Source organism: Seonamhaeicola algicola, assembly GCF_007997385.1.
GTDB lineage: Bacteria > Bacteroidota > Bacteroidia > Flavobacteriales > Flavobacteriaceae > Seonamhaeicola > Seonamhaeicola algicola.
In genome coordinates this window covers 57,672-226,539 of the sequence record NZ_VOSC01000007.1, presented here as the reverse complement: position 1 = coordinate 226,539, position 168,868 = coordinate 57,672, and the positions used below count along the sequence as shown (strand labels likewise).

At 32.6% G+C, this 168,868-nt stretch carries 107 protein-coding genes (1 of these 107 running past the window's edge); 77 read left to right on the top strand and 30 right to left on the bottom strand.

The genetic code is table 11. From position 1 onward, the window contains the following. The first annotated feature begins 175 nt into the window (after positions 1-175). Positions 176-868, top strand: coding sequence for a phosphatase PAP2 family protein (locus FUA26_RS15835; protein WP_147131092.1), 693 nt, complete (start codon positions 176-178; stop codon positions 866-868). Here the strand turns inward: FUA26_RS15835 and FUA26_RS02490 are convergent. After that, positions 861-1,718 (bottom strand): lysylphosphatidylglycerol synthase transmembrane domain-containing protein, encoded by an 858-nt coding sequence (locus tag FUA26_RS02490; protein WP_147131089.1) that lies wholly within the window; start codon positions 1,716-1,718, stop codon positions 861-863. The genes FUA26_RS15835 and FUA26_RS02490 overlap by 8 nt on opposite strands. Then, positions 1,681-2,682: a glycosyltransferase family 2 protein gene (locus FUA26_RS02485; RefSeq protein WP_147131087.1), complete on the bottom strand. Its 1,002-nt coding sequence runs from the start codon at positions 2,680-2,682 to the stop codon at positions 1,681-1,683. Before FUA26_RS02485 ends, FUA26_RS02490 begins: the two co-directional genes overlap by 38 nt. A 42-nt stretch (positions 2,683-2,724) precedes the next feature. Between FUA26_RS02485 and FUA26_RS02480 the strand changes: the two genes are divergently transcribed. Both FUA26_RS02480 and FUA26_RS02475 read left to right on the top strand, forming a co-directional pair. Next, positions 2,725-4,311, top strand: coding sequence for an ArnT family glycosyltransferase (locus tag FUA26_RS02480; RefSeq protein WP_147131085.1), 1,587 nt, complete (start codon positions 2,725-2,727; stop codon positions 4,309-4,311). Between the two features lie 73 nt (positions 4,312-4,384). Continuing rightward, positions 4,385-4,885, top strand: coding sequence for a hypothetical protein (locus tag FUA26_RS02475; protein ID WP_147131082.1), 501 nt, complete (start codon positions 4,385-4,387; stop codon positions 4,883-4,885). Here the strand turns inward: FUA26_RS02475 and FUA26_RS02470 are convergent, their stop codons facing one another. The 8 genes from FUA26_RS02470 to FUA26_RS02435 form a co-directional block, all read right to left on the bottom strand. Beyond that, a complete protein-coding gene (locus FUA26_RS02470) occupies positions 4,886-5,122 on the bottom strand; it encodes a DUF6095 family protein (RefSeq protein WP_147131081.1) in 237 nt (78 codons plus the stop codon). Continuing rightward, the gene (murQ, locus tag FUA26_RS02465) at positions 5,109-5,927 is read right to left on the bottom strand and encodes an N-acetylmuramic acid 6-phosphate etherase (RefSeq protein WP_147131079.1); all 819 of its coding nucleotides are present in this window, start codon (positions 5,925-5,927) and stop codon (positions 5,109-5,111) included. Before murQ ends, FUA26_RS02470 begins: the two co-directional genes overlap by 14 nt. A 20-nt stretch (positions 5,928-5,947) precedes the next feature. Next, positions 5,948-6,757, bottom strand: a complete 810-nt coding sequence (locus FUA26_RS02460) for a DUF4249 domain-containing protein (RefSeq protein ID WP_147131077.1) — start codon at positions 6,755-6,757, stop codon at positions 5,948-5,950. A 4-nt stretch (positions 6,758-6,761) separates the two neighbouring features. Next, positions 6,762-9,131 carry a TonB-dependent receptor gene (locus FUA26_RS02455; protein WP_147131075.1) on the bottom strand — a complete coding sequence of 790 codons (2,370 nt, stop codon included), beginning with the start codon at positions 9,129-9,131 and terminating at the stop codon, positions 6,762-6,764. Positions 9,132-9,207: 76 nt separating this feature from the next. After that, a complete protein-coding gene (locus tag FUA26_RS02450; RefSeq protein ID WP_147131073.1) occupies positions 9,208-11,418 on the bottom strand; it encodes an NADP-dependent isocitrate dehydrogenase in 2,211 nt (736 codons plus the stop codon). A 761-nt stretch (positions 11,419-12,179) separates the two neighbouring features. Beyond that, complete coding sequence (gene rplS / locus FUA26_RS02445; RefSeq protein ID WP_147131071.1) at positions 12,180-12,533, bottom strand: 50S ribosomal protein L19; 354 nt, start codon at positions 12,531-12,533, stop codon at positions 12,180-12,182. Positions 12,534-12,694: 161 nt separating this feature from the next. Then, complete coding sequence (trmD, locus tag FUA26_RS02440; protein WP_147131069.1) at positions 12,695-13,372, bottom strand: tRNA (guanosine(37)-N1)-methyltransferase TrmD; 678 nt, start codon at positions 13,370-13,372, stop codon at positions 12,695-12,697. A 120-nt stretch (positions 13,373-13,492) separates the two neighbouring features. Continuing rightward, positions 13,493-15,973, bottom strand: a complete 2,481-nt coding sequence (locus FUA26_RS02435; RefSeq protein ID WP_222611745.1) for a TonB-dependent receptor domain-containing protein — start codon at positions 15,971-15,973, stop codon at positions 13,493-13,495. Positions 15,974-16,223: 250 nt separating this feature from the next. Here FUA26_RS02435 and FUA26_RS02430 point away from each other — a divergent pair, with 250 nt between their 5' ends. From FUA26_RS02430 to FUA26_RS02405, 6 genes are all read left to right on the top strand, one after another. After that, positions 16,224-18,179, top strand: a complete 1,956-nt coding sequence (locus FUA26_RS02430) for a peptidylprolyl isomerase (RefSeq protein ID WP_147131067.1) — start codon at positions 16,224-16,226, stop codon at positions 18,177-18,179. Continuing rightward, positions 18,180-19,031 (top strand): peptidyl-prolyl cis-trans isomerase, encoded by an 852-nt coding sequence (locus FUA26_RS02425; RefSeq protein ID WP_394344907.1) that lies wholly within the window; start codon positions 18,180-18,182, stop codon positions 19,029-19,031. After that, the gene (locus tag FUA26_RS02420; RefSeq protein ID WP_317131280.1) at positions 19,015-20,451 is read left to right on the top strand and encodes a peptidylprolyl isomerase; all 1,437 of its coding nucleotides are present in this window, start codon (positions 19,015-19,017) and stop codon (positions 20,449-20,451) included. Before FUA26_RS02425 ends, FUA26_RS02420 begins: the two co-directional genes overlap by 17 nt. A gap of 3 nt (positions 20,452-20,454) precedes the next feature. Next, positions 20,455-21,408, top strand: coding sequence for an AAA family ATPase (locus FUA26_RS02415; RefSeq protein ID WP_147131064.1), 954 nt, complete (start codon positions 20,455-20,457; stop codon positions 21,406-21,408). Positions 21,409-21,632: 224 nt separating this feature from the next. Beyond that, on the top strand, positions 21,633-24,413 hold the full coding sequence (locus FUA26_RS02410) for a bifunctional aconitate hydratase 2/2-methylisocitrate dehydratase (RefSeq protein WP_147131062.1): 2,781 nt from the start codon (positions 21,633-21,635) through the stop codon (positions 24,411-24,413). A 198-nt stretch (positions 24,414-24,611) separates the two neighbouring features. Continuing rightward, positions 24,612-26,879 carry an aconitate hydratase gene (locus tag FUA26_RS02405; RefSeq protein WP_147131060.1) on the top strand — a complete coding sequence of 756 codons (2,268 nt, stop codon included), beginning with the start codon at positions 24,612-24,614 and terminating at the stop codon, positions 26,877-26,879. A 101-nt stretch (positions 26,880-26,980) separates the two neighbouring features. On the opposite strand, the gene FUA26_RS02400 is transcribed toward FUA26_RS02405, so the two are convergent. Together FUA26_RS02400 and FUA26_RS02395 are read right to left on the bottom strand one after the other, a co-directional pair. After that, on the bottom strand, positions 26,981-27,304 hold the full coding sequence (locus FUA26_RS02400; protein ID WP_147131059.1) for a YtxH domain-containing protein: 324 nt from the start codon (positions 27,302-27,304) through the stop codon (positions 26,981-26,983). Positions 27,305-27,418: 114 nt separating this feature from the next. Beyond that, a complete protein-coding gene (locus FUA26_RS02395) occupies positions 27,419-28,093 on the bottom strand; it encodes a hypothetical protein (RefSeq protein ID WP_147131057.1) in 675 nt (224 codons plus the stop codon). Between the two features lie 195 nt (positions 28,094-28,288). Between FUA26_RS02395 and mazG the strand changes: the two genes are divergently transcribed. From mazG to proB, 5 genes are all read left to right on the top strand, one after another. After that, positions 28,289-29,062: a nucleoside triphosphate pyrophosphohydrolase gene (gene mazG / locus FUA26_RS02390; RefSeq protein WP_147131055.1), complete on the top strand. Its 774-nt coding sequence runs from the start codon at positions 28,289-28,291 to the stop codon at positions 29,060-29,062. Positions 29,063-29,396: 334 nt separating this feature from the next. Then, complete coding sequence (locus FUA26_RS02385; RefSeq protein ID WP_147131053.1) at positions 29,397-29,834, top strand: GNAT family N-acetyltransferase; 438 nt, start codon at positions 29,397-29,399, stop codon at positions 29,832-29,834. A gap of 17 nt (positions 29,835-29,851) precedes the next feature. Further along, positions 29,852-30,043 (top strand): hypothetical protein, encoded by a 192-nt coding sequence (locus tag FUA26_RS02380; RefSeq protein WP_147131051.1) that lies wholly within the window; start codon positions 29,852-29,854, stop codon positions 30,041-30,043. A 32-nt stretch (positions 30,044-30,075) separates the two neighbouring features. Then, the gene (gene proC, locus FUA26_RS02375; protein ID WP_147131049.1) at positions 30,076-30,882 is read left to right on the top strand and encodes a pyrroline-5-carboxylate reductase; all 807 of its coding nucleotides are present in this window, start codon (positions 30,076-30,078) and stop codon (positions 30,880-30,882) included. Between the two features lies 1 nt (position 30,883). Then, positions 30,884-31,663, top strand: coding sequence for a glutamate 5-kinase (gene proB, locus FUA26_RS02370; protein ID WP_147131047.1), 780 nt, complete (start codon positions 30,884-30,886; stop codon positions 31,661-31,663). Between the two features lie 133 nt (positions 31,664-31,796). On the opposite strand, the gene FUA26_RS02365 is transcribed toward proB, so the two are convergent. The 11 genes from FUA26_RS02365 to FUA26_RS02315 form a co-directional block, all read right to left on the bottom strand. After that, complete coding sequence (locus FUA26_RS02365; RefSeq protein WP_147131045.1) at positions 31,797-33,752, bottom strand: DUF349 domain-containing protein; 1,956 nt, start codon at positions 33,750-33,752, stop codon at positions 31,797-31,799. 97 nt (positions 33,753-33,849) lie between these two features. Then, positions 33,850-34,590, bottom strand: a complete 741-nt coding sequence (locus FUA26_RS02360; RefSeq protein WP_147131043.1) for a shikimate dehydrogenase family protein — start codon at positions 34,588-34,590, stop codon at positions 33,850-33,852. Further along, positions 34,587-35,606 carry a DUF368 domain-containing protein gene (locus FUA26_RS02355; RefSeq protein WP_147131041.1) on the bottom strand — a complete coding sequence of 340 codons (1,020 nt, stop codon included), beginning with the start codon at positions 35,604-35,606 and terminating at the stop codon, positions 34,587-34,589. Before FUA26_RS02355 ends, FUA26_RS02360 begins: the two co-directional genes overlap by 4 nt. Further along, positions 35,606-36,526 carry a DUF368 domain-containing protein gene (locus FUA26_RS02350; protein WP_147131039.1) on the bottom strand — a complete coding sequence of 307 codons (921 nt, stop codon included), beginning with the start codon at positions 36,524-36,526 and terminating at the stop codon, positions 35,606-35,608. The genes FUA26_RS02355 and FUA26_RS02350 overlap by 1 nt, the downstream gene beginning before the upstream one ends. A 54-nt stretch (positions 36,527-36,580) precedes the next feature. Next, positions 36,581-37,969, bottom strand: coding sequence for a tetratricopeptide repeat protein (locus tag FUA26_RS02345; RefSeq protein WP_147131037.1), 1,389 nt, complete (start codon positions 37,967-37,969; stop codon positions 36,581-36,583). 142 nt (positions 37,970-38,111) lie between these two features. Further along, positions 38,112-39,305, bottom strand: coding sequence for an aspartate aminotransferase family protein (locus FUA26_RS02340; protein WP_147131035.1), 1,194 nt, complete (start codon positions 39,303-39,305; stop codon positions 38,112-38,114). Then, positions 39,302-41,449 carry an OstA-like protein gene (locus FUA26_RS02335; RefSeq protein ID WP_147131033.1) on the bottom strand — a complete coding sequence of 716 codons (2,148 nt, stop codon included), beginning with the start codon at positions 41,447-41,449 and terminating at the stop codon, positions 39,302-39,304. Before FUA26_RS02335 ends, FUA26_RS02340 begins: the two co-directional genes overlap by 4 nt. A 110-nt stretch (positions 41,450-41,559) precedes the next feature. Continuing rightward, positions 41,560-42,834 carry an adenylosuccinate synthase gene (locus tag FUA26_RS02330; RefSeq protein ID WP_147131031.1) on the bottom strand — a complete coding sequence of 425 codons (1,275 nt, stop codon included), beginning with the start codon at positions 42,832-42,834 and terminating at the stop codon, positions 41,560-41,562. 13 nt (positions 42,835-42,847) lie between these two features. Next, positions 42,848-43,300 (bottom strand): Fur family transcriptional regulator, encoded by a 453-nt coding sequence (locus tag FUA26_RS02325; RefSeq protein WP_147131029.1) that lies wholly within the window; start codon positions 43,298-43,300, stop codon positions 42,848-42,850. A gap of 27 nt (positions 43,301-43,327) precedes the next feature. Next, positions 43,328-45,547, bottom strand: coding sequence for a RelA/SpoT family protein (locus FUA26_RS02320; protein ID WP_147131113.1), 2,220 nt, complete (start codon positions 45,545-45,547; stop codon positions 43,328-43,330). A gap of 62 nt (positions 45,548-45,609) precedes the next feature. Continuing rightward, positions 45,610-46,188, bottom strand: a complete 579-nt coding sequence (locus tag FUA26_RS02315; RefSeq protein WP_147131027.1) for a non-canonical purine NTP diphosphatase — start codon at positions 46,186-46,188, stop codon at positions 45,610-45,612. Positions 46,189-46,462: 274 nt separating this feature from the next. Here FUA26_RS02315 and FUA26_RS02310 point away from each other — a divergent pair, with 274 nt between their 5' ends. The 3 genes from FUA26_RS02310 to hpf all read left to right on the top strand — a co-directional run bounded on the left by FUA26_RS02310 (position 46,463) and on the right by hpf (position 50,230). Then, on the top strand, positions 46,463-49,375 hold the full coding sequence (locus tag FUA26_RS02310; RefSeq protein ID WP_147131025.1) for a PAS domain S-box protein: 2,913 nt from the start codon (positions 46,463-46,465) through the stop codon (positions 49,373-49,375). A 9-nt stretch (positions 49,376-49,384) separates the two neighbouring features. After that, positions 49,385-49,801, top strand: a complete 417-nt coding sequence (locus tag FUA26_RS02305; RefSeq protein WP_147131023.1) for a response regulator — start codon at positions 49,385-49,387, stop codon at positions 49,799-49,801. A 129-nt stretch (positions 49,802-49,930) separates the two neighbouring features. Continuing rightward, positions 49,931-50,230, top strand: coding sequence for a ribosome hibernation-promoting factor, HPF/YfiA family (gene hpf, locus FUA26_RS02300; protein ID WP_147131021.1), 300 nt, complete (start codon positions 49,931-49,933; stop codon positions 50,228-50,230). 30 nt (positions 50,231-50,260) lie between these two features. On the opposite strand, the gene rlmH is transcribed toward hpf, so the two are convergent. Continuing rightward, positions 50,261-50,734, bottom strand: coding sequence for a 23S rRNA (pseudouridine(1915)-N(3))-methyltransferase RlmH (gene rlmH / locus FUA26_RS02295; RefSeq protein WP_147131020.1), 474 nt, complete (start codon positions 50,732-50,734; stop codon positions 50,261-50,263). 127 nt (positions 50,735-50,861) lie between these two features. On the opposite strand from rlmH, the gene nadC reads away from it, so the two are divergent. The 3 genes from nadC to priA all read left to right on the top strand — a co-directional run bounded on the left by nadC (position 50,862) and on the right by priA (position 55,186). Then, on the top strand, positions 50,862-51,719 hold the full coding sequence (gene nadC, locus FUA26_RS02290) for a carboxylating nicotinate-nucleotide diphosphorylase (protein WP_147131018.1): 858 nt from the start codon (positions 50,862-50,864) through the stop codon (positions 51,717-51,719). Between the two features lie 83 nt (positions 51,720-51,802). Next, positions 51,803-52,729, top strand: a complete 927-nt coding sequence (locus FUA26_RS02285) for a YihY/virulence factor BrkB family protein (RefSeq protein ID WP_147131016.1) — start codon at positions 51,803-51,805, stop codon at positions 52,727-52,729. Then, a complete protein-coding gene (gene priA / locus FUA26_RS02280) occupies positions 52,730-55,186 on the top strand; it encodes a replication restart helicase PriA (protein WP_147131014.1) in 2,457 nt (818 codons plus the stop codon). A 125-nt stretch (positions 55,187-55,311) separates the two neighbouring features. On the opposite strand, the gene FUA26_RS02275 is transcribed toward priA, so the two are convergent. Beyond that, the gene (locus FUA26_RS02275; RefSeq protein WP_147131013.1) at positions 55,312-56,007 is read right to left on the bottom strand and encodes a LytR/AlgR family response regulator transcription factor; all 696 of its coding nucleotides are present in this window, start codon (positions 56,005-56,007) and stop codon (positions 55,312-55,314) included. Between the two features lie 201 nt (positions 56,008-56,208). Between FUA26_RS02275 and rpsF the strand changes: the two genes are divergently transcribed. The 7 genes from rpsF to hisS all read left to right on the top strand — a co-directional run bounded on the left by rpsF (position 56,209) and on the right by hisS (position 63,496). Next, positions 56,209-56,547, top strand: coding sequence for a 30S ribosomal protein S6 (gene rpsF / locus FUA26_RS02270; RefSeq protein ID WP_147131011.1), 339 nt, complete (start codon positions 56,209-56,211; stop codon positions 56,545-56,547). Between the two features lie 2 nt (positions 56,548-56,549). Beyond that, complete coding sequence (rpsR, locus tag FUA26_RS02265) at positions 56,550-56,846, top strand: 30S ribosomal protein S18 (protein ID WP_147131009.1); 297 nt, start codon at positions 56,550-56,552, stop codon at positions 56,844-56,846. Positions 56,847-56,859: 13 nt separating this feature from the next. Beyond that, a complete protein-coding gene (gene rplI, locus FUA26_RS02260; protein WP_147131007.1) occupies positions 56,860-57,312 on the top strand; it encodes a 50S ribosomal protein L9 in 453 nt (150 codons plus the stop codon). A gap of 136 nt (positions 57,313-57,448) precedes the next feature. Further along, on the top strand, positions 57,449-60,583 hold the full coding sequence (locus FUA26_RS02255; protein WP_147131005.1) for a TonB-dependent receptor: 3,135 nt from the start codon (positions 57,449-57,451) through the stop codon (positions 60,581-60,583). Positions 60,584-60,640: 57 nt separating this feature from the next. Next, positions 60,641-61,507: a glycerophosphodiester phosphodiesterase family protein gene (locus tag FUA26_RS02250; protein ID WP_147131003.1), complete on the top strand. Its 867-nt coding sequence runs from the start codon at positions 60,641-60,643 to the stop codon at positions 61,505-61,507. Positions 61,508-61,533: 26 nt separating this feature from the next. Further along, positions 61,534-62,001, top strand: coding sequence for a DUF6495 family protein (locus tag FUA26_RS02245; protein ID WP_147131001.1), 468 nt, complete (start codon positions 61,534-61,536; stop codon positions 61,999-62,001). A gap of 121 nt (positions 62,002-62,122) precedes the next feature. Further along, complete coding sequence (gene hisS / locus FUA26_RS02240; protein WP_147130999.1) at positions 62,123-63,496, top strand: histidine--tRNA ligase; 1,374 nt, start codon at positions 62,123-62,125, stop codon at positions 63,494-63,496. Between the two features lie 66 nt (positions 63,497-63,562). On the opposite strand, the gene FUA26_RS02235 is transcribed toward hisS, so the two are convergent. The 3 genes from FUA26_RS02235 to FUA26_RS02225 form a co-directional block, all read right to left on the bottom strand. Beyond that, positions 63,563-70,435, bottom strand: a complete 6,873-nt coding sequence (locus FUA26_RS02235) for a choice-of-anchor D domain-containing protein (RefSeq protein ID WP_147130997.1) — start codon at positions 70,433-70,435, stop codon at positions 63,563-63,565. 270 nt (positions 70,436-70,705) lie between these two features. Next, positions 70,706-73,969 carry a LamG-like jellyroll fold domain-containing protein gene (locus FUA26_RS02230; protein WP_147130995.1) on the bottom strand — a complete coding sequence of 1,088 codons (3,264 nt, stop codon included), beginning with the start codon at positions 73,967-73,969 and terminating at the stop codon, positions 70,706-70,708. Positions 73,970-74,196: 227 nt separating this feature from the next. After that, positions 74,197-75,762 carry an alpha-L-fucosidase gene (locus FUA26_RS02225; protein WP_147130993.1) on the bottom strand — a complete coding sequence of 522 codons (1,566 nt, stop codon included), beginning with the start codon at positions 75,760-75,762 and terminating at the stop codon, positions 74,197-74,199. A 219-nt stretch (positions 75,763-75,981) separates the two neighbouring features. Here FUA26_RS02225 and FUA26_RS02220 point away from each other — a divergent pair, with 219 nt between their 5' ends. The 11 genes from FUA26_RS02220 (at position 75,982) to galB (ending at position 102,330) form a co-directional block, all read left to right on the top strand. Further along, complete coding sequence (locus FUA26_RS02220) at positions 75,982-80,196, top strand: hybrid sensor histidine kinase/response regulator transcription factor (RefSeq protein ID WP_147130991.1); 4,215 nt, start codon at positions 75,982-75,984, stop codon at positions 80,194-80,196. Between the two features lie 170 nt (positions 80,197-80,366). Beyond that, the gene (locus FUA26_RS02215) at positions 80,367-83,552 is read left to right on the top strand and encodes a SusC/RagA family TonB-linked outer membrane protein (RefSeq protein WP_147130989.1); all 3,186 of its coding nucleotides are present in this window, start codon (positions 80,367-80,369) and stop codon (positions 83,550-83,552) included. A 58-nt stretch (positions 83,553-83,610) separates the two neighbouring features. After that, on the top strand, positions 83,611-85,521 hold the full coding sequence (locus tag FUA26_RS02210; RefSeq protein WP_186826838.1) for a RagB/SusD family nutrient uptake outer membrane protein: 1,911 nt from the start codon (positions 83,611-83,613) through the stop codon (positions 85,519-85,521). 48 nt (positions 85,522-85,569) lie between these two features. Further along, entirely contained in the window at positions 85,570-87,615 is a 2,046-nt protein-coding gene (locus tag FUA26_RS02205; protein ID WP_147130986.1) for a SwmB domain-containing protein, read from the top strand. Positions 87,616-87,722: 107 nt separating this feature from the next. Beyond that, positions 87,723-89,606, top strand: a complete 1,884-nt coding sequence (locus FUA26_RS02200) for a sulfatase family protein (RefSeq protein WP_246109054.1) — start codon at positions 87,723-87,725, stop codon at positions 89,604-89,606. 142 nt (positions 89,607-89,748) lie between these two features. Next, entirely contained in the window at positions 89,749-91,566 is a 1,818-nt protein-coding gene (locus tag FUA26_RS02195) for an arylsulfatase (RefSeq protein WP_147130984.1), read from the top strand. A 154-nt stretch (positions 91,567-91,720) separates the two neighbouring features. Next, positions 91,721-95,086: a T9SS type A sorting domain-containing protein gene (locus FUA26_RS02190; protein ID WP_147130983.1), complete on the top strand. Its 3,366-nt coding sequence runs from the start codon at positions 91,721-91,723 to the stop codon at positions 95,084-95,086. A 1-nt stretch (position 95,087) separates the two neighbouring features. Further along, positions 95,088-96,626, top strand: a complete 1,539-nt coding sequence (locus FUA26_RS02185; protein WP_147130982.1) for a sulfatase family protein — start codon at positions 95,088-95,090, stop codon at positions 96,624-96,626. Positions 96,627-96,727: 101 nt separating this feature from the next. Beyond that, positions 96,728-98,254: an alpha-L-fucosidase gene (locus tag FUA26_RS02180; protein ID WP_147130980.1), complete on the top strand. Its 1,527-nt coding sequence runs from the start codon at positions 96,728-96,730 to the stop codon at positions 98,252-98,254. A 97-nt stretch (positions 98,255-98,351) separates the two neighbouring features. Beyond that, positions 98,352-99,848 (top strand): sulfatase family protein, encoded by a 1,497-nt coding sequence (locus tag FUA26_RS02175; protein ID WP_147130978.1) that lies wholly within the window; start codon positions 98,352-98,354, stop codon positions 99,846-99,848. Between the two features lie 28 nt (positions 99,849-99,876). After that, positions 99,877-102,330: a beta-galactosidase GalB gene (gene galB / locus FUA26_RS02170; RefSeq protein WP_147130976.1), complete on the top strand. Its 2,454-nt coding sequence runs from the start codon at positions 99,877-99,879 to the stop codon at positions 102,328-102,330. Positions 102,331-102,415: 85 nt separating this feature from the next. Here the strand turns inward: galB and FUA26_RS02165 are convergent, their stop codons facing one another. Further along, positions 102,416-103,438, bottom strand: a complete 1,023-nt coding sequence (locus tag FUA26_RS02165; RefSeq protein WP_147130973.1) for a LacI family DNA-binding transcriptional regulator — start codon at positions 103,436-103,438, stop codon at positions 102,416-102,418. A gap of 139 nt (positions 103,439-103,577) precedes the next feature. On the opposite strand from FUA26_RS02165, the gene FUA26_RS02160 reads away from it, so the two are divergent. From FUA26_RS02160 to FUA26_RS02100, 13 genes are all read left to right on the top strand, one after another. Then, a complete protein-coding gene (locus FUA26_RS02160; RefSeq protein WP_147130972.1) occupies positions 103,578-105,227 on the top strand; it encodes a sodium:solute symporter family protein in 1,650 nt (549 codons plus the stop codon). A gap of 16 nt (positions 105,228-105,243) precedes the next feature. After that, positions 105,244-107,523, top strand: coding sequence for an FAD-dependent oxidoreductase (locus tag FUA26_RS02155; protein WP_147130970.1), 2,280 nt, complete (start codon positions 105,244-105,246; stop codon positions 107,521-107,523). 44 nt (positions 107,524-107,567) lie between these two features. Next, on the top strand, positions 107,568-108,653 hold the full coding sequence (locus FUA26_RS02150) for a glycoside hydrolase family protein (protein WP_186826837.1): 1,086 nt from the start codon (positions 107,568-107,570) through the stop codon (positions 108,651-108,653). Positions 108,654-108,660: 7 nt separating this feature from the next. Next, positions 108,661-111,831: a glycoside hydrolase family 2 TIM barrel-domain containing protein gene (locus FUA26_RS02145; protein WP_186826836.1), complete on the top strand. Its 3,171-nt coding sequence runs from the start codon at positions 108,661-108,663 to the stop codon at positions 111,829-111,831. Positions 111,832-111,856: 25 nt separating this feature from the next. Continuing rightward, entirely contained in the window at positions 111,857-112,975 is a 1,119-nt protein-coding gene (locus tag FUA26_RS02140) for a glycoside hydrolase family protein (protein WP_246109053.1), read from the top strand. A 32-nt stretch (positions 112,976-113,007) separates the two neighbouring features. Beyond that, positions 113,008-114,099, top strand: a complete 1,092-nt coding sequence (locus FUA26_RS02135) for a glycoside hydrolase family protein (protein WP_147130965.1) — start codon at positions 113,008-113,010, stop codon at positions 114,097-114,099. A gap of 12 nt (positions 114,100-114,111) precedes the next feature. After that, positions 114,112-116,088, top strand: a complete 1,977-nt coding sequence (locus tag FUA26_RS02130) for a hypothetical protein (protein ID WP_147130963.1) — start codon at positions 114,112-114,114, stop codon at positions 116,086-116,088. A gap of 33 nt (positions 116,089-116,121) precedes the next feature. Beyond that, positions 116,122-117,240 carry a glycoside hydrolase family protein gene (locus FUA26_RS02125; RefSeq protein WP_147130962.1) on the top strand — a complete coding sequence of 373 codons (1,119 nt, stop codon included), beginning with the start codon at positions 116,122-116,124 and terminating at the stop codon, positions 117,238-117,240. 2 nt (positions 117,241-117,242) lie between these two features. After that, entirely contained in the window at positions 117,243-118,364 is a 1,122-nt protein-coding gene (locus FUA26_RS02120; RefSeq protein WP_147130960.1) for a glycoside hydrolase family protein, read from the top strand. A gap of 4 nt (positions 118,365-118,368) precedes the next feature. Continuing rightward, on the top strand, positions 118,369-120,090 hold the full coding sequence (locus FUA26_RS02115) for a glycoside hydrolase family 2 protein (RefSeq protein ID WP_246109052.1): 1,722 nt from the start codon (positions 118,369-118,371) through the stop codon (positions 120,088-120,090). Then, positions 120,078-121,325, top strand: a complete 1,248-nt coding sequence (locus FUA26_RS02110) for a family 16 glycosylhydrolase (RefSeq protein ID WP_147130958.1) — start codon at positions 120,078-120,080, stop codon at positions 121,323-121,325. Before FUA26_RS02115 ends, FUA26_RS02110 begins: the two co-directional genes overlap by 13 nt. A gap of 19 nt (positions 121,326-121,344) precedes the next feature. Beyond that, positions 121,345-122,655 carry a glycoside hydrolase family 117 protein gene (locus FUA26_RS02105; protein ID WP_147130956.1) on the top strand — a complete coding sequence of 437 codons (1,311 nt, stop codon included), beginning with the start codon at positions 121,345-121,347 and terminating at the stop codon, positions 122,653-122,655. A gap of 358 nt (positions 122,656-123,013) precedes the next feature. Continuing rightward, entirely contained in the window at positions 123,014-124,474 is a 1,461-nt protein-coding gene (locus FUA26_RS02100) for a sulfatase family protein (RefSeq protein WP_147130954.1), read from the top strand. A 187-nt stretch (positions 124,475-124,661) separates the two neighbouring features. Here FUA26_RS02100 and FUA26_RS02095 read toward each other — a convergent pair whose 3' ends face one another. Further along, on the bottom strand, positions 124,662-125,810 hold the full coding sequence (locus tag FUA26_RS02095; RefSeq protein ID WP_147130952.1) for a helix-turn-helix domain-containing protein: 1,149 nt from the start codon (positions 125,808-125,810) through the stop codon (positions 124,662-124,664). Between the two features lie 138 nt (positions 125,811-125,948). On the opposite strand from FUA26_RS02095, the gene uxaC reads away from it, so the two are divergent. The 26 genes from uxaC to FUA26_RS01965 all read left to right on the top strand — a co-directional run. Continuing rightward, complete coding sequence (uxaC, locus tag FUA26_RS02090) at positions 125,949-127,352, top strand: glucuronate isomerase (RefSeq protein ID WP_147130951.1); 1,404 nt, start codon at positions 125,949-125,951, stop codon at positions 127,350-127,352. A gap of 7 nt (positions 127,353-127,359) precedes the next feature. Next, complete coding sequence (locus FUA26_RS02085) at positions 127,360-130,188, top strand: glycoside hydrolase family 2 TIM barrel-domain containing protein (RefSeq protein WP_147130949.1); 2,829 nt, start codon at positions 127,360-127,362, stop codon at positions 130,186-130,188. Positions 130,189-130,265: 77 nt separating this feature from the next. After that, positions 130,266-133,097: a glycoside hydrolase family 2 protein gene (locus FUA26_RS02080; RefSeq protein WP_147130948.1), complete on the top strand. Its 2,832-nt coding sequence runs from the start codon at positions 130,266-130,268 to the stop codon at positions 133,095-133,097. 73 nt (positions 133,098-133,170) lie between these two features. Beyond that, entirely contained in the window at positions 133,171-134,961 is a 1,791-nt protein-coding gene (locus FUA26_RS02075) for a sulfatase-like hydrolase/transferase (protein WP_222611744.1), read from the top strand. Positions 134,962-134,967: 6 nt separating this feature from the next. Further along, positions 134,968-137,004: a right-handed parallel beta-helix repeat-containing protein gene (locus FUA26_RS02070; protein ID WP_147130945.1), complete on the top strand. Its 2,037-nt coding sequence runs from the start codon at positions 134,968-134,970 to the stop codon at positions 137,002-137,004. 7 nt (positions 137,005-137,011) lie between these two features. Further along, positions 137,012-138,316, top strand: a complete 1,305-nt coding sequence (locus FUA26_RS02065) for a glycoside hydrolase family 117 protein (protein ID WP_147130943.1) — start codon at positions 137,012-137,014, stop codon at positions 138,314-138,316. Positions 138,317-138,489: 173 nt separating this feature from the next. Next, the gene (locus FUA26_RS02060) at positions 138,490-141,708 is read left to right on the top strand and encodes a glycoside hydrolase family 2 TIM barrel-domain containing protein (protein ID WP_186826835.1); all 3,219 of its coding nucleotides are present in this window, start codon (positions 138,490-138,492) and stop codon (positions 141,706-141,708) included. 2 nt (positions 141,709-141,710) lie between these two features. Further along, positions 141,711-143,099, top strand: coding sequence for a glycoside hydrolase family 30 protein (locus FUA26_RS02055; protein WP_147130939.1), 1,389 nt, complete (start codon positions 141,711-141,713; stop codon positions 143,097-143,099). Positions 143,100-143,159: 60 nt separating this feature from the next. After that, complete coding sequence (locus FUA26_RS02050) at positions 143,160-144,689, top strand: alpha-L-fucosidase (protein ID WP_147130937.1); 1,530 nt, start codon at positions 143,160-143,162, stop codon at positions 144,687-144,689. 108 nt (positions 144,690-144,797) lie between these two features. Further along, a complete protein-coding gene (locus FUA26_RS02045; RefSeq protein ID WP_147130936.1) occupies positions 144,798-145,670 on the top strand; it encodes a family 16 glycosylhydrolase in 873 nt (290 codons plus the stop codon). Positions 145,671-145,953: 283 nt separating this feature from the next. Next, complete coding sequence (locus tag FUA26_RS02040) at positions 145,954-148,275, top strand: chondroitinase-B domain-containing protein (RefSeq protein ID WP_147130934.1); 2,322 nt, start codon at positions 145,954-145,956, stop codon at positions 148,273-148,275. A gap of 18 nt (positions 148,276-148,293) precedes the next feature. Continuing rightward, positions 148,294-149,319: a polysaccharide lyase family 7 protein gene (locus tag FUA26_RS02035; protein ID WP_147130932.1), complete on the top strand. Its 1,026-nt coding sequence runs from the start codon at positions 148,294-148,296 to the stop codon at positions 149,317-149,319. 6 nt (positions 149,320-149,325) lie between these two features. After that, entirely contained in the window at positions 149,326-151,218 is a 1,893-nt protein-coding gene (gene gndA / locus FUA26_RS02030) for an NADP-dependent phosphogluconate dehydrogenase (RefSeq protein WP_246109051.1), read from the top strand. A gap of 32 nt (positions 151,219-151,250) precedes the next feature. Next, the gene (locus FUA26_RS02025) at positions 151,251-152,525 is read left to right on the top strand and encodes an Nramp family divalent metal transporter (RefSeq protein ID WP_147130930.1); all 1,275 of its coding nucleotides are present in this window, start codon (positions 151,251-151,253) and stop codon (positions 152,523-152,525) included. Positions 152,526-152,542: 17 nt separating this feature from the next. Continuing rightward, entirely contained in the window at positions 152,543-153,649 is a 1,107-nt protein-coding gene (locus FUA26_RS02020; RefSeq protein ID WP_147130929.1) for a polysaccharide lyase family 7 protein, read from the top strand. Between the two features lie 18 nt (positions 153,650-153,667). After that, a complete protein-coding gene (locus FUA26_RS02015; RefSeq protein ID WP_147130927.1) occupies positions 153,668-154,435 on the top strand; it encodes an SDR family NAD(P)-dependent oxidoreductase in 768 nt (255 codons plus the stop codon). Positions 154,436-154,463: 28 nt separating this feature from the next. Next, on the top strand, positions 154,464-156,743 hold the full coding sequence (locus FUA26_RS02010) for an alginate lyase family protein (RefSeq protein ID WP_147130926.1): 2,280 nt from the start codon (positions 154,464-154,466) through the stop codon (positions 156,741-156,743). 19 nt (positions 156,744-156,762) lie between these two features. Beyond that, the gene (locus FUA26_RS02005) at positions 156,763-157,137 is read left to right on the top strand and encodes a cupin domain-containing protein (RefSeq protein ID WP_147130924.1); all 375 of its coding nucleotides are present in this window, start codon (positions 156,763-156,765) and stop codon (positions 157,135-157,137) included. Positions 157,138-157,556: 419 nt separating this feature from the next. Beyond that, positions 157,557-160,640 carry a SusC/RagA family TonB-linked outer membrane protein gene (locus FUA26_RS02000; protein WP_147130922.1) on the top strand — a complete coding sequence of 1,028 codons (3,084 nt, stop codon included), beginning with the start codon at positions 157,557-157,559 and terminating at the stop codon, positions 160,638-160,640. Between the two features lie 19 nt (positions 160,641-160,659). After that, a complete protein-coding gene (locus FUA26_RS01995; RefSeq protein WP_147130920.1) occupies positions 160,660-162,144 on the top strand; it encodes a RagB/SusD family nutrient uptake outer membrane protein in 1,485 nt (494 codons plus the stop codon). A gap of 20 nt (positions 162,145-162,164) precedes the next feature. Further along, positions 162,165-163,112 (top strand): PKD domain-containing protein, encoded by a 948-nt coding sequence (locus FUA26_RS01990; RefSeq protein ID WP_147130918.1) that lies wholly within the window; start codon positions 162,165-162,167, stop codon positions 163,110-163,112. A gap of 37 nt (positions 163,113-163,149) precedes the next feature. After that, positions 163,150-164,640: a hypothetical protein gene (locus tag FUA26_RS01985; protein ID WP_147130916.1), complete on the top strand. Its 1,491-nt coding sequence runs from the start codon at positions 163,150-163,152 to the stop codon at positions 164,638-164,640. Positions 164,641-164,654: 14 nt separating this feature from the next. Continuing rightward, positions 164,655-165,560: a polysaccharide lyase family 7 protein gene (locus FUA26_RS01980; RefSeq protein WP_147130914.1), complete on the top strand. Its 906-nt coding sequence runs from the start codon at positions 164,655-164,657 to the stop codon at positions 165,558-165,560. A 9-nt stretch (positions 165,561-165,569) separates the two neighbouring features. Then, on the top strand, positions 165,570-166,514 hold the full coding sequence (locus FUA26_RS01975; protein WP_147130913.1) for a polysaccharide lyase family 7 protein: 945 nt from the start codon (positions 165,570-165,572) through the stop codon (positions 166,512-166,514). Positions 166,515-166,714: 200 nt separating this feature from the next. After that, positions 166,715-167,416: a FadR/GntR family transcriptional regulator gene (locus FUA26_RS01970; protein WP_147130911.1), complete on the top strand. Its 702-nt coding sequence runs from the start codon at positions 166,715-166,717 to the stop codon at positions 167,414-167,416. Positions 167,417-167,663: 247 nt separating this feature from the next. Beyond that, positions 167,664-168,868: the 5' portion of an MFS transporter gene (locus FUA26_RS01965; protein ID WP_147130909.1), read on the top strand. Its footprint extends 106 nt past the window's final position; 1,205 of the gene's 1,311 nt are visible here — the first part of the coding sequence; it begins with the start codon at positions 167,664-167,666; the stop codon falls past the right edge of the window.

The window sequence follows — 168,868 nt, the reverse complement described above, 5'->3', positions numbered from 1 at the left end:
ATACTTAAGCTATATTCTGTTTAATAAATCAATTGTTAACTCAAATTCATATAATAGTTTTTTAAATTAACATTCTTTTTAGGTTACTACTATTTTAATAATATTGGTTTAAAATATGTTTTACTTTGTGTTTATTTTAAAGCTATAGTTTTAGAAAACTTTTAAAATTATAGTTATGTTACACAAAAGGCTATTTAATGTATTGCTAGTGTTTTTTTGTTTTTTATTCTTAATTACTCCATTATTATTACTAGAGAAAGGAACAGTTTTATTATTTATTAATAAAAATCATTCGTTTTTTTTAGATGGCGTTTTCAAAATATTGAGTAGTATTGGTAATGGTTTTAGTATTGTTTTTATTGGAGTTTTATTGCTTTTGTTTTTTAAAGTTAAGTATGCATTTCAATTTATATTTTCTTTTCTTATTCAATTATTTATTGTTTTGATGTTTAAAGAGGTTTTATTACACGGTAGTTTTAGGCCATTTAAATATTTTGGTAGTAATGAAGGGGCTGTTATTTTAAATTTAGTAGAAGGTGTTAAAATATATAACTTTGGAAGTTTTCCTTCAGGACATACTGCTACTATATTTTTTATCACAACTTTTTTAGCATTGTGTATAAACAATAGTATTATTACTTTTTTATTAATACTATTGTCGTTTCTTGTTGGTATGTCTAGAATATATTTAGTTCAGCATTTTTTTATTGATGTATATTTTGGTTCTATATTTGGTGTGTTATCTTCGGTAATTGCATTTATGATAATTAACAGCTATAAAATACCTTGGTATAACAGATTTATTTTCCCTAATGTATTTGATGTTTTTGCCAGAACTGAAAGATTAACAACGCCTAAGTTTAGATAATTTTTTTGTCTTCATATTTTATACCAAAAATAGTATAATAAACACCTAACAATGATATTATAGCAGTAATAAGGTTAAATGCTAAACCAATAGCAATACCTGTTTGTGTATTAATTAATAAATAGTTGGAGGCTTGTAAGTACACATATTCTCTTATACCAAATCCTGAAAAGGAAACGACTGATAATACCGAGGAAACCAAAAATATTAAAATATAAGGAATTAAATTGAACTGTGAAGTAATTGCATAAACCAAGCAGCAAATACAGGCTGATTGCAATAATTGTATAATTAAAGATATACAAAAAGTTTTATTATATACCTTTTTAGAAAGAAAATTAAAAATGTAGTTTATAATTACTTTTCCAGTAAGAAAGGATAAAATACTTAGTAATATTAATGTATAAGTTAGCCATATAGTTTTTATTATTAATGTTGAAGTTAGTAATAATATTAGGGCTATTATAGCATTTAAACCAATTAATCTATCAACAATAATACTTTGCGTGAGTGTTTTAACTTTCCATTTATATGTTTTATTTAATATAAATACCTTGTAAGCATCTCCACCAATACCTCCTGGAATAAAAAAGTTGTAAAACATACCAACTACATACAATTTAAGGTTTGTTAGTGCTTTAATTTTAAAATTAGCTTGATGTAATATAGTTAAAAGTCTATATGATGATACTATTTGCGAAATTGTAAATAGAACAATTGCTAAACATATAATTAACGGATTACTGTTTTTGTATAAATTGAAAATTTGGTTTATATCAATTTTTTGAAGAACGAAATAAAGCAGAAGAACACTAACTGATAATTTGAGAAGTAATTTTATTTTCTTCATACATGTTTTTTGATTCAAAAGCTGAAATTTTTCTAATTCTGTAAGGTTTTTTCTTTTGAGATTCAAAATAAGTTTTCATTAATAAATCTGTAATTATGCCTATTGTGAAAAATTGAATGCCAATTAAAACCATCATAACACCTAAAATGAGTATAGGTTTTCCCCATATATTTTGCCCCAGAATTTTTAAAATTAGAAGATATATATTTATTGAAGATCCAATACCAAAAAATATTAAGCCCATATTACCAAATAAATGCATGGGCCTTTGCAAATATTTACGTTGAAAAAGAATTAAAAGTAAATCATTTACAACTTTAAAAGTTCTACCTAAGCCGTATTTAGATTTGCCGAATTTCCTTTCGTGATGTTTCACAGGCACTTGTGCAATTTTAGCACCATTTAAGAAGGCCGATAAATTTATAAAACGGTGCATTTCGCCGTATAAGTTAAGCTCTTTTGCTATTTCTTTGGTGAAAATTTTAAGAGCACAACCTTGATCTTTTAAGTCTAATTTTGTGGCTTTTCTAATAATAAAATTTGCAATTTTAGATGGTATTGTTCTAACAAAATTATCTTTTCTTTTGGCTCTAATACCTGTTACAACATCCCAATCTTCAGTTTTTAACTTTTGTAGCATTGCAGGAATATCGGTTGGGTCATTTTGTAAATCGCCATCCATTGTAATTATATAATCGCCTTTAGCAGTGTCAATACCAGCAGAAAGCGCTAAACTTTGTCCGTAGTTTTTTCTAAGTTCAATTAAAGTTACATGAGGCAAATTCATTTTTAAAATATTTACCCGTGTATTATCAGTTGAAAAATCATCAATAAATATTATTTCATATTGAAAACCTTTTAAAGCATTATCAATACGCTCGGTTAGTAAAGCTACATTATCTTCTTCATTATAAACGGGAATGATAACAGAAAGGTAACCATAATCTAATTTGGAAAATGCCATAATACATTTAATTTGAACTATAACAGCAATATTAATTGATGTATGCTATTAGAACGTATTCTTAATGATAAGAAATTACTAAGTGTTTTTATAATAAGCTTATTTGTATGTGGATTTTTTATTCACGGATTTCCAATTTATATTTTAGATGAAGCTAAAAATAGTGAAGCAGCTAGAGAAATGTTAATTAATAATACGTTTATTATTCCAACATTTAATAATGTTTTACGGACAGACAAACCTCCATTACATTATTTTTTTATGATGTTAAGCTATAAAATGTTTGGAGTAAATGCATTTGCAGCACGCTTTTTTTCTTCAGTTTTTGGGGCGCTTACAATTTTAGGTACATTTTATTTTACAGCTAAATTATTTAATAAACAAGTAGCTATAATAACGTGGTTTATACTTTTAAGCAGTGTATTTTTTGTACAAGTATTTCATCAAGCAGTTCCAGATCCATATTTAATTTTTTTTGTGAGTATGAGTTTGTTTTGCTTTCTAGATTTTTATATGAATAGTGCAAAACTAAGCTTGTTACTTTTTTATGTGTTTTTAGGCTTAGGTACGCTTAGTAAAGGTCCTGTTGCTATTGCTTTACCAGGATTAATCATTCTTGTTTTTTTATTATTCAAAAAAGAGCTTTTTACAAAAAAAGTATTTAGTTGTTATCCCATTTTAGGAGGTTTACTAACCTTTTGTATTGCTATACCATGGTTTTTAGCTGTGCATAAAGCTACTAATGGATTGTTTACCGAAGGTTTTTTTTTAAACCATAATATTAATAGGTTTAGTAGTAAAATGGAAGGGCACGGAGGCATTTTTTTAATTACTTGGGCTTTTGTTATTTTAGGGCTTTTACCGTTTTCAGTATATATAATTCAAGGCTTTAAACATGCTTGGTTACATAAAAACCAAACCTTTGTGCTATTTGCGCTTATTGTATCTGTGGTATTTATTGTGTTTTTTAGTATTAGCGGTACAAAGTTGCCCAATTACACCATGCCTTGTTATCCGTTTTTGGCTTTTTTAATAGCTTTTTATATTCAAAAAATAATAGAAAAAAAAGTGCCCCTCAAATGGTTTAAACGGAGTAGTTTTGTGCTCATTGTAATTTCAGTTTTGTTACCAATAGGCGCTTTTGTTGCGTTTAATATTGAAAAACAATTACAACCTGTAAAATGGTACAGCTTATTTTTGTTAATAGCCACAATAGGGGCTTTTGTTGGCTATTATTTTATAAAGAAAACTTTTTTAAAAAGAGGTATAGTAGTTATTGGTTTTAGTTGGGTAGTTTTAGGTATGGTAATTTTTGGAGTTATTTATCCTAAATTGATTGTTTTAAACCCGGTTGAAAAATCATTTTCTGTAATTCCTAAGCAATCCAAAATTGTAGCATATAAGCGTTTAGATGCCGCTTTTCCTATAAACTACAAACAAACTTTTGAAGTTTTAAACACCAAAGAAGCTATTAATAAGTTTTTAGATGCTAATGAAAATGGTATTGTTATTTCAAATTTTAAGCACACGAAAAAAGATTTTGAATCTGAAAACATTGAAATTTTACTTGAATACAAGGCTTTATTTGAAAACCATAAAACAATAATTTTTAAAAAAACGGAATTTTAAGTAAGCTATTGGATTGTTAACGGACTAACATCAAAAATTTTTCAATTCAAATTATTTAACTATTTTAGTTTCTATGGATAAAATTATTGCTGCTACCCTAAAAACCCTTGAAAAGTCTAGATTTTTATTAGAGCAGTTATCCGATGAACAATTACAAAACGCTTCTGTTTCGCCTTATTGCTCCAGTATTGGTTGCCATATTAGGCATATTTTAGATTTTTATGATTGTATTTTTAATGTTGATGAAAATAACGTGGTTAATTTAACTGCCAGAAGTAGAAATAAGGCTGTTGAATGTGCTTGTTGTAAAGCATTAAGTTACTTAGCTAATATTGAAAATAGTTTGAAATCTTTTAATTTAGATATACAAACACCCGTTAAAGTTATTGATGATTTAGGTATGGGAAAAGTTGAAATGCCTTATACCATGGCATCTTTATTTTCGCAAGCCAATAGCCACACCATTCATCATTATGCTATTATAAACTATATTCTTGAAGGTTTAAAAATTAGTTTTAATGATAGTAGTTTTGGTTACAACCCAACAACACCAAAAAATGTAAAGGCCTCATAATTATTGTTTTTTAAACATACTATTTAAAATAGTATTAATGCCCTTAAAAGCTAAAACTACTGCTGTAATAGCTATTAAAATTCCAATAATTAAAATTATAGTATCTATAGGTTTTTTTAAACTTGTTTGCGAAATGTAAATTAAAGTAGGCCCTAAAAACATGCAGCCTAATGAACCACCCATAAATTTTAGGCCTTTTATAAGTATTTCTTTATCGGTTCTGTTAGTTTTGGTCATTGTAATTATTAATAGCTAAACGCACACTGCCATATTTATTTAGTAATTTTTGTGCTTGGTTTTCAGGAATATTTAGTTCTTTCATTATCATTTTTGTGCCCCTGTCAACTAATTTATTGTTGCTAAGTTGCATATCAACCATTTTGTTTCCTTTTACATGCCCTAATTGAATCATACTTGCAGTGGTAATCATGTTTAAAACTAATTTTTGGGCAGTACCAGCTTTCATTCTAGAACTTCCTGTAACAAATTCTGGGCCTACAATAACTTCAATAGGAAATTGAGCAGTTTGTGATAGCGGACTGTTATGATTACAAGTAATACAACCTGTTACAATATTATTTTCATTACATGTATTTAAAGCTGAAATGACATAAGGTGTAGTACCAGATGCTGCAATACCAATAACAACATCATTAGATGATATGTTATGTTTTTGAAGATCTTCCCAACCAAGGGTTGTTGAGTCTTCAGCAAATTCAACAGCTTTTCTTATAGCTGTATCACCACCAGCAATTAAGCCAATAACTAAACCATGATCTACGCCAAAAGTTGGCGGACATTCTGAGGCATCAACAATACCTAAACGGCCACTAGTGCCAGCTCCAATGTAAAATAATCTACCACCAGATTTTAGTTTTTTTACAATTTCAGAAACTAAAATTTCTATTTGTGGTAACGCTTTTTCAACAGCGTATGGTACCGTTTTATCTTCGTTGTTAATGTTGGTTAACAGTTCATTTACACTCTTTTTTTCTAAATGATTGTAATTTGAATCTTGCTCGGTAGTTTTAGTAAAGTTCATAAATTCAAAAATACATTAATTTATTGAACAGTATAGGTGAAAACATCAGTTTCAGTAACCCTAAAATAGCCTAACGGATAGTTTTCTGGGTTTGTTTCATTTATGCAATTACCTCTAACCGTTGCTGGTTGGGTTTCAAAAGGGTCTCCAGTTTCATCATCGGTTTGTTGTAAGAGCACAAAAATATAATTGTAACAACGTTGCGAAATGCCAGATAACTTTATTCTTAACAAGTCATCTTTTTTTAAATCTTCATCAACATAAAATCCGAAAATTTGATTTCCGTTATTAAACTCATCGTCATAAACCTCAAGAGTTGGCATATTTCCATCGTTACCAAATTCAAATAAATAATAATTTTCTTGGTTTGAAGGATCAGTATAATAAGCTTTAATTTCAATATCTTCACCAGAAAAGCCACCATTGTCATTTTGTTCAACAAAATCAATAGGAACTACAGGAATTAAGGTTTCAGTAGCTATATAAGTTTGGTTTTCATAAATAACAGTAAGGGTATATTGCATGTTAATTTGGGGCACAAAGTTGTAATTTTTGTATAATCCTTGTAATTCTTCATTAAAAATAAATGTATTATTATCGGTATCTGTAACAGTAACGCTTGCACCTGTTGCTGGTGGTATGTTAACATCAAAATACGGGGCGGTTAGGCTTAATTTTATTTCTTGTTCATTGCCTGTTGTGCCTTTTTCCCAAGAAAGTGTAGCATCAATTACCAGTCTTGGTGGTACGCTTTCTAAATCAACATCAATAACATCTTCACAAGAAAACATTAAACAAAATAGAGATAATAAGATTATAATTTTTTTCATGATGTTAAAACTTAAAATTATATGATACAGATGGTACTATACCAAAAATGGCAAGTCTTGTAGCTTCATTTTGCATTTTATCAAAGTTTTTTCCGAAGGAAATAGATGCTGCATTTTTTCTGTTGTAAACGTTGTAAATACTAAATACCCAGTAACTTTTCCAGTTTTTTTCACGTTTTTGTTTTGGTGTATAGTTAACAGCTAGGTCTAATCTGTTATATGATGGCAATCTATTTTCGTTACGCAAGCCAAAGTTTGGAATATTAACACCATTGTATTCATATTGGCTGTTTGGAAATGTTACAGGTTGCCCTGTTTGAAACAAAAAATTAGCATTTAGTTTTACACGCTTACTCAAATTATAGCTAGATGTAATTGAAACATCGTGTGTTTTATCATAAGGTGTGTTATACCATTGGCCATTATTTATGCCAGTTTCGGTGGGTGTTCTGCCTTTTGTTTGTTGCTCAGATTTTGAAAGCGTATAAGCTATCCAACCTTTAAAACGGCCTTCGTTTTTTCTAAATAAAAATTCTAAACCATAAGCTCTAGCATTGCCATTTAAAATAACTTGTTCAATGGCATTATTAGCAATTAAATCAGCCCCATCAATATAATCTATTCGGTTTTTAATGGTTTTATAGAAGCTTTCAACTTCTAAAGAAAATAAATTATCATTAAAGTCTTTAAAATAACCAATGGCATATTGATGTAATTCTTGTGGTTTTATGTATTTGCCACTAGGTGTCCAAATATCTAATGGTGTTGGTGCATTAGTGTTTGATAGTAAATGTAAATATTGATACATTTTGTTGTAACTGGCCTTAACAGAGCTTGTGTTGTTTAACTGATAAGCCATTGAGAACCTTGGTTCTAGGTTAAAAAAGTTTTCAATAACATCACTACGCTTAAAGGTTTCAGTATCTATTGGATTAGCTTTTTCGTAAATTTTTAAATTGTTATTAAAAACTACTGCTTGGTTGTTGGCGTAAACGTTAAGTTCATCTTGCCCTAATCTTAAAAATGAGCTTAACCTCAGGCCATATGAAAGTGCTAATTTGTTGCTTATTTTATGTTCAACATCAAAGTACAAAGCGTTTTCAAGGGCATATTTATCAATTAATTTAAACGGATTAATTCCTGAACTTGAAGATGTTGGGTTAATTTCACCAGGATTGAATTTATGATAAATACTATTTATGCCATATTGAAGTTTTATTTTGTTGTTTATGTAATGTTTAAAATCATATTTAATATTGAAGTTTCTGATGCCAGATATCCAGTCAAATTCAACAAAATTAAGTTTTAAGTTATAATCATAATCTGAATATATAAGTGATAAATTTGAAAAAAGCTTATCTGAAAATAAGTGATTCCACCTAAAATTTAAAACTGTATTACCGTAGGTGTTTTCAAAAGTATCTTCAATACTAAACACATCTCTACCAAAATAGCCTGATAGATAAATGTTGTTATTGTTGTTTATTTTATAGCTTAATTTTGTGTTTAAATCGTAAAAGTAGGCTTTATTTTCAATATCAAAAATGGGTAAAAATAGGTGTGCGTAACTAGATCTTCCGCCTAATAAAAAAGAGCCTTTATCTTTTTTTAAAGGGCCTTCGGCCAACAACCTACTAGAAACTAACCCAATACCACCATTCATATGAAATTCTTTACTATTGCCTTCTTTTTGATAAATATCTAAAACCGATGATACGCGCCCGCCATAACGCGCAGGAATACCTCCTTTATAAAGACTTAAATCTTTTATAGCATCTGGATTAAACACAGAAAATAACCCAAATAAATGCGATGAATTGTAAATAGTGGCTTCATCTAAAAGAATTAAATTTTGGTCTGCAGCGCCACCACGTACATTAAAACCAGAAGCGCCTTCGCCAGCCGATGTTACACCAGGTAAAAGTGTAATGGCTTTAATTATGTCAGATTCTCCTAACACCACCGGAATTTCTTTTATGGTTGAAGAAGTGAGCTTATTAACGCTCATTTGTGGTTTTTTTATACTTAGTTTTTCAACGTTTTCAGTAATTACTACTGCATCTAAATCTTCAACAGTATTTTTTAAATTGAAGTTTTTAGTTATATCTGTGTTTAGCTGTATGGTTTCTTTTAAGGTAGTGTAGCCTAAATAACTAATTGTCATTTTGTAAGTTCCCTTAGGAAGGGTAATTGAAAAAAAACCATATTCGTTAGTTGTTGTACCGGTTTGTAAATCTGGAAAAATGATGTTTACACCAATAAGGGTTTCGTTACTTTTTTCTTCGGAAATGGAGCCACTTAATGTGAATTTTTCTTGCGCATTAATTGAAAAACAGAAAAAAACGGAGAGTACCCACAAATAATAGGATTTCATGCAATAACAATTTTTTATAAATGTATAAAAAAAGCTCCTAGAAAAGGAGCTTTTAACAAGTTGTTAGGCTTTTTGTTTAACCTATTATTTTATTAAATGTTTCGCTTGGTCTCATAACTTTGCTGGTTAAAGCTTCGTTAGGAATATAATAACCATCAATATTTGTTGGTGCACCTTGTATGCTATTTAACTCATTAATAATAGAGGTTTCATTAGCAGCTAGGGCATTAGCTATGGTTTCAAACTCTTGTTTTAAAGTAGCATCTTCGTTTTGGTTAGCTAAGGCTTCAGCCCAATACATTGCAAGGTAGAAGTGGCTACCTCTATTATCTAATTCGCCAGCTTTTCTAGAAGGTCCTTTTTTGTTTTCTAACAGTTTTTCAGTGGCATCATCTAAGGCTTCAGCTAAAACTTTAGCTTTGGCATTATTGTTAACTTCAGAAAAATGCTCTAGAGACACTGCTAAGGCTAAAAATTCACCTAAAGAATCCCAACGTAAGTGATTTTCTTCAACTAATTGCTCAACATGTTTTGGAGCAGAACCACCGGCACCAGTTTCAAATAAACCACCGCCATTCATTAAAGGAACAATTGATAACATTTTAGCACTAGTTCCTACTTCTAAAATAGGGAACAAATCTGTTAAATAATCACGTAAAACGTTTCCTGTAACAGATATTGTGTCTTCGCCATTTTTAATTCTTTCACAAGTAAATAGTGTAGCGTCAATTGGGGCTAAAATTCTTAAATCTAAACCGTTTGTATCGTGGTCTTTTAAGTATGTGTTTACTTTTTTAATAAGTTCGGCATCATGAGCTCTATTTTCATCTAACCAAAAAACAGCAGGTGTTTCAGAAGCTCTTGCACGTGTAACGGCTAGTTTTACCCAGTCTTGAATTGGAGCATCTTTTGTTTGGCACATACGCCAAATATCACCAGTTTCAACCGTGTGTTCTATTAGTGTATTGCCAGCTTCATCAATTACAGAAACCTTTCCGTTAGCTTCAATTTCAAAAGTTTTATCGTGTGAACCGTATTCTTCAGCTTTTTGTGCCATTAAACCAACGTTAGGAACCGTACCCATTGTTGTAGGATCAAAAGCGCCATGTTTTTTACAGAAATCTATGGTTGCTGCATAAACACCAGCATAACTACTATCTGGAATTATAGCTTTTGTATCTTGTAATTGGCCATTGGCATTCCACATTCTACCAGAAGTTCTAATCATTGCTGGCATTGAGGCATCAATAATAACATCACTTGGTACGTGCAGGTTTGTAATACCTTTATCTGAATTTACCATTGCAATTGAAGGCCCATTTTTATAAGTAGCTTCAATATCTGCTTCAATTTCAGCTTTTTTATCAGTAGGTAATTCGTTAATGCGTTCAAGTAAATTTCCTAAACCAGAGTTTACGTTCACACCTATTTTATGTAGTGTTTCACCATGTTTATCAAATACATTTTTGAAGTAAGCTTTTACTGCATGCCCAAAAATAATAGGGTCGCTTACTTTCATCATGGTACCTTTCATGTGTAGTGAAAAGAGTATGTCTTTCTCTCTAGCATCAGCTACTTGAGCTTCTAAAAAGCTTACTAATGCTTTTTTGTTCATTACTGTAGCATCAATAATTTCACCACTTAAAATAGGGAAACTATCTTTTAAAACGGTTTCAGTTCCGTTTGCATCAGTATGTACAATTTTAATATTTGTAGCACTATTTAATGTAACAGATTTTTCGTTATGAGCAAAATCATTGTCTTGCATTGTGGCTACGTGTGTTTTAGAATCGCTAGTCCACTCACCCATAGAATGCGGATTCTTTTTGGCGTAGTTTTTAACCGCTTTAGGGGCGCGTCTATCAGAGTTTCCTTCTCTTAAAACAGGGTTTACGGCACTACCTTTAATTTTATCGTAGCGGTTTTTTATATCTTTTTCAGTATCGTTTTGCGGTTCATTTGGGTAATCAGGAACTGCAAAACCTTTAGATTGTAATTCTTTTATAGCACCTTTTAACTGCGGAATAGAAGCACTAATGTTAGGTAATTTTATAATATTAGCTTCTGGTTTTTTAGCCAATTCACCTAATAATGCTAAATCATCTGGTACACGTTGGTCTTCGTTTAAATAGTCTGGAAAAACAGCTAAAATTCTAGCGGCTAAAGAGATATCTTTAGTTTCTATGTTAATTCCTGCAGACTTAACAAAAGCCTGAACTATAGGTAAAAAAGAACGTGTTGCCAAAGCCGGAGCTTCATCGGTTTTTGTATAAATAATTTTAGACATTAGTATTGCTTTTTTTGTTTAAAATGGTTGCTAAAAATTGTTAAATAAATAGAAGATACATTTTTAGCGATGCGAATATACAAAATTAGACTAGATATAGCAGGCTTATTATTAAATGAAAATGTTAAGAAAGCTATAATTGTTATAATGGTAAAAAACTGGTTAACCACTACTTTTTATGTAAAGAAAAGTGCCTTTGCTTGCTAAAAAACAAAAGCCATATCACTGTAGAAATTAATCTGCTTTGATATGGCTTTTTTTGTAATAGCTAGAAAGCTATTACAAAAGGAACATTTGTTAATTTTCAAAATGTATTGACCTAATTACCAAATGCTCAAAATATTGTTTTTCTTTATGCTATTAATAAAATTAAACTAATAGCATAGCTTAATTTACAGAATGTACTGGTGTTTAAGCTTTCAACTATATTTTGTATTTAATTTTCATAATATACAATTTAAATATAGTGTCATGGTTATAAATTATCACACATACACATGATATATTTAAAACCTCAAAAAAACAATAGTATAATAAAGAACGTTACATTATTTTAGATATACTTTAAATAATTTTGAAATGAAAACAATATTATGTTTAAGTATCTCTATTGTAAATATACAATTTTTTGTAATAAAAATGAAGTTGTTTAAGTTTTTAAATATCAACGGGTTATAAACTACAGTTATTAACTTTTGTTAATAACTTAAAAAGCCTTGATTGTTAAAATCAAGGCTTTTTTATATGTTTTGTAGTGAGTTTTACTTGTTTCTAAGCTCTTTAATTCTAGCTTTTTTACCAGTAAGACCTCTAAAGTAGAATATACGTGCTCTACGTACTTTACCACGTTTGTTAACTTCAACTTTTTGTAATGCAGGTAAATTTACAGGGAAGATACGCTCAACACCAATAGAACCAGACATTTTTCTAATTGTAAAAGTTTCTGAAGCCCCAGAACCTCTACGTTGTATTACTACACCTTTAAAAAACTGAGTTCTTGTTTTATTACCCTCTTTAATTTCGTAATAAACTGTAATAGTATCACCAGCACTAAATTCTGGTAAGTCTTTTCTTGTTACAAATTCGTCTTGTACAAATTTTACTAAAGATTCCATCTTTGTATTTATTTTATAAATGGTTGATTCAGAACAACATTCACGATTTTCGCCAGAGGTTAACCCGAAATTGGCTGCAAATATAATTAAAAAGTTATAAGTAGAAAGTAAAAAGGTTTAGTTTTTTGCTTTTAATTGTTGGGTGTTAGTGTTTATATATGTTAATCATCTAATAAATCGGGTCTGCGTTCTTGGGTGCGTTTATACGCTTTATTTTCGCGCCATTTTTCAATTTCAGGAAAGTTACCACTAAACAGTATTTCGGGTACTTTCCAGCCGTTGTATTCTCTTGGGCGCGTGTAAATTGGTGGTGCTAGTAAATTATCTTGAAAAGAATCTGTTAAGGCAGAGGTTTCATTGCCTAAAACACCTGGAATTAGCCTAATTACGGCATCGCAAAGTACGGCAGCACCTAATTCGCCACCCGATAAAACATAATCGCCTATAGATATTTCTTTGGTTATAAAATGGTCGCGCACGCGTTGGTCTACACCTTTATAATGCCCACATAAAATAATAATGTTTTCTTTTAGTGATAATTGATTAGCAATACCTTGGTTTAGGGTTTCGCCATCGGGTGTCATGTAAATTATTTCATCATAATGTCTTTCTGCTTTTAATTCAGAAATACATTTATCAATAGGCTCAATCATCATAACCATACCAGCGCCACCACCAAACTGGTAATCGTCTATGCTTTTATAATTATCGGTGGCATAATCTCTTAAATTGTGAAAATGAACTTCAACCAAATTAGCATCAATGGCTCTTTTTAAAATAGAAGCTTCAAACGGGCTTTTAAGTAATTCTGGTAAAACGGTAATAATATCTATACGCATTGCTGTACTTTATAATTAGCAAAGATAGTTTAATTGTTGTTTTTAAATCACCTAAAAACATAAATAGCGATTTTTGTTTTAGTAAAAATCGCTATTTAAATAAATTATAATGGGTGTGTTTTAAAACTCTCTTTTACCAAATTCGCTATCAATAAATTTAGCTTTGTTTTTACCATTTTTAAAGGTGTAGGTTAAGTTTAGTGTAACCATATCTACCTCATAAATGTAATTTGTTGTGGTGAAAAATTCGTTGGGCCTAAAGGTTGTAATGCGTTGCTCATTAGTATCTAAAAGTCCCATATCAATATTTTGCCATTGTAGGGTAGCTGTTAGTCTGTTATCTAAAAATGCTTTTTGAAAAGTTAAGTTTGGTGAGTAGTAGCGCGAGTCTTCACCTTGCGCTGTAACTCTATCAGATAAATAATTGAAAGTGAATTGTAATGAGGCGTTTTCCCAAAAACTGTATGTAGAATTTAAGTTAATAGAGTACATGGTGGCTTCAGAGTTCACATCTCTACTATCAAATTCGCCATCAATTTTATAATTATAAATATTTGCACCAATAAAATTGCTCCAGTTTTTTGTTGGTTTTAGGTTGGCGCCAACTTCAATACCAATAGCTTTGGCATTACCTACATTTGAATAAATTCTGTTTAAAATAGTATCATTATAAATAGTATTTACTCTGTTTACCAAGTTTTTTACGTTTCTAAAGTAACCTGTAGCAAAAATTGAATTACCGCCTTTTATTTTTTTAGTAATGCCAAGTTCAACTAAATCAATAAATTCTGGTTTAAGATTTGGGTCACCTTGTTCTAAAGTTTCAGAGTGTTCACGCTCAGGAAACGGATTCATTTTAAAGGTTGTTGTGCGCTCTACACGTTTGCTATAAGCGGCTTTTATGTTTGTTTTGTCATTTATTTCATATTGAATAGAGGCTGAAGGATATAGTTTTGTAAAGTCATATTCATAGGTTTCATCTATGGTATTGGCTTTATCTTTTAAATCTAAAGTTCTATCACTAACTTCAACTCTGGCACCGGCGCTGTAATTCCATTTTCCTTTTTTGCCTGTAAGTTGTGCGTAAGCAGCGTGAATACTTCGTTTTAAGTTAACTTCACTTGAAAATTCAGGAACTAATACAAAATCATCATTAAAATCTGTACGTCTTTCATATACAAAATCGCCTGTATGATCTAAATTTCTGTATTGATATCCTGTTTCTAAAGTACCAAAAGAAAAAGGCTTAAAACTATAATCTATTTGTGCTCTTACTCCGTTTAGCGGATTATCATTGGTATTGTATTCATCTTGATAAAGAATTGAATTATCCGGGTGTCCTAAATTTTGGTTAACCGTTGGGCCACCTAAAAGTGTATATTCATATAGAAATGATGTAGATAATTTAGAGTTGTTATTAAAAGTGTGTGCATAATCAAAACTACCCAAAGCAAAATCACTTTTTCTAATTCTTAAATTATGATTGAAATATTGAAACGTGTAATCTCTATCAGCATTGGTACCGTTGGCAGGTGTTATAGCATGGTTATCAAAATACACAATATCAGCTAAACGATCTTTACTGCGTTTACCAGCAAAAAAGCCTAAAGAGAATGTGTTATTGTCATCTGGTGTAAAATCAACCGTAAAGCGTCCGCTATAGTTTTCTTCATCAAAACTACGTTCACCTGTTGATGGAAACTGGGTGCGTGTATTGTTAATTATGGTATAAACGTCACCTTCACGTCTTCCGCCTAAATCATTACGTTGGTAGCTGGCGCCTAAAGATACGTTCCATTTATCATTACGCATATTGTAAGTACCATCAATACCGTATCGTTGGTGTGCTTTATCATTATTATATGTTTCAATAGAAGGTAGCCCACCTTTAATATTTACTTGCCCAAAAGCACCATTTGTAGCGCCTTTTTTAGTAATTATGTTAATTAATCCTGCTTTTCCTTCCGGATCATATTTAGCTGAAGGTGCTGTAATAACTTCAACGCGTTCAATAGCATTGGCAGGTAACTGCGCCATTAAAGCACTAGCGTTACCTTGTGTGGGTTTACCATTAAGTAAAACCACAAAACCAGAGCTGCCTCTTACATTAATTTCACCTTGGCCATCAATACTTACAGAAGGTAAATTTCTAATAACATCAACACCCGATCCGCCTTGAGCGTTTTTAAATTTTTCGGTATCAAAAACTTGTCGGTCAATTTTATTTACAACAGTTGCACGTTCTGCTTGTACCACTACTTCGTTTAATGAATTACCTAGTTTTAATTTAATAACACCTAAATTAGTGGTGTTTTTGGTATTACTAATGGTTATGTTTTTTAAAGTATTTACATCATAACCAATAAAAGATGCTTCAATGTAATAAGTACCTTTTTTTAAGTTATCAAAAGTAAACTCGCCATCTATATTTGTAATAACACCTGTAATTAGTTCTTTTGTGTTTTGGTTAAAAATAGCAGCGGTTGCATACTCTAAAGGGGCGTTTGTTTCGTCTACAATTTTACCTTTTAGTTGCCCAAAAGAAAAGGTAAAGCTCATTAATAAAGCAAAGGTTGTTAAATGTTGAATAGTTGTTTTCATAAATTAAAATAGATTTCGGGGTGCAATTTACACCCATAAAAAGTGTAGTATTTGGTCTATTTGAAAAATTTATGGTACAAATGAATTAAGTGTGTTAAAAAGTGTTAAAACAAGATGTTTTAAATTTAATTGAGTAGCACAATTTTAATTAATTATTTAAGTTAATCAATTAAACGTTTGTAAAACTAGAGTCACTTGCATAATAGCTTTATATTAGTATTTTTGTAGCTGCTTTAATAATTTTTTATCCATGAAATTAGCACATTTATTTACATTAGTATCCATACTTTTTTTTAGTATTTGTAACGCACAATTAAAAACAGATGAAGTGCTTTTTACAGTAGCCAATGAGCCCGTGTATGTATCTGAATTTTTAAGAGTTTACAATAAGAATTTAGATTTGGTAAAAGATGAATCTCAAAGAAATGTAGATGAATATTTAAAATTATTTACCACCTATAAATTAAAATTAAAAGAAGCAAAAACACAGCAGCTTCATGAAAAAGCATCGTACAAAACAGAGTTAGAAAGCTACCAAAAGCAACTGGCTAAAAGTTTTATGAAAGATACCAAAGTAACAGATGCTTTACTTGAAGAGGCCTACCAAAGAATTTCATATGATGTTAATGCTAATCATATTTTAATAAAATTACCAGAAAATGCCAACCCAAGTGATACATTAGCTGTTTATAATAAACTTGTAAATTGGCGACAAACAGCTTTAAAAAACGGGTTTGAAACCGTAATGAAACAAAAGCACGATGGTAAAAACGTATATGGTGAAGCCTTAGGCTATTTTTCTGGTTTTAAAATGGTTTACAGTTTTGAAAATGCAGCATTTAACACACCTGTTGGCGAAATTTCAATGCCTTTTAGAACACGCTTTGGTTATCATATTATTCAGGTTTTAGATAAAAGAAAATCTAGAGGAGAGCGTACCGTTGCACACATAATGGTTACAGATAAAAAAGGCGATACTTTAAACAATTCTGAAGAACGTATACACGAAATTTACAACAAATTTAAGCAAGGTGAAGCTTTTGAAACCTTGGCTAAACAGTTTTCTGATGATAAAAATTCTGCCGTTAACGGCGGGGAAATGGCACCATTTACTAGCGGACAACTTAATGCCCCAGAATTTGAAAAAGTAGCCTTTGAATTGGAAAATATAGGGGATGTTTCTGAGCCTTTAAAATCTGCTTACGGTTGGCATATTGTCAAGCTAATTGATAAAAAACTAACACCATCTTTTGAAGATGTTAAAACCGATTTATTAGCAAAGGTGAAAAGAGACGATAGGTCAAAACTCATAGACGATGCTTTGTATAACAATTTAAAAAAGCAATACAACGTAACTCAAAATACTGAAGCAATAGCTTACTTTGCATCAATTTTAAACGAAAATTATTTTAAACGAAGCTGGAAATTACCTGAAACTTTTAAGGCGAATGCAACATTGTTTACAATAGCCGATACTACTTTTACCTATAGCAGCTTTGGTAATTATTTACTTAAAAAGCAACAAGGAAGAATTATTAAAAAACCATTAAACGCTTTTGTTAAAGAGCATTATAATACGTTTTTAAACGAAACTTTAGTAGCATATAAAGAAGAACATTTAGAGTTTGAAAATGAAGATTATGCGCATGTATTATCTGAATACAGAGATGGTTTATTGTTGTTTGATTTAATGGAAAATACCATATGGAATGCTTCAAAAACAGACTCTGTTGCCATTAAGCAATTCTACCAAAACCATAAAGACAACTACAAAACCCCACAACAAATAGATGCGGTTGTAGCTTCGGCTTCAAAACAGAAAACATTAAAAAAAGTAGCTAAATTGTTAAATAAAGGCGTGGCCGTAAATACAATAAAATCACAGTTAAATACCAACGGTAATACTAATGTAATATTTACAACTGCGGTTATAGATGCTAATGATGCCTTATTGCCTAAAAACATACCGTTTAAAGAAGGAATTTCTAAAGTATACGCACATAATGATGCTTACGTTTTAGTGCAAATTAATAAAGTGCTACCACAAACACATCAATTATTTGAAGAGGCTAAGGGTAATGTAATAAGTGATTATCAAACATTTAAAGAAAATAATTGGGTAAATACCTTAAAACAAAAGTACCCAATACATGTAAACCAAGCTGTGTTAAAAAACGTAAAATCTATAATAAAAAATAAAAGCTAAGTGCGTAGTAGGAGTGTTGTAATTTTTGGGATGTTGTTAATGGTATCTTGTAACTTTTTTAAAAGTACAGATACGCAAACTGCTATAGCTAGAGTTAATGAGTCATATTTGTATTATGATGATATTAAGCACTTGGTTTCGCCAGAAACTAGCACTCAAGATAGTACGCTTATTATTCAAAACTATATAAATAAATGGGCAAGACAACAGCTTTTAGTTGACGGAGCAAAGCGTAATTTAAGTGAGTCAAAACAAGAGGCTTTTAATAAGCTTGTAAACCAGTATAAAAATGATTTGTACACCAAAGCTTACATGGAAGCTCTTGTAAAACGCAGTGTAGATACCGTTGTTAATGTTGCTGAAGCTGAAGCATATTATGAAAACAACAAAGAGGTGTTCAAACTCAATGAAGACCTCGTTAAGTTTAGGTACATTCACGTAAAAGAAAACATACTAGATTTTAAACAAATTAAAGAAAAGTTTGAACGTTTTAACGAAGCTGATAAAAAGGAATTAGATTCTATTTCAATACAGTTTACATCATATTCTTTAAATGATTCTATCTGGATTAAGTTTGGTCAGGTAATTGATAAAATACCAGTAGTTACACCAGAAAATAAAAACGAACTGTTAAAAAAATCTAATTTTGTGCAACTCAAAGATTCATTAGGAGTATATTTGATGCAAATAAATGACGTGTTGTTAAGAAATGAAACAGCACCGCTTGAATATGTAAAGCCTACAATAGATCAAATAGTTATTAATAAACGAAAACTAGAACTTATTAGGCAGTTAGAAAAAGATATTACTAAAGATGCTATTAAAAACAAACAATTTGAAATTTATAAATAATACACTAACCGTAAAGGTTTTATTTACAGTGATTTTAACTGTAAATACATTATCTGCACAAGAAATTATTGAAGATAAAGTTGAAGAAAAATCAACTAAAAAAACAGATAGTGTTTCATCAGCATTTCAATCGGTAAAGGTAGATGGCGTTGCAGCTGTAGTTGGAGATTTTATTATTTTAGAGTCTGATATTCCAAAAGAAAGAGAACAAATACAAGCAGCAGGAGGTAACGTTGATGGTGTAACAGATTGTGAGTTAATGGGCTCATTGCTAGAAAATAAACTGTATGCACACCATGCCATACAAGACAGTATTCAAGTATCTGATGCTGAAATTAGAGGACAGGTAGATTATCAAATTCAGCAGTTTTTACAATATTTTGGAGGCAACATGGATAAGCTTCTTAAATATTATAAAAAAGAAGATGAGCAAAGTTTTAGAGATGAAATGTTCGAAATCAATAAAAACAATCAATTAGCATCAAAAATGCAAGCTAAAATTGTTGAAGAAATTGAAATTACACCAGAAGAAGTAAGAGAATATTTTGATAAAATACCTAAAGATCAGCGTCCTGTTTTCGGTACCGAATTAAAAGTATCACAAATTGTAGCAGAACCTAAAGTATCTGAAGAAGAAGAACAACGCATAATTGATAGGCTAAATGGTTTTAGAGAAGATGTAATGGAAAGAGGCGCAAGCTTTAGGTCTAAAGCCGTACTTTATGGCGAAGATCCGGGGCTGAAACAATCAGGTTACATTTATACTTTAGATAGAAAAAAGCCAAGAATGGTTAAAGAATTTAGGCAAGCAGCCTTTGCTTTACAAGAAGGTGAAGTATCTGAACCTTTTAAAACAGATTTTGGATACCACATTGTGTATTGTCAAAAAATTAGAGGCCAACAGTACGATGTTAGTCATGTGCTTTTAAAACCAAAAGTATCAAATGATGCTATAAAAGAAGCTAAAGAACGCCTTGAAAAAGTAAGACAACGTATTGTTGATGGAGACATTACATTTGCAGAAGCAGCCAAGGAAGCAAGTGATGAAAAAGAAACTAAAAATGATGGCGGACAGTTAATTAACCCAGAAACACAAGATTATAATTTTGAATTAACAAGAATGGACACAGGGCTTTACGCACAAATTCAAAATTTAAAAGACAACGAAGTAAGTTTGGTGTTAAAAGATGAAGATAATAGAGGTAATACCAAGTATAAAATTTTAATGGTCACCGATAGAATTGACGAGCATCAAGCTGATTACGCAAGAGATTTCTTAAAAATAAAAGAGTTAGCATTAAAAGAAAAAAAGCTTAAAGCCATTGCCGATTGGCAGTCTGAAAAAATAACAGATACCTACATAAATATTAACGGCACTTATAGAGATTGTAACTATACAAGTAACTGGTTAAAAAAATAGTATATGTCTGACGTAGCCGCAATTGAACAATTTGTAAATAAGTATAAAGCATTAAAGCAAGAAATTGCTAAAGCTATTGTTGGTCAAGATGAGGTTATAAACCAAATACTCATCTCTATTTTTTCAGGTGGGCACTCACTATTAATTGGTGTTCCTGGTTTAGCTAAAACCTTAATGGTAAATACCATTGCACAAGCTTTGGGTTTAGATTTTAAGCGTATACAGTTTACACCAGATTTAATGCCAAGTGATATTTTAGGTAGCGAAATCCTTGATGAAGATCGTCATTTTAAATTTGTAAAAGGTCCCATTTTTGGCAATATTATTTTGGCAGATGAAATTAACCGTACACCACCAAAAACGCAGGCAGCACTTTTAGAGGCAATGCAAGAACGAGCTGTAACGGTTGCAGGGCATCATTATAAACTAGATTTACCTTATTTTGTATTAGCCACCCAAAACCCTATTGAGCAAGAAGGAACATATCCATTGCCAGAGGCTCAGTTAGATAGGTTTATGTTTGCTATTAATTTAGAGTATCCTTCGTTTGAAGAAGAAGTTGAGGTGGTAAAAGCCACAACAAGTAATAATAAGCCAGCAATAAATTCACTTTTTACGGCATCTGAAATTACTACATTCCAAGAAGTTATTAGGCGTATTCCTGTGGCCGATAATGTTGTAGAGTATGCTGTGAAAATGGTAGGAAAAACAAGACCAAATAGTAACACAGCAGCAGATTTAGTAAAACAATATATAGATTGGGGAGCAGGCCCAAGAGCATCACAAAACTTAATTTTAGCAGCAAAAACGCATGCGGCTATTCATGGTAAATTTTCACCAGATATTGAAAATGTTCAGGCTGTTGCGCATAGCATCCTTCGTCATAGAATAATAAAAAACTACAAAGCCGAAGCTGAGGGTGTTTCAGAAAATGAAATCATAAGCAGTTTATTTTAAAATTTAAGCCTTATTTTTTTGTGAATTACGCATAATTAAGTGTTAAAAATTAGAAAAATCTCAGTCATTTTATTTTAAAATACCACTATAATCAAAATGTATTATAAGTGATTGTATTCGCATGTTTATTTTTAAATCTTTGTATTAATTTCGTATTTTGCGAAGCTTTTTTTAGCAAAAAGTAAACAGTTTCAACCCAACTTAAACATTGAAATATTTCTTTTATGAATACCTATAATGATTATCTCAAGGAGATAGAAGCGCGTAAAGCGCAGGGGCTAAACCCTAAGCCTATTGATGGCAGTGAATTGTTATCTGAAATTATTGCACAAATTAAAGATGTAAACAACCCACATCGTAAAGATTCACTACAATTTTTTATTTACAATACATTACCTGGAACCACAAGTGCTGCAGGTGTTAAAGCTAAATTTTTAAAAGAAATTATTCTTGGTGAAGCTGTTGTTGAAGAAATTTCACCAGCCTTTGCATTTGAGCAATTGTCTCATATGAAAGGTGGGCCTTCAATTGGAGTATTGTTAGACTTAGCGCTAGGAAATGATGAAGCTATTGCTTTACAATCCGCTAAAGTTTTAAAAACACAAGTATTTTTATACGAAGCCGATACAGAACGATTAGAAACTGCTTACAAAAACGGTAGTGCAATTGCTAAAGATATTATTGAAAGCTACGCTCAAGCAGAATTTTTCACGAAACTTCCTGAGGTAGAAGAAGAAATTCAAGTTGTAACTTACATTGCTGGTGTTGGTGATATTTCTACCGATTTATTATCACCGGGTGCAGATGCACATTCTCGTTCAGATAGAGAATTACATGGTCAATGTATTTTTGAGCACAATAAAGATATGCAACAAGAGGTGTTGGCTTTAAAAGAGCAACACCCCGATAAACGCGTTATGTTAATTGCCGAAAAAGGAACTATGGGTGTTGGTTCATCACGTATGTCTGGTGTTAACAACGTAGCACTTTGGACAGGGATTTCATCATCACCATACGTACCATTCATAAATATTGCGCCAGTAATTGCTGGTACAAATGGTATTGCTCCAATTTTCTTAACAACAGTTGGCGTAACTGGTGGTATTGGAATCGATTTAAAAAACTGGGTTACTAAAAAAGATGCTGATGGTAATACGGTTTATGATAAAGATGGTGAGCCTGTTTTAGAGCAAGTATATTCTGTAGAAACAGGAACAGTACTTACTATAAATACAAAAACAAAAAAATTATACAACGGCGACAAAGAACTTAAAGATATTTCTACAGCTTTAACTCCTCAAAAAATGGAGTTTATCAAGGCTGGTGGGTCTTACGCGGTTGTTTTTGGTAAAAAATTACAAACCTTTGCTGCCAAAGTTTTAGGTATTGAGGCGCCACAGGTATATGCAGCGTCTAAAGAAATTTCTATTGAAGGTCAAGGTTTAACCGCTGTAGAGAAAATTTTCAATAAAAATGCAGTTGGTACAACACCAGGTAAAACATTACATGCAGGTTCTAACGTTCGTGTAGAGGTAAACATTGTTGGTTCTCAAGACACTACAGGTTTAATGACTTCGCAAGAATTAGAAATGATGGCAGCTACGGTAATTTCACCAATTGTTGATGCTGGTTATCAGTCGGGTTGTCATACCGCTTCGGTTTGGGATGACAAATCTAAAGCTAACATTCCGCGTTTAATGAAGTTTATGAATGACTTCGGATTAATTACTGGTCGTGATCCTAAAGGACAATATCATGCCATGACCGATGTTATTCACAAGGTATTAAACGATATTACGGTTGATGATTGGGATATCATTATTGGTGGAGATTCGCATACACGTATGTCTAAAGGTGTTGCTTTTGGTGCCGATTCTGGTACTGTGGCCCTAGCTTTAGCAACAGGTGAAGCAACAATGCCAATTCCAGAGTCTGTAAAAGTAACATTTAAAGGTAACATGAGAAGCTACATGGATTTCCGTGATGTAGTACATGCAACTCAGCAGCAAATGTTAAAGCAGTTTGAAGGTGAAAATGTATTCCAAGGTCGTGTAATAGAAGTACACATTGGTACATTAACATCAGATCAAGCCTTCACGTTTACCGATTGGACTGCAGAGATGAAAGCTAAAGCGTCTATCTGTATTTCAGAAGATGAAACCTTAATAGAATCTTTAGAAATTGCTCGCGATCGTATCCAAATAATGATTGAAAAGGGTATGGATAACGAAAAGCAAATGCTTCAAGGTTTAGTTGATAAAGCAAACAACAGAATTCAAGAACTTAAAACAGGTATTAAATCGGCCTTAAAGCCAGACGCAAGTGCTAAGTATTATGCAGAAGTGGTTATCGATTTAGATGAAATTGCAGAACCAATGATTGCCGATCCTGATGTGAATAACGAAGATCCTTCAAGACGTTACACACACGATACCATCAGGCCATTATCATATTACGGAGGCACAAAACAAGTTGATTTAGGTTTTGTAGGCTCTTGTATGGTTCACAAAGGCGATATGAAGATTTTAGCACAAATGCTTAAAAATATTGAAGCACAACAAGGTAAAGTTGAATTTAAAGCACCTTTAGTAGTTGCACCACCAACTTACAACATTGTTGATGAGTTAAAAGCCGAAGGCGATTGGGAAGTATTACAAAAGTACTCTGGTTTTGAGTTTGATGATAATGCACCAAAAGGTTTGGCTCGTACTAAATACGAAAACATGTTGTATTTAGAGCGCCCGGGTTGTAACCTATGTATGGGTAACCAAGAAAAAGCAGAACCAGGTGATACGGTTATGGCTACTTCTACACGTTTATTTCAAGGGCGTGTGGTAAAAGATTCTGGAGAGAAAAAGGGTGAATCATTATTATCATCTACTCCAGTTGTAGTATTATCTACTATTTTAGGAAGAACTCCAACTATGGAAGAATACGAAAAAGCTGTTGATGGTATTGTTTTAACTAAATTTAAACCATCACAAAAGCAATTAGTACTTCAATAAAATACAATAAACATACATGTATAAAGCCCAAAGTAATCCTTTGGGCTTTTTTATTAACCTTTTCTTATGATATTTTTTTTAATATTTTATTTAACTTGAACACAATCTAAATTAAGGTGGTATATCAGTATAATAGATACTTATATCACTTTTTTTTAATATTTTAGTTTGATATAAATAAGAAAAAAAGAAAAATTTATGGCATTTGATATTGACATGATTAAAGGAGTTTATGCTACTATGGCTGAACGTGTAGATAAAGCACGCGAAGTTGTGGGTAAACCATTAACATTATCTGAAAAAATATTATACAATCATTTATGGGATGGAACGCCTACCAAAGCGTTTGTTAGAGGTAAAGATTATGTAGATTTTGCCCCAGATAGAATTGCTTGTCAAGATGCAACTGCACAAATGGCCTTATTGCAGTTTATGCAAGCAGGAAAGCCCAAAGTAGCAGTGCCAACCACGGTACATTGTGATCACTTAATTCAAGCAAAAGAAGGTGCTGAAAAAGATTTAAAACACGCCAATAGTGTTAGTAGTGAAGTGTTTGATTTTTTAGAGTCGGTTTCAAATAAATACGGTATTGGTTTTTGGAAACCAGGAGCAGGTATTATTCACCAAGTAGTTCTAGAAAATTATGCGTTTCCAGGCGGAATGATGATTGGTACAGATTCACATACAGTTAACGCAGGTGGATTAGGAATGGTTGCTATTGGAGTTGGAGGAGCCGATGCGGTTGATGTAATGGCAGGTATGGCTTGGGAGCTTAAATTTCCTAAGTTAATTGGTGTTAAGTTAACAGGTAAATTATCTGGGTGGACAGCGCCAAAAGATGTTATTTTAAAAGTAGCAGAAATACTTACCGTAAAAGGTGGAACTGGTGCTATTGTTGAATATTTTGGTCCTGGAGCCACAGCCATGTCATGTACAGGTAAAGGTACTATTTGTAATATGGGTGCCGAAATTGGTGCTACCACATCAACTTTTGGTTACGACGAATCTATGGAGCGTTATTTACGCGCTACTGATAGAAGTGATGTTGCTGATGCTGCCAATACTGTAAAAGAATATTTAACAGCCGACCCTGAGGTGTATGCAAACCCTGAACAGTATTTTGATCAGGTTATCGAAATAAATTTATCTGAGTTAGGCCCTTTATTAAATGGTCCGTTTACTCCAGATTTATCAACTGAAGTAGGAGCTGCAATGACAGAAAAAGCAGTTGCTAATGAGTGGCCATTAAAGGTAGAATGGGGCTTAATTGGGTCTTGTACTAATTCATCTTATGAAGATTTATCACGAGCGGCTTCAATTGCACAACAAGCTTTAGATAAAAACTTAAAAACAAAAGCAGAATTTGGTATTAATCCAGGGTCTGAGCAAGTACGTTACACTGCCGATCGTGATGGAATTTTACAAGTATTTGAAAAACTAGATGCTACTATTTTTACAAATGCCTGTGGACCATGTATTGGGCAATGGGCTAGATATTCTGATCCAAAAAACGCACCAAAAAACAGTATAGTTCATTCATTTAACAGAAACTTTGCTAAACGTGCCGATGGTAACCCTAATACACATGCTTTTGTAGCATCACCTGAATTAACAGCAGCTATTGCTATTGCAGGTCGTTTAGATTTTAATCCGTTAACAGATAAATTAATTAATGAAAACGGCGAAGAAGTTATGTTAGATGAGCCTACAGGTTGGGAATTACCACCTAAAGGTTTTGAAGTAAAAGAAAATGGTTATTTAGAGCCTTTAGCAGATGGTAGTGGTGTTAATGTTGTTGTTAAAGATGATTCTGAACGTTTACAACTTTTAACGCCTTTTGAACCTATTGGAGATACCTTAACGGGAGCTAAATTATTAATTAAGGCGTTTGGTAAATGTACCACAGACCACATAAGTATGGCAGGCCCGTGGTTACGTTTTAGAGGGCATTTAGATAATATAGCTAATAACACATTAATTGGCGCTGTAAATGCCTTTAACCAAAAAACAAACTTTGTTAAAAACCAATTAACAGGAGATTATGGTGGTGTGCCCGATGTACAACGTGCATATAAAGCTAAAGGTATTAAAACAGTAGTTGTAGGTGATCATAACTACGGTGAAGGGTCTTCTAGAGAGCATGCTGCAATGCAGCCACGTCATTTAGGTGTTGCTGCTGTTATAGTAAAATCGTTTGCGCGTATTCATGAAACAAACCTAAAAAAACAAGGTATGTTAGGCTTAACATTTGCCAATGAAAACGATTATGATTTAATTGAAGAAGATGATACCTTTAACTTTTTAGATTTAAATGAGTTTGCTCCAGACAAGCAATTAACAGTTGAAGTTGTACATGCCAATGGTAGTAAAGACACTATTAAATTAAATCACACATATAACGATGCGCAAATAGCATGGTATAAAGAAGGTTCAGCCTTAAATTTAATTAAAAAGCAAAATGCTTAGTTTTTACAACTAGGTTTATATAAATAAAAAAATCCAACTCATAAGAGTTGGATTTTTGTATTCTTTTTACAGAAATTAATTTTTTTTAGCTCTATTTAGTTTTAACTTGTTTGTTGCAAATTTTTATTTTTAGCTTTTAAAATAGCCAATTGTTTTTCTAAAAATGTAATGGCCTTTTCGGTTTTATAACTCGCTTTTGAGGTAAAATCTTTTAAATCCTCCTTCAATTTAGTTTTACCAGATTGTGCTGCTTTACTAATATCGTCTTTTACTTCATTAAAATCTTTAGTAATTTGGTCTTTTACATCTTTACCTTCTTTGGTAAGTTTATCTCTGGTTATTTTTCCTTTTTCAGGAGCCAATAAAATACCAATACCAGCACCAATTAAAGCTCCTACAATTAGGGTTCCTTTATTAATAATCATGTTTTTTCTTTTAAGTTTAATTTGCTTTTACTAGTTAGTAGTAAAAGTTTCTAGTTTGTTACAAACAAATTCAATGCCAAAAAGTTAAGCTTAAATTAAAACAAAATAGTAATACTATCTAAGTTGGTAGATAGAACAATAGCTATCAGAATTTTTTCCTAATATATTAACCGAGGCTAATGATGCTGCTAGCTTAAATGTAATAGTATCGCCCACAGTTAAATCTATAGTTGTAGATACTGTTCTAAAAGGAGAAGTTACATTAACCATAGCAACAGTTACACTAGTAAAACTCTGTTCTGCAACTAAAACATTATTTTTATAAATACCAATGCCAAAATCTGTATCAGCACTAATGGTTGAATTTATTCTTATTTGAGCACTTGCATGATAAATACCATTTTGTTTGGCTGTAAATGTATAAGTAGCAGGATCAAATTCATCATTAGAATCAATAATTTCATTATCAAACTCAACTAAAGTGTAACCAAAACCAAGGCTTAGAGTAATTAAATGAGTAACATCAGTAGCTGAACTAAATGAAGCTCTTACCATTGAGGGAATAGCTGCATTAACAATGTCATTAGCTTCAACTCTATTAACTATTCCGTCTCTAGAAATAACCATTATAGAGTCTTTTATAACTTCCATATTGGTTTCAAGGGTAGTAGTTCTAACTTTTAAGTTACCATTAACATCTAAAGTAGCTTCAGGGCTTGTTGTGCCTATTCCAACTTGGGCAAAAGTATTGATTGTAATTAGAAAAAAGAAAATAAAAGTTCTGCTCATAATTATAAAAATTTATAAAAAAAACGAGAGAAATTTTTTCTTTCAATTTAATAAAAAGAATATTAAAAAAGTTGATTGTATATTTTTTTTCGATGTAATGCTTTAAAAATTAATGTTTTAATAAATTACTTGTACTGTGGTATAAATAACACGTCAATACATTCAAAAGTTTTACTTTTACAAAAACACCAAAAAATGAACTCTAGAAAAAAACAGCTTAAAGCTTTTGATCGTTTATTAACAATTATGGATGAATTACGAGCGCAATGCCCTTGGGATAAAAAGCAAACCATGGAAACGTTAAGACATTTAACCATTGAAGAGACCTATGAGTTGGGAGATGCTATTTTAGATAACGATTTGGAAGAAGTTAAAAAAGAACTTGGTGACGTATTATTACACATTGTATTTTATGCAAAAATAGGTAGTGAAACAAACGATTTCGATATTGCCGATGTTTGCAATGAAATTTGCGACAAATTAATACACCGTCATCCACACATTTATGGAGATGTTACTGTAGAAAACGAAGACGATGTTAAGCGTAACTGGGAAAACTTAAAACTAAAAGAAGGTAAAAAAAGTGTATTGCAAGGTGTGCCTAAAAGTTTACCAGCTTTGGTAAAAGCAAACAGAATTCAAGAAAAAGTAGCAGGAGTAGGGTTTGATTGGGAAGAACCAGAACAAGTTTGGGAAAAAGTACAAGAAGAATTGCAAGAGTTTAAGCATGAAATACAAACACAAAACCAAGATGCTATGGAAAGTGAATTTGGCGATGTGCTTTTTTCTATGGTAAATTATGCTAGATTTTTAAATATTAACCCTGAAAATGCTTTAGAGCGTACCAATAAAAAATTTACAAAAAGATTTCAGTATTTAGAAGAAAAAGCAAAAAGTTTAAATAAAAATTTAAAAGATATGACGCTTTCTGAAATGGATATATTTTGGGAAGAAGCTAAAAAGCTTTAGTTTTTTTGTGAGAATGTTCTTCTTAAAATTTAAAACCATCTTAACATAAGTAATTTGCTATTAGTGGCCTCTTTTAGTAAATTTGCACCATGAACAAAATTCATAATAAGCGCAACGCCAGAGTTTTTAACTTCAATTTTCTAGTTTTTAGAAATCAATCAGATAAATTCATTCCTCCTTCGCTTTAAAATAAACTTCAATTTATTCTAAGCAAATGCTTAAAGTAATGTTAGTTGGCTATACACCATAGTTAACTAATGCTGCATGCCTATTTGTTATTTGTACACTTTGGTTTTGGTGTGTTTTACAACCATAAACTACTTAATATTATTGCATGATTATTAAAACTTTTGATGCCTTTTCACGGTTATCAATTATAGAAATTAATAAAGTAACCAACTTTATATCAGATAGCTATACCCGGTTTAGAGAAACTAAAACGGCTATACGAAAGTCTATTTTGTATGCTACTAAAGAAATATCAGGTTTAGGTGGTTTTGTTTTTTTGGTAGAACATAATAACGCCATTATAGCAGCTGCGGTAGTAAATAAAACTGGCATGCATGAATATTTAGCCGAAAACATACTAGTGTATTTGGCTGTAAAAGAAGAGTACCGTAGGCAAGGTATTGGAGATATGCTAGTAAAACACATTTTGTTGTACTGTAAAGGCGATATATCTATACACATTCACAAAGATAGCAACGTAATAGAACTGTTTGAAAAACACGGGTTTAAACCACGAAACATTGAAATGCGCTTAACACGATAAAAAATAAAAAAAACAACATGAGAATTATAAAAATTAAACGAAGAACAGTAGTAGAAAAAAGATATGCAAAAAGTATGGGTGTACTAATAACACAAGTTACATACATTAAAAAGCACATTTTAGGTATGCCTTTTAAAACACTACATAAATACCGTAAAACGTACTACGGAAAAGTAAAAGACTGTAGAGATTGCGTTTTATTTGTTTAAAAAATCAAATTAATAAATAACTAAATAAACAAATGAAAATTCTAGTAATAGGTGCCGGTAACATGGGGCTAACGTATGCCGAAGGTATGTCTAAATCTAAATTGTTAAAGAAAAAAAACATTATGGTTTTAGATAAATCTGAAGAAAAATTAAAAGAACTAGATCAAATGACACAGTTTGATGCTTTTAATGAATTAGAAGATTGTGTACCTAAAGCAGACATTATTTTTATGGCAGTTAAGCCATACCATGCCGAAAGCGTATTTAAAGCCATACAACCATTAGTAAAACCACAGCAAATTGTAATTTCTATAATGGCCGGTGTTACTATTGAAACTATGAAAAACCTAACAGGTTTAAGTAAAGTAGTTAGGGCAATGCCAAACTTACCAGCTAAAATAGGTAAAGGTTTAACATCATACGTTACTTCGGCTGAGGTATCAAGAATTGAAAAATTAACTATAGAAAGCCTTCTAGATACCACAGGAAAATCTATTGAAGTATCTACAGAACAACTCATTGATGCCTCAACAGGCATTTCAGGTAGTGGGCCAGCATACGTATTTTATTTTATGCAAAGTATGATGGAAGCAGCATTACAAATGGGCTTTTCAAAAAACGACTCGGTAACCTTAGTAAGCCAAACATTTACAGGTGCTGTAGAATTGTTTAACCAATCAAATTTATCGCCTAATTCATGGATGGAGCGTGTTGCATCAAAAGGAGGAACAACCAGAGCAGCTTTAGATTCTATGGAAGATAATAACGTAAACACATTAATAAAAGAAGCCGCTTTTTCTGCATTTAACCGTGCAGTAGAGTTAGGTAAAGAATATTAAAATGGCTAGAAATATTAAAGAAAGAATTGTTATAAAAGTTGGTACTAATGTAATGACCAACAAAGACAACAGAATTGTAAGACCCGTTTTAAAGCGGTTAGTATCTCAAATTGCCGAACTTTATGAACGTGATATTATGACTATTTTAGTGTCTTCAGGGTCAGTAATTGCAGGTAAAGAGGTACTTGGTAAATCTAAAATTGAAGATAATACACAGCGCAGGCAAGTATATTCGGCCATTGGGCAACCAAGAATGATGCGCCTTTACTATAATATTTTTCATGATTATGGTATGAAATGTGCCCAAGTTTTACCTACAAAGCGCGATTTTAGCCCTGGAATTCACAGGCAAAATATGATTAATTGTTGTGAAGGTTTACTATCTGAAGGCGTAATACCTATTGCTAATGAAGATGATGCTGTATCTGTAACCATGTCTATGTTTTCTGACAATGATGAACTTGCAAGTTTAATTGCACAATTATTAAATGCAGATAAGCTGATTATTTTAACTGATATTGATGGACTTTATACAGGCCACCCAGAAGAAGATGATAGTAGTTTGGTAAAAGATGTTAGCCCAGAAGAAGACCTTTGCAAATACATTAAAGACAGCGGTAAAGTTGAAGGCGAGGGCAGAGGTGGTATGGGCTCAAAGCTAGATTATGCACAACAAGCTGCAGCAAAAAACATACCTACTTTTATTGCAAACGGCAAAAAAGATAATACCATTATTGATATTATTGACGGAAAAGCAATAGGAACTAAGGTATCACTTTAGTTCTATAAAAAAACATAAAAAATAAAAGGCTTTATAAAACATACATAGGCATAGTTAATATGATATAAGTGTTTTATGAAGCCTTTTATTTTATAATTATTTGTTAGGAAACAAAAGTTATTTAACAATAATTCTAATAAAGGTCTCTAATTTTTTGAAGTTTACTTTTCCAAAGTTTTAAAGCATCTTTGTGTGATTTAATATTGTTTTTAACTTCTTTTACTAACGGATTATCATCATCAACATTAGTGAAAAATTGAAGATTATTTTCTAACTGATTAATTTTACCTTTAACTTCATCTATTTTCTTTCTAATAAAAATACGTTCGTTATCTAAATCTTTAGTATCATCAGTAGTATCAATATTATCAAGTCTGTTTTCAAACTTAATCATTTCAACTTCACTTTTTTCAATTTCTAATGAAGCGAATAATTCATCAATGGTTTTTTGAAATTTCCCTTCAATGTATCGTTTGTCATTAGGTACTTTCCCTATAGATTTCCATTGGGTAATTTGATCTTTTAAAAAGGTTATGTTTTCTTCTTTAGTGCCTTTTAATTTTAAATCTTTTAAGGTGTTTAATAAATCGTTTTTCTTATTAAAAGCTTCTAAAGTTTCTTTGTTTTGGGCATTTCTGCTGGCGTGTAATTTATCAAAATAGTAGTTACAGGCGTTTTTAAACTGTTTCCAAATTTTATCACTGTCGCGTCTTGGTACATGGCCAATTTTTTTCCAATCGGCTTGTATTTTTTTCATTAAAGGAGTTGTAGCTTCATAATCTTCGCTATCCTTATTGTCTTCTGCAATTTTAATAAGTTCTAGCTTTTTTTGAAGATTGGTGTATTGTTCCTTTTTTAAATCTTTATAAAAGGCGTTCTTTTTTCTATTAAAAGTTCTAACAGATTCTTTAAACTTGGCCCAAGTGTCTTCGTTTACTTTTATAGGTACTTTTCCTGCGTTAAAAAAATCGTTTCTTAGGCTTTCAATTTCTTTAATTTTCTTTTGCCAAGCGTTGTGTGTATTAGCATTATCTTGATTGGTAATAGCATCAATATTAGCTATTATTTCAAGTTTGTGCTCTAAGTTTTTTTCGTAAACTTTATCAATTTCTTTAAAATAAACTTGCCTTTTGTCATTTATAACTTTTGTAGCAGCTTTAAAGCGCTCCCAAATGGTTTCTCTATGTTCTTTATCAACAGGCCCAAGTTCTTCTTTCCACATTTTATGAAGTTCTTGAAGCTCTCTAAAGGCATACATAGCATCATCTTCTTTAGCTAACTCTTCTGCACGTTCAATTATTTTAAGTTTTTTTTCAAGGTTGTGTTTAAAATCTAAATCACGTAAATCTCTATTTAAGTGCAGAAAATCATAAAACATTTCTACGTGGTGGTGGTAGCTGTTCCAAGCATTATTATATTTATCTCTTGGAATTGGACCAGTGTTTCGCCAGCGTTCTTGTAACTCTTTAAAGTGTTTATAGGTGGTGTTTATGTTTTCATCAACATTTATTAAACCTTTTAGTTCCTCAATAATTTCTAACTTTTTAGCTAAATTATTTTTTAGGTTTTTTTCAATGTTTTGGTAGTGGTCATTGAGTTTTTTTCGATATTCTCGGTAGGCTTGTTTAAATCTTTTTTGAACAGGTGATGTGTAATAAAAATCTATTTCATTACCACCATCATTAATAAATTCTTCTTTTTTGTCGTCTATTAATGCTTGAAATTTAGTTTTAAAAACGCCGTTAATTGTATCAACATGCGATTTTATAGCCTGAACTTTTTCATTTTTTAATAGGTTTTCAAGTTCAATTGCTAGAGCTTCTAAAGACATAGAGTCATACTCTTTTACTGCAATTTTATGCCTGTCTTTATTGCCTTCATCTTCAGCATCTTCTGCATTTGATTCTTCAATTTCATTTAATACATCATCATCAGTATTTTCTAATGTTTCGGTATTATTTGAAGCGTCATTAGAAATAACGTTGTTGGTTTCTAAAGTACCATCAACAGGTTCTTTATTTTCTAATGATTGTTTGTTAAGGCTCTTGTTTGTGCCTTCAGTGTTTTGCAGATTATTAGTATCAGACATTTTGAAAATGTTAAGGTTCAAAAAAAACAATTCTTTTAAACACTAAATATACTAATAAATAGATTTACAATGAAACATTATGAATTTAAAGTTTTTACTAATCTAGTTTCCAAATATCCCAAGCTTTTTCAGCTTGTTGTTCAAGCATTTTTAAACCGTTTATAATGGTAGCTCCTTTTTGTTTGCCGTGGTTTAAAAACTTGGTTTCTTCGGGGTTGTAAATTAAATCAAAAAGCACATGGTTTTTTGTTATTGCGCTGTATGGAATATTTGGGCAATCTTCAATATTTGGAAATGTACCTAAAGGCGTACAGTTTACAATAATTAAGTGGTTTTCTATATCCTTTTTGGTAAGTGTATCATAACTAAAAGTTATGCCATTGCGTATGTTTCTTGAAACATAATTAAAGTTAATATTCAACTCATTTAAAGTGTAAGCAATGGCTTTACTAGCACCACCGGTACCTAAAATAAGTGCTTTGTTGTGTTGTGGTTTTAAGTGTTGTTTTATTGATTTTTTAAAACCATAACAGTCAGTATTATAGCCAACTAGCTTGCCGGATTTAGTGATTTTTATGGTGTTTACAGCGCCTATTTTTGCAGCTTTTTCATTTATTTCGTCTAGAAAAGGCATTACTGCTTGTTTGTATGGTATGGTAACATTCATACCTTTTAAATTTTGCGTATTTTTTATTATTGAAGGAAATAAATCTATAGATTCAATATCAAAATTTTCATAAGTTGTATTGGTAATTTGTTCCTTTTTAAACTTTTCTTTAAAGTATGTTCTTGAAAATGAATATGAAATGTTTTTTCCTAAAAGTCCTAATTTGTTCATGCTTTTACGTTTCTAGTTTTTTGTCCGTACCATTCTAATCCTAAAACAATAATAACGCCAAATGCAATAAAAGCAATAGCTATAAGGGTTTCTTGGTTTATGTTAGGAATGAATCGTTTATAGTTTTCAATAATTTTTTCGCCGTTAGAATCTAATATAAAATTACCGTTTAAATTGGTTTTATAATTGGTTTTTTTCCAAGGCCAAACAACACCCAAAGAGCCAATTATAAACCCCATTAAAAGCGAAAGTGTTGTGTTGCGGTAGTGTTTTAGTACATAGTTTAGCACATGTGAAAACGTTACTAAACCTACTACAGAGCCTAATGTGAAAACCGCTAAAACTTTAAGCATTTTTATGCGTTGCGGATTGTTTATAAATGAAAAATCGGCAGAAAGTATGTTAAACAGTGTATCATATAAAGCGTTAACGGAATCTACCAACAACAGCACGTAATTGCCTAGTAAAATAAGAATAAATGAACCTGAAAACCCAGGCAATGTCATGCCAGATACACTAATTATACCGCAAAAAAAGACAAATAATAAGTTATCGTTTTCTTTGGCCGGATCTAAAAAGCTAATACTAATACCAATTGAAATACCAATAACTAATGATATGTATGCTTTAGTACACCAGCCTTCAAAATCTTTACTTATGTAATAAATAGAGCCTATAATCATTCCGAAGAATACACTCCAAACGTACAGTTCGTAATTAATAATAAGGTAATCTAAAATTTTTGAAATACTGAAGTAGCTTACAATCATTCCGAAGAAAAGCAGCCCTAAAAAGCGTCCGTTAATATATTTATAGAAGCTTTTAAAGCGTCCGTTAAACAATAGTTTGAAAGCTTTACCATTTACTTTTTGAAGCGAATAAATAAATTCTTCATAAAAACCAGCAACAAAAGCCACAACACCCCCAGAAACCCCAGGAACCTTGTTAGCTGCTCCCATGGCAAGTCCTTTTAACACTAAAAAAACTTTATCTGTAAATGTTCTGGTGCTTTGCATTATTGTTTTTTTGAACCTAACTTTTCTAGTATAAAAATGGTTAAAAATCCAATTATCATTAAAATAATGGCAAATATTAATTGGTTATTGCCAGAATATGAAAAAGGTGAAATACTTTCTTGTAATAGGGCCGTTTTTTCGCCTTTAGAGTTTGTATACCAAGTAAGTGTATTTTTCCAAGGCCATACTTTGTTTAATGAACCAAATATAAAACCCGTTAAAACCGCTAAGGTAGCATTATGATAATTTTTAAAAAGCCATTTTAAAACATGACTAAAACTTAATAAACCAACCAATGCACCTACTGAAAATATGATTAACTTTTTAACATCAAAATCATGAATAGCGTTACTTAATGTTTTATAGGCGCCTAAAATAATTAAAATAAATGAGCCTGAAATACCAGGTAAAATCATGGCACAAATAGCAATTGAGCCAGCAAAAAATAAAAAATAATCACTGGTTGAACTTTCCATTGAAGGTAATGATGAAATATAAAAAGCCGCAACAGCTCCAATAATTAAAGCTATAATAGTACTTGCATTCCATTTTGTAATTTGCTTACCAACAAAATAAATACTAGCAATTATTAAACCGAAAAAGAACGACCAAATAAGTATTGGGTGATTTTCTAAAAGGTATTTAGCCAATTTCATAAAAGATACAAAACTTACAATAATACCGCACATAAGCGCTAACACAAAATTACCATTGGCTTGTTGCCAAAATGGTTTAATGCCTTGTTTAAAAAGAGTTTTAAATAAAGGAGGTTTTATATTGCTAATGGTAGCTATTAATTCTTCATAAATACCCGATATAAAAGCAATTGTACCGCCCGAAACTCCCGGAACAGCATCGGCAGCTCCCATGGCAATGCCTTTTAAAGAAATTATAAGATAGTCTGAAAAACGTCTTTGCATTTGTTTGGTTTTTTACATAAAACCAAAGGTATACATTTTAGTTAAAGGTTTTGGTTATAAGGTTTGTTTTATTATGTTTTTAACAACAATTCTGTTTGAAACATCAGGAAATAGTTCATCAATTATAAATGAAAATTCTTGATTAAATTTAAGTCCGTTTTTTAAATGAAATTTACCTTTATCGTTTTCATTTAGTTTGAAATATAAGCCAGCAAGCCTATATTCTAACTCTGCATTTTCAGGATAGAATTCCATAGCTTGTTCAAAATTATAAATAGCGGCTTCGGGTTCGCCTAATTGAATGAGTAAATCGCCTCTAGATAGCCAAGTACTTAATTCATAATTACCTAAATCTAAGGTTTTTTTAAAGCCACGTTCAGCTTCTTCAATAAAATTTAACCTTTGATTTATTTGCGAATATAATTTCCAATAGGCTACATTTTCAGAGTCTATATTAATTGCTTTATTTATATAGTATAATGCTTTTTGATAGTTTTTTTGTTTGTTGTAAAATTTTGTAATAGCTATCCAACCTTTATCTAACAGTGGGTCTTCGTGTACCGTTTTGTAGTAGTATTGTACAGCAAGTTCATGGTTTTTTAGTTTTTCATAACAAGAACCTATGCGTAAAAGAGCAAAAGATGTTGGGTCTTCTAGCTTTAAGGTAATTGTATAGTTTTCAATAGCCTCTTCGTAGCGTTTTAAACGTTCTAAAACTTTACCTCTTTCAAGGTAGGCACCTACAAAACTATCGTCAGATATAATGGCAAAATCAAAGGCTGCAAGTGCTTTTTTATATTTTTTTAGTGCCATGTATTGTTTGCCTAATTGATGCCATGCTACTTCAGAATACGGATTTTTATCTAAAAATATATTTAAATAGGAAATAGCGTCTTCATTTTGATTTAAAAACTCAAAACAATAAATAATGTTGTAAAGAGCAGAATAATCTTCAAGGTCTTCTTCTAAACATTTCATAAAATAGGTTTTTGCTTCTTCATATTCATCGAGAAACAAATATTCCATTCCAATTAGTGAATAAAGATCAACAGCATCATCAGTAAGTTCTAAAGCTTTTTTTAGTACCTCAATAGCTTTGACATGATTATCTTTTTTTGAAAAAATATTAGCCTTTTGAATGTAAATTTCTTCATTCATAGGATCTAAACTATACAATTCATTTAACAACGTATCAGCCTCTAAAAGCTTATCTTCAAAAACGTAAACTTCAACCTTAAAAAGTTTTAAATTTATGGCGGTAGGATGTTGATCTAACCCTAATTTTATGGCTTTTTTAGCTAAGGCTATTTTACCTTGGTTTAGGTAGTGATGAATAATGTTTTCAAATTCTTCAGAATCAAAGAAAAACACGTGATTGGTTTTAAGCATTGATTCAAATTTGGTAAGCGGCAAATTGTTGTTGTCTTCCTGACTAAACTCCATAAGCACATTTGTAAGTTTCTACACTAATAAATTTAAACTTCTATTGGTTTAAATTTAAAAAATGCTTTAAATGTTTTTAACAAAGTAATGAACAGGCGTGTTTATTGTTTAATAATAGTTTTGTTTATTGATATTCAGTAGTTTAAATTTTATTTTGGTTGTTTATATTATTCAAAATAGTAATTATAATATTACAACCTTTTTTTATTTCTTCTTCTGAAATGGTTAAAGGCGGAGTAATTCTTACAGCTTTAGGTTCAAAAAGAAGCCAAAATAATATTAAACCCTCATCTTGAGATTTAAGAATAAGTTGATTGGTAATTTCTGCAGAGTCTGTAATTAAAGCTAACATTAAACCTTTACCTCTAATTTCTTTAATTAATGGGTGAACTAATAATTTTCTAAAAAGTTTTTCTTTCTCTAGTGTTTGGGCTATTAAGTTAGTTTCGGTTATTTCTTTAAGGGTTGCTAATGCCGATGCTGCAATTACAGGGTGGCCGCCAAAGGTTGTTATATGGCCAAGTTTAGGGTTGTCCATTAGTAAGTCCATGAGTTTGTTTGAGGCTGTAAATGCGCCTATAGGCATGCCGCCTCCAAGTGCTTTTCCTGTAACTAAAATATCTGGAATACAGTTGTAATGCTCAAAACCAAATAGTTTTCCTGTTCTACCAATTCCGGGTTGTATTTCGTCTAAAATTAGTAAAGCTCCAACAGCATCACATTTTTTTCTAACCTTTGCTAAATAATTATTTTCAGGTTCAATAAAACCTGCACCTCCTTGAACGGTTTCTAAAATTACACAGGCCGTTTTAGTAGTAATTTGTTCTAAATCTTTTTCAGAATTAAAATTTATAAATGAAACATCGGGTAATAATGGCCTAAATGCTTGTTTACGTTCTTCATAACCCATAACACTCATTGAACCCATGGTGTTGCCGTGGTAGGCATTGTTTGCTGCAATAATTTGGCTTCTGCCTGTTGCACGTTTGGCTAGTTTTAAAGCACCTTCAATAGCTTCGGTACCAGAATTTGTTAAGTAGGTTTTATTTAAGGAGTTAGGTAGGTTATCAGCTAATAGTTTTGTTAATTGTACAGTTGGTGCTTGTATATATTCACCATAAACCATTACGTGTAAGTACTTGTTTAATTGCTGTTTAATAGCGTTAATAACTTTTGGGTGGTTATGCCCTAGAGGTGTAGCTGAAACACCTGCAACAAAATCTAGGAACTCTTTATTTTGGGTATTGTAAATGTACGAGCCTTTTGCATGTGAAACTTCCATGGCTAAAGGGTGCGGTGAGGTTTGCGCTTGGTGTTTTAGGAAGTTAGTTTTCAATTTTTTGAAATTTCAGTTAAAGTAGGATTCCAAATATAAAAATCGTCATCTTGATCTATACCAATTATAACTATTCTTAATTTATGGTTATCATTTTCTTTTATAGTATTTATACTATGTTTTTTCCAAAATTTTGTAAGTGTAATATTTTCTTGTTTATAGTTAGTGTAATCACCACCATTTTCTTGGAATTTTAATTGTAAGTTTCCTGTTCCTTTCAGCCAAACAGAAAAATTAAAAGATCCTTTAGTGTTTAGTATAGTTTGCGATAAATATTTATAGTCTTTAGAACTATCTTTTGCTTTAATGGTTTGGGTAATTTTATCACCATTAGGAGCTTTTTCGTTGGCGTTTATTACAATAACTCTTGTTTTTTTCCAAACATTTTTTTTAAAGTTGTTAGGTGATTTTAATAAGTTATTTATTGAGTGTTCATTAATTAAATGAATATCATTAAAAGCATGACTTCCCGCTTGATTAATACGTTCAATTAACGCTTCATCAAAAAAGTCTTTAGGCGGTACATAATCTGCTAATCCTTTTATTTTTGGCAACTCTAGTGGCGGGTCGTCTTTAAACAAATCTTCAACACTTGTTGGTCGTTCTGTTTCGCGCCAATCAAAACCTCGTAGCTTTTTATCTCGTTCTTTAAATTGAGATTCAGGTGTAAGCGTACCATCAACTTGGTTATATCTTGTGTATTCTTCTATAGCACCTTGATCAAAAAGAATATTTATACTACCAGCTTTTGCTTTATCAATACCAATTAGTTCTTGTTTGTCATCTCTGGCATAAAATATAGATTCGGCATTTTTAGTAATATCTACTTGCCTTAACTGGTTTTGTTCATTAAACAAACCTTTTAAACGTAAACCATAAATTTGGTTGTATCCGTTTTCACTAATAGTGTCTTTACTAATAATAAAGGCATTTTCAAACACTAAAAGAGAATCTAATTTTTCTGATTTTGGGTTAGAAATTAAGTGAATAGTATCACCAGTCATTTGGTTTTCTACATTCCACATAATGGGCTTTCTTTTTGCTGAAAACCTATCGGAAGTTCCAAATTTACTTAAGTTTATAAGTTTAGTAATACCAGTTTTTTGGTTAGAATGAATGGAATCTGCTTTACCACTTAAATCAGATTTATAAATTTTTGCATTATAATAAGCTCTAACAATTCTGTTTTCTGGTTTGCCGGTAACCATAATTTTATCGGCATGCATGTAAATAGAGTCGTTTTCTTGAACAGTAATAGCTAAAGCTTTTTTTGTTATAAAAACAGAATCTTTTTCTTTTCCTTTAAAAACTTCGGCATAATGCCCTTTAATAATACTGTGGTTTAAAGTATCTGTTACTTTAATGTTGTTTGATGCTGATGCAAAGTTTTTAGCATTATCAAGGTATAAACTATCACCTTCTATGATACGATTGTCATAATTAATTCGTGCGTTTTTTAAGGCATAACCTACTTGATTTTCAGTGTCATAAAATCCTTTTTCACAGTAGGTTTTGCTTTCGGGAGTTGTTATTGTTGATGGCCCAAAAAGATAAGCATGACCAGTGTCAGAATAATAATCGAAATAATTAGAGTTTATGGTTGAACTATCATTTACCAAAACAACATTTTCAACAAACTTAAATTTATTTTCTTGCATATAATGCCTGCCAATTTTACTGGTAATTGTAACAGTTGAATCTTTTACAACCATACCGTTGCTTCGGTAAAAGGCTTCTTGTTTTAATCTATCAAAATAAATAGTATCAGATGAAATAGTTGTTTTAGGGTCTTTTAAAACAACTTCACCACGAGCCAAAGCTAATTGGGTAATACCACTGTATTCAATATATTTAGATGTCATGTTTACCGTATCGGCTTGTTTCATTCTAACATTGCCATAAGCTTCAATGAAGTTTTCATTACCGTAGTGAATGGCTCTATCGCACCAAAGTTCTATACTTTCATGGCCAATGTGTACTTGTTGCGAGTCGTCTCGGGTAAGTATTCTAGCGCCAGGGTATTTAACTTCATCAACATTTAATCTGCCGGCGTATTTTATTTCAATTTTCTTTTTACTTTGTGCATTAATAGTAAAAGCACCACTAAAAAATATTAAAAAATATATAAGAAGTTGTTTGTTCAAAATAAAAGTATTTACAGCAAAAATAACGATTATTATTACGTTTCATTATGTTGAAACAAAAAACGCTTCAAATTATTTTTGAAGCGTTTTGGTGTGTGATTTTTTTAAATTTATTTTCTGAAAATTGTTTGCTTCCTATCTGGTCCAACAGACACGATGGTAATAGGAATTTCTAATGCTTTTTCTAAAAAAGTTATATAGTCATTTAATTCCTTAGGAAATTGTGAAGCGCCTGCCATTTCAGTTAAATCTGCTTCCCAGCCTTTAATTTCGGTGTATACAGGTTCTACATTTTCGGCTTCAATATTATATGGTAAATGGTTAATAACTTCGCCATTGTATTTATATGCTGTACAAACCTTTAAGGTTTTAAAGCCTGAAAGTACATCGGCTTTCATCATGTTTAATTGGGTTACACCATTTACTTGACATGCGTATTTTAGGGCAACTAAATCTAACCAACCGCAACGTCTTTTACGTCCTGTTGTAGCACCAAATTCATTACCTACACGCCCCATAGTATCACCATCTTCATCAAATAACTCAGTAGGGAATGGGCCCGAGCCTACTCTAGTAGTATAAGCTTTAAAAATACCAAATACTTCACCTATTTGGTTTGGTGCAACGCCTAAGCCAGTACAAGCACCTGCAGCTGTAGTGTTACTAGATGTTACAAATGGGTAAGTACCAAAATCTATATCTAGTAATGAGCCTTGGGCACCTTCGGCTAAAATGGTTTTGCCTCCTTTTTGCGCTTGGTATATATACTCTTCCGAGTCTATAAAGGTTAAAGATTTTAAAACGTCTACTGCTTTAAAAAACTCATCTTCAAGTTCTTTTAAATTGTATTCTATGTCTACGTTGTAAAACGAAATCATAGATTCGTGTTTGTCTGCTAAATTTCTGTAGCGTTCTTTCCAATCTGCTAATTCTAAATCGCCAACTCTAATACCGTTTCTTCCGGTTTTATCCATGTATGTTGGCCCAATACCTTTTAGTGTAGATCCAATTTTAGCTTTACCTTTTGAAGCTTCGCTTGCTGCATCTAATAAGCGGTGTGTTGGTAGAATTATGTGGGCTTTACGCGAAATTAAAAGCGATTTTTTGTAGTCTATATTTTGTTCGGCTAATTTATCTAATTCGCCTTTAAAAATAACAGGGTCTATTACAACGCCGTTACCTACCAAATTAATGGCATCATCATGAAAAATACCTGATGGTATGGTGTGTAATACATGTTTTTTGCCGTTAAATACTAAGGTGTGTCCTGCGTTTGGACCGCCTTGAAAACGCGCTATAATGTTGTAGTTGTTAGTTAATACGTCAACAATTTTTCCTTTGCCTTCGTCTCCCCATTGTAGTCCTAGTAGTAAATCTACTGCCATTGTAAAAAAGTAGTTATTTAGTTGATTTTCTGTTTCCGTAGAAATAAAGCGAATGGTTGTTTATTTCTATATCAAAAACTTCTTCTATGGTTTTTTTTATTGATTGTATTCTTGGGTCGCAAAATTCTATAACTTCACCAGTATCAGTTAAAATAACATGATCATGTTGTTTATCAAAATACGACTTTTCATAATGTGCTTGACTTTGCCCAAATTGGTGTTTTCTTACCAAGCCACATTCTAAAAGTAATTCTATGGTGTTATATAATGTTGCTCTAGAAACTCTATATTTTTTGTTTTTCATATTAAGATATAGGGACTCTATATCAAAATGTTCTTCGTTGTTATAGATTTCTTGAAGTATAGCGTAACGCTCAGGTGTTTTTCTGTGCCCGTTACTTTCTAAAAAGCTGGTAAAAACGCTTTTAACTATTTCTTGATTTTTATTATCTGCCTTTGCACTCATAATTTCGGGAGCAAATTTACACTTTTTTTACACTCTAGTAACCTTATCTATACCATTAATTTTTTTTAGTTTTTCAATAAGCTTTTTTATAGTGTTATTATTTTTAACTACAAGGTTTATTTTTCCTGTGAAAAGCCCGTCATTACTTTCAAAATTTAAGCTTTTCATGTTTACATTCATGTTAGATGAAATAATTTGTGTTATTTCATTAACTAAGCCCATATTATCAATACCGGTAATAACTATTTTACCTAAAAACTCTTGTTGTGTTGAGTCTACCCATTTTGCAGGCATAATGCGGTAAGCATAGTTAGATTGCAGGCTTATGGCGTTTGGACAGTTTTTTTTGTGAACTTTTATACCATCGGAAACTGTTAAGAAACCAAAAACAGGATCGCCAGGTATTGGGTTACAACAGTTGGCTAATTTATAGTCTAATTTTTCTTCTTCTTTACCAAACACCAAAGAGTCATAGCTTACTGTTGCGTCTTCTTTTTCTGTATCATCTTTTTTAACAGTAGCCTTTCTTGTAATTTTATTTTTAATAAAACTCATTAAGGCATTGCTTCTAGATGAAGCAAAGTTTTTTAGCATGGTATTGTCTATACTACCATTGCCAACTCTATAAAACAAATCTAAACTTGTTTTTAGTTTGAAATAGTTAACAAGCTCATTGGTTGATGCTTCATTAAGCGTAATTTTAAGTTGTTTTAGTTTACGTCTTAAAATTTCTTTTCCTTCTTCGCCAATACGTTTTTTATCTTCTCTTAGAGCAGATTTAATTTTACTTCTAGCTCTGGCGGTTGAGGTATAATCTAACCAGTTAGGGTTTGGTTTTGCGGTTTCAGAAGTTAATATATCAACTTGGTCTCCACTTTTTAATTCATGGCTAAGTGGTACTAATTTACCATTTACTCTAGCGCCACGGGTTTTCATACCAACTTCGGTATGAATGTTAAAGGCAAAATCTAGTGCGGTGGCGCCTTTTGGTAACGATTTTAAATCGCCTTTGGGTGTGAAAACAAATATTTCTTTTGAATACAGGTTTAGTTTGAATTGTTCAACAAAGTCTACAGCATTGGTTTCGGGGTTTTCTAGTGCTTCTTGTAAACGGTTAATCCATGCATCTAAATTGTCTTCTTTTTCTTTGTCTTGTTTGTATTTATAATGTGCAGCATAGCCTTTTTCGGCTATTTCATTCATACGTTCACTTCGTATTTGTACTTCAACCCAGCGTCCTTTGGGGCCCATTACGGTAATGTGTAGTGCTTCATAACCTGTGGTTTTGGGTGATGAAATCCAATCGCGTAATCGTGTTGGGTTTGGTCTAAAATGATCTGTTACAATGGAGTATATTTTCCAAGCAAAAAACTTTTCATTTTCTATATCACTTTTATAAATGATTCTTATGGCAAACTTGTCGTACACTTCATCAAAAGAAACGCCTTGCTTCAACATTTTTCTTCTAATAGAAAAAATAGATTTTGGTCTTCCTTTTATGGTGTAGTTAAAAAGTTCTTTATCTAATGATTTTTTTATAACATCACTAAACTGCTCAATATATTTGTCTTGGTCTTCTTTACTTTCTTTTATTTTGCCTAAAATATCGTAGTAAGTGTCCGGTTCAGTGTATTTTAAACCAAGGTCTTCAAGTTCAGTTTTTATGTTGTATAGGCCAATTCTGTGTGCTAGTGGTGCATAAATGTAAAGGGTTTCAGAGGCTATTTTTTCTTGCTTATCAGGACGCATAGAGTCCATGGTTTGCATGTTGTGAAGCCTGTCGGCAATTTTTATAATTATTACCCTAACATCATCATTTAGCGTTAGCAGCATTTTTCTAAAATTTTCTGCTTGTAAAGACACATCCATGTCTTTTTCTTTACTTAATGATGATATTTTGGTGAGCCCGTCAACAATGGTTGCTACTGTTTTACCAAAGCGTTTTTCAATATCTTCAATTTCATAATCAGGGCTATCTTCAACAACATCATGCAATAGGGCAGCTGCAATAGATGTACCATCTAAACCAATTTCTTGTGCTACAATTTTTGCTACGGCTAAAGGGTGAAAAATGTAGGCTTCACCCGATTTTCTTCGTTGGTTTTTATGCCCATCTAAGGCTACTTCAAAAGCGCCTCTTATTAGCTTTTTATCATCATCAGAAAGTGTGGTGTAACTTACCTTTAAAAGTTCTTTGTAGGCTTTGGTAATAGCTGCATTTTCTATTTCAATTTCTTCGGCTGTCATCATAGATTAAAGGTAACATAAAGAAAATTAACAACCAATAGGCATGGTAGTTTTTGTGTGGTTTATTTTAAGGTTGATAAAAAATCAACTAATAAATTAATAGCTTTACCTCTGTGGCTAATTTGGTTTTTGGTAGCTAAATCCATTTCTGCAAAGGTATTTTTATAGCCGTCAGGTTTAAAAATAGGATCATAACCAAAGCCTTTGTTTCCTTGTTTTTCTAGTGTAATTTTACCTTTACAAATTCCTGTAAATGTTTGTGTTTTGTTGTTTAAACTTAAAGCAATAACAGTTTTAAATTGCGCATTACGGTTGGTGTTATTGCTTAAATTGTTTAAAAGTTTAACCATATTGTCTTGATCATTTTTTTGCGGACCTGCAAATCTTGCTGAATACACACCAGGAGCACCATTTAAAGCTTCGGTTTCTAAACCAGTATCATCAGCAAAGCAATTATAGCCATATTTGTTTTTTATGTATTCGGCCTTTTGTATAGCGTTACCTTCTATGGTTGGTTGGGTTTCGGGTATGTCTTCAAAACAATTAATGTCTTTTAAGCTAAGTATAGCAATATGCTTAGGTAATAAGGCTTGTACTTCTTTAAGTTTATTTAAATTATTTGTTGCAAAAACTAGTTTCATTCTAAATTGTATTTTTTGAATAAATATATAGTTATTATGAGAATAAGAATTTTTTTTTATGTTTTTAATGAATATATTTAATGAATAAAAAAGGAACCTAATTAAATTTTCTTTCTCTCAATTATTTGTTATTAGGTTAAACTGTAGTTATTTAATAGGTGATTTTTGGTATTTATTGAGGTTACATCAGTTTTAATTATAAAGCTTTTTTAAAGAAAATAAGAAGACAAGTTGCTGAAATTTTATTTATTTGGACGTTTAAAAGTAACTGAAAATGATTAATGCGCAGCGTAAAATAAGGAAAGGAGCTATTCTTTTTATAATTACCAAAATATTGGTGTTAATAGTAGTATTATTAATTGTTGATGGTAATATTAATGAGAGAAAAAATGATAACGCATTAATATCTCAAGCAAATAATCAAATAACTTTAAGTAAAAATATTGTACAAAATTTAACTGCTTTACAAGAAACTAATAACCTTGAAGTATTAAAAAATATAGCTGAATTATTACGCAAATTTAAATCAAACCAAAACTATTTGTCAGGTAAAATATCTACCAATAAGTATAATGTTTCAGATTCTTTATTTCAATTAAGTAAACCTTATTTTAATACAATAGTAGCATCAACAAATAACGTTATTAATTATCCCAATACTTCAGTAATAACAACATCTTTAAATGATATAAACATAGCTAATAATAATTATGTGCCTTTAACGGTAAAATTATCACAGCGTTTAGAGCAGCAAGCGTCAAATAACTTAAACCATTTAATGCGTACAGTTTGGTTTTTGGCTATTATGTCTGGCGTAGTAATAATAGGGTGTTTCTTTTTAATATTAGGGCCAGCATTTAGGCAATTAGTTAAAAAAAATAAAGCACTTATTAATGCTAACAAAGAAATAGCCTTCACAAAGCAGAAAATTAAAGGTAATTTATCTGAAGTTTCTAAGTTAAAAACAGATATAGAAATTCAAGAAAGGTTCAACAAAATACTTATAGAGCAAGCTCCAACATCTATTGCTATGTTAGATACTAATATGGTGTATTTAGCGGTATCTCAACGATGGATAAAAGATTATAAAAAAGAAGGACAAACCATTATAGGAAAATCTCATTATGATGTATTTCCTGAAATTGGTGATGACTGGAAACAAAAGCATAAAGAGTGTTTAAATGGAGCTATAGATGTGTGCGATGAAGCCCCTTTTATAAGAGCTGATGGTACCGTACAATGGATTTTTTGGGAAGTACGCCCTTGGTTTAAAGCCGATGGTACTATTGGCGGACTTATTATGTACACAGGCGATATTACAGAAGAACGCAGGCAACGTTTAGAGAAAAAACGTGCAGAAGAAATTGTTGAAAGCACTAACAAAGTAGCAAAAATTGGTGCATGGGAACTAGATTTAGTTAAAAAAACGGTTTATTGGAGTAAAATGGTTTGTGAAATACACGAAGTACCAGAAAATTACGTACCAGAATTAGAAACCGCTATAAATTTTTATAAAGAAGGAAAAAGTAGAGATACTATAACTGAAGTTGTAAACAAAACAATTGAAAGCGGTGAGCCTTTTGATTTGCAATTAGAAATTATTACCAAAAAAGGAAATTTAAAATGGGTGAGAACCATTGGGCAAGCCGAATTTAAAATGGGTGAATGTGTAAGGGTTTATGGCGTGTTTCAAGATGTAACCAAATCTAAAGCTATTGAGCAAGAACTTGTAAGAAAAAATGAGTTCTTAAATTTTGCAGAAGAAATTGCGCTCTTGGGGTATTACCACTGGAATGTGAAAAATGATACCGTAAAGTGTTCAAAAACATTAATGAAAATTTTTGGAATAAATGAGAATATTTCAGAACTAAACTATCAAACTTACTTTAACCACGTACACCCTAAAGATAAAGAAAAGGTAGCTACCATAGTTAGGAAAACAATAGAAAACAGGAAGTTTCATGATAACTTTATTCATAAAATAATAACAAGTAACGGGCAAACTAAAACAGTGCATATGTTAGGTAAAGTTATAACAAATGAAATGGGTGAGGTTGTTGAAATATTAGGAACCTGCCAAGACATAACACTTCAAAGAATGGCCGAAATTAAATTTAGAGGCCTTTTAGAGTCTGCTCCAGATGCCATGATTATTGTAAATGATCAAGGTTTAATTCAAATAATAAACAAACAAACCGAAAAAATGTTTGGTTACAGCCCGGGAGAACTAATTAACAAACCTGTAGAAGTATTAATACCAAAACGTTACAGTAAGAAACATAAATTACATACTGAAGGATTTTTTACAAATCCGAAATCAATAAATCTATTAGAAAGATCAGAATTTTACGGTATAGATAAATACGGAAAAGAATTTCCTGTACAATTAAGTTTAAGCCCGCTACAAACAGAAGAAGGTTTGCTAGTATCTGCTGCTTTAAGAGATATTACAGCTGAAAAACAAGCAGAAGCACGTATTTTAAAATCAAAAGAAAATCTTGAAGTTTTAGCTGATAAATTAGGAAAACAAAACACCCAATTGGCAGATTTTGTTCAAATTACATCACACAACCTACGCGCACCAGTAAGTAATTTAAATGCACTTTTAGATTTGTATAACACAGCCGAAGATGATGATGAAAAACATATGTTGTTTGGTAAATTTGAAAGAGTAATAAATCATTTAACATTAACTTTAAACACTTTAGTTGAAGCTTTAAAAACTAAAAATGATAAAGCAACTGTTAAAAATGTATTTTTTGATGAAATACTAAACAGAACAAAAGAGGTGTTAGCAGCACAAATTGCTGAGAAAAATGTGATTATAACTGATGATTTTTCACAAGTAAATAAAATTTCATACAACAAAATATATTTAGAAAGTATTTTTCTTAACTTAGTAGAGAATGCTATAAAATACAGTGCGAGAAATAAAACACCAGAAATTCATGTAAACTCAGAGGTGGTTGATGGTAACGTAATTTTAAAATTTAAAGACAACGGCTTAGGAATAGATTTAAAAAAACACGGGCACAAATTATTTAAATTAAATAAAGTATTCCATAGGCACCCAAACGCCAAAGGTGTAGGGTTGTTTATGACTAAGGTACAAATAGAAACAATGGGTGGTTCAATATCAGCAACAAGCGCTGTAAATGAAGGCACAACATTTATAATAAACTTTTAACACTAAAATATGAATAGCGCTTTAAATGTATGTGTGATTGATGATGATGAAATATACCAATTCACAATAACAAAAATTTTAAAATCTATTGAACTAGCTGAAAATATTACCGTTTTTTCAGATGGAGAAGAAGCCTTTGATTTTTTAATAGATAATTTAAATAATGAAAAAGAATTACCCGATGTTATTCTACTAGATATAAACATGCCTATAATGGATGGTTTTCAGTTCATGGAAGAATACATAAAAATAAAACCTAAAGTTGGTAAAAAAATAACCATTTATATGGTGTCTTCATCGGTAGATCCTGTTGATATTGATAAAGCAAAAAGTATAAGCGAAATTTCAGATTATATTATAAAACCAGTAAGCCCCGGCTTATTAAGAACCATTTTAACAGAATTACATGACAGCGGTAAAATTTAATTACCCCCATCTTTTTATCTCGTGTAAATTCAGGTATATGTAAAAGTTACTATAGCTTTTACATGACAAATCTCATCTTTTTACTGTAACATTCTTTTTAAATTTATACCTATAAAAAAAGAAAGAATTATGACAGTTAACATTCAATATGTTCATATGCAAACAAGTGATGCTATGAACCAGTACGTAACCGATAAGTTAAATAATCTTCATAAAAAATATGAATGGATAATTGGTGCACAAGTACATTTTGAAGTAGAACATAATGCCAAAACTAAAGGCAAAATATGTAAAATAGAATTAAGTGCACCCGGACCCAGAATTTTTGCAAGCTCAAATGAAGAGAATTACGAAGAAGCAGTAAAAGAAACCATAAGAGATTTAGAAATTCAGCTTAAAAAGCGCAAACAAGTTTTTCATAATTATTAATAGTTTTTTAATAGCCTTACCGCCAGTAGTTTATCTATGGTGGTAAGGTTCATTTTTTAGTATAGTAAAACCGCGGTATAATTGCTCAATAAAAAATAAACGTACCATTTGATGTGAAAAAGTCATTTTTGATAATGATACTTTACCGTTGGCCCTAGCATATACATCTTCAGAAAAACCATAAGGACCACCAATAACAAAAACAACATTTTTAACACCAGAGTTCATGTGTTTTTGTAGGTAATTTGCAAAATCTACTGAGGTAAATTGCTTTCCTTTTTCGTCTAAAAGTACTAAAGTATCGGCGTTTGAAATTTTACTTAAAATAAGTTCGCCTTCCTTTTGTTTCTGTTGTTCTTCACTTAAATGCTTCGTGTTTTTAACATCAGGTATCACTTCAAAAACAAATTTTATATAAAAACCAATACGCTTAATGTATTCATTTATAAGTGTTTGTAGTTGGTTGTTGTCTGTTTTGCCAATGGCAATAAGGCTTATAGTCATAATCTTAAAAATAAAGTTTATTGATTAAGAAATCCTTATTTAAAATCAAAAAAAATAAAAATTTCACAAATCTAAAATTTAAAAAAGTAAATCTATTTATTATTTTTGTGCGAAACCAATAAAAAATATGATTACACAAGAGCAGTTTGACCAAGAAGTAAGATCTATAATTGCTAATGCCATTAGAGAAGATGTAGGAGATGGCGATCATAGTTCTTTAGCCTGTATTCCAGAAAATGCACGCGGGCGTGCAAAACTTTTAGTAAAGGATAAAGGTATAATTGGAGGTGTAAATTTTGCAAAAAAAATATTTGCTTACGTTGATAAAAACTTAAAATTAGATGTACGCATTGAAGATGGTACAGAAGTTAAGTTTGGTGATGTAGTAATGTATGTTGAAGGTCCTTCGCAATCTATTTTAAAAGCAGAACGCACTGTATTGAATTCTATGCAGCGTATGAGTGCCATTGCCACTAAAACAAGGCATTTTGTTGATTTGGTTAAGGGTACAAATACTAAAATTTTAGATACTAGAAAAACAACACCAGGCATTAGGGTATTAGAAAAATGGGCCGTTAAAATTGGTGGTGGAGAAAATCACAGATTTGCATTATATGATATGATTATGCTTAAAGACAATCATATTGATTTTGCAGGAGGCATTACCAAAGCCATTGAAACTTCAAAACTGTATTTAAGAGAAACCGGTAGAGATTTAAAAATTATGGTTGAAGCCAGAAACCTTATTGAGGTTGAAGAAATACTTAGAAACGATGGCGTTTACCGTATTTTGCTTGATAATTTTGATTACGAAGACACTAGAGAAGCCGTAAAATTAATTGGAGATAAGTGTTTAACAGAATCTTCAGGCAATATAAATGAAACTACCATTAGGCATTATGCAGAGTGTGGTGTAAACTACATTTCATGCGGTGCTTTAACACATTCTGTTCATAACATGGATTTGAGTTTAAAAGCCATGTAATAATTGTAGTTTTAACCTAAATATTCTTATTTCTGCAATCATAAATTTAATAACTTTGTATGACAAGCAAAATACAAAGTTATATGAGTAAACCCATTGAAGACAAACTAGAAAAAATCCCTCTATTAAACGTCTTAATGCGGTTTTTCAAAAAAATTAAGCTTCCCGGTTTAGAAGGCTTATCGTTTTATGATTTATTAGAACTTTATATTATAGGTATTGTTAAAGGTGCATTAACAACCAGAGCAAGTGCCATTGCATTTAGCTTTTTTATGGCGCTTTTTCCGTTTTTGTTATTTGTTCTTTTTATTATACCGTATATTCCTGTAGAGGGTTTTAAAGGTGAATTTTTGGTATTTTTAGAATCGTTTTTACCTCCAAACACATCCGATTTTTTTATTAATAACATTTTTGAAAATATTGATCAATCACAACGTGGCGGATTACTATCATCTGTATTTGTGCTATCTATAGCATTAATGGCAAATGGTGTAAATGCAGTGTTTTCAGGTTTTGAATATTCGTATCATGAGCAGCTTACCCGTAATGTGTTTAAACAATATTTATACGCTTTAGGTATAGCTTTAATTTTAGCGTTTTTGTTAATACTAACTATTGCATTTTTGGGGTATTTTCAAATATATGTAGTACAGGGTTTATTAAATGCGTTTGCTGTTGATGCTCAAAATGTATTTTGGGCTAATTTTGCTCAGTATTTATTTTTTGTGGCCATGATATATTTAGCAACAGCAACATTGTATTATTTTGGAACACACGAGGGGCGAAACTCAAAATTCTTTTCAGTAGGAGCGCTTTTTACCACTTTATTAATTATGTTGTCATCCTATTTATTTGGCATTTACATAGAAAACTTTGCCCAGTACAATAAGCTTTACGGTTCTATTGGTGCTTTGTTAATATTGCTGTTTTACCTCTGGTTAAATGCTAATATTTTACTGTTGGGTTATGAGTTAAACGCATCATTAAATAAACTTAAAAAAGGCGTTTAAATGCAGTATTTTATTGATGTTATTTTACCTGTGTCGCTTCAAAAGTTATTCACTTATAGTATAACCGAAGCCGAATCTGCTTTTTTAAAAGAAGGTATGCGTGTAGCGGTACCTTTTGGTAAAACCAAAATATACACAGGGTTAGTGTTTAAAATTCACAACCAAGCACCAACCGCTTATGAAGCTAAAGAAATTCATCAAATTTTAGATGAGGTTCCAATTGTAAACAACATACAGCTTCAATTATGGCAATGGATTTCTAGTTATTACATGTGTACATTAGGTGATGTTTTTAGAGCAGCTTTACCAAGTGCTTTTATTTTAGAAAGTGAAACAATAATTACCAAAAACACCAAAAAAGAAATTCATGAAGCTGTTTTAAAAGATGATGAATTTTTAATTTATGAAGCACTTCACCATCAATCGTCTTTAAAAATTCATGATATTTCTAATATTTTAGATAAAAAAAATGTATTACCAGTAATAAAAAGACTCATAGAAAAAGAGGCTATTATTGTTGAAGAAGAAGTTTATGAAAAGTACAAGCCAAAGTTAGTACGCTATGTTAAATTACATGCTAATTATACATCAAACAATCAGCTTCAAAATTTATTAGAAGATTTAGGAAGAGCACACAAGCAAAAAGAAGTTGTGTTAAGTTTATTTTCGTTATCAGCAAAAACTAAAAAGCCTGTAAAAGTAACCGATTTAACTGAGGCTAGCGGCGCTTCTTCAGCTATTATAAAAGCATTAATAGATAAAGGTATTTTACAAGAATACTATATTCAAACAGATAGGTTGCAATATGAAGGCGATGAAGATAATGAGGCGTCAAAACAATTAAATACACATCAAGAAACAGCTTTACATAACATAAACACAAGTTTTCAAACACATAAAGTTACATTGTTGCACGGTGTTACATCATCAGGAAAAACTGAAATTTATGTAAAACTTATTGAAAGTGTTTTAAAAGAAGGCAAGCAGGTGTTGTATTTATTGCCCGAAATTGCACTAACAACACAATTGGTAAATAGGCTTCAAAATTATTTTGGAGACCAAGTTGCTATATTTCATTCAAAATATTCTAATCATGAACGTGTTGAGGTATGGAATAATGTTTTAAATGCATCAGCAAAAGCTAAAATAGTTTTAGGAGCCAGATCGTCAATATTTCTACCATTTACCAATTTAGGGTTAATTTTAGTTGATGAAGAGCACGAGCAATCTTTTAAACAATTTGATCCGGCGCCACGTTATCATGCCCGAGATACAGCCATAGTATTGGCAGCATTACATAAAGCTAATACCTTATTAGGTTCGGCAACACCAAGTTTAGAAAGTTACTTTAATGCTAAACATAATAAATATGGTTTTGTAGAATTAATGCACCGTTACAATAATGTGCTTATGCCAGATATTGAGTTGGTTGATATTAAAGATAAGCACAAGCGTAAACGTATGAAAGGGCATTTTAGTGATAGGCTTATTGAAGAAATAACCGAGGTTTTAAACGAAAAGAAGCAAGTTATTTTGTTTCAAAATCGTCGTGGGTATTCACCAATTGTAGAGTGTAATACCTGCGGGCATTCACCACAATGCCCAAATTGCGATGTAAGTTTAACCTATCATCAATACAGAAGTCAATTACGTTGTCATTACTGTGGTTATGCTGTAATTATGCCAAAAACCTGTATGGCGTGCGGTAGTCCAGATATTGATAGTAAAGGTTTTGGTACAGAACAAATTGAAACTGAAGTAAAGCAATTATTTCCTGAAGCTAATGTTGCTAGAATGGATTTAGATACTACACGAGGTAAATTTGGTTATGAAAAAATAATAACCGCTTTAGAGCAACAAGAAATTGATATTTTGGTTGGTACACAAATGTTAACCAAAGGTTTAGATTTTAGAAATGTTAACTTAGTTGGTATTATGAATGCCGATAATATGCTAAACTTTCCAGATTTTAGAGCGCATGAACGTAGTTATCAGCTCATGGTACAAGTAGCAGGTAGGGCAGGGCGTACCGAAAAGCGTGGTAAAGTGCTTATACAAACCTACAATCCGTATCATAATATATTGCAGCAAGTATCAACTAATAGTTATGTAGATATGTTTAATGAGCAAATGAATGAGCGTTATAATTTTAAATACCCACCAATTTTCAAACAAATAAAAATTACATTAAAACATAAAGATTACAATAGAGTAGAAACAGCCTCTATTTGGTTTGCTAAGTCATTAAGGCAACTATTTAATACAAATGTTTTAGGGCCAGAAGCACCGCCTGTAGCAAGAATTAGAAATCAATTCCATAAAAATATTTTGGTAAAAATTCCTAAACAGCAATCGTTATCAAAAACAAAAGAAGCTATCATTAAAATAAACAATAGCTTCTCTAGTATAAAAGATTTTCGGTCGGTTAAAGTAATCTTAAATGTTGATAACTTTTAGTGAAATAGAAATTAGTATTTAAATTTCGTTTTTGAATTTATCCAGATAAAAAATCAGGATTTTAATTTACTTCATCTTAATATTTGTATTAAACTAAAACAGGTTTAGTTTTTAAAGGCAAGCTTCTAAATATTATTTAAAGCATCAACAAGTTGTGTTTTTTTGTTTCGGCTTAACGGAATTTCATAAGCGCCTACTTCAACATTTTTGCTGTTAAACCTATCAATTTTATCAAGGTTAACAATATAAGATTTATGAATTCTTAAAAATTTACCTTCGGGTAATTCAGCTTCAAAAGCTTTCATTGTAGAAAGTACAACTAAGCTAGTTTCTTCAGTAACTAATTTTACGTAGTCACCTAAAGCTTCAATCCATTTAATGTCTTTTATATAAACTTTACGCTTTTTTAGGTTACTTTTAACAAAGATGTGTTCACCCTCTTCTTCGTTTTGGTTCATTAATAAGCGGTGGTGTTCTAAAGCTTTTTCTACAGATGCGTTAAAGCGTTCTCTAGTAATTGGCTTGTGCAAATAATCGGTAGCATCATAGTTAAATGCTTTAAAAGCATACTCGGTTTTACCGGTTACAAAAATAATTTGCGGTTTTTTGTTTAATACGTCTAGTAGTTCAAATCCATTTAATACTGGCATTTCAATATCTAAAAAGATAAGATCTACTTGGTGCGTATTCAATCCGTTTTTAGTCTCTAAAGCGCTACTGTATTCGGCTATCAAGTTAAGCGAAGGGTGATTTTCAACAAGCTTAACAATAGACAAACGTTGTATCGCTGAATCGTCTACTACTACACAGTTTAAAGTCATAACATTTTATTATTTCGGTTAAGATATCGACAATAGTACAAAAAATTACGGTAAACACCAAAAAACATCGACAAACAACGTTTTTTAACATAATTTTAACAAAAATATTCTGCGTCACAATATAATGAAATTATTGTTGTTTTATATGTATATATTATTTATTTTTGCAGCCAATTTTTTAACAATTAAAATAGATTTTATATGAATCATTATGAAACTGTTTTCATCTTGAATCCCGTTTTATCTGAAGATCAGATAAAGGAAACAGTAAAGAAATACGAAGATTTTCTTGTTTCTAAAGGTGCTAAGATGATATCAAAAGAAGATTGGGGACTAAAAAAATTAGCTTACCCTATTCAAAACAAGAAAAGTGGTTTTTATCACTTATTTGAGTACACTGTTGCTGGTGAAGTAATTGGAGACTTAGAATTAGAGTTTAGACGTGATGAGCGTTTTATGCGTTATTTAACAGTATCGTTAGATAAACACGCAGTAGCTTGGGCAGAAAGAAGAAGAGAAAAACTTAAACAAAAAGCTTAATTATGGCATCATTAGATCAACAAGCAAAAGGAAAAAAAGACGGTGAAATTAGATATTTAACACCGTTAAACATTGAAACTAATAAGCAAAAGAAATACTGTAGATTTAAAAAATCAGGTATTAAATATATTGATTATAAAGATCCAGATTTCTTATTAAAGTTTGTAAACGAGCAAGGTAAAATTTTACCAAGACGTTTAACAGGAACTTCATTAAAGTACCAAAGAAAAGTGTCTGTAGCTGTTAAAAGAGCACGCCACTTAGCTTTAATGCCATACGTAGCAGATTTATTAAAGTAAAATACCGATAACAATGGAACTTATATTAAAACAAGACGTTGAGAATTTAGGATTTAAAGACGATGTTGTAACAGTAAAGAACGGTTACGGTAGAAACTTTTTAATTCCAACAGGTCAAGCTATTTTAGCTACCGTTTCAGCAAAAAAAGTATTAGCTGAAAACTTAAAGCAAAGAGCTTTTAAAGAAAAGAAAATTATTGATGATGCTAATGCTGTAGCTGAAAAGCTTAAAGCTTTAGAAATTAAAATAGCATCAAAAGTAGGTGCAGGCGATAAATTATTTGGTTCTGTAAACAATATTGATGTTGCTGCTGCTTTAGAAAAAGAAGGTCAAGCAATTGATAAAAAATTCATTAATGTAATTGGTGGTAACGTAAAACGTTTAGGTAAATACAACGCTGTTATACGTTTACACAGAGAAGTATCTGTAGATTTACCATTTGAAGTTGTTGCGCAAGCAAACTAAAATGTTAACAATACGTTAATAAAATATTATCATAAAAAAAGGCTACTCAACTGAGTAGCCTTTTTTTTTATTAATTTTGTTAGGTATGCTTGTTATGCATGCATAATAGACTAACTCAATTTTTAAAACAATTCACATGAAAAAATCAACTATTTTATTTTTTTTCTTGTTTTGTAGTTTGCTTGGTTTTGCCCAAGTAACAACATCAAACATTAAAGGCCTTATTGTTGATAGTAACTCTGAACCACTTCCAGGAGCCAACATAGTTGCTATTCATACACCAACAGGTACAAAGTATGGTGCAGCTACAAACTTTGACGGAAGGTTTAACCTTTTAAATTTAAGAGTAGGTGGGCCTTACACCATTACTGTAAGTTTTATTGGATACCAAGAGCAAACTTTTAATGATGTGTTTTTAACCTTAGGTAAAACACAAAATATTGACGTTACTTTAACAGAAGATAGTCAACAGCTTGATGCTGTGGTAATTCAAGGTACTGGTGGTACAGGTACTTTTGGTAGCGATCGTACTGGTGCCGAAACCAGCGTAGGCCGTCGTGAATTAACAAGATTACCAACAATATCAAGATCGCAAGCAGATTTTACAAGGTTAGAACCAACCGCTAGTGGTGGCTCATTTGGAGGTAGAAATGATCAGTTCAATAATTTTTCTCTAGATGGTGCTATTTTTAACAACCCATTTGGTTTAGATGCAGCTACGCCTGGTGGACAAACTGGCGCACAACCAATTTCATTAGATGCTATTGATCAAATTCAAGTATCTACAGCTCCGTATGATGTTACACAGTCTGGCTTTACAGGTGCATCAGTTAATGCAGTAACTAAAAGTGGTACTAATGAGTTTCATGGTACAGTTTATGGGTTTACTAGAAACGAAAAAATGACTGGTAAAAAAATAAAAGGAGAAGAGGTTACTCGCCCAGATTTAAACCAAACACAATACGGCGTTAGTATAGGTGGCCCCATAGTAAAAAACAAATTATTCTTTTTTGCAAATTTTGAAAAAGATGATAGAGATGATTTAGGAACCAAGGGTTGGGTACCAAACACAGGCGCTGGTGGTATTAATGAATCTAGAGTTTTAGAAAGCGATTTAATAGCTGTTAGAGACGCCCTTTTAGCTCAAGGGTATGACCCTGGAGCTTATCAAGATTTTACACATGCATCAGAGTCTACTAAAGGTATTTTTAAATTAGATTGGAATATTAACGATAAAAACCGCTTAGCATTAATTTATAACTTTTTAGATGCTTCACAACAAAAACCAGCACATCCATCGGCTATATATCCACGTGGTCCTGGTGCTTCTACACTTCAGTTTCAAAATTCAGGTTATGAGCAAGTTAATGAGTTAAATTCGGTGCAGTTAGAGTTAAACTCAACAGTATCAGAAAGCGTAACTAATAAATTACAAGTTGGGTATTCACATTTCAATGATTTTAGAAACCCATTTTCAACACCAGCACCAGTAATTAATATTTTTAAAGATGGATCTCCTTACATTGTTGCAGGACATGAACCATTTTCAATAAACAATAAACTAGATCAAAAAGTAATTCAGTTAACCAACAACTTAAACTTTTTTAAAGGAAATCATACATATACAGTAGGGTTTTCATTTGAAAAATTTGAGTTTGATAACTCATTCAATTTAAAAGGTTATGGTTTTGATGTTTTCGGAAGTGTTGATATAAATGATTTTGATGCCGCTGCATATGATTTTGCAGCTGCACAAGCTACTTTTAATGCAAGAAATTCACAGCCAGAAGGAACGGATGGCGGTTGGTTACTTGCCGAAACAAACGTTGGTCAACTAGCATTTTACTTACAAGACGAATGGGAAGTAAATGATAAATTTAAATTAACCTACGGTATTCGTTTTGATAAACCACTATTTTTTGACACAGCAGATAAAGCCCAAAATTTTATAGATACTGATAATGGTGAAATTTATTTACCAGACACACAGTACTTTGATCCTGATACAGGAGAGCCTTTATTAATAGACTCTACACAAATGCCAGGTAACGATTGGTTGATTTCTCCAAGAGTTGGTATTAACTATGATGTTAATGGCGATAGCTCATTACAAATACGTGGTGGTACAGGTGTATTTACAGGACGTTTCCCGTTTGTATGGATTGGTAACCAAGTAAGTGGTGTTGATGCCTTTTTCTATCAAGCGGTTGATCCTGATTTTAAATTCCCACAAGTTTGGAGAACTAATTTAGGTATTGATAAAAAATTAGAAAATGGTATTATTTTAACAGCCGATGTATCATACACCAAAGATATTAACGGTGTGCATGTACAAAATTGGGGCTTAAACAAGCCTACAGGTCAATTACAAGGTGTTGATAATAGAGCTGTTTATACTGATGCAGACCACGCAAAAGCTACCTTGCCGTGGGGTGAAGTTGTAAATGGTAATGCCTATGTTATGACAAATTCTGATAAAGGTAGAATTTGGAATGCTTCGGTAAAAGCACAAAAAAGTTTTGATAATGGTTTGTACACTATGCTAGCGTATAGCTATTTAAATGCTAAAGATGTAAACTCTATTGAAGCTGAAATTACAGGTGATGCCTTCAACGGAAACCCAGCTTTAGGTAATGTAAACAATGATGTGTTAAGTTACTCTAAATATGGTGATACACACCGTTTTATTGGGGTAGCTAGTAAAAAATGGACCTATGGTAATGATAAATGGTCAACTACCTTGTCTACATTTTTTGAATATGCTCAAGGAGCACGTTTTAATTATACTTACGGAGGTGATATTAATGGTGATGGTAGTGCAATTAATGATCTTATTTATATACCAACATCTTCTGAAATTAGCCAAATGCAATTTGCTAATACTGCCGATGCACAAGCTTTAGAAAATTATATTGCTCAAGATGATTATTTAAATGACAGACGTGGCCAATATGCTGAACGTTACGGTGCTTTAGCGCCTTGGAGAGGCCGCTGGGATATTAAATTGTTACAAGATTTTAAATTTAATGTAGCTGAAGATAAAACCAATACATTACAGTTAAGTTTAGATATTTTAAACTTTGGTAATTTACTAAATTCAGATTGGGGTGTTATTCAAGAACCTAACAATACTCAACCAATTGGTGTAACTTTTGATAATGCTGGGGCGCCAATTTATACATTTAACGGTAACCAAACAAAAACCTTTGGTTTTGATTCTAGTTTGGCATCACGTTGGCAAGCTCAGGTAGGTTTACGTTACATTTTCTAGAATACTAGTAGTAATATTATTAAATTTGCGCTTCTAAAAATTAGGAGCGCATTTTTTATGAAATATTTATTAGTTTTTTTGCTTTTTCTGGGGCTATCATGTAAATCAAAATCAAATAAAGTTGAAGAAAATAAACCATCGGTTTTCTTAAGTACCTTTGCATATTCATCAAATGATTCAACAATAATTAGCGTACACAGAGGCGGAAAGGGCCTAAAAAAATATCCTGAAAACTGTTTAGAAACACTTCAATTTATAAATGACAGTATTAAAGGCGCCATTTATGAAATTGATGTAGCCTTAACAAAAGATAGTTTGTTAGTATTAATGCATGATAATGCAATAAACCGCACCACAACAGGAAACGGTAAAATTTCAAATTTCACTTATAAAGAACTTTTAGCATATAATTTGCAAGATGATTTTGGAAATGAAACACAATTTAAAATTCCGTTATTTAAGCACGTTTTACAATGGGCAAAAAAGAATAATGTAATTTTAACTGTAGATATTAAACGCGGGGTTTCTGTAAAAAAAGTTGTAAACCAAATTAAAGAAGCGCAGGCTCAAGATATAGCAGTTATTATAACTTATAGTTTAGATCAGGCAACAGCAGCACACAAAGTTGCACCAGAATTACTACTATCAGTTTCTGCTAGAAATGAAAAAGAGCTAGACTGGTTAATACATTCAGGAATTCCAACCAAAAACATGTTAGCCTTTACAGGTACACGATTGTCTTCTGAAACGTTTTATAAAAAAATTCATTCATACGGAATAAAAACAATTTTAGGCACTTTAGGAAACTTAGATAAGCAAGCAAAAGCAAAAAATGATTCATTGTATAAAGTATGGGCTCAAATGGGTGTAGATATTATTGCTACAGACAGGCCTTTTGATGCTTATAATGCCATAATGAACTAAATTAATTTAATGTTTAAAGAACTACAATGAAATATTCAAGACTTACAAAAGAACAATTTGAAGAACTGCATAAAGAGTTTATAAACTTTTTAGCTACACAGCAAATAACTGCTAGTGAGTGGGAAAATTTAAAAGTAAATAAACCCGAATTAGCAGAAACGGAATTAGATGTGTTTAGTGATTTAATTTGGGAAGGTGTTTTAAATAAAGCTGAATATTTAGAACATATTTCGGCAAAACATATGTATTTGTTTTATCTAGGTGAAGAAAACATGCAAGCCATTGTTATTAACCTAAAAAATGATGTAGATATTACAACTACCGAAGGTTATAATTGGTTACGTGAAAATTTAATGGATGAAAATGTTGAGTTTTTACAGGCAAATAAAGATTACACTGAAGATAAAAACTTAGATAAGTTTAAAATGATAGAACAAGGCGCTGTTATTACTAAAGGCGATTTGTTTAAGTATTTTGATAAGCTTATAAATTAAATTTTATTCCTGCAAAAGCAGGAACCTTTTTCAAGATAAACAGTTATTTTTGTTATTCCGTGTTTAATGCGGAATCTATTTTATAATTTTAAAAGAGATACCTGTATTTACAGGCAAAATTATGGCTCAAAAACCAAGTATACCAAAAGGCACTAGAGATTTTAACCCAGAACAAGTAGCAAAACGTAATTATATTTTTAATACCATACGTGGTGCTTTTGAAACTTTTGGGTTTCAACCTATAGAAACACCAAGTTTTGAAAATTCAGATACGTTAATGGGTAAATATGGTGATGAAGGTGATCGTTTGATTTTTAAAATTTTAAACTCAGGTGACTATTTAAATAAAGCCAATACGGATGCTTATGAGGAAAAAGATTCTAATAAATTAACACCAAGTATCTCAGAAAAAGCCCTACGTTATGACTTAACAGTGCCTTTTGCACGCTACGTTGTACAGCACCAAAATGATATTGAGTTTCCGTTTAAGCGCTACCAAATTCAACCAGTTTGGCGAGCAGACAGACCGCAAAAAGGGCGTTTTAGAGAGTTTTACCAGTGCGATGCCGATGTAGTTGGTAGTAAAAGCTTATGGCAAGAGGTAGAGTTCATTCAGTTGTATGATACCGTGTTTTCTAAATTACAATTAGAAGGCGTTACAATAAAAATTAACAATCGTAAAATATTATCGGGTATTGCTGAAGTTATTGGTGCTAGCAATAAATTAATAGATTTTACTGTAGCGCTAGATAAGCTTGATAAAATAGGCGAGGACAAGGTTAAAGAAGAAATGTTAAGCAAGGGTATTGCGCAAGAAGGTATTGATAAATTACAGCCTTTGTTTTCATTGTCAGGCTCTTTTGATTCGCAAATTGAGAGTTTAAAAACCATATTATCAACATCAAACGAAGGTTTAAAAGGTATTGAAGAACTAGCATTTATTGATAACGCCATTACTGCTTTAGGTTTAAAAACGGCTACTTTACAATTAGATGTTACTTTAGCACGTGGCCTAAATTATTATACCGGAGCTATTTTTGAAGTAGCAGCACCAAAAGGCGTAAAAATGGGCTCTATTGGTGGTGGCGGAAGATATGACGATTTAACGGGTATTTTTGGCCTAAAAGATGTTAGTGGTGTTGGTATTAGTTTTGGCCTTGATAGAATTTACTTAGTACTTGAAGAATTAAATTTATTCCCTGAAGCTGTAAACAAAAATATTGAAGTTTTATTTATAAATTTTGGTGATAACGAAGCGCTTTTTAGCTTAAAAGCTATTAACAAATTACGTGCAAATGGCATAAATGCAGAGCTATATCCAGATGCTGCAAAAATGAAAAAACAAATGATGCATGCTAATAAGCGTAATATACCATTTGTAGTTTTGGTGGGTGAAGAAGAAATAAACTCAAACACCTACACCTTAAAAAATATGGTTACTGGCACACAAGATAAAATTGAACTAGAGCAATTAATTGAAACAGTTAAAAAATAAAAACTAAAGCCCTTAATTTTAAGGGCTTTTTGCTTTTAATACCAAGGCTATTAATAAGTAGTTGTATTAGTTTATTAATACTTTTTTAGAAATAGTTTTATCATCAGTGTAAACATTTAAAATATAAGTACCAGCCTGTAATTTAAATGTTTCAAGGGTTATGTAATTATCATTTGTATTTAAGTATTTGTTTGTAATTAACTGCCCTAAAACGTTGTGTAATGAAACTGATTTTATATGGCTTTTTAATGAGTTTATAATTACAATATTGTTTTCATTGTTAGCGTAAAAAGCTTGAATATTTTTAGTTTCAAAAGTTTCACTGCTTAAAGACTTTGCAGTTGTAGCGCTAAAGGTTAATTCAAAACGGTCAAGGTATTCTCCTGTATTCATGTAAGTTTGGTAATTACCATCTTTTAAATTATGGTATATGTTAAGTGCTTTATCATGTATAAAAATGGTTTTATTATCATCAATATTTTCTAAATAATCAATTTTTAAAGTAATTAAACCAGCTTTATTAATGGTAACACCAAGAGGTAATACCTGTGAATCATCAAAGTTATTTACAGCTTGAATAACAAATTTATCACTATTAACTGTCCAGTAAACATCTTCAATATTAGTTTCAATTAAAGGCGCATCATAACCTAAGTCAAAATTGTTTGAAGCATTATTATCTGTACCAACTAAAAGTTGCCTGTGGTAGCCTTTTGGTGTTGAAAATAACAGCCTTATTTTGGGTCTTGTATCAATTTCAACGTCTTTTATGTTTGATTTATTTGTTTTAGAATTAGATTTTAAAAACAATGAACCAGAATTTGTAAATGTTGATGTTTCTTTAGCAAAAACACGCTGACTATTTTTAAACTGTAGTGTACCACCAACAATTGGCTGAAATAATGTAGAAAGACTTAAAAGCGATGACGATGATGATACAAAGAAACCTTGCCCAACAGGAATATAACGTTCAGGTTGATTAATACCTAAAAGCCCCGAAGCATTTATTCTTAAATCGTTTGAAATTGCTACAATACCACCAATTAAAGTATACGTAGCATAACCACCTTGATATTCGGCTAAATTATGTGAGTTAACAGCAAAATGATCCCAGAAATAAAGGGCGCCATTAATTATGTTACCACTTGGGTTGCGGCCACCACTTATAGTGCCTAAATTGTCTAAAATAAATTCATTAGCATCTAAAGCCGAAGGGTATGGATTTCCAGTTAAATAATCATTGCCAGCAGAAATTATAAGGTTTATATCGCCATTATTTGGCTGCCCATTAAATACATAATTTTGGTTTGTTCCACTAGTTCCGGGGCCTTTCATAGTAAAACCTTCGCCAACGGCTAATGTACCAGAACTGCGCACATGTTGCCATTCAGAATAGGTATTACTGGTTCTGTTTGAATATTTCCATATCCAATAATCGGCCACAGCAATAGGTGATGCGGTTCCATTATAACCAGCACTTAAAAAGTTTAAATCTGGTAAAACCGAAGGTACAGTGTAGTTGGCATTACTAGTTGTTGATACAGGTGAAGACCAATAATTATATAAATAGGTGTTTGCTGTACCTTGTTGGTCTCTTTCTAAATTTCCTGTACTTGAAGTATCAAAATCACTATTTTCAGTTTGAATTAATTGCGATTCGCCTTCTAAATCAATAGTGCCATCTAGTTTTAAATAATGTGTAACAGTAAGCCCAATGCCTTCTGTAGCTGCAGTATCTCCATTTATAGTAAGTTTACCACTGTTAATAATTAAACCTTGTACAGCACAGTTTCTGTGTCTTACATCTGTTGCATTAGCGCCTAGATATATGTTGTTATTAATTTCAACAATATTCCAATTTATAGCAGATCCATCAACAATAGATAATGCGTTTGGTAATGTTTGTACATTGCCGTTTAGCCATGTTGTATTTGTATCCCAAGAGCCGTTATTGTTTGATTTGTACGGTAATGGTGCGGTTTGCCTATCTACGGTATTTAAATTTCTTAAAGCGCCTTGGTGTTCATTACCAGACATGTCATTTGTATTAGTGTATGTGAATACTTGCATTGGGTAGTAACCGGCTAAGTTTGACCACGGAATGCTGTTAATTTCATTATTAGTAACCGTTTGAGGAATTACATCACCATATTCTAATAATAACGAAGCATTGTTCATTAGCTCTTGATTCATAATATATCTTAACTGGTTGGCAGATAAAGCTGTATTCCAAACTCTAACCTCATCAATATTACCTGCAAAAAAGTTTGTTGTATTAGGCGCGTATCCATCGGCAGCTCCTATTATAAATGATTGCGAAGTGCTAATAGGTGCTGGAAAAAATATAGCAGAAGTATCTGCAACTCCGTCAATATACAGTCTAATTCTGCCACTGTTGTAAACTACAGCTACTTGATGCCATTTGTTACTTGGAATGGCAACAGACGATGTTACTAAACGCGCACCACCATTTGCACTAAACTGTACATGCCCAGAAGCATTAATTCTAAAATCATATCCTTCAGTATTTGCAGCATTTCGTTTTGATACTATTGAAGCATTTACAGTGCCAGCATCTCTTTTAATCCATGCTGAAATTGTAAATTCAGTACTATTCAAATCTAAATGATCATCTACATCAATATAATCAGAAGTACCATCAAAATATATAGAGCGTTCAGCAATTATTTGCGGAGCGTAACCAAAAGTTATATAGCTAGCACCATCAAAGTTATAGTTAGTTTCTAAGTTTCCATTACCATCAGGTGTCATTATTCTATAATCTGCTGTAGGTGTAAATGTAGGTGAGTTTGAAATAAACATGTAAAAATTACCAGGAGGCGTCATGTTTCTTAGGGCGTTTTCAGGTATTTTAATTTTACACGAAGGAACATCGCCACCCGTTTCTACTATTTTCCAAACGCGTTGCATAGCAGTAAGAGAAACAGGCGTACTTAAGCCAGAAATACCCGCACTCATATCTACATGTATTGTAGTTGGGGTTAAATTTAAATCGGCCCCATTGTTTCCCCACATTAAAAAAGCTCTATCATTTAGCGTTGTTGTATTTGTACTTATGTTTGTGTTATTAGTGTTGTAAATATTAGATAAACCAATAGTAATTAAGCCACTAATAGCTCCTGTACCATCTGTTTCAGTATTTTGACTTTTAGATTGTTTTTGGTTAAGTGAAGATGCATCATCTCTACCAATACCAGCAACATCATAATTAAAGCCAGCGTTATTATTTGTATTCCAAATTACTACACCTTGAGAATCTATATAGTTAATATCATTAATTCTATAATTTGTTAATACTGAATTTGTAGCTTGTAAAGTTGTACCATATTTAACTGCTAAATACGAATGAATTTTTTGCTGATTAATAGCCGAGTTAGGTGATGTGTATGAAATAATTTCAGTAATTAAACCATTCATTTGTGAGGTTGTTCGGCCAGTAATACCACTACGGCCTATACCAATTAAAAATTGAAGATTACTAAACTCATTAAAGTTTAAGTTTGCGCCGTTACCAGCAACACCTGTAGTATTATCAATTTGTTTACCATTTTTATAAATTTCTGAAGCTGTACCAGCAGCATTTGTTTTTACATTAATAATTAACGGATGATTTTGAAATGCATCTGTTGCCGAAGAATATGAGCGCCCATAAGAAGTTGCATTTGGCGCACTGCTTGAACCATTTGGAAATGAACTGATATTATGTGAAATAATTTCATTTGAATACCTACTAGATACACTACCAAAACCTAAACCAGTAGGGTCTTCATGAAAAGAATCATCAGAATAACGACCACCAATAACAAACTGTCTTCCGGGGTTAAAACTACCTGTATTGGTATTTACAACATCATTACTTTTAACTACCACAAAATATTCTTTTGAGTAAAAACCGCCTTTACCGTTCATGTATTCTAAATTATTGTGGTTAAAATCTACAGCAGGATTAAAGTTTATGTTTCTATTGGTGTTATCTCTGTAAGTTGGGGCAACAGACATGGCAGTAGTAGCATCTTCTTTATCTAAAGCGGTATCAAAAGCTTGGTCTTCCCAAAGGGTTAAAGCATTACCATCGGTAGCTGTAATGCCTGCATTTGCTTTTAACCAAAGTCTTAAATTATTAGCTGCACTACCAGGTGAAGTGGTTGGTGTGTTTAAACTTGTAATAGGGTCTGCTTCAATTAATACATTATCAAAGGCAACGCCTTCATAGTTATTACTAGCATTAGAACTAAATTGAATTCTGAACCTTACATTACTTTGGTTTGAAAAAATAGCATCAAGTAATTCAATGCTAGATTGCCCAAATTGACTATGCGGTGTAAAGCTTGGGGTAGCCGTGTGGCCATCATTATTCCAACCATCAGAACCTAAGGCGGCTACATTATCATTGTACCAATTTGTACCACTACCGCTAGCACCTAGTACCGTAAATGGGCCACCACCCACCGAATATAAAATTCGCATACCATCGTTATTATTTTCAGTGTTATATTTAATATCAATACTAAATTTTAAGTTTTGTAAACCACTAAAATTTAATTGCGGACTTTCAATTACTATGTTAGTATTACTTACATATGAGTTATAGTTTGAGTTTCGCCAAAAGCTACCTTCTCCTATTTCATCAGTGGTAGTAAAAGTATTAGTCCAAACCCATGTGTCATTGGTTGATGTAACAGGTGTCCACCCGCCATTATTGCTATCAAAAGTTTCGTAGTAAGCGGTGTATTGTGGTGGGCCTAATACACCCGAGCCTTGAATGTTAAAGGTATATGAGCCTTCATCAGTATCATTATTATTAATGGTAATAATAGCTGTTCTAATACCTGTATTGCTGGGGTTGAAAGTAATTTCAAAATTGGTGCTACTACCTGCTGCAATAGTATTATTTGGTATAGTTGTTAGTGTAAAATCAGACGCATGTGCACCTGTTATAGAAATGTAAGGGCTAGCGCCAGATAGTGTTAAGGTGTTTGATGTACCTAGGTTTTCAATAGTAAATAAATGTGTTTTAGTTGTGCTGGTAGTTAAAACATTACCAAAATCTGTATTGTCTGTGGTAGAAGGTGTTATATCTCCATCAAAAATAGAAATGCCATTTCCTACTACATTTATTTCGGGTGTAGGCGCAGCATTCCTTAGTTCAATATCATCAACAGCTATATCACCTCTGTAATCATTACCAATAACGCCCCTAAGTCTTAATTTAACAGTTTGACCAGTATAAGCAGAAAGGTTTATTGTAACCGGTGTCCAAGCATTAAAATACGATGTTTGTACTTGACCAGACTGAGACCAAATTGTTGTTGGAAATGTAGCACCACTATCTGTACTAATATCAACATATAATGTACCCATTGTGGCGCCATACATATGATAACTAAATGAAAACTCTGGGTTTGTTAAAGTTGTTAAGTTAAAGCAAGGACTTTCTAAATTTGTAACATCGCCGTTATTTCTTGGGTTTGAGGCTTCAGTAAAAATATAATATGAACCTTGTGCTGCTGTATTAGGCCCTGTGTTTGATGATGGTGTACCACCGTTATTAACTGTCCAGTTAAAATTATCAGCAGAATCCTGTATCCAGGCGCCTACAGTATTTGTTTCAAAATTTTCAGTATAAGGAAATGTATTAATAGTACTTCCGCACGGGTCTGTTCCGTTACCCTCAATGCTAAAAGTATATGTACTTTCATCACTATCATCATTGTTTATTGTTATGGTAGCTGTTCTTGTACCAACAGCACCAGGATTAAATGTTATATTAAAAGTAGTGGTATCACCCGAGGCTATGTTATTGTTTGGTGTAACAGTGACTGAAAAATCTGAAGCATTGGTTCCTGAAATTGACACATAAGGTGCACTACCTGTTAGGTTTAAGTTAGCAATCCCTGAGTTTTCAATAGTAAAAGTATGTGTTAAGCTTCCGCTTGCAACATCAATATTACCAAAACTTGTATTATTAGTTGAAGTTGGTGTTGTAGCTCCATTTAAAATAGTATTGCCATTGCCTGTAATATTAATTTCTGGGTTTATGGCACATGAGCTTCCAGAAACATTGAAGTTTACACTAGTGCCGGCACCAGTTAATATGTTATTATTACTCATGTTTAAAACCGTTGAACCACCAACAGTTATTGTAATGTTGTCGGCCCCATTCCAACCATCACCATAACTGTCATACATTACTATATAATAGTTGCTAGCATCTAATAGGCAGCCAAGGTTAAATGTGTTGTTATATGAACCATTGCTACCATTATATCCATCATCAATAGTTGTAATTAGTGTACCATTGGGTTCGTAAATTTCAACTCTATTCTCACCAGACCAACTAGGCCAATTAACAGTAACAGAAACATTAGAATATGTAGGAGTTGTGTTAATGCCTTCAATAGTAATGTTGTCAATAAAATTTCTTTCATTATTAGCATTGGTATTGTTTGTTATTCTGAATCTTGAGTTTGTAGAAAATGTGTAGCTTGCTGTAGTTATGCTAAATGAAAAACTATGAGGGTTGTTGTTACCAGTTGTTGTAAATTCAGTACCTCTTCGGTATTGTTGTAAGGTATGCCATGAGGTTCCATCATAATACTCTAAATTAAATCCTTCATTTGTATCAACATTATTATTGGCTTTATGGCAAAAAGAAATATCAACTTGATTAAAACTTGTAATGTTTAATGGTGAAGTAACCATTTGTGCGCTACTATTTTGTTGTAATCTTATTGAGTAGTTACCACCGCAAGAAGGGTTTGTATTATTCAAACGTGTAGCACTACCCGAAAGAGACCATATTCCGGTACCAGACTCAAAGGTTTGTGAATTAATAACTGTTTGAGAGGATATTCCTTCAGAAAATAGAGCGCATACCAAAAATATGCAAAACCCTATTGAGAGATTGAGTTTTTTCATGTGAGAGAGTTGGTTTAAATAGCAATGCACCAAATATAAATACTAAAATCCATAAAACGCAAAAAAAATCGATGAAATGCATTTTGTTTTAACAAAAATATAAGGAAAGTTAAATAAAGAGTACTTTACTTCTCTTCATACTTAAAGTGTTTTACATTAAAATAAGATGTAAGGTGTGCCTGTTATATTATCTCTCAGTATAAAATTTGAGATAATAAAATTAAAAGAGCTTATTCAAAGTTTGTAAAATAGATAACCCTAAATTATGCACTAATTTTTTGTGAATTTTTTAGTAATACGCTTACCATTAATTTCTACAGTAGCAATATAAACACCCGGAACTATTTTAGGTAAGCTTATTTCTAAATAGCCTGAGGTTTCAACTTTTTTATTGTTTGTAATTAATTTACCTAAAAGCGAATATACTTGAATAGATGTAATGTTACTATGTTTTGGGTTATTTATTATTAAGCGCCCTTTTTTATTTGAATATAAAATAGAAGCATTGGTTTGCTCTTCAAAATCATTGTTACTTAATGTTTTGTTTGAGGTATTTACAAAGGTTAATTCAAAGCGTTGCAAATGTTCACCAGCAGTAATATATGTTTCATAATTTGAAGTGTTTAAATTGTGAAATATATCAAGGTCTTTGTCATGTAAAATTACTTGTGTTTCATTATCAAAATTAATAAGTTCATCTAGTTTAAAAGTAATGTTTCCTGCTTTATTTATTTTAGTGCCTAGAGCTACTGTTTGGCTACTGTTTATAGTGTTTACAGCTTGTATTATTAATTTTGAATTATTTAATAACCAGTAGGCATCTTCTTTGTTGTTTTCTATTAAAGCACCTTCATAGCCTAAATCAAAATTGCTAGTTGCCTTAGTATCTGCTCCTAAAAGTAATTGACGGTGATACCCTGTTGGAGTACTCGCTAATAAACGTAATTTTTGTCGGGCATCAGTAGTATCATTACTATTAATTACTTTGGTGGTTTTAATTAATTTTTCAACAGACTCATCATGCGCTTCTTCTTTTTTAAAAGCCCTTTGATTATTGTTAAAAATAATGTTTCCGCCATTAACAACAGGGGTATTTGTACTACTATTTACTGTTGAAGACACAATAAACCCTTGCCCAATAGGAATGTACTTTTTAGGCACCTTTGTTTGAGGTGCATTTGCTGTGTTTAAGCGCAAATTGTGTGTAAGTGCTTTAACACCTCCCATTAAAGTGTACATTGCATAACCGCCACTATACTCTGAAGGTTGATGTGAATTTACAGCAAAATGATCCCAATAATAAATAGCGCCATTTATAATGTTAGAGGTATTGTTTCCGCCATTAAAAACAGATATATTATTTTTTATAAACACATCGGCATTAATAGCAGATGGGTACGGATTTCCAATTAAATAATTGTTATTAGCAACAATGCTTAAGGTAATATCACCATTATTAGGTTGCCCTTTAAACACGTAATTTTGATTGGTATTATTTGTTCCAGGGCCCTTCATAGTAAAGCCCTCACCAGCGGCAATTGCACCCGTACTACGTACGTGTTGCCATTGTGAGCAATTTATGTTAGGGTTATTAGCATATTTCCAAATCCAATAGTCTGCATTTTTAACTGGCGAAGCGCTACCATTATACCCTGAAGTTAAAAAACCTACATTATTTATAACATTTTTTGCGGTATAATTGGCATTACTAGTAGGAGCAACAGGTGATGACCAATAATCATATTTATACGTATTGGCAGTACCTTGTTGGTCTCTTTCTAAATAGCCTATACCACTTGTGTCATAATAACTACCAAGCGTTTGAATGAGTTGAGATTCGCCTTCTAAATCAATAGAGCCGTTAATTTTTAAATAATGTGTAACAGTTAAGGCAAACCCAGTTTTGTTGTTATTATTACCAGTTAAAACCAGTTTAGCTCTTGGGTTAATAAGTAAGCCCAATACACGCCTTTCGCCATTGTTTTGTGCAGGAATTAAACTGTTGTTATCATTACTTAAAGTAACATTGTGGTTAATTACAGCTATGGTATTGTTAATGGTTTGATTAGAAAAGCTACAAGATTTAGCACCAGGTATGTACTGTACATTTCCGTTAAGCCAGGTGTTTGGGTTATCCCAATGTCCAGTTTGCGCAGTTTGGTAAGGTATTGGGGCTGTTTGAGGTTCTAAACTTTTAAAATTAATCATTGAAGCATCATTATTGTATTTTGATGCGTCTTTTACACTTCCAAAAACCAAAACGTTCATAGGGTAGTAGCCCAATAAATTGTTCCATGAAATTATATTAATATCATTTTTTTGTATTGAAGCAGGTAGCACTTTACCAGCAACATTAAACTGAGCGTCTTGTTTAATTTCTTGATTCATGATAAACTGAATTTGGCTATTGGTTAAGGCCGTTTTCCAAATTCTAACTTCATCAATACTACCTTTAAAATGGTTTTTAGGGGTTTTATGGTTTGATGCGCCTATTAAAAAATGGGCATCGGTACTATTTTGTATAGCTGGTTTTGTTGAGGTTTCATTATCTAAAACACCGTCAACATACAATTTAAACATATTATTATTACCATTGTAAGTTACTGCAAAATGATGCCACTGATTTTTTAAAATAGCTGTTGAAGCTTCAATATTATAGCTAATGTTATTGTTTTTCCAAGAAAACTTAAATGTATTGTTGGTTGTTGTGGAAACAGCATAACCATTGGTATTGTTAAGTTTTGATACCACATCAAAGTTGCCATTAGAAGCCAATTTAACCCAGCCACTAAGTGTAAAACTAGTATTGTTTAAATTGTGAACATTACCAGCACTTAAAAATGAATTGGCGTTGTAAAATGCAGCTGCTCTAGGAATTTCAGGTGTTATGTGTGTTGATGCAAACGTTACATATTTAGTGCCTGTAAAATAGAAGCTAGTTTCAAGGTTTGTGTTGTTGGCTTTTAACGTTACAGATGTAACATGGCTTGTAAAGTTTTCATCATTAGCAATTAACATTACATAAGCACTATTGCTGTTTTTTGTGTTTGCAACTAAATGTTCAGGAATTGAAACTTTAATTGTGGGTACAGTATCAGTAACAATAAATTTCCAAATTCTTGCAATAGGTATAGCACTTACATTGGTTGTGGTGTTAGGTGTTGAAGCGCTGTAATTTATGGTTATTGTAGATGCTGATAATGTACTTTTATTATTATGCCCACATGCAATAAAACTTTTATTATTAAAAAAGGTTTCGGTGTTTTTCTGGTTTGAAGTTGCTATGGTTTTTATACCAATAGTTATATTATCATTTGAGAAATGAGATTGTTTTTTATTAAAGTTTGATGCATCATCTCTACCAATTACTAGTACGTTATTGTTAAAATTTGCATTTTCAGAAGTATTCCAAACAATATTACCATCAGTGCCTGTGTAGTTCTGGGCTATATTATTTTGTGAAAATATTAGTGTACCGAAGCACAATAATATTTGCAAAGGCAAATACCTTGAGAGAGGGACAATTATTTTCATGGTTGGTTAAGTTTTTAGCTTTGGGGGCTAATTACTCGTCAAACGTATGAATAATGTCTTTTAAATGCAAAAATAATCGATTAAGTGTGTGTTTTATTTTTAAAAAGAGAGAATAAACTTTCTTTTTTGTGATTACTAAGATGAATTAGCAATTTGTGATAATATTCATAAAAAAACCTCAGATTTAATATCTGAGGTTTTTAGCTTCTTAATAAAAAAGTGGGGTGTTAATCAACATGAGCATCAACAGCGCCACCAATATTGTTTTCAGTATAACCTTCAAGCGTTATTTTATAGGCATGAGCGTAATTTGAAGGGTAGTTTTTTGCAGCATTAATTATAAGCCCTTCGTCATTTCTTTCCCAAGTAATAGTTTCATTACTGCCTAAAAGTTCAATGTTTTCAATTTTTGAATTTAAAAGACCAATTTGTTTGCTAAAAGATTTAATAACTGTTTTTTCAGAAGGTTTATCCATTACTATGGCATAAAACACTTTATCTGATTTTTTAGTAAATCTAATATCTTTATTGGTATATTCAATTTTTAATTTTTCAACTTTATGGCCACCTTCTGGTAATCTTGTTGGGCCTTCGCCAAAAATAGTGTAAGGTCTTGTGCCATAAATAGCTTCACCATTAACCTCTAACCAAGCTCCCATTTCTGTTAATAGATTAACCATAACATCGGGTATGGTTCCATCAGGATTGGGCGGAACATTTAATAGCATTAACCCGTTTTTAGATACAATATCAACAAGTATATCAATAAGTTCATTTGGTGTTTTAAATTTAGCTCCAGGTCTGTAAAACCAAGCACCAGGAGACGTATCAGTTAACCAAGCATGTTCTTTAGGTTGGTTAGGGCGGCCTCTTTCATAATCTTTAACAGCAGCGTTTTCATTAAATGTAGTTTCTTTGTAGCAAACCACTACGTCTTTTCCCCATTCTAAACCTTTGTTGTAATAATACGCTAAAAATTCAGTTCTACATTCTTCTGTCATGTTTTCTAGCCACCAGTCAAACCAAATTAAATCGGGTTGGTAAACGTCAATAAATTCTTTTAATTTTGCCCACCAATCTGCATAAAATTGTGCATCAGGGGTATCAGAATCTAAAGGGTGTGGGTTGGTGTATAAGTCATAATCTTTTGGGTTTATACCTCCATGAGCGTGTGCAGGTGCAAAGTATTTCCATGTAAATGCGTGGTGGAAAGACCCCATAAATTTCATGCCTCTAGCTTCAATTTCTTTTTTCAATTCAGCCGAAGGATCTATGCCTCCATAATTCATAGAATTCCAACGTGTAGATTTTGCATCCCACATAGCAAAATTATCATGATGCATGGCTACTGGTCCAGCAAATTTAGCACCAGATTTAGCAAATAATTCGGCCCAAGCTTTAGCATCAAAACCAGAAGGGTTAAACTCTTCAATTATGTGTTTATATCCGTATTTTTTTGGATTTCCATATTTCTTTTTGTGGTGAATGTAGTTATTTGATGGTTTTCCGTTTTTGGTAGGTACTTTTTTTCCATCTTCATACATTTTCATTCCGTGCCAACCGGCATACCAAGTATTAGGGTCGCTTCCTACAAAAGCATTACTTACAGGTCCCCAATGGGCATAAATACCAAACTTAGCATCTTGAAACCAATCTGGTGTAGCATTTACGGTGTTAACAGATTCCCAAGTAGCTTTGTATGGCTCCTTTTTTGTGTTTTGGGCATTTAAGTTTAGAGCTAAACCTAAACTTAAAACAAATAATAATTGGCGTGTTTTTTTATGTAACCGCATTTTAGTGTATTTTGTTTTTTAGTGTTAATAGAAATATTGTTCCTTTAAAAAAGGATATCTACTATACAAAGCTAATTTTAAACCAAACGAAGTTTTAAGACATATGATTTAGTTTAGGCTACATATGATTTTTAAAAAGAAATTAACAGTAACTAGTGTCTTTTTCATTATAAATTACATTGTATATTTATAGTATCTCTCAACAGAACTGAATTAATTATGACCCTAAACAAACGTTTTATTACTACTTTTATTAATAGTGTTGTTTTTACAATTACACTTATTACTAACGCCCAAAGCAATATAAAATTTGAGCGTATTACCACAAGTGAGGGTTTATCGCAAAGCGATATTAACTGTATATATCAAGACAATGATGGCTTTATGTGGTTTGGTACTTTTGATGGTTTAAACAAATACGATGGTTATAAATTTGATTATTATGTACCAAACCCAAACAATAATAATAGTATTAGTAGTAATATAGTTTTTACTATTAGTGGAGATACAAAAGGTAATTTATGGATTGGTACCACCGGAGGCGGTTTAAATAAACTGAATAAAAAAACCGAAACTTTTACCAGAAATTACCATATAGAAAGTGATAGTACTACTATTGATAGTGATATAATAAGAGTGGTTTTTGTTGATAATAAAGATAGAGTTTGGGTAGCTACCGACAAAGGCGTTAATTTATTAATAAATGAAACACCGGAAGGAAAAATGATATTTAAGCGCTTAGAGCTACCATTTAATAAAATTATAAAAACAATTTACCAAGATAAAACTGGTACCATTTGGTTTTCTGCTACTGAAAAATTATTTGAACTTGTAGAAACTAATGATGGCGCATTTAAATTTAAAAAACTTAATTACAGGCCCGATGTACCCAATACCACTATTTCATATTTAGGTGAAGATAAAAAAGGCAATTTATTAATTGGTACATCCAAAGGGTTATTTGTAAAAAGCTTAAAACACAAAAAAAGAAAAGCCAGACATATTTTAAAAAACCCCGTAAAATCATTAGTTATTGATAATGATAACCACTATTGGGTTGGTACAAATAATGGTGTTTTACAATATGAACTTAATGATAAAGGTAGGCAGTTAGTAAAAGAAAACCGTTTCACCTATGACCCTGTTAACCCTAATAGTTTAAGTAAAAACTTGGTAAATATATTGTACAAAGACAAAACAGGCATTATCTGGATTGGAACCAACGGCGGCGGTGTAAATAAAGTAAACCCCAAGAAAAAACAATTTCTTCATGTAAAAAAAACATCAAGCCCCAATAGCTTGAGTTATGATAAAATTAGAGCTCTTTTTGAAGATAGTTTAGGGAATATTTGGATAGGTACCGAAGGTGGTGGCTTAAACTTACTGCCTAAAAGTGAAATAGGAACTTACACCAACTTTAAAAAATTTGAAAAGGTTTTAAGAGGTTTTGCACTACAAGAAGTAGAAATAAATAACCGTAAAAAATTATTAATTGGAGATGGTAATAAACGCGGTTTATACATGTTAGATATTGAAGATGCAATTAATAAACCCAATACTAAAGTAGAACTATTGTTAGAAACAACAAACAGTGTTTTTTCTATACTAAAAGATGCAGATAATACTATTTGGGTAGGCACATACAATGGTGGTGTGTACAGAATGGTAAAAAATGATAAAGGTACTTACAATGTTTCTGAATTTACAAACAACCCTGAAAATAAGTACAGCATATCTAACAACATAATAAGATATATATACCAAGATAGCAAAGGTAATATTTGGTTTGCAACAGGTGATGGCTTATCAAAGCTAGAATATAATGAGCTTTTAGAAGAAGACCCTATGTTTGATGTTTACAAAACAAACAAACAAGATGCTAACTCTATTAGTCATAATTACATAATGCCAATTTATGAGCACTCATCGGGTGATATTTATATAGGAACTTTTGGTGGCGGCTTAAATAGGTATATGCCACCAAGAAATGGCAGCCCCGAAAAATTTATACGGTATTATCAAAAAGATGGTTTAGCAAATAATGTAGTAAAATCTATTTTAGAAGATCATTTGGGGCATATTTGGGTATCAACCAATAAAGGGCTTTCAAAATTTAACCCTGAAAACCAAACCTTTAAAAATTATGATGTTAATGATGGTTTACAAGATAACGAGTTTCAAGAACTAGCAGGTTTAAAGTTAAGTTCAGGAGCTTTAATGTTTGGTGGTATTAACGGTTTTAACGTGTTTACACCAAGTCAAATAAATGATAATGTATTGCCATCAGAAACCATAATATCAAATTTTTCAATTTTCAATGAAATAGTAAAAGTAGGTAAAATATATAATAAAACTGTGGTTTTAGACAGCGCCATAGCCTATAAAAAACACTTAAATTTAGCCTACGATCAAAATAGCTTTACAATAGAATTTACGGGGCTGCATTATGAAGCGCCATTAAAAAATAAATTTACATATAAATTAGAAGGTTATGATAAAAACTGGGTTACATCAACATCCAATAACAGGTTTGCAAATTACACCAATATTTCACCAGGAAATTATACGTTTAAAGTAAAATCTTCAAACAGTGATGGTGTTTGGGATGCCACACCAAGTACATTAAGTTTATACATAGCACCACCTTTTTGGAAAACAAATTTTGCCTATTTTATTTATACCCTATTTACTATTGGGCTTTTATTAGCATTTAGAAAATATACCATTATAGGTACAACCCGAAAGCATCAATTAGAGTTAGATCAATTAGAAAAAGAGCAAAAAGAAGAACTTCAAAAAATAAAATTAGAGTTTTTTACTAACATTTCACATGAGTTTCGTACACCTTTAACACTCATAAAAGGACCTTTAGATTATTTACTAACATCTAACACAACAAAAGATAATGAAGTAGTGCAAGAGCAAGCACAAATTATGCTAAAAAACACCAATTATTTATTAAGATTGGTAAATCAACTATTAGATTTTAGAAAAATAAATCAAGGTAAAATGAGGCTGGTAATTCGTAATACAGAAATTATCAATTTTATTAAAGACATTGGTGAACCTTTTCAGTTTATAGCGCATAAACAAGATATAGATTTTAACATAAAATCACCTCATAAAAGTATTAAAGCATGGTTTGATCATGATGCATTAGAAAAAATTACTAAAAACTTATTGTCAAATGCATTCAAATTTACACCCGCAGGAGGCGAGGTTACCATTAATATTTTAAAAGAAACTGAAACACAACAAAATGATACTACAGATTTTGTTGTAATTGAAGTTAAAAACACAGGCATTGGTATTAGTAAAGATGATATTGAAAATATTTTTGAACGCTTTTACACTAAAAAGAACAAAAAGCGAAATAACGATTTTCAAAACGGAGCTGGCATTGGGTTAGCGTTTACTAAAAACCTTATAAATTTCCATCAAGGAACAATAAAAGTTGAAAGTGAACCTAATGAAACAACTACATTTATTGTAAAATTACCACAGCGTAAAACTGCTTACGAAAAAATACCCGAAATAAGTATAAAAGAAAAAAATGAAAGCGATTTTCTTGTAAGAAGTTCAGAGCAAGAATCATTTGCTATTCAATTAAATGATGAAATAACAGATTCTCAAATATCAAGTTCACGCTCAAAACTACCTGTTTTATTAGTGGTTGATGATAATAAAGATATTAGAAACTTTATAAAGCGGGCTTTAGGTGAATCATACAAAGTATTAGAAGCATCAAATGGTGCCGAAGGTTTAGAAATAGCCAATAAAAGTATACCAAACATTATATTAACCGATGTTATTATGCCAGTAATGGATGGCATTGAGCTTTGTAATGTATTAAAATCACAAAACGAAACTAGCCATATTCCGGTTATTATGCTAACAGCAAAATCTTCAAACGAAAGTGAAATTGAAGGTTTAAAAATTGGAGCCGATGGTTACATGAAAAAACCATTTGATATAAATATATTAAAACTAAAGCTCAGTAATATTTTAAAGTACAGAGAAGGTTTAAAAAAGAAATTTAATAGAGAAATAACCCTACAACCCGAAGAGGTTACTGTAACATCACTAGATGAAAAATTCTTAAAAAAAGCTATTGAAATTGTTGAAAAACACATGATGAATACCGATTTTAATGTAGAGCTTCTAGTAAAAGAAATGGGGCTAAGTCGTAGTAATTTATACGTTAAATTTAAAGAGCTTACAGGGCTTTCATCAAGTGCGTTTATTAGAAACATTAGATTAAAAAGAGCCGTACAACTCTTAGAACAAAGCAATTTTTCTGTAAAAGAAATTATGTACATGACAGGGTTTAATACATCATCATATTTCTCACAATGTTTTAAAAAACAATTTGGTATGTTGCCCAGAGAATACGTAAAAAAAATAAAAGCCGAAAAAGCTAAAGCGTCTCAATAAGTAGAGCGTTTATAAAACCATTTGTTTAGTTTTTGCAATTTAAAACCCTTGTTTTTACAAGGGTTTTTGCGCTTTTAAACCCATATCTAACAAAATTAAAATCATATCTAAAGTGCTTGCAGTTAATTAATTTCAAAATTTGTTACACTAACAAATAAACAGACTAAATAATGAATTTGAAATTATTTTATTATTGTAAATCCAAGGTGTTTATAACCTATTTTTTAGGTGTGTTATGCTTAGGTTTTGCAAGTGCGCAAACAACCACTATAAGTGGTAATGTACAAGCTGAAGGTATGCCGTTACCAGGAGTAAGTATTTTGGTAAAAGGTACAAGTACAGGTGCAGTGTCAGACTTTGATGGAAACTATGCCATTAAAGCAAACACAAATGCTGTACTAGTGTTTAGTTATTTGGGTTATGAAACCCAAGAGGTTGCTGTTAATGGTAAAACACAGTTAAACGTAACTATGCAAACAGATTTGTCTACACTTGAAGAAGTTGTAGTAGTAGGCTATGGTAAGCAAAAGAAAAAGGAAGTTACAGGTGCCGTTGGCCAAGTAAAAGCCGAGGTGCTAGAGCAAACAACCACATCAGATATTGGTACCGCTTTACAAGGGCAAATAGCAGGTGTAAATATTGCATCTAGCTCTGGTGCTCCAGGTGAAGAGGCTAATATTTTAATTCGTGGTTTTAGCTCGTTAATTGATGGCCAAAACAGCCCTCTTTATGTAGTTGATGGTATTCCTTTTGATTCAGACCCTCAATTAAGTATTAGTGAAATTCAAACCATTGATGTTTTAAAAGATGCAGCATCAACATCAATTTATGGTGTGCGTGGTGCAGGCGGTGTTATTTTAATTACCACAAAACAAGGCAAAGTGGGTCAAATGGATATTCGTGTAAATACTGAATATGGTATGCAAACAATAGCCTCTACATTTCACAATATGACCAAAGAAGAATACACCTATTTACATTTGCTACGTGGTGCATTAAATACTGATAAACCTCAAGGTGGTGTAGATGGTGATATTCACCGAAACTCTAGTTATTTTACCAATAATACAAATATAGGAGATGTACTTTTAAATAACAATGCCATAATTCAAAATCATTCAGTAAATGTATCTGGTGGTAAAGATGGTTTAACCTATAATTTTAATGCCAACTTTTATCAACAAGAAGGGGTGTTTTATAATTCAGATTATAAAAGGTTTAACGTACGTGCAAATACACAATTTACTAAAGGTAAATGGAAAATAACAACAGGTTTAACCTTTAAAAGAGATGAGAAATTGGTGCCATGGAATGGTATGATGAATAGAATTTATGAGTATCAAGCGTTTAGGCCTGCTGTAAATTTAGATGAAAATGTGCTGGATAATATATCTGAAATAAGTACTGATGATCCAACTGAAGATTGGAAATTAAACGAAGCCAGAAACTTGGCAAATGCTTTAAGAAATATTAAAACAGAAGAAAATAGAGATGGTAACAGTCATGCCGGAAATATTCAGTTTGAATTAGAAGCTACAAAAAATTTAACGTTAACAGGCCGTTTTGGTATAACTTACAATGACCAAAAGTGGGTTAGAATTATTCCAAGATATGATATTTATAACACTGATGGCAATTTAATTGTTAACCCAAACAACATCACATCGCAAACGGTTACAGACCTCACATCATCTAAACTAACATCAGAGCAGTTTGCAACCTATAACAAACAATTTGGCAAGCATAAAATTACAGCGCTTTTAGGTACTTCTTTTGAAAAATCTAAAAATGAAAGGTATCAAATTGAAGTTAGAAATAATTTAAACCCAGCCATTACTGTACTTGATAATTATGAACTCATTTGGGATATAGAATCTGGCGGACAAGATTTTACCAGAACATTAATTGGTAACATAGCCAGATTACAATATAATTTTGATGGTAAATATCTTTTAAGTGCAAGTGGAAGATATGATGGATCTTCGCAGTTTAGTGAAGATAACAGGTGGGGTTTTTTTCCATCAGTATCTGTAGGTTGGAACGTAGATCAAGAAAACTTCTGGCATCCGTTTAAAAAAGTTGTAAACTCATTTAAAATTAGAGCAGGTTACGGTACTGTAGGTAATGATAGGTTTTCGCCATATAGCAATCAACCGGTTGTAGAACCAGGTAGAGATTATGTGTTTGGTAGCAATAGCCCTTCAAGTGATGTAAACAACCCAACAAACGAACAAGGTGCTTTAGGAACAACTCAATTAGAATACGCAAATGAAAACCTTGGCTGGGAAACCTCAGTTGAGCAAAATATAGGTGTAGATTTAGGGTTGTTTAAAAACAAATTAACACTATCTGCAGATTTATATAAAAATGAAAAGAAAGATTTACTATACCAAATAGTTAATCCGCCATCAACAGGTGTGTCTGGTGAGTTTAGAAATACTGTATTTAATGTTGGTAACATGGAAAACAAAGGTTTAGAACTTGCAGCAAAATATAATTACAGAGGTAAAAAAGGATTTAGCTGGAATGTTTCAGGAACATTCACAACAAATGAAAATGTTGTTACAAAAACAAGTTTAAACAATCCAATAATTTATTTAGATAGAGGCTTCATTTCAACAAAAGGAACAAGAGAGTTAGTAACCGTAATTACAGAGGGTTATGAAGCTGCAGCATTCTTTTTACGTGAAACAGCTGGTGTTATTAAAACACAAGAGCAGTTGGAAGCATACCAATTAATAGATCCAAGTGCTAAAATGGGTGAGTTAATGTATGTAGATCAGCCAACTATTGATACTAATAATGATGGTATACCTGATGCGGGAGACGGCACTATTGATGATAATGATAGAGTATATGCTGGCTCTGGTACACCAGATTTTGAAACAGGTTTAAACTTTTCAGCAAAATATAAAGGTATAGATTTTAGTATGCAATGGTACGGCTCATTTGGAGCAGAAGTTATGAATGGTAGTAAAGCTTATGCCTACCAAGCAGGTGTACATAAAGATTTGTTTTACTCATGGACACAGCATAACACAACCTCAAACATACCATGGTATAACGGTAATAATACAAGATCATACAGAGGGGCTTCATCTTTATTTCTTGAGAATGCCGATTTTGTAAGGCTTCGTAACATAACACTAGGGTTTTCATTCCCTAAAGATGTTATTGAAAAAATGGGCTTGAGTAAATTTAGGTTTTACGTACAAGGTCAAAATTTATTAACCATTACAGATTATACTGGTTTTGATCCTGAAGTTGGTGGTAATGGTTTAAGTACGCGTGGTATAGACCAAGGTAGATACCCAATAGCTTCTCAAGTTAAGGCAGGTATCCAACTTCAATTTTAATATAAATATTATGAAGATGGAAAGAAATTATAACGAAATAAAAAATAAAGTGTTAATAATGAAAAAGACATTTATAAAAGGCTTAATTCCGCTACTTATTTTTGCCTGTACATTTCAATCATGTGTAGATGAATTAGACCAAGTAAACCCTAATGCTTTAACATTAGGTACGTTTTGGCAAACAACAGCCGATTTAAATACAGGTTTAAATGCCGTTTATGCAGCCATGAGAGATGAAGATATTCTAGGAATTCTTTGGGATTATACCCGTACAGATATAGCGGTACCGTTTTCTCAAAGAAGTAATGCTATAGGAAACCCTATTTATGATCAAACCTTTGATTTAACAACAAATGAAGTACAAAATAAATGGGATGCTTGTTACAGAGGTGTGTTTAGAGCCAACCAAGTAATTGATGCTTACAATAGGTTAAACCCTTCAATTAACGATGAAACAGCTAGTTTAATTTTAGCCCAAGCAAGAGCGTTAAGAGGCTATTTTTATTACACATTGCACCATACATTTAATAATGGTTCAGTGCCGTTATTTGAAACAGTACCAACAGATTTTAATGATTTTCAAATAGCATTTTCTTCTTCCGAAGAAATTAAAACATTCTTTAGAGCAGATTTACAATATGGTTTAGATAATTTACCCGCAACATACAACGCATGGCAATCTGAAGTTGGTAGCGGTAATTTAGGAAGAATCACAGCCGGTTTTTGTGAAGCCTTATTAGGAAAAAGTTACTTAAACGAAAACGATTTTACAAATGCTGAAATATATCTTAAAAACGTAATTGATAACTATAACTATCAATTAACTGATGATTTATCAGAATGTGTAACAGGCATTGCAGAGTTTAATAATGAATCAATTTTCGAAATTAATTATTCCTATGAAGCCAACCCTTTAGGTTTAGATGAGCAAAACCTTTCACAACGTATTACACACTTTTTAAATGACGGAAACAGAATACAGTTTTCATCATGGTTAACACTTAAATACAGAAATGAAAGACCAGACCCTGCAGACCCTGCAAACTATGTAAACAGAAATGTTTATGATGCCAGTGGAGATTTAGAAAGCATACAAGAAAACGTTTTAAGAATGTACAGCTTACGTATGAACAACTCAATATCATCTGTTGATGATAGAGATGACAGAATGTACGGTGTTGAATTAGCTGATTACGGTACCGAAACATCGGCAGCTCCACACGCAAGACAATTTCCTAACTTTATTAAAAAGTTTACAGGCTGGAATACAAATAACGGTGGTATTGGTGAAGCAGAAGATCCTGAAAAAGATAACAGATCTGATATTAATATACCAATAATGCGTTTAGCTGAAGTTTATTTAATGTATGCTGAATGTATGATTGAAAAAGGCGATTTATCTGAAGCATTACGCTATATAAACCGCGTTAGAAAACGCTCTCATTTAATTTTATTAGGAAGCTCATCTGATGCCGGAGCAGAATTTTCAGGTACTGCAACATATTATAATGATATTGATTTAGATTTAACAAATGGTGAAGAGCCGGTAACGCTTCAAAACCTAATGGAACATTTAAGGTTTACCGAAAAACCTCTAGAGTTAGCACTAGAAGGAAATCGTACTATAGATTTAAGACGTTGGGGCGTTTGGAAACAGCAATTAGAACACTTAGCACAATTTGAGTATGATGCGTGGCACTTTAAAAATAACGCTATGAGCAAAAACCCAACCAGGTGGCGTTGCTTTATCATGCCAGCAGGTCAGGTACCATCTTACCCGGCAAACACAGAAGCGCCAGATTATGCTTTTAGGCAACCAGCCAACCTAAATTCTAATGCCAACAGAAGAACAAATGAACCTTTTTTAAGAGATAATCTTTTAGGTTCTCAAAATTTTATTGAAGAGGTACACAGCTATTTACCAGTGCCACAAGATGAAATTAATGCTAATTTAAATTGGAATCAATAATTTAATGTTTATGGTTTAAAACCAAAGCATAAAGCAAAATTTAAGATTATGAATAAAACAAATAATATATTAAAATCATTGTGTTTGTTATCATTACTTATAAGTTCTTTTGTTAGCTGTAGTGATGATGAATATGAAATACCAGGATCATTTGTAGACCTCTCAATAACCATGACCTCTGGTGCTGCTGCCGAAAGAGAATCTGAAGTTAATAGATTTTTCTCTTTCTCTGATATTTCAGCAGGAGCAGAGTATAGTGAGTGGAGAATACCAAATTCAGCCTTCTTTTTAGAAGGTCCAATTCCTAATAATTTAGATAATCATGATGCATACATAGCAGAACCTTCAAACAGAAAAGTATCTTCAGAAAAAACAGTACACGTACTCTGGAAAAAAGGAGATTCTTTAACTAAAGTAGGATATTTTGGGGTGTTTCCAGATTCAACATCATTTAGGTTTCCGGCTTACTGGGATTCAGATTTAGGCGAAAATGTTGAAGATACTATTAAAACAGTTAAAAGAAACGGTAAATGGGTAGCAGAATACTGGTTTAATATTGATGTGTATGATACCGTTGTAGCTACACCACAAGTTAGGTATTTAGATGAAACTATACTAAACCATAATAACACTCAAACTGTTACTTTAACTTTTGGCGATAAATTGATTTTTGAAGATTTAAGCGGCTTGTTAGAAAACAACAATGCAAGACCCAATACTACTGTTTGGAGAATGCATACCACCGAAGCGAATGAAGAAGATCAAACAAATGCATACAGAAATAGTTACACACGAACAAATTTAAGAGAGCGTGTAATAGACACTATTACCTTTGATGAATTAGGAGAGTTTAAAGTAGAGCTAACAGCCACACGAGAAAGAACTGATAATTTAAAGCAAAGCCAAAATACATACAATATACCAACAATATTTAACGTAATTCCGTTAACTGAGCCATTAGAGCAAACAGGTACTATTGTTGAAACTGATATGGATATTGTAGAGGTTACACTAAGCCATAAAATTATGCCGCTAGAGGGCGCTGTAGTTGATAATTTTTTAGTTGAAGTTGATGGGGTTGCAAAAACAATTACGGCAATAACTAGAAATGCTAATGGCACAAAGTTATTAATAGATTTATCTGACGATCCAATACTGCCTGAAGATGATGGCAAAACCGTTGTAGTGTCTTATGATGGGGCAAGTAGTTTATTAAAATCTTTTGATGAAAGACCTTTAGAGCCATTTTCAAACCTACCAATACAAGTATATGTGCCAACACCAACTGATAAAATAGGCAGTATTGTAGAAACAAATACTGATGTTATTCAAGTAACATTTAATCAAGATTTAAATCCAGATTCTGTAGCAAACGCCACAAATCCAGCAACAGGTTTTTCAATTATGCTTAATGGTAGTGCAGCTACAATTAGCTCAGTAGCTGTTAATGCAACAAACCCAGCAATTTTAGAGTTTACAATTTCTGAAGGTGTATATCAAGATGATGTAATTACAGTAGCTTACACAGGTCCAGGAGAAATTAAAACTGTAGGAGGCGGATCTATAGCAAATTTTGCCGCAGATACCGTAGAACCATACATTGAAAATTTATTTACAGATGGTTCTTTTGAAGGTACTTTGGGTGATTATTGGTTTGAAGGAGCAAGTGGTACAGGTGCAATTGTAGAGTTTTCAACAGATCAAGCTTTTGATGGTGCACAAAGTGTAAAGTTAACAAATGATAAACCAAGATTAGAGTCTGGCAGAAACTTAAATTATGAAGCTGGTGAAACATATATCATTTCATACAGAAGATACATTCCTGCCAGTGTAGATTTTGAAGCAGGTTTTAGAGCAGCCGATGCTGGCGAAAAAATTTGGTTTGATTTAGGTAATGGTAATGCCGCAGTAACACCAAGATGGTTTACAAACGGAGATCCTGTAAAAGACTCTTGGGAGCTAGTTGAAGTAGAAATTACACCAGGTGCTGTAAGTAATGTAGGTATTAGGTTTCAACCAGTGCCAACATCAGGAACTGTGTATACTTTATACTTTGATGATTTTAAAGTTTATAAAAAAGAATACAGACCATAAAAACCAAGTTTGTATAACTTTTGTACATATTTTAAAAGCTCTTGCACATGGTGTCAAGGGCTTTTTTAAGTATATTTCGGCATCAATTAAACACTTAACAATACAAAATGAATTTTAACTTAAAACCTTTATTTTTCCTAATGGTCGGTTTGTTGTTTTTAAGTTGTAAACAACAACAAGAAAACATTCAATTAGACCCACCAAACATTGTTTGGATAACTTCAGAAGACAACTCTAAACACTACATGAAATTGTTTGATGAAAACGGTGTTGCTACACCAAACATTGAAGCATTAGCTAGCCAAGGTGTGGTTTTTAATCATGCATTTTCAAATGCACCAGTTTGTAGTGTTGCACGTTCAACACTAATTTCGGGCTGTTATGCCCCTAGAGTTGGTGCGCAGTATCACCGTAAAATAGAACAGGTTCCTATGCCAAACGGTGTAGAAATGTATCCGGCTTATTTAAAAAGTGCAGGTTATTACACTACTAATAACAGTAAAGAAGATTATAACTTTATTAAAAGTGACTCTGTTTGGGATGATTCTTCTAAAAAAGCAACCTATAAGAATAGAAAACAAGGGCAGCCATTTTTTCACGTAGTTAATTTAGGCGATTCTCATGAAAGCAGACTGCATTTTTCTGAAGAACAAATGAAAAACAACCCAACAAAAACAGATGCTAATACTGTTTTTGTACAGCCAAATCACCCCAATACTGAAGTGTTTAAATACACAAATGCCTTTTACCGAGATAAAATGGTGCATATTGATAAGCAATTGGGTGAAATTGTTAAAACGCTTGAAACTGATGGATTGTTAGACAGCACAATTATTTTTTACTTTGGAGACCATGGAGGTGTTTTACCCGGCAGTAAAGGCTATATTTATGAAACGGGTTTACATGTGCCGTTAGTAGTTAGGGTGCCAGAAAAATATAAGCACTTGGTTAATGCAGAAATTGGAGGAAGAGAAAACGCTTTTGTAAGTTTTAAAGATTTTGGACCAACAGTTTTAAATCTTGCAGGTATAAAAGTGCCAGAAAACATGGATGGAAAACCTTTTATGGGTGAAAACATAACCAAAGAATATCTTGAAACTTGTGATGAAACCTATAGTTATGCCGATAGATTTGATGAAAAGTATGATATGGTGCGTACCGTTAGAAAAGGTAAATACAAATACATGCGCAGCTATCAACCATTTAATTTTGATGGTTTAATGAACAATTATCGTTACAAGCAATTAGCCTACAAAGAATGGGCTAAATTATATGATAAAGGCGCGCTAAACGAGGTGCAGGCTGCATTTTTTAAAGAACGCCCTGTAGAGTTACTGTTTGATGTTGAAGCAGACCCATACGAAACTAAAAATTTAGCAAATGATGCTAATTTCAAATCTAAACTATTAGAATTAAGAGGAAAGTTAAATAATTGGGTAGAAAGCATGCCAGATTTATCATTCTATCCAGAACATTATTTAATTGAAAATGCATTTGAAAATCCTGTAAAATTTGGTCAAGATCATAAAAATGACATTAAGCGTTACATTGAAATTGCTAATTTAAGTTTACTATCATTTGAAGAAGCCAAAACAAGTTTAGAAAAAAGCTTAAAATCAACAGATGCTTGGGATAGGTATTGGGCCTTAATTAATTGTAGTATTTTTGGTGATAAAGCCAAAGAATTTATTCCTATTATTCAAGAAATTTCTAAATCAGATACTGAGTTAATTAATAAAGTAAGAGCCGCTGAATATCTAGGTTTAATTAAACATACAAGCCCTGTAGAAGTAATGACACAGGCGTTGTATCAATCTAAACAAGCAGCTGAAGCTTTATTAATTATTAACTGCATTGTTTTAATGGATCAAGAAGAAGGTAACCATCATTATAAATTCAATATCGATGTAAATAAAATTGATAAAAACATATTAAAAGTACAAGAGCTAGAACGTAAAATGAATTACATAAAAAACGTAATTAATATATAAACATTAAAAAACATTATACAAAGCCTATGAGAAATCATAGGCTTTTTTTAACCATACCAATCACTCAAAAAATCATTTGATATATAATTAAGTTAAAGTTATATATAGTTTTGTAATAAACATTCAAACTAAATTACACCCAATGAAATTTTATTTAAGTCTATTTGCAATAACACTTTTGCTTTTTAATTGTAATGAAACTAAAAAGCAAACAGCACAAACAGCATTTAAAAAGCCCAATGTTATTCTAGTTATAACCGATGATCAAGGCTACGGAGATATTGGAGCACACGGAAACAAAGTTATAAAAACGCCTAATATTGATGCATTGCATAGTGAAAGTTACAGATTTACAGATTTTCACGTAGGGCCAACATGTGCACCAACGCGCTCTGGTTTAATGACGGGTAGATATGCTAATGAAGTAGGCGTATGGCACACCGTAGGTGGTTGGTCTTTATTAAGAGAGCAAGAAAAAACATTAGCCAATATGTTTACACAAGCAGGTTATGCCACAGGCGGATTTGGTAAATGGCATTTAGGCGATAATTATGGTTTTAGGCCAGAAGATAGAGGTTTTCAAGAAACCGTAATGCACGGAGGTGGCGGTGTTGACCAAACACCAGATTATTGGAATAACGATTATTTTAACGATACCTATTTTCACAACGGTAAACCCCAAAAGTATGAAGGCTACTGCACCGATGTGTTTTTTAGAGAAGCCACTAGGTTTATTGCTGAAAACAAAGAAAAACCATTTTTTTGCTACATTTCAACTAATGCACCACATGGGCCATACCACGTACCTTTAAATTACTACAATATTTATAAAGATTTAGGTAATGATGTGTTGAAAGAAAACCAAAAACGTTTCTATGGAATGATTACTAATGTTGATGATAACTTAGGGAAACTTCGTAACACCTTAAAAGAATTGAATATAGCCGATAATACTATTTTAATTTTTATGACCGATAACGGAACCACAGGCTATTACAACAAAAAAGGTGATGTTACAGGGTATAATGCAGATATGCGAGGAACAAAAGGAAGCGAGTATGAAGGTGGCCATAGAGTGCCGTTTTTTATCTACTGGAAAGATGGAAACTTAGCTACAGGAACAGATATTAATCAGCTTTCTGCTAATTTAGATGTAATGCCAACCTTAGCAGAGTTGTGTAAAATAGATTTGCCAGAAAATCACCTAGAATTAGCAGGACAAAGTTTAGTGCCTTTTATTCAAAATCCAGATAAAAAGGATGATAGGATGTTGGTAACAGATTCTCAAAGAATTCAAGTACCAGAAAAATGGCGAAAATCTTCAGTAATGCAAGATAAGTGGCGCCTTGTAAATGGCGAAGAATTATATAACATTGCCAAAGACAAAAGTCAAAAAAATAATGTAGCTAGTAAATACCCAGAAAAAGTAGCCGAAATGCGTGCGTTTTATGAAAAATGGTGGCAGCGCGTTTCAGTACAGTTTAATGAAGAAGTTTATATAAAAATAGGAGCACCACAAGAAAACCCTGTTACATTAACTTGCCACGATGTACACGCAGATAATGGTAAACAACCATGGAATCAACGTTATATAAGAAGTGGCGCCACAGGAGAAGGTTACTGGAGTATTAATGTTTTAGAAGAAGGCAATTATACAGTATCTTTAAGGCGTTATCCGCAAGAAGTAAATTTACTTATTAACACCACAGTACACGGTACAACACAAGAAGAACAACCAGGTTTAGCTTTTGATTATCCAGAAGGTGAAAATTTAAATTATACAAAAGCAAATATTAAAATAGGCACTGCTATTAATGAAACAAAGGCTGTTAGTAGCAACGATAAATCAGCAGATTTTAAAGTACACTTACCCAAAGGAAAAACAAAAATGAATGCAAGTTTTTTTAATAATAAAGGTGAAGAAAACATAGCCTATTATGTATATGTAACTAAAGTTTAAACAAGTATACTTAAAACAAAAGCGCTCATTATGAGCGCTTTTTTTATGTATAAAATCTACAAAAACCCATTTATTACTTTTTTCATACACTTTATTACTTTTTAGCATATTATCAATAATTAATTTTACGTCAACTAAACTTTAACAAGCAATAATGACTAAAATTAATACACTTTTAAAAAGCATTTTACTACTAGCTTTTCTTGGTAGTTTTAGTGCGTTTTCTCAAATATTTAGTAGCGGTTTTGAAAATGATTTAATTACAGAATGGAATACGAATAATGCAGGAGGGTTACCAGTTTTTGAACGAAGTACAGCTGCAAAAAAAACGGGTAATTATGGCTTTCATATAAAGTTTAATAATGCTGCGCAAAAAGCTAATTTAACAACACCTACTATTTTTAATTGGCAGTTAGGTAAAACATATAAAGTTTCATATTACTTTAAAGTAATTACACCAGCAAACGGTAATGATTCACACATAAAAACATTTGAAGGTGATAACTCTAAATTTGGGTTGCATTTGTATGGAAATAACGCCATAAACAATGCTACAACTACTACAGATTGGATTAAGTTTGAAGATAAAATTACCCCTGAAAAAGACGATACAGGAGGTTATGTTTTATTTACATTTAGAGCATCAGCAAGTGGTGAGGGTGAGTATTATTTTGATGATTTTATAATAGAAGAAGTAGTGCCAGACTATTTTGAACTATTAAAAACTACCAATGTAGCATCTAGTACTTCAATAAAATGGGTGCAGTTTGGGCCTGGAATGAGCGGTAATAACCGTTGTTTTTATACACATCCTACTGATCCTGATACACATTACACAAGTCCTAATATGGGTAATTCATACCGTTCTACTAATGGTGGTTTTACTTATGAAACTATAATGAATGAAGATGAACAATCATACAATACAGGATACAGAGGGCCTTTAGAAATGTATTCATTAGATTTTTCACGTCAAAATGAAAACTTTGGTTTTGCAACCGGTAAAGTAAAGGGAAGTTTATACAAAACATTAAATAAAGGCAAAACTTGGGAGTTACAAACCTCTTCAGTTTTAAGTAATAATTATTTATCGGTAGTAGCGGTAGATCCATCAAATGATAATGTTTGGTTTTTAGGAGCAGGCAGAATGCGTGATTACGCGCGTTTATCCTATCCGCAATCAGCACCAAAAGGAACTTATTTAGATGCTAATGCTAATGGTAAACTATGGAAAAGTACGGATAAAGGACAAACCTGGACACTTTCAAATACAGGAATTAATGCTAATGCAGAGTTTGAAACTATTTTGGTAGACCCGTTAAATAATTCAATTGTATATGCAGGTACTAATTACGGCTTTTACAAGAGTACAGATGGAGGTGCTTCATGGTCATTAAAATCAAATGGTATAAATCATGATATGATTCGCTCCATGGATTTACACCATAACAAAACAACAAACCAAGTTACTATTTATGCTTTAAGTAATATTACGTGGAAAGAAACAGCGGCCGGAAACTCTGTAGAAAATGATAAAGGAGGTGTTTTTAAAAGTACAGATAGAGGAGAAACCTGGATAAACGTTAGCAGTAATTTAGCATTAAATTTAAATGCGTTTGCAAATGATGGTGATAGTAATGTAGAAACAGATTATTACCAATCTATAGCACATTATTTTGGTGTTTCAACAGCTGCAGCGCAAGCAACATACACTGTATTGCCAACTAACATAACCCCAAGGTTTAACATGATAACAGTAGATCCTAATGACGCTAATAATGTGTATTTGGTAAACGATTTTTCAAACGTAGCTAAAGGCAATTTTGGTCCGGGGCAAATATGGCGTACAACTAACGGTGGCTCTAATTGGATTGTAACATTCAGAAACGGCAAAAACTGGAATAATGGTATACATGATGCACTTTGGGTAACACAAAGAAATAACCCAATAGGTACAAACATTACCATGAAATATAAAAGTGATTGGATAAACAGAGATAATTACGAACGGAAAGGCTGTAATTTTATCAAGTTTAATGCTAATGGTTCTGTACTTTATACTCAGTTGGCAAAAGTAGGTTTTGTATCTTATGATAAAGGAAACACGTGGGTTGATATTGATGACGAAGCGGCAAAAGAACCCAACTCTCCGTTAGATGGATGGGTTGGTGCAGGCAATAGTAATGTGCCAGGTCACGGATTTTATCAATCTGAGCTTTGGCCAGAAAAAGTATTTTGTCCTTCTGGTGAAAATAGTTTATGGATAACTAATAATGAAGGTGAAAACGTTAGGGCAGGCGCGCAAGGTGGTTCTGTAATGCATTTAGTTTATAATAGCAACGGCGTAAGGCAAGAACATTCTGTAAGTTCGGTAGTGGTTCATCCAACCGATAAAAATACGTGGTTTGCTACGTTTTTTAGGCAAGCCAAACGCGGACAATTGTTAAAAACAACCAATGCAGGTGCTACATGGAACGCTATAGGCACACCAATTCCTGAACCCTGGGCTCCAGCACCTCCAGGAAGTGGTGATCAAGCTGTACATCAACTAGGGTTAATGATTGATAAAAATAATCCTAATAATATGTATTTCTGTGTGCCAAAATCATCAAAAGATATAGAGTGGGTAGGTGATAGCTCTCAAAGTTGGGGTGTACATAAATCAACAAATGGTGGTGTAACTTGGAGTGAAATAAACACAGGGCTTCCAGCATCGCTAGATGTTGCTAGAATAGCTTTTGATCCTGATAATACAAATACATTGTACGCAGCTGTAATTAATAATAATGGAGGCTTGTATAAATCAACTAACGGTGGTGCTTCATGGTTTGAAGTAGCGTCTACAGTATCAATAGCTGCCTCTTCGGGTATTAATGATATTCATTTTGATGTTGATGGTAATGCATATATAACATCAGGGTATAAAAATGTAGGTATTAATGAAGGTGGTTTATGGGTTAGTAAAGATAATATGGCTACTTGGAATAAAATTTTTGATTATCCATGGACTAACCGTGTTGAGGTTTCAAAATTAGATACACAAACCATTATGGTTTCTACATTACCTAATACAAATGTAGATAGAAGAAATGGCGGAACATATGTATCTAAAGATGGCGGTAATACATGGGTAAAATTTAATAAAGGCAATGGGCAATCTGATAGGGTAAATGATATTGCTATAGATTATACCATTCCAGGAAAATATTATGCATCAACCCGTGGTAGTGGTTGGTATATGGCTATAGACCCCAGTCCTAACGCTTTAAATACTAAAGCAAAAGTTAAAGTTAATAATGTTGTGGTGTTTCCAAACCCTACTTCAAACATTATAAATATTAAAGGTGTAACAGGAAATATACAATTAAAACTATATACCATAGATGGTAAACTAGTTTTTAATGCAAAAGGATATTCAAATAAGTCATTTAACATAAATAAATTAACTCAAGGGCTATATATATACACAGTGTTAAGTAATGGCCACAAAGTATCATCAGGAAAAATTATAAAAAAATAGCATGAAAAAACTAGTAATTTTATTAATCATATTTCAAACTAGTATTTTTAAATCTCAAAATACTTCAGAAGAAAAACCTAATATTATTGTTGTTTTAGCAGATGATGTAGGCGTAGGTGATATTTCAAAATATAGAAGATTGCACAACCCCAAAATTATTGTTGAAACGCCCAATATAGATAAGCTAGCAACAAGCGGAATGATGTTTACTAATGCACATGCACCAGCAGCATTATGTGCTACGTCTCGTTATTCTATAATGACGGGTAATTACAATTACCGTAGTCCGTCACCATGGGGTGTTTGGGGTGGCTATTCAAAAGGTGTTTTTACTGAAGAAACCTTAACTTTAGGTAGGCTAATGAAAAAAGCAAATTACAATACAGCTTTTATTGGTAAGTGGCATTTAGGGTGTGGTTTTAAAGATAAACGAAAACCAAACAAAGTATATGAGGCTAAAACCGATAAAGATAAATTTAATATCAATGTTGATATTTCTGAAATAGTAAGTGATGGCCCAATGCAAAACGGATTTGACTACAGTTTTACACTACCTTCAGGAATTCAAAACGTACCTTATGCTGCTTATGAGAATGACCAATGGTTTCCGTTAGATAAACATTCTTTAATTGGAATTGTTGATGCTGAATTTTATAGAAAACTAGGCTTTACTTTAAACAAAAAAGAAGGTTACGGAGATTCAATGTGGCAACCAAGTAAAATAGGCCCGCTCATTGCCAATAAAGCAGTAAACTACATTAAAAAGTATGCAAATAAAAAGCAACCATTTTTTATGTATTACTGCTCGCAGGCTGTTCATACACCGCATGACGCACCACATGAAATTAATGGTGTAAAAATAAAAGGTACAACACCTTCAAAGCATTTAGATATGGTTAAAGAACTAGATGTTCAAATTAAGATGATGATTGAAGAATTGAAACGCCAAGGTATTTATGAGAATACCGTATTTATTTTTACATCAGATAATGGCGGGCTTCATGTTGATGGAGATACTTGGAATGCACACCATGAACCAAGTGATATTTACAGGGGCAGCAAAAATGATCCTTACGAGGGCGGAAGCAGAGTACCATTTATAGTGTCTTGGCCAAATAAAATAAAAGCAAATACCAAATCTAATGAACCCGTTTTAGGCACAGATATAATGGCAACTCTATCAGCTATTTCAAAAACTAAAATTCACAATAATCAAGCTTTAGATTCTTATAACCTCATGCCTTTTTTAAATAATAATACAAAAGCTAAAAAGCGTTCGCATATAATGCTACAAGGCGGTTCTCATAAAGAAGTGATGATAATAAAAGATGGATGGAAATTAATTATTCAAATTGATAAAAAAGATAAAACAAACAATACAAGAACACCCATTGCACTTTTCAATTTAAATGAAAACATTTGGGAGCACGAAACATTCAATTTTATTAATACACCTAAATATAAAAGTAAAGTAAAACGTTTGTTTGAATTATATAATCAAACCCGTGATAGTGGCGTAAAAACAGGGCGTTATTTTTAATGAAAATCAATTTTAACCAATATGTTATAGTTTTTGAAACGTATGTCTCATAAAAATACTTTATAATTTGGCAAATTTGTTTAAACCACTTAAACAAAAACATGAAACTAATAAAGCTTGTTATTACAATAACCATATTATTATTAATGGTAAACGTTTCAGCACAGGAAGCGTATCAATCTAACTGGGAATCATTAAAAAAGCATAATGCTGTACCGCAATGGTTTGCCAATGCAAAATTGGGTGTGTATTTTCATTGGGGTGTATATTCAGTGCCAGCCACAGATGGCGAATGGTACCCACGTTGGATGTATGTTCCAGACCGTGATGAAAATCTTTGGGGCGGAAAAGTATATAAAAAACATCGTGAAACTTACGGAGAAGATTTTGATTATCATGATTTTATTCCAATGTGGAAAGCACCTAAATTTAATGCCAAAGAATGGGTAGATATGTTTGAAGCCATGGGAGCCAAATTTATTGGATCAATAGCAGAACATCATGACGGCTTTTCACTTTGGGAAAGCGAGGTTAATGAATGGAATTCTGTAAACAAAGGTCCAGGAATTGATGTAGTAAAAGCCATTGGCGAAGAAACCAAAAAGCGCGGTTTAAAATTCATGGCAACATTTCATCATGGGTTTCACAATATGTTTTATCCTAAACCAGATTTATCGTATTTACGTCCTGTAACTGTTAACAAATACAATTATGTTTATGAAAATTGTGAAGTGCCACAAAACCCTAAATACCGCGTACTTTATGGTAATATGGATTATGAAGAAGCACAAGACTTATGGCTAGGTAAATTAAACGAAGTCATTGAGGCACATTGTCCAGATTATATTTGGATGGATTTTGGGCAACGTTTCATTTCCGAAGATTATAGGAAACAATTTTTAACAAACTATTTTAATAAAGCTCAAAAAGAAGGAAAAGAAGTAGTTGTTAACACTAAAGGAGATTTCTTTCCAACAGAATTAGCCGTAGTGAATGTGGAGCGCGCTACTATGGAAGATATTACCCCAGAAGTATGGATAACAGATTTTATACTAGGTAGTAGTTGGTGTTATAACAAAGAAAAAAGAACTGCTATTAATCCTGCGCAAGCTATTAGAATGTTGGCAGAAGTAGTAAGTAAAAACGGTGTAATGTTGTTATCAGCAGGTCCTATGGCAGATGGTACAATACCACAAGAACAAGTTAAAGCTATGGAAGGTATTGGTGCTTGGATGAAACGCTACGGAGAAGCCATTTACAATACAAAACCTTTTGTTGCTTTTGGAGAAGGAACCACCATTTTAAAACGAGATGAAGCAGATGCTTGGAACGAATATGGCGCCATTAAAAAAGGGCTAAATAAACTAAATGCTAATGATGTAAGATTTACCCAAAAGGGCAATGTTGTTTACGCTATTCAGTTAGGATGGAATGAAAACACACCTGAAAAAGTTTTAAAAACCTTTGCAGAAAAAGCTAAACATATAAAGGTTAAATCGGTGTCTGTTTTAGGAAGCAATGAAAAAATTTATTGGAAAAACACAAAAAATGGTCTATTGCTAAAACAACCCAAACAAAAACCAGAAGAGGCTGATAAGGCCTTAGTTTATAAAATAAAGATAAAATAAATAGAACCTTGTTATAAATGTTTCAATGTCAATTACAGGTTTTATTGCATACAAAAACTAGTTTAAGACAAGAACAAAATAATAGAATAAACAAAAAATGAAAGCTAAACTATTTCCACTTTTATATCTACTTACAGCCTTAATGGCATATGCACAAAACAAACCAAATATTATCTTGATTTTTAGTGATGATCATTCCTATCAAACCATTGGTGCCTACGGCGGAAAATTACAAAGTTTAAACCCAACGCCAAATCTAGATAAGTTGGCGTCTCAAGGTATGATTTTTAATAAGTGTTATGTTGAAAATTCTATTTGTGCACCAAGTAGAGCTGCTTTATTAACAGGTAAAATGAGTCATTTAAATGGCAAGTTTACAAATACTAAAAAGCATCCTTTCAATCATAATCAACAACAATTTCAAAAAATTCTAAGAAAAAATGGCTATCAAACAGCTATGATTGGTAAAATTCATTTAGATGGTAACATGCAAGGCTTTGATTATTGGGAGGTTTTATTAGGTCAAGGTTCTTATGTAAATCCTGTATTACTTTCTGAAGAAGGTGAAAAAAAATACGAAGGTTATACCACCAATATTATAACAGATAAATCTTTAGATTGGTTAGAAAACAAACGCGATAAAACCAAACCTTTTATGATGATGTTACATCATAAAGCACCGCACAGGGCATGGGTACCAAGTAGAGAGCACATGAGTATGTATGAAAACATTGAAATACCCGAACCTAATAATTTATTTGATGATTATAAAACAAGAACCACGGCAGCACATGGGCAAACCATGAGTATTTTAAAAGACATGAATTTGCACAGAGACCTTAAAATAACAGAGGCCGAAAATGAGTATTGGAAAGTTACTAAAGGTATTGATGATAGGTTTGATGCCCGACGAGAAAAATATAAAAATTTAAATTTAGAAGGTGATGATTTACTAAAACTTAAATACCAAATTTACATGAAAGATTACTTACGATGCATTTGGAGTGTAGATGAAAATATTGGACGTGTAATGGCCTATTTAAAAGAAACAGGTTTAGATAAAAATACCATTGTAATGTACTCATCAGATCAAGGTTTTTACATGGGAGAACACGGGTGGTTTGATAAACGTTTTATGTATGAAGAATCATTTAGAACACCACTGATTGTTAAGTGGCCAGGGCAAACCAAACCAGGAAGCGTAAATTCAGATTTAGTACAAAATATAGATTTTGCTGAAACCTTTTTAGACATAGCAGGAGCACCAATTCCAGAGGATATGCAAGGGAAAAGTTTAGTGCCAATTTTAAAAGGAAAAACACCAAAAGATTGGAGAAAAAGTCTCTATTATCATTATTACGAATATCCAGGTGCACATTCTGTACGTAAGCATGAAGGTGTAGCAAACAAACGCTATAAACTTATTAGGTTTTATGGGAAAGATGTTAAAAATGAAGAAGAATGGGAGTTTTATGATTTAAAAAAAGATCCTGCCGAAATGAATAACTTGTATCCAAGATTAAAAAATAGTAGTAAAATTTCAGAAATGAAAGAAGAACTACTAAAACTAAAAAAACAATATAAAGTAATTTAATACCAATTTAAAATTCAAAATAAAAACAATGAACAAACTATTTAGTTTACTCTGTTTTGTAGCCTTAAGTATAAGTAGTTTATGCGCACAAAACATAAATTTTAATAATTCTTGGAAGTTTTACAACAACAAAGCCGAAGGTGCCGAAAATACATCCTTTGATGATTCAAAATGGCGAGATTTAAACCTCCCACACGATTGGGCTATTGAAGGGCCTTTTGATGTAAAATATAATGCCCGTGCTGGCGGATTACCATTTCATGGCACAGGTTGGTATCGTAAACATTTTAAAATGGATGCTAATGCTAAAGGAAAAGTAGTAAGTTTAGAGTTTGAAGGCGCTATGTATAATGCACATGTATGGGTAAACGGCCAGTTTGTAGGTAAGCGCCCTTACGGTTACATAGGGTTTGAGTTTGATGTGAGTAAATATTTAAAGTACGATGGATCTGATAATGTGGTAGCAGTAAGATTAACCCCTGAAGATTTATCATCGCGTTGGTATCCGGGGGCAGGTTTATACCGTTCAGTTTGGTTAAAAATTGATAACCCTGTTCATGTAAAACAATGGGGTACATTTATAACAACACCAACGGTAACATCAAAAATTGGGGTTATTCAAAATGAAACAACAGTAGTTAATAAAAGTAACATAAACGCCACTGTAACAGTAAAACAAGAGTATTTTAATGCTGAAAATAAACTAGTAGCAACAGAAACCGAAGATATTACTGTAAAAGCCAACGGTACAGCTGTTTCTGCGCTATATACTAAAATTAAAAACCCTTTAATTTGGGATACAGAAACCCCACACTTATACAATGCCGTAACAACTATTATAAGTGGTAATGAAGTTTTAGATACCTATAAAACACGCTTTGGAATACGAAGCATAGCTTATACAAAAGATGGTTTCTTTTTAAATAACAAACCAATACGCTTTAATGGGGTGTGTTTACATCATGATAATGGAGCACTTGGTTCTGCAGTTTATAGAAGAGCCGATGAGCGTAAACTTCAAATTATGAAAAGTATGGGTGTAAACGCTATTCGCACAAGTCATAACCCGCCTTCAAGAGAATTTTTAGAGTTATGTGATGAATTAGGGTTACTAGTTCAAGATGAAGCCTTTGATGTTTGGAAAATGGAAAAAGTGCCTAACGGATATAATGTGTTTTTTGAAGAATGGGGAGCACGTGATATTAAAGATATGGTTTTAAGAGACAGAAACCATCCGTCAATAGTAATGTGGAGTATTGGCAACGAAATTATTGAACAAAAGGATAAAAAGAACGGTTGGAAAACAGCTAAAATGTTAAATGATTATGTGAAGGAATTAGATAGAACCAGACCAACATCGGCTGGTTTTAATAATTATTCCGGGCCTTATGATAATAATATGGCGCAACAAGTTGACATAGCAGGAGTAAACTACAAACCAACAAAGTATAGTGAAATTAGAGAAAATTATCCTGAAATGCCATTATACGGCTCTGAAACTTCAAGTTGTACAAGCAGCAGAGGTGTGTATCATTTACCAATTGAAAAATATAAAACACATGAATCTAAACACGTAACTAGTTATGATTTAATTGGCCCACCATGGGCGTATCCTCCAGATGTTGAGTTTCATTTTCAAGAACAAAACCCACATAGTATGGGAGAGTTTATTTGGACTGGGTTTGATTATTTAGGAGAGCCAACACCCTATGGAGGCAAAGATAATTCAACCAATGGGTATTGGAATGCAGATTGGCCATCGCATAGTTCATATTTTGGTGCGGTAGATTTATGTGGATTTCCAAAAGACAGATTCTATTTATACCAAAGCCAGTGGACAACTAAACCCATGATTCATTTATTACCACATTGGAATTGGCAAGGTATGGAAGGGCAAACTATTCCTGTATATTGTTATACAAATTGTGATAGTGCCGAATTATTTGTAAACGGAAAATCAATGGGAAAACGTGTTAAAGGTAAAGATTTAACAGAATTAAAGGTTGATTTTTTAAGGTACGAACCTAAAACATTCAAATCTAAATACAGGTTGTCTTGGGATGTACCATATGAGGCAGGAACTATTAAAGTTGTTGGTTATAAAAACGGAAAACAAATTTTAGAAAAACAGATTAATACAGCTGGAAAGCCAGCAAAAGTAAGCTTATCTGTTGATAGAGAAGAAATAAATGCTAATGGCGAAGATTTAGCCTATATTACGGTTAGAATAGAGGATAAAAACGGAAACTTATGCCCAAACGCTGATAACTTAGTAAACTTTTCAGTAAAAGGAGCGGGTGAATTATTAGCTGTTGATAACGGAAATCAAACCAGTTTAGAGTCTTTTCAGGCTAGCCATAGAAAAGCTTTTAGCGGTATGTGTTTAGCTATTGTTAAGGCTAGCAATACAGCTGGTAAAATAACGTTGTATGCAAAATCTAAAGGATTAAAATCTTCAAAAGTAGATATAGTTTCTAAATAAAAGTTTTTGTTATTTAAAGCTATAACGCAAAACATTTAAATAAAAATTTAAAGCCAGTATCTTAAGTATGAGTTACTGGCTTTTTTTAAAGCACAGCTTTATTTTTAACTGATGATTGCCTGATATTAAATTCGCCATTCATAACAATGGTTTCAATAGGGGCATTTTCATCTTCAATGCGTTTAAGTAAAAGTTCTGCAGCTTTTTTAGCCATATCATATGTTGGCTGTTTTACGCTACTTAAGGGCGGGCTCATTAATTCAGCTATTCTAGTTTCGGTAAAACCTACAAAAGCTACATCTTTTGGAACAGCATAACCATTTTCTTTAAGTTTTTTAATGGCACCAAGGGCAACCATATCATTCACACAAAAAAAGGCATCAGGTATGTCATGGTTAAAAATTAAATCTTCAATAACTTCCATGCCTTCTTTAGCTAATAATCCGGTTTCAATAATTTTATAGTTTTCTTTAGGAAAATTGTGTTTATTCATAGCTTTTTTAAAGCCCTGAACACGTTCATATGAAACAGATAAATCTTTATAACCAGATAGGTGATATATTTTTTTATAACCCTGCCTAATTAAATGTTCGGTGGCAAAAAAACTCCATTTTAAATTATTAAAAACTACTTTTGAAACAGGTACAGATTCTTCTATTCTATTTAAAAACACTATGGGATAGCCATCTTTAATTCTATCTTGGTAATATTTCATGTTTCTATTGCCCGTTGTTGGTGCAACAATTAATCCATCAACCATATTGCTAATTAGGGTTTGAGCATTCATAAGTTCTAAGTCCTCGTTTTCATCAGATTGCATAACCAAAACCTGATAGCCTTTCAAAATTAAAAACTCTTGAAGCGCAATTACAATTTCAGAATAATATTCGTTTATAAATTCAGGCACAACAACCCCTATATTTAAAGACCTTTTTTGGCTTAGTTTTTTTGCAATTGGGTTAGGCATATACCCCATTTCTTCAGCAGTTTTTAAAATGAGTGCTTTGGTTTCTTTTTTTATATCATATTTATCGTTGAAGGCTCTTGATACTGTAGAAACCGAAACGTTCAATTTTTTAGCTATGTCTTTAATGGTATAATGCTTCATGGGGTAAATATAGTAATTTTCGGTAACGTTTTCGGAAATTTATATCGTTTTCGGTAACGTTACCGAAGATATATTTAAGGCTTTTTAGTTTAGGTATATATTCTGGGGTTATATTTAAAATAAATTAATTTTTCTTTTCATGAACAATATTGATATTATTGTCATTTTAGTGTTTACGGCTTTAGTTTTTGTTTGCGGTATGAGTTTCTCAAAAGCAGGCAAAAACATGAAGTCGTTTTTTGCTGCTGGTGGCGCTTTACCTTGGTGGATGAGTGGTTTGTCCTTATTTATGAGTTTCTTTTCTGCAGGAACTTTTGTTGTTTGGGGCTCTATAGCTTACTCTAGTGGTTGGGTTGCTGTTAGTATTCAATGGACAATGTGCATAGCTGGTATTATTATTGGCTTTTTTATTGCACCAAAATGGCAAAAAACAAAAGCTTTAACAGCTGCCGAGTTTATTGCTGATAGGTTAGGGGTAACAACACAAAAAATTTACACCTATTTATTTTTATTTATTTCCATTTTTACAACAGGTGCATTTTTATATCCAGTTGCTAAAATAGTTGAGGTTTCAACAGGAATTCCTATAACTACAAGTATTATTGTTTTAGGTATTTTAATACTTATTTACACAGCTGTTGGTGGTCTTTGGGCTGTAATTGTAACCGATGTGTTGCAATTTATTGTATTAACTGCAGCGGTACTTATTGTATTACCATTATCATTTGATAAAATTGGGGGAATAAATAATTTTATAGAAAAAGCTCCTGAGCATTTTTTCGATTTTACAAATTCAGAATACACAGGTGTTTTCATGGTGGCTTTTGGGTTATATAACTTATTTTTTATTGCTGGAAATTGGGCTTATATACAGCGTTATACCAGTGTTGCTACGCCTAAAGATGCTAAAAAAGTAGGTTGGCTATTTGGCGGATTATATGTTATTAGTCCATTAATTTGGATGTTGCCTCCAATGATTTATAAAGTTTTAAATCCTGATTTAGGAAACTTAGCCGATGAAGGTGCTTATTTACTAATGTGTAAAGAAGTATTACCAGTAGGTATGCTTGGGCTAATGTTAGGTGGTATGGTATTCGCTACATCAAGCTCTGTAAATACAACATTAAATATTTCAGCAGGTGTATTAGCAAATGATATTTATAAAAATATGTTTCCCAATACTACAAACCAAACTTTAGTAAAAGTAGGAAGAATAGCTACTGTTGTTTTAGGTGTTTTAACTATAATTATTGCTTTACTAGTACCTTATTTTGGCGGTATTGTTGAAGTAGTTATGAGTTTGGCAGCTTTAACAGGTGGTGCTATGTTTTTGCCACCACTTTGGGCGCTGTTTTCAAAATATCAAACAGGAAAAACGGTATTAGCAGTAACAGTAATTTCATTAACTATAAATGCATTTTTTAAGTTTTTTGCACCAAGTTTAATTGGTGTAACACTAGGGCGTGCTATGGAAATGGTAGTGGGTATGGGTATTCCTATTGTATTACTAGCCATTTTAGAAGTTTATCTTATACAAACTAAAAGTAGTACAACTCAGTACACTAACTATTTAGCTGTGAAAAATTCAAAAGAAGCGGTAGCTAATAATGAAGAAGAAGATACTAGCAGTAATAAAAAAGGTATTAAAGTAATTGGCATAGGTGTAGCGGCTACAGGCTTGTTAATAACCATATTGGCCTTTTTAGCCCAATCAAATAAAACACTTATTTGGGGCATGGGTACATTTATTATGCTTTTAGGATTATTTATTATAAAAAAATCAAAATAGAAACAAATCATTCAAAATGATACAAGAATCTTTTCATAAAGAAAAAAGAAACAATAAAACGGTAACACTTGAGTGCGATTTGAGTATTACTGGAGGCGGAACAGCAGGTGTTTGTGCTGCAATAACAGCGGCAAGACAAGGTACTAAAGTGGTGTTAATACAAGACAGGCCAGTTTTAGGTGGTAATGCGTCTTCTGAAGTACGTTTATGGATTCTAGGTGCTACGTCTCACATGGGTAACAACAACCGTTGGTCTCGTGAAGGCGGTGTTATGGATGAAATTTTAGTTGAAAACCTATACAGAAACCCTGAAGGTAACGCTGTAATTTTTGATACTGTTTTACTTGAAAAAGTTTTAAATGAAAAAAATATAACGTTACTTTTAAATACCAGCGTTTATGATGTAACAAAAACATCAGATACACAAATAGAATCTGTAAAAGCATTCAATTCTCAAAATTCAACCGAATATATTGTAAAAGCTCCACTGTTTTGTGATGCTTCAGGTGATGGTATTGTGGCTTTTAAAGCAGGTGCTGCTTTTAGAATGGGTGCCGAATCTAAAGAGGAATTTGGTGAGTTATTTGCACCCGATAAATCATACGGAGAACTTCTTGGGCATTCTATGTATTTCTACAGTAAAAACACCGATAAACCCGTGAAATTTAAAGCACCAGAATTTGCTTTAAAAGACATAAAACAAATTCCAAGATATAAAGCCATAGGAAAAGATGATAAAGGATGTCGTTTTTGGTGGTTTGAGTACGGTGGACGTATGGATACCATTCACGATACTGAACATATTAAATACGAACTTTGGAAGGTAATTTACGGTGTTTGGGATTATATAAAAAACTCAGGAGCGTTTGAAGATGTTGATAATATGACTTTAGAGTGGGTTGGTACCATTCCAGGTAAGCGCGAAAGCCGTCGTTTTGAAGGTTTATACATGATGAAACAACAAGATGTTATTGAGCAAAAAACGTTTGATGATGCTATTGCTCACGGTGGTTGGGCTATAGATTTGCATCCTGCCGATGGCGTATATAGTAACCTTTCAGCATGTACACAATGGCACTCAAAAGGGGTGTACCAAATACCATATCGTTCATTTGTAAGTAAAGATATTGATAACCTATTTTTAGCCGGTAGAATTATAAGTGCAACACACGTTGCTTTTGGTTCAACTCGAGTTATGGCAACAACTGGTTTTTGTGCGCAAGCTGTAGGTATGGCAGCTGCCATTTGTACTGAAAAACAACTAAAACCTGCCGATATTTTAAATAATAATGAAATTAAAAACCTTCAAAATAAATTAAATATTGAAGGGCAAAGTATACCTGATATACCCATAAATGCAGAAACTAATTTGTTAAATGAAGCAACAGTAGAAGCGTCTTCAGAACTGCAGTTAGCGCAAATTCCTTTTGATGGTAAATGGTTTCCATTGCAAATTTCGGCAGCACAATTATTACCATTAAAAGCTAATGAGAAATATCAATTCAAAGTAGCTGTAAAAGCTGAAAAAGCAACAACGTTACACGTAGAACTGAGAACTTCTGAAAAAAGTAAAAACTACACGCCAGAAGTTGTTTTAGAAACACAAACCTTTAATTTAGAGGCAGGAGAGCAAACTATAACTATTAGTTTTTCAAACGGAATGCCCCAAAATCAGTACGGTTTTGTTACATTTTTATCAAATGAAAGTGTAAGTTTAAAAACAAGTAAAAAACGTTATTCGGGTATTTTATCAGTGTTTAATGGTGTAAATAAAGCAGTATCAAACAACGGTAAACAAGTGCCACCACCAAATATTGGTGTTGATGAGTTTGAGTTTTGGACACCACACCGCAGACCCGAAGGTGAAAATATAGCTATGGCAATTGAGCCAGCAATACAAGCTTTTAATAGTGAAAATTTAGGTAATGGTTATGTGCGTCCGTGGGGTCAAGTTAATGCTTGGGTAGCTAATTTAAATGATGAAAAACCAACTTTAAAAGTTACTTGGCAAGCGGCTAAAGAAATATCAGAAATTAAATTGTTTTTAGATCCAGATTATGATCATCCTTTAGAATCTACACTCATGGGGCATCCTGAAGAAGTAGTCCCTTTTATGCTAAAAAATTATGTGATTAAAGATTTAGAAGGTAATACATTACAAACCGTAAAAGGTAATTACCAAGCCATAAACACGCTAAAGTTTAATGAGCCTTTAAAATTAAAAGGATTTATAATTGAGGCAGAACACCCTTCAAAAGATGTACCTGCTACAATTTTTGAAATATTATGCAGGTAAAAATAAAATTTTTTGTACTAGTAGTTTGTATGCCATTTTTAAAAATGGCATGCCAAGAAAAAAGTGAGTTGAATTTAGGAGCTATGGTACAACCAGTTTCTGAAAAACACAAATTTATTAGTGAAGATTATCATATATGGGGGGCTTCAGTAGTTAAAGGGGATGATGGAAAATATCACATGTACTATTCTAGATGGGAATATGAATTGGGACACATGGGATGGGTAACCGATTCTGAGATTGCTTATGCAGTTGCAGATAAAGCAGAAGGCCCTTATAAGCATGTTAACGTGGCATTACCTGCCAGAGGAAAAGAATTTTGGGATGGCACAACCACACACAACCCTAATATTGTTAAGAAAGATGGAAAATACTATCTATACTACATGGGGTGTACTTCTCATGTTAAAGCTGTTCAGCCTACTTCAATGAAACATAAAGATTGGTGGATTTATAGAAACAACCAAAGAATAGGAGTAGCATGGTCTGATAACCCTGAAGGACCATGGAATAGGCTTAATAAGCCGGTTATTACTGTAGATGAAGATTCAAACGCTCCAGATGCACTTATGGTTTCTAATCCTGCTATAAATATAGGTCCAGATGGAAAAATGTTTGCCGTATATAAGGTGGTTGGAAAGAATAAAGACTGGAAACCCATTGATATGTCAAGTAATGACACTTGGAAGGTTTCAAAAGGGAGTAGAGTACGTTATTTAGCATCTTCTGCAGATAATCCTTTAGGACCATTTAAAAAACATGAAGAGCCCATTTTTGAATTAAAAGGCGAGGAAGAAACTCATATGATTGCAGAAGACCCATATGTATGGAGTCAAGATGGGAAATATTATGCTTTGGTTACAGATATTAAAGGATCATTTACCGGAGATTCTGGTGCCATTGCTCTTATGGAATCAGATAATGGGCAAGATTGGGTTCAGTCAAAGCACCCTATGGTAGTTCCTAGTAAAATTCTAAAGGAAGACGGAACAAGAACAGAATATAAAATTGAACGCCCTCAATTATTGATAGAAGATGGTAAGCCTACTTTCTTATTTGGTGCATTAGGTATAACAGTAAATGGGGTTCATAGAGGTCACGCCTGTAACCTTAGAATTCCTCTTAAATAAAATTAATATGAGACACACTTTTTTAGTTTTAATAGCTTTATTATTAGTTAATTGTGATAGAAAAACAGTAGATAAAGTACAAGATGAACTTTCATTAAATGGAAACTGGAAGTTTTACACAATATATGGGCAAGGGTCAAATTATTTAAATATTAGCGAAACAGAAAACGATATTGTTGTTGATAATAGAAGTGAAAATATTGAGATTAAAGGTAATTGGAGAACTGTTACTACGGCTCAAAGGAGTACGCACTTTTATAAAGAAGACTATTTAGCCCATAACTTTACAAATACAAATTTAGGCGGAGGTAATAAAGAAGACGATTCACATGTAAGGTTTTACCCTAATTTTAAAAAATCTGGATATTACCAAGCTTTCTCCCGGTATCCATTTGCTTCACATTTAACACCTCAGTATAATATAAAACATGCCGAAGGCGTGACTACAAAATATTTAAACCATAGAATATTTTGTAACGAATGGATAAGTCTTGGAATATATAAGTTTAATAAAGAAGATGATAATTATATAGAATTAACGGCAATAACCAGTGGAGAAGTAGCTGCTGATGCTGTTATGTTCAGGGAAATTTCTGAAGAAAAATATTTAAAGGCAAAAGAAGAGCCTAGACAAGTTTACAAAACAGATTTTGATGATAGCAATTGGTGCGATTTAAAAGTACCTGGTCACTGGGGGATGAACAATGATTTTTCAAATTATACTGGTATTGGCTGGTATAGAAAAACCATTGACATCCCTTCTGGTTGGTCTAAAACTTCAGATAATAGATATTATTTAAAGTTCGGAGGTGTTTACCACATTGCAAAGGTATATCTAAACGGTAGGTTTATTGGTATGAATAGAGGTGGTTTCACTCCTTTTGAATTTGACGTTACAGATGCATTAAATTATGATGGCAAAAATGTCATTGCTGTTCAGGCGGATAATAGTGCTATTGTAAGTGCCACATGGAATTGGGGAGGTATCATTAGAGGAGTCTCTCTAACCAAAAACAAAGATGTTAGAATTGATTACCAATACATTCATGCAGAACCAGATTTAAAAGAAGGGACAGCCTCATTAAAGTTAAAAGTTAGGATTGAAAATAACTCTGAAGAAAAAAGAATTGTAAATGTAAACTCTAAAATTCTTGATGGAGGTGAAATAGCTTCTTTAGCAGGAACTATAGATATTGAACCTCATTCTTCGGAAGATATTCATTTAGAAACATCTTTAAAACCAGAAAATGTTGAGTTGTGGCATTTTGATAATCCTAAGCTATACAAAATTGAAACCGTTATTTCCGAAGGAGAAAATGAATTAGATAATCAAGGTGATAACTTCGGAATTAGAAAAATTGAATTAACTACCTCTAAAATGTTGCTCAACGGAGAACCTGTGCGTTTAGCTGGGTTTAATCGAGTTAGTGAGAGTAGGTTTTGGGGCTCATCGGAACCAGTTGAGGTTTTAGAAAAAGATGTTGACCTTATGAAAGAAGCCGGTGCTAATTTTATGCGTATTATGCACGGGACACAAAACGAAAACCTTATTGATTTATGTGATAAAAAAGGTATTCTTCTTTTTCAAGAAATAAATGTAAGAGACCTTGATAATGATGAGTTTAGAGCCCAATATGTTCCGCTTTCCAAGTTTAATAATGAAACAAATATTGGTGTTAATTCTGAAGAACAAGAAGTTTTAGTTTTAGATGAGCCTTATGTTTTAACAGAACCACTTGTAGGTGGTGGTTCTGAAGTAGCTAAGAAAAACTATTTTTTATCTAAGTACTGGCTTAAAGGCATGATTGAACGTGATATTAATCATCCTAGTATTATTGGTTGGAGTATAGGTAATGAACTTAACAATCATTTTGATTATGGTAGAGAAGCCATAGCATACGTAAAAGAAGAGCTAGACCCATATAGACTAGTTACCTGTGTAAGTAATTCTGGTCAAAAGAAAGAATACACACCTGAAACAGACCCGAATACATTTGTAGATTTAATTATGCACAACATGTACACATGGCAAGGAGAACCACAAGAAATCTTAAATACTTTAAGAGAAAAGTGGCCTAATAAACCAATTTTCTTATCAGAGTATGGATTTGGTCCAATGCCTTCAACAGGTTTAGATGGTGATGAAGAAGTGATTTCTGAGTGGATGAATCATTTTAGAGATAAAAATGATTATGTAATTGGTACTTCGTTATGGACGTTTAATGACTACCGTAGTGGATATGCTGGAACCACGGCCGAAGAAAACCGTGTTTGGGGATTAATAAATTCTTGGAGACAGAAAAGAAGATTATTTGACCGCATTAAAAAGGAGCATGCGCCAATAAAAGATATTGAAGTTTCAAATATTGATTTTGAAAACAAGTCAGCAAATATTCGTATTTCTATTAAAAGCAGAAGCGGTTATCCAAGTTATACAATGACTAATTACAAGTTAGAATATCAGTTCAAGAATAATGAAGGAAAAACTGTTTTAAGTGAGGTAATTGACTTACCGGTTTTAAAACCAGAAGATGGTGAATGGAAAGGAGAAATCTCTTGGGACAAATCACTAGATAACCTTTTGGACTTAACGGTTAACTTGGTAACACCTACCAATTATACAAGGTATTCAAAAACGGTTTCATTCCAAAATGCTATTACACCTGAAATCAAAAAAGTTATTACAGGTAAAAATGCAGCTAGAATATTGTTCGATAAAATACCTAATGCTACGGAGTACTTTGCATCTTATGTAAATGACGAAGGTATTGAGGTTAACACAGATAAAACCATTGCAAATTACATTGATATTGATGGTTTAAACGATAATAAGAGTTATAGTTTTAAGCTTTACGCAGTAAATGATAAAGGTGTTAGTAATCCTTCGGAAGCAGTTGAAGTAACTACTGATGAGAATCTATTGCCACCAATAATTTGGGATGCATTTATAACAGATAACAAGTTGGTGATTGGTTATTCTAGTGATTTTACTGATGGAAACTATACCGTGAAATATGGCACATCTAAAAACAATTTGGATAAAGAGTTCGTTTCTAATGTGCGAGGTATGATATCTATTGATTTGGAAGGAGAGGACAAAGTTTATTTCAAATTAAAAAGAGAAAATAATAATAAAGAAAGCGATTGGTCATACATTATGGAAGCGAATCCTTTTTAAAAAAATTAAATAAGTCTTAGTTAAGATGAAAAAGATAATTTATTTAATAGCAGCTTGTTTTATTTTTTCCTGTGTAAAAACCAAAAATAAAACTACAGAAGAGAAAAGCGTTGTGGTTGAAGTAGAAAAAGATTACAAATTAGAGTTTGATAAAGTAGCTTTAAAGTCAAAATTTGTAAATGACTCTATAACCATTTGGGGCGCTTCCATAATAAAAGGGCAAGATAGTTTGTACCACATGTTCTATTCAAGATGGAAAAAAGACCTTGGGTGGGCTTGGGTTACACATTCTGAAATTGCTCATGCCACTTCAAAATCTCCATTTGGACCATTTAAACATAAGGACGTTATTCTTGGACCAAGAGGAGCAGAATTTTGGGATGGACTTTGCACACATAATCCAACGGTACATAAATTCGATGGTAAGTATTACCTCTATTATATGGGTAATACAGGAGATGGTGTTAACCTGTGTGTGCCGGGGAAAATTGTGTATAATTGGACGCATAGAAACAACCAACGTATTGGTGTTGCTGTGGCTTATGACCCAAATGGGCCGTGGGAACGTTTTGATACACCATTAATTGATGCTAGTGAAGATGAAAATGCTCTAGATGCATTGTTAGCAAACAATCCTTCTATCACTAGACGTCCTGACGGAGGCTATTTGATGGTATATAAAGCAGTTGGTAAAAAAATCAAGAAAATATCAGGAGGACCAGTGGTGCATTGTGTTGCTACGTCAGACAGTCCAACGGGGCCATTTAAGAAATATGATAAACCTGTATTTACGGCCAAAGGAACTGACTTTCCAGCAGAAGACCCTTTTATTTGGTATGAAAAAGGTAAATATAGAGCTATTGTAAAAGATATGCATGGTGCTTTTACAGACGCGGGTCAAGCATTGGTGTTATTTGAATCTGAAGATGGTTTTGATTGGAATTTATCTAAAAATGGTTTAGTCTCTACACTGGAGATTAATTGGGAAGATGGCACTATCCAAAAGGTGGACCATTTAGAAAGACCACAGTTATATATAGAAGATGGAAAACCAACCGCATTATTGTGTGCCTCAGATGTTAAAGATGAAAATGGTGTGTTACACTCCTTTAATGTGCAGATACCTGTAAAAATTTCAAACTAATATACATGGGTGATAAACGCATATTATTTCATGTGTTAGTCGTAATGCTTATAGCTGTATTTAGTTGTAAACAAACAAAATCAATACCAACACAAAAACCAAAGCTAGATTTTGCTAGTATGCTTCCAGAGAAGTTTAACAAAGCGAACATCATTGAAGAAGAAGATTATAATGTTTGGGGAACCAACATTATTAAAGGAAAAGATGGTAAATACCATGCTATTTATTCCAGGTGGCCTAAAACAAGAGGGCATTTAGGATGGGTAACACATAGTGAAGTGGCTCATGCTGTGTCTGATAAACTAACGGGGCCATATGAATTTAAAAGGTTGGTTTTGCCACCCAGAGGTCTTAATTATTGGGATGGAAGTACAACCCATAATCCACACATTTTAGAATACGAAGGTAAATATTACCTGTATTACATGGGAAACCGAGGTTCTGGATATTGGGATAATACACCTGACACTGTAATGCCTAAGTATAAAGATGAAGAATGGTGGGTAAACAGAAATAATCAAAGAATAGGTGTTGCAGTAGCTGATGATTTAAATGGTGAATGGAAACGCTTTGACAAGCCATTAGTTGATATTGACTCAACTAAACGACTGGTCTCAACTCCGGTAGTCTCAATAAGACCAGATGGTAAATTTCTGATGGTTTATAAGTACGTAAAAGAAAAAGAAGGTATGCATGGTGGCAGAGTAGTTCATGTAACTGCGTTATCTGATTCTCCTATGGGCCCCTTTATTGATACTGGTATTCCTTTCATTGAAACTGAAACCGCAAGGTTTGCACTTGATGATCACGTGGAGTGGTTCCAGGATGGACGTTACTATTGCATAGGAAAAGATCATGATGGATCACTGACTGAATATGAAAAAGGAACAATGGTTCTTTATATTTCAGATGAAGAAGGTATGGACTGGACATTAGCCCAACAACCATTGGTTTTAAAGGCAGGAAAATTATTTTGGACAGATGGTACCGAAACACTTTGTGAGCGCACAGCGGATATGCCTAAACTTTATTTCGAAGATGGAAAGCTTAAGGCTCTGGTAATTGCTGTACTACCAAAGGATAGTGACGATTCATTTTCATTGGTAATTCCATTAAATGATTAAATGTTAACAATTATGAAGACAATTAATATGAGGATAATAACCCTTTCGGTTTTTTTAGTTTTGTACATTTCTTTGTTACAAGCTCAGGATAGTACCCAGATTGTGATTTTTCCGGATCAATTGCATGAATTGAGAAGTGGTAGTTTTGTAAAAAACAGTCTGGACCGGTCAAAGTATTTCACGACAATGGGTACACTTACCGGAACAAGATATACAGACTCACAGTGGGAAATAATGAAGCCGACAAGAAGTCTGGGACCACATTTATCAAAAATAGATAAGAATTACGAAGATGATGAACTCATAAAGGATAAGGTTAAAGAAGTCACACAGAACCAAATTAGTTTTTTACAGGAAGGATTTAAATCAAATCAAGACTTTAAATGGGCCATTGCAGGTATTTCTAGAACATATCCCTCTTGGATGAGGAAATCAGGTGATGTATACGATGCTGTAAAAAATGAATATTTTGAGTTGGCAGCCCTTCAAGTTAACGCATGGCTTGATGAATTGGAATTAAACAATGTACCCTTACCTACCTGGTACACAGTTCAAAATGAACCCAAACAAAGCTGGGATATTACTGATATTGGCGAGTTTCATAAAGTTATGGCCAATGCCATACAGAAAAAGCATAAAGATGTACAAGTTTTTGGCCCTTGTTGGGCATGGACTTTTCCTGGAAAGGATTTAGTTGTATGGCAGAAGTTCTATGCTGATTTTATTTCAGCAACTCAAAACGCATTGAGTGGCTACGATTTGCATACCTACTCAAAGGGATATTGGGCATATGATTCCATTAACTACAAAGGAAACCGTAATAACATGACCAAAAAGCAAAATCATCCCAGCTTATTCAAAGGCATGTACAACGGGAATTCAGCTGTTTATGATTTTGGTACTTTAGAGAGTCAACTGAATATGGTACAAGCTGTGCAGAATACCCTGTATGGTGGTGGACCAAAACCTATAATCATATCAGAATACGGAAGACAATCCATTTCACCTCAATTTGGACCTTGGGAGAATGACTTCAAGTTTTTCCTGTATATGACCACTGTAATCCGGCAAATGATGCTCTACATGGATCAACCTGAGGTGCAGTTAGCGGTACCATTTATTCTTTCACACAGTGACTTTGGTTATGCACCAAATAGAGGTCAGGCTGTTTACAATTTAGAAAATGACCCCAATAATAAAAAACATAGTATAACACCATTTTTACAATTCTATGAATACTTTAAAGATGTAAAAGGAGAAAGACTGTACTATGAAGAAAAAACAACACAGAAGACATTTAGTAACTACGAGGTACTAAGAGATGGACAGTTCATTTATCTGGTGGCCCACTATGGTAAAACTATTGGAGAATTCTCTCTTAATTTGGATGTAACTCTTGATGGTTTAGATACGGATAACATAACGGGCATGGGAATAAAACGCTTAAAATGGGAAGGAGAATATCCAGAACCGCATAACAACAAAAACTTTGATGGTAACCTAGTTATTGATTCAGAATATCAATCACTTACAACTCTAAACAACATCATTATTGATGGAGAAGAAACAGTTATTATTAAAATTGAGACGGAGTCTTCTATCAAACCAACTTCAAAGGTGTTAGAGGAAGCTTTCTATGCAAATGGTTACTTGAACAAAGTTCCCAAGAACACACCTCATAATGTTCAATTTAATTTAACAGAGGCACCAAAAAATGCTCAACGATGTTTTGTAGATATTGGATTGTCTATGAAAGAAGGAATGAAAGATTCGCCGGCATTTAATTTTAATGGCCAATACTTAGGTAAAATTCTAGATTATCAACACACTAGAGGAATTACATACTACAATGCGGTAGAACGAGTAGAACTTCCTGTGTCTCTTTTAAGACAAGGGAAAAATACATTAATTTTAACATTTGGTGAAAATGTTTCAGACAATGATATTTATGTTGTTTCAGCTAAGTTGATTATACAGACTAAACAGTAGTATAAAACCATTAAAAAATTAAAATATGCTAAAATGAAAAGACTATTAAACTTAATTATTATTACACTTATAATTACCTCTTGTGGAAAAAATGAAAATAAGCAGGTGATAAAAGAACAGGCCTCTATTGATTTGCAATTAGAATTGGGTGTAGTATCTCCAAAATCGGTATTTGTCAATGATACTATAAGTATATGGGGAGGGGCGTTAGTGAAAGGTGAAGATAGCTTATATCATATGTTTTATTCTAGATGGCCGAAAAAATTGGGTTGGGAATGGTTGACCTATTCAGAAATTGCTCATGCAACTTCTAAATCACCTTTCGGTCCATTTACCCATAAAGATGTAGCTTTGCCTATGCGAGACCATTCAAAATGGGATGGTACCACAACACATAATCCCACAATTCATAAATTTGATGGGAAATATTATTTATACTATATGGGAACTACTGGAGATTTGAAGACTCCTAGTGTTCCAGGCAAACCCGCATTCAATTGGATACATAGAAATAATCAGCGTATTGGAGTTGCTGTTTCCGAAAGCCCTAACGGACCATGGAAAAGATTTGATAAACCTGTAATTGATGTGTCTCCTAATGATAATGCTCATGATGCATTAATGGCGTCTAATCCATCCGTTTGTAAAATGCCAGACGGAAAATTTTTAATGGTTTATAAAGCGGTTGGAAAAAAGAGAAAGCTTCCTGGAGGTGGACCTGTGGTTCACTTAGTTGCAATTGCAGATACGCCTACTGGTCCGTTTAAAAAGTATCCAGCCCCAGTATTTACAGTGCAAGGAGAAGACTTTCCTGCTGAAGACCCATATATTTGGTATCAAGATGGAAAATATAGAGCTATAGTAAAACGTATGGGCTCTAATGATGGAAAAAGAGAAAAATCTTTAATTCATTATGACTCTGAGGATGGAATTCACTGGAAAGAAGCTAAATACTTTCAAGTGTCAGATAAAACCATTACTTGGGAAGATGGCTCTAAAACAAAGTTTGAACATTTAGAAAGACCTCAACTATTTTTTGAAAATGGTAAAGCTATAGCGTTATTGTGCGCTGCAGATTCACTTGATGTAAATAATGTATTGCATTCGTTTAACATTCAAATACCCTTAAACATTACTAAACATACAAAATAAAGATGAAAAAACTTTTAAGCCTAATAGTTATTGTACTTGTAATTATCTCTTGCGGAAAAAAAGAAAATAAACAAGATATACAAAAACAAACAGTAATAGATTACCAAATTGAGTTTGGTAAAGTGTCTCCAAAATCGGTTTTTGTAAATGATACTATGAGTATTTGGGGAGGTTCATTAGTAAAGGGTGAAGATAACAAGTATCATATGTTTTATGCACAATGGCCCAAAAAAATAGGATGGGAGTGGGTTAATTATTCCTATATTTCTCATGCGGTATCAAACTCACCATTTGGCCCATTTGAGCATGTGGGTGATGCGCTTCCAGACAGAGGTACTAACTTTTGGGATGGTTCAACCACACATAACCCAACTGTACATAAAATAAATGGCAAATACTATTTATACTATATGGGTAATAAAGGTGATAAAAAAATAGTAAGCGTACCCGGAAAACAAAAAATTAATTGGGTACACCGTAATAATCAGCGAATTGGTGTAGCTGTTGCAGATACCCCAAATGGGCCATGGAAACGTTTTGATAATCCTGTTCTAGATATTACTTATAACGATTCATTAGCACATGATGCCTTAATGACCTCTAATCCATCAGTATGTCAAATGGCAGATGGTAAGGTGTTAATGGTATATAAAGCGGTAGGTAAAAAACGAAAAATGCCTAATGGTGGCCCTGTGGTACATATGGTGGCAATTGCAGATTCGCCAATAGGGCCATTTAAAAAATATCCAGATCCGGTATTTACTTTTGAAGGCGAAACGTTTCCAGCTGAAGATCCTTACATCTGGTATCAAGATGGAAAATACCGAGCTATAGTTAAGCGAATTAAGCATGAAGGAAAAAAGCGAGTATTCTCTTTAGTGCATTATGATTCTGAAGATGGCATTACTTGGAATCAAGCTAAATATTTTGAAATCTCTGATAGAACTGTTACTTGGGAAAACGGCACAACAACAAAATTTGATCATCTAGAACGTCCACAAGTATTCATTGAAAACGGTGAACCTATAGCCCTTTTATGTGCAGCCGATACTATTGATGTTAACAATGTACGCCATTCATTTAACATTCAAATTCCTTTAAAAATTACTAAGCATAAAAATTAAAATAGTGAGGAAATTAGTCTTTTTTTTATGCGCTTTTGCTGTATTCTGTAGTTGTGAAAAATTTCAAAATGAAGTTTCGGGTGGTAACATGTCGTTAAATGGAACATGGAATTTTTATGCGTCAAATGAAGTGAGTGAAACTGATGTGGTAACTCAACAAATAAACAATTGGGATACCTTACAAGTGCCAGGAAATTGGGATACTAGAGCGCGCTACTCTGAGTATGTTGGAAAAGGCTACTATAAAAAAGAATTCACAATACCTAAGCATTGGCAAAATAAACAAATTTGGTTAAAATTTGATGCTGTTTATGAAACAGCAAAAGTATGGCTTAATGGTAAGTTTCTAGGAAAACATATTGGTGGTTATACACCATTTGAGTTTAATATAACCAATAATGTTAATTTAAACGAAGCCAATACTATAGTTGTTATGGCTAATAATACATACAAGCGAGGTGCTTGGTGGGCATGGGGTGGTATAAGTCGTAATGTGTCACTTTCAGCAAAAAATAATGTTAGAATTGTATATCAGCACATTACTTCAGAGCCAGATTTTGAGGCCAATAGAGTAAACTTTATTATTAAATATAAATTAGATAATAGTAGCAATGAACCAGTTTCAATAAAAATAAATTCTAATATAGAAAATATTCATACAGATTCCCTATTTATAACCATTGAAAAAAATGCCGAAGCAATTTCATATATAAAATTTCAAAAACCATTATCACAAGTAAAATTATGGCATTTTAATCATCCAAATTTATACCAATTACAAAGTAATATTTCAAATAACAATAATTTACTAGATACAGCAACTGATAAGTTTGGTATAAGAAAATTTGAAGTACGTGGAGAACAATTCTTCTTAAATAATAAAGCCGTAAGAATGAATGGTGTTAATAGAGTGCATGACCATCCTGTTTATGGCAACACTGAACCAGACCACTTGGTAAAGCAAGATATGCTTGATATTAAATATAATTTGGGCTGTAATTTCTCCAGATTAATGCATGCACCATTATCTAAAAATATTTTAAAACTATGTGATAGTATTGGTTTTTTATTAGTTGAAGAAATTCCAGTTTGGGGTGATGGAGATCCTAATTCTGTACCTAACAACCCACAAACAAAACAATGGATGCAAGAAATGATTGAGCGCGATTATAATCACCCTTCGGTTGTAGCATGGAGTGTTGGTAATGAACTTAGAACCGAAGCTCCAAAATGGGGTAAACAACACCTTACAAAAAAACAATACGATTACGTAAACGAAATGATAAATTTCACAGAGTCTTTAGATAAAACAAGGTTAAAAACATATGTAAGTAATACAGCATATCAAGGCGGAGAAATTGGTACTGAGCCTTATGAAAAACTAGATTTTTTATCTATTAATAGCTATGGGCATGCCATTAAAATTATTGAGAAAGTGCATAACAAATTTCCAAACAAACCCATTTTTGTTTCAGAAATAGGTAGAGGGCAAATTGGGCCTGCTCCACATGCAAAATTAAAAGATGATTTAATAGAATTTATAAGCCAACTAAAAAATTACCCATACGTTACAGGCGTGTCAATTTGGAGTTATAATGATTACAGAAGCAATTATAAAGGAACACCAGATTCAGGTTTTAGAGAATGGGGTATTGTTGATGAAAACCGTAACAAAAAAGAAGCATATAACCAATTAAAAAATGTTTACAAAACATGGAAAAATTAATAACATCTAGTTTATTATTGGTGTCATTTTGTATTATTTCAAACAAAGTACACGCACAATTACCAGCTGAAGTAGCTAAAAACTATAAATTAACTTGGGAAGATAACTTTGATTATAATAATAAAAAATTAGATGATGCTTGGGAATCTCAAAACGGGCCAAGTGGCCATATTCTTTGTAGTAGATGGCGAGAAAATGCAGTTGTAAAAAACGGCGTATTACATTTAGAAAATAAGAAAGAAAAAAGAGGGGGGCAAGATTGGACATCTGGAAGTATATGGACAAAAAAAAGATTTACATACGGATATTTTGAGTGCCGTTACAAATACGCTGGAGTTGAGGCAACAAACAACTCTTTTTGGTTGATGACCAAAGGAGGAGGTGAACCCAAAAAAGGAAAACGCTTTGAAATTGATATTAATGAAGGACATTACCCAAATGAAGTAAATACAAATATTCATAACTGGTCTGATGTTACAATAACTGAAGATGGAAAAAGAAAGCATTACTCAAGCCATAAAGCTTTTGCTTTCGGAGCAAAAAGCGGTTATTCTATTCAATTAGAAATTCCAGTTTCTACCAATAAAATTCGTTTTCAATCAAACAATAATAGTCGTTTTCATATAGGAGAATTTAGGGTATATGGCTTAAATGATGGTAATTATCCCGATGTTTTATCAAAAACAGCTGATACAGATATACCAACCCTTGAAAATTTAGTAGCTTCAAAAGATGTGAAAATTACATCTAGTGGGTCTTATAAAAATAATAATTCTGAAAAAAACGTCATTGATGGTAACCCAAGTACGCGTTGGGCCACACAAGATGAAGGAGAAAAATGGTTAGAGTTTGAATGGAATGATATGAAAACTATTGGCTGTATTCAGTTTTTAAACGGTTGGCAATCTTCTAATGGAGATTGGCATGACCTTATTAAAAATTACAAAATACAGTATTTGAATGATGGAAAATGGAAAGATATATCTGTTTTAAACGTAACTGATACTTATGATTTTTCTAATGAATATCACACGTATGGTTTGTTATGGAATGAAGATGAACTTGTTTTTTATTTTGATGGAGAAGAAATTAGAAGAGAAAATAATGAATTTAGTCATAGTGAAACTCCTATATGGTTAAGTCTTGCAATTATAAAATGGGCAGGCCCCGTTACTGATGCCATTGATGGTACAAGTATGAAAGTTGATTATGTTAAATATTATCAACATAAATAAATATTAAATAGTTGTTATTATGAAAAAGGTAGTGTTATTAATACTTGTAGTTACTACAGTAATTTGTTTAAGTTTTTTAAGTTGTAACAATAAAACAAAAAAAATAAATTCAACTTCAAATATTATTAAAACAGAAGAACCATTTCCCTATACTGTTACAGATAGTACTAAAAATAGAGAACTTAGTGCAGCAATGAAAAGAAGTTTTAATCATTACAGTGCTATCCACCCTCGTAATAATGAATTATACTCACAATTTAAATACACTGAATTACAGGGTTTTGACTATAATAATCATGATGGTACAATATCACGTAGAGATCCATCTAAAATAATTTTTGAAAACGGTAAATATTATGTATGGTACACAAAAAGACACACTAAGGTAATACCAATAGGATGGAATAGAGCAGATGAGGCTACTGATGAAATTCCATCTACAGATTGGGATTTATCAGAAATTTGGTATGCAACCAGTGAAGATGGCTTTACTTGGGAAGAACAAGGTGTTGCTATACAAAGACCAAAAAAACCAGAAGTGGGATGGCGCTCGGTAACAACAACCGATATTTTAAAATGGAAAGGTAAATATTATTTGTATTATCAAGGTTTTATGGAAGCCAGTGGTAAGCGTGGTGATTATTGCCCCGTAACAGCATCTTATTCAGATTCGCCTGATGGCCCATGGACACCATCGGGCAAAATAGTTATTGAAAACGGGCCTGAAGGTTCATGGGATCAATACGCAATACATGATCCTTATCCTCTAGTTCATAATGGGAAAATTTATATATACTATAAATCTGCTTTTAATAGACCAAACCCGGTATGGGTTGGCGGTGGTCTTGTTGTAGGAGAAAACCCACTAGGACCGTTTAAAAAACATCCATTAAATCCACTAACTAGTTCAGGGCACGAAGTAAGTTTATTCCCTTTCAAAAAAGGTGTTGCAGCAATAACGGTTAAAGATGGAACAGAGCACTATACAATTCAGTATGCTGAAGATTGGGTTAACTTTGAAATTGCTTCAATTTGTGAGTTAGTGCCAATTGCTCCAGGTCCATTTGTGCCTGATGCTTTTTCTGATACTAAAGATGGACGCGGTATAACATGGGGGTTGTCACATTTTACAAATGCAGGTAAAAATGGTATAAATCAACATTCAATTTTAGCGCGTTTTGATTGTGATTTAAGTCAAGACATTGATGATCCCGTTATGAAACAAACAGGCGTGTATCATGATCTAGATGTCTATTACAAGCAAGGATTAAATAAAAGACAAAAAGAACGTATAGAAGAACAGAATAAAAAATTAAAGGAAGCTAATTAGTTACACGTGCTTTAAATAATTTTTAAAATGAGTTAAAAGAATTCTACTTTTTTGGTGTTCATTATTCACTTAAAAAATATCTTCAGCCATATCTTATGTGTATGAAGGTGAATACATTGTTAAATTTTAGATAATTTTAATACATCAAGAAAAATAATGTTTTCAAACTAAAAAATGACATCATTGTTAACCAACATACAACCAAGTGGGTTTAGCAATAGAAAGTAGTCATGTAAAAGAAAAAAAGTGGTAAGTTAATTTGCCCAAAATAAATAAGTAACGGTAAAAGAAGCAGAAAAGACCAACTCAATTGTATGAGTTGATAGGTTTTATTATTATCCTCATAAAAAATCTTAAAATGAAGTTTAATATTTTAAAATTAGTGTTTTTTATCTTTTTATTTAATGCTTGTAAAGATATAGAGCAAGATAAAAAAACAATTAAGAAACCAAATATCATTTGGATTAATGCCGATGATTTAGGCAGGGAGTTAGCATGTTATGGTAATCCGGATATAAAAACACCAAATATTGATAAACTAGCGCAACAGGGAACTTTATATACCAATGCCTATGCAAATGCTCCTATTTGTTCTTCAAGTAGATCATCTCAAATCACGGGAATGTATCCTACAACCATTAATAGCTTAGACCATAGAACTATTAACATGACAACGCTTCCCGATGGTATAAAACCCATAACAGAATACTTTAAGGAGGCAGGCTATTTTATTGCCAACGGAAGTGGAAAAGATTACTTGAGAAAAGGCGGAAAAAAAGATTATAATTTTGTTCCGAGCATAAAATACGATGGTAAAGATTGGAGTGAGCGTGCTGAAGGACAACCATTTTTTGCGCAAGTACAAATAAAGTATCCACATAGAGTTTTTGAGCATCATAAAGAGAATCCTATAAATCATGAAACCGTAACACTTCCCGGATGTTATCCAGACCATCCTTTATTAAAAGCAGATTGGGCACTTTATTTGGAATCTGTTCAGAAATGTGATGATATTGTTGGCTGGGTGATGCAACGTTTAGAGGATGAAGGTTTGGCTGATAATACGGCGGTATTCTTTTTTGGAGATCACGGGCGTCCGCATTTAAGAGACAAACAGTTTTTATATGAAGGCGGACTTCAAATTCCGTTAATTGTTAGGTTGCCAAAACAAGTAAACAGCGGTAAAACAGATAACAGGTTAGTAAGTTTAGTAGATGTTGCAGCTACAAGTTTAAATTTAGTAGGAATAGAATCTAAACATAGATTACATGGTAAAGTGTTTATTGGAGATAGGCAGGAAACTAGAGATTATGTATTTGGTTTCCGACAAAGAGCAGGAGATGCTGATGATGCCATAAGAAGTATTACAGATGGAAAGTACAAATTGATATGGAATCAAATGCCAGAAAAACCATGGATGCAATTATCAAGTTATAAAAGAAGTGAATACCCTGCTTTTACAGTTTATAGAGTGCTACATAAAAATGGACAATTACAGGCACCATACAATCAATTTATGGCAGATAGCAGACCAGAATTTGAATTCTATGATTTAGACAATGATCCTAACGAATTTAATAATCTAGTTGACGATGAAAATTACAAAGACCATTTTAAAAGGCTGAAAGATGTACTTCAAACCAACTTAAAAAATTATGATAAGAATCAAATTCTAGAATCTGAAGAAACAATTCAGAAAGGAAAAAATGGCTCTCAAAATTATTTTAAGAAGAAAATGAAAAAGTTAGGACTACCTGAAGCTCCGTCTGACGAAGAACTTTTGGTGTATTGGAATAAAACGTTGTTGGGTAAAGAATAAATTATACAATAGCCATTAGTTATTTCCATATATTAACTTATTAAAAGAATTTTAAAGTGTTAATTCTAATTTTGGTTTTGATGATTACATAGTAAATAAAAAAACAATCAAATGAAACATAGAATTTTAGCTTACCTTATTGTTACATTTAGCTTTTTAAGCTTAGAAGCCCAAAACAAAAAGAAATCTAAAAACTAATCACCTTATTAAGTTTTAAAGAAGTGTTAGTCCTATCTTGTCCTTTTACCTCAAAAATAGCAGTAAAAAAAGTGTTGTTTTTGAGGTAAGTATCATAAAACTTTTGAATACTATCTTTATTAGTAAAGTACTCTAAAGTGGCACTAACACCAATATCATGCTGAGAGAAAAATACAAAATGTTCTGTATTACCGCTTTTATACTTAGAAACTACAGCATATTCGTGAGTAATATTATAGGAGTTTAAATTATAAATACTGTCTTTAAACTTTGGATGATTATGTAATTTTAAGGTAGTATTAGAGATTTCAAAATAAGGATTAGCTTCATTAAAGAAATACAAGAATTGATTATCGTTCTTACTTGGTCCCACATAAATTGCATTACCTTCTTTAATTTCCGAAGCCGAAGTTTGTGTTGAAAATCTAATAGAAAACGTCTTATTATAATCTTGAAAAAACGATTGTAATTTTTGAGAAGATAATGCTGCCATTCTTGTAGAGTAGGAGTAGTTAGCGGGTCTTATACTATCTCTTAAATTTGGGTTTTTATCAATAAAATTGTAAAAATCGTTGGTGCTATTAATTGAAAAATCCCTGGTCCAGCCATTGTTTTTGGTAATAGTTGTCCCTGTAACTCCAAAATGATCACCAATGTAAAGATGTGTTCCTGAGTCTTCCGATAAAAAGGGTTTCCACATCTTGGGTTTAGATTTAGGTATACTTAGCTTAATTGAAATTATAACAAAAACCAATAAAAGTGCATAAGGTATAAGTGTTGGCCAATTAAGCGTTTTTAATATAGATTTACTTCGTTCAATTTTGTGAAAACTTACTTGGTATTGGCCTTTATCTATTTGCAAACGCCAAATATCATCAGCGCCTTCAGTGTCATAAAACTGAGTGATTTTTTTTCTAAGGTTATGCACGTTTACACGTACTCTTGGATTACTTCTGTCTCCTACATTTTTACTTTTAAAAAACTCAATATCAACGACGCTTTCCTTAAGGTGAATACCTTTTTCGGTTGCACTGTATAAGTACTGTAAAAGCGCAATACTTGTTGGTGCATTTTTAAACGTTTTACTTTCGGTAATACGTTTTACAATATTATCTTTTTGATATTTAGTTATTTTCATTCTATTGGTGAATGTGTTTATAGATAACCTTAACGGTTATAGCTACCGTTAAAGCTGCGTTAAAGTTAATAAAACAAAGCCTTGTAATTACATTTGAATAAGTGTTTTTTAATTCAAAAAAAGAATTACATATTTAAGATGAAAGCTTTTTTAGACGATAACTTTATTTTGGAAACAGAAACCGCCTGTGAACTGTTTCATGGTTTTGCATCCGGAATGCCTATTATAGATTATCATTGTCATTTAATTCCGAAGCAGATTGCCGAGAATAAGAATTTCAAGAACTTGACCGAACTTTGGTTATATGGTGACCATTATAAATGGCGAGCTATGAGGACCAATGGTGTTCCTGAGAAGTATTGTACGGGAGAAGCAAGTGATTGGGAAAAATTCGAAAAATGGGCACAAACGGTACCATATACGCTTCGCAATCCCTTGTATCATTGGACACATATGGAGTTAAAGCTCTATTTTGGTTATGATGGTATTTTAAATGGAGATACGGCCAAGGAAGTTTGGGATTTAGCTAATGAGAAATTGCAAACTGAAGCGTATCGCCCTCAAGGATTGTTACAAATGATGAATGTAGAAGTGGTATGTACCACAGATGATCCTACAGATTCTTTGGAATATCATATTCAAATTGCTGAGAGTGATTGTAAAATAAAAGTGTTTCCTACCTGGCGTCCAGATAAAGCTATGGCTGTTGAGGACGTTGAATCTTTTAATGATTATATGGTAAAGCTTTCTGAGGTTTCAGGCATATATGTGAATTCCTTTGATGATTTGATAAGGGCTTTAAAGAACCGTCATGACTTTTTTGCCCAAGTAGGATGCAAATTGTCAGATCACGGTATAGAAGCATTTTATGCAGAAGATTATACTTCAGCAGAAATTAGAACCATCTTCTTTAAAGTACGGTCTGGGATTGAATTAACAAATTCAGAGATTTTAAAGTTTAAATCTGCCATGATGTATGAATTTGGTATAATGGATCATGAAAAAGGCTGGGTACAACAGTTTCACTACGGAGCAATTAGAAATAATAATACCAGATTATTAACAGAATTAGGACCAGATACGGGGTTCGATTCAATCCATGATGCCAATAGTGCCTCTACCATGTCTAAGTTTTTAAATGGTTTAGATTCAGAAGATAAATTGGCCAAAACAATAATCTACAATTTAAATCCGGCTCATAATGATGTAGTGGCAACCATGATTGGGAATTTCCAAGATGGGAGCGCTCCAGGAAAAATGCAGTTTGGTTCTGGTTGGTGGTTTTTAGATCAAAAAACGGGAATGGAAAATCAAATGAATGCTCTTTCTAATATGGGCTTACTAAGTAGGTTTGTTGGTATGCTAACAGATTCACGTTGTATTATTTCCTATTCTCGTCATGAATATTTTAGACGTATTTTATGTAACTTACTAGGTAATGATGTTGAAAATGGCCTTATTAATAAAGACATGGATTTATTGGGAAAAATGGTGAAGGATATCTGCTATTACAACGCAAAAGATTATTTTAAATTTAATTAAAACGCATATGAGGATTTTAAAGCTTGTTCTATTAACCCTTATTATTTTATCGCATCAATTAATTGAAGCTCAAAAAGAAACGGAAATTGTCTATCTGTCCGGAACAGATAAAGATAATTTAGTAGAGTGGGATTTCTTCTGTTCGGAAGGAAGGAATAGTGGAAAATGGACGAAAATTGGTGTGCCCTCTTGTTGGGAGCAAAAAGGGTTTGGAACATACAACTACGGTTCGGGCACAGGTACTTTAAACATGGCCTCAGAACATGGGTTGTATAAGCATAAGTTTAATGTGCCAAAAACTTGGAAAAACAAAAATGTAAGAATCGTTTTTGAAGGTGTAATGACTGACGCCCAGGTGAAGCTTAACGGTAAACTAGCAGGACCAATACACCAAGGAGCATTCTATGAATTTAAATACGATATTACCAAACTGTTAAAATTTGGAACTGAGAATGTTTTAGAAGTCAAGGTAAATAAAATGTCTGCTAACAAATCTATAAATCATGCAGAAAGAGCTGCCGATTTTTGGGTATTTGGAGGTATTTATCGCCCAGTGTATTTAAGTGTTTCTCCAAAAGATAACATAAAAAGAATAGCTGTTGATGCTAGGGCAGATGGACAAATTACTACCGATGTATACATAGATTCAAAAAACGCACACGGAGTTTCTCTAAGTCTTTTCGATTTAAAAGGAAACAAAGTTCAAAATATCAAGGTTAATGTTAAAAAAGAACAAGAGAAATGGCGTGTAAGTGGAAAAGCAGATGGTATAAAAACTTGGAATCCGGAATTTCCAAATTTGTATAAGCTTCATCTTTCTTTATTAGATAAAAACGAAAACATTCTACATAAAGTTGAAGAACGTATAGGTTTTAGAACGGTTGAAGTTTTAGAAGGCGATGGCATTTATGTTAATGGCGAAAGAATAAAATTTAAAGGGGTTAACAGGCATGCGTTTCATCCGGCTTCAGGAAGAACAACCTCTAAAAATATTAGTATTGAACACGTTCAACTCATGAAAGATATGAATATGAATGCGGTAAGGATGTCACATTATCCGCCCGATGTTCATTTTTTAGATGTTTGCGACTCACTCGGGCTATTTGTTCTGGATGAAATTTGTACATGGCATAACCCAATGCTAGATACAAAAGTGGCAAGAAAGATTGTAAAAGAAACTGTGGTAAGAGATGTTAACCATCCCTCTATACTCATGTGGGGAAATGGAAATGAACAAGGCTGGAACCCTGAAGTTGATGATGATTTTGCTAAGTGGGATATTCAAAATAGAGAAGTAATTCATCCATGGAGCATTTATAAAAAGACCAATACCATTCATTACAGTCACTATCACTCATTAGTGAATGATTCGTATTCTAAGGAAAAAATATTATTTCCAACCGAATTTCTTCATGGTGTTTATGACGGCGGACACGGGGCAGGACTTGAAGATTATTGGTTAAGAATGTGGAATTTACCACTAAGTGCAGGTGGTTTTCTTTGGGATTTTGCCGATGAAGGCGTTGAAAGAACCGATAGAAATAATGAAATTGATTTACAAGGAAATAAGGCCAATGATGGTATAGTTGGCCCATATTTAGAAAAGGAAGCAAGTTATTTCACCATTAAAGAAATATGGTCGCCAATTTATTTAGAAGATAGATTTATAAACGAAGATTTTAACGGCATTTTCAGAATCGAAAATCGTTACCATTATACCAATTTAGATCAAATTACCATGACCTCTAAATGGATTACGTTTGAAGGGCCAAAAGGCAATACTTCACAAAAAGTGCTTTCTGAACATAAAGTAGATTTACCTAGTTTAAATCCTGGAGGAAAAGGAAAGTTTTATGTTCAAAAACCATCTCATTGGAAATTGGCAGATGCCTTACATTTAACTGCGGTTGATACATACGGAAAAGAAATTTTCACGTGGTCTTACCCTGTCTCTTCACCAAGTAAAGTTAGCAAACCTTTGGTTTTGTATTCTGGCGGAGGTACTATTAAATCTACCACTGAAAATCAGAAAATTACAGTTGAAACTAATGATTTAACGTATCAATTTTCTAAAGAAACAGGTTTGCTTTTAGAGGTAAAAAAAGGCAATCAAATTATTCCTTTAAACACTGGTCCTATCATTTTAAATCAGAAAGCAAAAATTGAAGATGTTAAGATAAACGCACTTAATAATAAGGTTGAAATACTTACCATTTTTGAAAAAACCGATAAATCTCCAAGTTGGTCTACGGTAAAAGAGTTTGCGTCTGATAGTATTAAATGGACCATCCATTCTAACGGTTTGTTAGATTTAAGAGTAGCGTTTAAAGGATTCCGAAATTTAAAAGGCTACAGAGGTATTACTTTTTCCTTTCCCGAAAATGAAGTTGCTGGCATGAAATGGTTAGGAGATGGGCCATACCGCGTTTGGAGAAATAGAATGAAAGGCACACGTTTTCAAGTTTGGGAAAACAATTATAATAATACTGTAACAGGCGAGGTTGGTAAAGATCAGTTTGTTTACCCTGAATTTAAAGGTTTCTTTTCAAGTTTATACTGGTCTAAGGTAAAAGGAAATCATGATAACGGGTTTACTGTATATTGCAGAACGCCGCACACCTATTTTAGAATGTTAACACCACAGGAACCAAAACAGAATAAAAAGGGAAAAACACATCCTAAATTTCCTGAAGGCGATATTTCTTTTGTAATGAATATTCCTGCTATAGGCACTAAGTTTCAAAAACCAGAAAGTATGGGGCCTCACGGTAATCCTGAGCATTATTTTGGAAATGATGATGAACCAATTGTTATGGATTTAACTTTTGAATTTTAACATAGCCACATTTCTGTTGTGTCATGCTGAACTAGTTTCAGTATCTCATAAAAAAGTCAACTTAAACTAAACTATTTATGAAACTTTTTAAAATGCTATTTTGTTTTTTAACGCTGTACTTGGTAACTAATATAGATGCTAAAGCACAAAAAACAGAAACACTAATTAAATACCTGTCTGGAACAGATAAAGATAATACAGTTGCTTGGGATTTTTACTGTTCAGAAGGAATGCAAAGTAAAAAATGGACTAAAATACAAGTGCCATCTTGTTGGGAATTACAGGGTTTTGGAGCTTACAACTACGGACGAGATTATAAAGTAAATAAACCTTATGCTAACGAGCACGGTTTATATAAACACAAATTTTTTGTGCCTAAAAATTGGAATGAAAGTGAGATAAAAATTGTTTTTGAAGGAGTAATGACAGATGCCGAAGTAAAAATAAATGGACAATTAGCAGGTGCTATACACCAAGGAGCCTTTTATGAATTTAAATACAACATAACCAGATTATTAAAATTTGGAACCGAAAATTTACTAGAGGTTAAAGTGAATAAAATGTCTAGTAATGCCTCTATAAATGCTGCAGAGCGTAATACCGATTTTTGGATTTTTGGTGGTATTTATCGTCCGGTTTTTTTAGAAGTATTACCCAAAAAAAATATACAGCGTGTTGCTATAAATGCGCAAGCAAATGGCGCCATAACAGCCGAAGTTTTTACAAATACCAATAAAACAGAAACAGTTCAGTTATTTTTAACCAATTTAAAAGGTAATACACTTCAAAATTTAGAAACTTCAGCAAAAAAAGAAGATAAAAAATGGTTAGTTTCAGCCAAAGCATCTAACATAAAACCATGGCATGCCGAAACGCCACACCTTTATAACCTTCACATTAAATTATTAGATAAAAACGGAAATACGTTACATAAATTATCAAAGCGTATTGGTTTCCGTTCGGTAGAAGTTAGAGAAAGTGATGGTATTTATGTTAATGGAAAAAAAATAAAATTTAAAGGTGTTAATAGGCATTCTTTTCATCCAGAATCAGGCAGAACCACTTCAAAAGCGTTAAGTATAAAGCATGTTAAAATGATGAAAGATATGAATATGAATGCTGTACGGATGTCTCATTATCCGCCCGATACTCATTTTCTTGATGTGTGCGATTCATTAGGGCTTTTTGTTATAAACGAAGTTTGTACTTGGCACGTACCGTATTTAGATGAAAAGGTTGGTGAAAAAATTATAAAAGAAGCCGTAGTGCGTGATGTAAATCATCCTTCTATTTTACTTTGGGCAAATGGTAATGAAACGGGTTGGAATACTAATTTAGATGATGATTATGCCAAATGGGATATTCAAAAAAGAGAAGTTATTCACCCATGGAATGTGTTTAAAAAAACCAACACCATGCACTACCCAGATTATTACAAATTTGCGTTTGATGCTCCTTCAAAAGACAAAATATATTTCCCTACAGAATTTTTACATGGTTTATATGATGGCGGGCATGGTGCTGGGTTAGATGATTATTGGAAACAAATGTGGCATATGCCATTAGCTGCAGGTGGATTTCTTTGGAATTTTGCAGATGAAGGTGTGGTAAGAACTGATAAAAACGGAATTATTGATGTAGATGGAAACCATGCTCCAGACGGTATTGTGGGGCCTTACGGCGAAAAAGAAGGAAGTTATTTTACAATAAAAGAAGTATGGTCGCCAATTTATATAGAAGAACGATATATAAAACCAAGTTTTTCTGGCGTATTTAATGTAGAAAACCGCTACCATGTTACCCATTTGAATGCATGCGAAATAACAGCAAAATGGATGGTTTTTAATGGGCCAAATACATTAGCTGGCAGTAAAGTGTTATTTGAAAACAAGGTAGAATTACCAAATTTAGCTCCAGGCGAAAAAGGATCATTTACAGTTAAAAAACCAGAAAATTGGCAACAAGCCGATGCGCTTTTTTTAACAGCTAAAGATATGTATGGTATGGAAATTTTTACATGGAGTTACCCTGTTAAAACACCTAAACAAATAAACAATACTTATTTAAATTTTAGTAGTTCTGCAAGTGTTCAAACTACAAAACTAAATGATGTTATATTAGTTAAGGCAAAAGATATTGAATATAAATTCTCAAACAAAACAGGTTTGTTGAAAATGGTTACCAAAAAAGGCAATCAAATTCATCTAAAAGATGGTCCGGTGCTATTAGGAAACAAAACAAATTTGGAAAATGTGGTGGTAAATACTTTTGAAGATAAAGTAGAGATTATTGGATTGTTTAAGAAAAGAAAAAAATACCATGACTGGAAAGAGAACAATAAAATGACGCAAGATTTCTTTAAATGGACCGTCAATTCAAATGGTCTACTTGATTTAAATGTTGAATTAAGAAATCAAAAAATAGTAGAAGGTTACATGGGTATTACGTTCTCGTTTCCAGAAGAAGATGTTAAAGGAATGAAGTGGTTGGGTGATGGCCCCTATCGTGTATGGCGTAACCGCATGAAGGGGACAAGATTTCAGGTTTGGGAGAATAATTATAACAATACTGTAACAGGACAATCAGGTTGGGTATACCCAGAATTTAAAGGTTTCTTTTCTCGTTTAAATTGGATGAAGTTGTATAGTAAAAGTAGAAATGGTTTTACCGTGTATTGCCACTCCGATTTAATATTTTTACGCATGTTAACACCTGATCAACCTAAGGAATATGGTAAAGGTGCAGCTGTAAATGTTTTTCCAGAAGGTAATATTTCTTTTTTAAAAAACATACCAGCAATGGGTACCAAATTTATGCCCGCAAGCTCATCAGGACCACAAGGAAGTGATAAAAACTATTTTGGAAATACTGATGAGCCTATTGTTATTCATTTAACCTTTGAATTTTAAAAAAAAACAGTAAATAAACAACATGAAACTAAACTATTCTAAATTTACAATTTTCTGCGTATTTTTTCTAAATATGGCAGTATTTGCTCAAAAGCAAACAGAGCAGCAACCCAATATACTTTTTGTTTTAACTGATGACCAAAGGTATGACACCGTAAAAACCTTTAATAAAGCCATTGATGGTCAAGAAATGAGCAAATTAGGGTACATAGAATCTCCTGAAGTAGATAAACTAGCGGCGCAAGGCACCACATTTATAAACACTTATTGCCAAGCAACAGGTTGTGCACCATCAAGAGCAACCATGCATCAAGGGCGTTATCCGTTTAGGTCTGGCGTATATGAATTTGAATGGCACAATAATGCCGCAAAGCATATGAAGCCATCATTACCTGAACAGTTAGCAACCCTAGGATATCAAACTTTTCATGTAGGTAAATTGGGTTACAGGCTTAAGGGGCTTGCACCTAACGGAAAAACTAAAAAGCACAATGTGTATCAAACAGATATTGATTTTAGAAGTTTGGGTTATGAAGGTTTAACAGATTACTCTTATGGTGGTTTTAAAGAAATTGACGGAAAACCATTAGATGAATATATAAACAATATAGGTTTTTTTGTAACACCCGAAGGCAAGTTTGAATATGTTTCAAAAGATTTGGCAAACCAACGTAAAGAATATAAAAATACAGCCAAAGAAGTTGCCAAAAAGTACGATTTAATTAGGCATTATAAAAAAGGAAAAACGCCATCAATTTATGATGGAATGATAATATCTGGTGTAAGTTCTCAACCAGCAGGAAAAACCCGTGATGGGTATTATGCACATTTTTTAAATGAATATTTAGTTAATGAAAACAAACAATTTAACGCTGGTTCAATGAAATTTCAAGGTGTAGATCCTTCAAAACCAGTGTTTGCACATGTTGGTTTTGATTTTCCACATACACCAGTTCTTCCACCAGCAGATTACCGTGAACGTTTTCAAAAGCATACATATAAAATTCCAAATTTTTCAGAAGAAGAATTCGCTTCAATGTCACAACAAATGAAAAAAATAACCAGTAACAAACCTTCTTACCATTTTACTGACGAAGAAAAGCAAAAAATGATTCAAGATTATTATGCATTTTGTGCTTATGGTGATAGGTTGGTTGGCAAAACGGTTGAAGATTTTGTTGCTTACAGTGAAAAACATAAACGCCCATGGATGGTTATTTACGTATGTGGTGACCACGGATGGAAACTAAACGAACACGGGGCAATTTCAAAATTTACACCTTGGGAATGGGATAGCCACAATCCAATTATCGTAGTCTCTTCAGATAAAAAGAAGTTTCCAGCAGGAAAAATTGTTAAAGAGTTTACAGAGTTTGTTGATATTGCACCTACAGCTTTAAGTGCAGCAGGAGCAGATTTATCTTCAAAATCTTTTAATTATTTAGATGGTTTAGATTTAGCAAAAGTAGTATCAAAACAAGCACCTGTTAGAGATTATATTATTGGAGAATCGCATGCGGTTACAGGTGCCAGAGCTTATATTAGAACTAAAGATTATGTATTGTCATTAAAAACTAGACCAACACGTAAAGAAGGCGAAAATATGGCTTGGGCTTTAACAGCTTCTTGGGAAGATTTAGATCCGGCATTATATGACTTTAAAAAAGATCCAGCCGAAGTTAACAATGTAGCTTTTGATAAAAAATATAAGAAAATAGCAAAAGCTATGAAAGATAAGTTGCTAAACATTGTACTAGGTGATAATAGGGTGGAAGTAGATTGGAAAAAATGGGGCGATGGCACACAAACTTATCATAGTAATTTTGCACCCAGAGCTCATAATTATAAATTGAAATTAAAGTAATTAGTTATGAAAATAATTATAAATTTTGTTTTTGTAATAGGGGTTTCGGTATCACTTTTTGCTAAAGATTATCATGTAGATGCTAGTAGTTCAAATAGCGGAAATGGCTCAAAGAAAAACCCGTTTAAAACCATACAACAAGCCGCTAATGTTATGAAAGCGGGTGATGTTTGTTACATTCATAAAGGTGTTTACAGAGAGGAAATTATACCAAAAAATTCTGGAACCAAAAAGAAACCAATAGTGTTTACAAGCTATAAAAATGATATTGTTATTATTTCGGCAACAAAAAAAGTAACAACATGGCAACAGCACCAAGGAGCTATTTACAAAGCGCAAAATGTAATTATGAATTTAGGCGATGGTAATAACGTTTATTTCAATTATAAAAAAATGCAAATTGCAAGGTGGCCAAATGATTCTGATGATAATGAATATACATTAGATGCCAAGTTTATAGATAAAACAAAAGGCACTTGGTCTATGTCATTTATTAGCAATAATGAAATTCCGAAGTTTGATTGGACGGGAGGAATTATTCACTATTTAGGTGCCCATAGTGGTTGCAGTTGGGAGCGTACAATAACAAATTATAATGAAAACCTAAACCGTATATTTTTTGAAACTTTACCACAGAAATGGCCTTTTGGAAATACGCATAGTCCGCAACGTTTTGAAAACGGGCATAGAGGTATTTTTTATTTAATGAATAAGCTTGAAGCTTTAGATGCACCAAATGAATGGTTTTATGATAAAGTAGCTAAAACACTCTATTTTTATGCTCCTAAAGGTGAAAACCCTAACCATCATTCCGTAGAAGTATCTCATAGAAAACACGTAGTAACAATAAACAAAAACAACATCCATTTAAAAGGATTAAATTTTTTTGGTGGCATGATTGTTATAAACGGTAATGGCAATAAAGTATCTAACGCTATGATAAAACATGGTGCAGAGCGTTTAGTAACAAATTTAAAAGGAGCTGCAGTGAGTGATGCTGCGGTACTCATTAATAGCGGATTTCAAAATAGTATTGAAAAATGCGTGTTAGAAAATGGTTCTGTAAATGGTATTATTTTAGGTAAAAATACTGAAGACTGTATTGTTAAAAACAACATAGTTCAAAACTTTAATACAATAGGAATTCATGCATGTTTACTTAGTAGTTATGGTAACAGAAACAAAATACTTCAAAATTCATTTTACGGTTCAGCAAGAGATGGTGTTAAAGTTACAGGTAATAATAGTGAGTTTGCATACAACCATGTTCAAAAATGTTTAATTTCTGGGGCTGATGGTGGTTTGTTTTATGTAACAGGACAAAGCATACCTAAAAATATAGAATTACACCATAATTGGTTTCATAATGCTCATGCCAATGATAACCATGCAGGTAAAAAAGCAACAGGTATTTATTTAGATAATAATGCTGCGGGTTACATAGTACATCATAATGTAGTTTGGGATGTAGAATGGGCAGGCTTACATTTTAATTGGGATGCCATTAAAAATGAAATTTATAACAATACATTTTGGAATGTTGGCCCTTCAAATGAGGCTTTAATTAATTCTTGGGTCCCAAAACGTAATAACTACCAAACCAATGTAGAAGATAACATACTTTATAACAATATTTCAGATGTGCGCCCCTGGTGGGATTCTGGAAACGGAAAGCATTACAGAGTTGATGAAAAAGAATTTAAAGGAAAAGAAGCAGACAATATTTTTAGTAATAACAAGCAGTTTTCTGAAATTCCTTTTAATACAGAAAAGCATACACTTTTTATGCCTTTAGAAAATTCGCCTTTAATTGATAGAGGCCTAGAAATTAGAAAAATAACTAAAGGATATAAAGGAAAGGCGCCAGATTTAGGAGCTTATGAATACGGTGGTGCATATTGGAAACCTGGTGTTGATTGGGTGCCAAATAATTTTGCTTGGAAAGTAAGTAACGGTTACTTAAATGTTGGAATTTCTACTATAAAAAATAACCAATATTTAGGAAAAGCTAGTAAAATGGTTAAAGAACTTCAATTAAACTAAAAACACAATGAAGCACACCATTGTACTAACCTTAGTTTGTTTTATGCTTTTCTCATGTGAGAATAGTGTAAAAATCAAACAAGGCGAAAATGAAAGTGAAAAATTAAACTCTAAAAACGAGTTTCCTTTTTTAATACCTGAAGAAAAACCAAACAGACCATTAAGTAAAGCAGTAGAACGAAATTATGATGCTTACGAGCATATTCGCCCTGAGGCATCAGAGTTATATTCGCAGTTTAAATACACCAAATTAAAAGGGTTTGATTACAATAACGGCGATGGCACTATAACAAGACGCGATCCTTCAAAAGTAATTTTTGAAAACGGTAAATATTACGTGTGGTATACAGGTAGAAAAAGCCCAGTAAAACCCGTAGGAATGGCAAATGCTAAAGAAGCTACCAATGTTATTCCGTCTAGCGATTGGGATTTGGCCGATATTTGGTATGCTACATCAAAAGACGGTTTTACTTGGGAAGAACAAGGTATAGCAGTACCACGCCCACCAAAACCACAACCAGGATGGAGATCAGTTACTACAACCGATATATTAAAATGGAAAGGTAAATATTATTTATACTTTCAAGCGTTTATGGAAGCTAGCGGATTACGAGGCGATTTTTGTCCGGTTTCAGTAGCTTGGGCAGATTCACCAGATGGACCTTGGCATCATACAGGAAAAGTGGTGTTACCCAACGGGTCAGAAGGTTCTTGGGATCAGTACTCAATTCACGACCCATATCCGTTAGTTCATGATGGTAAAATCTATTTGTATTATAAAGGCGATTTTGATAAACGTAAGGAATTCAAACCTTCAAAAATAAGAATGCAAGGTCTTGCTATTGCCAATGATCCACTAGGGCCATTTGTAAAGCACCCATTGAATCCCGTAATCAATTCTGGTCATGAAACTACTTTGTTTCCTTTTAAAGAAGGTGTTGCTGCTATTGTACAACGTGACGGACAAGAACATAATACCATACAATATGCCAAAGATTGGGTTAATTTTGATATTGCATCAATAACTGAAATGTTACCTATTGCTGCTGGCCCATTTGTACCAGATGCGTTTACAAATACAAAAGATGGCCGTGGTATTACTTGGGGCTTATCGCATGTAATTAATGCTGGTGGCAATTGGAGGCATACCATTTTGGTGCGTTTTGATTGTGATTTGAGTCAGGATATTGATGATCAAAAAATGAAAGACCATTACATACATTACAGGCCAGAATACTTATATAAATTTGGTTTAACTGGCCAGCAAAAAGAACGCATAAAAAAGCAAACAGAGGCTTTAAAAGCACACTAAATAACTTTACTTTAAATATACTAGTAGTAATATTTTTTCCAGATAGAACAAATGTTGCCTAGTAATATTCATTTGTTGTACCTGAACAATAAAGCTTAGGTTACATTTATATTAACCTATATAAAACCTGTGTTTTTTCTTTATAAAACATGTACACAAAACATACTATCAACATGAAATTTAAGTATCATCAAATTAAAAGTAAATTATTATTTACTGTTTTTTCATTTCTTTTAGGCGTATTATGCCAACTAAACGCGCAAGAATTTTGGAAAGATAAGCAAGTTTACACTATGGGTACAGAGCCCCACGCAGTTACACATTATGTGTTTGAAAATGTTGCTTCGGCCATAAAAGGAGATTATAAAGCGTCGCCTTACTTTAAAGATTTATCAGGAAACTGGAAGTTTAATTGGGCAAAAACACCTGCCGAAAAACCTAAAGATTTTTATTTACCATCATTTAATGATGCTAATTGGCATACAATTCCTGTACCGTCATGTTGGGAACGCCAAGGTTATGGTGTGCCTTCGCATCGTGGTTTAGGCATGTTAGTTAAAGCCGAAGAAATTAAAATACCCAATGTGCCTGAAAATGATAACCATGTAGGAAGCTACAGAACCACTTTTCAAGTTCCTGAAAATTGGAAAAACAGAGAAACACTACTTCATTTTAATGGAGTTTCTAGTGCATTTTACCTTTGGATTAATGGCAAAATGGTTGGTTATGATGAAGATGCCATGACAAGCGCTGTGTTTAACATAACACCTTTTTTAAAGCCTGGTGAAAATACATTGGCAGTACAAGTGTACCGCTGGTCAACGGGTAGCTACATGGAATCTGGTGATACATGGACCTTTAGTGGTATTTTTAGAGATGTGTACTTGCAGAGTAAACCTAAGGTGCAAATACGAGATTTCTTTTTAACATCAAATTTAGATGATGATTATAAAAACGCGCAATTTAATGCTGAAATTAAAATTTTAAACAATAGTGAAACTGTAGCCAAAAACTATAAAGTTAATGTTGCTATTTATGATGAAAATGGTAGTGTTATTGTTGAGTCGGGTAATGATAGCCCAAAATTAGGTTGGCGTATGGGCAACTTAGGAGCAGAAAGTATTCTTAATTATTCAACTAAAATTGAAGAACCAAAACTGTGGTCAGCAGAATTTCCAAACCTATACACGGTAGTTTTAAGTTTAATAAATGATAAAGGGAAAACTGTTGAGGTTACTCAAGCACCTTTTGGTTTTAGAAAGGTTGAAATTAAAGATTTACAAGTACATGTAAACGGAAAGCCCATAAAAATAAAAGGCGTTAATAGAGGCGAATCGCACCCTGAACTTGGTAAAACTTTAACCGAAGCATCAATGATTCAGGATATTTTATTAATGAAACAACACAACATTAATGCCGTACGTTCTAGCCATCATCCTAACGATTCTAGGTGGTATGCACTATGCGATAAATATGGTTTGTATGTTATGGATGAAGCCTTAGAATCTCCAGACTACTTTATTAGAGGTAACGGTTTGCCAGGTAGTGATGTTAGCTGGATGGCTACTGCTTTAGATAGGGCTGTGGCTATGGTTGAGCGTTCTAAAAACCATCCATCAATAATTTTTTGGTCCTTAGGTAATGAATCTGGTTTTGGCAAAAACTTTGCACTTATGAGCGATTATATTCGTCGGTTTGATCCTACAAGAATAATTTCTTATGACGGGAGAGAAACCGATTGTTGGGCTGTAAAAGATTATTTTGATTTAAATAGTTCTATGTATCCGTTTATTGAAGATGATGAAAAACAAAAACACTGGAAACTACTAAGTTTTTGGGAAGCACCAAAATACAATAAACCGTATATTATGATTGAGTATGCACATGCACAAGGAAACTCATTAGGTAATTTTGCAGAGTATTGGCGTGTTGTTAATAGAAATAAATCGTTTGTTGGCGGTTATATTTGGGATTGGGTAAACCAAACCTATAATGAAAAAATGCCCGATGGCTCTATACGCCAAAGCCATAGGCTAGATTATCATCCTGTTGATAGCATTCCTGTTGATACCGATTTTTCTAAAGTTGAATATGATACTAATGAATGTGCTAAAGGTCTTGTTTTTGCAGACAGAACTCCAAAACCAACACTTTTAGAAGTAAAAAAAGCACAACAGTTTATTACCATAAATAAAGTTGAAAATACAAGCAATAGTTTTAAAGTAACTAACAACTATTATTTTACAAACCTTAATGCATTTACAGGAAGTTGGGTGTTATTAAAAGCTGGGAAACCATTAAAAAAAGGAACCATTTCTACATTTAATTTAAAACCAGATGAAACTGAAGTTTTTAATGTGCCATTACCAAGTTTTGATACTGTTTCAGAGTATGTTATTCAATTTAGTTACCGTTTAAAAACAGCTACTATTTGGGCAGATGCAGGGCATGAAGTTGCTAAAGAAGAATTCATTTTACAAAAAGCAAAACCAATATTAGTAAAACCATCAGGTAAGTTAAATGTTTCAGAAACTACAAATTCATTATTAATTTCTGGTAATAAATTTTCCATAAAATTTAATAAACAAACAGGAACATTAGCATCAATATTGGCTAATAAAAAAGAGATAATAGCTCAAAATAGTGCTGTTAGTGGTCCGGTTTTAAATGTGTATCGTTCTCCAATTGAAAACGACAGACCTTACACTAAAAATTGGAAATTTGCCAATATAAAAAATCTTCAAAATAAAATTATTTCAATTAAAACAACACAAGCAACACCATCAATTACAAAGGTTGAAATTATTAAAGAGTTAAGTAGTAATTCTGGAAGTTTTAATCATTCTTGTGTTTATGAAATTTCAGCAAATGGTGTAATTAAACTACAAAATAAAGTTACCCCAACAGGTTTTGAAAATTTAGAAACCTTACCTAGAATTGGTTTAAAATTAGGGTTGGTAAGTAATTTAGAAAATGTAAGTTGGTATGGTAGAGGGCCTCAAGAAAATTATCCAGACCGTATGGAATCTGCTTCTTTAGGGCAATACCAATCAACTGTAAGTAATTTATTTACGCCGTATTTAGTACCTCAAGAAAACGGAGCTCGTTCTGATGTTAGATGGGTAGAGTTTGGTTTTAAAAATAGTAAAACATCAGCCATAAAAATAAAGTCTGACACGCCATTTGTGTTTTCGGCATTACATTTTGATGCTAAAGATTTAGATAAAGCTTCGCGAAACGCCTTTTTAAAGCCCAGAAAAGAAACTATAGTAAGTTTAGATGCCCACATGTTAGGCCTAGGAAACGCTAGTTGTGGTCCTGTGCCTTTAAAGCAATATTTAGTACCCGTAAAACCGTATGAATTCAATTTTACAATACAATTAAACAACTAATTATGAAAATTAAAATACGTGTATTAGCATTTTTTGTTGTAGCAATATTAAATGCACAACAGTCAAATAATATAGAAGTTTGGGCTGTGAAATTAGATAATGGTATGGCAAATCCTTTGTTTAAAGTTGATAATGATACCGAAGGGAAAAAGGCTAAATGGAACAATTATATTTACCTACAGCCTCAAGTAAAATTTCAAACAATTGAAGGTATTGGGGGTGCTTTTAATGAAATAGGCGGGAAAGCATTATTATCACTTCCTAAAAATGCACAAAAAAACATAATGACTAATCTGTTTTCAAAAGATAAAGCGGCTTTTACTTTTTGCAGAACAGCCATTGGCGCTAGTGATTTTGGTATTGATGCTTACAGTTATGCCGAAGTACCAAATGATTTCGAACTTAAACACTTTTCAATTGAAAGAGATAAAAAATATGTACTGCCGTATATAAAAAGTGCTCTGAAAATTAACCCTACTTTAACATTGTTTGCATCACCATGGAGCCCACCAGGTTGGATGAAAGAAAGTGGTAAAATGATAGGATTACAAAAGGTTGGTAATAAAATAAAAACAGATGCTCTAACTTATAAAACCTATGCGAATTATTTTGTAAAGTATGTGCAAAGTTATGAAAATGAAGGTGTTAAAATAAATCGTATTTGTATTCAAAATGAAAATGATGCAGACACTAAATACCCAAGTTGTGTTTTTCCAGCAAAGGATATGGTTTATTTTGCTAATAACTATTTGGCATCTGCTTTTAAAAATAATGCACTTAATACTAAAATTTTTGCAGGAACGTTTAGGGCTGCTAATCAAATGGATTTAATGGATTTTTTACAATGCGAAAATTTAGAAGGTGTTAATGGTGTAGGTATTCAGTATACTGAGCCTAAAATAATTAACGATGCACGCACTTTAATACCAAATCTTTCAATTTTTCATACTGAAGGACATTGCTATAACGGTAAAAACACCTCAGAACAGGCGCAACACCGTTTAGAAGAAGTAGCTAGCTACATTAATAGTGGTAGTACAACCTTTACTTATTGGAACATGATTTTAAATGAAACTACTAAAAGTGGTTGGGGCTGGACACAAAACTCATTACTAAATATAAACCTTAAAACAGGAGCGGTACAATATAATCCAGATTATAATGCTATGTACATAATAAGCAAATTTATACAGCCAGGAGACGTTAGAATAGCATCTGTAAATAGAGGGAATAAACACCCCGTAATTACCGTACAATCACCTAATGGAAGTATAAAGGTATTATTTCAAAATACTGAAGAAACCAATGGTGTTTTTCAATTAGTAGTAGGTAATGAAATCATAAAAGTAAATGCTCCATCAAAAGCAATAACAGGTGTTATAATTAACTAAATATAACTGTGGTATAAAATAGGTTTAAATGAGCTAATATTAATACATAATAACTAATCAATGAAAATACTAAATTTATTGTTGTTAATGCTAATGCTTTGCTTTTTAGCATGTAAAGATCAAGTAGAACAAGTAGATCAAAGTAAGCAACAAACAACAGAGTATCAGCCAAATTTTGAATCGTTAAAAAAACATGGAGCCGCTCCAGAGTGGTTTGCTGATGCCAAATTGGGTATGTATTTTCATTGGGGGCCATACAGTGTGCCTGCTTTTGGTAGTGCGTGGTACCCTCATAATATGTATAAAGACAATAATAAAGTACGTAAGCATCATGAAAAAACATATGGTAGTATACATGAGTTTGGGTATGAAGATTTTATACCAATGTTTAAAGCCTCACAATTTGATCCGGATAATTGGGCAGAATTATTTAAACAAACAGGCGCAAAATTTGCAGGTCCGGTAGCCCAACATCATGACGGTTTTGCAATGTGGGATAGCGAAGTAAACCCTTGGAATGCCGCCCATATGGGCCCAAAGCGCGATATTTTAGGTGATATTTTTAATTCGCTTAAAAGTAAAGGTTTAAAAACTATAGCAACATTTCATCATGCCCGTAACGGACAAAGAAACAAAGATAAACCCGAAATGTGGAAAATAGCCTATGATAGTCATTACCCATACCACCCAGACCTACCAACAGCAACCACAGATCCAAAATTACGTAAACTGTTTGGTAATTTTGATACTATTGATGTCTTTAATCAATATTGGCTAGATCAAGTAAATGAAGTTGTTGATAAATACAGTCCAGACATTTTATGGTATGACTCTTGGTTAAATTTGATACCTGAAAACATGCGAAATGAAATGGCTGCTCATCATTTTAATAATGGTTTAAAACAAAACAAAGAGGTTATGTTAGCCCATAAACAAGATGATTTACCATTAGAATATAGTGTTTTAGATTATGAACAAGGGGGTCGAAGAGACTCATGGCCCACACCTTGGATGACTGATATTACACTAGGAAAGAGCCGTTGGATGTATGTAGAAGGGCACCCTTATAAAAGCGCCGATTTAGTAATACGAAACATGATTGATGTTTGGAGCAAAAATGGTGTAGTTTTATTAAATGTTTCACCAACTGCCGATGGTGTAATTAATGAAGCACAACGCGCTGTTTTAAAAGATATAGGTAATTGGATGAAAATACATGGTGAAGCTGTTTACGGTACACGTCCGCACACAATTTTTGGTTATGGAACTGCCAGTGCAGGCGATGGGCATCATGGAGGGCAATCGGCTACGGTTAATTATACAGCCAATGATGTGCGCTTTACAGTAGCAAAAAATAAAAAAGCTATGTATGTTTTCTTCTTAGGAAAACCAGAAGCAGGTAAACGCATTTCTCTACGGTCAATTGGAGGCTATCATCGTAATATACCTCCTTCAAAAATTAAGAATATAAGCCTATTAGGTTCTAATGTTAATGTTGCATGGGAATTAACCTCGGGCGATTTCTTTTTAACAATACCCAACCAAGATTTAAATGAATTAGCAACAGTTTTTAAGTTTGAATTAGAGTAAATTATAATAAAAGCTTCATATAGCACATTTGTTCTTTTAAGTAAAACATTTGTTGTTAAGTATTACAAGGTGTTTAGATAATTTTGGTTGAAACATTTAATAAACAACATGAAATTATTTAAGCACCTTACACTATTTACACTATTAGTTTTTGCAACATCAATTAATGCCCAAAAAGCACCTTACTTTTTAAAAGGGCAAGACCCTAAACCTACTGGCGGTAAATGGAAATTAGTAAAAAACATGTCCGATGAATTCAACGGTAAAAAAGTTAATGAAAATAAATGGCAAATTTCGGGTCAAGGCTGGATTGGTAGAGCACCAGGACTATTTCAAGCAGAAAATATAAAAGTTAAAAACGGTAAACTTCAAATTACAACAAAAAAACTAGCAAAACCCATTATAAAAAATGGGAAAACATTTACTCACGGTGGTGGTTATGTGGGGTCTTATGAAGGTATGACATACGGGTATTATGAATGTAAAATGAAAGCAAATAAAACATTCATGTCTTCTACCTTTTGGTTAATAAATGAAGGGCGCGATAATAAAGGTTGCGACAAAAGGACAACAGAATTAGATATTCAAGAATGTGTTGGTGAAATTGTAAGTGATGCTAAATGGATGATTGGTTTTGATCAAAAAATGAACTCAAATACACATAGTAGAAACATTCCTGAAGGATGTGATTATGAAAAAGGTTCAAATAAAAGTAGCGGACAAATAGGAGGAAAAGTTTATGATGACTACCACGTATACGGCGTTTGGTGGAAAAGTAAAGACGAAGTATTATTCTTTTTAGATGGTAAGTTAGTTAATAAAGTTACACCACCAGCCGATTATAATATTGCTATGCACTTACGTATGGTTGTTGAAACATATGATTGGAACCCTGTGCCAACTGATGGCGGTATGAATTACTCAGCAGAAGACAGAACCACTAGTTATGATTGGGTAAGAACTTGGAAAATGGTTAATTAATAAAATAAAAACAAAATATAAGTTTCAAAGCGCCTTTTAAGGGCGCTTTTTTTATAATCTATCAATTCGTATTTTAAATTCTTAAGTTAAACAATTTGATTTATAAATATTTATTTCTATTTTTGGAAAACCAATCTGGTTTACCAATTTGGTTTTCCAGACGAAATGATACTATAGTTTAGTTGATTATATTTTGAATAGTTGTTTAGTTGTTAAAAGAAAGTCTCTCTTGGTTGAGGGCTTTCTTTTATTTTCATCTTAAAATTTAAAAGTACCATATATTATGAATCGTATTTTATTGTTGGTTTTTAGCGTACTATTATTTTCATGTAATAATGCAGTAAAAAAGCAAATTTTAGTAAATGATAACACTACGCTATACACAGCAATAGCAAAAGCACAACCAGGAGATGTTATTACATTAAAAAATGGTACTTATAAAGATGTTCAAATAAAATTTAGAAATAAAGGTACTAAGGACAAGCCAATTAGTTTAGAGGCAGAAACACCAGGTAAAGTTTTTATAGAAGGGCAATCTTATCTAAAATTTGGTGGAGAATATTTAGTGGTAGACGGACTGTATTTTAGAAATGGTTTTTCGCCATCAAGTGCAGTTGTAGATTTTAAAATTAGCAATAAAGATACTCTAGATGAGATTGCAAACAACTGTAAATTTACAAATAGCGTAATTGAAGACTTTAATAAACCAAAACGAGATAACGACGATTTGTGGGTGCGTTTTTGGGGAAGACATAACGAGCTTAGTAACTGTTATATAGCAGGAAAAACCAATCGAGGACCAACAGTAAGAGTTAGTATTGCAGGTGTAGAAAGTATTAATAATTATCACAAAATCATTAATAACCATTTTGGACCAAGACCAGTAAAAGGTGGTCCTAGTGGTGAGACTATTCAATTAGGAGATAGTTATACATCAATGTCGCCAAGTCACACCTTGGTGGCTAATAATTTATTTGAAGAATGTAATGGCGAGGTTGAAGTCATTTCAAGTAAAACCAATTTTAACGAGTTCAGAAATAATGTGTTTTACAAAAGTGAAGGCTCATTAGTAACTCGTCACGGAAACTATTCTATTATCGATGGAAATTATTTTATAGGTGATGGCGTAAACGAAAATTATGGTGGTATTAGAATTATAAACACAGGTCACTGGGTAACTAATAACTATTTTTTCAACTTAAAAGGAAAGAGTTTTAGAAGTCCGTTGGCAGTTATGAATGGTATTCCAAAGTCGCCATTAAACCGCTATAACCAAGTTACAGATGTAGTTGTAGCTTACAATACATATGTTAATTGCAGTTCACCTTGGCAATTTGGTGTTGGTCAAAATTTAGCACAAGCCGATGTTTTACCAAAGTCTGAAATTCGATCAGCAAGAGCAATTAGAACTACCGTTGCCAATAACATTGTTTATAACAAAGAAGGTTTAGAGCAAATCGTTATTGAAAATGATAAAGCCGATGGTGTGTTGTTTAAAAATAACGTGATTGATAATCAAGGCAAACCATTTAACAATTATAATGGAGGATTAACCGAAGCATCATTAGAACTTAAAAAAATATCTGATAACATTTGGTTGCCAACAGGTATTCCATCTAGTGTAGAACCTTATAACGGATTCGATTTTAACACAATTACAAAAGACTTGTTTGGTAACTCAAGAAACAACAATAATAGTGTTGGTGCAGTAGTTGGTGTAGATGTAAACAACCCAAATATTTTAGATAAATCAAAATATGGCGCATCTTGGTTTTCTAACGAAGTGGAAGCTAAAGAGCCAACAACTTTTGAAGTTTCTAATACGGAAGAATTAATTGCTAAGATTAAAGAAGCAAAAGATTTCGATATCATTAAGCTAAAATCAGGCACATATAATGTAGAGGCTTCTTTAGTAATTAATAAGAAACTTAATATCAATTCGGACGATCGTGTAACCACCATCATCAATTATACAGGAGAAGAAAACACACCATTATTTGAGTTGCAATCTAAAGGTTTTTTATGGATTAAAGGTGTTACACTACAAGGAAATGCAACCAACTATGCTTTTGCGAGTTTAAAGGAAAATATGTCCAACCATTTTCTATTAGCGGTTACAGATTGTAAGATGGATAACTTCAACTACGTATTAAAAGTTTATAAAGAATCTTTTGCGGAACGTATTACGTTTCAAAACAGCACAATTTCAAACTGTAAAAATGGTTTAGAGTTATCTGAAGAAACCAATGATAAAGGTGATTATAACACCGAATATTTAACTATTTCCAACTGTAATTTCCTTAATGTAGATAAAAACGTGATTGATTACTATCGTGGTGGTTATGATGAATCTACAATTGGCGGAAATTTAGAAGTTTCAAATTCAACTTTTAAAAATTGTGGAGCTAAAGAAGACAATGGCATTTTAATTAATCACAGAGGAATCATTAACGTTGCTATTTCTAACAATACATTTATAGATAATAAGGTGAAGTTAGTTGCACTACTTTGGGGAGCAAAAAACAATACGCATGCTAATAACGAGATTAAAAATTCTGGTGAAATTAGAGTGGAAGAAAACCTAAAGCAAACCTTAATGTACTAAGCGAATATCTATATAACAATGAAAAAAATATTATTTACTATATCACTTTTTTCGGCACTATTAAGTTGTAAAAATACATCTGAAAAGCCAGAAAAAGCAGCACAAGAAATACCTGTAGAAACTTCGGTTACATATCCAAGTGATGTTATTCCGTTTATGGATAAATGGAAAATATTACTTGGTGATGGCACAACGTCTAACGATTTGGTTAACTTTCAAAAAGACGATTTTTTCTATGTAGAAAATGAAGCTGGTATCAATTGGGTGGTTTATAAAACACCAAATGCTGGTATCACTTCACCTAACTCCAGTAATACAAGATCAGAGTTAGGTGAAAAGCGTCGTTGGATTCCTGAAGAAGGTGGTAAATTAACAGGAACATTAAAAGTGCAACACGTATCTACAACTGGTGATGCTACAAAATCATCATCATATTCAGTAGTTGTTGGGCAAATACATAGCGACGAAGGTCACGAGAATGAACCTTTAAAAATCTATTACAAAAAGTTTCCTGGACATACCAAAGGTTCGGTATTCTGGAACTACGAGATTAATACAGAAGGCGATAATGCTGGACGATGGGATTATTCTACAGCAGTTTGGGGTTATGATTTTTCAGTGGTTGGAGATAGTGCTACAAACTATCCTGAAGAACCAAAAGATGGTATTGCTTTAGGTGAAGAATTTAGCTACGAAGTAAACGTGCATAAAGGCATCATGTACTTAACTTTTACAAGTGAAGGACACGAAACTAAAACATTTACAAAAAACTTATTGAAATCAGATTTTGCTAACAAAACAGATATTCCACAGCAGGTAATTGATAGATATTCTTCAACGCGTACTGTTGGTGTAGAACGTGATACTGCTTATGCTGGCGAAAAGCAATTTTTCAAACAAGGCGCGTACAACCAAGCCAATAGAAAAAGCACAAATTCTGAAACTTATAATGGTGATATCGCTAAACAATATGAAAACGGCTCGTATGCTGAAGTTTGGTTTAAAAAAGGTAGTGTTGGTGCATCTGAAGAACCAAAAGAATAGCGCATTTTGAAAAGAGTAATCTTCATAATGGGTGTTTCTGGATGTGGCAAAAGCACTATTGCTAAATTGCTATCTGATGAAATGAATATCCCATATTTTGATGGCGATGATTTTCATCCAGAACAGAATGTAGCTAAAATGACTAATGGTCAGCCATTAAATGATGAAGATCGACAAGGTTGGTTAGAGGCATTGAATAGATTGGCTAAAAACCAACTTAAAACCAATAGTTGCATTATTGTATGTTCGGCATTAAAAGAAACGTATAGAAATACACTAAGCAATACTATTGAAAACCAAGTAAAATGGATTCACTTAACAGGTGATTTCGATTTAATCTCAGAACGTTTAAATAACAGACAAGGTCATTTTATGACATCCCAATTATTGCAGTCACAGTTTGATACGCTCGAGACACCAAGAAATGCAATACAAGTAGATATTAGTTCATCACCTCAAGATATAGTAAAACACATTAAAAATGATTTAATGAAAACCTCAGAATTTGGATTATTTGGTTTAGGTGTAATGGGTAAAAGCCTTTGTCGAAATTTAGCCAATAACGGATTCAAAATTTCGATGTACAATAGGCACGTTGATGGCGTTGAGGTTGATGTGGCAAAAGACTTTAAAACAGAATATCCTGAATTAAAAGACGCCGAAGCTTATGACGATATTTCAGCATTTGTAAATTCTTTACAACAACCAAGACGCATAATGTTAATGGTTAATGCAGGTAAAACTATAGATTATGTGATTGAAGACTTATTACCGCATTTATCAAAAAACGATGTTTTAATTGATGGCGGAAATTCAAACTATAAAAAAACCAAAGAACGTTACGAATATTTAAAATCTAAGCAAATTCATTTTATTGGTACTGGTGTTTCTGGTGGCGAAAAAGGTGCTTTAATTGGTCCATCTATTATGCCAAGTGGAGATAAAGCGGCTTACAATCTTGTAAAGCCTTATTTAGAAACGATTGCCGCTAAAGATGCAAATGGATTACCTTGTTGTGCATACGTTGGTCCAGAAGGAAGTGGGCAATTTATTAAAATGGTACATAATGGCATTGAGTATGTAGAAATGCAGTTATTGGCAGAAGTCACCACAATTTTAGAAGCGCAAGGACTTAATCCAGATGAAGTTGCAGAGACTTTAGATAGCTGGAAATCTATCGCAAGCAGTTACTTGTTAGATATTACAACTACAATTTTTAAAACAAAAGAAGGTGACGATTGGTTGGTAAAAAAAATATTGGATAAAGCCGGAAATAAAGGGACAGGTAATTGGACCACAATAGCTTCGGCAGAATTAGGCTTGCCAAGTACGTTGATAGCTTCGGCTTTATTTTCAAGATATATATCTTTTTTTAAAGACGAACGCGTGGAATTAAATAGCATATTCAAATCGTCTAAAGTTTCAGAATTAAATTTGTCTGCAAATGATATTTTAGAAGCTTATCAATTCGCAAGAATCATAAATCATTATCAAGGTTTTAAATTAATAAATGAAGCCTCAAAAGCGTATCATTGGGATTTAAACCTAAGTGAAATTGCTCGTATTTGGACAAGTGGTTGCATCATTAAATCAGCACTTATGCAAGAGTTAGTTGCTGTGTTTAAAACGACTTCAAACCTATTGACAGGTTCAAAAATTTCAACACATTTAAAGCAATACAAACCATCAATAAAACAGGTTGTATCACAAGCACTTCAAAATGATTTATCAACACCAGCTTTAAGCGAAGCGCTTCAGTTTTTTAATGGTATTACTACAGCTTATGCTTCGGCAAATGTGATACAAGCACAACGCGATTTTTTTGGGGCACATACTTATAAACGCTTAGATGATAATTCAGATAAAAGCTATCATACAAATTGGGAGCAGTCTAACTAACTAACTAACTAACTAAAAACATTACATCTATTATGGATGAGACAACACAAAAAAAATCATTACTCAAAAAAATTATTGCTATAATTCTAGGTTTTGGCCCAGGAATTTTTGCAATCGGTTATACCATCGGTACAGGTAGTGTTACCTCAATGATTGTGGCTGGTAGTAAATTTAATATGCAATTAATTTGGGTGTTGTTTTTAAGTTGTCTGTTTTCTGGTGTATTGATGTTTGCATACGGAAATTATGGGTTAATTACTGGTGAAACTGCGCTTTATGGTTTTAAAAAGCATCTTAAATATGGAAAGGCTTTAGCTATTCTCATTATTGTTGGTATAACATTTGGTCAGTGGAATTCTCTAATGGGAATTTTGGGAATTTCATCAAACATTATTTTTGAAATTCTAGCTTTAAATTTTGAAGGCTTACACGATTATGAATATCAAATTGTGCTTACCATAGCTATAGTTATCATTATAACATTCTACTTATTAATGCTGGTTGGTAAGTACACATTTTTTGAAAAGATATTGGTCATTTTTGTAACCTTAATGGGTTTCTCATTTCTATTGTCTTTATTTTTTGTTCAACCACTTCCTGTAGATGTTATCAAAGGATTTATGCCATCTATACCAGATGTTCCTGGTGGTAAAATGTTAGTAGCTGCTTTTGTTGGTACAACTATGGCAGCGGCAACATTTTTATCTAGACCTTTGTTTGTAAAAGGAAAAGGCTGGACAGTAAAAAACTTGGGTCAACAAAAAAAAGATTCTATTACAGCAGCTATTTTAATCTTTATTATAAGCGCAACCATTATGGCTGTTTCTGCAGGTGCATTATTTTACGAAGGTAAAGAAGTTACTCATGTACTAGATATGGCAAATACTTTAGAGCCAGTTGCAGGAAAATGGGCTGTTACTATTTTCTTTTTTGGAGCTTTAAGTGCAGGCTTATCTTCAATTTTTCCGTGTTTATTAATTGCGCCATTATTATTAGCAGATTATCAATCTGGTGAGCTAGATACCAATTCTAAACAATTTAGAATCGTAACCTTTGTTGCTTGTTTGGTAGCACTTATTGGCCCTGCATTTGGTGCTAACCCAATTGAAGTACAAATACTATCTCAAGTATTCAATGTATTTGTGTTGCCAGCTGTAATACTAGGTATAATTCTTATAGTCAATAATAAAAAAGTAATGAAAGGTTATAAAACAAGTTTGGGTGTAAACGTAGGTTTATTTACTGCATTATTCTTTTCTCTAATAATTTCTTACAACGGAATAGTTGCACTAACAGAATATTTTTAAAAACTAAAAAAGCAATCATGATAGTAAAAACAGTAAAATCACTAACAGTAATATTTTCAGGACTTTGTCTTGCTTTGTTGTTGAATACAAGTTGTAAAAATGATAAATCTGCAACTAATCCAAAAACTGAAGATACAGTAACAAAAGATACGTTGTATGCAAGCGAAGTTATTCCGTTTTTTGATAAGTGGAACCTTATTTTGGGAGATGGTTCCAATGTTGGTCAAGCAAATAACTATCAACATAAAGATTTCTTCTATACAGCAACAGATTCTACGGAAGATTGGGTGGTTTACAAGGCGCCAAATGGTGGTGATACACATGGTACATCAAATAATACAAGAACTGAGTTAGCGCAACTAAAAAAATGGTATGCAAAAACTGCTGACGATAAATTGTCTGCAACATTAAAAGTGATGAACGTTTCGGCAACAGGTGATCAACGTGTAGCAGCTTCGTATGCAGTAGTTGTTGGTCAAATTCATAGTGCAGATGGTCATGAAAACGAGCCACTTAAAATATTCTATAAAAAATATCCTGGTCATACTAAAGGTTCTGTATTCTGGCATTATGAAATTAACACAGAAGGAGATGATAATTCAGGACGATGGGATTTTTCATCAGCCGTTTGGGGACACGATTTTTCAGTTGTCCCAACCACAATGGATGAACTTCCTGAAGAACCTAAAGATGGTATAGAATTAGGTGAAGAGTTTAGTTACGAGATTACAGTAAAGGATGGTATTATGAATTTAAAATTCACCAGTGAAGGTCATGAAACAAAGACGTTTACCAAAAACCTTGTTGAATCTGAATATACTACGGTTGCAGATATTCCTGAGCAAACACAAAAATTATTTGTTCCAATAGGTCAAGATGGTTTAGAGCGTAAAAATGCTTATGAAGGTGAAGGGTTGTTTTTCAAATTGGGTTCATATAATCAAACTAATGGTAAATCACCAGAGGTAAACAAAAATTGGTGTTCTGGTGCTGATACTTTTGGAGGTGACATTCAAAAGCAATACGAAACAGGTAACTATGCAGAAGTTTGGTTTAAGGAAGCAAAAATCTTGGTTAGTGATCAAGCAGTTTCAAACCAAGGCTATTTTACTAAAAACGATTAATTTTAGAAAACATAAAGAATGATAAACGATAAATTAAAAGATAAAAACGTACTAATAACAGCTGGTGCACAAGGTATTGGTGAAGCAATTACTAAGCATTTTATAGATAATGGTGCAAATGTGGCAATACATTATTTTTCCAGTGCTGATACAGCGAACGAATTAAAATCATATGCTGAAAGTAAACATGTAAAAGCAATAGCTGTAAGTGGTGATTTAACCAAAGAAGAAGATGCAAATGCTTTGGTAAAGTCAACGGTTGAAGCACTTGGGGGTTTAGACATCTTAATCAATAATGCTGGTAGTCTTGTTGCACGTCGTTTAATGAACGATATGGAAGCCGATTTTTGGCACAAAGTAATGGATATTAACCTCACATCAATGATGTTTGTAACACGTGCTGCAGAACCTTATTTAGCAAAACATAAGGCAAGTAGTATTGTTAATTTAGCATCATTGGCTGGAAGAAAAGGTGGTCATCCAGGATCTATTGCTTATGCTACTAGTAAAGGCGCAATTTTAACATTTACAAGAGCATTATCTACAGAGTATGGTCCAAAAGGAATTCGTGTTAATGCTGTAGCGCCAGGTTTAATTTTAGGAACTGCGTTTCATAATACTCACACCACGGAGAAATCTGCTAAAGCTACTATAGCAGGAATCCCAATTGAACGAGCTGGAAATGCTAATGATGTTGCTAGAGCTGTTGTGTATTTGGCTTCTGAGTATGATGGATTTATCACAGGAGCCACGTTAGATATTAATGGTGGTGTATATACGATGTAAAACTATGCTTAGAGTAAATCGATTAAAAATGAATAGTAAATCTGCATTAACAATATTTGTTTTTGTGATAGCTGTTGGGTTTTATTCTTGTAATAACGATTCGCAAAATACTTTAGATAAAACAGAACAAACTAATAATTCTAATGCGCACCCAAAACTAATCCTAACAGCACAAGGTGTTAAGGATATAAGAGCGCAGCTTGGTACTATTCCAATTTTTGACAAAACATTAGCTACAGTAAAAGAAGAGGTTGATGCTGAAATAGCGTCTGGCATCCATATGCCAATTCCAAAAGATTATTCTGGTGGTTATTCGCACGATCGTCATAAACGCAATTTTGTAGTACTACAAAAAGCAGGTGTGTTATATCAAATTCTTGATGACGAAAAATATGCCAAGTATGTTAAAGATATGTTGATGCAATATGAAGCTATGTACAAAACCTTACCAGTGCATCCAAAAACAAGATCATATGCAAGAGGTAAATTGTTTTGGCAATGCTTAAACGATTCAAATTGGTTGGCCTACGTTAGTCAAGCTTATGATTGTATCTACAATTACCTATCGGAAGACGAGCGACAACAATTAGAAACCAATTTATTCAGACCATTTGCCGATTATATTTCTGTCGAAAATCCGCAGTTTTACAATCGCGTACACAATCATAGTACTTGGGGAAATGCAGCTGTTGGAATGATTGGTTTGGTAATGGATGATGACGAATTGGTGCAACGTGCCCTTTATGGAATTAAGGATGCTAATCTAGATGCTAATGCAAAAGATAATGATGGCGGATTTATAAATAAAGACGGAAAAGCTGGTTTTTTAGCTAATCTTGAAGAACCGTTTTCCCCAGATGGGTATTATACGGAAGGACCATATTATCAGCGTTATGCAATGTATCCGTTTTTAATTTTTGGCGAAGCTCTGCAAAATGTAAAACCTGAACTTGAAATTTTTAAATACAAAGATTCAGTATTATTAAAATCTGTAAATGCCTTATTGCAATTGTCTGATGCTAAAGGCAATTTCTTTCCGCTTAACGATGGACAAAAGGGAATGTCTACCAAAACCAATGCATTAGTTTCTGCAGTAGATATCACCTATCATTTCGGTAATCAAGACGCTGGTTTGCTAAGTGTAGCCAAAGCACAAGATAAAGTGATGTTAGACGATACAGGATTGTCTGTAGCTTTAGGGTTAAAGGAAAATAAGGAAGAGCCATTCAGTAAAACATCTATTAATTTAAGCGATGGGTCTGACGGAGACGAAGGTGGTGTCGCCATTTTAAGAGCCAAAAACGAAGATTTAACCTTAGTGTTTAAGTACGCAGCACAAGGATTAAGTCACGGTCATTACGATAAACTGTCCTTTTCATTATATGATAAAACCGATGAGGTTTTGCAAGATTACGGATTGGCACGTTATGTAAATATTGAGCAAAAGGGTGGTGGAAATTACCTAAAGGAAAATAAAACTTGGGCTAAACAAACGATAGCGCACAATACCTTGACGATAAACGAAACATCGCACTTTAATGGTAAATATGATGTTGGAAGTCAGCATCATTCCGTTCTACATTATTTTTCTTCAGAAGATGAAACTATACAAGTTGTAAGTGCTAAAGAAGACAACGCGTATCCAGGTTCAGAATTATTACGCACAATGGCGTTAATTTATGATGAAGACTTAGGCAAACCTTTTATATTAGATATAATGAAAGTGAATTCAATCACTAAAAATCAATACGATTTGCCATTTTATTATTTCGGTCAAGTATTAAGTACAAATTTTGAGTATGAAACACCAAAAACGTTGAATGTATTAGGAAGTAAAAACGGATTTCAACATGTATACTTAGAAGCAAAATCTAAAAAATTATCAAACAATGGTCAGTTCTCTTGGATGCATCAAAATAAGTTTTACAGTTTAACTACTATAACCAATCCAAATGACGAATTACTGTTTACTAGAATTGGTGCTAACGATCCAGATTTTAATTTAAGACGCGATCCAGCCATTCAATTACGACGAAAAAACACAGATAATACTGTTTTTGTGTCAGTTATTGAATCTCATGGCAATTATAGTCCGGTTACAGAATTGGCAACAAACTCAAGAAGTGAAATAAAGGAGCTTAAAGTGTTGTTAGATACTGAAGATTATACTGCTATTACAATAGCCACTGTAAATGATAAAACCAAGATTTTTATAACAGCAAACACAAATGCATCAAAAAAAGTAAAACATGCTGTAGAGATTAACGGAACGTCTTACAATTGGACAGGAACACATTATTATAAATAAAACATAAAACTTAAAAATTATGAAACGATTTAGTGATAAATACATTATTACAAAAAACATGGAATGGGAAGAACTTGGTGGCGGAGTATCAAGGAAATTCTTAGGATATGACAACCAAATTATGATGGTAAGAGTAAAGTTTGAAAAAGGCGCTTTAGGGTCTCCACATCAACATTTTCATACACAAGCAACGTATTGCGTGTCAGGTAAGTTTGAATTTGAAATAGATGGTGTAAAACAAATTGTTGAAGCAGGTGATGGTGTATATATTGAACCAAATTTAATGCACAGTGCAGTTTGTTTAGAGGAAGGTGAGCTTATTGACACTTTTAGCCCAGTAAGAGAAGATTTCTTAAGTGGTGGAGCAGTGTCTTATTTTGGCGATAAAAACTAATTGCAAACCATACCATTAACCAACTTCCAATAAAAATTAAATTCTTGATGTAAATTTTGAAATTTAGTTTGTTTTAACAAAAAAATAACATATATTTGGGAAACCAATCTGGTTTACCAATTTGGAAAACCAAAAATATTAAACTAAACTAAATGTCTAACTCTTCTAAAAACATTAAGCTATTTATGATAAAAAAATAAAAAAAAGGACAGGTGCACGCCTATCCTTTTCTATACCATTACTTCTTTTCGGAGGGAAGTAAATTAAACACAAAATGCTAAGCAAATTATGTAACTACAAAATTACAAAAAAAATTGTTGAAACTGTATGTGCTATGGCGTTAGTGTTAGTTAAATAAAAATGTATTAGTGTAAAGTAAGCACTTCTTACAACTAAAAATTAAACTAAAAAGACAAATTATGAATTTAAAAATTAAGCTAACTCTTATTGCGGTATTATTTTTTAATACTGTATTAATTGCACAGGGCGAAATTAAGATTTCGGGCACAGTTGTCTCTGCAGCCGATAATATTCCAATTGCCGGTGTAAATGTTATTGTTGTTGGTACTACAAACGGAACCACTACAGATTTTGATGGTAATTTTCAAATTAAAGTAAAAAAGGGAGCTGCAATACAGTTTTCTTATGTTGGTTTTGTAGCACAAACACGTATAGTTGGTGATCAATCAGTATACAATATTGCATTAGCTGAAGATGTTTCAGCTCTAGATGAGGTAGTTGTAATTGGGTACGGAACTCAAAAAAAATCACATTTAACAGGAGCTATATCTAAAGTTGTAAACGAAGATTTGGGGCAAATTGCAGTAGCTAGAGTAGATGATGCCTTAATTGGTCAGGTATCTGGTGTAAATATTCAAGCTAGTTCAGCTGAAGCAGGAGCAGCACCAACAATAACTATTAGAGGTTTTGGTTCTATTACAGCCGATTCTGGTCCTGCAGTTGTGGTTGATGGAGTTATAGTAGACTCAAGTTTTCTTGGAAATTTAGATATGAATGATGTAGAATCTTTTGAAATTTTAAAAGATGCAGCATCCGCAGCTATTTATGGTAGTGAGGGTTCTAACGGGGTAATTTTAATTACTACAAAAACAGGAAAGGAAGGAAAAACAAAATTCTCATATGATACGTATGTAGGTTACAAACAAGCTTTTGGAAGCGATGATTATAAAAAAAGTGTTGCTGATTGGGCAGCTAGAGAGTTAGCTGCAACAGGGGAACTTTCTGAGCAAACACAATACGCACAAAAGTTAGTTGAAGTTACAGGTATTGATAGAGATTGGCAAGATGTTTTCTTTAATGGAGGTTTTATTCAAAGTCATTCATTATCAGCTAGTGGAGGTACCGATAAAACAAAATTTACAACATCATTAAGATATCTTCATGATGAAGGTGTTGTAATTACTGATGATTTTAAATTATATACAGCAAAACTTAAATTAGATAGTAAATTAGGCAAAAAGTTTAAGTTTGGGTTAAGTGCTACGCCCTCTTATTCAAAAAGAAGAGCATTGCCAACATCAGTTCATAACCCTATAAGGCAATCACCTTGGTTACCAATTTATCATACAGAAGAAACTTTACAATTTATAAATAGAGATGCGTATCCTGATGTTGGTGTGGGCGATTATTTTTATGAAAATCATTTAGTTGAGTTAGATTTAGACGGTAATGGAAGTGATAGCAGACCTCGTACCTCGGGTGATGCTAACCCTTATGCGCAATATGTTGAAAGAGAACATTATGAGTTTAATACAAAACTTTTAGGTAACACATATTTACAATATGAAATTACTGATGGTCTTTTAGCAAAAACATCTTTGGGTGTTACTTTAGAGCAGCGTAAAAGAACAAGATGGGATGGCACAAAGCATCATGCATCAGGAAATAGTAGAGCACAATATTTACTACAAAACAGGTTTAGTACTAGGTTAATATCAGATAATACCTTATCGTATAATAAACAATTTGGTAAACATGAAATTAGTGCTTTAGCAGGTTTAACAATTCAAAACAGAAGAGCAGAATTTAGTCAATTAACAGGTACAGGATATACCAATGATTTACTTAAAAATTTACAAGGAGCTACTACTGTTGTTGCAGATGGAGAATACACAACTGTACAAAACAAAATAGGTTACTTTGGTAGACTTTCTTATGTTTTTGCAAATAAATACTTAATAAACGCATCGTTTAGACGTGATGGGAGTTCAGTTTTTGGTAGAGATACTAAATGGGGTAATTTCCCAGCAGCTTCTTTAGGTTGGAATGTACATAACGAAGATTTTTTAAGTGAAAGTGATGTTTTAAGTAAATTAAAACTTAGAATTAGTTACGGTCTTACAGGTACTGAAAGATTTAGTGTTGGTAATGATTTAATTAATTCATGGCCTTATTTAGCACAATTAAATAATACTAATGCCATTGTTAATGGCGGAATAACTACTGGGTTTTCACCAACAAATATTGCTAATCAATTATTACAATGGGAAGCTTCAGAAGAGTTTAACCCAGGTATAGATTTTGGATTTTTAAGAAATAGAATTTCAGGATCTTTAGATTATTATGTAAGAACTAGTGATAATTTATTACTAAACACTCCGGTATCATATGTAACTGGTTTTAATACAGGTATAGCTAATTTAGGTAAAGTAGAAAACAGCGGATGGGAATTAGAATTAAGAACTAAAAACATAGCTAATGAAAACTTTACGTGGAATACCACGGTAATAGCTTCTACAAATAAAAACGAATTACTTGATTTTGGTGAGTCTAATGGTGCTTTAACTGAAGACGGATGGGGAAGAAACTCACAATGGATTAATTCTGTTGGTAACCCAATTTCATCTTTTTATGGTTATGTAGTAGATAAAGAATTAGCCAATGAATACTGGGATTCACCATGGATACCAATAAACGGTGTATCTGAAGATGTTATTGTAAAAGATTTGAATGGAGATGGTTTAATTACTGATGATGATAAAACAATTATTGGTGATCCTTATCCAGAAATTGTTTGGAGTGTTACTAACGATTTTAAATATAAAAATTTCGATTTTTCTTTCATGATTCAAGGTAGTCAAGGTGCCGAAGTTAAAAACATAGGAGATCAATATTTCTTTACACATTGGCAAGGTGCAACTTCAGATGAACAAGCCGTTGTTGATGCAGGAATAATACCTGATGCATCATTCCTAAAACCAAGGGTACAAACTAATGATGTTGTAATGAGTGCCGGGTATTTTTCATTAAGAAATGTAAATATAGGTTACACATTACCACAAGATTTTGTAAATAAGTTTGGTGTTACTTCATTAAGGCTTTATGCTACAGGGCAAAACTTAATATATATTACCTCTGATGATTATCATGGATTTAACCCTGAATTTGTTGACAATAATAATACGCCACAATCTTATGGTGCACAAAGAGCAGGTACACCATTGTTCCGTACCATGTCATTTGGTTTAAATGTTAATTTTTAATAAAAGAAAACTATTCGTTATGAAATATATAAAATTTTTAATAGTAGCTATAGCAGGGGTTATGTACATCTCTTGTGATAGTGATGAGTTTTTAAATCCATTGCCAGACGGCGCTGTTGTTGCAGATAGTTTTTTCCAATCAGATGAAGATGTATTGGCAGGTATAATAGGTGTTTATGATGCTGTGCAAGGCGTTAATGAAAACACTCAATCAAGTTCAATTAGGTATAACAGAGGTGTGCAATTAGAATACCTTTTAACTGAGCACCGTTCAGATAATACTAGAAGTAAAACACTTGAAGGCTCAAGAGCAGATTTTCACAGGTATATAGTTGAACCAGAAAATATTCAATCTGAAGATTATTGGCAATCTATGTATGAAATTATTTTTAGAGCCAATAATGTTTTACAATACGTTAATAATGCCGATGCTGTAAATATTGAAAAATATTCAGCTGAAGCTAAATTTTTAAGAGCTTATGCTTACTTTAATTTAGTTAGGTTATATGGTGCTGTGCCTTTAGTAACAACAGTAGTTGGTGCTGAAGACAAGGAGGCACTTTATACAAGAATTGATGAAGTTACTGTATATCAGCAAATAGTATCAGATTTACAAGAAGGTGTTGCAAATTTAGATAACAAATATAAAGCAAGAGCCTCTAAAGCAGCAGCACAGGCATTATTAGCCAAAGTTTACTTAACACAACCAACACGTAATTATGCAGGTGCTAAGCAACTGTGTGAAGATATAATTAATAGCGGTGAGTTTAGTTTACAAAACAACTTTAGTGATGTGTTTTATAATGAATTGAATAGCGAAATCATTTTTGCAATTCAATACCAATCAGGTAACCCAGATGAGAGTCAAGGTTTTTCAGCAGAGTTTACCTCATATAGCCGCCAAGGAAGGCAAGATGGCCTTAATATTGTAAATACAAACCTTGTTGAAGATTTTATGTCTCACGGAGGAAACAGAGGCGCTGCTTCATATGCTGCTTTTGGTAGTGAAGCTGATCTTCCAGATGGAGAACTACCTGAAAATGCCGAAGTTATTAAGTTTTTACCAGATGGTTCTGATATTTCCGATAGAAACGTACCTACTTATGGGGAGTCTCCTGCTAATGCAGGTAACGATTGGATTATTTTACGTTATTCAGATGTGTTACTAATGCATGCAGAAGCTATTATGGAAGATAATGCTACAAACAATAGCAGTGCTATAGATTCTTATATGGAAGTAAAAACAAGAGCAGGTTTTGATCCTATAGCCGATCGTCCTTCAGTTTTAACAAAAGACGCTTTATTAGTTGAAAGACGAGTAGAGTTAGCTTTTGAAAACCACCGTTTCTTTGATTTATTAAGATTAGGTGTAGCTCATGAAATATTAGGTGCTCATGCAGATGAAATGGGATATACTAGTTATAATATTAGAAGGTTACTATTGCCAATTCCGGCAAGAGAAATTAATTTAAGTGATGGTGTTTTAACGCAAAACCCTCAATAAACTTAAAATTTTAAAAAATTATGAAAAATCAATTAAATATTTTTAAAAGTACCATTTTAATGGTGTTTAGCTTATTGCTAATAGCATTGTCGGTTAGTTGTGAAGAAGCTTTCGAGTTTGATTTACCAGAGGCAGGTTCTCAGCCAGATAATGTATTGCCAACAGCAAATTTCACATACATACCAAATGCTGAAAACTTTAAAACTATAGAGTTTAATAACTTATCTACAGAATCTACTAAATTTCTTTGGGACTTTGGTGGAGGAAACACATCTACAGAGAAAGACCCAATACATACATTTCAAGCAGGTGAAGGTGTTTATCAAGTAACATTAACAGCATCTGATGCTAACAATGCAGAAAATACAGTAACTTTAGATGTAGCTGTAGTAGATAAATTTATTCCAATTCCTGTAACTATTTTAAATGGTGATTTTGATGATAGCCAAAACGATTGGAAATTTTCATCATTCACAGGCGGTACAACAAGTCCATTTAACTCAAGTTCCGATGGGTCTTTTACAAACTACGACGGTTCAGATAATGGCGCAAAAACTAAAGGAGCAAAATGGACTAAATCAACTTCAGCAGGCCCATATTTAAGTTCAAATACAAGATATGCGTATCAGGCTATTGTAGTATCACCTTCTGATGATGACCGAGAGGTTAAATATATTTTAGAATATGAGTACGCTATAAAAACACCAGCAGAACAAGCAGGTGTAGCACCTGATGGAAACAGAATTATATCAGAAGTTTTAAATGCTCACTTTGAAGATGGTGCTGATGCTGTAGCTAGCACACCTGTTTCTCAATTTATAGCCGATAAAGCTCTAGGAAAAACATCGCACACAAAAGTGCTACAAGAGTTTAAAACCAATGCTAGCGGAGAAATGGCAATAATGTTTTATGCAGTTACCGATGTAGATGCTTATATAGACAATGTTAAAGTATATCCAGCTGAATAATTAGGCAAACGTTAAACAACAAAAAACAAAGAAAATTATGAATTTATTAAAAAAAGGAATATACGTTTTGTTACTAACTGGCCTTGTGTTTTCTTGTAATGAAGATGATGAAATTACAGCGCCAACTGAAAGTACTAAAGGCACGGGGCTTACTGAAATTACATTTTCAAGTTTTGATGCTGCTCCAGGGCCAGATGCTAATGGTTTAGACGACGGAACTTTTGTAACCGTTAAACCCATTGCCATTGGTATGTCTTCATTTGATATTGATTTTGGAGATGGTAGCCCTGTGGTAACTATTGGCGGATTAGAAACGGCATCACATGATTATACAAATACAGTAGCAGAAGCAGTTTACACCATAACAGTTACCGCAAAATCAAATAAAGGCCTACCTAGTGTTACAAAATCTTTAGATTTAACTGTAGAACATCAAATTACAGATGTAGTTTCAGCACCAGCGGCACCAACTGTAGGCCTAGAAGAAGTTATAGCCATATATAGTGATGGTATTGAATATAACGGAGCTACTATATCTTATAGATACGAACCTTCAGGATTAGACCTGAAAAACGGAAATGCTCAACAAAGTGAAGCTACCATAGCAGGAAATAAAGTGTTACAGTATTCAAGGCTTAGTGAAACAGTAGGAGCATCAATAGCTTTAGATGAAGTTGTAGTTGCAGATGCTTTTGAAACAGGTGTTGCAGCTACACATTTACATTTAGATGTACACTCAACATTTACTACAGGTATTGATAAGTTGAAAATAACTTTAGTAAATGGGGCTACAGAGTACACTTATAATAAGGACTTAACAGATGGTGAGTGGGTAAGCTTAGATTTAGATTTAGCAACAGATTTCTCTTCGCCAGTTGATCAATTTACTGAAATTAAGTTAGAATTAGGAGAAGGAGGTACAGCCAATGATGCAGCAACGCTTAATGTAGATAATGTTTATTTATACAAGCCTGTTACCTCAGTAATTTTAAATGGAGATTTTAATGATAAAACAGACCATTGGAGATTTACAACATTTACTGATGGTACTACAACACCTTTTGGATCAAGTTCTGATGGATCTTGGACAAATTATGACGGATCAGATAATGGTTCTAAAACAGCAGGAGCTAAATGGACGGCAAGTCAGTCTGGAGGCTATTTACAAAATTCAGGTTCAAGGTACGCCTACCAAGCACTTCAGTTAATGCCCAATACAAATTATGTTTTAGAATACCAATATGCAATAAAAGATGATAGTGGAGATGAACCTATTGGAGGTAGAAGAATTGTTGGTTTGATTTTAGATGGCCATTATATTGATGGTGCAGATGCTGTGAATGATATAGATTCTAACTTAGCAAATCACGTAGGAACAATAGCCGAAGGTAAGTTTTCAGATTCTAGACGAGAAACAGTAATGCTTCCTTTTACATCAAATGATAGTGGTGAAGTAGCAGTAATGTTCTATGCTGTAACACCTAAAGATGCTTATATAGATAATGTAAAAGTGTACATACAACCTTAAAACATCTACTATAAATGAATATCCGAAAAGACATATTATTTACAATTCTAATAGTTTTTATATCTGTAAACGCTACCTGTCAAAATCAGGAAGGTAGCGTTTCAGGTTCGGATATAAAAATTGAAAAAAAGAAAAAGAAAAAGAAGATAAGATTACCAAATATAGATTTAAGTCATTGGAAGGTTACATTACCTGTAGCTAATCAAGAAGGTAAACCAGTAGAAATAAGTCCGCCAGAAATATTAAATTTTGCAAGTATAGATGTTGCTAAGCCCTACATGTATATAGATTCAACAAAAGGCGCTATTGTGTTTCATGCAATGCCAACAGCATCTAAAACTCGAAATACAAAATTTACAAGATCTGAATTAAGAGAACAAATGAAACCAGGAGACAATAATGTAAACTGGACATTTGCTGATGGTGCTTACATGCGTGGGAAAATAGCAATGGAAACATCAACAAGGGCATCTAATGGAAAATACCACCGCACTATTATAATGCAAATTCATGGTCGTTTAACAAATGAACAGCGTGATTTAATAGGAGCCGATGATAACAATGCACCACCAATATTGAAAATTTATTGGGATAATGGAAAAATTAGAATTAAAACCAAAGTTCTTAAAAATTTAAGTGCAACCGATACTGAAATTTTACATGAAGATGCTTGGGGTAATGATGAGGGCTTCAATTTTAAAGAAGAAGTAGGGTTTAGAAAATTCACAATAGAAGTAAAAGTATCTGAAGGCAAAATGGTAATAGTTTTAAACGGCAATGAATTTAAGGTTTATGAAAACATACATATGAAAAAATGGGGTGTTTTTGAAAACTATTTTAAAGCAGGAAACTATTTTCAAACAAGAGACAATGGAGCTTTTTCAAAAGTTAGGTTTTATGAATTAGAAGTAAAGCACTAATAATTAATTATGAGGTATTTAAAGCAAACATATTATTTAACAACTACAACAATTTTAGTTTTATTTTTAACTTTAGCTTGTTCTAAAAATGATTCTGATACAGAAAACTTAAATGAAGAGAATCCAATAGATATCATTGACCAAGAGGAAGCAACTAACCAAGACCCTGAACCAGAACAAGAAGAAGCAAATTATATACTGCCAAATATAGATTTAAGTAACTGGAAAGTAACATTACCAATAGGTAAGCCAACAGAGGTGCATCCACCTGAAATATTAAATTATGCTACAAACGAAACATTAAAACCATTTTTTTATAATGATTCTGTAAATGGCGCATTAGTATTTCATACATATCCAAGTGCCTCAACAGCTAATTCATCGTATTCACGCACAGAATTAAGAGAATTAATGAATCCTGAAGATAGGGGTAAAACAAATTGGACATTTAAAGATGGTGGTAACATGAAAGGTAAATTGCAAATGGAAGCTATCTCAAAAGATAGTGAAAATAAATACCACAGAACCATTATTATGCAAATTCATGGTAGGTTAACAGATGCTCAAAGAGATTTAATAGGTGAAGATGACAATAATGCTCCACCAATATTAAAAATTTATTGGAACAAAGGGTATGTTAGGGTAAAAACTAAAGTGTTAAAAAATATAAATGCTACAGAAACAGAAATGTTGCATACAAGTGCATGGGGAGATGATGATGGTTTCACTTTTAAAAAATATGTAGGTTTTGAACCTTTTGAATTAGAAGTAAATGTAGAAGAAGGGAAAATGGAAGTTATTTTAAATAACAATGAAAAAATCATTTATAATGATGAACACATTCAAAAGTGGGGCATATTTGAAAATTACTTTAAAGCAGGTAATTATTTAGCAACAAAAGATGAAGGAGCATATGCAACTTTAAAATATTACGAGCTGGAAGTATCACATTAAAAACAGAGTAAGTGTTAACAATAAGTAGTAAATCTTATTAATAAAAAAAACAGTAAAGGTTATCAACAATTTATAAATTTGTAAATTGGTTAGCCAGTTTAGGTTATGATATTAAACTTATAAAGTAACAAGTCTTTAATAAAAGAAAAAGAGGTGTAAACCAGTTAGCTATTATTACAGGCATAAATTTTTGAAAGCATATGAAGTTAGAAGCAATCACAATAAACGAAAATCATCAAGCGCAAAACGCCATCATAGAAAAAATTCGAGATTTAATAAATTTTAAAAATCTTGAACCAGGTGATAAACTACCTTCAGAAAGAATGTTGGCCGAAAAGTTTGAGGTAACACGCAGCAATGTAAGAGATGCTATTCAAAAATTAGAATTTTATGGCCTATTAAAATCCATACCACAAAGCGGCACTTTTGTAGCCAACATAGGTGTTATAGCTTTAAATGGAATGATAGAAGATATTTTAAGGCTAGATAAACCAGACTTTAAATCGTTAGTAGAAACCAGAATTCTTTTAGAACTTAAAACAGCAAGTTTAGCAGCAACTAGAAGAACTGAAGACGATTTAAAACACATGAAACAAACACTTGATGCTTACACAGAAAAAGTAATGAATAACGAAGATGCTGTTCAAGAAGATTTGTTATTTCACTTAGCAATAGCTAAAGCAAGCGGTAATAGTACCATGAATACCTTAATGTTAACCATAACACCCGAAATTATTACAAATTTTGAAAAATATCATGTTTGTAATGATAATCAGGCGTTTTTAGGAATTCAAGAACATAATGATATTTACGAAGCAATAAAAAACCAACAGCCTGCTTTAGCCAAAGAAAAAATGAAAATTCATTTCAAAGCGCTTTATCAATATTGTTATAATGAATAAAACCAAAAACTGAACTTAGGAGTGCACGCCAAAATTTCAGTTATATAAATATTTTTTACGGAGGGAAGTAAATACCACAAGGTATTTCTTCAAAAAAAAGCAAGATTGATTTTACAACAATTTAGTAAAATCATTAATTAAAAAAAATACAGATTTAACTTACGTTTTTAATGCTGGTATTGCCAGTACAAGAATTTCTTTGTCTGTATTTTAATAAAATAATTAGTAAAACATTAAAACTAAGTGTATGAAATTAAAAGGGTTACGCTGGTGGGTTGTAGGCTTAATAGCCTTGGCAACCATAATAAATTATATAGACAGGCAGTCTTTAAGTGTACTGTGGCCAGAAATAGCAGCAGATTTATATCCTGATAAAACGGCCGATGAGCATAAATCTATTTACGCATATATATCAATTATTTTTGTGTTTTCATATGCTTTTGGTCAAGCCATTTTTGGTAAAATATTTGATTGGGTTGGCACACGTATTGGTTTTGCACTTTCAATAGGTATTTGGTCTATTGCCACAGCACTTCATGCTTTAGCCAAAGGCTTATTAAGTTTCGGGATATTTAGAGGAATTTTAGGTATTGCCGAGGCAGGTAATTGGCCTGGTGCCACTAAAGGAAATGCCGAATGGTTTCCTACTAAAGAAAGAGCCTTAGCACAAGGTATATTTAATTCTGGGGCTGCAATAGGCGGTATAATATCTATACCTTTAATTGCCTATTTAACCATACATTTTAGCTGGCAAGCAATATTTATATTAGTTGGTTTAGCTGGTTTATTATGGTTAATTCCTTGGATGATACTAGTAAAAGCACCACCTAAATCGCACCCTTGGATTACACCTCAAGAAAAAGAATATATCTTAACAGGTCAGAGAAATCAAGATGTTGATAATGATGGTTCTTTTGATGAGGGCTATAATCCTTCTGTTAAAGAGTTACTTTCAAGAAAAGAAAGTTGGGGTGTAATTTTAGCCTCTGCAGTTATTGATCCTATTTGGTGGCTATTTGTTTTCTGGATTCCTATTTATCTTTTTGAAGTGTATGGTATGGATGTAAAAACCATAGGTATTTATGGTTGGGTGCCATACGTAGGCGCCATGTTAGGTGCATGGTTTGGTGGGCTTCTTGCTCAAAATAGAATTAAAGCAGGTTGGACAGTTAATAAAACCCGAAAATTAGTAATAACCATAGGTTGTGTAATAATGCTTCCTGCATTACTAGCAATGGCAAACCCAGGAGCTCCAACAATAGCAGTTATAATAATGGCAATAATATTATTTGGTTTTCAAACCGCCATAGGTAATGTACAAACGCTACCAAGTGATTATTACGGGGGTAAAACCGTAGGTACATTATCTGGTTTTTCTGGTATGGCTGCAAAACTTACAGCATCAGGGTTAACATTTTTAGTGCCCATTTTAACTATGGGAGGTAATTATAC

What these genes read in the sequence shown, in the direction of transcription:
- FUA26_RS02480 (WP_147131085.1), top strand. Translation starts at nt 2,725, where the DNA reads ATGCTATTAGAACGTATTCTTAATGATAAGAAATTACTAAGTGTTTTT.
- FUA26_RS02015 (WP_147130927.1), top strand. Translation starts at nt 153,668, where the DNA reads ATGATAAACGATAAATTAAAAGATAAAAACGTACTAATAACAGCTGGT.
- FUA26_RS02255 (WP_147131005.1), top strand. Translation starts at nt 57,449, where the DNA reads ATGAAAAAATCAACTATTTTATTTTTTTTCTTGTTTTGTAGTTTGCTT.
- FUA26_RS02140 (WP_246109053.1), top strand. Translation starts at nt 111,857, where the DNA reads ATGAAAAAGATAATTTATTTAATAGCAGCTTGTTTTATTTTTTCCTGT.
- FUA26_RS02175 (WP_147130978.1), top strand. Translation starts at nt 98,352, where the DNA reads ATGAAAGCTAAACTATTTCCACTTTTATATCTACTTACAGCCTTAATG.
- FUA26_RS02395 (WP_147131057.1), bottom strand. Translation starts at nt 28,093, where the DNA reads ATGAGCAGAACTTTTATTTTCTTTTTTCTAATTACAATCAATACTTTT.
- FUA26_RS02095 (WP_147130952.1), bottom strand. Translation starts at nt 125,810, where the DNA reads ATGAAAATAACTAAATATCAAAAAGATAATATTGTAAAACGTATTACC.
- FUA26_RS02475 (WP_147131082.1), top strand. Translation starts at nt 4,385, where the DNA reads ATGGATAAAATTATTGCTGCTACCCTAAAAACCCTTGAAAAGTCTAGA.
- FUA26_RS02235 (WP_147130997.1), bottom strand. Translation starts at nt 70,435, where the DNA reads ATGAAAAAACTCAATCTCTCAATAGGGTTTTGCATATTTTTGGTATGC.
- FUA26_RS02185 (WP_147130982.1), top strand. Translation starts at nt 95,088, where the DNA reads ATGAAAAAACTAGTAATTTTATTAATCATATTTCAAACTAGTATTTTT.
- FUA26_RS01995 (WP_147130920.1), top strand. Translation starts at nt 160,660, where the DNA reads ATGAAATATATAAAATTTTTAATAGTAGCTATAGCAGGGGTTATGTAC.
- FUA26_RS02365 (WP_147131045.1), bottom strand. Translation starts at nt 33,752, where the DNA reads ATGTCTGATACTAATAATCTGCAAAACACTGAAGGCACAAACAAGAGC.
- FUA26_RS02165 (WP_147130973.1), bottom strand. Translation starts at nt 103,438, where the DNA reads ATGAAGCATTATACCATTAAAGACATAGCTAAAAAATTGAACGTTTCG.
- FUA26_RS02150 (WP_186826837.1), top strand. Translation starts at nt 107,568, where the DNA reads ATGGCATGCCAAGAAAAAAGTGAGTTGAATTTAGGAGCTATGGTACAA.
- FUA26_RS02385 (WP_147131053.1), top strand. Translation starts at nt 29,397, where the DNA reads ATGATTATTAAAACTTTTGATGCCTTTTCACGGTTATCAATTATAGAA.
- FUA26_RS02105 (WP_147130956.1), top strand. Translation starts at nt 121,345, where the DNA reads ATGAAAAAGGTAGTGTTATTAATACTTGTAGTTACTACAGTAATTTGT.
- FUA26_RS02430 (WP_147131067.1), top strand. Translation starts at nt 16,224, where the DNA reads ATGAAATTAGCACATTTATTTACATTAGTATCCATACTTTTTTTTAGT.
- FUA26_RS15835 (WP_147131092.1), top strand. Translation starts at nt 176, where the DNA reads ATGTTACACAAAAGGCTATTTAATGTATTGCTAGTGTTTTTTTGTTTT.
- FUA26_RS02305 (WP_147131023.1), top strand. Translation starts at nt 49,385, where the DNA reads ATGAATAGCGCTTTAAATGTATGTGTGATTGATGATGATGAAATATAC.
- FUA26_RS02415 (WP_147131064.1), top strand. Translation starts at nt 20,455, where the DNA reads ATGTCTGACGTAGCCGCAATTGAACAATTTGTAAATAAGTATAAAGCA.
- FUA26_RS02450 (WP_147131073.1), bottom strand. Translation starts at nt 11,418, where the DNA reads ATGTCTAAAATTATTTATACAAAAACCGATGAAGCTCCGGCTTTGGCA.
- trmD (WP_147131069.1), bottom strand. Translation starts at nt 13,372, where the DNA reads ATGCGTATAGATATTATTACCGTTTTACCAGAATTACTTAAAAGCCCG.
- nadC (WP_147131018.1), top strand. Translation starts at nt 50,862, where the DNA reads ATGATTACACAAGAGCAGTTTGACCAAGAAGTAAGATCTATAATTGCT.
- FUA26_RS02360 (WP_147131043.1), bottom strand. Translation starts at nt 34,590, where the DNA reads ATGAACAAATTAGGACTTTTAGGAAAAAACATTTCATATTCATTTTCA.
- FUA26_RS02220 (WP_147130991.1), top strand. Translation starts at nt 75,982, where the DNA reads ATGACCCTAAACAAACGTTTTATTACTACTTTTATTAATAGTGTTGTT.
- rpsR (WP_147131009.1), top strand. Translation starts at nt 56,550, where the DNA reads ATGGCATCATTAGATCAACAAGCAAAAGGAAAAAAAGACGGTGAAATT.
- FUA26_RS02380 (WP_147131051.1), top strand. Translation starts at nt 29,852, where the DNA reads ATGAGAATTATAAAAATTAAACGAAGAACAGTAGTAGAAAAAAGATAT.
- FUA26_RS01970 (WP_147130911.1), top strand. Translation starts at nt 166,715, where the DNA reads ATGAAGTTAGAAGCAATCACAATAAACGAAAATCATCAAGCGCAAAAC.
- FUA26_RS02100 (WP_147130954.1), top strand. Translation starts at nt 123,014, where the DNA reads ATGAAGTTTAATATTTTAAAATTAGTGTTTTTTATCTTTTTATTTAAT.
- FUA26_RS02125 (WP_147130962.1), top strand. Translation starts at nt 116,122, where the DNA reads ATGAAAAGACTATTAAACTTAATTATTATTACACTTATAATTACCTCT.
- FUA26_RS02215 (WP_147130989.1), top strand. Translation starts at nt 80,367, where the DNA reads ATGAATTTGAAATTATTTTATTATTGTAAATCCAAGGTGTTTATAACC.
- FUA26_RS02410 (WP_147131062.1), top strand. Translation starts at nt 21,633, where the DNA reads ATGAATACCTATAATGATTATCTCAAGGAGATAGAAGCGCGTAAAGCG.
- FUA26_RS02435 (WP_222611745.1), bottom strand. Translation starts at nt 15,973, where the DNA reads ATGAAAACAACTATTCAACATTTAACAACCTTTGCTTTATTAATGAGC.
- FUA26_RS02195 (WP_147130984.1), top strand. Translation starts at nt 89,749, where the DNA reads ATGAAATTTTATTTAAGTCTATTTGCAATAACACTTTTGCTTTTTAAT.
- FUA26_RS01985 (WP_147130916.1), top strand. Translation starts at nt 163,150, where the DNA reads ATGAATTTATTAAAAAAAGGAATATACGTTTTGTTACTAACTGGCCTT.
- proB (WP_147131047.1), top strand. Translation starts at nt 30,884, where the DNA reads ATGGCTAGAAATATTAAAGAAAGAATTGTTATAAAAGTTGGTACTAAT.
- mazG (WP_147131055.1), top strand. Translation starts at nt 28,289, where the DNA reads ATGAACTCTAGAAAAAAACAGCTTAAAGCTTTTGATCGTTTATTAACA.
- FUA26_RS02315 (WP_147131027.1), bottom strand. Translation starts at nt 46,188, where the DNA reads ATGAAACTAGTTTTTGCAACAAATAATTTAAATAAACTTAAAGAAGTA.
- rpsF (WP_147131011.1), top strand. Translation starts at nt 56,209, where the DNA reads ATGAATCATTATGAAACTGTTTTCATCTTGAATCCCGTTTTATCTGAA.
- hisS (WP_147130999.1), top strand. Translation starts at nt 62,123, where the DNA reads ATGGCTCAAAAACCAAGTATACCAAAAGGCACTAGAGATTTTAACCCA.
- FUA26_RS02190 (WP_147130983.1), top strand. Translation starts at nt 91,721, where the DNA reads ATGACTAAAATTAATACACTTTTAAAAAGCATTTTACTACTAGCTTTT.
- priA (WP_147131014.1), top strand. Translation starts at nt 52,730, where the DNA reads ATGCAGTATTTTATTGATGTTATTTTACCTGTGTCGCTTCAAAAGTTA.
- murQ (WP_147131079.1), bottom strand. Translation starts at nt 5,927, where the DNA reads ATGAACTTTACTAAAACTACCGAGCAAGATTCAAATTACAATCATTTA.
- FUA26_RS02055 (WP_147130939.1), top strand. Translation starts at nt 141,711, where the DNA reads ATGAAAATTAAAATACGTGTATTAGCATTTTTTGTTGTAGCAATATTA.
- FUA26_RS02355 (WP_147131041.1), bottom strand. Translation starts at nt 35,606, where the DNA reads ATGCAAAGCACCAGAACATTTACAGATAAAGTTTTTTTAGTGTTAAAA.
- FUA26_RS02075 (WP_222611744.1), top strand. Translation starts at nt 133,171, where the DNA reads ATGGCAGTATTTGCTCAAAAGCAAACAGAGCAGCAACCCAATATACTT.
- FUA26_RS02155 (WP_147130970.1), top strand. Translation starts at nt 105,244, where the DNA reads ATGATACAAGAATCTTTTCATAAAGAAAAAAGAAACAATAAAACGGTA.
- proC (WP_147131049.1), top strand. Translation starts at nt 30,076, where the DNA reads ATGAAAATTCTAGTAATAGGTGCCGGTAACATGGGGCTAACGTATGCC.
- FUA26_RS02485 (WP_147131087.1), bottom strand. Translation starts at nt 2,682, where the DNA reads ATGGCATTTTCCAAATTAGATTATGGTTACCTTTCTGTTATCATTCCC.
- uxaC (WP_147130951.1), top strand. Translation starts at nt 125,949, where the DNA reads ATGAAAGCTTTTTTAGACGATAACTTTATTTTGGAAACAGAAACCGCC.
- FUA26_RS01980 (WP_147130914.1), top strand. Translation starts at nt 164,655, where the DNA reads ATGAATATCCGAAAAGACATATTATTTACAATTCTAATAGTTTTTATA.
- FUA26_RS02330 (WP_147131031.1), bottom strand. Translation starts at nt 42,834, where the DNA reads ATGGCAGTAGATTTACTACTAGGACTACAATGGGGAGACGAAGGCAAA.
- FUA26_RS02070 (WP_147130945.1), top strand. Translation starts at nt 134,968, where the DNA reads ATGAAAATAATTATAAATTTTGTTTTTGTAATAGGGGTTTCGGTATCA.
- FUA26_RS02345 (WP_147131037.1), bottom strand. Translation starts at nt 37,969, where the DNA reads ATGGAGTTTAGTCAGGAAGACAACAACAATTTGCCGCTTACCAAATTT.
- FUA26_RS02040 (WP_147130934.1), top strand. Translation starts at nt 145,954, where the DNA reads ATGAATCGTATTTTATTGTTGGTTTTTAGCGTACTATTATTTTCATGT.
- FUA26_RS02080 (WP_147130948.1), top strand. Translation starts at nt 130,266, where the DNA reads ATGAAACTTTTTAAAATGCTATTTTGTTTTTTAACGCTGTACTTGGTA.
- FUA26_RS02400 (WP_147131059.1), bottom strand. Translation starts at nt 27,304, where the DNA reads ATGATTATTAATAAAGGAACCCTAATTGTAGGAGCTTTAATTGGTGCT.
- FUA26_RS02225 (WP_147130993.1), bottom strand. Translation starts at nt 75,762, where the DNA reads ATGCGGTTACATAAAAAAACACGCCAATTATTATTTGTTTTAAGTTTA.
- FUA26_RS02145 (WP_186826836.1), top strand. Translation starts at nt 108,661, where the DNA reads ATGAGACACACTTTTTTAGTTTTAATAGCTTTATTATTAGTTAATTGT.
- FUA26_RS01990 (WP_147130918.1), top strand. Translation starts at nt 162,165, where the DNA reads ATGAAAAATCAATTAAATATTTTTAAAAGTACCATTTTAATGGTGTTT.
- FUA26_RS02120 (WP_147130960.1), top strand. Translation starts at nt 117,243, where the DNA reads ATGAAAAAACTTTTAAGCCTAATAGTTATTGTACTTGTAATTATCTCT.
- FUA26_RS02025 (WP_147130930.1), top strand. Translation starts at nt 151,251, where the DNA reads ATGGATGAGACAACACAAAAAAAATCATTACTCAAAAAAATTATTGCT.
- FUA26_RS02085 (WP_147130949.1), top strand. Translation starts at nt 127,360, where the DNA reads ATGAGGATTTTAAAGCTTGTTCTATTAACCCTTATTATTTTATCGCAT.
- rplI (WP_147131007.1), top strand. Translation starts at nt 56,860, where the DNA reads ATGGAACTTATATTAAAACAAGACGTTGAGAATTTAGGATTTAAAGAC.
- FUA26_RS02210 (WP_186826838.1), top strand. Translation starts at nt 83,611, where the DNA reads ATGAAAAAGACATTTATAAAAGGCTTAATTCCGCTACTTATTTTTGCC.
- FUA26_RS02285 (WP_147131016.1), top strand. Translation starts at nt 51,803, where the DNA reads ATGAGTAAACCCATTGAAGACAAACTAGAAAAAATCCCTCTATTAAAC.
- FUA26_RS02490 (WP_147131089.1), bottom strand. Translation starts at nt 1,718, where the DNA reads ATGAAGAAAATAAAATTACTTCTCAAATTATCAGTTAGTGTTCTTCTG.
- rlmH (WP_147131020.1), bottom strand. Translation starts at nt 50,734, where the DNA reads ATGACTATAAGCCTTATTGCCATTGGCAAAACAGACAACAACCAACTA.
- galB (WP_147130976.1), top strand. Translation starts at nt 99,877, where the DNA reads ATGAACAAACTATTTAGTTTACTCTGTTTTGTAGCCTTAAGTATAAGT.
- FUA26_RS02230 (WP_147130995.1), bottom strand. Translation starts at nt 73,969, where the DNA reads ATGAAAATAATTGTCCCTCTCTCAAGGTATTTGCCTTTGCAAATATTA.
- FUA26_RS02110 (WP_147130958.1), top strand. Translation starts at nt 120,078, where the DNA reads ATGGAAAAATTAATAACATCTAGTTTATTATTGGTGTCATTTTGTATT.
- FUA26_RS02200 (WP_246109054.1), top strand. Translation starts at nt 87,723, where the DNA reads ATGAATTTTAACTTAAAACCTTTATTTTTCCTAATGGTCGGTTTGTTG.
- FUA26_RS02060 (WP_186826835.1), top strand. Translation starts at nt 138,490, where the DNA reads ATGAAATTTAAGTATCATCAAATTAAAAGTAAATTATTATTTACTGTT.
- FUA26_RS02405 (WP_147131060.1), top strand. Translation starts at nt 24,612, where the DNA reads ATGGCATTTGATATTGACATGATTAAAGGAGTTTATGCTACTATGGCT.
- FUA26_RS02350 (WP_147131039.1), bottom strand. Translation starts at nt 36,526, where the DNA reads ATGCAAAGACGTTTTTCAGACTATCTTATAATTTCTTTAAAAGGCATT.
- FUA26_RS02065 (WP_147130943.1), top strand. Translation starts at nt 137,012, where the DNA reads ATGAAGCACACCATTGTACTAACCTTAGTTTGTTTTATGCTTTTCTCA.
- FUA26_RS02035 (WP_147130932.1), top strand. Translation starts at nt 148,294, where the DNA reads ATGAAAAAAATATTATTTACTATATCACTTTTTTCGGCACTATTAAGT.
- FUA26_RS02005 (WP_147130924.1), top strand. Translation starts at nt 156,763, where the DNA reads ATGAAACGATTTAGTGATAAATACATTATTACAAAAAACATGGAATGG.
- FUA26_RS02455 (WP_147131075.1), bottom strand. Translation starts at nt 9,131, where the DNA reads ATGAAATCCTATTATTTGTGGGTACTCTCCGTTTTTTTCTGTTTTTCA.
- FUA26_RS01975 (WP_147130913.1), top strand. Translation starts at nt 165,570, where the DNA reads ATGAGGTATTTAAAGCAAACATATTATTTAACAACTACAACAATTTTA.
- FUA26_RS02250 (WP_147131003.1), top strand. Translation starts at nt 60,641, where the DNA reads ATGAAATATTTATTAGTTTTTTTGCTTTTTCTGGGGCTATCATGTAAA.
- rplS (WP_147131071.1), bottom strand. Translation starts at nt 12,533, where the DNA reads ATGGAATCTTTAGTAAAATTTGTACAAGACGAATTTGTAACAAGAAAA.
- FUA26_RS02470 (WP_147131081.1), bottom strand. Translation starts at nt 5,122, where the DNA reads ATGACCAAAACTAACAGAACCGATAAAGAAATACTTATAAAAGGCCTA.
- FUA26_RS02460 (WP_147131077.1), bottom strand. Translation starts at nt 6,757, where the DNA reads ATGAAAAAAATTATAATCTTATTATCTCTATTTTGTTTAATGTTTTCT.
- FUA26_RS02130 (WP_147130963.1), top strand. Translation starts at nt 114,112, where the DNA reads ATGAAGACAATTAATATGAGGATAATAACCCTTTCGGTTTTTTTAGTT.
- FUA26_RS02245 (WP_147131001.1), top strand. Translation starts at nt 61,534, where the DNA reads ATGAAATATTCAAGACTTACAAAAGAACAATTTGAAGAACTGCATAAA.
- FUA26_RS02010 (WP_147130926.1), top strand. Translation starts at nt 154,464, where the DNA reads ATGAATAGTAAATCTGCATTAACAATATTTGTTTTTGTGATAGCTGTT.
- FUA26_RS02020 (WP_147130929.1), top strand. Translation starts at nt 152,543, where the DNA reads ATGATAGTAAAAACAGTAAAATCACTAACAGTAATATTTTCAGGACTT.
- FUA26_RS02050 (WP_147130937.1), top strand. Translation starts at nt 143,160, where the DNA reads ATGAAAATACTAAATTTATTGTTGTTAATGCTAATGCTTTGCTTTTTA.
- FUA26_RS02205 (WP_147130986.1), top strand. Translation starts at nt 85,570, where the DNA reads ATGAATAAAACAAATAATATATTAAAATCATTGTGTTTGTTATCATTA.
- FUA26_RS02180 (WP_147130980.1), top strand. Translation starts at nt 96,728, where the DNA reads ATGAAACTAATAAAGCTTGTTATTACAATAACCATATTATTATTAATG.
- FUA26_RS02320 (WP_147131113.1), bottom strand. Translation starts at nt 45,547, where the DNA reads ATGACAGCCGAAGAAATTGAAATAGAAAATGCAGCTATTACCAAAGCC.
- FUA26_RS02160 (WP_147130972.1), top strand. Translation starts at nt 103,578, where the DNA reads ATGAACAATATTGATATTATTGTCATTTTAGTGTTTACGGCTTTAGTT.
- FUA26_RS02045 (WP_147130936.1), top strand. Translation starts at nt 144,798, where the DNA reads ATGAAATTATTTAAGCACCTTACACTATTTACACTATTAGTTTTTGCA.
- FUA26_RS02310 (WP_147131025.1), top strand. Translation starts at nt 46,463, where the DNA reads ATGATTAATGCGCAGCGTAAAATAAGGAAAGGAGCTATTCTTTTTATA.
- hpf (WP_147131021.1), top strand. Translation starts at nt 49,931, where the DNA reads ATGACAGTTAACATTCAATATGTTCATATGCAAACAAGTGATGCTATG.
- FUA26_RS02000 (WP_147130922.1), top strand. Translation starts at nt 157,557, where the DNA reads ATGAATTTAAAAATTAAGCTAACTCTTATTGCGGTATTATTTTTTAAT.
- FUA26_RS02275 (WP_147131013.1), bottom strand. Translation starts at nt 56,007, where the DNA reads ATGACTTTAAACTGTGTAGTAGTAGACGATTCAGCGATACAACGTTTG.
- FUA26_RS02325 (WP_147131029.1), bottom strand. Translation starts at nt 43,300, where the DNA reads ATGAGTGCAAAGGCAGATAATAAAAATCAAGAAATAGTTAAAAGCGTT.